The sequence below is a fragment of the Nonomuraea sp. JJY05 genome (assembly GCF_043496855.1).
In the GTDB taxonomy this organism is placed as follows: domain Bacteria; phylum Actinomycetota; class Actinomycetes; order Streptosporangiales; family Streptosporangiaceae; genus Nonomuraea.
Genome location: NZ_JBIEIS010000003.1, coordinates 57,672 through 282,812, shown reverse-complemented (window position 1 = coordinate 282,812; position 225,141 = coordinate 57,672). Strand labels below are relative to the sequence as shown.

Below are 225,141 nucleotides of genomic sequence, written 5' to 3'. Positions count from 1 at the left end.
AACTGTCCCGTGAGGCTGATGGACTCGCGCACGTCCGCAGCCTGTGTGGCGACGTCGAAGCCGTTGACGCTCGCCGTGCCCGCGTCGGCCTTGAGCAGCGTGGACAGGATGCGCACGACCGTGGTCTTGCCCGCCCCGTTCGAGCCGAGCAGGGCGAAAATGCTGCCTCGGGCCACGGCGAAGTCCACGCCGCGCAGCACCTGCAGCTCGTTGTACGACTTCCGCAGGCCCTGCACGTGGATCACAGGCCCTCGAACTTCATTGGCTGTCATTCGGTTATCCGTTCTCTGGTCTTTTCATCGCCGTGGGACAGGTGGCGGGAAGACGCCGCGTGCGCGCCTTGTACGGCCTTCGCCGCGCATGACCTCTTCGGCCCGGACGGAGCCCGAGGCGGTCTTCGATGAGCGCGCCGTGCGCGTGGTCGACGACGATGTCGCGGCTGGCCGAGCTCACCCGCAGGTCGCCCGTGGCCTCGCCGATTCGGGGGGTATCCGCCGGAGTTCTTGACGACCCCGCAGGGGCCGATCGCGCGGACGCGGACCTCGCCGCTGCCGGTATGGAGGTCGAGCGGGCCGCACCGATGAGCGGCTAGACTTCAAATTGGCAGTTCAACCGTGCTCTGCTGTAGCGGGCGCGGCCTCGGCGGGGTGTTCCAGCACCCTCCCGAGGGCCCGTCCAACCGGACGGCGCCTACTCGCAGAAGACCCGCAAGTGGCCATCGGCCATCTCGAGCTCCACGATGGTCTCGTCGAGGTGCTCCACGAGCGCCTCGAGGTGCTCGGGCTTGAGCTGCTTCAGGTCGAACGGCACGCCCGACTTGCTCAGCTCGGCGTTGGCCCGATCCAGTGCCTGCGTCGGGACCAGGGCCGCCAGCTGTACGCCGGCCCGCAGCAGTTGCAGCGGCACCCGCACGTTGAGCCGCTCCGCCTCGCCCTCATTGACGAACTCCATCACCACCCGCAGGTACTTCGCCCTGCCTTTCGGCCGGGCCGGGGGACCGGCCGCCGTCGGCGGCTGGGCTTGTTCGAGCGCGACGATGAGCCGCTCCGCCTCCTCTACGGTGATCTTGCCCTCGGCCAGCATGGCGAGGATGTCCTTTCGATGTTCGCTCATCGCAACCTCTCCTATCGGATGGCTACGAGCACAGCCGTACGGCTGTACTCCACGTCGAACCAGGTGCCGGGCAACGCGGAGACGATGCGCCAGCCGGTGCCGAGTGCCCGTGCCACACTGAGGCGATAGACGAGGCAGGCCACGACGACCCCCAGTACGGCCAGGACCACGACCGGAGAGAGCACGAGCGCTGCGGGGATCACCGGGATCCAGACCCGGATGGGACGACGGTCCGGGCGTTTGACCCGTACGGTCAGCAACTGCGGTATCACGTGCGCCCCTCCAGTTCGGACAGTGCCTGCTGGGCGGTGATCTCGCCGCGGCGCAACCGATCGATGGTGTCGGCCGGCGGTGGCGCCGGATCGGTCTCGACGAAGTCGAGCATCTGCGTGATCCGGTTGAGTCGTGATTTGATCGTCGGGTAGCTCACCCCGAAGATCCGCTCCATCTGCTTGATGGAACCGTGGCACCGCACGAACGCCGTGACGAAGATCTGATCCTCGACGTTGAGCTGAGCCAGTTGCGGTAGCTCGAACTCGCCCTCGATCGCGATGCCGCTGCCTGCCAGGCGCACCCGCTCGACGAGGAACGGCTGGCCCCGAGTCAGGTTCGTGAGCTCCTGCCAGTCCATCGCCTGCTCTTCCATATTTAATTTATACGCGGGCGCCCTTGAACTTTCAAGATGTTGATCTTAATTTTCTTAAACCGGTGCCTCCTTCGGGCTCCTCCGCGGTCACCCGGCGGCGGGGCGCCCGCGCGTCCGCGCTGAGCGCGGTCCTGAGCCGCGCCGGTCAGGCTGTTTCCGCGCTGAGGGTCTGTGCCACGGGCCGTCGGGCCGCCAGGCGGGCCGGCAGGGCGGTGAGTGCCGCCGTCGCCAGGAGGGTCGCGAGTGCGGCGGCGAGCATCCAGGAGACGGGCGGTGTGATCGTCCTCCCGAGAGAGAACATCGAGTACAGGCCGATGCCCAAGGGGACGCCGGCGAGGGCGCCGAGCAGGGCGGGCAGGAGCTGGGCGGCGGACAGGCCCGCGGAGATCTGTCCGGGGGTGGCGCCGAGGGTGCGCGCGATGGCCATGTTCGCCCGGGCCTCGATGGCGGCGGTCCAGGTGAAGGTGATGGTGTTCACGATGGCGAGCGCGATCAGCAGAATGGTGACGGCGAGCATCAGCCGGCGGTCGTGCTCGACCCGAAGGTTGGGCAGCGCGGAGGAGCCGTTCAGGCCGTAGCCTCGCTCCGGCTGGACGTGGAGGGCCAGCAGGGCGATGATCGTGATCACTGTGGTGGCGGTGGAGCACCCCTGCAGCACGGCGCGGCCCGGCCGGCGGGCGGCCAGGCGCAGCCCGAGCAGCAGCGGGGCGGGCAGCAGCGCGGACAGCGCGGTCAGCCAGGGGCGGTGACGGGGCTGGTGCGCGGTAGCGGACAAGGCCGTGACGGTCGCGGTGCGCAGGGCCCGCAGTGTGGGGCGCAGCGTGGACAGCACCGCCACCGCCACGGCGAGGACGGTCGTCGCGGCGATGGTGGCGCCGGTCGGTCCGCCGATGTCGCCGATCCGGCTGGCGGTGGGGCTGGCGATGGCGGGCACGCTCAGGCGGGCGAGCGCCAGCCCCAGCGCGTCACCGGCCAGCGCCAGCGCCAGGTACTCGGTGAGCAGGACGGTGGCGATCAGGCCGGGGGTGGCGCCCACGGCCTTGAGCAGCCCGGCCCGGCGCGTCTGCTCGGTCGCGCGTCCCGCGGCCAGCGCGGCCACGCCGGTGACGGCCAGGAAGCTGAGCAGCCAGCTGCCGACGACCAGGATCGGCTGGCTGTTCCTGAGGATGACCAGGTCCTGTTGGGCTTCGAACTGCCAGGAGTGGAAGGTGATGCTGATGGAGGGGTCGCTGCTGGCGTCGATGAAGGCCTCGGTCGCGCCGCCGTCGCGCAGCTTGAGATCCGTGGCCAGGGCCACCGGCAGATCGTGGGAGGAGGCCAGCGTGCGGGCGTCCGATCGGGTCATCCAGGCCAGGCCGCTGTAGTCGCTGGGGCCGCCGCCCGGGCCGATCTGCGCCGCCCACGGGTAGATGGAGGTGGCCGCGGTGACGGCGATCCCGACGACGGGGTAGGAGCGGCCGGCGATGGTGACGTGGTCGCCGACCCGCACACCGAGCGCGGTGGCGAAGCCCCGTTCGAGGACCGTGCCGCCGGAACGCACCCAGTGGCCCGAGGTCACCAGAGGCCGGTTGATCGCGCCGGGCGTCTCGGCGAAGCCGTGCACCACCACGGGGGAGGTGGAATCGCGGGTGGCCAGATCGGCGTAGACGATGCGATAGGGGCCGTGGTGGGCGACCACGTCGGCCTCGTTCGCCAGCGTGGCCATGGCCGAGGTCACGGCGGGGCCCGTCTCGCCGGACAGGGCCACCACGTCCGGCCCGGCGGTGGCCGCCCGGGTCTGCTCATACAGCGCGTCGCTCACGCCGGGCAGGGACAGGCCCAGCGCCAGGGTGGCGGTCGAGGCGGTCACCGCGAGCAGCAGCATCGCGGCCTGGACCCGGTGGCGGCGCACGTCGGCCAGCACCAGGCGTACGACGAGCACGATATGTCCCACGCCGTTCAGCCCTCCAGCCCGATCAGGTCGCCGAGCCCGCGCGGGTGGGAGCCGGTCAGCCGGGTGTCGTCGACGAACATGCCGTCGCGCATCGAGACCAGCCGGTCCGCGGTGGCCGCGACCCGCTCGTCATGCGTGACGAGTACGAGGGTCTGGCCCGCCGAACGCAGGTCCTCGAAGATCCTCAGCACGTCGAGGGTCGCCGTGGTGTCGAGGTTGCCGGTCGGCTCGTCGGCCAGGACGACCAGCGGGTCGTTGACCAGCGCGCGGGCGACGGCGACCCGCTGGCGCTGCCCGCCGGACAGCTGCGCGGGCAGGTGCTGGGCGCGGTCGGCGAGGCCGACCCGCTCCAGCAGCAGGCCCGCGCGCCGCCTGGCCTCGCGGCGCGAGCGCCCGGCCAGCAGGACGGGCAGCTCCACGTTCTCGGCCGCCGACAGCTCCTCCACCAGATGGAAGGCCTGGAAGACGAACCCCACCGACCGGCGCCGCAGGCGCGCCAGAGCCCGCTCGCTCAAGGTGTCGATGCGCCGGCCGGCCAGCCACACCTCCCCGCCGGTGGGCCGCTCCAGGCCACCGAGCAGGTGCAGCAGGGTCGATTTCCCGCAGCCGCTGGGCCCCATCACCGCCAGCGTCTGCCCCTCGGGCACCTCCAGGTCGACCTCGTCGACCGCGCGGACCCGGCTCTGCCCCTGACCATGGTGCTTGACCAGGCCGCGGGTCTGGATCACGGCGTCCTTCACTTGTTCCCACCTTCGGACCAGGCCGCTTCACAGGCCGTCAGCCAGCGCAGGTCCGCCTGCAGCCGCAGCACGACCCCTTCCAGCAGCAGGCCGGCGCCCGAGCCCGCCGGCTCGGCCAGCAGCGCCTGCTGCGCCTCGCGCAAGCGGCGCAGCAACTCGCGCCGCTGCGCCGCCACCAGCTCGACCGGGTCGGCCAGCCGGGCGGCGGCGGCCGCGGCGAGCTTGAGATGAAACTCCGCCAGGTCCGGTTTCGGCCAGCCCACCTCGGCCAGCCAGGCGGCCACCCGCTGCTGACCGGCCGGCGTCAGCGCGTACACCTTGCGATCCGGCCGCTCGGCAAGGCCGTCGGCCCGCTCACAGACCACCAGGCCCGCTTTTTCCAGCCGGGCCAACGTCACATAGATCTGACCGCGGTTCATCGACTCGCCGAGCGGGCCGAGACTGCGCCGCAGCCGAGCGTGCAAGTCGTACCCGTGCGACGGCTCCTTGGCGAGCATCGCCAGCACTGCGTCCTGCATGTCACCCCCTAACGGTTGGCTAATAGATAGCGGTTACCCATAAGAGGTGTCAAAACGGGGCGCCTGGCGATCTCCTTTCGCGTCCGGCTTGCCGCGATCATCACATTCGCAGTGCCGCTGACGGTGAGCTCCGCGGTGGCGCATTCACCTGCGCGGTGCTCCTGTGGCGGGCCGAGCCGATCAGTTGAAGCAGTCCTGCTCCTTGAGGGCGATGCCGTAATCCGTGACCTTGCCGTGCTGGACGGTGAAGGAGTAGTAGGCCTTCTTGTTGCCCGGCACCGTGGTCACCCAGAAGCCGTGCGTGTCCTGCTTGATGCGCGGGTAGATCTTGTCCAGCTGCGACTTGGCCGTCCCGATCGCCACGCCTTCGGGGGTCTTGGCGGCCTTGGGCGCGAAGAAGGCGGCGACGCCCATCTTCGGTGAGATGTACAGGCCGACGCTGTTCTTACCGGTCGGATACTTCTTCAGGTCCCAGCCCGAGCAGCCGTCGGCGCCGCCGTCGATCTTCTTGGTGATTCTGCCGGTCGCCCTGGCCTGCTTGAGCGACATGCCGAGCTTCAGGCCGCCGAAGCCGTTCGGACCAAGGACCGGCTTGGTCTGGGCGAGGGCGGGGGTGGCGCCGAGCGTCAGGGTGGCGGCCACGGCGATCACGAGTTTCTTCATCATGGTGGGTATGACGAGCGCGAGGAGCCCCGGGTTCTGAGTAGACCCTACTCATGCGCGTCCCGCGAGATGACTTCATTCTGGCCGCATGCGCTTACTCACAGTGTTATGTCTGATCGCGCTCAGCCTGGTGGTGGTCAACACGCCCGCCGCTCAGGCCAGTACGGGCGTCACGCTCCGGCTCACGATCAACAAGATCCGCCAGATCGAGAGCCCCGACAACGGCACGGGCAACTACTTCCCCGAGATCCGCATCGGGAACGGCGACCTGCAGCGCAGGAGCGCGGTGGAGGACGACGAGTTCGACCCCAGCACGTTCGACCCTCCGTGGATCTTCACCCAGGACGTGCAGGTCCCGGACGACACCACCAAGGTGCCGATTCTCATCCGCCTCTGGGACGAGGACGGCGGCCTCAACGGCGGCGACGACAAGCTGGACATCAGCCCGCAGAACCAGGACGACGACCTTGAGCTCCAGTACGACATCGGCACCGACACCTGGACCGATCCCGGCGACCTGCTCACGCCGGGCCAGACCTACGTGGAGGGCGACGGCGACCCCAACTTCCCCAACGCGCACGACGGCAAGCGGGCGGGGATCGGCTTCAAGATCGAGCGGACCAGCGGCCCGCTGCCCGACATCGACGGCGACGGCATCCCCGACGTCATCGAGCGCTTCGGCATCCGCAACCCCGACGACTCGATGAAGTACGACCTGAAGCAGCTGGGCGCCAACCCCTGCCGCAAGACGGTCATCGTGTGGATCGACTGGATGACCGGCGACGCCCAGCACACCCACAGGCCCAAGGACGCCGCGCTCCAGGAGCTCAGGCGCGCCTTCGAGGACGGCCCGACCAAGGCCACCCAGCCCTGCCCCTACGGCGTCCCGCTGGACGACGGGGTGGACTTCATCCCCATGGTCGGCACGGGCATTCCGGAGCAGGCCGTGATGACGGAGAAGGACACCGCCTTCGCCAATGCCAGGACGGCCGACCTGCCCAGGGAGCTGGCGCCGTACGCGCACTACACGATCTTCGCCCACGACCTCACCGCCGGCAGCATGGTCTCCGGCCAGTGCTGCGACCCCAGCCGCGGCAACCGCGACTTCATCGTCACGCTCGGCGAGTGGCGTACGTGGTGCGTCGACGGCGGCCCGAACGGCAAGGTGGACTCCGCCGTGGTGGGAGACGACTTCCCCAAGGGCAACCTGATCGGCGTCGGCCCCGACCACGTCTGCAACAGCAAGATCAAGAAGGGTTCCGACGACATCCAGCTGATGAAGGTGGGCAGCGGCCCGGACGTCGTCTTCTCCGGTACGGCCCGCGACCAGGCCGGCACGCTGATGCACGAGCTGGGACACGCGCTCGGGCTCGCCCACGGCGGCGACACCCGGACCAACTACAAGCCCAACTACCTCAGCATCATGAACTACGCCTACGAGCCGGCCGGCATCCCGACGGGCCTGGACCCGGCGCCCCGCCGCCTGGACTACTCCAAGGGCACGATGCCCCGGCTCGACCGCGATCACCTCGATGAGAGCAAGGCCATCGGCCCCGGCGACGACTACGCCCGCTGGAAGATCCCCAGCAAGCCGGAGCAGTACGGCCCGGTCGACCCGATCGTCGACTGGCTGGACTGGAACGTGAACGGGACGGAGGATCCGCCCACGATCGCGGCCGACATCAACTCCGAGGACGACGTGTGCGTCCTGGCGGGCACCAACAACACGATCGACTCCACCAGGATGAACGACGACGTCCAGTTCAACGACGCGATCATCCAGGGGCCCGACAACAAGTGCCAGTCGACGCCGAAGCCGGGCAGCGACGACAAGGGCCGCGACCCGATCCTCACCGACTACGACGACTGGGGACACCTGAAGCTCGACGTCTCCAAGCCCGGCGCGGGCGTGGAGTCCGGCCGTGAGATCGACTTCGTGACCGCGGCCAAGATCGAGGCCGGTTTCCAGGACTTCTACACGCCCGACCTGGCCACCACCAAGACCGTCGACAAGGAGTCGGCCGAGCCCGGCGACACCCTCACCTACACGGTCAAGGTGGACAACGTCGGCAAGGGCGGGGCGGAGTCCGTCAAGCTCACCGACACGCTGCCCGACGGCGCCGCCGTCACCCGCGATCTGCCCGACCTGGCCGCCGGGGCGAGCCGCAGCGAGACCTTCACCTATGCGATCCCGTGCAAGACCGACGACGCCGCCACGGTCACCAACTCCGCCACCGTCGTGGGCAAGAACGTGGCGGGTGGCGCGGAGGAGGACACCTCCGACAACACCGGCAAGGCCTCGACCGCGGTCAAGGCGCCGAAGCTCACCCTGACGGCGAGCGCGACGCCCACCGCCGGCGCGGCGGAGGCGGTGACGACCACGCTGACGGTGAAGAACACCGGAGGCGCGAGCGCCACCGGGGCCAAGCTCACCTACAAGCTGCCGCCCGAGGTGTACTACAGCACGGCCCTCGACCAGGGCGCGGGCCCCAAGCCGGGCGCGGTCGACGGCGGCACGCTGACCTGGAACCTGGGCACGCTGGCGGCCGGTTCGACCACGACCGTTGCGTTCAGCAGCCGTTCCAGCCTGCTCGTGGTGGGCGGGACCGTCCTGACCGGGCAGTCCCAGGTCTCCTACGGCAACGCCAACGGCTGCTCCTACACCCCGGCCACGGCGACCTCCACCAGCACCGTGACCGAGGCCGCGCCGAGCAGGGACCCGCGCCCGCAGGGCATCTGGCTGGCTTTCCCCTCGATGCGGACCGCTGAGCTGCTGGCCAGGGTCCAGGCCACCGACACCCGCTTCGACGGGATCGACGGCTCGACACCCGACGGCCGGTTGTCCCAGCAGGAGGTGGGGGCCGCGTTCACGCTGCCGCTGCTGCCGCCGCGCAACCTCCGCGCCGAGCTGCTGACCACGTACTTCAACCTGGCCAGCAGGCGGATCAACGCGGCGACGGCCGTTCGCACGATCACGATCGAGCGGCTGCACCTGCACACGGTCGGCGAGGCCGCCAAGCACGCGCAGCAGACCCTCGCCGACCCCGGCCTCATCGGCCTCACGGACGCGATGGTGGCCCTCGTCGAGATCAACACAGGGGTCGCCGAGCGATACTGACCCTTATGGAGTTTCAAGAGGTGGTACGGCGGCGCCGCATGGTCCGGAACTACGACCCGGACCGTGCGGTGCCCGCCGCTGTGGTCGACCGGATCCTCGGCAACGCGCTGCACGCGCCCTCTGCCGGGTTCAGCCAGGGCTGGGCGTTCCTGGTGCTGGAGGATCCGGCCGACCGCGAGCGGTTCTGGGAGGCGTCCACCGACGACTCCGAGTGGGGGGCGGGGCTGCGGCGGGCGCCGCTGCTGATCGTCGCCCTGTCGCACAAGCAGGCCTACCTCGACCGGTACGCCGAGCGCGACAAGGGCTGGGAGGACAAGGACGAGGCCCGCTGGCCGGTGCCGTACTGGGACATCGACACCGGGTTCGCCTCGCTGCTGATGCTGCTGACCGCTGTCGACGAAGGGCTGGGCGCCTGCTTCTTCGGCATCCCGCCGGGCGGGCGGACGAAGGCGTTCAAGGAGGCCTTCGGGGTGCCCGAGGCGTACACGCCGATCGGGGTGATCAGCATGGGATACCGGGCGCAGGACAAGCGCTCGCCCTCGCTGAAGCGCGGCAGGAGGCCGCTGGAGGAGGTCGTGCACCGCGGCTCGTGGAGCGGCTGACACCGGCATCCGGAGATCGCAACCTTGGCCCCTGCCCGGGTCACGCCTGTCCCCGATCGGTGAAGCGGCCGGTCAGCTCCTCCGCCCTGCGGTGATCGTACGGTGCGCGGAGCCGTTCGGCCGCCCGCACGGCCTGTTCCGCCGCTCTCCTCGCGGCCTTCCGCCTCCCCCCGTGGGCCAGGACGAGGGCGCGGGCCCAGCCGATGCGGGCCGCGGCGCCGGGTTGGCGGGACAGGAACCCGGCCAGGTGCCGGTCGAGCCGGCGCGCCGTGGCGGCGTCCGGGGGCAGGGACACGAGCAGTTCGGCCAGGCCGGACCAGCACTCCAGCAGGCCGCGCCGGCCCGCCGGCAGGCGGGCGGCCAGCTCCAGCGCCGTGGTCAGCGCCTGCCCCGGGCCGATCCGCCCGAGGCGGGCCGCGGCCGTGAGCAGGCGCATCTCCTGGATCAGCGGCATGACCGCGCCGTCACGCAGGCCGAGCCGCTGCTCGTGGGAGCGGCGGCGGTCGGTCGACGCGCGGGCCGCCGCCAGCACCTGCCCGATCCGCTCCGCGCTCGTCCCGTCGATCCGCAGCAGCGCCTCGGCCTGGCCGATCAGGCACCAGTGGCGGCCGATGTCGTCGCCGCCCACCCGCCTGGCCGCCTGCTCCGCCGTGTCGGCGAACAGCTCCGCCGCCTGCTCGAAGTCGCCGCGCCACAGGGCCGTCTCGGCGAGCATCCCCGCGCAGTTCTCCGCCACCCGGGGGTCGACCGTCCTGGCCCGGCACTCGGCGAACGAGGCGCGCGCCGCCTCGAAGTCCCCGGCCGCGAGCAGATCCAGGCCCCTGGCCAGGCGGGCGCGGCTCGCCGGCTCGGTCGGGTGGCCGATGTCGCTCAGCGACCGCTCGGCGAGGGCGCCGTAGCGGGTGGCCAGCCGATGTCGTCCGGCGAGGCGGGCGATGGTGGCGAAGTTCGCGTACGCCTCCGCGCGCAGGGCCGGGTCCGGCGTCCGGTCGGCGGCGTTGAGCTGGCGTAACGAGGCGGCCAGCATGGTGAGCAGGTCCTGCTGGTGGTAGGCCAGCCGCGCCAGGAACGTCAGCGCCTGCGCCGCCTCGGCCTGTGCCGAGGCGCCTGGGCGACGGATCGGCAGGGCGCGGTGGAGGAGCCGGCGGGCGGCGGCCGTCAGGACGGCGGCGGCGAGGCCGGGCCGGGACGTCGGGAGCGGCTCGCCTATCGTGTCGAGCGCCATCCTGGCCAGGCGGGTGGACTCGCGCTCCCTGGCCAGCTGGTGCTCGCTCACGCCCGCCATCCGCAACCACCGTGCCCGGAGGTACGGGGCCGCGCGCGTACGGGCGAGGTGCCGCAGGACGACGGCGCCGGACTCCTCGTACAGACGCAGGCGCAGGCACAGCACCCAGTAGCGGTCGAGGAATCCGGGCCGGCCGGACACCGCCCAGGCCAGCCGGATGTTGTCCATCTCCACCCCCAGCACGCGGGTGACCTCGTCGTCGGAGGCGTCCTGCAGGGCGGCGGCGTACCGGTCGAGCAGGCAGGCGAAGTGGGTGGCGTGCCGTTCACGCACCGCGCGGCGCTCCCGGGGGTTCAGGTGTCCGGCGGCGAACTGCCGGATGAGCGGGTGCAGGACATAGCGGCCGGACGGGGTGAGCTGGATCATGCTGTGATCCACCAGGTGGACCAGCACGCGCGGCGTGGTGCCGGCCACCTCCAGCGCGGCACGCAGCGTGCAGCCGCCGCTGAACACCGACAACGCCGCCAGCGCCGCTCGCCCGGCCGGGTCGAGCAGCCGCCAGGACGTCTCGAAGACCGTGCGCATGCAGGCGTGCCGCGGCCGGACGGCCGGCCCTTCGGCGGACAACAGGCCGTCGTCCACGCCGAGGCGCTGGGCCAGCTCCGCGAGCGGCACCGCGCGCAGCAGGCCGGCCGCCAGTTCGATGGCCAGGGGCAGGCCGCCGATGGCGGCGCAGATCGCGGCGACCGGTACGGCGTGCGGGCCGGGGTCGAACGCCGGTTGCGCCCCTACGGCCCTGGACGCGAACAACGCCTCGGCCTCCGGGCCCGGCAGGCCCGCCACCTCGAACGTCACCTGTCCGGGCACGTCCAGGCGGCGTCTGCTGGTCGCGAGGATCCGCACGCCCGGAGCGGTGCGCATGATCCGGGCGATGACCGGGTCGACGGCCGGCAGGTGTTCGAGGTTGTCCAGTACGAGGAGCTGCTCGCGGCCGGACAGGGCGGCCAGCAGCAGGTCAAGGGCAGGGCGCTGCGGGGAGAGGTCCACGCCGAGGCGCCGGGCGAGCGTCGTGACGGCCGCCTCCGGGTCCACCCCGGCGAAGGAGACGAACGCGCACGACGGCGTGGCGGCGGCGATGGCCAGGCGGGTCTTGCCGACGCCGCCGGGGCCGAGCAGGGTCACGAGGCGTTCGCGGGCCAGCAGCGCGCGCAGTTCGCGGATCTCCGTCTGCCGGCCGAACAGGTCGGTGCGGGGTACGGGCGGCGCGGCACGGAACTGCCGGCCGGCGGCCGCGGACTCCGGCGCTGGTACGGGGGTGACGAGCTGCCGGCGGACGGCCTCCGTCTCCGGCGCGGGCTCCACCCCCAGCTCGTCGGCCAGGCGCCGCCGCAGGTCGTCATAGCAGGCCAGCGCCGCGCCCCGGTTCCCGCCACGGGCCAGCGCCGTGATCAGCAGCCGGTGCGCCTCCTCGTCGTACGGATCCAGCCCGGCGACCAGCCGCGCCAGCCGTACGAACTGGTCGGGCGGCGCGGAGCCGGCCCGCAGCAGCAGTTCGCGCAGCAGCAGCCGGGTCCGCTCCCGCTCCGACTCCAGCCAGCCGCCGAACGCCGGCGCGTCGCAGAACCACACGCCGTCCATGAAGTCGCCGCGCCACAAGCGCAGCGCCTCGGCCACGGTCGGTGTCTGGGCCAGGCGCCCGTGATCCACGAAGCAGCCGTCGCCGGCGCGGAAGCGTACGTGCTCGCGGGTGATGTCCAGCCACCCGCCCACCTCCTTGCGCAGCTCCGACAGCGCCAGGCGCAGGCTGCCCCGGGCGTTGGCGTCGGGCCGCTCGCCCCACAACAGCGCGGCCAGCTCCGAGCGCGGCCGCGGCCCCGGTGTGGCGGCGAGGTAGCAGAACAGGGCGCGCGTCTTGGCGGCGCGGATGCCCACCGGCCGCCCGCCGACGGCCAGCTCCGGCGGGCCGAGCAGCAGCAGGGTCAGCGAATCTCCCATAGACGCAGCACAGTAGGCGCGCCCCGGCCGCGCGACTGTGCCAAAAAGCGCACATGGAACGTGCTCTGTGTCACTGACCTGGGCTCTCACGATGCGCTCACGCTGCCTGTCCCACTCTGATGCCGCGTTTCGCGACAGGAGCGGGGCGCACGTCACACCGTAGGAGAAACAGGATGCGCACTCAGAAACTGATCCCCGGGCTCGCCCTGGCGGCGGTCCTGGCCGTGCCGGTGGCGCTGGCCGCGGCCCCGCCCGCCGGCGCGACGGCCAGAGCCGCGACGTGCCGGGTGGAACTGGACTACATCGACTCGAACAACGTCGACGAGTCCGACGGCGTGGACGAGATCCGCGTCAACCTGGGCGGGATCATGTATCCCGCCGGCAACAACTGGGTCAACATGTGGGGCGGCGCCCGGGCCTACACGGCTTCCTTCGGCAGCCCGAGCGCCACGATCAGCTCCTCCGGGTCTGCGCTCTACAGCGTGCGCGAGGTCACCCCGCCGTGGGTCGCCGGCGGCACGACCCTCGGCACGATCACCGCGCAGGGCTCACTCTGCGCCACGCTCTCCACGGGGCAGACGGTCGGCCTGACGAAGACCATCACCGGCACGGACGACACCTTCTACTCCTACTTCATCAGGCTCGTGATGACCGGCCTGTAGCCTCCCACGCCGGTCCGAAGGCCCCGCTCTGGTCCCGAGCCGGGCCCGCACCCTCACCGGCACCGCGGGCGCCGATGCGGGTACCGTGCGGCGGTTCCGCGTCCGGATGCTAGGTCCCGGCCGGGATGACAGAGGTCGTCATCCCGTTCAGGGCGAGCTTCAGCGTCGGCGCGATGGTGCCGCCGAAGCCGGCCCGTGCCTGCGCGGCCCCCGCGGATCGCAGATCCAGGCCCGGGTGCGATCGGTAGTTGGCGAAGCTGACGACGTGGAGGTCCGGCAGCACCAGCCAGGCGTAGGCCTGGTCCGGTTCGGTGCGGGGGTTCTGGAGGACGAGCCCGGACCCGTTGAGCGGCTCGTACGGTCCCGTCAGGCTGGGGGCGGCGAAGCCGTAGAGCCCGGTCGGCGCGGAGTCGGCCGGGTGGAAGCTGTGGCGCTGGGTGGAGAAGAAGAGGTGGTACCGCGACTGGTGCACGATGATGTGCGGCCGTTCCAGCTCGTGGTTGACGCCCTCGGCCACGACCAGCGGCGGCAGCAGGGACCAGGCGCCGTCCCGCGTCCCGGCCAGGGCGATCGCGCCGCTGAAACGGTCGTCTTCCGCGACGGACGCGGCGATGAGCAGGTAGTCGCGCCCGTCGGCCGGATCGCGGAACCAGCCGGGATCGCGAAATGCCCTGATACGTCCCGGCATCCCGATGATCTCCTCGGCCGGCAGGTACATGCGGCCGTCCGAGCGGAGGATCTCACGGTGCTCGGCGCCGGGGTCCAGCAGGATCCGGCGGCCGTCGGCGACCAGAGCGGGGCGGGCCTCGACGACGCGCTGCCGGAACGTCGGAGGGGTTTCCCCACGCCGTCCGGCGGCCGTGTAGAACACCGACACGGTGTCGTCGGGGCGGCGGACCGCCGATCCCGACCATTCGCGGCTGCCCGGCGAGGCGCCGTCGGCGAACGCGTGACCCAGGTCCGTCCAGCTGCCGCCGTCCTTGGCGAGCAGCCGGATGCGGGCCTGGTCGTGGCGCTCCTCAGGGTGGCCGAGGACCGGCGCCGACAGCGCCATCCACAGCTCCTGGCCGCTGATCGCGCAGGTCGAGCCGTCTTCCTCCTGGACGGGCCACAGGTCCCACAGGTCATGGTCCGGCAGGATCCGGGGCATGGCCGCGGGGTCGATGACGGGTGCCGTGGTCGCGGCTGCGTCGACGAGCAGATCCAGGTGCCGCTGGGTCCAGCGCGCCGGCCGGCCGGCGCTCATGCGGCTCCCCGCCCGCGGCGGTGACCGCCGGGGCGTGTCCGCTGCGAGCCCTCGATCCCGCCGTACGGCGGTGGTGTCGCGTTCATCGCCGTCAGCCCTTCAGGGAGCCCTGGAGCAGGGCCTTGACGAAGTGCCGCTGGAAGATGAGGAAGATCACGAGCGTGGGGGTCAGGATCAGCAGCGACCCGGCGCACAGCAGCGGGATGTCGGTGCCCCACTGCCCCTGGAAGGCGCCCAGGGCCCCGGACATGGTGCGCTTGGCCGGGTCGTCGACCAGGACGATGGCCAGCAGGAACTGGTTCCAGGTCCACAGGAACAGCAGGATGCCCAGGGACGAGATCGCCGGCATGGCCAGGGGCACGTGGATGCGCCGGAACAGCTGCCAGACGTTGGCCCCGTCCATCCGCGCGCTCTCGGACAGCTCTCCGGGCATGTTGACGAAGTGCGCGCGCATCCAGAAGACGGAGAACGGCATGAACAGGCCGATGAGCGGCAGGATGATCGCCCAGCGCGTGTTGAGCAGTCCCATGTCGCGGATCTGGTAGTACAGCGGCGTGATGATGCCCTCGAAGGGGAGGGTCAGGCCGAGCACGAACAGCAGGAAGATCACGCGCCCGCCGATGACGCGCAGGTGACCGATGGCGAAGCCGGCCATCGTCGCCAGGACGATGGAGATCGGGACCACGCCCAGCACGATGAGGACGCTCGACTTCAGCAGCTCGCCCATCTTCGCGGCCTGGAAGGCGGCGAGGAAGTTGCCCCACTGCGGGTCGGACGGCCAGTCCAGCCCGGCCGGGTAGGTGCCCGAGGGGTGCAGGGCGGTGACGAACAGGCTGAGGAACGGCAAAATGGTGATCGCCATCATGGCGATGAGCAGCAGCCTGGCGGTCCAGGACTCCCGCCACGAGGTGATCATCGGTTGCCCTCCTTGGTGAACCACTGGATGGGAAGGGCGCAGGCGATCACGAGGACCATGAGCACCATGGCCAGGGCCGAGGCCATGCCGACCTCGCGTTCGGAGAAGGCCAGGTAGTAGATCTGCAGGCCGGGCACCATGGTCGTGTTGCCGGGACCGCCCTGGGTGGAGATGTAGATGATGTCGAAGCTGGCCAGGGCCGCGATCACGGTCACGGTGACGCAGACCGCGATCTCCTGCCGCAGGCTGGGGACGGTGATCGAGACGAATTCCCGCCAGGGTCCGGCGCCGTCCAGCCGGGCGGCCTCGTACAGCGCCGGGTCGATCTTGCTCATGCCGGCCAGGAGCAGCAGCGTGCACAGGCCGAGGAGCACCCATGCGCCGATCATCCCGACCGCCGGCAGGGCGGTGGAGAAGTCGCCGAGCCAGGCCCGGGTGATCCCGCCGAGGCCGACGAGCGAGAGCAGCTGGTTGATCACGCCCGTGGAGGCCAGCAGCCAGCTCCAGGCGATGCCGGCCGCCACCAGCGGGATGACCTGCGGCAGGAAGAGCACGGTCCGCGCCACGAGCGCGAGCCGGCTTTCGGCGATGCGCCGGATCGTGGCGGCGATCGCCAGGCCCAGCAGGACCGGGATCGCGCTGAAGAAGGCGATGAGCTTGACGGCGTTGATCAGCGAGTCGTACAGGTCGGGGTCGGTGAAGACCTTGCCGAAGTTGGCCGCCCCCACCCAGGTGGACGGGCCGATGCCGTCCCAGTCGTACAGCGAGTACTGGAACGTCAGGGCGATCGGGCGCAGGACGAAGACCGCGTAGAAGGCGAACGCCGGCGCGATGAACAGCCAGCCGACCAGGCCGCGCGCGTCGCGCAGCCTGGTCGCGGCCGGCCGCCGGTGCGCGGATCGCGCGCCGGGAGAGCGGGTCACCACCGGCTTCAGTTCCCTTCGAGCTGGCTGGTGTAGTCGGCCTGGACCGCCTTCAGCAGCTCCTGCGGCTTCTGCTGTCCGGCCACCAGCTTCTGCAGCTGGGGTGTCCAGCTCTTGGCGTAGATGGCGCCGGTGGCGTTGGCGATGAAGTCCATCGCGCCGTTGTCCTTGGAGATGTCCGCTCCGGCCGCCAGCGTGGCGGCGGTGACCTTGTCCGCGGCCACCTCGGGCATGTACGCGTCGGCGGGACCCATCGGACGCGATCCGCCGACCTCGACGCCGATCTCGCGGGCCCGCTTGTCGGTGGCCACCCAGTTGAGGAAGAAGGCGGCGCAGTCGGCGTTCTTGGCGTTCGCGGCGATCCCGAAGGTGAGGGGCGCCGACATGGCGGCCCGCTTGCCGCCCTGCTGCGCCGGCGGCATCAGGGAGAAGCCGGCGTTGCCCGGCATCTGCTTGTCGAGGTTGCCGGACTCCCAGTCGCCGTTGAACATGAACAGGCCCTGGCCGTCGATGAAGCGGCTCATCATCGTCGCGTAGTCGACCGCGTTGACGTCCTTCTGGAAGTATCCCGCCTTGATCCAGCGCTCCAGGTGCTGGGCGGCCTGCAGGTTCGACGGGGTGTCGATCGTGGCGCCGGGCTTCTGGAAGATCCAGTCGTTGATCGGGGCAGCCGGGCCGTAGGAGGCCATGAGGTTCTGCAGGGGGAACGCCAGGCCGCCGGTGGCGCCGCCGTTGAACTGCACGATGGGCGTGATGCCCGCGTTCTTGGCCTTGGCCAGCGCCGCGTCGAGCTCGGCCAGGGTGGCGGGCGGCGCGGACATCCCGATCTGCGCGGCGAGCTTCTTGTTGTAGAAGAGGCCGGTCATGCTGGAGTTGAGACCCATGGCGTACAGCGAGCCCTCGCCGCGCGGCCGCCCGCCCGGGCCGAGCCGTAGCTGCTCAAGCTGGGAAGCCGGCCACTTGTCCCAGCCGAACGCCTTCGCGTAGCCGTCGAGGTTCTTCAGCAGGTTGTCCTTGACCAGCTCGGAGACCTGGGGCAGGCGCATCAGGTCGGGCGGGTTGTCCGCCAGCACGCGGGGGGCGTTCTGCGTGATCACCGCGAACTGGTCCTCGCGGACGTTCCACGTGACGTTCGGGTGCTGCTTGGTGAACTCCGTGGTCAGCGCCTTGGGAAGCGGGAACCCGGTCTCGAAGTAGCCGTTCATCGTGATCGGCGCGGTGCCGCAGGTGGGCGCCGCGGACGGGGCCGACGCGCTGGTGGCCGCGGGCTGCGGGCTGTTGCTGCCGGGAGCCGCGCAGGCGGCGGCCAGCGTCCCCATGGCGATCACCAGCGCGGCCCCGGACCTGCCGGAGCGACCTCGACGAGCCATGTGCATCTCCTCTGTTGCCTGGGACAATCGGCACAGGCTGATGTCCCGACTCCGTTGCTAAATCGGGTTAGCGCCCGTTAGTCTCACGGTGCGTATCGCACGGTGTCAACCCCCCGTAACCCACTCTTGACGATCGGAGGTTCTGGGTGAGCCCACGACGGGTCACCTTGGCGGATGTGGCCAAGGCTGCCGGTGTCTCCCGCACGACCGCATCGCTTGTCCTGTCCGGGCGCGGCCGTGAGCTGCGCATCTCTCAGGACGTCGAGCAGCGGGTGCTGAAAGCGGCCGACGAGTTGCAGTACCGGCCCAACATCGTCTCCGTGGGCCTGCGCACGGGCACCACCCGGACGATCGGCTTCGTCTCCGACACCGTCGCCACCTCACGGCTGGCCGGTGACATGATCAAGGGAGCGCTCGAGGCCGCCCGTGACCGTGGCTTCATGCTGTTCATCGGTGAGACCGAAGGCGACGCCGAACTCGAGAGCCTCCTGCTGCAGGCCATGCACGACCGCCAGGTGGACGGGCTCATCCTGGCCTCGATGTTCACCAGGACCATCAAGGTGCCCAAGGCCATCACGGCCGCGCCCGCCGTGCTGCTCAACGCACTGGCCAAGCAGCCCACTCCCCTGCCCGCCGTCCTTCCCGACGAGGTCGAGGCCGGTCGCCACGCCGCCCGCATCCTGCTCGAGGCCGGCCACCGCGACGGCATCTACCTGATCGGCGCCGGTCCGGGCCTGCGCGACGTGCCCGCCGAGAGCGTCGCGGCGGTGGAACGGCTCGTCGGCATCCGCGAGGCGCTCGGTGAGAGGGGAGTCAAGGTGGCGGGCGCTCGTACCTGCCCCGACTGGCAGCCCGAATACGGCCTCGCCGCGACGCGCGACCTCCTGCGCACCGCCCAGCCACGCGCGCTGATCTGCTTCAACGACCGGATCGCCATGGGCGCCTACCAGGCACTCGACGATTTCGGGCTCAAGGTGCCCGCCGACGTCTCCGTCGTCTCCTTCGACGACCATCCCATCGCCTCATGGATGCGGCCCAAGCTGACCACCGTGGCACTGCCCCACTACGAGCTGGGGCGCAAGGCCGTCGACGTGCTTTTCGCCGAGATCGACCGTGACCGCACGGACAGCGACCGGGTGGGCGAGGTGCACCGGGTTCCGATGCCTGTCCGCAGCCGCGAGTCCGTCGCGCCGTCATCGCTCGGCTGAGGAACGGGCGCTTTTCAGGTCTGGCCGAGAACGATCGTGGTCAGGGCGCGCGGCGGGAGCGTGACCGCCCCGCCCTCCACGGGGAGGGACCCGAGTGACTCGTCCTCGTCGGTCAGGTAGGCCGAGACGTGGCCGTCCACCCCCTCCCAGGTGACGGGGGCCATGCCGGTGTTGAGGACCTCGACGACGCGGGAGCCGTCGGGGTTGCGGAACGCGGACACCTTCAGGGCCGGCTTCGCGACCGCCACGTCGAGCCTGACCGCGCCGGGCCTGACGAACCGGCTGTAGGCGGCCAGCGCCCACAGCCGCTTGGAGACCCGGTAGGTCTTGGCCTCCTCGTCGATCAGCAGTAACGCCCTCGTCTTCCCCGTGGAAGCACCCAGCCAGTACAGGTAGCCGGAGACGCCGCCGAGAGTGAGCGCGTCGTGCACGGCCAGGGCGATCGTGAAGCCGTCGGAGCCGCTGCCGTCGTACCAGTTCTCGTTCCAGCAGGTGCCGTTGGGATGCCACTCCGACATCCACGTCGGCCGTTCCGTCGGCAGCGGGGAGTCCACGGGGGTGGCGTAGCTGTGCCCGGTGTGGACCTTCACCCAGCGACGGGCCCCGGCGTCGGCCTCGATCGCGCTCGTGTACGCCCTGGCCTCCGTCCAGCCGACCGACTCGCAGCACACCAGCCGCACGCCCGAGGCGATGGGGCCGAGCACCTTGACGAACCGAGCGGCCTCCTCAGGGCTGAAGCGCATGGAGGCGTGCGGGGCCGTCCAGTCGGGTTCGTTCGCGAACCCCAGCTCGGTGATCTGGATGCCTTCCTGCGCGTAGAACCGCGTGTACTGCACCAGGTAGTCCGCATAGGCCTGCTGCCACTCCGGCTTCAGCCGACCGCCGTTCCTGTCCTCGCCAGTGTCCTTCATGTAGCCGGGCGCGCTCCAGGCGACGGCGAAGAAGCGCCGCACGCCGTACTCCTGCGCGGCCTTGGCCATCCACACCTGGCTGTTGTCGTCGCCGTCCCACACGTACGCGGGCGGGGCGTCCGGGCCGCCGGGGTCCTCCGGCTGGATCGACACCATCTCGTCGTACGGGCTGCCCAGCGGGGCCGAGCCGATGCCGAGACGCAGAATGCTCAGCCCGGCTCCCCGCTCGCGGCTGAACCACAGGTCGAGGACCTCTCGCCGCTTGTCCTCCGGGAGAGCCCTGATCAGTTCGTTTCGCCGGAACGCCGTGGAGACCCCGAACCCGTCGATGATCTGATGCAGGACTCGATCGTTGATCGTGATCGCCGGTGGATCGGCTGACCGGGGTTCGTTCATCACTGGAACTCCGAGCATGTGGCTGCGACAACCTGGTGGCAACCATCCTGCCCGAACCCTGGATCCGGCGCTGCACGCGTTGACCCGCGGGCCGCCACGGCCCGCCGGGACAACGGCGACGGCGCAGAAGCGCGCCGTCTCCGCGCCGGTGTGGGATCAGCGCGGAGACAGCGCCCTTCGCCGCAGGCGGTGGTGCGGGTGCCGGTTCACAGCTGCAGGAGGGTCTTGATGGCGCGGCGTTCGTCCATCGCCCTGTACCCCTCGGCCACCTGCTCCAGAGGCAGGGTGAGGTCGAAGACCTTGCCGGGGTTGATCTTCCGGTCCCAGATGAGGTCGATCAGCTCGGGCAGGTACTGCCGGACCGGGGCCGGGCCGCCGTGCAGGTGGACCTGGGAGAAGAACAGTTCGTCACCGGCAAGGGCGACGTCGTGGTTGACCCCGACGAAACCGACGTGACCGCCGGGCCGGGTGGAGCGGATGGCCTGGAGCATCGATTCCTGGGTGCCGACCGCCTCGACGACCGAGTGCGCGCCGAGGCCGCCGGTCAGCTCCTTGATCTTCTCGACGCCCTCGCCGCCGCGCTCGGTGACGATGTCGGTGGCGCCGAATTCCAGGGCGAGCTTCTGCCGCGCGTCGTGGCGGCTCATCGCGATGACCCGTTCGGCGCCGAGCTGCCTGGCTGCCAGGACGGCGAGCAGGCCGACCGCGCCGTCCCCGACGACCGCGACCGTCCTGCCGGGTCCGGCCTGGGCGGCCACCGCGCCGAACCAGCCGGTGCCGAGCACGTCGGAGGCGGCGAGGAGGTCGGGGATCAGGTCGGCGTCGGGCATGCCCGGGGTGGCAACGAGGGTGCCGTCGGCGTTCGGGATCAGGGCACGCTCGGCCTGCGTGCCGACCGCGTTCATGAACACCCGGTGAACGCAGGAGGACGGGTAACCGGAGCGGCAGATCTCGCAGGTGCCGTCGGAGGAGACGAACGAGCCGACGACGAACTGGCCGGGCTTGACGTTCTTCACCTCGCCGCCGACCTCCTCGACGACACCCACGTACTCATGGCCCATGGGGGTCGGGCTCTCGACCGGCTCGATGCCGCGGTAGGGCCACAGATCCGACCCGCAGACACAGGCCGCGGACAGCCGGATGATCGCGTCGGTCGGGGCCAGGATCTTGGGGTCCTCACGCTGCTCCACCCGGACGTCGCCGGGGGCGTGCATCACTACTCCACGCATATCGGGTACTCCTCTGGCTTGGTGTTCTCTCAGCGGCCTACCTGTACCTGCCGGTGATAGACCCGCTACTCATGGCGACCATTCGCCTTCCAAGGCTTCCGGCCTCCCAGGTCCCCCGGGCCGGGAAAAGTCGCGAATACCAGTAAAAGAGCTGGTCAGCCAGGGAGGAAGGCACTGGCGAAAGGTGTAATGCCAGGGCACCCCAGCGCTACGGAAGGCGGCCTAGCCTGGGGAGAGTGAACAACCGCGAGCAGATCCGCGAGTTCCTGACCTCCCGGCGGGCCAAGATCAGCCCGCAACAGGCCGGGCTGCCCTCCTACGGCACCCGCCGGGTCCCCGGACTGCGCCGCGCCGAGGTCGCCCAGCTGGCCGGAGTGAGCGTGGAGTACTACTCCCGCCTGGAACGCGGCGACCTGTCAGGGGTGTCCGACCACGTCCTGGACGCCCTGGCCCGCGCGCTGCGGCTGAACGACGCCGAACGGACCCACCTGGAGGATCTCGCGCGCGTCGCGGGCCCCGGCCCGCGACGGCGCCGCCGCCCTGCCCCCGACCAGGTACGGCCCGCGGTGCAGCGGCTCCTGGACGCCATGACCGGCGCCCCGGCCTTCGTCATGAACGGCCGCGGCGACGTCCTGGCCACCAACGCCCTCGGCCGCGCCCTGTACGCGCCCATGATCGACGCCGCCCGCGGCGCCACCCCCAACCACTCCCGGTTCATCTTCCTCGATCCCCGCTCCCACCAGTTCTGGGGCGACTGGAACCGCGCCGCCGACGACACCGTCGCCCTCCTGCACGCCCAAGCCGGCCGGGACCCCTACGACAAGGACCTCACCGACCTCATCGGCGAGCTTTCCACCCGCAGCGAGGACTTCCGTACCCGCTGGGCCCGGCACGACGTCCGCCAGCACCATCAGGGCGCCAAACCCTTCCACCACCCCGTCGTCGGAGACCTCCACCTCACCTACGAATCCCTGGACCTGACCGCTGACGGCCTCACCCTGGTCGCCTACGGCACCGAACCGGGCAGCGACTCCGAGGACAAACTCCGTCTCCTCGCCAGCTGGGCCACCACATCCGACCGCGACACCGCTCCCCACACGCCACCCGTGCCGTAAGAGATCACAGCATGTGATCGGTAACGCATGGGGCTGTCCAGCGCTCCTTATTCGCGGACTTGGTGGTGCGTCCGGGGATGCGGCCGTGATGGCCCCCGACCAGCCACTGAAACTTTCAGTGATCCTTGACATGCGGCAGGCGCACCCTTACACCGTGATGTGTTATCGATAACGCATCTCCAGGCCTACCCCTCCCCATCGACTACCCCTCGACGAACGCCGGCCTCGGATCGGCAGAGAGAGTGGCACGATGTCAAGACGTAGACCCTTGGTGACCGCCTTAGCGGTCGTGGCGCTCGCTGTCCTGGTGGCCACAGGCGGCCCGGCGCTGAGCGCCAGTCTCGGCACGACCCCGGCCAGCCCCCTGGCGGCCTCCGCGGGATGTGGCAAGGCGCCAGGGCTGGCGAGCGGTACGCGTTCGATCCAGACCAGCGGCAAGAATCGCAGCTACATTCTGAAAGTCCCCGACAACTACGACATGAACCACCAATACCGGCTGGTCTTCGGGTTCCACTGGCTGGGCGGCACCGCCACCGACGTCGCCACGGGTCAGACCGTGCAACGCGACGTCTGGGCCTACTACGGGCTCCTGCGCCTGGCGAACAACAGCACGATCTTCGTCGCCCCCCAGGGCTTCAACAACGGCTGGGGCAATTCCAACGGTGAGGACCTGACCTTCGTCGACGACATGGTCAGGCAGATCGAGGGGGCGCTCTGCGTCGACACCACGCAGCTGTTCGCCACGGGTTTCAGCTACGGCGGCGCCATGTCGTACGCGATCGCGTGCGCCCGGGCGAACGTCTTCCGGGCGGTCGCGGTCCAGTCCGGCGGGCAGCTCAGCGGATGTAGCGGCGGCAGCCAGCCCATCGCCTACATGGGGATCCACGGCATCAGGGACAACGTGCTCAACATCTCCGGCGGACGGTCCCTTCGTGACCGGTTCGTCAGGAACAACGGCTGCACCGCACAGAGCCCGCCCGAGCCGGCGCAGGGCAGCCTGACGCACCGGGTCACCACCTACTCCGGCTGCTCGGCCGGGCATCCGGTCGTCTGGGCCGCGTTCGACGAAGGCCACATCGCCGCACCACAGGACGGCGCCGGCGGCGACAGCGGCTCCCGTACCTGGGTCCCGGCAGAGGTGTGGAAGTTCTTCACCCAGTTCCAGAGCGACCCGACACCCACGCCGACCCCGACTCCGACTCCCACGCCGACCCCGGTCCCGGGGGCGTGTTCGGCCACGATCGAGACGGTCAACAGCTGGGAGGGCGGCTTCCAGTCGACGGTGACGGTCCGGGCCGGCAGCGCGCCGGTCGACGGCTGGAGCGTGAAGTGGACCTGGCCCGGCGGGCAGAGCATCAGCAGCCTGTGGAACGGCACGCAGAGCGTCTCCGGCTCCGCCGTGACGGTCCGCAACGCCCCCTACAACGGCTCCCTCGCCGCGGGCGCCTCCACCACCTTCGGCTTCACCGCCAACGGCACCGCTGCCACGCCCACCGCCACCTGCACCAGCCCCTGACTCTTGGTTCATCCGGGGCAAGCCGCTCATCTTCAGGAGGGTCCTTGCGCAAAGTGGGAATTCTTCTCGCCGCCGGCATTCTCGTAGGCGGTCTGATCGCCTTGGAGGACCAGGCCGGCGCCCTGGACAACGGGGTGGCCCGCACGCCCCCCATGGGGTGGAACAGCTGGAACACCTTCGGCTGCAACATCAACGAGACGCTGATCAAGCAGATGGCCGACGCCATCGTCAGCTCCGGCCTGCGCGACCTCGGCTACAAGTACGTCGTGGTCGACGACTGCTGGTTCAACCCCACCCGCGACTCCGCGGGGAACCTGCAGGGCAATCCGTCGCGCTTCCCCAGCGGGATGAAGGCCCTCGGCGACTACCTGCACGCCAAGGGACTGAAGTTCGGCATCTACCAGGTGCCGGTGGACAAGACCTGCGCCCAGTACTTCGGCAGTTACCCGGGCGCGACCGGAAGCCAGGGGCACGAGGCCCAGGACGCCAGGCAGTTCGCCGCGTGGGGCGTGGACTACCTGAAGTACGACTGGTGCTCACCCAACGGCACCATCGACGACCAGGTCCGTACATTCGCGAAAATGCGTGACGCGCTGGCGGCCACCGGGCGGCCGATCGTCTACAGCATCAACCCGAACAGCATCCACGCCAAAACCGGGCCCCAGCGCAACTGGGGCGACGTCGCCAACCTGTGGCGGACGACCGAGGACATCACCAACAAGTGGAACACCGGTCAGACCAACGGATACCCGATGGGCATCCAGAACATCGTCGACGTCACCGTCCCCCTCGCGTCCTACGCCAGGCCGGGCGCGTTCAACGACCCCGACATGATGGAGATCGGCCGGGGCGGCATGACCGACACCGAGATGCGCAGCCACTTCGCGCTCTGGGCGATCATGGCCTCACCTCTGATCGCCGGGAACGACCTGCGCACCATGGACTCGGCGACGACGACCATCCTGAAGAACCAGAACCTGATCGCCATCAACCAGGATCCGCTCGGCCTGCAGGCACGTGAGGTCAGCAACGACGGAACCCGGCGCGTGCTGGCCAAGAAGCTCGGCAACGGCGACGTCGCGGTCGCCCTGTTCAACCAGGGCGGCACTACGACCACGATCAGCACCACCGCGTCCGCGATCGGCTTGACGGGCGCTTCGTTCACCCTGCGCGACGCGTGGACGAACACCGTCAGCGCCGGCACCGGCACCATCTCGGCCAGCGTGCCGTCGCACGGGACCGTCGTGTACCGGGTCAGCGGCGGCACCTCCTCGTCGCCGACGCCGACGCCGACGCCCACGCCCACGCCCACGCCGAGCGGCCAACCGGACGGTTGCGCGGCGACGTACCGGCTGGTCAACGACTGGGGCACCGGCTTCCAGGGCGAGGTGACGGTCACCAACAACGGGCCGTCCGCGCTCAACGGGTGGACCGTGCAGATGACGCTGGCCGGTGGGCAGACCATCGCCAGCCTGTGGAACGGCGTGAACACCGGCACCAGCGGCACGGTCACCGTCAGGAACGCCCCCTACAACGGCACCATCGCCGCCAACGGGACGACCACGTTCGGCTTCACCGCGAACGGCAACGGCTCCACCGCGCCCACCGCCGTCACCTGCACGACCCCGTAGCGGAACGTCACGTCCCAAGAAGGCAGGCACCCATGCGAAAGGTGAGCTCTTTACGCCGACGGGTGGCACTCCCGGCTGCCTTCGTCGTCGCGCTGTCGACAGCCGGTGCCGGCATGGCCGCGGCGCACGTAGCGTCAGCGGCCGGCACCTTCTACGAGGGCGTGATGACCTCCGGCTATCCGTCGGACGCCACCGAGAACGCGGTCCAGGCCAACATCGTCGCCGCCGGCTACCGATGAATCGTCCTCGCCGGCCCTTGCTTTGCGGCGGTGGCGAGCGGCGTCCAGGCTGAAACTCGAAACCGGCGGAGCAGTGAGCGACTGCGGGTGAGGCGAGCGTCCCACCGCGCGGCCGGAGCGTCGTGTTCCGGCCGCGCGGATCGACTTGGGCACAAGGTCGAGTTCATAACCGAGTACGCCCTGGCGAACGGGCCGGAGGTTGCAAGATCAGCGCCAGCATCGCCACGTCGTCATGAGCGGTGTCGATCTGCATCGCTGTCACCAGGTTCTCGCAGAGCGCCTCAGGGGCGTGCTGGACGGCCATACTTCGGCACAGCCGGGTCAGGCGGTCGTCCAGGAGGTCGGCGGGCGTTTCCACCAGGCCGTCGGTGTAGAGCAGGAGTGTGGAGCCGGCGGCGAGTGTGAAGGTCTCGGTGGTGTAGCGGAAGTCCGGGTCCACCCCGAGGGCCAGGCCATGGTGCACGGGCAGCAGCTCCGCCACGCCGTCGCCGCCGGCCAGCAGGGGCGGCAGGTGGCCGGCGTTGGCAAGCTCCAGCTTGCCGCCCGCAGGGTCGTAGAGCGCGTGGCACATGGTGGTGAGGCCGTGCTGGCCGCCTGCGGTGAGGAAGAGGCTGAGTCCTTCCAGCAGCGCGGCGGGAGGCATGCCGTCCAGAGAATAGGCGCGGGCGGCGCTGCGCAGCTGGCCCATCAGCGCCGCGGCCTCCACGCCCTTCCCCATGACGTCGCCGATGGTGAGGCTGATCCGGCCGTCCGGCAGCTCCACGGCGTCATACCAGTCGCCGCCCACCTGATGGCCCGCGGCGCCGGGAAGGTACAGGCTCACCAGCCTGCCGTAGTCCAGTACGGGCAAGGACGGCGGCAGCAAAGAGCGCTGCAGGCGGACGGCGATGCGGCGCTGGCGTGCGTAGCGTGCCGCGTTGTCCAGTGCCTGGGCGGCGCGGTCGAGCAGTTCGGCCAGATAGGGCCGTTCGCGAGCATCGTGTCCCGCTCGGGTCAGGCCGTCCAGGCGCACGACGCCGATGTGCCTGTCACGGTGCGTCAAGTGCGTCACCCGCCGGTCCTGCTCCTCAACGGCGGCGACAGCGAACCGGGGTGGTTCGCCGCCGTCCTCGGCGCCGTCCTCGGTGCCGATGGTGTGGGCCAGATACAGCGCTCTGCGATCCGGCTCCTCCGGATCGGGCTGCAGCCAGATGGCGCAGCCGCCGGCATAGGCGGGCACGAGCTGCTCTGCCAGGATGCGGCTGATGCGGTGGGGATCGAGGCTGGCGTTCAGCTGCTGGGTGATGTCGGCCAGCTTCTGGATGCGGTCGGCCGCGTCCAGGCGCTGGCGCGCGGTCTCCAGATGGGTGCGGACCCGGGCGACCAGTTCGGCCGTGGTGAAGGGCTTGATGAGGTAGTCGTCGGCGCCGGCGTCCAGGCCTTCGATGGCGGACTCCTGGCCCGCACGCGCCGAGATCATGATCACCGGGATGTGCCGGGTGCCCTCATCCGCGCGCAACGCCTTCAGCAGTCCGAACCCGTCCAGGTACGGCATCATCACGTCGGTGAGCACCAGGTCGGGCACGGCGTGGCCGACCGCCTCCAGGGCCTGGCGTCCGTCGGCGACGCCGCGCACGCGCCAGTGTGGCGACAACACGCGGGTCAGGTAGGCACGCATGTCGGCGTTGTCGTCCACGAGCAGCACCTCCGGACCCGCGGCCGGCCCGGCCGCGTCCTGCGGTGTCCAGCTCAGCGCCTCCTGCAGGTAGGCGCGAGCCGCCTGCTGCCCGTCGGCCCCGGCCGCCTGCGGCTCGTCGAGCTTGGCTGCCGCCGGCTCGCCGGTCCGGGCGGGGCCGGCCGACGCCGTCGAGGGCTGGTCGGCCCCGTACGGCAGCAGCACGGTGAAGGCGGAGCCGGCTCCCAGGGTGCTGTCGGCCTCGATCGTGCCGCCGTGCAACTGCACGAGCTCACGGACCAGGGACAGGCCGATGCCGCTGCCCTCCCCGCTTCGGGCCGCGGTTCCCGAGACGCGATGGAACCGGTCGAACAGGCGGGGCAGATCGTTCGCGGGGATGCCGACTCCCGTATCGGCCACGACCAGACGTACGTGATCGCCGGCCGCGCGCAGGCTCACCGTGATCTCGCCGTCGAGAGTGAATTTGAAGGCGTTGGACAGCAGATTGAGAGTAATTTTCTCCCACATATCCGGATCGACGAGGACCGGCAGCGGCAGCGGCGGGCAATCGATGATCAGCCGCAGCCCGCCTCGCTCGACCGGCACCTGGAACAGGCTGGACAGCTCGGAGGTGAGCGCCGCCAGGTCGACCGGCTCCAGGCGAGGACGCATCTGCCCGGCTTCGGCGCGGGAGAAGTCCAGCAGCGTATTGACCAGTTTGAGCAGCCGCACGGCGCCGCGGTGAATCAGCTGGAGGCGTTCGCGGTCGTCCTGGTCCCAGCCATCCCCCTTCTCCAGCAGATCCTCCACGGGTCCCAGCAGCAGCGTCAGCGGGGTGCGGAACTCGTGGCTGATGTTGGAGAAGAACATCGTCTTGGCCCTGTCCAGCGCCGCCAGCTGTTCGGCACGGTGCCGCTCGGCCTCGAACGCGGTCGCGTTCGCGATGGCCGCGGACACGTGATCGGTCATCAGAACGGCGAAGTTGCGGCAGGACTCGTCCAGCGGCCGGCCACTGTTGACCCCGGCCACCAGCAGCCCGGCCGGCTCCTCGGCGCCCGGCCGCGCGATCGGCAGCACCAGCGCCCGTACGGGCGCGTCGAAGCCGGCGCGGCTCAGCGCCGTCAGCTGCGGCGCGCCAGGGTAGGCCACCTCGACGATCCCGGTACGGGCCGCCGCCAGCGACCACGGAACGTCCTGTCCCCCCAGGTCCACCCGAGCCGGGCTCAGCTCGCCGCCGGGCGTCAGCCCGACCGCGCCGGCGAGCTCGGCCTGCTCGCCCTCCAGCAGGTAGAGCAGGGCGAAGGGCACGTCGGCGGGGTTGTGCGACAACGCCCGGGCGGCTTGCTCGCACACCTGCGCCGCCGACGGGCTCGCCGTGATGGATCGCTCCCCCAGCTCCCGCACCGTTGCCAGCCGCCGCTCGGCCACCACGCTCTGGGTCGTCTCGGTGACCGCGCAGAACACCCCGCCCACGCCGCCGGACTCGTCCCGGATCGGACTGTAGGAGAAGCGGAAATACCCCTCCTCCCGGAACCCCGACCGCTCCAGGACCAGCAGCAGATCATGCGCGTACGTGGCCTTGCCCTCGTACAGCACCTGCCCCAGCATCGGCCCGATGGTCGGCCAGATCTCCCGCCAGCACTCCTCCGCAGGCTGCCCCAGCGACCGGGGATGCTTGGTGCCCAGCACCGACAGATAGGCGTCGTTGTACACCAGCGCCAGTTGCGGCCCCCAGAAGATGACCATCGGGAATGCCGAGGTCAGGCAGATGCTCAACGAACTACGCAGGCTCTGCGGCCAGCCGTCCATCTCACCGAAAGGAGTGGCGGCCCAGTCGTGCCCGCGCATCATCGCTCCCACCGAGCCACCCGCCGCCAGCAACGCCTCCATCCCCGAGTCCGGCACCGCGCCGCCTTCACGTAGGTCCATGTGGTACCGCCCTCGGGAATAGGTCGCGCTGGAAAAGACCAGCGTGCCCACTGCGCCGCGGGACTCGGCCGGCAGCCGGAGCCCTGGCCGTCACCGCCGGCACGCTAAACAGATCGTACGGTCCCGGACAGGATGATCGAGAAGACAGGACGAACGCTGCCCTCCTCGAACAGCACCTTCGAGTCCGGCGAGCGCTCATGAGCGACGAGCCTTCCGGCGTGTACGTAACCAGGGCCTGGGCAGGGGTTTCGGGCGCCATATCGGGCGCATCGCTTGAGTGGAGGCGAACCCCCTGATGCGAAGTGCGATCGTCCGCTGGTCCGTTCTGCCGGTGTCACTCGCCCTGACACTGACCGGGTGTGCCAGGGGCACCGGGGGCGCCGCGGGCGCGTCTCCCTCGGCCGGCCGGTTCGACGCCGGCGCCACGTACGGCGGCACCGTCACGGTCATGGGCTTCGGCGGCGAGGACGAGATCGGCTCCACCCGGGTCGAGCCGGCCGAGAAGTCGCTGGGCGGGGCGCAGGTCGAGCTCATCAAGGGCGACCTGGACCTCCAGCAGTTCCTGTCGGCCGTGGCCGCCGGCGACCCGCCCGACCTGATCTACGCCAACCGCGACCAGATCGGCACGTTCGCCTCCCGGGGCGCGATCGTCCCGCTGACGTCGTGCGTCAAGGGCGAGGGGATCGACGTCTCGATGTACGACAAGAGCGCTCTCGCGCAGGTCACGTTCGGCGACGAGGTCTGGGCCGTCCCCGAGTTCAACATGGTCCAGATCACGATGGCCAACGCCGAGCTGCTCAGGGAGGCGGGGCTGACCGTCGACGACGTCAACGGCTCCAACTGGGACCGGATCACCACCGCCGCACAGAAGCTTCACAAAGCGCCCGGGGGCAAATTGCAGGTGGTCGGCTTCGACAGCAAACTCCCGGAGTTCCTGCCCCTGTGGGCCAAGGCCGACGGCGCCGACCTGCTCTCCCCCGACGGCAGGACCGCCCGCCTCAACAGCCCCCAGGTGGTCCGGGCGCTGGAGTTCGCCGTCGGCATCTATGCCGCGCAGGGCGGCTTCGCCAAGGTCAAGGCGCTGCGTGACGCGGCGGACTTCTTCGGCAAGGGCAACCAGTTCGCCCGCAACGAGCTCGGCGCCATGCCGATGGAGCAGTGGTACGTCAACGTGCTCAACGACGTCTCACCCAAGGCGCCGCTGGTGTTCGACACGTTCCGCACTCCGCAGGGGCAGCCGCTGGCCTACTCCTCCGGCTCGGCGTGGGCCATCCCCCGGGGCGTGAAGAACCCCGGAGCCGCCTGCCGCTTCGCCAAGACCATGACGCTCGTCGAGTCGTGGAAGGCCGCCGCGCAAGCCCGTCTCGACAAACGCAAGGCCGCGGGCAAGCCGTTCACCGGCGTCCTCACCGGCAACGTCAGGGCCGACGCGGAGATCGAGAAGATGGTCACCTCGGGCGGCGAGCCGTGGGACTCGGGCGTCAAGGCGTTCTACGAGGCCGGCAAGCACACCTTCAGCCTTCCCGCCAACCCGGCGGACGCCGAGTTCAAGACCGCTTGGCAGGACGCGGTGAACCGGGTGCTCAACGGCCAGGAGGAGCCGAAGGCGGCGCTCGACAGGGCTCAGCGCGACGCCCAGACGGCCCTGGACAGGGCGTGGGCCGGCTGGACGAAGCGTACGAACTAGATGTCCGCCTCGAGTGCCCGAGCGCACCGGCCGCGGTCCCTGCGGTGGATCGAGACCCGGGCGGCGCTGCTGTTCATCAGCCCCTGGATCATCGGCTTCCTGATCTTCACCGCGTGGCCGGTCGTCAACAGCGCCTATCTGTCGCTGACCGACTACGACGTCATCAACGACCCGTCGTTCGTCGGCCTGGACAACTACGTCGCCCTCTTCGAGGACCCGAAGGTGGGGCTGGCACTGCGCAACACGTTCGTCTACACGGTGATGTCGGTGCCCGCCCAGCTGGTCGTCTCGTTGGGGCTGGCGCTGCTGCTCAACGCCGCCACCCGGGCCACCGGCTTCTTCCGTACGGCGTTCTTCCTGCCCAAGATGACCCCGCCGGTCGCGATCGGCATCCTGCTGCTGATGCTGTTCAACGGCCAGAGCGGCCTGGTCAACGGCTTTCTCGGGATCTTCGGCATCGACGGGCCCGCCTGGACGACCGACCCCGGCTGGGTCAAGCCGGGCCTGGTGCTGATGAGCCTGTGGACCGTCGGCGCGTCGGTGGTCATCATCCTGGCCGCCCTGCGCGGCGTTCCCCAGGACCTGTACGACGCCGCCCTCGTGGACGGCGCCGGATGGTGGCGGCGCACCCTGCGCATCACCGTGCCGATGATCAGCCCGACGCTGTTCTTCCTGTTCATCGTGGACAGCATCAACGCCCTGCAGTCGTTCACCGAGGCATACACCGCGTTCTTCGGAGCGGGCAACACCACCTACAGCAACGAGGCCGCCCTGTTCTACGTGATCTACCTGTTCCAGCAGGCGTTCGAGTTCCTGCACATGGGCTACGCCTCGGCACTGGCGTGGGTGCTGTTCCTGGTGATCATGGCGGTCACCGCCGTACAGATCCTGATCACCAGGAGGTTCGTGCACTACGAAGGGGGAAACCCGTGAGGCGGCTCAGGAGGATCCTGATCCGGGCGGCGCTCAGCGCGTTCGCCGTCGCGTTCATCTACCCCTTCGTCTGGCTGGTGAGCGCCTCCTTCAAGCCGCGCAGGGAGGTGTTCGACCACCGGATCCTGCCGGAGACGTTCACGTTCGACAACTACCTCCAGATCTGGCAGGAGGCGCCGCTGGCGCTGTGGATGGTCAACACGCTGCTGGTGACCGTGCTGGCCGCCACGACGGTGACGATCAGCAGCGCCATGGTGGCGTGGGGCTTCGCCTACTTCCGCTTCCCCGGCAGGAGGCTGCTGTTCGGGGTCGTGCTGGCCACCATGATGCTGCCGGGGGCGGTCACCATGATCCCCGTGTTCCTCATCTGGAACTCGCTCGGCATGGTCGGCACGCTCACGCCGCTGTGGGCGCAGAACCTGTTCGGCAGCGCGTTCTACATCTTCCTGCTGCGGCAGTTCTTCCTCGGGCTGCCGCGAGAGCCGTTCGAAGCGGCCAGGGTCGACGGAGCCGGCAACTGGACGATCTTCACCAGGATCGCGCTGCCGCTGTGCCGGCCCGCGGTCGTGGTCACGTTGCTGTTCGAGTTCCAGGCGGCCTGGACCGACCTCATGCGGCCGCTCATCTACCTGCGCGACGCGACGACCTTCACGGTGCCCCGCGGGCTGAAGGCGCTGCTCGACCAGTTCGGTTTCGGCGGCGAATGGCACTGGGAGGTCCTCATGACGGCCAGCGTGATCACCACGATCCCGATGATCGTTCTTTTCTTCCTCGGTCAGAGGCACTTCCTGCGGGGCATCGCGACGACGGGCGGCAGGTGACCTGCTCGCCTGCCGTCCAGGGCGGACGACGATGAGTTCCCGACGCTGCAAAGGTCTGTACCGGCGACACATCGACCGCACAGGGATGACGACATGACACTGGATCTGTTCGCCGGCATACCCGTCACCGACTATGCCGCGGCGGTGCCGTGGTACGAGCAGTTCTTCGGCGGGCCGCCGTCGTTCCTGCCGAACGACATCGAAGCGGTGTGGGAGGTGGCCGAGCACCGCTACGTCTACATCGTGCAGGATCCGCAACGGGCGGGGAACGCGCTGGTGCTGTCGTTCGTCGACGATCTCGACGAGCGGGTCGCCGAGATCGCGCGGCGGGGCATCGAGCCCACCAGGCGCGAGAGGTACGGCGGTGGCGCGACCAAGGTGACCTACCGGGACACGGACGGCAACGAGATCAGCTTCGGCGGCGGCCCGGGCTGAGGTCGAGCGGTCCCACGACGACGAACGGCGGCAGCATCCCCGTGATGCGGGGCGCGGAGCGCGCCGTATCCTCCTTCACACGTTCTCGGCTTTCCGCTCAGCCCGCAGGAGACCCTGATGCCGGCGCTCTCCCGTACCCGTCGCGCCGCCGCTGCCGGGGCCGCGGTGTGGCTGTGGCCGGGTCGCGCCCTGTACGCCGGGCCGTCCCTGCGGCTGGGACCGCACTCCGGCGCGGTCGCGTGCCTGGCCGTGGGCGTGGACGCGCCCTTCACCGTTCGCCCGCCGGCCGGTGGCGAACTGCGGGCGCGCACCGCGCTCGTCGCCCCTCGGGTACGCCACCAGCTCACGGCGTCCGGCGACCGCATGGTGTTCGACGCCGGCCAGCAACGCGCCTGCGGCGGCGGCCTCCACCCAGAAGTAGCACCAGACGGGATAGAACGCCGCCGGCCGCTCGACCGCCCGCCCCACGACGATCACCACAGCCTGCACGACAACCCCCGGATCCGACGACGGCGAACGAGGCAGCCCAGCATGCCTTCGACACCCCGCGCGCCGCTTCCACGAACCTGCCGCGACGGTCGTCCGGCCCTCGCGCCGGGCATGATCTACGCGATCGTCGCCGTGTCCGGAACCGGCCTGCCTGCGGCGGCGCGACCGTCATTTCGGTCCGTGCCTCTTTTCCTTGACCTTCTTCGTCTTGACCTTCTTCGCCGGTTCCTGCGGGATGCCGGCTACGGAGGTGGAGAGGGGCGGTTGCGTACGAGCGTGCTCCGGTTCGCTCCCGGCCACCCGGCTCCGGGCCGAGACGAGGTGGGCCGGCGGCACGGTGTCCGGCTCGACCGTGGTGAGCGGCACGGTGGGCGCTGGAGTGGCCTGCGTCCCGGGTGGCGAATGGTGCGTGCCCGGCTCGACGTGCCACCACGAAGTGGTCGCCATCACGCTGACGATCAGGGCCGCGATGACGGCCGCCTGCCGCCAGTGCTCGACGGCCCACTGCCGGTACGGCGCCCGTTCCCTGAGCGGACGGCCGACGGGCGAGCCGCTGATCCGCCCGCTGTCACCGTCAACGGTCGGAGGGTCCGTAGAGATCGGAACGACCGGTTGCTCACACAGGGTCGACAGTTGCTCGTGAAGGCGAGCCGCGTCCGTACGGCGGTCCGGATCCTTGTCCAGCAGCCCGGCGATGACCGAGGCGAGCGGCCCCGCGTGCTCGAGCGGCACGGGGTCCGAGGCCATCACCGCGGACAGGGTGGCCAGCTCACTGCTGAACGCGAACGGGGCACGGCCCTCGACGGCCGCGTACAAGGTGGCGCCCAGCGACCACAGATCGGCCTGCGGCGTGGCGGGGCCACCGCGGGCGCGTTCGGGGGCGATGTAGGCGGGTGTGCCGACGACAACGCTCTCCCGGGTGCGGCGCGCCTGGTCAGCCAGGGTGCTGGCGAGCCCGAAGTCGGTGAGGATGGCGTGCCCGTCGTCGGTGATGAGGATGTTGGCGGGCTTGATGTCGCGGTGCACGATGCCGCCGGCGTGGGCGGCGCGCAGGGCGTCCAGCACTTCGAGCCCGATTCGAGCGACCGCGGACGAGGGCAGCGCTCCCCGTTCCGTGATCACCTGGGCGAGGCTGGGGGCGGGGACGAGCTGCAGGACGATCCACGGCCGTTCGTCGGCGACCACGACGTCGTAGACGGCCGCGATGCGCGGGTGGCTCAACCGCGCGGTCAGGCGGGCCTCGCGCAGGGTCCGCCTGAGCAGCGCCTCGCGCTCAGGCCCCGGCCGGTGCGGGATGCGAATCTCCTTGACCGCCACCTGCCGATCCAGCAGCTCGTCATGAGCGCGCCAGACCCTGCCCATGGCCCCCCGGCCCAGCTCGGCCAGCAACCTGTACCGAGCCCCCAATAACCATCCTTCATAGCCTGCAACGGGCATGACGACATGCGTACCCGATCATCGTCCGTACATGCAAAGCCACGAGCACATCGCCACACCCATCCATGGCGTTTGCGTGCCCGTGGACGATCACCGGTGTCGCGGGCGGTCGCGAGGCTCGGTCCGCGGCGGAGGGGTCAGGCGTCCTGGGGGGACGGTGCCGTCGATGGGAGTGGCCGCCCGGCCGCCGGCGGCGTGCCGGGTGCGGGCGATCCCCCAGCCGACGAGGGCCGCCGCGACGGTGGTGAGGGTGAGGCCCGCAATGGTGACGGCCTGGTGGAACTCGCCGGTCTGCCGCGCGCTCCAGTGGGAGGTGGCGATGTCGCCGGTGAACACGGTGGCCAGGATGGTGCCGGTGATGGCGATGCCGGTGCCGGAGGTGACCTCGCTGGCGGTGTCGACGAGCGCGGTTCCGATGGTGGTCCGGTTCTCGGGCAGGCCGCGGACCACATTGAGCCCGGCGACGACGCCGACCACGCGCATCCCGGCCGCCACGAGGACGAGCGCGATCGCGACCCACAGGTAGCCGAACCGGCCGAGCAGGCCGTAGACGGCGAGGCCGGCCACGACCGCCGCGGTGCTGGTCCAGGCGGCCCGGTCCAGGCCGACGCGCCGCACGAACGGGTTGACGAACGCGCTGCCCGCGATGAGGACGACGACCTGCGGCAGCATCCCGATGGCGGCCAGCGCGGGCGGCCAGCCCCAGTCGAGCTGCAGCTGCAGCGTCACCAGGTAACCGAGTCCGGCGGTCGCCAGCCCGGCGGCGGCCTTGTAGGCCAGGCCGCTGGAAACCAGGGGAAGGGCGAGGAGCTTCAGGTCGAGCAGCGGATGGCGGGCCAGGCGCTCGCGCAGGACGAAGCAGCTCGCCGTGGCGGCGGTCGCGGCGGTGGCCGTCCAGGGCGCCCAGGAGCCGGCGCCCTCGTCCACGAACAGCGTCGGCGCGAGGAGCGCGAGCACGATCGTCGCCGTGCCCAGCAGCATCCCGGGGACGTCGAGGGGGTCGCGGTGGAGGCCGGCCGGGTCGTCGGCGGCGACGCCGGAGCGCACGCCGAGGAACGCGAGCACGGCGACCGGCACGTTCACCAGCAGCAGGACCTGCCAGGGCACGATCGCCAGCGCCAGGCCGCCCGCCGTCGGGCCGATCGCCAGCCCGACCAGGCCGACGGTCGAGATGAGGGTCAGCGCGCGCACGCGCAGGCCGTCCTCGTCGAACAGCCGGAACGCCAGCGCCATCGATCCCGGGGTCGTCATCGCCGCGGCGACCCCCATCGCCGCCCGGACGGCGATCAGCTGCTCGGCGGTGGTGACCACGGCGGTCGCCAGGCTCGCCACGCCGAGCAGGACCAGCCCGATCAGCATGATCCGCCGCCGGCCGAACCGATCGGCGATCGCGCCGAACGCCAGCATCATCCCGCCGAACACGACCGCATAGGCGCCCGTCACCCACTGCAACGCGGTCGTCGAGGCGTGCAGCTCGCGTCCGATCACGGGCAGCGCGACGTTCAGGATCGAGTTGTCCAGCATCTCGAAGAGGAACACCGCCGACAGCCCCGCCAACGCGACCCACGCCTCCCGCAGCGACCCGGACGTACGCCCAGGCCGGCCCGCAGCCGTCTCATTCATGGAGGACACCCTTCACGTCGCGACCCCGGCGGGGACCCTGATCGGCCCGGGCGCAGGCGCGGCCGGGCACGGGGCGATCCGGCCGCTCGCGTGGGCCGATCACCTCCGCCCCCGCACGGAACGCGGTCGCGGAGGCGCGCGGCCCGCTGGGGCCCGCTCCGGCGACAATGACAGTGGTCTGTTCGAAGGACATGCCACTAGATTATGCGACTAAGTTAAGTGACACAATGAAGTGGGGTCGGAATGCCCAGGACCGGAGCGCGGGGCGGCCCGCAGACGCGCGCGAAGATCTCGGAGGTCGCCACCCGGCTGTTCCTGGACCGCGGATTCGACACGGTCACGGTCACCGAGGTCGCGCGGGAGGCCGGGGTCTCGGCCGTGACGGTCTTCAAGCACTTCCCGCGCAAGGAGGACCTCCTGCTGGACCGCGAGGTCGACGCCGTCGAGCTCCTGCGCTCAGCCGTACGCGACCGCGCCCCGGGCGCCGGAGTGCTCCAGTCCCTGCGCGCTACGGCGTTCGGCCTCCTTGAGCAGCGGCACGCCCTGTCCGGCCTCAAGGAGGGGTCCGTCCCCTTCTTCCGGACCGTCGCGGACTCACCCGCGCTGATCGCGCGCGCCAGGGAGATCGCCTCCGACCTCCAACGGACCCTCGCCGGCGAGCTCGAACACGACCCGGCCTTCGACGGCGACGCCCCGCTGCTCGCCGCCTTCTTCGTCGCCGGCTACACCACAGTGCTGGTGGAGACCGCCCGGCGCCTGATCGCCGGAGAACCGGCCGACATCGTCGCAGACGACCACCGCGCCCGCCTGGAGCGCCTGTTCGACGCCCTCAGCAGCGGAGTCGTGCCCCGGCCGTGAGGATCACCGACGGTCTCGCCCGCGCCCTGCGAACCCCGGAGGCGTTCGACGCCGTGCTGAAGCAGGCGGAAGCCGCAGGCAGCCAGTACGCTGACCGCGACGCCGCCGCGGGAGCCGCCAAACCGCGATCGGTGCTGCTGGAACAATGGCGCGCCGGTCGGACCGAGGTGGCGGCGGAGCTACGCGACGTTCCATGGACCACGGGTTTCCGTGGTACGGCTCGCAGTTGACCGCAGCGCTCATGGTGCCACTTCGACTGATGGAAACGTGGGCTCACGGGCAGGACGTCTTCGATGCGCTGGGCGTCTCACGCCGTCCGACGGGCCGGCTCCGGCATGTGGCCTTGTTGGGAGTGATCGGGCGAGAGCTGTCGTTCCATGCCGCCCAACTGCCCCCTCCGGCGGAGCCGTTCCGGGTGGAGCTGACCGGTCCCGACGGTCAAACGTGGGCATGGGGTCCGGAAGATGCCGTGCAACGGGTTCAGGGCAGTGCCGTCGACTTCTGCCTTCGAGTCACCCACCGCAGGTCCCGAGCCCAGACCGACCTCACGGCCGTCGGCGAGGAGGCGCAGAAGTGGCTTGACCTCGCTCGCGTTTTCCTCTGAAGAGACAAGCAGGCCGGACCAGCTCAGCAGCGGCCCGCCGACGTCCGGCGTCAGGTCATGCCGCGGACCGCGGCATGGGATCGATCACGTCGGCGGCCAGCAGCGCCTGATCGAGCACGGGATAGGTGTGCAGCAACTGATCGACGCCCGTGAGCTGCAGGATGCGCCTGACCCGTTCGTGCGGGGCGGCCAGGTACAGGCCGGCGCCACGCTCATCCAGACGGTGGAACTGCTGGACGAGCACGTGCAGGCCGGAGCTGTCCATGAAGCTCACCCCGGACAGATCCAGCACCAGCGGCAGACCGGCGTCCGGATGGTCACGCTCGATGCAGGCGGTCAGCTGGTCGGCGGTGGCGGCATCCACCTCGCCCACCACCTCGATGAGAGTGCCGCCGATCAAGGCTCGGCTGGTCAGGCGCAGCGGGGTCACGTCGGTCATCCACGCGGCCAGGTCTTCGGCATGGCGGCCGTCCGCCTGTTCAGACATCGCGTATCCGCCTCCTCGATCGGTACGGGACTTGGTGGCTCTCTCGACCGTAAACCCTGAAGGGGGTTACATGAAAGGGCTTTCACTATAATCTTGGAAGATAGTCACTAGCCCGACACCACCCGTCACCATGGACTGAAAGTGTGAGCGCCATGCAGCCCGGTCACGAGACCCCGGCCTGGACCTTCCTGACTCACCACGCCCGCGTGCTGCTCGAGATCGCCCGCAACCCCGAGGTACGGCTGCGCGAGATCGCCTCCTGGATCGGCATCACCGAACGCACCGTGCAGAGCATCGTCAACGACCTGCACGACGCCGGATATCTCACCCGCGAACGGGTCGGCCGCCACAACCGCTACACCCTCAACGCCGACCTGGACTTCCGCTACCCCACCGAGGCCGGCATGCCGGTGCGCCGCCTGATCTCCATGTTCACCGACCGCGACCTGCCCGACGGCCCGCCGCCGCAGTAGCCCTGACGCCCGCCGGCCGCCCTGGGCAGCGCCTCCACTGGCGCACCCTGACGGTTGCGTTGCCGGAACGGCAACAAGGCTTGGGTATGTCTCCCTTGATCCTTGAGGATGGCGCGAGCACAGCTCGAGGAGGTTGACGGTGAAGGCCGAGCACCGGATGGTGACGACAGAGGCCGGGCGGGTCCATGTGGTGGAGCAGGGCAGCGGGCCGCTGGTCCTGCTCGTGCACGGGTTCCCCGAGTCGTGGTACTCCTGGCGGCGCCAGTTGCCGGCGCTCGCGGAGGCGGGCTACCGGGCGGCCGCGCTGGATGTGCGGGGGTACGGGCGTTCGTCCAAGCCCCAGGACCCCGCCGCCTACCGGATGCTCGACCTGGTCGCCGACAACGTCGCGGTGGTCCGCGAGCTGGGCGAGGACTCGGCGGTCATCGTGGGCCACGACTGGGGAGCGACGATCGCGGCGCAGTCCGCGCTGGTCGCGCCCGAGGTGTTCCGGGCCGTCGCCCTGCTGAGCGTCCCCTACACCCCGCCGGGCGGCCCACGGCCGAGCGAGGTGTTCGCAGGCATGGGCGGCGACCAGGAGTTCTACGTCTCCTACTTCCAGGAGCCCGGACGGGCCGAGGCCGAGATCGAGCCCGACGTCCGCGGCTGGCTCGCCGGCCTCTACCGCGCCCTGTCGGGCGACACGATGCCCGGCCCCGACGAGCCCGATCCCCACTTCGTCGCCAAGGACGGCGGCACGCTGCGCGAACGGTTTCCCACTGGCCCGCTGCCGTCCTGGCTGTCGCAGGAGGACCTCGACTTCTACGCCGCCGAGTTCGAACGGACCGGGCTGACCGGCGGCCTCAACCGCTACCGGAACATGGATCGCGACTGGGAAGACCTCTCCTCCTACGCCGGAGCGCCGATCGTTCAGCCGTCTCTGTTCCTGGGCGGCGCCCGCGACGCCTCCACGACGTGGCTGGCCGACGCCATCGAGGCATACCCGCGGACCCTCCCCGGCCTCACCGCAAGCCACCTGCTGGACGGCTGCGGCCACTGGATTCAGCAAGAACGCCCCGACGAGGTCAACCGGCTGCTGACCGGGTTCCTCCACACGCTGTGAGCTCTTCTTCCTCCGGATCGTCGCGGGGCTGCCAGGTGCGGCCGGGTTCTCCCACGCGTGAGGAACAAGCTCAGGCGGGCGTCTGATCCCGGGCCGCATCGACGAGACGGGTGCCGAGCGCGCGGATGTGCTGGATGAGTTCCGGCGGTTCGTGCACCTCGAACGGGACGCCGAGCTGCGCCGTCCACATGGCCAGTTCGTCGAGGGAGTGCGATCCGGCGCTGAGGATGCAGGTGCCGTCGTCGGCCGGTTCGACCACCGCCATCGTCGGCGGCATCCGGGCGGCGACGACGTCGGCCGGGGCGTGCACCGTGAACCGGCCGCGGTAGCGGTAGGGGTCGACGGAGATCCGCTCGGAGACGTAGCGGACGAGATCGGCACTGGGCGGCTCGCGGGGTGTGAAGCGGGGCCCGTTGGGGGTGTGCAGGCGCAGGCGGTCGACGCGGAAGGTGCGCCAGTCGTCCCGGCCGGTGTCCCACGCCACCAGGTACCAGCGGCGTCCCGAGTTCACCAGCCGGTACGGCTCGGCGGTGCGGCGGTCCTCGGTGCCGTCGTGGGAGCGGTAGTCGAAACGCAGGCTCTCCCGGTGGCGGACGGCCGCGGCGATCCCCGTGAGCACGGCGGGGTCCACGGCCGTGGCCGGGCCCGCCAGCGGGACCGTGACCGACCGCAGGTCGCCGACGCGGTGCCGGAGCCGGGGCGGGAGAACCTGCTCGAGCTTGGCGAGAGCGCGGACCGAGGTCTCCTGGATGCCCGCCACGCCGGAGACGGCGGCGGTGCCGAGCCCGATGGCGACCGCGACCGCCTCGTCGTCTTCGAGCAGCAGCGGCGGAAGTCCGGCGCCGGCGCCAAGCCGGTAGCCGGGTGTGCCCGCGGTGGCATGCACGACGTATCCGAGTTCGCGTAGCCGGTCGACGTCGCGGCGGATCGTGCGGGACGTGACGCCGAGCCGTTCGGCCAGCTCCGTGCCGGACCAGTCCTTGGGGGTCTGCAGCAGCGACAGCAGCCGCAGCAGCCGCGCCGATGTCTCCAACATGACGACCATCCTAGGACCGCATCTGTCCTAACCGGCATCTACCGTTACAGACATGAACGACGACCCGCGTATTACCCCGTTCCGAATCGACATCCCGCAGGCGCAGCTGGACGACCTGCGCGGCCGGCTGGCGGCGACCCGCTGGCCGGACGAGCTGCCCGGTGTGGGCTGGTCCTACGGGGTCCCTGTCGGCTACGCGAAGAAACTGGCCGAGTACTGGCGCACCGGGTTCGACTGGCGTGCCGCCGAGGCGCGGCTGAACGCCTTCCCGCAGTTCACGACCCGGATCGACGGGCAGAACCTGCACTTCCTGCACGTCCGCTCCCCCGAACCCGACGCGCTGCCGCTGATCATCACGCACGGCTGGCCGGGTTCGGTCGCCGAGTTCATGAAGGTCATCGGCCCGCTCACCGATCCGGCTTCGCATGGCGGCGACCGGTCCGACGCGTTCCACGTCGTCGCCCCGTCGATCCCCGGGTTCGGCTTCTCCGGTCCGACCACCGAGACCGGCTGGGACCTGCAGCGGGTCGCGCGGGCGTGGGCGGAGCTGATGGACCGGCTGGGCTACCAGCGCTACGGCGCGCAGGGCGGCGACAGCGGCTCGGTGATCTCACCGATGCTCGGCCGCGCCGCGCCGCAGAACGTCGCCGGGGTGCACGTCAACGGCGCGCTCGGGTTCCCGACCGGTGACCCGGCCGAGTTCGAGGGGCTCACCCATGCGGAGCTCGCCCGCCTGGGCCAGTACCAGGACCAGGACCGGGCCGGTTATGCGATCATCCAGGCGACCCGGCCGCAGACCCTCGCGTTCGGGCTGCACGACTCGCCCGCGGGGCAGCTGGCGTGGATCGTGGAGAAGTTCAAGGAGTGGACCGACCCGGACCGCGAACTGCCCGAGGACGCGGTGGACCGCGACCAGATGCTCACCGACGTGAGCATCTACTGGTTCACCCAGACCGCCGCCTCGGCCGCCCGCCTCTACAAGGAAGGGCAGAAGGGCTGGGGGGCGGTGGCCGAGTACTCGGCGCTGCCGCACGGCGTCGCCGTCTTCCCCGGCGATCCCGGGGTCCGGCGGATCGCCGAGCGCGAGCACAACGTCGTGCACTGGTCGGAGTTCGACCGCGGCGGCCACTTCGCCGCGATGGAGGCGCCCGACCTGCTCGTCGAGGACGTCAGAGCCTTCTTCCGCCCCCTCCGGTGAACTCCTGACCCGGCCGCCACCGCCTGTGGGCAGATCCCGGCGGGCCGGAGGGCCGGGGCACGGCGCGGTCAGCGGGAGTCCGGTCTGGGGATATGGACGCCGGCGGAGCGGAGCTTGGTCTCCACGAGCGCGACTCCCCGGGCCGCGGCCGATCCCTGCTCTTCGCCGTGCAGGGCGATCAGCTTGTACCGGGTCGCGGCGTCGGTGCGGGCTTGCAGACCGGTCACGATCTTCAGGTGTGCGGGGTTGGCGAGGAAGTGGTCGGCGATGGCGTCGGCGAGCTCGGCGATGCGCGGGTCGTCCGGTTCCCAGGCCGCGGCTTCGGCGCCGCGCTTGATCAAGGCGACGAACCGGGTGTCCTCGAGGGCGTACTCCACATGGGTGAGGTAGTCGTCGAAGCCCTCCGGGACCAGGGCCCTGGCCAGCACCCAGCCCTCCCTGGTGGCCGCCACCTCGTCCGCGGGGAAGCCGAGGCCGGTCAGCCGCTCCAGCAGCGCCACGGCGCGGTCGGGCAGCAGGGCCCGGTCGCCGTCAGCGAGCCGGTGCAGCGTGTCGCGCCGCGCGATCAACTCCTCTATGTGGTCGGTGAGCTGCCGCTCGATGTCGGCGAGCGCGGCGGCGAACAGCGCGGCGTCGGCGTCGAGCAGGGGGCCGATCTCGGCCAGCGGCACCCCGGCGGCGGCCAGCGTCCGGACCTGCACCAGCCGCAACAACTCGGCCGATCCGTACCGCCGGTAACCGGAGCTGTCGCGTTCCGGCTCCTCGACGAGGCGGAGCTTGTGGTAGTGCCGCACCGTCTTCACCGTGACACCGACGAATGCCGCCGCCTGCCCGATCGTGACTCCGTTCATCATCTGCTCAGCCTGCCTCATCCCTGATGTACGACCGGAAGGGACCGGGTCACAGGCGTTCAGTCCGTCGGGGCCTGCCCGCCGCAGAACACCTCGTTGACGAGCCTTCGCTGGGCGTTCCGGAACGCTGTCGCTATGGACAGGTCGGCGTCGTCCACGCAGTTCAGTGCGGCGATCAGGGTCTTGCCGCCGTCGGGCGTGCTGTACATCAGCGTCGCGTAGCCGGCCATGCCGCCGTTGTGGGTGATGACGGTGCCGCCGCAATCCGTTTTCTGTACGAACACCCCCAGGCCATAGCCGGCCTTGGGCTCCGGCGCGCACATCTCGGCCAGCAGCTCGGCCGGCAGCAGCCTGCCGCCCACCAGCGCGGAGATGAACGTGTGCAGGTCGCCGGTGGTCGAGATCATGTCGCCGCCGGTGGAGATCCAGGAGGGGTCGTGGCGGGTGATGTCGATCGTCTGCTGCCGGCCGGCGTCCTCGTACCGGTAGTAGGCGTGGGCGTGCGGCTCGGGGATCTCCGGCGAGGCGTCCGGCACCACGGTGCCCGACAGCCCGAGCGGCCCCAGGATCCGTTGCCGCATCTCCGCGGCCAGGGAGCGGCCGGTGACCTTCTCGATCAGCAGCCTGGCCAGCACGTAGTTGGTGTTGGAGTAGCTCCAGTCCGTCCCCGGCTCGAACCGCGCCGGCTTGGACAGCGCCCGCCGTACCAGCTCCTCCGGCCGGTAGCTCTTGAACCGGTTGTCCACCCACTCCCTGCCCGCGGTGCCGTAGGGGATGGGGATCCCCGGCACGACCGTCCCGTCGTCGTGGACCTCGCCGCTGAAGTTGAACACCCCGCTGGTGTGCTGCAGCAGCATCCGCACCGTGATCCGCCGGTCCAGCCCGAACTCGGGCAGGTGGTCCGCCGCCGGGATGTCCAGCCCGACCTTGCCCTCGGCCACCAGTTGCAGCACCAGGGTCGCGATGAAGGTCTTGGTGTTGCTGCCGATCCGGACGTGCCCGTCGATCGGCGGCTCGGCGGTCCCGCCCAGCTCGGCCACCCCGGCGCTGCCGGCCCACTCGCCGCGCTCATCGTGCACGCGCAGCGACAGCCCGACGAAACCGGACTCGACGATCTCTTCCATCGCCTGCTGCAGCTCCGGGCGATCCTGCCCGGCGGCCATCGGCGGCACGACGCCGTACGCGGCAGTCCGCAGGGTGCTCTGGTCCTGGCCGGAAAGGGCGTTCGTCATGGTGGTTTGCTCCCTTGAATCAGTTATGTCCGGGTCGGCGTCGTGCCGCTGCGCCGAGCTTCCACCCTGACCCAAGGTCAACCTCAACCGTGATCCAGCTCACAGCCGCGTCGAGGTACGAGACGGCTCCGGGAGCAGGACGCCGTCCCGCCCGGGGCGGCGATGAACGGGAAACGCCCTGCCCGCGCATATCGCGGCCAGCAGGAGGACGCAGGCCCACGCGAACCAGTCGCCGAACCTGGTGTACGGAGTCGACACCGCACGGTCGGGCAGGTCCGCGGTCACCGACACGAAGGAGAGGCCAGCGGTGCGGGCCTCGGCCAGGAGGCGGCCGTTGGGGTCGCTCACCGTCAGGGCGCCCTGCCGGGACGCCCGCGTCACCGTCAGGCCGTTCTCGATCCCGCGCGTGATCGCCATCCGGCTGTGCAGCCACGCGTCGTCACCGAAATCCCAGGCGGGGACGAACAGCGCGGTCGCCCCGTCGCGCCGATAGTCGCGGACCAGGTCGGGGAAGTCGAGATCGAAGCAGATGGCGATCGCCCACCGCCCGCCGGACCCGGGCACGAACGCCTGCGCCGTTCCTGCCTGGAACTCGCTCTCCAGGCCTGGGACGAGGTGGCGCTTGACGTACTCGACGGGCCGGCCGCCATCGGAGGGGAAGTCGATGGCCGCGTTGTACTCGCGCCCGTCCCTGGTGAGGATCAGCCCGACGATGATGTCGAGGCGGTGGCCAGCGGCGAGCCGGGACAGCGGTCCGGCGAGCAACGGCAGGTCCGCCTCATCCGCCCGGAACGCCTTCTCGGGAAGAACGACGACGTCGGCGCCACGCTCGGCCAGGGCCGGGATGCGGCTCATGTAGCCGGCCAGCAGGGTTCGCCCTTCGGGATCGGTCACCGCCACCGGGTCGATCGACCGGTCGGTGGCCAGCAGCGCCACCTTGCCCGCCGTCCCCGCTTCCACCGGTCGTAGCTGCCAGAACACGTATCCCGCCGCCACGGCCGCGACCACCACGGCGGCCACTGCCACCCGCACCCGGCCGGCCGCACCATGCGTCAGCAGGGCCGCGGTCGCGGCCGGAGCTCCCATCAGCAGGAACGTCACCCCCCATGACCCGGTGGCCGAGGCGAGCTGGATGACGGGGAGGACGTCGGCCTGGGTATAGGCCAGGCTCCACCAGGCACCGTTCGGCGTGATCAGCGAGAGCACGTACTCGATGACGACCCACGCCGCCGGGACGACGCCGACGGCCATCAGCGGGTGTCCGCGCACCGTCAGGCCCCGGTAGGCGATCACCACCAGACCGAACAGCAGCGCCGAGCCGACGAGCAGGAGGACGACCATCACCGGCGGTATCTGCACCGTGTTCAGGAAATATCCCCACATGGGGGTCTGGCCTGCGAGCCAGACGACGGACGCGGTGGCCAGCACCGCACGCGCCGAGCAGCGCGGCGCCAGGACGAGGATCGGGATCGGCGCGATCCACGTACACCACGGCACCGGCCGCAAGCCGGTACCGAACCAGAACAGCGTGGCCGACACCACTGCCGCGGCGATCAGCCACCATCGTGATCTCATCGAGCAGACTCCTCCGCCAGGGAACTGCCTCGATGCTCGGTGCCGGAGCCCTGCCGCCACATCGGCGGGCAGAGTGATCTCCGCACTCCCTCTCACGGACCGCTCAGGCGCCGCCGGCGACGACGAGTCCCGACTCGTAGGCGAACACGACCGCCTGTACCCGATCGCGCAGTCCAAGCTTCGTCAGGATTCGGCTGACATGGCTCTTGACCGTGTACTCGCTGACGACCATTTCACCGGCGATCTCCGCGTTGGAGAGCCCTCGGGCCACCAACCGCAGCGTCTCGGCCTCACGGCTGGTCAGCTCGGTGAGGCGGGCGGCCAGCCGGGGCGCCACCCCATGGTTCGGCCGCAGAACCAGATCCTCGATGAGACGTCTGGTCACCGTGGGCGCCAGCAGCGACTCTCCCGCCGCCACCACACGCACCGCCGCGGCCAGTTCGTCGCGACGGATGTCCTTCAGCAGAAACCCGCTGGCCCCCGCGCGCAGCGCCTCGTACACGTACTCGTCCAGATCGAACATGGTCAACACCAGCACTTTGGCGGACGTCGCCGCACAGATCAGCTCGGTCGCCTCGATCCCGCCCATGCCGGGCATCCGGATGTCCATCAACACGACGTCCGGGCACAGCTCGGTGGCGGCCTGAACGGCCTCGGCGCCGTCGGCCGCCTCGCCGACGACGGTGATGTCGGCCTGAGCGTTCAGGATCATGGCGAAGCCGCCCCGGAACAGATCCTGATCGTCGGCTACGAGCACGCGGAGCATGGGCCTATCCAACCGGAAGCGTCGCCACCACGACGAAGCCCTTGTCTCCCGGACCGGCGTGCAGCGTCCCGCCGCACGCGGAGGCCCGTTCGCGCATCCCGATCAGGCCGTGCCCGCCGGCGGCGGCGGCCGCGCCCGTGCCGTCGTCGGCCACCTCGACCCGCAGCGCGCCCGGCGTCCAGAACAGCCGTACCCGCGCGGTGCGCGCGTGCGCGTGGCGCAGCACGTTCGTCAGCGCCTCCTGCACGATCCGGTACGCCGCCACGTCGACCTCGGCAGGGATCGACCGCGGCCGGCCGTCACTGGTCAAGGTCACCCGCAGCCCGGTACGGCCGGTCCGCTCGACCAGGTCAGGCAGTGCCGCGAGCCCGGGTTGTGGCTCACCGTGACCGTCCCGGTCCGAGCGCATCCCGCTGAGCAGCGTCCGCAGTTGGGCGATCGCGCCCCGGCCGGTGTCGGCGATCGCGTCGAAGGCGGCCTCCGCACGCTCGGGATCGGCCCGGAGCATCAGCGGTCCGGCTTCAGCCTGGACGACGATGAGGCCGACCGAGTGGGTGAGGATGTCGTGCATGTCCCGGGCGATGCGAGCCCGCTCGTGAGCTGCGGCGATGGCTCGCTCCCGCTCCAGCCGCAGGGCACGTTCGGCCAGCTCGGCTCCTCGGGCGCGGCGGGCGCGGGTGCTGGTGCCCAGCGCGTACGCCGCGACGAACGCCGTACCGACCACCCGATAGGAGTCCAGGCCTTCCTGCGGCAGGGCGAGCGAGACGTACACTCCGGCGCCGATGACCGGGATGGCCACCAGCCGCAGCAGCGGCGGGCTCAGCGCGGCGATGGTGTAGGTGCCCACCAGCGGCCCGTACGGCAGCATCGGCTTCTCCCACATCACCAGCGCCGTCATCGCCAGCCCGACCACACCGGTCACCACGAGTGGGGCCGTCCGCCGCCACAGCACCGGCACCGAAGTAAGCACGGCCAGCGCGACCACCCACCACGGCTGCCGGAAGGGGACCAGCGCGGGACCGACGGTGGCCGCCGACACGACGACGGTGATCGCAACGTCGACCACGCGTGGGGGTACGTGAGGAAACCTGGTACGCAGCCGCTCAGTGAGTCCGGGCATCTCGCCCAGTATCGGGATTCATGCCGCCCGGCGCATCCCTCTCAGGACGGACGACGCCCTTCACTCTCAGGAGTGAACGGACCTGGTAGCGCCGCCGCGTTTTCATGGTTGCAGTGAGGCCCTTGACCAACGATCCCTTCCGATTCATAGTGAGCCCGTCAACCCACGAAGTCGCACACTGTCGGCACATAAAATGTTAGCGCTAACATTGCGTAATCCTTGATCAATACCTCGCCCCCGGAAATTCCAGCATTCGCGTTGCCCCCGAGAAAAGCAGAGGTCCATCATGATCGTCGGGTCCGGATTACGGCACGTGAAAAAGACGATGCTGTCCGCGGGAGCAGCCGTCGCGCTCGCCGCCGGCCTGCTGGCCGGCATCCCCGCCACCTCGCAGGCCGCCGCGGCCCAGTCGTGCGACATCTACGCCGCCGGCGGCACGCCGTGCGTGGCGGCGCACAGCACGACCCGCGCCCTGTACGCCGCCTACAACGGCTCGCTCTACCAGGTACGGCGCTCCTCGGACAACGCCACCCAGAACATCGGCCCGCTCAGCGCGGGCGGGTACGCCAACGCCGCGGCGCAGGATTCCTTCTGCGCCCGGACGACGTGCGTGATCACCGTCATCTACGACCAGTCGGGACGCGGCAACAATCTGACCCAGGCGCCTCCCGGCGGCTTCTCCGGCCCGGCCCCGGGCGGCTACGACAATCTCGCCGTGGCGACGGCGGCGCCCACCATGGTCGGCGGGCACAAGGCGTACGGCGTGTTCGTGGCCCCCGGCACCGGCTACCGCAACAACAACACCAACGGCGTCGCCAGGGGTGACCAGCCGGAGGGCATGTACGCCGTCTTCGACGGCACCCACTACAACGCAGGCTGCTGCTTCGACTACGGCAACGCCGAGACCAACAGCCGCGACAACGGCAACGGCACCATGGAGGCCATCTACTTCGGCAACATCAAGGTCTGGGGCTACGGCACCGGCAACGGCCCCTGGATCATGGCCGACCTCGAGAACGGCCTGTTCTCCGGGGTGAACCCGGGCTACAACGCCAACGACCCCACCGTGAACCACCGCTACCTGACCGCCATCGTCAAGGGGGAGCCCAACCACTGGGCCATCCGGGCCGGCAACGCCCAGTCGGGCAGCCTGTCCACCTACTACAACGGGGCACGCCCCAACGTCGCCGGCTACAACCCGATGAAGAAGGAAGGCGCCATCATCCTCGGCATCGGCGGCGACAACAGCAACAGCTCCGCCGGCACCTTCTACGAGGGCGTGATGACCTCCGGCTATCCGACGGACGCCACCGAGAACGCGGTCCAGGCCAACATCGTCGCCGCCGGCTACACGACGGCCGCCCGGCCCGGCGGGACGCCCGCCGCCGGCACGTCGATCTCGCTGCGCGCGACGACGGCCTGCTGCACCGGCCGCTACCTCCGCCACCAGAACGACCAGGCCGTCACGTCCGTGATCACCTCCGGCAGCTCGTCCCTGGACAAGAACGACGCCACGTGGATCGTGCGCAACGGCCTGGCCTACAGCGCCTGCGTGTCGTTCGAGTCGAAGAACTACCCCGGCAGCTACCTGCGGCACAGCAACTACCAGCTCTACCGCAACGCCAACGACGGCAGCGCCCTGTTCGCCGACGACGCCACCTTCTGCCCGCAGCCCGGCATGAACGGCCAGGGCCTTTCGTGGGCCTCCTTCAACTTCCCGCACCGCTTCCTGCGTCACTACAACAACATCGTCTACATCGGCAGCCAGGGCGGATCGAACACCTTCGACAGCGCAACGTCATGGCCCGACGACGTTAGCTGGGTCGTCGCCTCGTCCTGGGCGTAGGCACCCGGCGGAGCCGTCCCGATACTGGGGCCCGGGAACGGCTCCGCCCGCCGCAGCACCAGCGCGCCGGGACAAACCGGGTCAGGGCTCGCGCGAGGCCACCCAGGGGCATGCCGCACCCTGGGGATAGCAGTACCAGTAGTACCAGTACGGGGTGTTGCTGTACCAGCAGCCTCCGGTGGGAGGATCCGTCTGATAGCCCGCCGCGCGTTTGGCCCCCAGAGCCACACCGCAGAGGAAGTTGCTGCTGTAAGTTTCGTAGCGCCACTCGGACGCGGCGGTCGGCTGCGCTGCCTGAGCGGTTCCAGGAGCGAGGGCGACGGCGGTTCCTAAGGCGGCGGCGAGGACGCCGGCCTGGATGAGCTTGCGCATGGACATCCCTTCGAGAACCCTGGAATCAGGGTGAAACGTTGATGCCGCGCCCCGGCCGGAGGCTGAACACTTCACGCGTCACGCTACTCAAGGGATCTCGCGTCGTTCTGTCTCCGCCCTGTCATCCCGTCGTACAGGTCCTCGAACGCCTCCTCGATGTCCTCATCCACCACTCGGCCCAGGGCGTGGCGGCCTACTTCGCGGCGTTCGTGAGGAGCTTGTCGAACTCGCGGTCCGGCAGCGTCCTGTTGAGCTCCAGGAGCTTGTCGGCCATGTAGCCGACCGTGTAGCGCGTCTCGGGCCTGCCGGCTTCGACGGCCTGCCGGATGATGGTGGCGACGAGAGCGGGGTCGCTGGCCGGGGTGTTCTCGCCGAGCTGCGTCTCGGCGCGCCTGGCCATGGCTTCGGCCATGTCCCGGTACGCGGTCGTGCCGGAGATCTCGCGGAGGTCTTGTGCCGTGCTGTCTTCGAACCCGGTCTTGATGATGCCGGGCTGGATGATCACGACGTCGATGCCGAACGGCTCCACCTCCATGCGCAGGCTGTCGGAGTAGGCCTCCAGCGCGTGCTTGGTCGCGTAGTACCAGCAGCCGAGCGGCAGCGCGATCTCGCCGCCGATGGAGGAGACGTTGACGATCGTGCCGGACCCCTGCTCGCGCATGTACGGCAGGGCGAGCTGGATCAGCCGGGCCGGTGCGAAGACGTTGACCTCGAACTGGTCGCGCGCCAGGTCGATGGGGATGTCCTCGGCCGCGCCGTGCAGGACGGTGCCGGCATTGTTGATCAGGACGTCGATGCGGCCCTGTTCGGCGACGACGGCGCCGATGACGCGTTCCAGGTCCTCCGGCCGGCGGGCGTCCAGCGCCAGGACGTGTCCGCCGGCGTCGCGGAGGTCGTCCATCTTGGGTACGCGCCGCGCGGCGCCGTAGACGATGTGGCCGGCACGGATGAGTTCGAACGCGGTGGCCTTGCCGATGCCGGCGGAGGCACCGGTGACGAGAACGACCTTTTCCATGGTGGAACCTCCTCTTCGGTCTGGGCAAACGCTATGGTCGTGTTCTGGGTTGCGACAACTCGCAGAACTCATATGCGCAGGTCAGAGGCCGCATATTGGTGCAATGAGCTTGTAGCTGAGTGCAACTGTCTTCCAGCACCGCACTCGCCATGGCGGGCGAGGGCTCGACCGGGGAGGATGACATGCCAGGAGGCCGGCTGACCGCCGAGGATCGTCGCCGCATCGCCGAAGGCCTGGCGGCCGGCTTGACCTACGCGGAGATCGCCCGCCGGCTGGGACGGTCCAGGTCCACCGTCACCCGCGAGATCGCCAGGAACGGTGGCGCGCACGGCTACCGGGCGGCGCGCGCCCAGCATGCGACGAACTGGCGCGCCCGCCGCCGCAAGCGCGCTCCCCACGCCGGCGTTCCGCACACCAGCGACAACCGTGACGTCCGCACAGCCCGGGAGTTCGAAGAACAGTTCGTCGCCATGATGGTCGAGGGCGGGATGGGGCCCATGACGGCCAGGGTGTTCGCCGCGCTGTTCCTCAGCGAGGGCGGCAGCCTGACCGCCACGGAACTCGCCCGGCAACTCCAGGTCAGTCCGGCGACGATCTCCAATGCCGTCAAGTGGCTTGAGCAGAGACAGATGGTCGCCCGGGAGCGCGAGGCGCGCCGGGTGCGGTACTTGGTCGACGTGGACGTCTGGTACCACACGTGGGCGGCCAGTGCCAGGTCGATAGCGATCTGGGCCGACACCACGCGACACGGCGCCGGGATCTTCGGCCCCGACACACCCACCGGCGACCGGCTCCGCACCACCAGCCAGTTCTTCGAACTCCTCGGCCACGACATGGGCCAGGCGGCCGAGCACTGGCGGCAGGCCCTCTCCATGCGACGCCAGCGGTGAACGTCCGGCGGCTCACGCCCTCAGCGTAAATGGCTCAACGAGGTAGGTGCCCGAATCTGTCCCACTATCGTCGTACTGGATCAACGACAACAGTGCCAACGATCCGACCGTGAGGATGACCGATGGGCCGCACAGGCAAGGAAACCGTATGACCAGCACCGCACTCATCGTCGGCGACCTGCAGGCGGGCATCGTGGACAATTACCCCTTCGCCGCCGGCGTGCTCCCCGTCGTGGAAAGGGTTCTGCCCGCGGCCAGAGCCGCCGGGATCCCGGTGATCTTCATCCGTTTCGGGCTCCGGGCCTCAGGCCTTGACGTGGCAGCGGGAAACCAGCTGATCGCCGGCCTGCACGGGGCGGGGACGCGGTTTCACGAGGAATCTCCCGAGACGCTCGTGCACCCGCGCATCGCGCCGTTGCCGGGCGAGGCTGTCGTCCTCAAGCGCCGCGCCAGCGCGTTCGCGGCGACCGACCTCGATCGGCTCCTGCGCGCCCAGCACGTCGACTCGATCGTGTTGACCGGGGTCGCGACCGGGGCGATGATCGCCGCCACCCTCTACGACGCCTCCGACCGCGATTACCACGTGACCGTGCTCAGCGACGCCTGCGCCGACGGCGAACCGGACGTGCACGACTTCCTGATCAACCGTGTCTTCCCGGCCAGGGGTGCCGACGTCCTCACGGGCGACGCGTGGACCGCCCGCCTGTGACCAGCCGTCAGCATTGAAGATCTGAGCCATGAGTACGGGACCTGGCCGAGCGGGGCCGGCGAGCCCTCGCCGAACTGATCAATCAGTTCGCGCATAAGGAAACCGGCCCCGAAGGGCATCCAGCGGCCTGGGAAACGCCCGAAACCCGCCGGCTGGCAGCACCGATTCGGTGGACAGTTGCGGTCCGGCGCGCTCCCCACGCCCGCCGATCACATGCCGGTGTCGGACGAGGCGCCGCCGGTCTTCGTGACCTTCTGTTCAATCCAGGGCCGCTTCTCCGAGATGCAGCGCTCGCCGGTGCCGGGGACGACGAGGCAGAACTTGCTCTGACGCCAAGCCGTGTACGAAGACTTCCCGGCCCCGCCGGAGGTTTCCGTCGACTGGACACCCTTGTAGTTCCACCCGCTGGCGAGGCTGTCCGCCCACGCCTTCGACGACGCGGACGTGATCTTCTTGCCGTTGAAGCACCAGGTCACCTTCTGGTGGAACTTGAACATCGTCGACCCGAACTTGTTCTTCGCGGTTTTGGTGGTCTGGTACGTCTTGCACTTGATCGCCGGAACGCCCGTGCCCTTCGTATCCGGCGTGGTCGTTTCCTTGGAGGAGATGACGTCCACTTCCGAGCTGGCGACGGCCGCGTCCTCGGGGACGTCATCAGCGGCAGCCGCGGGTCCCCCCAGCAGAGCGCCGGCGCTGATCGTGACGGCGGCGGCGAAAATGCCGAACTGTTTTGCTCCGCGCATGGATGGGCCCCTATCTAGTGTGGTTTCTGAGACGCGAAATACCTAGGGATGCGCGGTATGGCGGAAGTATGTCACCACTATGGGCGTAGCCAAGAAATGCGCTTTCAGCTCGCCCACCCGGCGCCACCCCAGGTATCGGCCTCTTCTCCGGGCCGCTTCTGCCTTCGGAGCGATCCGGCGGTGGACCGCGGGTCAGAAGTAGGGCGCCCAGCCGGGGCCGATGGCGGTGGCGGGACCGAACTTGTTGCCGCCTTCGCCGTTCCAGACATAGAGAGTGCCGTCGGTCATGGCGGCGATGTCGTCGTGGCCGTCCCGATTCACATCACCGAGGGAGGTGAGGGTGCCGTCATACGGCGCCCAGCCACCACCGATCTCAACAGCGGGGCCGAATTCGTTGTCGCCCTTGCCGTTCCAGATGTTCAGGGTGCCGGTGGTTTCGGAGAAGATGTCACCGATACCGTCAGCGTTGAAATCCGCACCGAACATGTCGCCGCAGCCGTTCCGGCTCTCGACATTGCGCCACTCACCACCGGGGGCGGGCCCGTACGCCTTGCCGTCGAACCTGGCCGTGACGCGCTCAGCGCCCTCGAATCCCCAGGAGACGCTCCCGTCGCCGTCGGCGTCATAGCCCTGCTCGTAGTGCAGGTGCGGGGTTCCGTTCGAGGTGGGGCCGGTGTGCCCGACCCGTCCGACGCTCTGTCCCCGCGTGACTCTGCCGCCCACGCTCACGGCGCGCGACTGCGCGGCGTCTACAGCGCCATGAACAGCCGCTCGCCTCCCGGCGCGAGGCCGTGGCCATTTTCGAGGAGCCGCACGATCCCAGGGCGGAGGAAGTACGCGCTCGTCTGGGGGACGACGGCTCGGTGTGATCGCCGAGACCCCGACGAACGGGGACGGGAGGGTGAAGCCAGGCGGTGATGAGGCCTGCCGATCCATCCGCGCCGGTTCACCCCACCTGGTCCCACGGGATCGCGTCGATGCGCTGGATGTGCTCCTCGCCCCACTCCCCGAGCGGTGCCATCGCGGTGTTGAGTGAATGACCGAACTCGGTGAGCGAGTACTCCACCTTCGGCGGGACCTGGTGATAGACCTCACGATGCAGCAGCCCGGTGGTCTCCATCTCCCGCAACTGAAGGATCAGCACCCGCTCGCTGATGCCGGGCACCGCGCGCCTCAACTCCCCGAAGCGCAGGGGACCGTCCTGGAGCGCGAAAAGGATCAGCCCCTTCCACTTGCCTCCCATGACGGCGATGGCAGCGTCGAGACCGCAGGTGAACGTCCGCTTCTTCGTCTCCTTCACCAGCCCATACTTACATTTATGTCAGTACCCGGCAAAAATGTAGGTACTTGAGAGAATGCACGTGCTCCAGCCAGCATGAATCGGGCCGAACCAAGACCTCTCTGCGCCTGGAGTATGCATATGTCTGCGAAGAACGTGACACCCGTGACCGTCATCGGGCTGGGCTCGATGGGCAGGGCACTGGCCGAGGCCTTCGTCAAGGCCGGACACCCGACCACTGTCTGGAACAGGACCGCCGCCAAAGCCGCGCCCCTCATCGCCATGGGAGCCAGGCACACGGAGGCCATCGAGGACGCGGTGACGGCAAGTCCCCTGGTCATCACCTGCCTGACCACCTTCGAGGACACCCGGCTGGCACTGCGGCCGGCCGGCGCGTCGCTGCGTGGACGGGCCCTGGTCACTCTCAACAGCGGCTCCCCGGCCGGCGCCCGCGAGACGGCCGCCTGGGCCATCGATCACGGCGCCCGGTTCCTGGCCGGCGCGGTCAAGAACGTGCCCTCGGCCGTGGGCGCGCCGGACACCCTGCTGTACTACAGCGGCGACAAGGCGATCTTCGAGGAGTTCGGGACGGCCCTGAACGTGCTGGGCGGCGACACCGTCCACCTCGGCGACGAAAGTGACCTCGCCGCCCTGTACGAGATGGCGGTGGGCGCCATGCTGCTGCCGGCACTCGCCGGCTTCTTCCAGGGCGCCGCCGCCGTCCAGGCACGCGGACTGGAGGTGAACACGATGGTGCGCTTCGCCGGCAAGTGGCTCGACATGATCAAGTCCTTGCTGCCGACCTACGCCGAGGAGATCGACAGCGGCGACTACACCGACGCCGCTTCCTCCGTGAGCCTCTTCCTCGCGGGAGCAGCCCACGACGAGGACCTGGCCAAGGAAACGAACGTCGACACGGCCTGGCTTACCCCGCTCCATGACCTGGTGAGGCGGGCGGTTGAGGCAGGCTACGGCGATCAGAGCATCTCGGCGCTCACGGAGGTGCTCAGAAAGCCGGAGCGGCTGAGCCCGTAGCGGATCAGCGTGCGCCAGTTCTCGTAGGCAGGTCGAGCAGCATCACGTCATGGAGCTCCGCGCCCGTCCCCCATGGCCGCGCCTCGCCGATCTTGCGGTATCCCCACGCCCGGTAGGCAGCCGGCGCCGCCTTGCTGCCCGGGTGGACGTTCAGCAACACCCGCTCGGCCCCAATGCCGCCGAGCAGCGTCTCATGCAGACGCCGCGCGATGCCCTGCCCGCGCCACGGTCCGCGCACGGCAAGCTCCATCAGCCCGAAGGTGCGGCGTCCGTCCTCCCGCCGCATGTCGTCGGGCACTGGCTCGGTCAGTTCGTCCCACCAGCCCGTGTCGGCGTCGAGCGGGAAGCCGTACGCCATCCCGACCGGCTCGCCGTCCTCGGTACGGGCCAGGGCAGCGCGGAAGCTGTGCTTGCGGGCCTGGGAGGGGAAGCGGCGGAAGGCGGCGGCGACGTCGTCCTCGGTCTCGTTGTAGGGAGGCTCGGCGAACGCTTCGGCATAGATCAGCCTGCACGCGTCCTCGGCCTGCGCTGCGGCTGATCCGTCCTTGACGTGCCGGATCCATCATGCCATCCGGGACATAACACCATAGCAATATTCATCTTAGACAAGATAACTCCAGAGCCATAGCGTCGGAGGTGTGAGAAGCCAAGATTCCACCGCAACGGGAAAGGCCGGGGTTGCGATGCCCACGCAACGCGAGGTAGATGAAGCCGAGATCCGCCAGCTGGTCGGCAAGATCATCGAAGGGCTCCAAGGCAAGGATCTCGAGGGTCTGAAGCGGCTTTACGCGACGGACATCGTGTCCTTCGACATCGAGCCGCCGCTCCAGCACGTGGGGATCGAGGCGAAGCTCAAGAACTGGGCGCCCGTGTTCACGTCCTTCGAGCGGGTGACTTATGAGGTTCGCGACCTGACGCTCACCGTGGGCGATGATGTGGCGTTCGGGCACGCCTTCGCCCGCCTCAGCGGCACGCTGAAGAACGGGACGGCGACGAGCGGTATGTGGGTCAGGGTCACGTACTGCCTCCAGAAGATCGACGGCACGTGGTTGATCGTGCACGACCAGGTCTCGGTGCCGCTCGACATCTCCAGCGGCAAAGGCGTTGTCGACCTCGCGCCCTGATCCCGCCACCCCGTTCCCGCCCGCGCCGCGCCGCCGCGGCACCGCATCCATGGAGGAAGCCATGACCCCCGTCCTTGCGACCGCCGAGATCCCGGGCTATCTGGCCGGCACCTGGAAAGCCGACCCGGTGCACTCCGAGGTCACCTTCACCGTCCGTCATCTCATGATCAGCAAGACGCGTGGCCGGTTCACCACCTACGACGTCACGCTCGTCACGAGCGAGGACCTGCTGAGCTCGTCGGTGAACGCGACGATCGACCTCGCGTCCATCGACACCGGCAGCGAAATACGTGACAACCACCTTCGCACCGCCGACTACCTCGAGGTCGAGAAGTACCCGACGATGAGCTACCGCTCGACCGGCATCCGCCGGGCCAGCGACGGTTGGGTCATCGACGGTGAGCTCACGTTGCACGGCGTCACGCGACAGGTGCCGCTGGCCGTCGAGGTGAACGGGTTCGGCTCGGACCAGTGGGGCGCGCAGCGGGCCGGCTTCTCCGCCACCGCGGAGATCAACCGGCGCGACTTCGGCATTGACATCAGTACCCCGATGGAGGCCGGTGGCGTCGTGGTCGGCGACAAGGTGTCGATCAGCCTCGAGATCCAGGCCGTTCTCCAGAAGTGACCCGGCTTGGACGGGCAGCCGCAAGGCCCTATCCACGATCGCGTGGTGTCCCGGTTCCGCGGTTCGACCGAGCGGGATCGGGACACCACCACTCCGGTCCAGCTCAGGAGGATTGCCATGAGCGCCGATCCCGGCATCGTCATCATCGGAGCGAGCCTGGCCGGCGCGAAGGCCGCCCAGGCCCTGCGACTCGACCATTGCTACGACGGGCCGATCACCCTCGTCGGCGACGAACCCCACCTGCCGTACCAGCGCCCCGCCCTGTCCAAGGGCTACCTCCTGGACACCACCGGGCCCGGCGACCTCGACGTCCTGAAGCCGCGGTTCTACGTCGACCAGGACGTCACCCTGGCGCTCGGCGTCCCCGCCGCCGCCCTCGACCTGGACGCCCGGCGGGCACGCCTGGCCGACGGCACCGAGTTACCGTTCGCCCGGGTGCTGATCGCCACCGGCGCCCGCCCGCGCCGCCTCCAGGTGCCGGGCGCCGATCTCGACGGCGTCCGCTACCTGCGCAACCGCGACGACAGCGAACACCTGGCCGCGGCCCTGCGCGCGGCCGGTGATGTCGTCGTCATCGGCGCCGGCTGGCTCGGCTGCGAACTCGCGGCCGCCAGTCGTACTTTCGGCAACCACACCACCGTCATCGACCCCCTGCCCACACCGCTCTACCCCGTGCTCGGCGACCAGGTCGGCGGCCTCATCGCCCGCCGCCACCACGACCACGGCGTCAACCTGCTCCTCGGCGACGGCGTCGAGGCCATCCTCGGCACGCGCTCGGTCGAAGCCGTCCAGACCATCACCGGACGGACGATCCCCGCCGACCTCGTCATCGTCGGCGTCGGCGCCACCCCCAACACCGAACTCGCCCAGGCAGCGGGACTGAACGTCGACGGCGGCATCCTCACCGACGGGCACCTGCGCACCTCGCACCCGGCCGCCGTGGCCGCCGGCGACGTCGCCCGCCACCAGCACCCGCGCTATCTGAACCCCGTACGGATCGAGCACTGGGACAACGCCGCGATCCACGGCACCGCCGCCGCGGCCACCATGGTCGGCAAGCCTCCGGCCATCGACCACGTCCCCTACTTCTTCTCCACCCAGTACGGCTCCACCCTCGAATACCTCGGGCTCCCCACGACCTGGGACCGCATCATCACCCGCGGCGAGCACACCGCTCACGGGTTCACCGTCTTCTGGCTCGACCGCAGCATCCCCGTGGCCGCCCTGACCATCGACAACCCGGGTGCCGCCGATCACCTGCGCACCCTCATCTCCACCGCGTACCCCGCCGACCCGCGCCGACTCGCCGACCCCGGCACACCCTTGCCGGACCTCCTGCCGAAGGCGCCGAGCCGTACCTCGTGAGACCCTTTCGTACGGCAGGTCAGGAGAGCCGCTTGAGGCGGGACACGGCAGGGGTGTCGATCATGCGGACGCCCCCGTGAGCGGCTGCCGACGGCGGCGGACCGGACGTCACCGCGCACCGCCCCATCGAAGCGGCGAGCGGATCATGCCCGGCAACGTGACGATCCTCAGCGCTTCTCCTGGGGTTCGCCGGTGATCCAGTTCCAGTTGGCGATCGTGGTGCGCATCAGGCGGGCGGCGGTGGACAGGTGACTGCCGGCGCCCCAGTACAGGGTGACCGCGCGTCGGCAGTCAGGGTTGTCGACGGGGACCCAGGCGGCGGGGACCCGCGTGGGGCTGCTCCGGGCGAAGGCGGGGACGAGACCGATGCCGAGCCCCGCGCTGATCAGGGCCGCGATGGCGCTGGGCTCGTCGACCTCGCAGACGATCTTCGGGGTTTGGTCTCGAGCGGTGAAGAGCCGGTCCAGGAGGCGGCGCTGCCAGTGCCCCTTGCGGGCGCTGACGAAGGGCTGGCCGGTGAGCTCGTCGATGCTCACCGACGTACGGCTTGCCAGCGGATGGTCGAGCGGCGTAGCCAGACCGACCGCCTCATCGAGCAGTTGGACCGCTTCCAGGCCCTCAGCGGGGATCGGCTGGGAGGCGACGCACAGGTCGACGTCCTGGGCCCGCAGGTGACGGCCCATCTCGTCGGCCGCCATCCAGCGGAGCTCGACCTCGATGGTCGGGTGAGCTCGTTTGAAGGCCGCCAGCGGCCCGGTGAGCGTGAGGAAGGTCTCCGACGCGAGCCGAACGGTGCCCACACCCTCGCTGACGGCCTCGGCGACGGCTCGCCGTCCCGCATCCAGCTCGCCCAGGGCGCGTTCGACGTAATCGCGGAAGAGCTTGCCCGCGTCATTCAGCCGCAGCCGGCCACTCCGGTCGAACAGCGGTGTGCGCAGCTCGCTCTCCAGCCGGGCGATGGTACGGCTCAGCGACGGCTGGGCGACGCGAAGCTCCTCGGCCGCGCCGCTGAGGTGTTCGAGCCGCGCCACCACCAGGAACTGCCTGAGCGAGTTCAGCTCCATCACGCCCCCAGATACATAGCACTACAGCGATATTAATCTTAGACAAGATAACCGGTGGGCCATAGTCGGGTGCCAAGAATGCAGCCGCTGCCCTCCACGTTCTCCTGCGGCTTTCGCGCCGGCACATCCCTCCTTTGAGGGGTGGGCGGGGCGGAGCACCCCCCAAGCGCAGGATGGGCCCCCCTCCTGCACCCTTGATCGGAACGACAACCGATCAAAAGGGACGATTACGGTGCCGAACTTTTCCTCCCACGAGCTGGCGTATCTGGTCCGGCGTCTCGACGGCGCACTGATCCCGGCCGACGATCCGGGCTGGGACGCCAGGCGCTCTGCCCGGCAGCTGGCCGTGGATCAGCGCCCGGCCGCGGTGGTGCCGGCCCGATCCGCCGCCGGCGTGGCCGCGACGCTGAACACGGCCGGGCCATCCGCGGCGGTGGCGGCAGCTTCGGGGTGATCACCCACCTCGCTCGGCCGGCTGCTGCGCTTCCCGCCGCTGGACGACATCCCGCGGCCGTTCCGCGGCCGTTCCCTGGTCGCGGTGGAAGCGGTCGCGCAGCTCGACCCGCCCGGTCCCACCCCGGCGACCGGGGACGGGTTCCAGGTGACCGGGCTGTCCGATGAGGCCCTGGCCACGCTGCTGGCGGTGGCCGGCCCTGGCCGCGACGTGCCGCTGCCGACCATCGAGGCGCGGCGCCTCGGCGGCGCCCTCGCCCCGGGCGCGAGCGAGGCGGCGCGGTGTCCTCACTGAGCCAGCCGCCAGGCGGCGCGCCCACGCCAGTGCCGTCCCTTTCGGGCATCGACATGGCCGGCCCCACCGCCGTTATGGGGGGCGTGACATCAGATATCACATCTATTGACTTACGCCTCAAACATCCATGATCGTTCTCTCATGAATCCCCCTCGAGAAGGGGCGTCTCGAATGAGTCGGACGTCCCCGAATTTTCGTGCTCTCCGGCGCCGCGGCCTGATCTTCGTCGCACCTGCTGCCCTGATAGGGGGATTGCTGGTCGCTGCTCCCGCGGCAGCGCAGCCCCAGTCCGAGTCCGAGGTGATCGTCCTCACCGCCGATCAGCAGGCGCAGGTCGCGCGTCCCACACTGGACGCGATCAAGGCCGACGCAACGCACCGCGGTGTGCCCCTGGAGGCCGCGTTAGACGAATATCTCTCTGGGGCCCGCATGAGCCTCGCCGGCGAACTCGAGCCCGACGGGCCCGCGGATACGCCGGAGGTGAATGTCGACGACTTGACGGCGGGTGAGCTGGAAGATTTGCTGCTCATCGCCGCGCAGGACGGGATCAGCTTCGAGGAGGCCGTCGCGGCACACGGCTGGCAGGGCGCGTTCAACGACGTCGCGGACGAGATCGAGGCGAGCTACGGGAGCGAGTTCTCTGGTGCGGCCCGCAGCCAGGATGGCAGGAGCGCATGGTTCGCGTTCAAAGGCGAAGTCCCCGAGGGGGCCGTCGCGCTGGCCAGAAAACTGCCGGTGGAAGTGAAGCTGCAGGGCGGACGCGGATTCACGGAGGCCGACCTGGAACAGGCGAGCCTGACCGCGCGCGATCAGGTGGCGGCCAAGCCCGAGGTTGCCGGCGTGGCCACCTGGTACGACATCGAAACCGCGACCATCGGCGTCGGGGTGAAGTTGCAGCCATCGATCGCGAGAGACGCTTCCGCCATCGAGCAGATCACGCCTCCGCAGCCGCAGATCCCGGGTGTCGGCCTGGCGGTGTCGCTCATGGATGACGTGGCCGCCCCTGAGGACAAATACATTCGCGGTGGCGGGTTGTATTCGGGGTGCACCGCCGGTTTCAACCTGAAGTACAAATCCAGCAACACCAAGCGCCAGGGCACCGCCGGCCACTGCGCACGCGGGAGTGCCGGTGCGAGCCAGACGTACAGCAATCACAGCCAAGCAGGCGGCAGCACCACCATCAAACGAGTATGGAAACACGAGGGCCGATACGGAGACCTGGCGTACTACACGACCGGTGGCAAGACCCCGACCCGCACCTTCTACCACAACTGGAACAAGACCCGGTATGCGACCGAACGGGGTGGCCGCCCGCGACGGGGCACCCGAATCTGCCACTTCGGACAGACGACCGGCGGGAGCTGCGCCAGCGTCGCCAACAGCGTCGTCAACGTCGGCGACATAGAGGGAATGGTGCAGATGGACCGGAACGTCAGCGAGCCAGGCGACTCCGGAGGCCCGTGGTTCTATGGCGGCACTGCCTACGGCGTGCACTACGGCAAGGTCGGCGGCAAGTCGACGTTCACTCCGACGCTGCGCTTCGACGCGGCTCGCGACTACCAGGTATGGATCAAATAACCGATCCTCCGCCTCCTGCGCATCTCGCTGCTTGCCGGGTTCCGACTTCTTCTTGAGCACGAGAAACCGGCCCTTCGGCAGGTGCATCGATTCGTTTCCCGCTTCTGAGTGAGGGTGAACTATTCCGGTGGCGCGCGGCGCCTGAAGCGCGCCACCACCTTGGCCACGGGTTCGTCACCCGGAGTGTGGTCCTTGACGACGCCGTGGATCGTCTCGGATTTCCGCGCGATCGCTGCTGGTCCGGCACGCTTGGCAGCGTCGTAGGCGATGCATAGACCGTCGCACGTGATCGTCTTCCCAGCGCCGGCGTTGACGGTCATCTTCCAGGGCCTCGGCCCAGACCGCACCGACTTCCAGGTGCTTGGACTTCCCCCGCCACTTTGCTTCGCTCAGGTAGCCCGCAGCGGTGCGCGCACCCGTTGCTGTCTCCTGCCTGCCATCGATGCCGGGTGGCAACCGACGCCTTGCCGTCCTGCGAATCGTCGAGGTGCCGCAATTGCTGCGGCACCCCGAAGCGGGCTCTGTGCGGGCACCGATCGGGCGAAGCCGGGAAAGACTCCGCTCGCATGTCGAATCCCTGTGACCTGCGAATTCGATTGTCCTAATAGCTCTGGACAATGTTTGGACGATGGGACGGGGCAGATCGCTTGCCGTTGCCGGGCATGGGCGGTCAAAGTGGTGCCGTTCCCGGCGCCGGCGTTCGGTATCGACGCCATTGGCAGGCGTTCGGATATTCCGCTGAATCGCTGTGCGCGGTTATCGGGGACTCCCGAGTCGGAAAGTACAGAGGATTTCTTTGAAAGGAGATCCGATGATCGGACGAAAAGGGATTACCGGAGCGGCTCTCGTCATCGGGTTGACGGCCGGACTTATGGCGGGGTCGTCCGCGTCGGCGCAGGCGGGGCTGGGCGTCACCGCCGTCTCGGACAGCTCGGCCGTCCTGGCGCCGGGCTGGTCGGCGAAGTCCTACCTGGGGATCGGCTACCACGACCGCTGCAAGGGCTGGCAGCGGATAAAGACCCCGTACCGGACCGGCGCCTACATCACGACCAGCAGGCAGGTCCACTGCGAGAAGGGCGAGTGGGGCCGCCGGGCCGTGGTCAAGACGAGCCTCCAGCAGTATCGCGGGCTCGGTTTCTGGCGGACGAAGGCCACCTCGACGGTCAAGAAGGGAAGGGCGGCGTTCACCGTGACGACGACCCCTTCGTGGAGGTGCTCCGGTGGTAGCCAGCTCTACCGCAACCAGACGAAGGTGCATCTCTACTCTGTCCTGCGTGGCAGCGAAGTGGCCACCCTGTACAAGCGGTCGCAGGAGCGCCGGATCCGGTGTTGATCCCGGGCTGGGACGGGGGCGTAGCTCGGCTGGACTTCGGCCCTTGGCGCTCTCGCGAGCGCCAAGGGCGTTCTCTTCCGAAGGAGTGAGCGGCGGATGAGATCGCGTGAGAGAAGGCATGTCCCGGCGTGGCGCCTGATCGTCGGCGGGGTCGTGCCGGCCCTGGCTCTGGTGCTGTGGGCAACGGTCTCGGTGGCGGAGGAGGAATCGTACGAGGACGTCAAAAGGCAGTACATCGCCGCCGTGGACGCGGTGTGCGAGGAAGCGTCCCGACAGTCGGATCTCCGCGAGGAGCCACCCGCGAACCTGCGCGAGGAGGTGGACGAGCTGCGCCGCGCGTCGGAGTCGATGACCGGCACCATCGCCGCGATAGAAGCGATCGCGCCGCCGGACGGTGACGTCCCACAGGTGCGGAACAGGTTCTTCGCGCCCGCCAGGGCGCTGGCCGCGAGCCTGCGCGAACTCAGCGGACGCGCGGAGGCGGCGATGCGCGCGGGCAGGGAGGACGAGGCGAAGAAGGCGGTGGAACAGTCCTTGGAACCGGACGAGAACGAGAAGGCATTGCGATCCTTCGCGATGGAGTACGGTTTCCGGGCCTGCGCGGGTGAATGACCACGGCGTCCAGGTAACCCGCAGAATTCCGGACTTATTCGGACAATTCAGGTAATCTCATTTGCTCTCAGGTGGCACAGGCCATGCCGGGGTCGTCGGCACGGCCGGATGACGGTGCCGGACAGGGCAGGTGAAGATGCCGGAATTACCGGGGACGTCAGGCTCGCAGGGAGACGAGCCTGACCCGCAGTGGACGGGCAGGGCAGCGCGGCCCGGGCGAAAGCCGGTCCGGCCGGAACCGGCCGCGGGCCCGGTGGCGGCCCTCGCGTACCGCCTGTGGGAGCTCAAGGCGGAGGCGGGCGACCCGTCCTTCGCGGAGATGTCGACGCGCATGGGCGCGGCGGCCTCCAAGTCCTCGCTGGCGGCCGCCGCCCGGGGGCAGGTGCTGCCGACCTGGGAGACGACGTGGGAGTTCGTCCGGGTCCTGGCCGTCGACCGGCTGGGGCGGGACGCCGAGGAGGCCAGGCGCGAGTGGCGAGCCCACTGGGAGCGGGCCGCGAGCGCCGCCGCACGTAGCGAGACCACCGAGGCCCGTACAGGTCACGACGAGACCCGAGCCGGACCCGCCGAGGCCCGTGCCGGGCACATCGAGACAGAGGTCCGTATGGCGGAGCACCCCGAACGCCGAACCCGGCCTCCCCTTGCCAGGAGGCCGGCCATGATCGCGGCGGTCGCGACCGCCGCCGGTGCCGCCCTCTTCACGTGGCTCGCCCCACTCTCCGGAAAGGACGAGCCCACCGCGCCGGACACCCCGGTGCGGGCCGCGTCCCCCTACGACGATTCCGCCTTCGAGCAGGACGTCACCCATCCGGACGGCACGATGGTGAAAACGGGGACGGAGTTCACGAAGATCTGGCGGATCAGGAACACCGGCACCATCCCGTGGCAGGGACGCTATCTCACCCGGCTGAACGACACCCTCTGCCGCGCGCCCAAACGGGTCGAGATACGCCCGGTCCAGCCGGGCGAGCCCGTCGACATCGCGGTACGCGTCCGCGCATCGGACTCCCCCGGCAGATGCAAGATCTACTGGAAGATGACCGACGAGACCGGGACCCAGTTGCTGTCCGCCAAGAAGCCGATCTTCCTGGACGTGGTCGTCGGCTGATCAGCCCTCGAAGCTTGGCCAGGGCTGAAGGACCGGCCTGCCCCATCCACCTCGACCCGCCGGTACGCCTGCTCGGCCCACGTGGGGGTGCCCGCGGTCGGCTGTAGCCAAGCCCCGGTAGGCGGCATCGCAGCCCAGCACGTCGAAGCACTCATCGACGACGGCGCGGCCGGCCCTGTGCCGTCGGAGCCCGCGAAAGGCCCGGTCACAACGGGTACGGGCATGGCGCCTCGCGACTGTCGCGGAGCCACTCGACACACCTGAGTCCCGGCGTCCTGATGGGGACCACCTGTTCGCGGATTTAGGTAGATCTTTCAGCATATTTCGCCATAAGGGGACACATCCGACACTGCCTTCTACCTGGGACTTTACCTTCGCCAGAACCTTTGAACCCTCCTTGAGGTGCGCTTGACCTGCGGAAACATCAAGCTACCCTCGCCCTATCACAGGCTTCCGGTCTATTCACATTGGTCACATGATTACCAATTTTGTCAGGATCAATGTGCATATATCCGGCCTCGTTCGGGAGGTTCCCTCACTTCCATGACGCCAGAGACGCAGAGGTTCATCGAACTGCTCCAGCGCCAGCTCGGCTATGCCGACAAGGGCTCGAGCACCAAGTTCGGCGAATGGTACGGCAGCAACATCGAGTTCGATGCCGACTACAGTTCGGCCCCGTGGTGCGACATGTACATCTCGTGGGCGGCGCACAAGCTCGGCTACCAGGCATGGATCGGCCAGTTCGCGTGGACGGTGGCACACGCGAAGTGGTTCAAGGAACAGCACGCGTGGGGGAAGGTTCCGACGCCCGGCGCGTTGGCCTTCTTCGACTGGAGCGGCTCCGGCAAGATCGACGACATCGACCACGTCGGCGTCGTGACGAAGGTGCAAGGCGACACGATCTTCACGATCGAGGGCAACACCGACGGCGGCGTCGTGGAGCGCAAAGAGCGCAACACGAGCAGTGTCGTCGGGTACGGCTATCCGGAACAGGTCAAGGCCCACCTGGACGCGACCGGGTCGGAAACCCAGCTGGTTCAGGCGCGGCCTACACCCGAGGCTCCGCAGGAGGGGGCCGACGGCTGGTCCGCCGAGGCACAACCCGGGTCCCAGACGCGGCAAGATCAATACGCCGACCAGACGTCTGAGGCATCACGCGACACCCACGAGGCCCAGGAACAACCCGGCCACCGGCCCACTGACTCGCGACCCGACGCGGACACGACCACCGACCGACCCTCCGACCGGGCACCCCACCAGCCCTCCGGCGATACCACGGGACAAGAGCAGCCGTCCGGCGACAAGACAGTCCAGGGCCCCCACGGCCAGAACCCCCAGGCCACCGACGACCACGCGCCCTCGGCAAGCGGCCGACCCACCGACGACCACGCGCCCTCGGCAGGCGGCCGGCCCGGGGTTGACGACCCGGGCCGGAACACTGCGGACGGACCGGGCACGGGTGCTACGGACGGCGCGCATGCCCCGGCCCCGAGTTCCTCCGCCAACCTGAGTTCCAGTCCCACATCCGACACACCCTCCCCCACCCCTACCTCGACCTCCGACACCCCGACCGCCACCGCAACCCCCACCTCCGACGCCCCGAAGGCCACCGCAACCCCCACCGGCGCCCCGACCTCCGACACGCCGAGCGCCACCGCAAGCCCCACCAGCGCCCCGACCTCCGACACGCCCTCGGCCACCGCCACGCCCTCGGCCACGGCCACCCCAACGCCAACCGTCTCCGAGACACCCCCCACAGCCAGCGCAACTCCAACCTCCGGCACGCCCTCGACGACGACCCCGGCCACGTCCACACCCGGCGCATCGGTTCCGCAGACGGCTCCGGAAACCACTCCTTCGCCGACCGCCACCACCGCCGCCGAGCCGACCGAGCCCGCCGCTTCTCCCGAACCCGAGCCGACCGCTTCCCCGACGGAGGCGGCGGCCATGTCCCAGTCCGAGCCGGCCACCACCCCCACCCCGACCACCGCCCCCTTCTCGGCCGAGCCGCTCGCGCCCTCCGCGGCCGAGCCGGTTCCCGAGGAGAGCACCCCTGCCGCGCCGAAAGCGGCTGACACCCCGGTCACGACGGCGTTCCCCACGCACCTCCAGGCCTCGGTCAGCGGCCCACTGCCGAGTCTGTCCACTCCGGCGTTGGTCACCTCGGCCGTGGTCACCGTCGTGGCTCTTTTCGCGGTGTTCGTGGTGCTCAAGACCCGCGCCGGCGCCCGCTCGGCCGCCACCGCCGCCGGGTACGCTCCCCCGAGCCCGCCCGTGCCGGTCGTCCCGCGACACGGCGTCGCCGAGCCGGATGAGGGCACGGCGTGGAGATGGGAGCTCCTGGAAGCCATCGAGACTGCCGTAGCCCTCGACACCACCCCACCCGCCCAGCAGGACGCCGCCCCACCCGCCCAGGAGAACCGGCTCCCCGACCCCGCTCTCGGCCCTGAGGAGGACGACGCCTTGACCGAGCCGCTGGCGTCGATCGTCGACACCGCGCCGCTGGAGCCGACCGTCGACACCGCGCCGCTGGAGCCGACCGTCGGCACCGGGCCCATCGAGCGCATCGTCATTCCCGCGGCGACGAGCCCGTTCAACGCCTTCACCCCGGCCGGTTCCACGGACGAGAACGTCCCCGACCAGGCCCGCAACGGGCGCAGCGGGCACGGCGACCAGCACACCGGCGATGGGGATGCCACCACCGGGAGCACGCCTCCGCCCCCGGCCCCCGACGCGCTCTAGCAGTCCCTGCCAGGGGTCCTCGGGAGCCAGGCCGTCCTGGGCAGCGGCTGCGACGCGTTCCATCGAGTCGACGCACGAACGTGGACTGATGCAGAAGCGGAACGAAAGCGCCGCTGTGGTCTCGTGGCCGTGTTGGAGCCGAGCGACATCCGTCCCCGGACCGCGAGACCGAGCACGCGGTCCGGCCGGTGCGCCATCGCGTCATGTGGAGGTCGTGCCGGTCTCGCCTCCCTGGTCAAGCAGGGCGTTGATCATCTCCTGGAGCTGGGCACGTCCCACGGTGCCGAGCGCGCCGGTCAGGGCTTGGGCGAGCTTGTCGAACGGGTCGTCCATCGGCAACTCCTTCACCTTCTCGGCCAGTTCCTCCACGCTCCACAGCCCGTCTTTGTGGATGTGGCCGCCGAGGGACCAGCCGCGATTGACCGCGACCGTCCCGCCCCGCACCGACAGCACCTGGCCGGTGAGCGGGCAGGCTGAACTGGCCAGGTAGGCGGCAACAGGCGCGGCGGCAGCGGGGTGCAGGGGGTCGAACCGGCCCGCCGCCGGTTCCTGACTCATGCCGGGAACAGCGAGGGTGAGCCTGGTGCGGGCCATCGAGGGCGAGATGCAGTTGACCCGCACGCCGTACCGGCCGAGTTCGAGGGCGGCGACGGTGGTCAGCGCCGCGACTCCGGCGTTGCCCGCCGCGTAGGAGACCTGCGCGGGCAGCGGGTTGAGCAGTCCGGAGCCGGAGGAGGTGTTGACGACGGCACGATCGGCGTGGACTCCTGCGTGGAACTGGTCGCGCCAGTGGCGGGCCGCCCAGTGTGTCACCGCGAAGGTGCCCTTGAGCTTGACGGTCACGACGTCGTCGAAGTCCTCCTCCGACAGGTCGGCCAGGCCCATGTTCCGTTCGATGGTCGCGTTGTTGACCACTACGTGCAGGTCGCCGAAGGACTGCAGTGCCGTCTCCACCATCCGGCGGGCGCCGTTCCAGTCGGCGACGCTGTCGGTGTTGGGCACGGCCTGCCCGCCGCGGGCAGTGATCTCCTCGACGACCTTCGTTGCCACGCCGGCATCGCCGCCTGTGCCGTCGATGGCAACGCCGGGGTCGTTGACGACGACCTTGGCGCCTTCGGCGGCGAAGAACAACGCCTCCTCTCGCCCGATGCCGCGCCCTGCTCCGGTGATGAGGACGACGCGTCCGTCCAGACTTCCCATGATCGACCTTCCTTCAATTACTGCAGTCCATGTAGTGATTCATAGTATGCATTAATTCGAAAGATGCAATAAACTGCTCCGCATGGTGGAGAAACTCGGACTGCGGGAGCGCAAGAAGCAGCGCACCCGGCAGGCACTGATCGAGGCGGCGGTTCGCCTGTTCGAGGACAAGGGCTACGACCACGTGACCGTGGCTGAGATCGCAGACACCGCGGAGGTGTCCCCCCGCACCTTCTTCCTTCACTTTCAGGCCAAGGAGGACGTCCTCCTGGCCAATGCCGACCTGCGCGTCGACCTGGCGCTGCAGACGATCGCCGAGCGCCGCGCCGAGGAACGGCTGCCCGAGCTGCTGGTACGGGCAATGGACCAGATGATCGCCAACGCCTGGGACAGCGACCTCTCCAGCGGGCTGGCGGCGCTTCGGACACGGCTGGCGGCCTCGGTGCCGGCACTGCAGGCCCGGCTGCTGCAGCGTTACCTCACCGCGCAGGCCGAACTCGCCCAGGCGCTGCAGCGGGCATTCCCCGACAGACTCGACGCGATCACAGCCTCCGCCCTGGTCGGCGCGATGGTGGGCGCGGTCAGTGCCTCCGCCTTGACAGCGCTGCAGCGCGGCGACGGACCCGCCGAGGTACGGAACGCCATGCGGGAGGCCATGGCCCTGGTGGCGCGATCCGTCACCTGATCACCCTGGACCCCGCCCGCCCAGGGACTACCTCGGCCAGGCTCCGGCCAAGCTCCACCGGCGTCCACGGCTTCGAATACGGAACTGCTGACGTTTGAGCAGTTCCTCTCGCACGCCCCCTGGTCAGTGCGGCCGCGGCGCCTCGCGCAGGAGCCACGATCGCGGCGCGAGACGCAACGACGAGGCGCTCGGCGACCAGAGCAGCTCAGGCGTGTGCGAGGGCGGGCGGTCGCCATTGAGGAGGAAGCCCTCCCAGGCCGTGGCGGTGTCCGGAAGGCGGCTGTCCACGACCAGCCCCAGGGAGGCCGGGCCGGTCACCGCCAGCCAGGCGATCGCGGCCACCGCCCGGTGCGCCTCGTTCGTGGTCAGGCCGTCCAGGTCGAACTCGGCCAGGGCCGCGTCACCCCGGGGCGAGATCGAGGTCAGGACGTCGGTGTCCGCGTCCACCCACAGTCGCAGGGTGAACGTCCGCAGGTGCGGGAAGTCGTCGAGGCCGGCGAACCCACAGCGCTTCTCCGAATCCCACGTCCTCAGCCTATCGAGTGAAGGCGCGCCGGGCAGGCAAGCCGCCTGGACGCCTGTGGGGTGCCGAGGCCGGCAGGGCGGGCGGTGCTCGTGAAAATGCGCCTCATATACGGCCAGCGCCGACCGCACGCTCGAGCACCAAACCGCAGGTCAACACCGCCGGCCACGCACACGTCCTGACGTACATGCGTTGCGTCGGCACAGCCGGAATCGAGGACGGGCTGGCTACACGGGTGCTGGGCGTGATGGTGAAGGCCTGCGCCAGTCCGGTGACGCCCAGGATGCGGCACAGCAGGCCGTGAACGTGGGTCAGTTCCATCGCACCGCCGGCGGCGGTGAGTTTCCGTTCGGCTTGGAGCAGTGTCCGGAGCCCTTGAGAGTCGCAGAAGGTCAGGTCGGCGGCGTCCACCGTGAGGCGTTGCCGACCGGTGTCGATCACTGTATCGACGGCAGGCGTGATCAGATCCGAGGAGGAGGTGTCAAGTTCGCCGTGCAGGATCAGCACGCTGTGGTTGAGGTGATGGACCAGGTTTACCGTCAGGACGGTCATACCGGGTGTCCGATCCGCAGAGCGAGACAAATCGTCATGGGCGCGTAAGTCACGCGCTGGACGAGTCACCGCTGGATCTCCACTGTACGCGGCGTCCGTTGATCGGTCAGCACAATGTCCGGCACCTCGCATCTGGCCTTGAGCGGTGCCGCCAGGACGACTAGCCTGATCGCCGTGCTGCCGGAAGGCGGCGTCGAGGCGATCGCGTCACAGGGAAGAGCTCGACCACGCCGCCATGGAGTTGAGGACTGAACTGACGATGAGCGCGGAAGAGGATTTCCAGCAGGTCGGCGCCGAACTGGCCGACCTGGGTGTACGGATCTCCAGGATGATGGGGAGTCCCGCGCTCAAGGATCAGGCGGGGAAGGTGTTCGCGAGCCTGCAGCGCGACGGCGCGATGGTGTTCCGGCTGGTCAGAGACACCCCCGAACACACAGCCGCGCTCCAGCTGGCCGGGGCGTCCCTGTTCGACCCCTCGGGGCAGGGCAGGGCGATCAAGGACTGGGTGGTCGTGCCCCACTCCTCGGTCGAGAAATGGACGGATCTGGCCGAGGCCGCCCTCAGCCGCCCGCGCTGATCAGCAGGCCACGTCAACGGCGTGGTGATGGGTGCCCGAGTCGGGCAAGACCGGGCACAGGTGACGTTCGACGTAGATCAGCATCCGGTCGGTGCACTCAGGTCCGTACTTTAGGACGCGACGGGCCAGTCCCAGTCGGCCTCCCGGCTGGCCGTCTACGCCAACTCGGTGCATCCCCTCGCACCCGTCGACGACGTGATCACCGTCGTGGACGGCGGCGTGCAGATCCGCACCGACCTGACCACCAGGGTCTTCAAGACGGCCAGCGAGTACGACGTGCTCGCCAGCCAGGCCGCCCGCCGCCAGCCCGACACCGACCGCTACGCCTACTGGGAGATCGCCGGCGCCTCCCGTTCCGACCGGCACGCCTACCTCGTCAACAATCCGATCCGCCTGCGCGACGCCGGGGTGTCGGGCCTGCTCGCCGGGCCCACCGCGCCATGCGTGGCGCCGGCACGGAGTAACGTCCCCTATGAGTACGTGCTGAACGCGATGTTCGACCACGCCGTACGCTGGGCGCGGGAGAACCGGCGGCCACCCTCCGCCCCCAAGTTGGAGATCGCCGTACCGCCACCAGCCCCGCCACGCTGACCAGGGACGCCAACCAGATCGCCCGCGGCGGCATCCGGCTCGCGGCGGTGGACGCCCCGACGGAGCGCAACACCGGCTGGAACATCGGCCTGACCGACGCCACCAGCAGCGCCTGCCGTCAGGGCGGCACCTGGATCCCCTTCGACGAAACCACCGTGAACGTGCTGTATCCCAGCCACCGCGACTACGTCACCAAGGTGCGCCAGGCCACCGAACGGAACCTGCGAGACGGCTTCATCACCCGGCGGGACGCCGACAGAACCGTCCGCGACGCCGAACGCTCTGGCGTGGGCAGGTAAGAGGCGGCTTGGAGCGATGCCTGCCGGTATGGATGAACCCCAGCGCCACGATCGGGCCGGAGATCCCCGACAGCAGTGAGCGCGTCGCCTCGACGGCGACGTGCCGGGGATCTCGCGCCTGCCGAAGATGCCATCCGCGCAGTTCATCCTGCTTGCACGGATGGCACCAGCGACACGTCAGGCCCACCTGCCGATCGGAGGCGCGTGGCGCGACCGTCAAGGTGCGGGTCCAGAGAAGGGCCCCGTCCCAGGCGATCATCAGGGGCAGAGCGCCCGATCAAACCCTCCTGCGGGCTGCGACCATCCAGGACGCCAGCCCGCAAATTGAAGGCAAAAGAGAAGCGGTCGAGGGGACACCACCTGCCCCCGGTTGGATGCTCGCCGGCGTTCTTCAGGTCTTTTGCTCAAGCTTCCCGGGACGGATCGCCACGTCATCGATCTGGAACGCGGGTCCGGCGGTGCTCGCGTTCCAGACAAAGGTCCAGTCGACGCGGGTCGTGCCCGCGGGCGCGGTGAACGTGCCGGCCGCTTCGGTCCAGGCGGTCTTCTGGGCCAGGGAGATGGCGTCGGTACGCAGCACCGTGCCGGACTCGTCGCGCCACCGCACATTCCACGTGACGGCAGGCATGGTCGCCACGGCCTCCCGGTACCACAGCGACACCTGGTAGCTCGTACCGGCGACCACACCGCTATATCCGGGGAAGTTGTCAAGCGCGACCGCGCTGCCGGACGCCTGGGCGCTGGTCATCTGCAGCGAGCCCGTGCCACCATGCGCGCCGCCGGTCTGGTGCGCCAGACTGGCCCCGTACCACGGGGTGTAGGGCGAGGTCGTCGAGCCGGACTCGAAGTCCTGCTCGGCGATCGCCGGCGGGGCGGGCGTGCCGCCGTCGAACGTGCTGCCGGCGTCCTGGCCGTACTGGGGGCCGACCCACTGCCCGGGCGCGATGCGACTGCCCATGTCGGTGACCCTGAACTGCCACGGCCCTGTGTAGGTGTTGTCGTGCCAGGAGTTGTTCGACCCGTGGACGATCGACTGCTGGATCACAGCGCCCTTGTACGGGGACCAGTCCGGGTACGTACCCCAGTTGGACAGCAGGGCCATGTGCCCGCAGTACTGCGTCGGGCAGCCGCCGTTGACGGCACTGGGGTCGAAGGCGAACGTGTTGTGGTGGATGTCGACGTTCTTCGTCCACCACCGGCAGTTGGTGTAGAGCGGCTCGCCGGCGATGGCGGGAGCCGAGCACTGTGAGGTGTTGGTCGGCCCGACGATCAGCGTGCAGTCGCCGGTCGTCGAGGCTGGGCTGTTGCAGAACCGGTCGGCGTTCGCCCACGCGGTGATCCCGCCCCAGTTGTTCTCGAGCAGGTTGCCGGTGATCTCGATCTTGCTGGTCCGCGCGGCCAAGCGGGGCTCACCATCCGCCTCGGACAGGTAGATCGCCGCTTCGGGGAACGGGTCGCCCTTCGCCGCCCGCTCGGCACCGGAGGCCCAGGCGTTGCCGCGGATGGTGTTGTTCCGGATCACGACGTTGTAGCTGATCTCGTAGAAGATCCCGAGCGACTCGTTGTCCTCGATGAGGTTGCCCTCGATGAGGAAGTCGTTGTTGTTGGTGTCCGCCCAGACCCCCGGCCCGTGGTTGCCGTGGACCCAGTTGCCGGTCACGTCGGCGCCGTTCACCGCCCAGAACTTCATGCCACCGGTACATCCGCATCCAGGTTCCTGGTGCTCCCAGTCCTCGGTGTTGTTGCCGGTGAACTCGTTGTCCGCCACGACCAGGCCGGTGATGGTGTTGCCTGCCTTGTACGCGTTCAGGCCGTACTGCCCGTTGTCCTTGAAGCAGTTGCCACGGATCGTGTTCGTGGCCCCGGCCATCAGCCCCGCGCCGGAGTTGTCGCGGATCGTGTTGTGCTCCACGACCCAGCCGTCGCCGGAGTCGTGGTTGACCACACCCTGATCGCGCGGCGCGACGAACCCGGTGATGGTCAGGTACCGGATCGTGACGCCGGTCGCCTGCTGAGTGAACGCGTACCGGTTCAGCCGCCGCCCGTCCAGTACCGCGCCGGGCGCGCCAATGAACGTCGCGCCGTTGCCGGGCATGATCTGGGCGTACTGGTCGGTGCCCAGCGTGTGCGTGCCGGTCTCGAAGTAGTACGTGGTGTTCGCCTTGCGTAAGTCCACGCCGCTGTTGTCGCCCGCAGGGACCACGACCGCGCCGGGGGGCGGTGTGGCCGGGCCGTTCAGCGACGAGCTGCCGCAGACCGCCGCCTTTGCCGTCGTCGAACCGGTTGCCTGATCGACCGCGTCGCCACTCGCCGGCGTCGCGCCGCCCATGACAACCGTGGCGAGGGCCACCAGCGCCACCGGCCAGGTTCTTCGCATTCCTGTTCTCCTCCAGGTTTGGCCAGCCTTGGCGCACTCGACCGGCGGCCGTCGCCGCTGCAGCCGGAGCTCGCGCCTACCCTCAAGATCAAACGCTGAGAGAGTACTGCAGGGCCGATGCCGGCGTCCTGCTGATCAGAGACCGGGATAGACATCACTGTCCTGAGATGTCCCGCGTCTGATCCGAAAATCGGAGAGTAAGGAGGAACGCGGCAGCCAACCCCGGCGCCTCTCGGTGCGACGGGGTTTGTGATCAGGTCAGCCGGTCAGGCGGCGGGTTCCAAGATGACTCGGTAGCCCAGGGCTTCGGGCTGGCGGACGTGATTGCGTTTCTTGCGTTCGGGGCCGATGCGGGTGTGGTGGAAGCCGGCGCCCAGGTCGACGAAGTGAGCGTTGGGGTCGGACAGCAGGTGCCAGCGGATGGTGAGGATGGAGCGGCCGACGGCGACCCGGCCGATTCCTTCATCGTGGGGGCGAAGCGGGCCCAGGAGGCCAGATGGCCGGCGGTCGGGAAGCGGGTCATGTCCAGACCGATTTCCGAGAGGATGACAGAGGCGGCGGTGCGTCCGATGCCGGGGATGTCATCCAGTCGCTCCACCGCCCCCGCAAAAGGGCGACCAGTTCCTCGATCTTGGCGTCAATCTCGGCGATGTCGGCGTTGATCTGGTCCACCCGGACCAGCATCTTGCGCAGTAGGAACGCCTGGTGGTCGGTGAAGCGGTCGGTGAAGGCCTCCTCTAACGCGCTGATCTTGGCGCGCATGCTGGCGCGGGCCATTTGCGCGAGCAGGGCCGGGGTTGCGCTCCCCGGCGATCAGCGCGGCCATCATGGCGCGGCCGGACACGCCGAAGATGTCGCAGGCCACCACCGGCAACTTGATCTGGGCGTCCTCGAGCAGCTTCGCTGCCCGGTTCTTCTCCGCCGTGCGCACCGCCACCAGGTCACAGCGGTGGCGAACGCCAGTAGACCGTCAACCAGACCGGATCCAACGCTGGCGGGAGCTGCCTCGGGTGCGGCGCGAATGCAGAGGATGACCGCGGGTGCCAGCGGTCATCAGGCCGTGGCCGGCCCCTGTTTTGCCGCCGCCGGACCTCTTTCGGCAGTGGCGCTGAACGGGCCTTCGAGAGCTGCCCACTGCAGGAGCATGATGGTCTTGGCATCGGCGATCTCGCCGCTGCGGATCATCGCCAGCGCCTTGCGGAAGGGCAGTTCGATGGTGGTGATGTCCTCGCCTTCGGCGGCGATGCCCCCCGGCGCTGAGGTGGCGGTGTGCCGACCGTAGGGGGCGGCGAAGAAGTGCAGGCGCTCGGTTACCGACCCCGGGCTCATGTAGACGTCGAAGATGTGCTGGGCGGTACCGATGGTGTGTCCGGTCTCCTCCGCAGCCTCTCGGCGGATCGCCTCGTCAGGGTCGTCTCCGTCCAGCAGTCCGGCCGCTGTCTCCAGCAGCATGCCGTCGGGATGTGCGTTGACGTAGGCGGGGAGGCGGAACTGGCGGGTCAGCAGCACGGTCTGCCGGTCGGTGTTGTAGAGCAGGATGGTGGCGCCGTTGCCGCGGTCGTAGGTCTCGCGCTGCTGGCGGCTCCAGAGGCCGTCGCTGCGCTGGTAGTCGAAGGTGATCTTACGCAGGACGTACCAGTCGCAGGAGAGCACTTCGACCTCGCGGATCCACACGCGGGTGTTGCCCGTCAGGTCGAGGCCGTGCCGGTGCAGGCCTGTGCGCCCGCGGCGGTCCGGTGTGTCGATGCCCGCGGTCATCGGGCGGGCGGGATGTCGTCGAGGCTGGTGTAGACGGCCTTACCGTAAGCGCGGGCCTGGGCGACCATCCGGTCCGCGCCTTCGGATCGTCCCCCGATGCGCAGAACCCCGTCACATCGGATCAGCAGCTGTTCGGCGATGGGGTGGAAGATCTCGTCATGAATCGAGTCGCCGGGGCCGGTGCTGCCGGCTGCTTCCACCAACGGCAGGGCCAGGGCCTCGCCGGTGACCCCCAGATGGCCGGCGCGGAAGAGGTGCAGGGCGACGTCGGTCATCGCTTTGACGTTTGCCTCGAGCTTGCGGGGATCGTCGCCCGTGCCCGACCGGTACGGTCCGGCCACGAGGATCATCAGCGAGCGTGGGGCAGATTGCACAACGGTACTCCTCAAAGTGATGGCGGCGCGGGCGTCAGACCAGGAGGGTCGCGACGCCCGCCTCCCGTAGCGCCTGATGGCCTGCGGCCGCTGGGGTGGTCTGGCGGCACTCCATTTCTATCACCATGACGTGCGAATGAACACACTTGTCGTTCATTCGCACGTCACTATGTGAGAACTGGCTTGCATGCCCGCAGGACGGCAGTTAGCCTCCCAGAGCATGACCTGGCTTCCTGCCGACTTCGTCCACCCCGTCCGCGTGCCGCTCTCCGGGGGCCACCACCTGCGTCCCATTTCCGCTTCCGACACAGAACTCGACTACCCGGCCGTCATGGGCTCGCGTGAGCGGTTGTGGTCCATCTACGGTGAGGCGTGGGGCTGGCCTCCCGCCACCATGACGTACGACCAGGACCGCGAGGACCTGGCGCACCATGAGCGGGAGATCGCCGAGCACAAGTCCTTCAACTACGCGCTGTTTGACGACGCTGGTACAGCTCTGCTCGGCTGCGTGTACATCGACCCGCCACGGAAGGCCGGTGCCGACGCTGAGATCTCCTGGTGGGTAGTGGACGCCGAGGTCGGCACCGACCTCGAACGCGAGCTGGACGCGCTGGTCCCGCGATGGATCGCCGACGCCTGGCCCTTCCGCCGGCCTCGCTACATCGGCCGCGACCTCACCTGGAAAGATTGGCTCGCCCTCCCGGACACCACCTGAACACACGGCCGGGCGCTGGACGTGCACGATACGGGTTGCGCCCTGCCTGTAGGGCGTCACGCGTCATGATCTGACCTTGGGTGGCGGAGATGGTCGGACTCTGCCGCACTGATCTCCTTCATCGCCTGGCCCGGATGGTGCTCGAGCCCTGACGCCTGCGAAGGACGTATACAAGATCGCGGAGGACAGGAGCCGACCAGGTCTTCCGTTTCCATACGGGCGTATGAGCGCCGGTGCGCGGCCGCGACATCGGCCGTACTTCGACATCACGGCCACTATGCGGGACGAGGGCTACCCGGCGTTCCGGTCCCGGGCCTGCGCCGGTCCACTGCCGCCGCCTGAGCATCCGGTGCTGGGCTCCGAAAATGATGGTGGCAAGGGCGTCAGACCAAGATTGTCTCGACACCCGCCTCCCGCAGCGCGTGAAGTGTCTGCGGGCCGTTGGGGTGGGTGGCCGCATCCTCGGCAGCCGCGTCGGTGACGAACCTGTCCACGACGCCGAGGGGGGCCACCTGGCTGAAGGCACGGACGCCGAGCTTGGTCGCGTCCGCGACCGCGATCGTGCGGCCAGCCTGGGCGAGGCCCGCCTGTTTGACGGCCGCGTCCTCCAGCGAGAACTCCGACCAGCCGTGATCGGCGTGGACGCCGCCGATGGACATCACGAAGCAGTCGAAGGCCAGCGACTCGATGGTGCGCAGGGCCAGGGGTCCCACCAGCGATCGCTCGCCGGGCCGCGAGCGACCCCCGACGACGAGGAGCTCGATTCCGGGCCGGTCTGCCAGCTGGGCCGCCGCCTGCAGGCTGAGCACCGCGACCGACAGCGGACCACGTGCCGCCAGATGCTCGGCCACGTGGACGGTGGTGGTTCCCGCGTCCAGCAGCACATGCCAGCCGGGTGCCACGAGCGCGGCCACGGCCTCGCCCAGCCGGTCCTTTGTCACGGCCTGCCACGGCTCCCGGGCCGAGAAGCCTCCGCCCTCTTCTCGCGGGCTGACGGCGACAGCACCGCCATGTACGCGGCGTACCAGACCCTGCCGCTCCAGTGCATCAAGGTCCCGGCGCACGGTCATCTCGGAGACGCCTAGACGATGCGACAGCTCCGCCACGGAAACCCGGTCTGAGCCCTGGACCAGTCGCAGGGTCACGTCCAGACGGTTGGCGACACCCATGCCAGCTTTTCTAGCATGTCCTTGTTAGAATGAACATCCTCTTGTGAAAGAGGCTCTGCGGCGCTCGCTTGATCAACGGTATGACCCCAAAGCTCGCCTGGGCCGGGCAAGCAGCAGCGGGTAGCACAGTTGTAGTGGAATCACGGCGCAACCACGGGCCTGCTCGAAGACTATGCCAAGGAGACCGAGGGCCTGGAATATGCCGGTGGACAGGTGGCGGTGGAGCGAGGTCTTGGGGATGCCGGTCTTGGCGGCGATCCGGCCGGCGAATCGCCCCGCTCCTGGAGCAGCCGCGCGTAATCGATCTTCTCGGCGGGGTGAGCCAGGGTCGGCCGACGCGTCGTCCCTTGGTCTTGGCCACGCTGCGGGCGTGCGCGGCGCTGCAGGCGCACAGTCCGGGCTACTGCCAGGACACCACCCGGGCCCTGGTCGAGGTGGTGAGCGGCCGTTCTGAGACCGACATGGACGAGGTGCGCCTCCGCCTGACGACGGAGGTCGAGCGGCTGCGCCCCAAGCCACCTGGTATCGCAAAAGCCGTCAAAAGCCCGGCTCCGGTCCGCCCGGCTCGAGTGCGCAAGCCGCACCCGGCCGCGCTGTCACAGGCCGAACGCGAGCGCGTCCCGCCGTGCTGAATGAGCGGTTCGCCGACGCCGCCCCGGCCACGGCATACTTCACTCTGCTGGATGAGGGCACCTACCTGGCGTCGGTCTCCACGGTGTGCCGGATCCTGCGCGAGCCTGGCGAGGTCGGCGCCAATCGGCGCCGGCAGGCCACCCACCCGCCCCGGACGGTGCCCGAGTTGGTCGCCGACGTCCCGAACCGCGTCTGGGCCTGGGACACAAGACGCTGAAGTACTGCCCTGCCTTCCCGGCCGTCTTCGGCTCCATCGAGGACGCCCGTGTCGTCTGCCAGGGCTTTTACGCCTGGTACAACCACGAGCACTACCACTCGGGATCGGCTGCCATCATCCGGTGGACGCGCACTACGGCCGCGCCACCGCCATCCGCGATCGGCGGGCCGCCGTCCTTGCCGCCGCTCAGAGCACTCATCCCGAGCGGTTCGCCAGCGGCGGCACTCCCACCCCGCCTGACCTGCCCGGTCCGGCATGGATCAACAAGCCCAAGAACGCCGTCGTCCAGACCCTGACAGGGTCTGGGCGTGTTGCAAGTGCTGTGACCCGCAAACGATCGCCGGGTTGACCGAACCCGGGACGATTCAGCCCCGCATGTGTCGTTCCACCCCGGCGCCGCCCTCTCTGACAGGGAGGGCGGCGCCTGACATTCAGTGTGCTCGGAACGAGCCAGGCCAGGTCCCCCACTGCGAGCCTTCATCCCGTCACGACGAGGCCGGTCGCGCCGATCGCGCAGATGGTCGGCTTCGGCCTGGGCGGCGGCTTCCCACTCGGCCAGGCGCTCGAGCTACCGGACAGGATCAGCGCCCGGTGTCGCTCCTGAAGAACGTCGTGACGACGAAGGGCAGCAGGATCGTGCGGTGACTCGGTGCGTCGGCCGCATCGCGCAGCCACGTCGCGCGCTCCCGCCGCTGAGCGGGCCCCAGCTGCGGCACCGCCGTCGTTCAGTGTCCGGCCTGCTCTCTGTGCACCTTCTTGGCCAGGTCGACGTCCGCGATGGAGCGTTCGATGAGCGCTCGCATCGCGGTCTCGGCCGCCTTCGGCCGCTGCTTGCGCACGGCGAGCAGCACCTCGGCGTGCTTGTCGGTGGATTCGCTGGTGAGCGTCGTGTGCACGAACTGGTCGCGCAACCGCAGCCCCGCCTCGATCGCGGTGGCCATCTGCGCCATCAGTTCGTTGTGCGCGGCACGCAGCAGGGCGTGGTGAAAGGCCAGGTCGGCCTCTACGTGATCGACGGCAGGTCTGCCCACCGCCGTCCGCATGGCGGCCAGGGCGTCTTCCAGGTCGGCCAGGTCGCGATCGGTGCGGCGCAGCGCCGCCATGCGCGCCACAGCCGGCTCGACGGTCAGCCGTACCTCGCCCAGCTCGTCCAGGAAGGTCTCGTCCATTCGGTCGGCGAAGCGCCAGCGCAGCACGTCGGCGTCCAGGAGCGCCCAGTGCTCACGCGGCGCCACGAAGGTGCCTCGCCTTGGCCGGGCTCCCACCAGGCCCTTGGCGGCCAGCACGCGCAGCGCCTCGCGCACGGCGGTCCTGCTCACAGAGAAACGCTCCTGCAGCGCCACCACGTCGAGGTCATCGTCCGGCGCGATGTCGCCGTTGACGATGGCCGTGCCCAGACTGCTGACCACCCGGTCGTGCGCACCTGCTCTCCCGCTCTCTGTCATGGCGGAATCATGCCACGCCCGCACTCTCGGCCGCCCTCATAGATCGCATACATCACCTCTAAAGCATACTAGTGTAAAAAGTAATCGTATTTATTGTTGACTTTGGCGTGGGGGGCGGCATCCTGCTCGTCAAGTCCCGTATCCGGGCACAGCAAACCCCCAACGAAGGGGTCGACGATGAGCGACGTGACGCGGCGGACCTTCCTGCGTCGAACCGGTCTGATCGGCGGTGGCCTGCTCGCCGCACCGGTGCTCGGTGCCTGCGGCGGCGGGACCGGCGGCAGCCCGGCGGTCACGTCGGGCGCCGTGACGATCGACTTCTGGACGCACGACCCGGGCTACGTGAAGACCTTCACGGAGTCGGCCAAGCGGCTCAGTGATGCGCCGGACGGCGCCTTCGACTACACCCTGAAAACCACCAAGGCCGACAGCGAGGCCCTGGTCACCAAGATGGTCTCCCAGGGCGCGGCCGGTACCGGGACCCCCGACATGATCGGGATCGTGATCAGTGTCTTCCCGCGGGTCATGACCGGCGGGATCGGCAAGCAGCTCCTGCTCGGCCTGGACAGCGTCGTCGCCCCGGTCAAGGACGACCTGCTGCGCACCTCCCCGTACAGCATCGACGGCAAGCTGTACGCGCTGGAGTCCGACACCTGTCTCAGCGTCATGTACTACCGCGAGGACGAGTTCAAGAAGAACGACATCCCGGAAGACGTCGGCACCTGGAAGGAGCTGGCGGAGATCGGCGCCCGCCGTGATGCCGAACTGGTACAACGTCTACGGCCTGCAGACGAACGTGCCCGAGCAGACCGGCCGCGTGCACAGCTTCTTCAACGTCACCCTCCCCATGCTCAAGCCCGTCACCGCGTTCGTCGCCGTCACCGTCATGGTCGGCACCGCGCAGATCCTGAAGGAGCCCATGCTGCTGACCAAGGGCGGCCCAGGCGAGGCGACACTGTCGGTGGCGATGTTCATCTATCGGGAGGCCTTCACCCGCCAGCAGCTCGGCTACGGGGCCGCGGCCGGGGTCGTGATGTTCGTCCTCGTCTTCGTCATCGGGCGCGCCGCCAACGGGGTTTTCGGGGTGGGGAGGGAGAAATGAGCGCCTCGCACGCCAGGCGCGTCCCGGCAGGACCGGCCGCCCGTCGGCCCCGGCTGGTGTACGTCCTGCTGATCGCTCTCGTGGTGATGTTCGTGCTGCCGCTGCTGTGGGCGCTCAGCTCGTCGTTCAAACATCGCGGCGACATCTTCACCTACCCGCCACTGCCGCTGCCGTCGCCGTTCACGCTGGAGAACTACACCCGCCTGCTGGAGACGCAGCCGTTCTGGGGCTGGTTCGCGACCAGCACCATCGTGGCCGTGGTGTCCACCGCGGTGTCGGTGTTCGTGTGCGCGCCGGCCGGGTTCGCCTTCGCCAAATACCGCTTCCGCGGCAAGCGGCTGCTGTTCGACGTGATGTTCAGCTCCATGGCCGTGCCGTTCGCGGTGATCGTCGTGCCGCTGTTCATCATGCTCGTCAAGGCCGGCGTCACCAACGTCTACTTCAGCCTGATCGTGCCGTGGGTGGCTCCCGCGTTCGGGATCTTCATGATGCGCCAGTACGCCGAGCAGGCCGTGCCCGACTCGGTGCTGGAGGCCGCCCGCATCGACGGCGCCTCGGAGTTCGGACTGTTCACCCGCGTGGTGCTGCCACTGCTGCGTCCCGCACTGGGCGCGCTGGCCGTGTGGAGCGTCCTCAACAGCTACAACAGCTTCTTCTGGCCGCTCATCGTGGTCTCCGACCCCGCCCAGTACACGCTGCCGCTGGGCATCCAGTCGCTGTACGCCGCCGAGGCCCGCCAGGTAGACCTGGTGCTGGCCGGCAGCGTGCTCGCCGCCATCCCCAGCCTGATCATGTTCATCCTCCTGCGCGAGCAACTGCTCGACGGCCTGACCGCGGGCGCCGTCAAATCCTGAGGGAGCCGACCTCTTGTCCACGTTGACCATCACGCTCTGGGACTTCACCTGGTACACCAGGACCGGCCCCGCAGAGCCGTTCGAGGACCTGGACCGTGCCTTCGCCGAGGCGGTGGCGCGCGGGTACAACACCGTGCGGATCTGCGCGATGCCGTACCTGCTGTTCGGGTCCGGGCTGGACACCTCCGCGCTGACCTTCGCCCCCTTCGGTCGCGGTTACGGCCTGGGCACGCGCTGGTACGACGTCCGCGAGAGCGCCACGCTGGACGGCCGCGCGCACCTGCTGGCGCTGTTCCAGGCCGCCCGGCGGCACGGCTGCCAGGTGATCGTCTCCTCCTGGGAGTACCAGCAGAGCTCCAGCTTCCTGGCCGACCCCGCCTGGTACGAGGCGCTGCGCGCGGTGCCGGCCGAGCGGCGCGCGAACGCGCTGGCCGAGGCGCTCGCCGACCTGGTGGACTTCGTGGCCGGGCACGGTCTGGCCGAGCAGATCGCGTTCGTCGAGCTGCACAACGAGATCCAGTCCACCTGGCTCACCGAAGCGCTCGCGCCCGGCGAGCCGAAGGTGCTCGGCCTGCGGCCGTACCTGGAGAAGGCTGTCGACGCGTTCAAGGCCCGCCACCCTGACACGCCCGTGACGGTGAACTACGCCCGGGTGCCGCACGCCGAGATGCGCGGCATCCCGGCCAACATCGACGTCGCCGTCTTCCACCCCTACGTCTACGGGGTCCTGGACGAGCTCATCGACACCTTCGCGCTGCGCGACACCACGGTGCCGTTCCCGCAGGAGCGCGCCCGGCGCGAGCTGCTGCGCCCGGACGCCCCCGAGCTGCGGGACTGGCATCCGGAGCAGGAGTGGCGCAGCGCGGCCACGGTGCTGCCGGCCCGCGAGGTGTACCTCCACGACTGGTGCGACCCGGCCCGGTTCGACCGCTGGCTGTACGACCGGCACGCCGGGTACCGCCACGGCATGGCCGAGAGACTGCGCATCTGGATCGAGGTGGCCGCCGACTGGGCCGCCGCCCGCGATCTGCCCCTGGTGTTCGGCGAGGGCTGGGTCGGCTACACCCCGCTGCACGGCACCTTCGAGGAAGGGCCGGTAGGAGCCGGAATCTGCCTGGACGCCGTCCAGCATGCCCGGCGGGCCGGCGCATGGGGCACCGTCGTCTGCTCGAACGCGGCCCCGCACCATCCGATGTGGGCCGACGTCGACCTGCAGGTCACCGCCAACGCGCTGTTCGCGGGACAGCGATGAACGGCCGGTTCGCGGGCAGGACGGCTCTGGTGACCGGCGCCGCCTCGGGCATCGGCGCGGCCACCGCCCGCCGCCTGGCCTCGGAGGGGGCGCGGGTGCTGCTGGCCGACATCGCCGACGAGCAGGGCCGTGACGTGGCCACCGCGATCGGCGACGGGGCCGCCTTCGTCCACCTGGACGTCTCCTCCACCCGCGACTGGGCCACCGTCCTGGAGGAGGTGCGTGACCGGTTCGGCCGCCTGGACGTGCTGCACGCCAACGGGCCGGGCCGGGTCGTGCCCGCCCGGCCGGTGCACGAGATGCCGGAGGCGGACTGGGACCTGCAGATCGACGTCTCGCTCAAGGCCGCCTACCTGGCGGCGCGCACGTTCTGCCCGCTGCTGGCCGAGACCTCCGGCGCCCTGGTCATCACCTCCTCGGTGCACGCGCAGACCGGCATCCCCGGCTGCGCGCCGTACGCCGCCGCCAAAGGCGGCCTGCAGTCGCTGACCCGGCAGCTCGCCGTCGAATACGCGCCTCAGGTGCGCGTCAACGCGATCGTCCCCGGCCCGATCATGAGCCCCGCCTGGGACGGCATCGACGAGCACGGCCGGGCCGCCACCATCGCCGAAACCCCGGCAGGCCGCTTCGGCACCCCCGACGAGGTGGCCGCGGCCGTCGCCTTCCTCGCCGCGCCCGAGGCCGCCTTCATCACCGGCGCCTGCCTCAACGTCGACGGCGGCTGGAGCATCTCCACCACCTCCTCCTAGAACGGACCCCCCCATGAAGATCGTCTCCATGGACACCTTCCTCGTCCCGCCCCGCTGGCTGTTCCTGCGCATCCGCACCGACGAGGGCGTCACCGGCTGGGGCGAGCCGGTCGTCGAAGGCCGGGCCGAGACCGTCCGCGCCGCCGTCGCCGAGTTGAGCGACTACCTGATCGGCGAGGACCCGCTGCGCATCGAGGACCACTGGCAGGTCCTCACCAAGGGCGGCTTCTACCGGGGCGGCCCGGTGCTGTCCAGCGCGGTCGCCGGCATCGACCAGGCGCTGTGGGACATCGCCGGCAAAGCCGCCGGCCTGCCCGTGCACCAGCTGCTCGGCGGTCCGGTGCGGGAGAAGGTCCGCATGTACGCGTGGATCGGCGGCGACCGGCCCGCCGAGGTGGCCGAGCTGGCGGCGGCCCAGATCGAGGCCGGGTTCACCGCCGTCAAGATGAACGGCTCCGCCGAGCTGACCGCCATCGACACCCCGGCCCGCACCATGGAGGTCGTCCGGCGCGTCGCCGCCGTGCGCGAGGCCATCGGCGAGCATCACGACCTGGTGGTGGACCTGCACGGCCGCGCCTCCACCGCGATGGCCCGGCGGCTGCTGCCGCTGCTGGAGCCGTACCTGCCGCTGTTCGTGGAGGAGGCGGTGCTGCCCGAGCACTCGCGTAACCTGGCCGCGCTCGCCGCGAGCACCTCGATCCCGCTCGCGACCGGTGAGCGCCTGTTCTCGCGGTGGGACTTTCGCGATGTCATCGGGCACGGCATCGCGGTGGCCCAGCCGGATGTGAGCCACGCCGGCGGAATTTCGGAGGTCCGCCGGATCGCCGCGATGGCCGAGACCTACGACGTCACCATGGCCCCGCACTGCCCGCTCGGCCCCATCTCGCTGGCCGCCAGCCTGCAATTGGCCTTCGCCATCCCCAACTTCCTCATCCAGGAACAGAGCGTCGGCATCCACTACAACGAGGGCAACGACGTTCTGGACCATCTCGTCGATCCGGCCCCGCTGACCTTCCCCGGCGGGTACGCCACCCGCGCCACCCGCCCCGGGCTCGGCATCGAGATCAACGAGGCCGAGGTGGAGCGGATGGCGCGGCAGGGGCACCGCTGGCGCAGCCCGCTGTGGCGGCACACCGACGGCTCCTTCGCCGAGTGGTGACCTGTCATCTGTTCCCTCCGCCTCCGCCACCGCCTCGCCCCCTGGACAGGCCCGCGACCTGGCCAATCCCGGCTTCGAGAACCCCCGGCTCGACAGGTGGAAGGTGACCGGGCACTCGGCCCGCGTCTCCGCCCCCGGACGTACCGGGAACCAGTCCCTCACGGTCACCGGCACCGCTACCGTGGAGCAGACGATCAGGGTGCCCGACGGCACCTACACCGTCTCGGCCTGGGCCCAGAGCTCCGGCGGCCAGAAGTCGGCCTACCTTGCCCGGGCTCCAGGCCTACGCCGACAACTGATCGCCGGCTCGCCGGCGGAGCGATCACTGTGCGTTCCCGGTTCCCGGCGCCCCTCAGCGGACGACACGAACTCCTGGCTGCGTGCGCTCGGGGGGAGTCGAACCCCCACGCTCCTTGCGGAGCACTGGATCCTGGGTCCAGCGCGTCTACCGAAATTTCGCCACAAGCGCCTTGACCGGACTACGACGGCCGTTCTTCTTCCCCCGCGTCTCCGTTCAGCATGCGGCAGTCAGCGCACAGGATCCGCAGGTTCTCCAGCTCGTTGTTCATCGCCCCCCAGGTTGGGCCCCGGGCTTGGCTGGCGTGGGCCGGCCCGGGGCGGGGGCCGGGTCCGGCCGGGGGGCGCCAATCCCGCCGGTCAGGCCGTGGCCCGCGACCCTCTTCTTTCAGGGCCGCTGTCCGAGTGGCAGGATTCGAACCTGCGGTGCTCCTGCTCCCAAGGCAGGCGGGCTGACCAAACTGCCCCACACTCGGTCGTCAACAAATAAGCCGCCCCGGTGTACTCCGAGACGGCTTTCCGATAATCGGCTGGTTATCCGGAAAGCCCTGGCCACAGTCGGGGGTAGCTCACTTCGCTGCCTTTCTTTCGTGCGGCTGGACAATGTCCACGGTAAAGGAGTGATCGACGACCGTGCCACATATTTATTTCTGCGCGCGCGATTCCGGGGTCTCCACGCGGAAGTGGGGCAGGGACTCGGGGTAGTTGTCGCGGACGTAGTTGACCAGGAACTCGCGTACGTCGCACTTGAGGTCCCACGAGGACGGCGAGTCCGCAGCGCTCATCAGGGCGCGCAGTTCCACCAGCCCGTTCGGCAGCACGTCGGTGACCTGGAGCGTCCAGTCCTTCTGGTCCCACAGCGGGTTGCCCTGCAGGAACTCGTACAGCGCCTCCCGAAGTTTGGGCACCGGCACCGACCAGTCCACGCGCAGGAACACGACGGCGAGGACGCGGCTGCCGTGCCGGGTCCAGTTCTCGAACGGGTTCTGGGTGAAGTACGAGACCGGCAGGACCAGGCGGCGCTCGTCCCACAGGCGCAGGACGACGTACGTGAGCGTCAGCTCCTCGATCCTGCCCCATTCCTTCTCCACGACGACCACGTCGTCGAGCCGGAGCGCGTCGCTGAAGGCCAGCTGCAGGCCGGCGAGGGTGTTGCCGATGGTGGGCTGGGCGGCGATGCCGACGATGGCGCCGGCGATGCCCGCCGAGGCCAGGATGCCCGCGCCGAGCGCGCGGACCTGTGGGAACGAGAAGAGCATCGCGCCGATCGCGATCACGATGATGACCGCGGCGGCGATGCGGCGGACCAGCCCGATCTGCGTCATGAGCCGCCGCGCCCGGCGGTTGCGCTCCCCTTCGACCCGCACCAGCCGCTCGAGCACCACGTCCGTCAGCGCGTACGTGGCCTGCACGATCAGCCAGGTGACGGCGCCGATGGTGACGAGGCCGAGCACCCGGTTCACGGTCGCCGCGACGGCCGTCGCGTCCGCGCTCGAGCCGAACATGCCCGGCGTGAACACCAGGTTGAAGGCCACCACGGCCGCGACCGTGAACGCGGCCCACGTGCAGTGCTCCACCAGGTGCCGGGCGAGCGACCATTTGCGTCCGACCCTGTTCAGCACCCTCCGTACCACCTCAACCAGGAGGATCGAGCCGATCACCGAGATCACGAGAATCGGCCAGCCTGCTGGAGACTGCACGCCTATGCCCCCAATGTCTAGAAAGTCTCGTCAAAGGTCACATTGCCCTCAACCGCCACTTGATACGCAGAAACCCGCCGTTCGAAGAAATTGGCCAGCTCCTGCACGTCCTGCAACTCCATGAACGCGAAGGGGTTCGCCGAGCCGTACCTCGTGGGCAGGCCCAGCCTGGCCAGCCGCTGGTCGGCGACGTATTCCAGGTATTGGCGCATCTGTGCGACCCCCATGCCGGGCATGCCGTCCCCGCAGAGGTCGTCGGCGAAGGCCAGCTCGGCGGCCACGGCCTCCTCCACCATGAGGGTAACCTGTTTGCCCAGCTCCTCGTCGAAAAGGTCGGGCTCCTCGGCCCGCACGGTGTCCACCACGCTGAAGGCGAACTCCATGTGCATGGACTCGTCGCGGAAGACCCAGTTCGTCCCGGTGGCCAGGCCGCCGAGCAGGCCCCGGGAGCGGAACCAGTAGACGTACGCGAAGGCCCCGTAGAAGAACAGGCCCTCGATGCAGGCGGCGAAGCAGATGAGGTTGAGCAGGAAGCTCCGCCGGTCGTCCCGCGTCTCCAGGCGCTGCAGCGCGTTGATCGAGTCGATCCACTTGAAGCAGAATTCCGCCTTGTCGCGGATCGAGGGAATGTGGTCGACCGCGGCGAAGGCCTTCACCCTTTCGGCGGGGTCCGGCAGGTACGTGTCCAGCAGCGTCAGATAGAACTGGACGTGCACGGCCTCCTCGAACAGCTGCCTGCTGAGATAAAGGCGCGCCTCGGGGGCGTTGACGTGCTGGTAGAGGTTGAGCACGAGGTTGTTGGCCACGATGGAGTCGCCGGTGGCGAAGAACGCGACCAGCCGGTTGATCAGGTGCCGCTCCTGCGGCGTCATCTTGGCCAGATCGGCGAGGTCGGAGTGGAGGTCCACCTCCTCGACGGTCCACGTGTTGCGGATGGCCGCGCGGTAGCGTTCGTAGAAGTCGGGGTAGCGCATGGGCCGCAGGGTGAGGTCCATGCCGGGGTCGAGCAGCACAACAGTCTCCTTACTGGCAGGCTTCGCAGGTCTCGGGGTTCTCCAGGGAGCAGGCGATCGCCTCGGCGGCCGCCTCCGTGGGGGCCGCCTGGACGGTGGTCTGGGCGATGCGGGTGGCGGGCCGGGAGCGCAGGTAGTACGTGGTCTTCAGGCCCCGCTTCCAGGCGTAGGCGTACATCGACGAGAGCTTGCCGATGGTCGGGCTGGCCATGAAGAGGTTCAGGGACTGGGACTGGTCGATGTACGGCTGGCGCGCGGCGGCCAGGTCGATCAGCGCCTTCTGCGGCAGCTCCCAGGCCGTGCGGTAGAGCACCTTGAGGTCGTCGGGGATGCCGGGGACCGTCTGGACCGAGCCGTCGGCCCGCTTGATGTCGTCGCGCAGCTGCTGCGTCCACAGCCCGCGCGCCTGCAGGTCGGCCACCAGATACCGGTTGACCTGCAGGAACTCGCCCGAGAGCGTCTCGCGCTTGAAGACGTTAGACACCTGCGGCTCGATGCACTCGTAGCAGCCGGCGATGGAGGCGATCGTGGCGGTGGGCGCGATGGCGATCATGAGCGAGTTGCGCAGGCCGGTGCGGGCGACCTTGTCCCGCACGGCGTCCCAGCGATCCGTGCTCGTGACGTAGTGGTCCGGGTGCAGCACTCCCCCGGCCGCCCGCGTCTCGGCGTACGACGGGTGCCGGCCGCGCTCGGCCGCCAGGTCGGCCGAGGTGTCGTACGCGGCCAGCGCGATCTCCTCGGCGATCCGGGTGGACAGCTCCAGCGCCTCCGGCGAGTCGAACGGCAGCCGCAGCGTGAAGAACACGTCGGCCAGGCCCATGACGCCGAGCCCGATGGGCCGCCAGCGCTTGTTGGCCGCCGCGGCCTCGGGAGTCGGGTAGAAGCCCAGGTCGATGGTCCGGTCCAGGAAGCGCACGGCCGTGCGCACGGTGGCGCGCAGCCGGTCCCAGTCCACGCCGCCGTCGGCAAGGCAGGCGGCCAGGTTGACCGAGCCGAGGTTGCAGACCGCGGTCTCGGCGTCGCTGGTGACCTCGAGGATCTCGGTGCACAGGTTCGACAGGTGGATGACGTTCCCGGGGCGGCCGGTCTGGTTGGAGGTGCGGTTGGCGGCGTCCTTGAACGTCATCCAGCCGTTCCCGGTCTGGGCGAGCGTGCGCATCATCCGGCCGTACAGGGTCCTGGCCGGGATCTGCCGGACATGTCGCCCGGCGGCCTCGTACGCGCGGTACGCCTGCGTGAACGCGTCACCGTACAGGTCGGTGAGGTCGGGCACCTCCTTCGGGTCGAACAGCGACCAGACCTCGTCCGCCTCCACCCGGCGCATGAACTCGTCGGGCACCCAGTTCGCCAGGTTCAGGTTGTGGGTGCGGCGGGCGTCCTCGCCGGTGTTGTCGCGCAGCTCCAGGAACTCCTCGATGTCGGCGTGCCAGGTCTCCAGGTAGACGCAGGCCGCGCCCTTGCGCCGCCCGCCCTGGTTGACCGCCGCGACGGACGAGTCGAGCGTGCGCAGCCACGGGACGATGCCGTTGGAGTGGCCGTTCGTGCCCCGGATCAGGGAGCCACGCGAGCGCACCCGGGTCCAGGAGATGCCGATGCCTCCGGCGTACTTCGACAGCCGCGCCACCTGCCCGTACCGGTCGTAGATCGCCTCCAGCTCGTCGCGCGGCGAGTCGAGCAGGAAGCACGACGACAGCTGCGGGCGGCGCGCGCCCGAGTTGAACAGCGTGGGCGAGCTGGGCAGGTACGACAGCGTGGACATGAGCGCGTAGAGCTCGGCGGCCTCCGCCACCGACTCCGACAGCCCGCAGGCCACGCGCAGGAAGAAGTGCTGCGGGCGCTCCAGCACCGCCCGCGTCTCGGGGTGGCGCAGCAGGTAGCGGTCGTAGACGGTGCGCAACCCGAAATACTCGAACCGATCGTCCGCCTCCGCGGAGACCAGCGCGTCCAGCTCGGCGGCGTGCGCGGCGACGAACTCCACCAGCCCGTCCTGGATCAGCCCGGCCGCGTGGGTGGCGGCGATGGACTCGGAGAACGTCCGCACCCCGTGCGCGGCGGCCTCGTCGGCGATCTCCTCGGCCAGGAGGCGGGCGGCGACCCGGGAGTTGGCCGGGTCGGCGATGACCCGGGCGGCGGCCTCCTCGATGGCCAGACGGCGGTCGACCTCGATGATCTGCGTCACGTGCTCTCTCCTCGCGAGCTCGTCCCCCGTGAGGGCGCGCGAGAGCACGGCGGCACGGATCATCCCCCGGCCGTTTCGCTCCCCGGCCCTCCCGCGAGGCCATGGTCACTTCGTGCCGGGCGGGCGGCCCGGGCACACCGCTGGCAGGTCTTCGGGCTCGCGGGCGCACGCAGATCGCTCCTACTGGCCGTCGCTTCCCAGATCACTCCAGTGCACCTGACGGCGGTCGTTCCCGCTCACCGCTGCGGGGCAGCCCCGGAATCACACCGGGTTCCCTTTTGCTCCGCCTCCGGAGAGGCGAACCAGCGACGAGCAGGATCCTACATCTAGTGGCCGTTCCCGCAACTACCCCAGCATGTTGTGGCCTTGGTGGTGTCGAGCAGACCGAGATCCCGCAGGACGGCGCGGGTGCGCTCGACCTCGGAGCCCAGCCACTGCTCGAAGTCGGCGCCGCTGAGCGGGATCGAGATCCAGCCGGCGGACCGGCAGGCCTCCTCCCAGCCGGCCGAGCCGGTCACGTCCTCGCACATGCGGATGGCCGATTCGCGGCTCTCGTCCGGCATGTGTTCGGGTCCGAAGGCCGCCGCCCAGTCCGCGAAGTCGACCCGTACGCCGGACTCCAGCAGCGTCGGCACGTCGAGGCCGGGCACCCGCCTGGCCGAGGACACCGCGAGCGCCTTGGCCCGGCCGGCCTTGATGCTCGCGCGCCAGTCGGCCAGCGGGCCCGTGGCCGCCGCGGCCTTGCCCGACAGCAGCGCGGTGACCGCCTCCTGGCTGCTCGGGTAGTCGGTGTAGTCGAGCTGGCGGGTGTCGGCCCCGAGCCCTCTGGCGATCAGGCCGAACAGCAGGTGGTCGGGCTCGCCCTGGGGTCCGCCCGCCAGCTGCGTCTGGCCGGGACGGGCGAGCAGGTGCGCGCCGAAACCCTCGAAGTCCCGGAACGGTGACCGGGCGGGCACGACCACGACCTCGACCTCGCCGCTGAGCCTGGACAGGGGGGTCGCGGTGTCGAGGAGGGTCTGGCCGTTGTTGAGCTCGGCGGCCGCCAGCGCCGGCAGGCCGGTCACCATGATCCTGGTGCCCCCGGTGGTCTCGTATCCGGCCGCCCGGGCCGCGCCGGTGAGCGCCTGCCCGACGCGCGCCCAGCGACGCCCCTGCGGGTTGATCGAGAACCGGGTGCGCAGGCCCGCCGCGCTCCCGGCGAAGCGCTCCGTCCCGCAGCCGGCCGCGCACGCGGCCAGGCCCAGCCCCCATGCGAAGAACCGCCGACGGCGCATGTGCCTCTCCCCCGAGCTTAGCGAGCCACCGCTTACTCTAGGTTATCGACACAATGCGCAGAGATACACATACTTCTCATAATGGCTTCTTGCCGACCCCCGCCATCAGGGACGACGGCAGCGACCAGTCCCCCACCAGCTTGGGCCGATCGGGACGCCAGTCGACGGCCTGCACCAGCCCCGGCGGCTCCAGCGGGAAGTCGCCGAAGAAGGCGCGGATCTCGGCGGGCGTGCGGTCGGTGCCGCCGCCCGGCTCGTCCGAGGAGGCGCCCCGGTAGCGCCGCCCGCCCTCCAGGCGGCCCATCGAGGTGGCGTGGGTGATCACCAGGTAGCTGCCCGGCGCCAGCCGCTCGCGCAGGGCGGCCACGGCCTGCTGCGGGCGCGCCGAATCCGGCAGGAAGTGCAGGATCGACACGAGCAGCACGCCGACCGGCCGGCGCAGGTCCAGGAAGCCGCCCGCCCGCGCCAGCACCGTGTCGGGGTCCAGGAGGTCCGCCTCGACGAGGGCGGCCCTGCCCGGACGTCCGGGCCCTGAATGACTGAGCAGGGCCGTGGAGTGTGCGGCGACGACCGGATCGTGGTCGACGTAGACGACCCGGGCCTCGGGCGCGACCTCGTGGGCGCTGCCCTGGGTCGGCAGCCCGCTGCCCAGGTCGAGGAACTGCCGCACCCCGGCGGCGGCCACGTAGCGTACGGCACGCTGCAGGAAGGCCCGGTTTGCGCGGGCCAGCGGGACCGCCTCCGGGATCAGCTCGGCGAGCTGCTCGATGGCCTGGCGGTCGACCGCGAAGTTGTCCTTCCCGCCGAGCATGTAATCGTACATGCGTGCGAGATTGGGCCTCTCAGCGTCGAACTGCCGCACGTATCGAATTTATGTCGTCCGCAGCAAGATAACGAGGTTTGAGGCCAAATTAGCCTGTTTATTCAACCGTGACGCTCTTGGCGAGATTGCGCGGCTTGTCCACATCCCTGCCAAGGGCCACCGCGGCGTAGTACGCGAGCAGCTGCAGCGGGATCGTGAGCAGGATCGGGTCCAGCTCGATCTCGTTCCTGGGGATCACGATCACGTCGTCGGCCAGCTTGGCGTCGGGCTCGCGGTGGCCGACCATGAGCACCTGCCCGCCGCGGGCGCGGATCTCGCCCAGCGTGGTGAGGTTCTTGTCGAGCAGCTCGTCATCGGGGACGATGGCGACCGTGGGCATGTCGGGGCCGATCAGCGCGAGCGGCCCGTGCTTCAGCTCGCTGGCCGGGTACGCCTCGGCGTGCACGTACGAGATCTCCTTGAGCTTCTGCGCGCCCTCCCTGGCCACCGGGTAGCCGCGCACGCGCCCCACGAACATCATGCTCGGGTGCTTGGCGTACTTCTGCGCCAGCTCGGCGATCTTGTCGCTCTGGGTGAGGATCTCCTCGATCTGTCCCGGCAGTCTGCGCAGGCCCTCCACGATGCGCCGCCCGTCGGCGGGCGACAGGTCGCGCACCCGGCCCAGGTGCAGCGCGAGCAGCGCGAACGCCAGCGACGTCGAGGTGAACGCCTTGGTCGAGGCCACCGAGACCTCAGGACCGGCGTGCAGGTAGATGCCGCCGTCCACCTCGCGGGCGATGGCGCTGCCGACCGCGTTGACGATGCCGATGACGCGGCCGCCCTTGCGCTTGAGCTCCTGCACGGCGGCGAGCGTGTCGTACGTCTCGCCCGACTGGCTGATGGCGACGTAGAGCGTGTCGGGGTCGACGACCGGGTTGCGGTAGCGGAACTCGCTGGCGGGCTCGGCGTCGGACGGGATGCGGGCCAGCTCCTCGATGAGCTGCGCCCCGATCTGCCCCGAGTAGTACGCGGAGCCGCAGCCGATGATCTTCACCCGGCGGAAGCCGCGCGTCTCGCGGGCGTCCATGTTGAGTCCGCCCAGGTGGGCCACGTGGAAGCGCTCGTCGAGCCGGCCGCTCATCGTACGGGTGATCGTCTCGGGCTGCTCGGAGATCTCCTTGAGCAGGTAGTGCTCGTAGCCGCCGGTGTCGTAGTGACCGGCGTCCCAGTCGACGGTCAGCGGCTCCTTGGCGGTCTCGCGGGCGTCGCTGGCGAAGGTGTGGAAGCCGTCGGCCTTGAGCACAGCCAGTTCGCCGTCCTCCAGGTGCACGACCTGGCGCGTGTAGCGGACGAGCGCGGCCACGTCCGACGCGGCGAACATCTCCTTCTCGCCGATGCCCAGCACGATCGGGCTGCCGTTGCGCGCCACGACCACCTCGCCGGGCCGCTCGCGGTCGATGACCGCGATGCCGTACGTGCCGACGATGCTCTTGAGCGTCTTCCTGACCGCCTCCTCCAGGGACTCGTTCTCGTCGGCGGCGCGGGCGATCATATGCGCGAGCACCTCGGTGTCCGTCTCGGAGGCGAACACCACCCCGTCGGCCTCCAGCTTCGCGCGCAGCTCGCCGGCGTTCTCGATGATGCCGTTGTGCACGACCGCGATGCGCTCGTCGGCGGACAGGTGGGGATGCGCGTTTTCGTCACTCGGCACGCCGTGCGTGGCCCAGCGGGTGTGCCCGATGCCCAGGGTGCCCTTGAACCTGGCCGGCACCACCTTGGCCAGGTCCGCGACGCGGCCCTTGACCTTGCGTAGCTTGAGCCCCCGGTTGGACACCACGACCCCGGCCGAGTCGTACCCCCGGTACTCCAAACGCTGCAGGCCCTCCAGCAGGATGGGCGCCGCGTCCCGTGGGCCGACATAGGCCACGATTCCGCACATCGAGGTCTCCTCTTCATCCGTAGACGATCCTGCGCAGCTGCCGCAGGGACAGCTCCGGTGCCGCGACCCGCCGACCGCGTAATTCGGCGGCGATCCTGGGGAAGATCTCGTCGTTGGTGTGGCCGACCGTTTTCAGCTCGGCGTGCCGGCGGCGGACGTACTCCTCGACGGACTCGGAGAAGTACGACAGCACGTCGGCGATCACCTTCGCCGCCTCACCGGGGCCCAGCGGGCTCGTCTCGGTGAGGTGGACGATGAGGTCTTCGTAGGGATGTCGTGCCGGGGACACAGACGAGGACACTACGCATCTGGAACGAGACACTTCAACATTCTGCCCGAAATCGGGCAGGAATTAACTCGAACGCCTGTCTATAGCAGGCTGCCGCGGCCCCAGCCCTTGCCGAAGCGCCACCAGGCGAAGGCTCCGGCAGCCAGACCGAGCCTGGCGACGACGGCCGCCGGGCGGGTCGTGCCCGCGACGTCACCCCTGACGGCGGCCTGGAGCATGGTGGTCGCCCAGTAGCCGGGCGAGATCGGCGCGATCGCCTGCGCCCGGGGGTGGCTGGCCGAGCATCTGACGCCCGATGACTGGGATGCCGACTTCGCTGCCGATCTGGCGGATCTCATGCGTATCATCCGACCCGTCTGACCCATCCCTTTCTGGGAATGGTTACGGTGAGTAGTCGTATCGTGACCTTCCTGGGGGAGATGTCATGCGCCTCTGGCTCGCCGCCGCCCTGACCGCCGGCACGTTCACCGCGCCCGCGGACATGCCCGCATCCGGCCCTGCCCCAGGACACCCGCCCGGCCTCTCCCCTGCGCGCCCTTCCGGGCGGCAGGGCGAGTTCGCCGCGGCCGCCCGGGAGTTCGGGGTGCCGGAGAGCGTGCTGCTCGGCGTCTCGTACCTGGAGTCCCGCTGGGACGCGAACGGGGGGTCGCCGAGCACGGCGGGCGGCTACGGGCCGATGCACCTGGTGGACGCGTTCCCCACCGATGCGCTCAGCCCTTTGGCCGGCACCGCCTCATCAGCCGCCGCCACCCAGGACACGCATGCCTCCACGACCGGCGCCACCCAGGACACGCATGCCATCTCGACCGCCGCCACCCAGGGCGCGCGTGCCATCTCGGCCGGTGGCGGGCACGCGTGGCCGATCGGCGATGCCCTGGGGGACGCCCGGGGTGACGAGGCCCGCCCGATGCCCCGTACGTTCGCCGAAGCCCCTCCCGCATCGGCGCTGCGCACCCCGGCGCCGCCCGCCACGCTGCCCGAGGCCGGGCGCCTCATCGGCGCGGACCCCGCCCTGCTGCGCACCGACCCGGCCGCCAACATCAGGGGCGGCGCCGCCCTCCTCGCCTCGTACCAGGACCGCCCGAGCGGCAACCCGGCCGACTGGTACGCGGCCGTCGCCCGCTACTCGGGCGCGGAGGACGCGGCCGCGGCCCGCGACTTCGCCGACGAGGTGTTCTCGGTGATGCGGGAGGGCGCGCGGCGGCGCACCGACGACGGCCACCTGGTACGCCTCGAACCCGTGCCCAACCTCCCCCACCCCGTCACCGCCAAGGACGCCGCCACAGGGCCCGCCGCCTCCACGGACGCCGCCGCCGTCACGGGCCCCGTCACCGCCAAGGACGCCGCCACCGTCACGGGGGCTACCGGCGTCACCGGCGAGCAGGCGGAGATCCACGCGCAGAGGGACCCCGCCGCGCCGCCCGTCGTCAACGAGCAGGCCGACAACGACCCGCCGCCTCCGTACAACGAGCAGTTCGACACCGACCCGCTGTCCTTCTCCGGAGACGAGAGCGGGACGGACGATCAGACCGACTCAGACGGAAACTGGGCGGAGACCGGAAATGTGGAGAAGACCGGAAACGGCGGGCAGGTGGAGTGCCCGAGCTCACTCGCCTGCGAATGGATACCCGCCGCCTACGAGCGTTTCGGCAGGAAGAAGAACCGGGACTACGGCAACCACGACCGCCTGAGCCGGTCCCGTTCCGTCGACTACATCGTCATTCACGACACCGAGGGCACCTACCAGGGCGTCCCGTCCTTGATCCGCAACCCGAGGTACGTGAGCTGGCACTACACGATCCGCTCCCGGGACGGACATGTCGCCCAGCACGTGGCGACCAACGACATCGCCTGGCACGCGGGCAACTGGGACGTCAACACCCGTTCGATAGGGATCGAGCACGAGGGCTACCTGGCCAAGGGCACCTGGTACACGGAGGCGATGTACCGCTCGTCGGCCAAACTGGTCAGGTACCTGGCCGGCAAGTACCGCATCCCGCTCAACCGGGCACACATCCTCGGCCACGACAACGTCCCAGGCACCACCCCGAAGATGGTCGCGGGCATGCACGAGGACCCTGGACCGTACTGGGACTGGTCCCACTACTTCGACCTGCTGGGCAGGCCGCTCAACGGGGTCCAGAGCGGTAACTCCATCATGATCCGCCCCTCGTACGCCACCCACCGGCCCCGCTTCACCGGCTGCGTCGCCGTCAAGCCGGACAAGGCGTGCCCGCCGCACGGCGCCTCCACGGTCTGGCTGCACCAGGAGCCGCGCGAGTCGTCCCGCCTGGTCAACGACCCGGGCAAGCATCCGGGCAAGCCCAGCACGTACAGCGTGTACGACCACAGCGCCCGCGCCTCCACCGGCCAGCGCTACGCGGTGGCGGACCGGCAGGGCGACTGGACGGCCATCTGGTACCTCGGTCAGAAGGCCTGGTTCCACAACCCGCCCTCCAACCCCACCGCCGTCCCCGCCAGGGGCCCGCTGGTGACTCCCCTCAGGCCGGGGACCAGGGTGTACGGCCGCGCGTATCCGGAGCAGGCCGCCTACAAGCTGGCGTCGTACCAGCCGCTGGCCCCGCTCCAGTACAAGATCGGCCCGAGCCAGACGTACACGGTGGGCGACACGATCACCGGCTCCTACTACTCCGCCGGCGCCTTCAGCGCGGCCAAACACGTCACCACAACAGGACAAACCCGCTACTACCAGATCCAACTCGGTCACCGAGTGATGTTCGTCATGGCCAAGGACGTGCGCCTGGTCCGCTGAATTTCGCCCCGCGGCCCTCTCAGTGCGCACGGGCACTCCGGGAAGACGATATGGTTTTCCCGTAGCCCGGCGCACGTCGGCCGGGGTTCACGCGGAAGTGGCTCAGTGGTAGAGCATCACCTTGCCAAGGTGAGGGTCGCGGGTTCGAATCCCGTCTTCCGCTCGGAGCAAGACTCCAGGGTGGAGTGGCCGAGAGGCGAGGCAGCGGCCTGCAAAGCCGTCTACACGGGTTCAAATCCCGTCTCCACCTCGGCTGAACGGCGGACCCTCGGGATCCGCTAAAGTAAAGGCAGCACCACGCGGAAGTGGCTCAGTGGTAGAGCATCACCTTGCCAAGGTGAGGGTCGCGGGTTCGAATCCCGTCTTCCGCTCTGAGTTCTAACTCAATATGGACGATTAGCTCAGCGGGAGAGCGCTTCCCTGACACGGAAGAGGTCACTGGTTCAATCCCAGTATCGTCCACCAGATCCCCATGGAGGCTCCAGCTCACGGCAGATGCCGGGAGCCTGGGGCTTCCTGCCGTCCCGGGTTGATCATGGCTGGTGTCAGCACACCTTGCCCTCGAAGTCGGCATGGACCCGACTCCCCCGGCGCCTGCTGCCGGACCTGGCCTGACTTCCAGGATCCTCGAAATAAGCCATCCACGTGCGCCGGGTCGGATATCTCTGAAACGGAACGGAATCAGCCGAGCAATCGATGGGGGATCGAATGTCCGTAATCAAGCGCAGCCTCGGCGCACTGACCGTCGCGGCCGCGCTGTCGGCCGCCACGGGGGTGCTGGCGGCCACGCCGGCGAATGCCGCACCGGCCCAGGCGCAGGCGTGGACCTACGTCAAAAGCTATTTCCCGGCCAACGACGCGACCTGGCAGCAGTGCAATGCCGACGGCCAGTACTACGCGGACGGTTCCACCGGTTACGAATGCAAGTATTTCCCCAGCAGCTGGAAGACGCACACGCCGCACTACGAATTGTATGTGGGGCCGTAACCACCCGCCCGCCAGAATGACGGCCCGCACCGGTAACCGGTGCGGGCCGTTCCGCTCGAAGCCGTCATCGCGGCGCTGGGCTGTGCCTGCTCGGCCAGCGCTCGAAGGCCCCGCATGCCTTCATCCTGCTTGCCGTCCAGCAGCAGGAGTTGGTTGCGCAGGACGTCCAGGCGGATCTGTTCCTGGCAGGCCAGGTGGTCGTGCGCGCCGGCGAGCTGGTCGAGCAGGGCGCGGGCTTCGTCGGTGTGCCCGCTGTGGAAGGCCAGGCGTGCGCGTAGCGCGAGCAGTTCGTCGGCGTGCCGCTGGGCCTCGGCCATCCGGCCCGCCTCGGCCGGCGAGGCTCTCCGAGGCGCTCCTGGAACGGCCGGGCCGGCGTTTCAGGCGTGGGCGGGTTCGGTGGCGCCGAACCACCGCTGCAAGGCTGCCCGGAGTTCCTCCATTTCCGTGGGATCTGGGTGGGGTGATGCGGACGCCCAGGCCACACGGCAGTCCGGCCGAAGGAGCAGGGCGGTGAGCGCTGAGGTCTGGGAGCGCGCGGTGACGATATCGACTTGGTCGTGCCGCAGGGCAGGCGTCTTCGCCAGCGACGCTTCTTCGGTCAGGTCGATCAGCAGGGGGCGGGCGGTTCTGGTCAGCTCGGCCAGCCGGACCGGCCCGGCCGGAGTGTGCAGCTCCATGTCCGGGGCGAACCGGCCGATCAGCGGGTGCGCCGCAGCTTCGCCCATGTCGTAGCGGACGTCGGCGCCCGCGACGAGTTCGGCGAGGCGCTGCACGGTGCTCCGGTCGCGGAGCAGTTCGGTGAACAGTTCGCGCAGTGCGGTGACGTCGCCACCGGGGGCTATCAGAGCCGACTGTGCCTGCGCGTTCAGGATCATGCGGCGGGCGGCCGGCCACCGCTCCGTCTCGTAGCTGTTCAGCAGTGCGGGCGGAGCGCTACCGCGGATCACGGCGGCAAGTTTCCAGCCGAGGTTGACCGCGTCCTGCAGGCCGAGGTTGAGCCCGGGCCCTCCCCCCGTGGCGGCGTACACGTGGGCGGCGTCACCGATCAGGAACACCCGTCCGTCGGAGAACCGTTCGGCGACCCGGGTGTTACCGCCGGTCAGCCGGCGCAGCACGTGCGGCCCTTCGCCGTCGGGCGGGCCGAGTGGCACGTCGACGCCGAGCACGCGGCGGATGCTCGCCCGCAACTCGTCGAGGCTCATCGGGGTGTCGGTCTTGGGCTGGTCCCACTCTGTAGTGCTGACCAGCGGCGGGTGGCCGGGCATCGGCGCGTAGGAGAACCCGCCGTACTCGGTGCGGTGAGGCAGGAACGGCAGCACAGCGCCATAGCCGGGCACGTTCAGCGCACCGGTCGCGGGATCGACCCGGTCCGCCGGGACCGTCGCGTGCGCCGAGCGGACAGTCATCCGGTCGTAGGTGATGCCGGGGAATTCGATGCGGGACAGCTTGCGGGTGGTGCTGTGTGCTCCGTCCGCGCCGATGAGGTACCGGGCCCGCAACTGGTATGTCCCGCTCGGACTCGTGACGTCGATGGCGATCGCGCCGTCGTCCTGCGACAGGCCGACGACCTCGTGTGACCACCGGATTTCCACGCCCAACTCGACGGCGCGCTCCTGCAGGACCCGCGCTATGCGATGCTGCGGCACCGGCAGGGCATGGATGGGGCTGTCCTCCAGCAGGCTCAGGTCCAGGCCCATCGCGCCGAACATGAAGTACGCGGAGTTCGGCTGCGGTGGTTCCGGGCTACCGCTAAGACGTTCGTACAGCCCCCGGTGGTCGAGCATTTTCACGACCTGGCCGAGCAGTCCGTTCGCTTTCGGTTCCTTGCTTGCCTCCGGGAGCCGCTCCAGCACGACCGGCCGGACCCCTGCCAGGCTCAGTTCGCAGGCCAGCATCAGCCCGTTCGGACCGCCGCCGGCGATGACGACATCTGTGATCACGTGTTCTCCTTTGTTCGCGCGGAAAGGGCAGGACGGATGGAGCGCTGGGTCGATGGGCGGTTGGTGCGGTCTTCGTGACGTGGTCAGCCGCGGTAGTACTCGGCGACGGTGGCGAAGGCGGCCTTGGGTTCCCAGGGGAGGTCGGGGTAGGTGGTCCCGAGGCGGTCCTCGTAGACCTTGACGATGCCGTAACTGGCCAGGTCCAGGTCCTCGTGAGGGGCGCCGTCGGGGCGGTGTACGTGGTCGTACAGCGCGAAGGTGAACACGAACGCGCTGTCGATGCCGCCGTCTTCGAACGTCTCCAGCAGCTCACGCACATACGCGGCCTGCCCGGCCTCGTCCCGGGCGTACTCACCGTTCAACCGGACGGGGCCGCCTTCGTCGTACTCGACGATCTCCAGACCGAGAGCGCCCCTCTCGCCGGCGCCCTGGTAGCCGGCCGCGCCGAACTCCGTGATCGCGACCGGCTTTCCCTGCGCGACCAGGCCACGGACGCCTTCGGCGAATCGGTCGGCCACCTCGGCCGACCGATAGAGATCCATGGACATGATGTCGAAGAGCGCCCAGTCGACGCGCTCAAGCGGTACGGAGGCGTAGGTCACCTTGCCGCCGAAGCGCTCACGGACGAGTGCCACGGCCTGGCCGAGGAATTCGTTGACCCGTGCGCTGACCTCGCCGATCCGCTCCCGCACGCGATGTGGCCGGCCCAGGAACGCGACCCGCTCGTCGGTGCTGTCGCCGGGCAGGAACCCAGGATTCATCAGGCTCAGCTCGGCACCTGCCACGAACACCACCTCGGCGCCCCGCCGCCTCAGCCGCTCCGCGCGTTCGGCGCAGTCCGCGAACAGCGACAGCATCTCCTCGCCGCCCAGTTCGAGCGGGTAGGGGGAGAACCAGACCTCCAGGCCCAGGTCGGCGGCGTACGTCGCCGCCAGGTCGATCCGTTCCGGATCGCCGCCCATGATGCGGACCGCGTTGCAGTGCAGGTCATCGCGGATGATCCGCAGCTCGCGCTCGACCATCTTCGGGTCGAAGTGCTTACGGGAGATCGCTCCGTCTTTGACGAAGCCGGTGTCGTAGCTGATGCCTTTGGCGCGCACGTGCTTCCCCTTCGGATGTTTACGGTACTGACCGTACCCTAGTTGCCCTCATTCAGCACCGACAACCAGAATGGGAAGGTACGATCCGTACCGTCCTTGGAAGGGGCCATGGAGGAGAAACCGACGCGGCGGCCGGCTGCCGGACAGACGCGGCGGCGCGGAGCGGCCCTGGAGGAAGCGATTCTGCAGGCTGCGGTGGACGAGCTCAGCGAGTCCGGATATGCCGGGTTGACCATGGACAAGGTCGCCGCTCGCGCCGCCACCAACAAGAACGCCATCTACCGCCGCTGGCCGAACCGTCTGGCGCTCGGCATCGCCGCCTATCGGCAACTGACCACGACGGTCCCGCTCCCGGACACCGGCAGCCTGCGCGGCGACGTCCTTGAGCTGCTGCGCCAGGCCAACCGTCTCTGGAGTTCCCCGATCGGCGCCATCCTGCGCGAGCTGTTCGCCGCGGCCGGCGGCACGTCAGAACTCGTGGCGCAGTTGCAGGACCAGTCCGGCGACGCCGCGGCCGCCCCCTGGTTGACCATCCTGGGGCGCGCGGTCGCACGAGGTGAGGCAGATCCCGAGACGCTCCACCCTCGGGTCGCCACCGTGGCCATCGTCCTGTTGCGCAACGAATTCGTCGTGCGTGGCGTCCCTACCGCACCCGACGACGTCCTCGTCGAGATCGTCGACGAGGTGTACCTGCCTCTGGTGCGGCGACGAGGTCCGACCCCCCGCTGATCTTCCGCCGGCGCCGAGTGTGCGCGTGCGTCGCTCACAGACGCGCCGTCGCGAGCTTCGAAGCCGGCGGTGACGGTGACGGGAGCGGTGGCGTACAACGACGGCGGACCTTCCGGTGGGTGGCGGGGCTGGGACGACCACCGTTGCCACCGGAAGGTCCGCTCCGGGCTGCAGAGGTTAGCTCTACGTCACGCCGTCAGCGCTGCAGTGTCAGCAGACCCGGCCGGTAGGGCAGGAGACCGTAGTCGCCGCCGGAGCTGGGGGAACGTCCCTGGTAGAGCAGCTGCAGGTTGCAGGGATCAACGGTCATCGTCTGATCGGGGTTGCTGCGGACCAGATCGCCGTGGCTGATGTCGTTGGTCCAGGTGGCGCCGCTGTTGGCCTTGCCGGCGAAGGGATTGCTCTCGGTCGCCGCCTGCGGGGTCCACGAACCGTTCAGACTCGTGGCCGTGAACGAGCGGAAGTAGCGGCCCTGCGCGCCGATCGCCTCGACGAGCATGAGGTATCGGTTCTGGCCCTGGAGCTTGTAGACCTGAACGGCTTCGAACAGGTTGTTCCTGGTGTCGCTCATGACCACGGTCGAGGTGCTGCCGAAGCTGCCCGGGAAGTTCCCGATGGGCATGCTGGCCCGGTAGATCTTGCCGTTGTCCCCGGCGAAGAACAGGTACATGTTCGTGCTGTCACCGATGAGCGTCTGGTCGATGGGTCCTGTTCCGGAGTCCGAGATGCTTCCGGAGAAGAGTGCCTGCTGCGACGACCAGCCGTTCGGATTGGTGGGGTCGCTGGAGGTCCTGTAGGAGAAAGCGGTCGGGCCCCACTGGTAGGCGAGCACCCAGATGTTCTTGGGGGCGAAGTAGAAGAGCGTGGGTGCGACGGTGGCGGAGGACATCGTGTTCTGGCTGGCCGAGGCCATGTCGGACCAGTTGGTGAAGAGGCCGAAGTTCATCGAGCCCCACCTGGTCCCCGTGTCGTGCGTCGTCCCGTAGACGAGATGCCTGCCGTTGTAGGGGGCGACGGTGAAGTCCTTGAGCGAGACCCACCCTGACTTCGGGGTCGCCAGCGCACCCGTCGAGGTCCAGCGGTACGTCGACGGAAGATCGCACATGCCGGTCGGGGTCGGCGTCGGTGTGGGAGTGGGGGTGGGGGTCGGCGTGGGGTCGGGCGTGGGAGTGCCGGGGTTGCCGCAGGTGACGCCGTTCAGGGCGAACGACGTGGGCACCGGGTTGCTGCCGCTCCACGAGCCGTTGAACCCGAAGTTGGTGCTGCCGCCGGAGGGGATGGCGGCGTTGTAGGAGACGTTGGTGGCGGTCACCGACGAGCCGGACTGGGTCTGGGTGGCGTTCCAGATCTGGGTGATCTGCTGGCCGGCGCCGAAGGACCAGGTCAGCCGCCAGCCGTTGACCGCGTCACCGAGGTTGTTGATGGTGACGCCGGCGTTGAAGCCACCCTGCCAGCTCGAACTGATGGTGTAGTCGACCCGGCAGGCGACGGCGGCCTGGGCGGGCTGAATGGTCAGCAGGCCGGCTCCGGCCAGCAGGACCGCGATGGCGCCGATCACGAGGCCGCGGCGCCGCCCCGGCGCCGCGGGCGTGCCGGCGGAGGGGCGCGGTGACCGCGCTCGCCAGGGCAGACGCATCTGTATTCTCCTCATCATCATGTCCTGCCGCCGTCAGGGGCTGGTGCAGGTAGCGGTCGGGGTGGCCGCGGTGCCGTTCGCGGTGAACCCGAAGGTCGTGGAGCCACCGGCGGCGATGGAGCCGTTGTAGGCGGCGTTGCGTACGGTGACGCTGGAGCCGGACACGCTCTGCTGGCCGTTCCACAGGCTGCTGATGCTCTGCCCGCCGGGCCAGGTCCACCGCACGGTCCAGCCGCTGATCGCCGCGTTGCCCGCCTGGACGGTCACCGTCGACTGGAAGCCACCCGGCCAGCTGTTGGTCGTCGCGATCGTGGCCGCGCACCCGTCCGGGACCGGGGTCGGAGTCGGGGTGGGCGTCGGGGTGGGCGTCGGGGTCGGAGTGGGCGTCGGCGTGGGGGTGGGGCTCGGTGTTGCGGCGTTCAGGGCGTTGAGGACCGCGTCGTAGGCGGGCTTCTTGTTGGCGCCGCTGAACAGCAGCGGGGTGTCGCCCGAGCGCCAGGAGTCCTGGTCGCGCACCCCCCACACGGTGATGCCCGCGCAACGGGCCACGGCCAGGCAGTCGTTGGTCACGGCGGCGTAGGTCTGCGCGGAGGCGCCCTGGATGTCCAGCTCGGTGATCTGCACGTCGACGCCGAGGGCGGCGAAGCTGGAGATGGTGGTGCGGTAGTTGCTGTTGTACGGGCTGCCGCTGTTGAAGTGCGACTGCAGGCCGACGCAGTCGATCGGCACGCCGCGCTGCTTGAAGTCGCGGACCATGTTGTAGACGCCCTGGGTCTTGGCCCAGGTCCAGTTGTCGATGTTGTAGTCGTTGTAGCAGAGCTTGGCGGCCGGGTCGGCGGCGCGCGCGGTGCGGAAGGCGACCTCGATCCAGTCGTTGCCGGTGCGCTGCAGGTTGGAGTCGCGCCGGCCGCCGGAGTTGCCGTCGGCGAAGGCCTCGTTGACCACGTCCCAGGCGTAGATCTTGCCCTTGTAGTGGGCCATGACGCCGTTGATGTGATCGATCATCGCCTGGCGCAGGGTGCTGCCCGACAGGGACTGCATCCAGCCGGGCTGCTGGGAGTGCCAGGCCAGGGTGTGGCCGCGCACCCGCTTGCCGTTCTGCACGGCCCAGTTGTAGATGCGGTCACCGCTGGTGAAGTTGAACTGGCCCCGGTTCGGCTCGGTGGCGTCGATCTTCATCTCGTTCTCGGCCGTCACCATGTTGAACTCGCGGTTGGCGATCGTGGTGTACTGCGAGTCGCCGAGCCTGCCCGCGCTGATGGCGGCGCCGAAGTAGCGCCCGCTCTGCGCGGCGGCCGCGCCGAGCGTGCTCGCCGCCGCACCGGCCGGCGTGGTCGGTACCGTCACCGCGGTGACCACGCCGAGTACGCCGACGGCGGCGGCGATCAGCAACCGCGAGCGCCTGAGAGGTCGCGCCGGAAGTATGGCTGTGTTGCCCATAACTGAGTGCTCCAGACTGAATCACGGAAAAGCGGACACGCGGGGTCACCCCACGCGATCGACGCCGCGTCCCGTGATCAGGGAACGCACACCACCAGGGCATCGTGAACGGCGGTCCTCACCGCGCACCACCACATGGCAGGAGGAAGCCGCCTCGGTGGACACAGTCTGGAAACCGCGCCGAAAGTTGTCAAGTTCTAGCGAAAGTTTCAGAGCGACGCCCGCGCCGTCACGGCCGGCCACCGCTGAAACGCCTGGTGAGCCGCACGCCCGCCTGCCGCCCCTCCGTGGGCGCGAGGCGCCGTCCTTGACGCCGCCTCTTCGTCTCGTATTGGCTCGACCTGCCACCACAGCCATCTGACGGAGAAAGAGACATGTGAGCGCTAACAGCCGACCGGGGCCACCCCGGCGGCCGTGGTGCGGGGTGATCCGGCGGACAGACACCACGTCCCCGGAGCCACCCTCTCGGAGAGTCATTGATGAGGAGGTTCACGGCGGCAAAGACAACGGTCCCGGACGGTCGCCTCCGTCGTGTCGTGTCATCACCGGCGTAGCCGCGGGCCGTCCCGTGTCCGCGCGCGGCTGCCCCGGACTCATGCCGGGGGCGTACGTGTCGCGGGGCGCGCGGGCTGTGCGGTGCTCAAGTGCCAGGACGAGGACGCGGTCACCATCGACGTCACGAGTGCGAGTGGGGGCATGCCGTCTGCGGGCCCGATGCCTCATCGCTGGGATGGGCTGGCGATGTCGTCGCGGTATGGCCGTGCTCCCCTCGTCCCCGGCGCTGCGGGGCCCGGCCCTTGACCCGAATTCCCATCGGGCGATCAAAGGGGCGAAAGCGTTCTGGAGGGCGTCCGAGAGGAGCGAGGACGAACAGGGGGCGGGCTTCAGTCCGCCTGGAAGAGCGCGCGAGCGAAGTTCGGGGCGGGCGTCAGTCGCGTCGCCCCCCAGAGGGGCAAAGGGTGGGTGAGTATGCCCCACCTACTCGGGGGTTACGACGATGGTTTCGACGCCCTTGGTGGTGAAGGGTTTGAGGGAGTCGGGGGTGGCGGAGGAGTCGGTGACGAGGGTCCAGGTGTCGGGCATGCGGGCCCAGGCGTGGAAGGGGCGGCGGCCGAGTTTGGCGGCGTGGACCAGGAGGTAGACGTGGCGGGAGCGGGCGATCATGAGCTCCTTGAGGCGGGTCTGCTGCAGGCTGGCCTCGCAGATGCCGTCCTCCGCCGTCACCCCGTCGGCGCCCAGGAAGACCCGGTCGAAGGTCATCCGGCTCAGGGCCGCCTCCGCCAGGGGGCCGATGAAGCCCTGGCTCACGTGGCGGAGGGTGCCGCCCAGGCATTCGACGTGGACGCCCGTCGCGCCCGCGAGCTCCTGGAGGGCGTTCAGGCCCGTGGTGGCGACGGTCAGGTCCACGGCGGTACGCAGCTCGTGGGCCAGGGCGCCCGTGGTCGAGCCGGCGTCCAGGAGGACGGTTTCGCCCGGGCGGATCTGGGACGCCGCCCAGGCGGCGATCGCCCGTTTCGCCTCGAAGGCCTCGCCGATGCGTTGCCTGAGTGAGGCCTCGGGATGGGTGACCACGGCCATGGCGCCGCCGTACGTGCGGGCCAGCAGGCCCGCGGCCTTGAGGTGGGCCAGGTCGCGGCGGATGGTGGAGGCCGTCACGCCCAGCTGGGCCGACAGCTCCTCGACGCTGGTCAGGCCGGTGGTGGTGGCCAGCCGGACGATCTCGTCGCGGCGAACCTGTGCTGCGCGGCCCATGGACGGTCCCTTCCCCTCACACGCCCTGCGCGGACGACAGCTCGGCCGCCTGGCGGAGGGCTTCGATCATGCTACCGGCGTCCGCCACGCCCTTCCCGGCGATGTCGAAAGCCGTGCCGTGGTCCACCGACGTACGGATGACCGGCAGGCCCACCGTGATGTTGACGCCCGCCTCCAGGCCCAGGATCTTCACCGGGCCGTGGCCCTGGTCGTGATACATGGCGACGATCAGGTCGTAGTCGCCGCGGCCGGCCAGGAAGAACGCCGTGTCGGCCGGGAGCGGGCCGTGCACGTCCATGCCCCCGGCCTGGAGGCGCTCCAGCGCCGGGACGATCTTCTCCTCCTCCTCGCCGTACCCGAACAGGCCGTTCTCCCCCGCGTGCGGGTTGATGCCGCAAACGCCGATCTTGGGGCGTTCGAGGCCGGAGCCGCGCATGGCCGCCTCCCCGCGCCGGACGGTCCGCTCCACCAGGCCGGGCTCGATGCGGGCGACCGCGTCTATCAGGCCGACGTGGGTGGTGACGTGGATGACCTTGACCTTGGGGGTGGACAGCATCATCGACACCTCCTCGGTCCCCGTGAGGTGGGCGAGGAGTTCGGTGTGGCCGGGGAAGACGTGCCCGGCCGCGTGCAGGGCCTCCTTGTTCAGGGGCGCCGTGCAGATCGCCTGTACGTCCCCGGCCATCGCCAGCTCGCTGGCCAGCCGTACGTACTCGTAGGCCGCGTGGCCCGCGACCGGCGACACCTCGCCCCACGGCAGGTCCTCGGGGAGGATGCCGGGGTCGATGACGTTGATCCGCCCCGCCTCGAACGCCGCTCCGGCGATGCCGTCCACCGTGACCACTTCCGGCCGGACGCCGAGGAAGGTCGCGGCGAGACGCAGGCGGGCGGCGTCGCCGATGACCACCGGGCGGCAGAACGCGGCGGTCTCGGGGGCGAGGAGCGCGCCGACGATCACCTCCGGCCCCACGCCGGCGCCGTCTCCCATGGTGAGGGCGATGAGAGGAGTACTGCTCATGTCAGCCTTTCGAGTGAGAGTCACAGGTCAGGGTTGAGGTGGGTGGCGATGCGGAGGAGGCTGTCGGTGTCGCCGAAGCTGCCCGGTCGGGTGACCACCGAGTGGCCCTGAGGGGTGCGGCTGTGCACGGCGCCGTGGTGGACCTGGTCCAAGGGGATCAGCTCGCGTACGCCCAGCGCGTCCAGGACCCGCCTGGCGGTCTCGCCTCCGGTGAGGACCAGGTCGGCGAGGGTTTCCCCGAGAGCCTCGCGCACCACATCAGCGAGGGCGCGGGTGAGGAGCGGGCCCGCGGCGCGCGTCGGGGACACCTCACCGCCCACGGTCAGCACGACGGGGCCCGAGGCCAGCGCGTCCCGTACTCGTTCCGGGGTGGCGCGGTCGGCCGCCGGCGCTGTCACGTGCGCGGCACCGCCCCCCGTGACCCCGAGGTCCGCCGCCGACAGCGTCACGTGTGCGAACCCGTGTTCAACGAGCAGTCTGACCTGCTCGGCCGCCACCGGCTCGGCCGTCCCGACCACGACCAGCAGCCGGCCGTTCCCTGGTGACGCCGCGCCGCCGCCACGAGCGGTAGCGGTCGGGTCCGGGCGAAAGCCGGCGGTGGTCATGTCCGGGCGGGAGCCGGCGGTGGCCGTGTCCGGGCGGGAGCCCCTCGCGCAGGTGCCGGTGCCGCCGCCCAGGGCACGGCCGAGGGCGGTGGCCAGGCCGCCCGACCCGATCAGGCGGGCGGAGCCCCCGAGCGTGGCGGCCACGATGGCGTCGAGGTCGGCGTCCGTCTCGGCGTCGCAGACGGCCACCCGCCCGGCCGCGAGGGCCTCGGACAGGTCGGCGCCCACGGGCACGTGAACCCATGGGACGTCCCCCAGCGCCTCGGCCACGGTGGCGGGAGCGGGACGGGGTTCTGCGCGCCATGCGCGCGTTTCGCGCAGCGGCACACCCTGGACGTACGGCACCCCGCCCACGACAGTACGGCCGGCGGACGGCAGCGCCGGGGCGAAGACGACCGGGGCGTCGAGGCAGGCGGCGACCGTGGCGGCCACGTTGCCGCGCAGCAGCGAGTCGACCTTGACGAAGACCCGCCGGTCGCCCGCCTGAGCGAGCGCCTCCCGTACCAGGTCGAAGGCCCGGGGGTGGTGCCGGCTGTCCAGGTCCGCCACCACCACCGGAGCGGCCGCGACGGGGACGGCCAACGCGATCCGCGCGGGACGGGCGGCGGACATGAGCGCCGCCGCCGTCTCCGCCGCCCCCGTGAGGTCGTCCGCTAGGACGAACATGCGCTCCCACCTCGACTTGCGTAAATCACGCGGTGAGTATTGCACGAAACGCGCAAGCTATGCCACAGTTGCCGGAAAGTAACGCGGAGGTTTCCCGCACTCACTCTTCAGAACGCCCGAGCAAGCAGAACGACATCCCCGTTCGATGGAGGGCTGAATGACTCAGTCCACACCCCCCGAGATCTCACGCCGCACCTTCCTCTGGACGGGCGCGGCGATGGGTATGGGCCTCGCCGCAGGCTGCGCGGGCCCGACCGGGAGCCCGGCGCCAGGATCGATGGTCCTGGCGCTCAACCGCTCCCTGGTCTCCCTGGACAACAAGCTCAACCAGTTCGAGGCGGCCGTCACCGTGCAGCGCGGCGTGCGCCAGGCGCTGACCAGGATCGGCCCCAAGCTGACCCCCGAGCCGGTGCTCGCCGAGAGCTTCCGGCTCACCGCCCCCACCGAGTGGACCGTGCGGCTGCGGGCGGGCGCCCGCTACTCCGACGGCTCCCCCGTCACCCCCAAGGACGTGGCGACGGCGCTGGAGATGTACCAGAAGGTGAACGGCTCGTTCATCGCCTCCTTCTTCCCCGAGTGGCCACGGGTGGAGCAGGACGACGAGCGCACGTTCAGGCTGCGCAGCGACAAGCCGCTGCCGGTGCTCGACTACCTGATGGCCAACATCCTCATCACCCCCTCGTCGGCCAACCAGCCGGCCGAGCTGCAGAGCGGGCTCGGCAGCGGGCCGTACACGGTGGTGCAGTCAGACCGCGGCGCCGGCGTCTACACCCTGCGCGCGAACCCGGCCTACTGGGGGCCGAAGCCGCGGCTGAGCACCGTGCACGTACGGTTCATCCAGGAGGAGTCCAGCCGCGTCGTGGCCCTGCGCAGCGGCGAGATCGACGTGATCGACACGATCTCCCCCGACTCGGCGGAGCAGCTGCGCAACCTGCCGGACGTCGAGCTGACCTCGGCCGTCGGCACCCGCATCAACCAGCTGTTCTTCAACTTCCGCAAACCGCCCGGCCACCCGCTGGCCGACGCGCGGGTGCGCCGGGCGCTGACGTTCGCCGTGGACGGCAAGCGGCTGGCCGAGGACGTGCTCCAGGGCACCGCGATCCCGGCCGACGGCGTGGTCAGCGGCATCCTGGCCGGCGCGGTCAAGACCGGCCAGTACGTCCACGACCCCGCCATGGCCACCCGGCTCCTGGCCGAGGCCGGGGTCAGGCCGGCCGACCTGAACCTCAAGATCATCTGGGAGACCGGCGAGTTCCCCAGCGACAGCCTCCTCATGGAGGGCGTGCAGCAGATGCTCGAACAGATCGGCGTGCGCTGCTCGTTGCAGCAGTTCGAGCCGGGCGGCGACATCTCCAAGTGGCGGCAGGGCCGCGCCGGCGACTGGGACATCCTGGGCAACGGCTTCTCGGTCCCGACCGGGCTGGCGTACTCGGCGCTGCAGGGCATGTTCGGCGGCACGCCCGAGAAGGAGAAGACCCGCGACACCTACCAGGGCTACGTCCAGCCCCAGGTCGTCGAGCTGCTCGCACGCGCCGCGGAGGAGGTGGACGCGCAGGCCAGGGCGGCCGTGGTGGCCAGGGCCCAGCAGGCGGTGTGGGACAGCTGGCCGTGCCTGTGGGCGTTCGTCCCGCGCACGATGCTGGCGCACCGCAGGCGGGTGCGCGGCCTGGCGCTGGAGCCGACCAATTCCTACGACCTCGCCGCGCTGCGGCTGGACGGGTGAGCCATGATCGGTTACGCCGTGCGGCGGCTCGGGCAGAGCGTCCTGACCGTCTTCCTCACCGTGTCCACCGTCTTCGTGCTGATCCGGCTCGCGCCCGGCGACCCGGCCACGTCCTTCGCGGGGCCGCTGGCCACCACGGAGGACCTGGCGAAGGTGCGGGCCATGTTCGGGCTGGACCAGCCCCTGCTCACGCAGTACGGGCTGTTCCTGAAGAACCTGCTGACCGGGGACTTCGGCACCTCCTACTCCTTCCAGGCCCCGGCGCTGGACGTCGTGCTCGGCCGGCTCCCGTACACGATCACCCTGGCCACCTCGGCGATCCTCGTGACGGCGCTGGTCGCCATCCCCCTCGGCGTGTGGATGGCGCGGCGCGCCGACACCCGCAGGGAGCTGGCCGCGAACGTGCTGACGATCGCCGGCCAGTCCATGCCGGAGTTCTGGACCGGCGTCATGCTGCTGACGATGTTCGCGATCGTGGTGCCGGTGCTGCCCGCGTCCGGGTTCGCCACGTGGGGCGGGCTGGTGCTGCCCACGCTGACGGTCGCGATCCTGCAGATCGCGCTGATCTCGCGGCTGGTCAGGCGGGAGATGTGCGCGAACCTCGTCGCCCCCTACCTCACCGTCGCCCGCTCGCGCGGCGTGTCCGCCTTCGGCCTGACCTGGCGGTACGCGATGGCGAACTCGGCGATCCCGGTGCTGACGGCGCTGGGCACGAGGTTCGCCGCCATGGTGAACGGCGTGGTCGTGGTCGAGGTGGTCTTCGCCTGGCCCGGCGTCGGCTCGCTGGTGGTGCGCGCGCTGGAGACCAGGGACTACCCGCTGATCCAGGCCACGGTGCTGGTCACGGCCGCCGCGGCGGTGCTGGTGCAGTTCCTGGTGGACCTGGCCTACTCCGTACTCGATCCCCGCATTCGCCTGGGAAAGGCGGTCAGCCGATGATCACAGCCGTCACGCCCGCGCGGCTCAAGCGGGCCGCCGCCACCAGGCGGCGCCGGAGCCGGCGGCTCAAGCTGGCGGCCGGCACGGTCTGCACGGCCGTGGTCGTGCTGCCGGTGGCGCTGGCGAACCTGCTGCCCCTTCCCGGCCCCAACCTGCAGGACCTCGGCCAGCGGCGGCTGCCGCCGCTGACCGGCGGCCACCTGTTCGGCACCGACCAGCTCGGCAGGGACCTGCTGGCCAGGGTGCTGCACGGCGGGCAGGTGTCGCTGCTGATCGGCGTGCTCGCCGTGCTGGTCTCCGGCGTCGTCGGCATCCTCGCCGGCTCGGCGGCCGGGTATTTCGGCGGCTGGGTGGACGCGGTCGTCTCCCGCCTGCTGGAGGCGCAGCTGTCGCTGCCGCTGCTGATGATGCTGCTGCTCGTGGTCGCCCTGTTCGGCGCCTCGGTGCCGGTGATCACGGTGGTCATCGCGCTCGCGCAGTGGCCGGAGGTGGCCCGCATCTCCAGATCGCTGGTGCTGGTCGAACGCGAGAAACCGTACGTGGACGCCGCCCGCATGCTCGGCCTGCGCCGGGCCGGCGTGCTGGCCGTGCACGTCATCCCGAACATCATCCGGCGCGCCGGGCTCGTCGTCCTCCTGCTGCTGGCCCAGGCCGTGCTGCTGGAGAGCGCGCTCAGCTACCTCGGCGCGGGCCCGCAGCGGCCGTTCGCGACCTGGGGGCGGATCATCTCCGACGGCCAGGACTACATCACCACCTCCTGGTGGCTAGTGACGCTGCCGGGACTGGTGATCGTGCTGCTGGTGGTCGGCGTCAACCTCGTCGGCGACGCCCTGTACGAGCGGAGGTGACGGCGAGATGAGCATGCTCGACGTCGAGGACCTGCGAATCGAGTTGATGACCGATCGCGGCGTGGTGCGGGCCGTGGACGGGGTCTCCTTCTCCATGGACCCCGGCGAGACCGTGACCATCATCGGCGAGTCCGGCTCCGGCAAGTCGACCACCGCGATGGGGGTGCTCCGGCTCCTGCCGGACGACGAGGCGGTCGTGTCGGGACGGGTGGAGATCGACGGCCACGACGTGGTCGGCGACGCCCGCGCCGCGGCCCGGCTGCGCGCCGAGACCGTCGCGCTGATCCCGCAGGACCCGATGACCGCGCTCAGCCCGGTGCACACCATCGGCGGCCAGCTGCGCGAGGCCGTGCGGCTGCGCGACCCGGGCCTGTCCAGGAAGGCGGCGGCGGAGCGGGCCGCCGATCTGCTGGCCCAGGTCGGCATCCCCGAGCCGGGCAAGCAGCTCGGCCGCCACCCCCACCAGTTCTCCGGCGGCATGCTGCAGCGGGTGCTCATCGCCATCGCGCTGGCCGGGCGGCTCAAGCTGCTGGTCGCCGACGAGCCCACCAGCGCGCTCGACGTCACCGTGCAGGCGGGCATCCTCGACCTGCTGCTGAGGCTCCAGGAGGACACCGGCATGGGAATCCTGATGATCACGCACGACCTCGGGGTGGCGCGGCTGGTGTCCGACCGCGTCCACGTGATGAAGGACGGGAGATTCGTGGAGAGCGGCGAGGTGGAGCAGATCGTGGACGCGCCGGGCGAGGAGTACACCCGCTCGCTGCTCGGCGCCGTGCCCCGGCTGGGTGAGTTCCGGTGAGCGGGCCGCTGCTGGAGGTGCGCGACCTCGTCGTCGAGTACGCCACCGCGAACGGCAAGGTCCGGGCCGTGGACGGCGTCGGCTTCTCCGTGGACAAGGGCGGCTGCCTGGCCGTGGTCGGCGAGTCCGGCTGCGGCAAGTCCACGATCGCCAGGGCGCTCGTGCGGCTGCTCACCCCGACCTCGGGCGAGGTGCTGCTGGACGGCCAGGACCTGGCCCGGATGAACGAGCGGCGGCTGCGCCCGATCCGGTCGCGGATCCAGATGGTCTTCCAGGACCCGTACGGCTCCCTGGACCCGCGCATGACGGCCGCCGACATCGTCGCGGAGCCGCTCAAACTGCGCGGTGTGCGCGCGAAGGCGGACCGGGAGCGCGCGGCGGCCGAGCTGCTCGACCGGGTGGGGCTGCCGTCGAGCGCGCTCCAGCGGCGGCCCGCGGAGTTCTCCGGCGGGCAGCGGCAGCGCATCGGCATCGCCAGGGCGCTGGCCAGCCGGCCGGAGGTGCTGGTCTGCGACGAGGCCACCAGCGCGCTCGACGTGTCCGTGCAGGCCCAGGTCCTGGCGCTGCTCAACGAGCTGCGCCGGGAGAGCGGCCTGACGTATGTGTTCATCTCGCACAACCTGGGCGTGGTGCGCGAGGTCAGCGACGAGGTGCTGGTGATGCGGGCGGGCCGGGTGATCGAGCAGGGGCCGACGGAGACGGTGCTCGCCTCGCCCCGCGAGCCGTACACGCGGGCGCTGCGCGCGGCGGCGCTCGATCCGACGACGATGCGGGGGCGCAAGCCGCGCGGCGTCCTCGTGACGGCGAAAGGAGCCCCCTGATGAGGCCCGAACCGGTCCTCGGGACCATGACGTTCGGTGACACCGTGGACGCCGGGACGGCCGGGCGGATGCTCGACCACGCGCTCGACGCCGGGGTCACCGGCGTCGACACGGCCAACGGCTACGCGGGCGGGGCCGCGGAGGAGATCCTCGGCGAGCTGCTGCGCGGCCGCCGCGACCGGGTCGTGCTGGCGACCAAGGCGGGCATCCCCCACCCGGACGCCGGCGGGCACGCGCCCCTCTCCCCCGCCGGCCTGCGGGCCGCCCTGGAGGGCAGCCTGCGGCGGCTCGGGACGGACCACGTGGACCTGTTCTACCTGCATCAGCCCGACCGGGCGACCCCGCTGGAGGACACGCTGGCCACGGTCGCCGAGCTGAAGGAGGAAGGCAAGATCGGCAGCCTGGGCGTGTCGAACTACGCCGCCTGGCAGATCGCCGGGATCGACCCGCCTCCCGTGGTCGCCCAGCAGCTGTACAACCTGCTGGCCAGGCGGATCGAGGACGAGTACGCCGAGTTCGCCCTGACCGGCGGGCTGCGGACGATGGTCTACAACCCGCTGGGCGGCGGGCTGCTGACCGGGCGGCACCGCTTCGACCGGGCGCCGGACGGCGGGCGGTTCGGTGACTCGCGGCTGGCCGAGATGTACCGCGAGCGGTACTGGGACGCCAACCTGTTCAAGGCCGTCGAGGCGCTCCACGCGATCGCCCTGGAGGCGGGGCTGCCGCTGGCCGAGGTGTCGCTGCGCTGGCTGGCCGGCAAGCCGGTGGTGAACGCGGTGCTGCTCGGCGCGTCGAGCCTCGACCACCTGCGCGCCAACCTCGCGGCGCTGGCCGCCGGGCCGCTGCCCGCCGACGTGGCCGCCGCCTGCGACGCCGTGGGTGACGCGCTGCGCGGCCCGATGCCCGCCTACAACCGATAGGGAGCCCATGAATCTGCTACCCGCCCCCACTGTCCAGGCGCACGCGGCCAATCTCATGCCGCTGCCGGGCGGCGACCTGGCCTGCGTCTGGTTCGGCGGTACCCAGGAGGGCATGCCCGACATCTCCATCTGGTTCTCCCGGCTCCGCGACGGCGCCTGGTCGCCGCCCGCCCGGCTCTCCGACGACGGCACCCGTTCCGAGCAGAATCCCGTCCTGTTCCCCACCCCGGACGGCGAGCTGTGGCTGCTCTACACCGCCCAGCACGCGGGCGACCAGGACACCGCCGAGGTCCGGCTGCGGGTCTCCGCCGACGGCGGCGACTCCTGGGGGCCGGCGCGCACGCTGATCCCGGCCGACCCCGACGGCGGCGTCTTCATCCGCCAGCCGATCGTGGTGCTCCAGGACCGATGGCTGCTGCCGGCCTTCCGCTGCAAGCGCCCGGCCACCGGCAGGTGGGCGGGCGACGACGACACCAGCGCCCTGTACGTCTCGGAGGACCGCGGCCGGACCTGGCGCGCCCAGGAGATCCCGGACAGCACGGGCTGCGTGCACATGAACGTGCTCCCCCTGCCGGACGGCACCCTGCTGGCCCTGTTCCGCAGCCGCTGGGCGGACCACATCCACGAGTCCAGGTCGAACGACGGGGGCCGGACGTGGAGCACGCCCGTGCCCACCGCGCTGCCCAACAACAACTCCTCCATCCAGGCCACCCCGCTCGCCGACGGCCGCCTGGCCCTGGTGTTCAACAACAGCAGCAGGCAGGACGCGACCGAGCGCCGCGCCTCCCTCTACGACGAGATCGAGGGCCACGGCCAGTCCACGGGCAAGGCGTTCTGGGGCGCGCCGCGGGCCCCGCTGACGCTCGGCCTGTCGTCCGACGGCGGCCGCACCTGGCCCGACCTGCGCGACCTCGAAACGGGCGACGGCTACTGCATGACCAACAACTCCCGCGAGGGGCTCAACCGCGAGCTGTCGTACCCGTCGATCGCGCAGACCCCCGACGGCGGCCTGCACGTCGCCTACACCTACCACCGCAAAGTCATCAAGCACGTCCACATCCCGGCAGAGGAGATCGATCGCGTATGACCGCAGCCGAGTTCGCCCGAAGGATCCGCGAGCGCGAACGGTGCGTCGGCTACTGGGTGGTGCTGGACGCCCCCGTCGCCACCGAGCGCCTGGCCAGGCTGGGGTACGACTACGTCGCGCTGGACGCCCAGCACGGCCTGATCGGGAACGCGGGGCTGCTGTCCAACCTCATGGCCATCGACGCGGGCGGCCGCTCGGTCGGGCTGGTGCGCGTCGAGTCCGGCGAGGCGGCGGCCATCGGCAGGGCGCTCGACTTCGGCGCCGGCGGCGTGATCGTGCCGCTGGTCGACACCGCCGAGGACGCGGCCCGCGCCGTGTCCGCCGCCCGCTACCCGGCCAAGGGCCGCCGCTCGTACGGGCCCATGCGCTCCATGCTCAGGATCGGCCCCACCCCGGCGGAGGCCGACGAGAGCGTGCTGGTGCTGGCCATGATCGAGACGCCGGACGGGCTGGCCAACATCGAGGAGATCTGCGCCACGCCCGGCCTGGACGGCGTGTACGTGGGCCCGTCCGACCTGTGCCTGGCCGTGGGCGGCAGGTTCCCGAACGATCCCGAGGTCGCCGACGTGTTCGAGGCCGCGCTGGTGAAGGTCAGCGCGGCGGCCAGGGCGGCCGGGATCGCGGCCGGGATCCACAACCCCTCCGGCGAGCTGGCCGCGCGCCGCCTGGCCGAGGGCTTCACGTTCGCCACGGTCGCCTCCGACCTCGTCCACCTGGAGCAGGCGGCCGCCGCGCAGCTGAAGGCCGCGAAGGGCGGATGAGGGTTGGGACGCCCGTTCTGACCCGAGGTCAGGGCCAGGTCCGCGCCTCCGCCTCGAACCGGTCGCTCTCCGCGGGCAGCACGCAGAGCATGTCCCAGCTTAAGCACCCATGCCCAAAATGTCGCCTTATGCGAAGTTTCGACTGCTCTGTGTGCATACACGGTGTTTGTGCGGGTAGCGCCGTTGCAGTGGCTCCTCGGAGGAGGAAACCGTGGACATCAACATAGGCCAGGGCATCACAGATGCCTGGCGAGTGATAGCGACGTTCGTTCCGAAACTTGTCGCGTTCCTGGTCATCCTCATCATCGGATGGATCGTGGCCAAGGCGCTGCAGAAGATCGTCGACAAGGTGCTCGAGCGCGTCGGCTTCGACCGGGCGGTGGAGCGCAGCGGCGTGCGGCGTTGGCTGGAACAGAGCAAGTACACCGCCCGGAGCCTGCTCGCCAAGATCGTCTACTATGCGATCCTGCTGATCACCCTCCAGATCGCCTTCAGCGTGTTCGGGCCCAACCCGATCTCGTCGCTGCTGAACAGCGTGGTGGGCTGGCTGCCCGCGGCCCTGGTCGCCATCGTGATCATCGTGGTGGCGGGCGCGATCGCCATGGGAGTCAGGGACATCATCGCCGGCGCGCTCGGCGGGCTCACCTACGGTCGCTGGGTGGCGACGGCCGCGGCCGTCTTCATCTGGGCGCTCGGCATCATCGCCGCGCTCAACCAGATCGGGGTGGCCACGACGGTCACGACTCCGGTGCTGATCACGGTCCTCGCCACCATCGGCGCGATCGCGGCGATCGGCATCGGCGGCGGGCTCGTCCGCCCGATGCAGCAGCGCTGGGAGCGCTGGCTGGGCCGCATCGAGACGGAGGCCCCGCAGGCCAGGGCGCACGCGGAGGCGTACCAGCGGGGTCGTGAGGACGCCCGCGCGATGGCGGGTGAGCCGGTACGCACCACCCCGGGCGCCCCTCCGACGACCCCGGGCACCCCGGGCACGCCGGGCACCCCGCCGCGCTCCGAGATGCCTCCGGGCTGAACCGTCCGCCCGCCTGGCCCCGGGAGGTCAGGCGGGCAGGCCGTCTTCCAGGAAGCCTTGCTCGCGGGCCAGCCAGCAGACCGCCGTCAGCCGGAGCGCCGCCGCGTCCGGCTCGCCGGTGAAGACCCAGGCGCGCTCCCGCAGTTCGTCGAGGAAGCCCAGCAGGTAGTCGCCCAGGGTCTCCCGGTCCAGCGGGATCGCGTCGCGCAGCACCGCCGCGTGCTGGTCGACCGCGGCGACCAGGCCGGGGTCGGCGCCCATCCGGGCGAGCTGGGCGTCGCCCAGCGTGTTCATCAGCCAGCGCAGGGGCGAAACCGCCCATCCCTCCTCAAAGACCACCAAACAACCTTAAAGCATCCCCCAAGGTCAGCGACCCTCCGCGTCGATGTCGGCGAGCGTGCGGCGGGCCACCGCGAAGGCGGCGTTGGCGGCCGGAACCCCGCAGTAGACGGCCGTCTGGAGCAGCACCTCCTTGATCTCCTCGCGCGTGAGCCCGTTCCGTAAAGCCGCGCGGACGTGCATGGCGAGCTCCTCCATCTGCCCCCTGGCCACGAGCGCGGTGAGCGTGACGCAGCTGCGGGTGCGCCGGTCCAGGCCGGGCCGGTTCCAGATCTCGTCCCAGGCGTAGCGGGTGATGAGCTCCTGGAAGTCGCGGGTGAAGTCGGTGGTGGCGGCGACCGCCCGATCGACGTGCGCGTCCCCGAGCACCTCCCGCCTGGTGCGCATGCCGGCCGCCAAGGCGTTTTCGGCGGGCTCGCCGGCCCGCAGGTGGCCCAGGACGGCGGCGGTCACCGCGTCGGGGCGCTCCACGTTGGCCAGGTGCGAGGCCCGCGGCACCACCGTCAGGGACGCGCCCGGAATGGTGCCGGCCAGCGTGAGCGCGTGGTCGAGCGGCGTGGCCGGGTCCTCGGAGCCGGCGATCACCAGCGTGGGCGCGGCGATCTCCCCCAGGCGGCGGGTCAGGTCGAAGGCGGCGAGGGCCTCGCAGCAGGCCGCGTACGACTTGGCGTCCACCTCCACGAACCGGTCGAACACCCACTGGCCGTCGAAGCCGGGGGTGAACCAGCGGGTCTTCAGCGTCGGCACCAGCGCCGCCATGCCCTTGCCACGCACCAGCGCCGCCCGGCCCAGCCACGGCCCCGGCTCGCCGAACCTGGCCGACGTGCAGCACAGCACCAGCTTCCGCACCCGGTGGCCTGCTTCGACGGCGATCGTGCTCGCGATCGCGCCGCCGAGCGAGACGCCGCCGACCGCGAACCGCTCGTCCTCGACGAGCTCGAGCACGGCCCGAGCCAGGTCGTCGACGGTGAACCCGGCCGCGGCGGGTGCCGAACCGCCGTGACCGGGCAGGTCGTACCGGAGGACCCGCCAGGACTCGGTGAGCGCGGGGAGCTGGGGCTGCCAGATCTCCATCGTGGTGCCGAGCGAGGGCCCGAGCACCAGCAGCGGCGCGTCGGCCGGGCCGTCGATGCGGTGGTGGAGTTTCACGATTGCTCCCGGTAGGTGGCGAGGATGCGATCAACGAGCTCGGGGGCCGCCCCCAGATAAGCCGCCGGATCGAGCAGTCCGGCGTGGCCCTCCAGCGGTCCTTCCGCGGCCAGGGCCTCCTCGAGCGCCTTGCGGTCGAGGTGGGCGGCCAGGCGCTCGGCGAGCAGCCGGCCGCCGGTCAGCTCGGCGTTGGCCCGCATCCGTTCGGGGAACACCTGCAGCCCGGCCACCAGCTCGGCGGCGGTCTCGGCCGCGCCGCCCGTCAGGCGCAGCGCCTCGCGCAGGGGCAGCCACTCCGCCTGCCAGGCTCCCGCGGCCCGCTCGTGCTCGCCGACCTGCCCGAGGGCCTGCGCGTACGCGGGCACCTGGAACGCCGCCGACCTGACCAGGACGGACAGGGCGGGATTGCGTTTCTGCGGCATGGCCGACGAGGAGCCGGCCGACGACTCGGCCACCTCCCCCACCTCGGTCTGGGCCATGAGGACGATGTCGGTGGCCGGTTTGCCGAGCGCGCGGGCCGTGGCGGTGAGCGCCGCGCCGAGCTCGGTGACGGGAGAGCGCTCCGCGTGCCACGGCATCGGGGGCGCCGCCAGCCCGATCTCCTCGGCGAACACCTCGGCCAGCAGCAGCGCGGCGCCCTGGTCGGCGCCCCGCGAGTCCGCCTGCTCGGCGAACGCGGCCAGGGTGCCGGCCGCGCCGCCCAGCTGGGCCGGCAGGCGCAGCTCGCGGAGCCCGGCGCGGGCGCGCATGAGACCGGCCAGCCACCCCGCCGCCTTCAGCCCGAACGTGGTCGGCACCGCCTGCTGCCCCAGCGTCCGCGCGGCCATCACGGTGTCCCGGTGCCGCCCGGCCAGCTCGCTGAGATCCCGCATGATCGCGCTCAGATCGCCCACGATGGCACGGATCGCCCGCGTGGCCACGAGCATGGCGGCACTGTCCAGGATGTCCTGGCTGGTCGCCCCCCGGTGCACGGACGACGCCGCGCCCGGCACGGCCCGCCGCAGGTCGGCCACCAGGGGCACGACCGGGTTGGCCGACTGGCGGGCCCTCCTGGCCAGGTCGGCCGGGTCGAGCACCAGCGTGGCGGCCGTCCTGTCGATGGCCGCGGCCGCCTCGGACGGGATGAGCTCCAGCCGCGCCTGGGCGCGGGCCAGCGCCGCCTCGGCCTCCATCATGGCCCGCAGCCAGGCCGCGTCCGAGGTGATCGCCTCCGCCCGCGTCCCCGCCCAGACCGGGGCGAGCAAGCCGCCGTCAGAACCCAACGCGGTCCACCTCCTCAGTCAGGCCATCATTCACGGCAGGCCCACGTAGTTCTCGGCCAGGGTCGTCGCCGCCGCCTCCGACGAGGTCACGTAGTCCAGGTACGACAGCTGCAGCCGCCGCGCGTACGGGTCCTCGTCCTCGAACGTGTGCAGCAGCGTCGTCATCCACCACGAGAAGTGCTGCGCCCGCCACACCCGCTTCAGGCACGCGTCGGAGTAGCCGTCGAGCAGCCCGGTCGAGCCGTCGGCGAAGTACGCGGCCAGCGCCTCGGTCAGCACGCGGACGTCGGCCACGGCAAGGTTGAGCCCCTTGGCGCCGGTCGGCGGCACGATGTGGGCGGCGTCGCCGGCGAGGTAGAGCCGCCCGTACTGCATGGGCTCGGCCACGAACGCCCGCATCGGCGTGACGCCCTTCTCCATGATCTCGCCGGTCGTCAGCGTGAAGTCGGGCACGCTCTCCAGCCGGGCCCTCAGCTCGGCCCAGATCCGCTCGTCCGGCCAGTACTCGACGCACGTATCCGCCGGGACCTGCAGGTAGAAGCGGCTGACGGTGGGCGAGCGCATGCTGTGCAGGGCGAAGCCGCGCTCGGTCCTGGTGTAGATCAGCTCTTCCGACGAGGGCGCCACCCTGGCCAGGATGCCCAGCCAGGCGAAGGGATAGTCCCGCTCGTACACGCTCAGAACGCCCTCGGGGATGGCCGGCCTCGACACGCCGTGGAAGCCGTCGCACCCGGCGATCACGTCGCAGTCGAGCCGCTCGCCGCCGAAGGTCACGTACGGATCGGAGTCGAGCGAGTGCAGCGCCACGTCCTCGACCTCGAACCTGATGTCGCCGCCCGCCGACAGCCTGGCCGCGATCAGGTCCTTGACCACCTCCTGCTGCCCGTACACGGTGATGGACCTGCCCGGGACGAGCTTCTCGAACGCGATGCGGTGGCCCGCGCCCCCGTACCTGAGCTCGATGCCGTGGTGCGGCAGCCCCTCGCGCAGCAGGCGCTCGCCGACGCCCGCCTCGACCAGCGTGTCCACCGTGCCCTGCTCCAGCACCCCGGCCCGCACCCGCCGCTCGACGTAGTCGCGGCTGCGCTTCTCCAGCACCACGGAGGAGATGCCGCGCAGGTGGAGCAAGTGGGAAAGGAGCAGCCCGGCGGGGCCTGCCCCGATGATCCCGACCTGAGTTCGCATGAGGGAAGCATGCTGCCTCGACCGGGATTGGCCGAGATCCTGCTTCCACTCAGTGGAAGAATGGCTCCATGGCAGGCGGAGCCCGGGAGGTCGGGCGCTCGGTGACGTCCAAGGTGCTGGCCATCCTGGGCGCGTTCGACTCCGCGCATCCGCAGCTCACGCTGACCGACGTGGCCCGCCGCAGCGGGCTGCCGCTGAGCACGGCGCACCGGCTGGTCGCCGAGCTCGAGGAGTGGCAGGCGCTGAGCCGCGCGCCCGACGGGCGACTGCGGGTCGGGCTGCGGCTGTGGGAGCTGGGCCAGCTCGCGCCCGGCCGGCTCCACGACCTGGCCCACCCGTGGCTGCAGGAGCTGTTCGCGACCACGCGCGAGAACGTGCACCTGGCCGTGCGCGACGGGCTCGAGGTGCTGTACGTGGACAAGGTGTACGGCCGGCGGGCGGTGCCGATCGTGTCGCGGACGGGCGGCCGGCTGCCGATGCACCCGACGGGCGTGGGCAAGGCGCTGCTGGCGTACGAGCCGGACTGGTTCGTGAAGTCCTACCTCGCGCGCAAGCTCGAGCGGCCCACCCCGCACACGATCACCGAGCCGGGCCGGCTGGCCAGGGAGCTGGCCGTCGTGCGGGCCCAGGGGTACGCGCTGACGTACGAGGAGATGACCCTGGGCACCTGCTCGGCGGCGGCGCCGATCCTGGTGGACGGGCGGCCCGTGGCGGCCCTGGGCATCGTGCTGTCCTCGCGGCGCGCCCGCGAGCTGCCCCAGCTGATCGACCCCCTGCTGAGCACCGCGGCGGCGATCGCGAGGGCTATTCCCCCAGCCGCTGGATCCGGTCCTTGAACAGGGTCGTGGCGATGGCCGCCTTGTGCGGCTGCCCCTTGAGGAACGCCTGCGCGAAGTTCTTGGCCTGCTCGTAGGAGACCTTGGCCGGCATGGGCGGCTCGTTCGGGTTGACGTCCACGTCCACCAGCGCCGGGCCGTCGTGCGCGAGCGCCTGCCCGATCGCCATGGCGACGTCCTCCGACTTGGTGACCTTGGCCCCGAACCCGCCGCACGACCTCGCCCAGGCCGAAAAGTCGGCCTCCGGCTGGGGGTAGCGCACCCCGTGCTCCGGATAGCCGAGCACCATCTGCTCCCACAGGATCTGCCCGAGCGAGTTGTTGTTGTTGATGATCACCTTGACCGGCAGCCGCTGCTGGACCGCCGTCAGGAACTCGCCCATCAGCATCGTGAACCCGCCGTCGCCGACGTACGCGATGACCTGCCGGCCCGGGTAGGCGTGCTGCATGGCCAGGGCGTACGGCAGCCCCGGCGCCATCGTCGCCAGCGTCCCGGACAGGTAGAACTCGCGCTCGCCGCGGATCGTCCAGTGCCGGGCGGCCCAGGTGGCGATGGTGCCGCTGTCGCAGGTCAGGATGGCGTCGTCGGTGGCGAGCTCGTCCACGATGGACACGACGTACTGGGGCGCGATGGGATCCCGGTCCGGGTTCTCCAGAGCGTCCATGTCGGCCCGCCACTTGGCCATCTTTTCCTGATATTTCTGTAGATGGGCGGTGCGGTCCCGGGCGGTGAGCAGCGGCAGCAGCGCCCGCAGCCCCTCCTTCGCGTCGCACACCACGGGCACGTCGGTCACGATCCGCGCCCCCGCCCTGGTCGGCTCCGCCTCGAACTGCACCACCCGCGCCTGCTCCGGCAGGAACTTGGAGTAGGGGAAGTTCGTGCCGACCATGAAGAGCACGTCGGCCTCGTCCATCAGCTCCTCGCTCGGCCGGGTGCCGAGCAGCCCGATCCCGCCGGTCGTGTACGGCGAGTCGTCCGGGATGACCGCCTTGCCGGGCAGCGTCTTGGCCACGGGCGCGCCGAGCGCCTCGGCCACGGCCAGCACCTCCCGCCGGGCGTGCAGCGCCCCCTGCCCGACGAGCATGGCGGGGCGCCGGGCGTTGTTGAGCACCTCGGCCGCCCATTCGACGTCCTCCTGGCACGGCAGGCCGGACGGCCGCAGGTAGACGGGCGCCGTCTCCGGCAGCCGTGCCGGGGCCACAGTCGGGTACGGGGCCAACCCCTCCTCGGCCACCTGCAGGTCGTTGGGCAGCGTGAGATGGGCGACCCCGCGCCGCGCGTAGGCCGTCCTGATCGCCAGGTCCACCAGCGAGGGCAGCTGCACCGGGTTGGTGATCATCATGTTGTACTCGGCCACGTCCTCGTACAGCCGGTCGAGGTGCACCTCCTGCTGGTAACCGGTACCCAGCACGGACGTCTCCTGCATGCCCGTGATCGCCAGCACGGGCACGTGGTCCAGCTTGGCGTCGTAGAGGCCGTTGAGCAGGTGGATGCCGCCGGGCCCCGAGGTGGCCAGGCACACGCCGATGCGGCCGGTGGCCTTGGCGTAGCCGGTGGCCATGAAGGCGGCCGCCTCCTCGTGGTGAACCAGGACGAAACGCACTCGGTCCCGGTGGCGCCGCAGCCCCTCCATGATGCCGTTGATGCCGTCGCCCGGCATGCCGAAGACGGTGTCGACACCCCACTCGGCGAGCCGTTCTACCAGCGATTCCGCTGCGATTCGAGCCATGGCTGCCGCCCTACCCCGCTCCGCAGGTCGCAGACGCTTTTACCAGATTCCTTGTCATTTCTGGGCATTCGCGGGTAGTGGGGCTTCATGCGCATTCTGGTCACGGGAGCCACGGGCACGCTGGGCGGCGCCCTGCTGCCCGCGTTGCTCAGGTCGGGCCACCGGGTGCGGGCGCTGAGCCGCACCAAGCGCGAGAGCCGCGGGAACGTCGAGTGGATGTGGGGCGACCTCGTCTCCGGCAACGGCCTCGAGGAGGCCGTGCGCGACGTGGACGTCATCGCCCACCTTGCCACCGGCGGCCGCAAGGGGCGCGGCGCCGTGGACGTGGCCGGCACGCGCAAGCTGGTCGCCGCCGCCCGCCAGGCGGGCTACCCGCACCTGCTGTACACCTCGTGCGTCGGGGCCGACAGCGTGGCCAGCGGCCACCTCCGGCACAAGCTGGAGGCCGAACGGCTGATCGCGGAGAGCGAGCTGGGCTGGACGATCCTCCGCGCCACCCACTTCCACCAGGCGCTCGACCGGCGGCTGAGCGACTTCGAGTCGCTGCCGGTGCTCGCGGTGGACCGCTCGGTGCCCTGGCAGCCGATCCACACGGGCGAGGTGGCGGCCCGCCTCAACGAGCTGATCGCCGAGGGCCCCGCCATGGACGAGATCGAGTACGGCGGCCCCCAGGTGCTCACCACGGAGGAGCTGCTCAGGACCTGGCTGGAGGCCAAGGGCCTGCACCGCCCCTGCCTGCCCGTCCGCTTCCCCGGCAGCCTGTACGCGGCCCAGCGCGCCGGCGAGCTGCTGACCGACGCCGAGCCCAAGGGCCGGATCACCTGGCGCGACCACCTCTTCCCGCCGCCGGTCGAGCTTTCCGACGACTTCGCCTCCGAGCACACCGCCTCGCCCACCAGCCCCGCCAACCAGCCGGAACAGGACCCCGACCTGCACGTCTACGGGGGCGACGAGGGCTACGAGCGCCCCACCCGCGGCTGAGCCTCCTTTACGCACTCGTTACTCGCCTTTTGCTTGATGGTGTCCCCATGCCTCTGTACGGTGCTTCAGTGCCACTTAACAACCTGTTCAGTAGCGCCAATCGAGAGGTTCGGTAACCGGATCCCCCGTGCAAGGACGTGGGCTTTCAGCCCAGCTGGTTGAGGGCCCATGTGTTACCAGCACCAGCCGGCACCAAGTTGGACGCGAGTGCCACCACCGTCACATCCGCCTTCTGCAACGGGCGGACGGATACGCCTATCAGGAGGAATCATGCAGACCGCACGCCAGTTCCCCCCTCGTCTGAAGGCGGGCGTCTCCATGGGAACGATGTGATGACGGAGCCGGAGAACGCCCGCTTGGGCGCGCGAATCCGGGCCTACCGCAACATGCGCCACATGACCGTGCGCGCTCTCGCGATCCAGGCCAAGGCGAGCGCGAGCTTCATCAGCCAATTAGAGCGCGGGCAGACCAGCTCGAGCATCGGTATGCTCCGGCGCATCGCCTCGGCGCTTGGGCTCACGGTCGCGGATCTCTTTAACGAGGCGGACGAGATCGGCCACCGCGTGGTGCGCCGAGAAGCACGTCCGGAGCTGCACACCGCTCCCGGCACCCGCAAGTTTCTGATCTCCCAGCGTCCGCTCCAGAACGTGGAAATCTACGCTGCGGAGTTCGATCCGGGCTCGTCCACCGGGGATGAACCGTACACCCACGGCGACTCCCAGGAGATCCTCCTGATGCTCCGCGGGCAGGTCACGCTCTGGCTCGGTCCCAACGGCTCCACCACCGCACACGTGCTGAAGCCTGGGGACAGCGTGGAGTACCGCACATCGGTCCCCCACCGGGTTCTCAACGAGTGTGACGAAACCGCCGAGATCCTCTGGGTTGTCTCCCCGCCCACCACTTCCGCCTGAAAAGGCTTGCATATCCCCTCAAGGAAGTTCGATGAGAGATATTCCGCTGACCAAGGACTTCGCCAACGGCGGTGTCTCGTTCTGGTACCGCCAGATAGGCCTGCCGGACCGGCGTCCCCCGCTGCCGGGGCCGCGCTCGTACGACGTGGCCATCGTCGGCGGCGGCTACACCGGCCTGTGGACCGCGTACTACCTGAAGAAGGCCGAACCGGGGCTGCGGATCGCGATCCTGGAGAAGGAGTTCGCCGGGTTCGGGGCGTCGGGGCGCAACGGCGGGTGGCTGTCGGCGGAGTTCGCCGGGTCGCGCAAGCGGCACGCCAAGGCGCGCGGCCGGCAGGCGATGATCGATCTGCAGCACGCGATGTTCCACGCCGTGGACGAGGTCATCGAGGTGACCCGCGAGGAGGCCATCGACGCCGACATCCACAAGGGCGGCCTCGTCCACGTCGCGACGAACCCGGCCCAGCGGCGCCGGCTGCGCGAGGAGCTCGCGGACCTGCGCACCTGGGGCTACGGCGAGGACGACCTGCGGCTGATGGACCGCGACGAGCAGCGCGAACGCGTGCAGGTGGCGGGCACGCTGGAGGCCACCTACTCGCCGCACTGCGCCCGCATCCAGCCCGCCAAGCTGGCCGTCGGCCTGGCCGAGGCGGTCACCCGGCTGGGGGTGGACATCTTCGAGGACACCACGGTCACGAAGATCATCCCGCGGCGGGACGGCAGCCAGGCGGCGGCGGTCACCACGCGCGGGGCGGTCACGGCCGACTACGTCATCCGCGCCACCGAGGGCTTCACCGCCTCGCTGTCCGGGCAGCACCGGCAGTGGCTGCCGATGAACAGCTCCATGATCGTCACCGAGCCGCTGCCGCCCGAGGTGTGGAAGCACATCGGCTGGCAGGGCAACGAGCTGCTCGGGGACGAGGCGCACGCCTACATCTACGCGCAGCGCACCGCCGACGATCGCATCGCGATCGGCGGGCGGGGCGTGCCCTACCGGTACGGCTCGCGTACCGACGTGCGGGGCGCCACGCAGCCGCAGACGGTCGCGCTGCTGTGGCGGATGCTGGTCAAGCTCTTCCCCGCGGCGGCGGACGCGCGGATCCAGCACTCCTGGTGCGGCGTGCTGGGCGTGCCGCGCGACTGGTGCTCGACGGTGCACCTGGACCACGCGACCGGCCTCGGCTGGGCGGGCGGCTATGTGGGCAGCGGCGTCACGACCACGAACCTGGCCGGCCGCACCCTGCGCGACCTGGTGCTGCGCCAGGACACCGAGCTGACGGCCCTGCCCTGGGTGGGCCGCCAGGTGCGCCAGTGGGAGCCCGAGCCGCTGCGGTGGACGGGCGTGCAGCTCATCTACGCGCTCTTCCGCGCCGCCGACCGGCAGGAGAACGACCACGGCACCACCACGTCACCGTTCGCGCGGCTGGCGAACCTGATCTCCGGCCGCTGACGCCTCTCCCCGGAGCATGCTCAGCACTCCGGGGACCCGGCGCGTGCTCAGCGCTCCGGGGTCGGCGCGTGCTCAGCGCTCCGGGGGGCCTGCGCCGCGCCAGGGGTCGTAGTCGACCTCCAGCGGCTCCTGCGCCGGCCGCTCCGCCTCCGGCACGTGCTGGAGGTTGACCCGGATGCGATACCACACGCTGCTGCGCCCCCGCATGCCGTCGACCAGCACGTCGGCGGGCTCCAGCCGGGCGGCGACCGCCGGGTGGCGGGCCTTCCACTGCTCGAACCCGGCCAGCGCCTCCTCCTTGTGCTCCGCCCGCGCGATCTCGATGACGGGCATCGTCTGCTGCCTGCGCCCGCTGCCCTTGGGCGGCTTTGGCGCCGGGCCGAGCTCCTCGGCCAGCTCCAGCAGCGAGTCGAGCGAGCCCGGGTGCAGGTCCATGTCCTCCCACGGGTCGCCGGCCTCGGCCAGCCGCTTGGCCACGGTGTCGATCGTGAACGTCTCGGGGCGGCAGCCGGGCACCTCGTCCCAGGTGAGCGGCGTCGAGACCCGGGCGTCGGGCACGGCCCGCACGGAGTAGGCGGAGGCCACGGTGCGGTCGTAGGCGTTCTGGTTGAAGTCGACGAACACCCCGTGCCGCTCCTCCTTCCACCACCGGCTGGTGGCCAGCTCGGGCGCGCGCCGCTCGACCTCGCGGGCCACCGTCTCGGCCGCCTTGCGGACCTTGGCGAACGGCCAGCGCCGCTCGATGCGGGCATAGACATGGAATCCCCGCGACCCGGACGTCTTGGGCCAGGCGACCAGGCCGTGGTCGGCCAGCACCTCGCGGGCCACCTGCGCGGTGGCCAGCACGTCGGCCCACTCGACGCCCGGCACCGGGTCGAGGTCGATGCGCAGCTCGTCGGGCCTGGACAGGTCGTCGGCGCGCACCGGATGGGGGTTGAGGTCGACGCACCCGAGGTTGACCACCCACAGCAGCTGGGCCAGGTCGGTGCAGACGACCTCCTCCGCGCTCAGCCCCGAGCGGTATTTCAGCTCGGCCACCTCGATCCAGTCGGGCCGCTTGGCCGGGGCGCGCTTCTGGAAGAACGCCTCCTGCTCGATGCCGTGCACGAACCGCTTGAGCACCATCGGCCGCCCGTGGACGCCCCGCAGCGCCGCCTCGCCCACGGCCTGGTAGAAGCGGATCAGGTCGAGCTTGGTGTGGCCGGACTGCGGGAAGACCACCTTGTCGGGGCTGGTGATGCGGACCTCGTGACCCGCGACCTCGATGTCAGGCATACGGGTCACGATACGCGGGGCCACCGACAGCGCTCAGACGACGGGGCCCAGGCGACAGGGCCCGGACCACAGGGCTCAGGGCGCCAGCTCGGCGCGGCGGGCACGGCTGCGTGACTCCAGGTAGGCCAGGCCGAGCCGCCGATGCCTGGCGATGGCCGCCTGGTTGTGCTCCAGCGCCTGCTCGGTGCGCCCGAGCCGGAGCGCCAGCTCCGCCAGCACGTCCTGCACGCAGCCCAGGGCCGCGCTGCCCGTGCCCAGGACGATGGGCTGATCGGCGATCGGCAGCAGCCGCTCGTACATCTCCCCGGGGTCGGGGGTGCCGAGCTGGGCCGCCACGAGACCCCAGACCGGGAAGAAGAAGTCGGCCGACCAGTCCTCCCGCAGGTCCACGCCCCACCGCCCGAGGAGCTGCCGCGCCTGTTCGGCGCGGCCCATGTCCAGGGAGGCCAGAATGGCGAGCGGGCGCACCAGGCTCATGAGCGGGCGGTCGCCTGCGGCCACCAGCTCGTCCAGCAGCTCCGCCACCCGGCCCTGGCCGCGCCGGCAGGTGTAGAGGACGCCGAGGCGGCGGGCCTCCTGGCCCCACAGGCTCGCCCCGAAGGAGATCTTGGGGAAGTGCTCGGCCAGCGCCTCGGCCTCCGCCCACCGGCCGTGCAGGGCGTGGTCGGCGGTCTGCGCCACGCGGACCATGGCCTCCAGCTCGGGCCGGGCGACCTCGTGCAGCAGCTGCTCGCAGCGGGCCAGGTCCCTGCTCCACTCGGCCAGCTCGCCCGCGCGCAGCAGGCACGACATGCGCAGCACCCGCGCCACCAGCCTGGCCTCCCTGGGCAGGCCGGGGACGGCCAGCATCTCCTCGGCCGCCGCCAGCCGCTCGGGATTGCGGCCGGGTACGAAGCTCGCGATCAGGTAGTTGTTGAGCGCCCTGGCCAGCAGCATGGGGTCGCCGGAGCGGCGCGCCAGGCCGACGGCGTCGAGCGCCAGCCGCTCGCCCTCGGCGCGCCGGGGGCCGTAGTGCAGCTCGATGCCGAGCGTCCCCAGGAGCGCGGCCCTGGACCGGTCGTCGAGGTCGCCCGCCAGGAGGTCCTCCAGGATCGCGACCATGTCCTCGTCCACGACGCCGTACGGGCGCCAGTTCCACACCGACAGGCCGCCGAAGACGGAGACCGCCGCCACGAGCGCGTCCCGGTCACCGAGCCGCTGGGCCTGGGCGACGGCCTCGGTCAGGTCGCGGTAGGCGCCGTCGGCGTCGCCCGTGGTGCGGCGGGCCTGGCCCAGCTCGGTGAGCACGCGGCAGCGCTCGGGCGAGTCGCCGGGCGGCAGGTGGTCGAGCGCCAGCTGCCACAGCTGCACGGCCTCCTGGTAGCCGTGGCGCTCCGCGGCCTGTCCGGCGGCCCGGGCGGCGTAGGTGACGGCCTTGGGCGCGCCGCCCAGCCGGGCCGCGGCGGCGAAGTGGCCGGCCAGGATCGCCGGGTCGGCGCCGGGCAGGGTCTCCAGGTGCCCGGCGGCCCGCAGGTGCAGGCGGGCGCGGTCCAGGCGGGTCAGGCCCTGGTCGAGCGCCTGCCGTACGAGGGCGTGGGAGAAGCGGTAGTCGGCGGCCCCGGCCGGCAGCTGGGCCAGCAGCCCGGCGGCCAGCGCGGGCTCCAGCTGCGACATGACCTCCTCGACGGGGCGGTCCACGAGGGCGGTCAGCAGGTCCAGCTCCACCTCCCGGCCCGCGACCGCGGCGGCTCCGAGCAGGTCGCGGGTGGGCTCGGGGAGGCGGGCCAGGCGGCGTTCGATGACGTCGCGGGCGCCGGGCGGGACGAGGTGGCGCTCGGGTTCGGGCAGGCGGAGCAGCTCGGTCAGGTAGAACGGGTTGCCGCCCGAGCGGTCGAGCAGCTCCTGCGGGTCGGCCGCCACGTCGCGCAGGCGCAGGTAGTCGCGCACGCCCGAGGCGTCGAACGGGGCCAGCGGCAGCCTGCGGCCCTCCCTGGCCAGCGTGCCCAGGGTCTCGCGCAGTTGCTCGGGGTGGTCGCCGGGCTCGGGCCTGAGCGTGGCCACGACGAGCGCGGAGGTCCTGGCCAGCTCGCCGGCGACGTGGCCGAGCAGCTTCAGCGAGGAGGCGTCGGCCCAGTGCAGGTCCTCCAGCACCACGAGCAGGGGGCCGGTCCGCAGCTCCGCCAGCACGGCGTCGTACAGGTCGAACAGCTCGGCCTGCGGGGACGGCGGGATCAGGCCCGCGCGGGTCCACGGCCAGAACGCGGGGGCCGTGCCGCCGTCGAGGCAGCGGCCCCACTCCACCCGGAAGCCTCTGGCGGTGGCCAGGTCGGCGACGGCCCTGGCCAGGCTCGTCTTCCCGATGCCCGCCTCGCCGGTGACCAGCGCCAGCCCGCCCCTGCCGTGCCTGGCCCGCGACAGCAGCTCCTCCAGGACTCGCAGCTCGCTCTCCCTGGCCACGAGCCTGTCGGACGCCGGACCCGCGGGGACGGGTGCGGGAGCGGGGTCGGGGGCGGGGGTGCTGCCCGGGTCGAGCTCGGGCGCCTGCTCGAACACCGCCTGCTCCAGCCGCCTCAGCTCGGGCCCCGGCTCGATGCCCAGCTCGTCGGCGAGCAGGGCGCGTACCTTGCGCAGCGCCGCGAGCGCGTCGGCCTGGCGGCCCGCGCGGTACAGCCCGAGCACGAGCAGCCCCCACGCCCGCTCCCGGTACGGGTGCGCCTCCGTCAGCGCCTCCAGGTCGGGCAGGCTGGCCTCGCCGAGCGCCAGCCGGGCCTCCAGCCGGTCCTCCTCGGCCGCGAGCCGCAGCTCGTCCAGCCGCGCGGACGCCGCCGGCGCCAGATCGGGGAACTCGGCCAGCGGCTCCCCCCGCCACAGCGCGAGCGCCCGGTCGAGCACCCGCGCGCCCTCCGCGTGCCGCCCCTGCCGGACGAGGCGCGCCCCGTCGGCGGTCCACGCGGCGAAGCGGCCCACGTCCGTCTGGCCGGGCGTCACGTCCAGCACGTAGCCGGGCTCGCGGGTGAGCAGCACCCGGGGCGGCGTGCGCGGCTTGCGGTCCGGCTCCAGCACCCGCCGCAGATGCGAGACGTACGCCTGCAGCGTCGCCGTGGCCTTGGCCGGCGCCTCCCCCGACCACAGCTCCTCGATCAGCCGGTCGAGCGGCACGACGCGGCCGGGTTCGAGGGCCAGCCGGGCCAGGACCGCCCGCTGCTTGCGGGTGCCGAGGTCGAGCCGGTTGCCGTCGCCGTCGTCCACCTCAAGCGGACCGAACAGTCTGAACTCCACGAACCCCAAGTCAACCTCAAATCCTTCTCAAGTGCCGAAACGCATGCTTGATCCATGAACGAGCTGAAGAACTTGACGACCGGCCGCGTGCTCCTCCCCGGTGACGAGGGTTTCGACGAGGCGCGCAGGCCCTGGAACCTGGCCGTCGACCAGCAGGTGCGCGCGGTCGTCGAAGCGGCCGACGCCGACGACGTGGCGGCCACGGTCGGCTACGCCCGCCTGCACGGGCTGTCGGTGACCGCGCAGCCGAGCGGCCACGGCGCCTCCGGCGACACCGAGGGCACGATCCTGCTGCGGACCGGCGGCCTGGGCGGAGTGGAGATCGACAACGGGGTGGCGCGCGTCGGCGCGGGTGTGAAGTGGGGCGAGGTGCTTGCGGCGGCGAGCCCGCTCGGGCTGACCGGCCTCGCGGGCAGCTCCCCCGTGGTCAGCGTGACCGGGTACACGCTGGGCGGCGGGCTGAGCTGGTTCAGCAGGAAGTACGGCTTCGCCGCCGACAGCGTGCGGGCCTTCGACGCGGTGGACGCCGAGGGCCGGCGGATCCGGGTGACGGCCGAGCGGGACCCCGAGCTGTTCTGGGCGCTGCGGGGCGGCGGCGGTGACTTCGCGGTCGTGACGGCGATGGAGTTCGAGCTGCGGCCCGCCCCCTCCCTGTACGGCGGGCGCATCATGTGGCCGATCGAGCGGGCGCCCGAGGTGCTGGCCGCCTACCGCGAGGTCACCGCGAGCGCGCCGGACGAGCTGACGGTCTGGTTCGACCTGCTGCAGATCCCCGGCGGCCCGGGGTTCGTCATGATCGACAGCACGTACCTGGGCCGGGACCCGGGCGCGCTGCTGCGGCCCTTCGAGCTGATCGGCGGCGCGCTCAGCGACAACCGGCGGCTGCTGCCGGTGGCCGAGCTGGGATCCATCTGCGACGAGCCCACCGATCCCCAGCCCGGCGCCAGCCGGTGCGAGCTGCTGACCGGGCTCGACGACCAGGTGGCCGGCGTGCTGCTGGGCGAGCCGATCGACCCGCTGATCAGCGTGCAGATCCGGCACCTGGGCGGCGCGCTGTCCAGGCCCGCCGACGGTGGCGGCGCCGCGGGGCACCTGGACGAGCCGTACCTGATCTACGCGATCGGCCAGCCCACCGAGGCGACGGCCGAGCGCCTGGAACGGCTGGGAAAGGCGCTGGTGCCGTTCAGCAGCGGGCGCAAGCCGTACACGATGCTGCACGGCGGCGAGCAGGCCGCGGCGGCGTTCCCGCGCGAGTCGCTGGCCAGGCTCCGCGACCTCAAGCGCTCCCGCGACCCGCACGGCGTGATCCGGGCCAACTTCCCCGTGCTGGGGTAGAGCCGGGTTCCGGCGTGCGGGTCGCGGGAGTCCCTCCCGCGGCGCCGCTCAGGGCCGGATCTGGAGCGTGATGGACGGGTCGGTGATCGCGGTGTCTGCGGCCAGGAGGAACGCCTTCGACAGGACGATCGACAACATGCCGCCGTCCTCCTCGAAGGGCAGGAAGACCGGGTCGCCGGAACCGCGGCGGGGGACGATGCACAGGTAGGCGTCGTTGGGTTCCATGAGGATGTTGCCCGAGCCGAGGTGGATCTTGTAGGTGCGCAGGTCACCGCGGACGCGCAGAAACCGGTCGGCGATGGCGCAGCGGTCGGCGATGGCCAGGCGCGGCAGCAACCGGGCCAGCGCGTCACGGCGGATGCGGGCGGTCTCGGTCAGGTCGCCGAAGCCGTAGGACTGCCAGTACTCGCCGTCCCCCTCGGGGTCCAGTCCGGTGGAGGTGACGCCGACGGCCAGGTCGGCGTCACGCAGCGCCTCCGACAACGTCAACGGGGCCACCTCGGTCAGCGGGACCCGGCGCCCGCTGCCGTCGGTGAAGTGGAGATCGCCGCTGACGCAGATGGACACCGTGCCGAGGTCGTCTCGCTCGAACGAGCCCTCGTCCAGGTGAAAGCCCCAGTGGGCGACCAGGCCGCCGGGGAGCTCCTTGGTGGCTTCGGCCTGGTCGGAGCCGTACTCCCAGCCCCAGTGGCCCAGCGTCATCCCGGTCCAGCCGCGTCCGGTCAGCAACGCCTTCGCCTGGCCGTAGCGCAGCAGATGACCGGTGAAGCGGCGCGAGTGGTCGAGGGTCTCCTCCTCGGCGGGGGTGAGCAGGTAGACCTCGCGGAAGGCCTGCTTGAACGGCTGGCGCAGGCCGTACTCCATGAGGTGGTCGCGCCAGGCGCGCACTTCTTCCATGCTGTGGGAGAGGGGGTGCCAGAGGAGTACGGGGGTGTCGGGGTCGGGCTGGATGCGGCGCCCTGCCGGGTCGGTCAGCTCCCAGGTGCCGTCCACGAGCACCGGGCGCCCGGCCGGCCCCTGGCGGATCTCCCAGATCAGGGCTCTGCCCAAGGAGCCGGTGACCGGGTGGTCGAGGTAGTACTCGCACACCTCTCTCCAGCGCCAGACGCGTTCGGCGGCCAGTGCGCGCTCGATCCGGAAGCGCTCGGCCGGCAGGACCTTCTTGATCTCCTTGGCGGTGGCCTTGAGCTCGGCCAGCAGGTCCTTGTGCTCCTCGCGGACGGCCTTGGGGATCGTCTTGCGGATCTTGCCGGAGGGGTCGACGAAGCCCACGACGCCATCGAGGGTCAGCCGCAGGCCGTGTTCGGCGCGAGTGCCGTCGGGACCCAGCCCGAAGGTCGGAACCGTGCGCTCCAGCAGTTGCTCGGGCGACAACCCGCTCTGCGCGGCGACCGCGTCCAGGGTCCTGGTCACGCCCGCCAGGATGGTCTTCTTGCGCACCTTGGCCTGCACCCGGGCCAGCTGGGCGACCACCTCCAGGCCGCCGCGCCGGGCCAGCACCCCGATCGCGGCGTTGGCGAGCATCTCGCTGCGCGCGTTGGCGCCGGAGCCGCCGATCCCGGTGCCGGTCGCCACAGCGACGTCGCCCAGCAGCGCCGTCACCCACGGCTTGTCGATCAGCTCGCAGGTCCACACCATGCCGCGCAGCGGTACGGCGGTGCGCTCGCGCAGGAAGACGGTCTCGCTCCATTCGCCGTCGCGGGTGGGGTGCCGGAGTGTGACCTCGCGGTGGGCGACGACCTGGCCGAGGATGTCTTCGATCAGGTCGGCGGCCTGCGGGGTCAGCGACTCGCCGGCCCGCCCGATCCACCTGGCGCTGGGTTTGGAGGCGGTGGCGGTGTTCCAGTGCCGCAGCAACGGCAGGACCTCGGGAGCGGTGAGGCGGGTGGCGTGATCGGCGATCATCCGGGTGGCGAACGCGTCGTCCTCCCACATGATGTTGCGGACCATGGCGCCGGGATCGTCGGTCTCCGGTTCGGTGAGCAGCGCCTCCATCGGCTCGCGGAGGACCTGCCAGGCGGGCTTCCAGTACTGGGCGAACCACCTGGGCAGGGAGTTCAGCACGACGCGCCGCTCGTGGTAGGGAAGCCGGGCGGTGGCGGCCAGCGGCAGCCGGTACAGCTCCGCGTAGTTGGTGTGCCGCCAGGTCATCAGGCCGTTGGCCGCGCTCCACAGCTGGGTGACCACCGCCTTGGAAACCTCCGGCAGGTGGGCGATCGCCTCGCGGATGGCGTCGAGCCGGCGTTCGTCGTGGTCGTGGCCGCCGTCCCAGCCGAGGCTGAGCCGCATCTGCGCCCACACGGCGAAGAGGCATAACTCGCTCTCGTCGTACTCCTCCACTTGGAAGGCCTGATGAGCGGCGAAGGCGGAGTCGAACCGCTCGAACACCTCTTTGTGGTCGTTGGCCAGATAGACGATGTCGTAGTGGTTGTTGAGCGGAGAGTCGCGAAGAATGTCGTAGTTCACGTCAGCCCCCGACCAGGGGGACGAGCTTGACGAAGGACACCACCGGATCGACGGTCAGGTCGATCTCGATGTCCAGGTCCTCGATCTGCCGGTCGCCCACCAGCAGCAGGAATCCGTTGCGGGCGAACGCGGCCTCGGCGGCGTCGGCCTGCTTCGCCCAGTCCAGCCTGCGAGCGGTGCGCATCCGGTAGCCGTTCAGCTCGACCTCGGCGTCGCTCGGCTTGACCAGGCCGCGGAAATGATGCGCCGGGGCGGCGTTGTGGCGGGCCACCTCCTCGCGCACGCGCAGCCGTACCAGCTCCCGGGCCGAGATCCGCTCGGGGAGGCCGGGCAGGGAGAACGCCTCCAGCTCCCGGCCCGTCGCAGTCTCATCGCGAAACGTCACTGATGCCATCGAACGCCCTGTTTCTAGAGGTGTCAGTTGATGGCGCCATCTATAGCAACGCGGGGCGACAAAACTTCGGTGACGGCGACCCCGGCTACGTCAGAGATCGCCGAAGTCTCCGTGGCGGCCCGCGCCCGCCGCGAAGCGGGCAGCGCCGCCCACGGCGTCGGGCAGCGAGACGAGCCCGTGCCGGAGCTCGTTGCGCATCGCCTCCTCCTCGCTCAGCCCCTCCTGCTCCAGCGCCGACAGCCGGTCGCCGCGCAGGCAGGTCTGCGGGAAGCGGGCGATCTCGCGGGCCAGCTCCTCGGCACGCCGCCGGGCGGTGCCGGTGGGCACGAGCCGGTTGGCCAGCCCCCACTCGTACGCCTCCCGCCCCTCGACGGGCCGGCCGGTGAGGATCATGTCCATCGCCCGCGAGGCGCCGACGAGCCGGGGCAGCCGTACGGTGCCGCCGTCGATGAGCGGCACCCCCCACCTGCGGCAGAACACCCCGAAGACCGCCCCCTCCTCGGCCACCCGCAGGTCGCACCAGAGGGCCAGCTCCAGCCCGCCCGCGACGGCGTGCCCGGACACGGCGGCGATGACCGGCTTGGACAGCCGCATCCTGGTCGGGCCCATCGGCCCGTCGCCGTCCTCGCCGACGTGGTTGTCGAGCGCCTTGAGGTCGGCGCCCGCGCAGAACGTGCCGCCCTCGCCCCACAACACCGCCACGGCGGCGTCGGAGCCCTCGAAGTCACGGAACGCGCTCGTCAGCGCGTCGGCCGTCTTGCGATCGACCGCGTTACGCGCCTCCGGCCTGCTGATCACCACGGTGGTGACCGGTCCCTCGCGCTCCACGCGTACGGTCATGCGGCCCTCCTCGGGGAAGTCCTCGGGGAACGGGCCGAGCGTACGTCCAAGCCGGGGCTCCCGGCCAGCAACGCACCGTCTGCGATTCCCGGGATACCGCCGCACTCTCGCCACTTAGAGTGATCACACGGCTATCAGAAGCGGCTGATGCAGCGGGAGGCGATGGAGCTGAAGGTCTGGCGGGCGGGCGGCGACGACCCGTTGCCCGACGGTCTCGCGCAGCTCGACCGCTATCTGGACCGGCTCAGCCTCGACACCGGCGTGCTGGTGGTCTTCGACCGGCGCCCGGAGGCCCCGCCCTGGAAGGAGCGCGGCGGTTTCGGGCAGGCGACCACGCCGTCCGGCCGTGAGGTCACCGTCCTGCGGGTGTGACGGGTTGCCTGCTCGAACGCAGGCGCGACAGCGCCGGGAAAGGGATACGACAGCCGTCCTTGGTTGACTCGATGCGTCGCGTCGTTCCCCGCCCAAAAGGCGGGTTCGCGCGGCGTCGGTTCCGCGATCCGCAAGAGGAAGGACGGAAATCGTATGCTTACCCGGATTCGCCGTCGAGGGCTGGTCCTCGCGCTCGCCACGGGCCTGATCACGGCTCAGGTCGTCGTCGCCGGGGCGTCCCCTGCCGCCGCGTCGCCGCAGGAGTGTGAGCGGGGCGCCAACGGCTTCGTCGACATTCCCGACACCCTGCGGGGCACGCCGGCGCCAGTGGCCCCGGTGGGCATCTTCGGACGGACCGCCACCCTCTACTACGGCCGGATCGGTGGCGTCACCCGCGGTTGGGCTCACCTGGGTGGGGACACTCAGTGGCTTGACACTGTGTGGATGGACTGGACCCGGGACGGCGGCAGGACCTGGCTCCAGTGCGGCCCGTTCGAGGTGAGCTCCAGCGGACAGACCAAGACCAGCGCCGCCCAGCGCACCAGCTCCGACGCCAACTGGAAATTCCGGGCGTGCTTGAGGTGGGGCAACCACCAGCCGCCCGCCATTCGCTGCACCGATTGGTGGTGATCATCCCAGCGGTCGTCAGAGCGTGACAGCCCCCGAAAGGAGGTCGTCGAACAGCTCCGAGCCCTCCGCCGGGCGGTCGATCCCGCGCAGCGGGCCGTGGTCCACGAGGTGGGCCTCGGCATACAGCCGGGCCACCAGCGCCTTGCGGCCGCCGTCGAGCCCCCACGTCGCCTGGTCCTCCAGCAGGGCGGCGGCGTACACGTCGGCCATGAACTGCGCCAGCGGATACAGCCGCTCCTCCGCCACCGAGGGCTCCAGCGCGGCCCACGCCGAGACGGCCTTGGCGAGGTCGTCGATGCGGGCGTGCACCAGGTCGGAGGTGGCCAGGTCGCGCAGGCGGTTGAGGAAGGGCAGGTGGGCCTGCTCCTTCACCATGGCCCGCCGCACGTCGAGGCAGAGAATGTTGTCGCCGCCCTCCCAGATCGGGTTGACCTGGGCGTCGCGCAGGAGGCGGGCCACCGGCCACTGCTCGATGTAGCCGTTGCCGCCGTGCACCTCGATCGCGTCGCTGGCGGTCGTCACGCCGAGGCGGGCGGCGCGCAGCTTGATCAGGGCGGGGGCGATGCGCAGGTGGGGGCCGGCGAGGCCGTCGAAGACGAGCGCCTGGGCGGCCTCGACCTCGACGATCAGCTCGCTCAGCTTGCGGCGCATGAGCGGCTGGTCGATGAGCGGCCGTCCGAACGCCTCGCGGGCTCCGGCGTAGCAGATCGACTCCACGAGCGCGCGCCTGGCCACGCCGACGCCCATCATGGCCACGCCGAGCCTGGAGGCGTTGGTGAGCTTCATCATGGTCCCGAGCCCGGAGCCGGAGCCCTCTCCCGAGAGGGAGCCAAAGAGTGGGAAGGCCTCCGCGTCGCTGAACTCGACCTCCGCCGACGCGACCGAACGGGTGCCGAGCTTGTCCTTGAGCCGCCTGATCCGCACGCCGTTGCGGCTTCCGTCCCGCCGGTCCCACAGCACGAGGAACGGCGACACGTTCCCGTCAGGACGCCTGGCCAGCACCACGAAAGCGGACCCGTTCGCGTTGGAGGCGAACCACTTGAAGCCCGTCAGGAGCCACGCGTCACCGGCGGGCGCCGCCGTGGCCTCCAGCGCGGCCAGGTCCGAGCCGCCCGTCCGCTCGGTGAACATCTGAGCGGCCTCGCCGGAGTAGTAGCCGTTGGCGAAGATCTCCCGCACCCGATCGCGTACGTCCTCGGGCGCGTGCTTCTCAGCGAGGGAGACAACCATGTCCCCTCCGGTGCCGAGCGCGCAGCCCATCCCGATGTCGGCCTGATCGAGCAGGTACGTCCAGGCGGCGGCGAGCGCGGCCGGATTCGCCCCGTGCGCCCGGGCCTCGGCGGCGAAGGACGGCGAGGTGAAGTTGTCCTCCATGAGCGCCCGCCGGGCCGCGTGGAACGACGGCGGCATGACGACCTCGCTGACGTCCCTGCCCCACTTGTCGTACTTCTCCAGCCGCGGCGGGTTGCGGTCGGTCTCCTCGGCGCACTCGGCCACGAGCCCGCCCGTCAGCGCGCCCAGCCGGTCCAGGCGCGGCTCCGCCCAGGCGAAGCCCTCGCCCAGGTGGCGCCGCATGAGCAGGCGCAGCGTGGGATCGCAGGTCCACCAGTTGCGCCCGGCGGCGCCCTGGTAGCGCTCGGTGGCGTAGCGGTCGCTGCGGTCGAAAGGTTCGATGAGATAGCGCCCCATACTCGCGAGTGTTACATATACTCGACACGCGATGGAAGAGCGTAACACCCTGAGCGCCAGATCGGCCGTGCTGAGCGCGCTGCTGGGCAGCCACCCTCCGCGGCTGCCGGCCCGGCAGCTGGTGCGCATCGGCGCGCTGTTCGGCATCGCCGAGGGCACCGTACGGGTGGCGCTGTCGCGCATGGTCGCGGCCGGCGACCTCCTGCAGGACGGCCGCTCCTACACGCTGTCGGAGCGGCTCGTCGAGCGCCAGGCCAGGCAGGACGAGAGCCGCGACCCGCACACCAGGCCATGGGACGGCACGTGGGAGGTCGCCGTGGTCACGGCGGAGCGGCGCGCGCCCGCCGACCGGGCCGCGTTCCGGGGCACGATGACCGCGCTGCGCCTGGCCGAGCTGCGCGAGGGCACCTGGATGCGGCCCGCCAACCTGGTGCGCGAGTGGCCGGAGGCCGTCACGGCGCAGTGCACGCTGATCGACGGCCGCCCGCACGACGACCCCACTCCCCTGCTGTGGGACCTGGACGGCTGGGCGGCCGAGGCCCACCGGCTGGAGCGGGCCCTCGACCGCGCCTTTGACTGGGCCGGCGGGCTGGCCGAGGGCTTCCTGGTCTCGGCCGCCGTGCTGCGCCACCTCCTGGCCGACCCGCTGCTCCCGCAGGAGCTGCTGCCGGCCGGCTGGCCGGGCGCGGAGCTGCGCGCCCGCTACGACGACTTCGACCGCCACTACCGCGAGGTGCTGTACGAACACCTCAAGGACTGAAAGCCGGCTACAGGGGCACGCCGAAGATGATCCGGCGGTTCCGGAACTCGGTGACGCTCCACAGCTTGCCGCCCTGCACCGTCAGGTCCTCCGGCCCGACGGGGAACCCCCGCGTCTCCAGCTTGCCGTCGGTGTGGACGAGCAGCCTGCCGTTGGCGTTCGCGCCGGCCGCCTGGCTCAGGTACCACTTGCCGCCCCACGAGATGGCCCCCTGGATCTTGGGCTGTCCCATGATGAAGGCGTCCTCGGGCTCGCCGCCGGACAGGCCCAGGGGCCAGCGGCCCACCCAGCCGCCCGGGTCGTTCTCGCGGTACTCGCCGGTGACCAGCCGCGGCGTGCCGCCGCTGCGGTCGATCGAGACGAACGAGAAGAGCGGCCCCGGCTTCGCGACCTTCCAGAAGTCGGTCTGCGGCATCACGTACCGGTAGCCGAAGGCGTGGAGCTTGCCGCCGTGCCGCCCGACCCGCGTGGGGTCGCCCAGGTCTTTCTGGGCGGCGCGCAGGTCGAGCACGTGCTTCAGGTCGAAGACGCGCAACCCCCTCTTGGTGTCGGCGACGTAGACCAGGTCGCCGTCGCACGCGATGCCGCCCGCGTGGATGTTGATCGGCCCGTACGAACCATCAGGCTTCGCCTCGACCAGCAACGCATGCTGATATTTCAGGGTTTTGGGGCTGAGGAACGACACCCTGATGCCCCGCTCGCCCGCCTCCGGCTTGAAGTACCAGGACGCGAGGAACGCCGGCACTCCGATGGAGCCCGACTCGTCCGAGCAGGTCAGCCCCTGCGGGTACCAGTCGACCGTGTCCTGGTCCTTGCCGTCGAAGGCGTACCACTCGGCCGGTTTCGGACTCATCGCCCCCAGCGCGCCCGATGCCCCCTTGCGGGTCGCCACCCGGTTGGCCTGCGCCAGCACCGCCTCGACACTGGCGCTGTCGATCTCCCCCGCCAGCTTTGCCGCCCCTTCGGCCAGGTCGCCCGTTTCCCGGCGCAAGGCGAAGGGTGCCTTGTTCGTGGGTACCATCCCCGTTGCCGCCATAACTTCCTCGCTTTGCCGTCCCTTGACCTAGTTTGACGGACGGAGTGCGAGAGAAGTTGGCGATCAGGGCCACAAATGCACCGGAAGCCCCGACAGTGACAACTCGCGATAACGCCGTACGAGTCGTTCCCTGTCGCCCTCAAAGCGCTCCAGAGCCTCCCGCTGCCAGGCCGCGCCCGTGCGGCGCAGCCGGGTGCGCTGCGCGATCACGCCCAGCGCGCGGTCGGCGTCCGACGGCGTGACCCCCGCCGCGAGCAGCCCTTCCCGCGCCTCGGGCAGCAGGCGGAGCACCAGGTCGGCGGCCTCGAAGTCGGCGTCGGAGCCGGGCCAGGAGAGCTTGGCGTCCAGCCCGTGCATGGCGGCGCGGTAGAAGTTCTGGTACGCCTCCGCGAACCGGTAGCCCGTCAGGTCCCGCTCCGCCTGCGACAACGTGAGCCCGAGCAGGAACGCGGTGTTGGCCGCCATGTCCGCGCACGTGGGCCCCGCCGGCAGCGCCCGCATCTCGATCCGCAGGTGGCCGCCGTCGGCCGGGTCGTAGACGGGCCGGTTCCACTGCCAGATCGTGCCCTGGTGCAGCCGCAGCTCCGGCACCTCGTGCGGCCGCGCGCCCTCCGTCAGATCGGGCACCACGGGGTCGTAGTCCCGCACGTACCGCTCGAACAGCTCGTACGCCCCCTCGCGCACCCAGTCGGAGCCGAACGTGACCCGCCCGTCCCTGCGCTCGCGCCGCTGCACGTCCCGGTCGTCGGCGGCCTCCTCCATCAGCGCGATGCGCGTCTCCTCCCACAGCCGCCTGCCGAGGAAGAACGGCGAGTTCCCGCAGGCGGCCAGCACCGGCCCGATCGCGAGCTGAGCGGCGTTGAACAGTCGGGCGAAGCGCTCGGGCGGCGTGCGGATGTGCACCTGCCAGGAGGTGTTGGCGCTCTCGAGGATCACGTCCTCCACCGACAGCTCCAGATCGTCGATCTTGACCAGGAACGGCTCCAGCCGCAGCCGCCTGATGCCCCTGCTCATGGCCCGGTAGCGGTTCTGGTCGCTCATCGCGCCGACCGTGAAGTCCTCGGCGTCGAGCGTGGGCAGGATGCCGATGGGCAGCGCGCCCCCGTCCTCCACCGCCCCGTCCACCTTGACGATCGTCTCCTGGACCTCCCCGCTCAGCCGCTCGAAGGGCTCGCCGGCCAGCGGCGTGGGGGTCAGGTTCACCTCGAGGTTGTAGCGGCCCAGCTCCAGCACCACGCGGGGGTCACCGAGGGCTTCGAGCACCTGGCTGTTGCGGGGCAGCGGCCGGCCCCGCTCGTCGATCAGGAACAGCTCCAACTCGGCCCCGATCGTGACCGGGCCCTGGCCGAAGCCGGGGGTGGCGAGCAGCTCGCGCAGCACGCCGAGCTGCTCCCGGATCCGCTCCCCGAAGGCGGCGTACTCCGCCTCCGTGAACCGCTCCTTCTCTAGATCTCGTCCCATCACCCCCTTCTGTCCTATTCACCAGGCTTGACACCTCACCAATGGATAGATCCCCCGTCCTCCAGGTACGCCCCGGTGGGGCCGTCGGCGTCGAGGGTCGCGAGCCGCACGGCGATGGCCGCGCCCTGCTCGGCGGTGCGGAACCCGCTGTGCCCGTTGAGGTCGGTGGCGCAGTAGCCGGGGTTGGCCGCGTTCACCTTGATCGCAGTGTCCATCAGCTCCTTGGCGTAGCAGACGGTCACCATGTTGAGCGCGGTCTTGGAGGAGTTGTAGGCCATGATGTTGACCTCCCAGAAGGGACTCTCCCGGTCCATCGCCATGGTCAGCGAGCCCAGCTCGCTCGTCACGTTCACGATCCGGCCGGCCTCCGACTCCCGCAGCAGCGGCAGCATCGCGTTGGTGACCGTCACCACGCCGAACACGTTCGTCTCGTAGACCTCCCTCAGCACCCCGGCGGGGGTGGCGCTGGGGCGCGGGTCCATGAAGGAGCCGGTGATCCCGGCGTTGTTGACCAGGATGTCCAGCCGGCCGTACTCCTGCTCCACCCACTTCGCCGCGGCGGCCGCGCTCGCCTCGTCGGTCACGTCGAGCCGCACGTACGGCTGCCCCAGCCGCTGCGCGGCGGCCCGCCCGCGCTCCTCGTCGCGCGCCCCCACGATCGTGGTGACACCCTGCTCGGCCAGCAGCCGCGAGATCTCGTAGCCGATTCCCTTGTTGGCGCCCGTGATGAGGGCAATCTTCGTCATGCCGTCCACGTTCGCGCAGGTCACAGCCGTTCCGGGAGAGGTCTGGAGAGGCTGGTATCAGCGATACCACCCACGCACGACCGGACATCACTAAGGATGGAGGCATGAACCGCGACGAACTCGCCGATTTCCTGCGCATCAGGCGCTCCCGTGTCACCCCCGCCGAGGTCGGGCTGCCGGGCGGCGAGCGGCGCCGCACGCCAGGCCTGCGCAGGCAGGAGGTCGCGCAGCTCGCCGGCATGTCGATCGACTACTACATCCGGCTGGAGCAGGGCCGGGGCCCGCACCCGTCCAGGCAGGTGCTCAACGCGCTGGCCAGGGCGCTCATGCTGGGCCGCGACGAGCGCGCTCACCTGCTCCACCTGGCGGGACACGCGGTGGAGACGCCCCGGATCAGGGAGGACGTGCCCGAGAGCCTGCTGCACCTGATCACGTTCATGGAGGAGGTCCCCGCGTACGTGCTGGACGCCAGGTACGACATCCGCGCCTGGAACCCCCTGGCCAACGTGCTCATGGGCGGCCTCGACACCGTCCCCTCGGACGACCGCAACGTCATCCGCTGGGTCTTCATGTCCCCCGACATCGCCGAGTACCTCAGCGACGAGGAGAAGGGCCGCTTCGCCCGCGCCTCCGTCGCCGACCTGCGCGCCGCCGCGGGCCGCTACCCCGACGACCGTAAGATCCAGGCGCTGGTCGCCGAGATGCTCGCGCTCAGCCCGCACTTCGCCGAGCTGTGGGCCAGGTACGAGGTCGAGATCCGCAGGGAGCAGCGCAAACAGGTCACGCATCCGCTGGTCGGCACCATCGACGCGATCTGCCAGGTCATGCCCGTGCCCGACCGCGACGACCTCCGCCTCGTCCTCTACACCACCGAACCGGGTTCTCCCTCCCACCAGGCCTTGCGCGACCTGCGGCAACTGACCCTAAGCTCATGAAATGCGAGCGGTTGCGTTTGACATCTTCGGCGGGGAGCTCGACGTGCGCGAGCTGCCCGACCCGTCCCCTGCCCCGCACGGAGCGGTGATCAGGGTCGAGGCGACGGGGCTGTGCCGGTCCGACTGGCACGGCTGGCAGGGGCACGACCCCGACATCAAGGTCCTGCCCCACGTTCCGGGCCACGAGCTGGCGGGCGTCGTCGAGGCGGTCGGCTCCGACGTGCGCGGCTGGCTGCCGGGGGCGCGCGTGACGGTTCCGTTCATCTGCGCCTGCGGCTCGTGCCCGTCCTGCGCCACCGGCGACCAGCAGGTGTGCGAGCGGCAGACGCAGCCGGGCTTCACCCACTGGGGCTCGTTCGCCGAGTACGTGGCCATCGACCACGCGGACGTCAACCTGATCGCGATCCCCGAGGACATGGCCTACGTCACGGCGGCCGGGCTCGGCTGCCGCTTCGCCACCGCCTTCCGCGCCGTGGCGCAGGTCGGCGAGGTACGGCCGGGCGAGTGGGTGGCGGTGCACGGGTGCGGCGGCGTGGGCCTGTCGGCCGTGATGATCGCGACGGCGGCCGGAGCCCGCGTGGTGGCCGTGGACATCAGCACCGACGCCCTGCACCTGGCCGAGCGCGCGGGCGCCACGCACTTCGTCAACGGTTCGGCCGGTGACGCGGCGGCCCAGGTCAGGGAGCTGACCAGGGGCGGCGCCCACGTGTCGATCGACGCCCTGGGCAGCCCGCAGACCTGCGCCGCCTCCATCGAGAGCCTGCGCCGAAAGGGCCGCCACGTGCAGGTGGGGCTGCTGCCGGGCGGGCCGACGCCGGTGCCGATGGCCCGCGTGATCGGTCACGAGCTGCGGCTGCTGGGCAGCCATGGCATGGCCGCCCACGCCTACCCGCCGATGCTGGAGATGATCAGGGCCGGGATCCTCCATCCCGATCAGCTCGTCACCCGCACGATCGGGCTGGCCGACACCGGCAAGGCGCTGGCCTCGATCGGCTCGGTGCCGGGCGTCACGATGATCACTCCTCGAGTTCCACTCTGAGCGTCCTGAGCACGAGCGCCAGCATCGTGTAGTGGGCCACGAGCACGACCAGCTCGATCCTGGCCGGCTCGTCGTAGCGGTCGCAGAGCGCCGACCAGGTGGCGTCGGTCAGGTCGCCGGCGTAGTGGAGGTCGTCGGCGACCTGTAGCACGAGCTGGTCCTCCACCGGCCAGAGGGCGTCCGGGTGGCTCACCGACGCGATCTCCTGGTCCGTGAGCCCGGCCTCGCTGCCCAGGCGCGCGTGGTGGGCCCACTCGTAGGCGCTGCCGGTGTGGTAGGCGGTGCGCAGGATGGCCAGCTCCCGGTCGCGGGCGGGCAGCGTGCCGTCGAGCAGCGCGCCGCCGAAACCCAGCCACTTCTTGTAGAGCGCGGGGTGGCGGGCCAGCGTGGTGAACACGTTCTGCGGGTTGGCCTTCGTGAAATCGTCCCATTCTTCGGGCGGGAGGGGGCGAACGCGTGGTTCCATGTCGGTGTCCATTCCCCAAAAGCGCATGTTTGGTCTGACGGTTATTTGGCAGGACTTTTCACGCTCGGGTCAATAAGTCAGGATTAGGGCACCCCCAGACGTTGCAAGCCGGCCGACCGCAAGGACGCATGGTGATTCGAACGTTGCTCGCTGAGGACATGAACCTGGTACGCGGGGCGCTCGTGGCGCTGCTGGCTTATGAGGAGGACATCGAGGTCGTGGCCGAGGTCTCCAGGGGAGATCGCATCCTGGCCGCGGCCAGGGCCTGCCGCCCGGACGTCGCCGTGCTCGACATCGCGTTACCCGGCAAGGACGGGCTCACCGCCGCCGGCGAGCTGCACGCGAAGCTGCCCGAGTGCGGGGTGCTCATCCTGACCGGCGTGGGCACGCCGGGCCTGCTCAAGCGGGCGCTCGACGTGCACGTACGGGGCTTCATGGCCAAGGACGCCCCGCCGGACCGGCTGGCGGACGGGATCCGCCGGGTGGCCGAGGGAGAGCGGGTCATCGACTCGGAACTGGCCATCGCGGCCATGCGGCCGACCGAGGCGCCGCTGACGCCGCGCGAGCTGGACGTCATCGGGGCCGCGGCGGACGGGGCGTCGGTCGGGGAGATCGCAGCGTCGCTGTACCTGTCCGAGGGCACGGTGCGCAACTACCTGTCCAAGACGACGGCCAAGCTGGGCGCCCGCGGCAGGATCGACGCCATCCGCATCGCCAGGGAGTCAGGCTGGATCTAGGCCCGTGTGGGCGGCCAGGAAGGCGAGGGCGTCCGCCGCCAGCGCGACCGACCTGCTGGCCGCCCGCGCGCCGTGGCCGACGTCCGGCTCGTGCCGGAGCAGGATCGGCCGGTCCCCGCCCGCGGCCCACTGCAGGGCCGCGCACATCTTGCGCGCGTGCATGGGATCGACCCGCGTGTCGCCCGCCGAGACCGTGAACAGCGTCGCCGGGTAGTCCGTCCCCTTCCTGACGTGGTGGTAGGGCGAGTAGGCGAGCAGCCAGCGGAGGTGTTCGGGGTCGTCGGGATCGCCGTACTCGCCGAGCCAGGAGGGGCCGAGGCCGCCGAGGTGGTAGCGGGCCATGTCGAGCAGGCCCGCCGAGCAGACCGCCGCCGCGAACAGGCCGGGCCGCTGGGTGAGGGCCGCCCCGACGAGGAGGCCGCCGTTCGACTCGCCCCAGATGCCGAGCTGCTCCGGTGTCGTCCAGCCGTCGGCGATGAGCTTGCCGGCGGCGGCCGTGAAGTCGTCGAAGACGTTCTGCTTGCGCTCCCGCATGCCGTCCCGGTGCCACTCCTCGCCCTCCTCGCCGCCGCCTCTGAGGTTGGCGACGGCCAGCACGCCGCCCGCCTCGACCCAGGCCAGGGAGTCGGCGGCGTAGCCGGGCCGCAGGGGGATGCCGAAGCCACCGTAGCCGGTGAGGATCGTGGGACGGGGGCCGCCCGCCGACGGGCCCGCCACCACGACCATGCGGACGCGGGTGCCGTCGGCGGAGGCGTACTCGATGTGGTGGCTGCGCACGGCGGGCCGGCTGACGCGGCCGGGCGCGGCCGACCAGAGGGTGGTCTCGCCGGTGCGGACGTCGTGGCGCCAGACCTCGGGGGGCGTGACGGCGTCGGTGTAGGCGAACCACGCCTCGGGGCCGCCGCCGGGGCGTGAGGTCAGCGAGGCGATGGTGCCGCTGCCGGGCAGCGGCACGGAGCCCAGCCGCTCCCCCGTGCGGGCGTGGTGGACGGCGATCTCCCCCACGGCGTGACGGGTCCGGGCGACCAGCAGCCGATCGCCGTCGAGCACGGTGAACGCGCCCAGCACCGCCTCCGGGTCCTCGGGGATCAGCTCCCGCCACGCGCTGGGCTCGGCCGGATCGGCCACGCAGAGCCTGCGCCGCGGCGCGTCCCGGTCGGTGACCAGGTAGAGGCGGCCGTCGCAGGCCACCGCTGCCGCCAGGGCGTCCGGTACGGGGCGGGGCTCGCCCTCGCCGCCCGGCTCGGCGAGCCAGAGCGAGCCGCCCGCCGAGATCGTCAGCCAGCGGCCGTCGGCGCTGATCTGCACGCCGTATCGGACCGGCCCCCGGGTGAAGACGGGGACGTCCGCCGCGTCGCCGATCCTGTGCAGGTAGACGCCCTCGTGGAAGCGCACGTAGTAGAAGGCCGCGCCGCCCGGCAGCCAGGCGACCGCCGAGTAGCGGCAGCCGCCGATGGGCCCGTCCACGACGGCCCCGGTGTCGACGTCCCCGACGTACAGGTCCGCCTTCTCGTCGCCCCTGCGCGAGATCTGGTACGCCAGGAGGCGCCCTTCCAGGTCGGGCTGCCAGTCGTCGAGCGTCGTGAGTCCCGTGGGGTCGAGGTCCATGGGGTCGAGGACGACGCGGTCGCCGCAGTGCAGGACCGGGTGCTCCTGGGAGGGGCTCTGGCGCAGGTGGAAGCTCCGCTCGCCGCGCCAGACCGGCGGGGTGACCAGGCCCGTCTCCCTGAGCTCGGTGAGCCGGGCCAGGAACCGCTCGCGCTGGGGCAGCCGGGCGGCGCTGTCGCGCCAGAGCCGGTCCTGCTCGGCCAGCCAGGTCTTGGTGGCGGGGTCGCCGGGATCCTCGAGCCTGCGGTACGGGTCGTCGATCTCGCTCGGGCTGCCCGGGAGGCGCTCGGCGTACGGATACTTGTCCAGAAATTTCATGACACGCGCTCCGGGTGCCAGTGGCCGGCCAGATCGGCGTAGAGCGGAGAGGTCCTGATCAGTTCGTCGTGGGTGCCGATGGTCACCCGGGCTCCGTCCATGAGGAGGATGCGGCGGGCGCGCAGCGCGGAGGTGAGGCGGTGGGCGACGACGACGAGCGTGCCGCCGCGCCGCGCGAACGCGGTCTCCGCACGGGCCTCGGCGGCGGGGTCGAGGTGGCAGGTGGCCTCGTCGAGGATGACCAGCGGGGCGGGGGTGAGGTAGGCGCGGGCGAGCGCGATGAGCTGGCGCTGCCCGGCCGACAGCGCCGGCGGGTCGAGCCGGGCGCCGTAACCACCCAGCTCGTCCACCAGCTCCCGGGCGCCGACGGCCGCGACGGCCTCGTCCAGCCTCCCGGCGAGGTCGGGGCACGTCCCCTGGGCGCCCGCCGCACCCAGGGGCGTGCCGTCCTGTGTGCCGAGGGCGGTGAGGTTCTCCATGAGGGTGCCGCGGAAGACGTACGCCTCCTGGGGGATCAGCACGCGGGCGGCGGGGTCGAGTTGGTCGGCGGGGACGCCGCCGACCAGCGCCTCGCCCGTGCCGGGCCGGAGCATGCCGCTGACCAGGGCCGCGAGCGTGGACTTGCCGGCGCCGCTGGGTCCCACGACCGCGAGGTGGTCGCCCTCGGGGATGGTCAGGTCCAGGCGGTCGACGACGAGGGCCGAGTGCGGGCCGTACGCGAAGGTGACGGCGCAGAGCCGCACGTCGCAGCCGCTGGGCCGGACCCTGGGCGGGGCACTGGGCAGGGGCGGCGCGGCGGGTGGCGCGGAGGCGGCGATGCGGCCGAGCGTGGCGGCCAGCCGGATGCCGCTGACGCCGAGGCCCTGCACGAGGCCGCCGAGCGCGGGGGCCAGGGACTGCGTGACGTACGCGAGCGCGCCGGCGATCACGCCGGGGCCGAGGCCGCCGTCCAGCAGCCGTGGCGTGCCGGCCAGCACGAGGACGACCGGCAGCCAGCCGCCCACGGCCAGGGCCGCGGTGCGGGCGGTGGTCACCCCGGCGAGCGCGCGGGCGGCGGCGGCCTGCGCGCCGACCTGGCGGCCCAGCCGCTCGGCCACGGGTTCGCGCAGGCCGCACGCCTCGATGTCGCGCAGCGCGCCCGCGGTGGCCGTCATCTCGTCGGCCAGCCGTTCGTCGGCCAGCAGGAACGCCCGCTGCCTGCGTGCGAGGGCAGGCAACGAGGCCAGGAAGAGCCCGAGCCCGGCGGCGAACGGCGGCAGCACGAGGGCGAGCGCCTGCGGGGCCAGCGTCGCCAGGCCCAGCACCACGCCGGCCACCGTGAACACGAACCCCCTGACGCTGGTGACGACGGCCGCGAAGGCGTCCCTGGCCAGCTCGACCTGGAGCGTCGCCCTGGCCACGGCCGCGCTGTCGCGGCTCGTGGCGCGGTTCAGGGTCCCCTCGACGACGCGCGTCAGGAGGTCGTCCCTGAACGGCTCCGCCACCCTCGCGACGCCCAGCACAACCTGCCGCGCGGCCACCGCCCCGACCAGCCACGCGACGCCGAGCGCGGCCAGCCACGCCAGCCCGGTCGCGGGCTCGGCCCTGGCGAACCCGTCCTCGATGGCCCGGGCGACGGCGTGCCCGATGAGGAACGCGGGAGCCGCCTCCAGCACGGACCAGAACCCGATCCAGGCCAGCCGCCGCGGCTGCCGCCCCAACGCCCGCCAGAACACGCCCCGCGCCGCCTGCCGCCGCCGTACGGGGGCCTTCATGGTGCCGCTCCCTGGAAGACGGCCCGGTAGTCCGGGTCCTGCCACAGCACGTCGTGCGGCCCCCGGGCGCGCATCCTCCCGCCGTCCAGCCAGACGACCTGGTCGGCGCGGGCGGCCGTGGCGAGCCGGTGGGCCGCGATCAGGCGGGTGCGGCCCCGCCGATCGGTGGTGAGCGCCCGGCCGACCTCGCGCTCCGTCACGGTGTCGAGGCTGGAGGTGGCGTCGTCGAGCACCAGCAGCCGCTCCCCCTGCGCGAACGCCCTGGCCAGGCCGATCCGCTGCCGTTCGCCGCCGGACATCGGGGCCTCGCGCAGGGGCGTGCCGTAGCCGAGCGGCAGCCGCCGGACGAACGCGTCCGCGCACGCCGCCTTCGCCGCCTCGACGGCAGGGGGCCCAGCGGCGGCCGTGATGGCCTCCGCCACGGTCTCGCCCACCAGGACCGGGCGTTCGAAGGCGTACCCGATGGCTTTGCGCAGTTCCTCGCGCGACAGCTCCCGCAGCGGGACCCCGTCGAGCAGGACAGCGCCGCGCTCGGGGTCGGTCAGGCGGCCCGCCAGCGCCGCCAGCAGGGACTTGCCCGCGCCGGACCGTCCGACCACGGCGGTCACCGAGCCCCCGGGCAGCGTGAGGTCGCCGACGGTCAGGCCGTCCACCGCCACGTCGCGGAACTCGACCGTGCCCGGCCCGGGCGGGAGCGTCCGCGTGCCGTGCGTGACGGTGGCGAGGTCGAGGACCTCGGCCACCCGTCCGGCGGCCGCCCGTGCCCGGGCCAGCCCGCCGACGTAGCCCAGGGCGGTGCTCAGGGACGCCCCGAGCACGGCGTAGCGGGCGGCGGCGTACAGCTCCCCGACCGTGAGCCGGCCGGAGGCGAGCATGAACCCCCCGGCGATCAGCACCGCGACCTCCAGCAGCGGCACCACGAGCCCCGACTGGACCGCGGCCCCGGCGTTGGCCCGCCACAGCGACATGCCGTGGGCCCGCAGCCGGGGCAGCGGCTCCAGCACGCGCCGCGCTTCCTGGGCGGCGGTCCCCGCCGCGGCGATCGTGCGCGCCCCCTCCATGGCGTCCACGAGCCGGGCGGCGATCTCCCCCTGCACCTCCTGGTATCCGCCCGAGATCACCGTCGTCGCGCGGAGGAAGGCACGCAGCACGAGCAGGATGACGACGATGCCCGCCCCGAGCGTCAGCGTCAGGACGGGCGCGATGAGCGTGAGCGCGACGAGCGCGCCTGCCGTGGGCACGAGCAGCGCGAAAGCTCCGGTCAGCGTCTCCGGGGCCCGGCCCGCCTCTTCGGCGTTCAGCCCGGCGCGGGTGACCAGCTCGCCTTCCGGGAAACGCCGGGTGGCCGCCGGCCCGGCGCCGAGCACGTGGCGCAGGACCCCCAGCCGCAGCCTGGCAGCGGCGAACGCGCCACAGGCGCCGCGGGCCCAGACGCCGAGGCTCTCGCAGAGCACCACGGCGGCGACGGCGCAGGCGGACAGCGCCAGCCAGGAGGTGCCGTCCGGCCGGCGCAGGACGAAGGCGTCCACGGTGCGCCCGACGAGGTACGGGACCGCCAGCTCACCGGCCGCGCCCACGAGCGCCGTGACGGCCAGGACGGCGGGCCAGGGGCCGCTGCGCCGTACCGTGCCGATCACCAGCCGGTCTCCCGCTAGCACCGATCCCTCCCTTGATGTCGGCCCTTGATGTCAGCCCTTGGTGTCGGCGATCCCCGCGCCGTACGGGGCGGCGCGGGGATCGATATCGCGGATCAGTGGCACAGAGCGACACTGAGGTTGCTGGGCTTGCCTGAGTGACACGAGAGAACCGTCAGCGTGCTGCCGCCGCTGGCGACGTCGCTGGCCGCGGGAGCCTCGAGACCCTGCAGGTCGAGAAGTACCATTCGTTACACCTCCTTCCGGAGCTCGTCGGGGGCGAGCCGCTCGGGAGCGGCCGCCAGGAACGGCAGGTGGCCAGGCTGGTCGCCCAGAGCCGTGCCGAGGGCGAAGAGCACGCCCGCCGTCCCGGTCGCGAAATCCATGGAGAGGCGCAGCAGCTGGTCGCCGGGGAAGGCCAGTCCCCCGCCGTACGGCAGCGCGTGCCATCTCAAGCCCTTGACGTGCTCGCGCGAGTCGCCCGCGCGGGCCGCGAGCATGCCCGCGCGGCCGGTGAACAGCCCCGACTGGACGAAGAATCCGGCGTGCCCGGCCAGCCGCAGCTCGGCCAGCGCCGTCGCGAGCTCCTCGTCGTGGTGGTGCGCGAGGTAGCGCTCCAGCACGAGGGCGATGCCGGCCGACCCCTCGTCCAGGTACGGCAGCAGCCGCCAGCCCTGGTTCACCTGGAGCGAGCCGTCCACGGAGTGCCGGCAGCGCCGCAGGTCCTGCCGGAGCGCGGTCGCCGCCAGGTCGAGCAGGGCCCGGTCGCCGGTGTGCTCGTACGCGTGCAGGAACAGCAGCGCGGGCCCCGAGGAGCCGTACATGAGCCCGGCCCTCGGGTGGGGGCCGCCGCTGAGCTCGGGGACGGGTTCGGCGAGCCGCTCGGCGCAGATGTCCACGGCGCGCAGGGCGAGGTCGGCGCGGCCGAAGTGGAGGAGGTTGAGCCCGATGCCGGACAGGCCGGAGAACAGCGCCGACTCCATCCGCTCCCATCTCTCGCGCAGGCAGGCGTCGACCAGCTCGTGCGCGGGCTCGTGGTGTCCGAGGAGGTCGAGGACGTACGCGATGCCGTGCAGCCCGTCGTACAGGCCGAGCCCGGAGCCCTGGACGGGGCGCAGCGCCCGGTCGCGTAACCAGCGCTCGTACTCGGGGAACGGCCCGAGTCCCGCGCGGTGGAGCGCGAAGAGCACGCCGGCCGCGCCGTAGGCCAGGTTGAGCCCGCCGCCCGGCTGGAACTGGGCCACGTCGCCGGGGAAGAGCCGGTCGTCGCGCGCGGGCGTGGCGGCGGCCACGATGGCCCGGCACATAGCGTCCCGTAACTCGGGCCAGGTCTCCGGCATGGTCACGGGGTCGCCGTCCCCGCCGATGGCCGCGACGGCGGTGTCCACCGCCGCCGGCGGCACCGGGAACGTCTCCTTGACGATCTCCCCCAGCTGGGCCGCCTTCGCCCGGTGCAGCGGCAGCATGATCGTGCACTGCGGCGCGAACAGGCCGAGCCGCAGGCAGGCCAGCGCGTAGCGGTCCACGTCCACGCCCTGGCGGTCGGGGGGCGCGATGAAGGCGGGGTGGGCCAGCGCGGCGCGGCCCCCGTCCTCGACGAGGGTGGCGACCTCGTAGTCGATCAGCGCCACGCGGCCCTCGGCGGTCAGCAGGATGTTGTCCGGATGCAGGTCGCCGAAGACGACCCCGCGCTCGTGCAGCGACTCGACGGCCCGCTCCACGTTCTCCAGCGTCTCGACCGCCCATGCCGTGTAGTCGGCCAGGTCCGGCTCGGTGCGGTCGGCCCGGGTCAGCGGGTAGCGCTGCACGAGCCGCCTCTGCAGCGGCGTCCCGTCCACGAACTCCTGCACGAGGAATTCGTGCTCGCCCAGCGCGAAGTAGTCGCGCAGCGCGGGCGCGGCGGGCAGGCCGGAAAGGCGCCGGAGGATGTCGCGTTCGTGGCGGAGCCGGGTGACGGCGTCGCGTCCGGCCGCGTCGAGCCCGGCGTGCGGCCTGGCCTCCTTGAGCACGACCCGCTCCTCCGTACGCGTGTCCCGCGCGAGGTAGACGCCGCCGCCGTTGGAGAAGTGCAGCACGCTCTCGACCCGGTACGGCAGCCCGGTCGTCGTCACGGCGTTGCGCGCGGCCAGATGCGGCTCCAGGAACCCGGGCAGCGTCGTCCACGGCGGCACCGAGAACGTCGCGCCGCGCACGTCGGGCACCAGCCGCCCGTCGCCGTCCTCGACGGCCAGCACGCGCTCGCCGGAGCCGGACAGGCAGTGCCGCTCGGCGAACCCGCCGTACCTGACGAACAGCGGGCCGGCGCCGTAGCGCAGGTCACTGAGGATGTACGGGCCTTCGACGTCGCGCAGCAGCTCGTCGAGCTCCTTCAGGACGAGCTCCAGCTGGTCCTCGTCCCTCGGGTAGACGGTGATCAGCTTGCCGCTGGACGCCCGGGAGGCGGCCTTGGAGTTGACCATGACGAGCACGGGGGTGCCGCGCAGGAACTTGAAGGCGATCCGGCGCTGGACGCAGTAGTCCCACACGGCGGCGATGGCCTGTTCGGCGTCCTCCACGCGGGCGGACACGTGGATTTTCCAGCCTTGGGCGGGCAGGGGCGGCTCGTTGTCGGGGGCGTAATAGCACCACGTGTCGGTCAGGGCGGTCGACCAACCGTCGGGCAGGGGTTCACGCAGAATGGGAAAGTCGGCGTCTTCGGCCGTGCCGTGTTCGAGTGAGTCGTAGAAACGCGGATCCACCAGGCAGTACAGCTCGTACTTGTCCATCTGGCGCCGACCTCCAAGGCGATGTCCTTTAGAGATTGCCGCCGGCGACCCGTTACGGTCTAGTTACACATAACAACACCCAAATATGGTTATTGAAAGTGCATTTGTGAGTTTTTCACAATAGGTTATTTTTTTCGTGGGACGTACGCGCTGAAGGTGAACTGCCCGGTCCGGGAGGACGTGGCCTCGAGCCAGCCGCCCAGGCCGGAGACGCGTTCGGCCAGGTTCAGCAGGCCCTGTCCCGTGTCGGACGGGCGGCGTGGCGGGCGCACCCCGTCGTTCCTGATCGTCAGGCGGACGAGCTTGTCGCGTTCGAGGAGCTGAATCGAGCACTGGCGGGCCTCGGCGTGCCTGAGGACGTTCGTCACGCCTTCGCGCAGGGCGTGCGTGAGCGCCTCCTCCACATCGCCCGGAAGGTCATGGCAGGACATCTTGATCTGGCAGCGGACCCGTACCGACTCCAGGAGGGAGCGCGCCGAGCCCAGCTCCGCCGCCAGGGAGGAGCTGCGCAGGCCGTGGGCGACGGCCCGGACGTCGGTGGACAGGCTGCGCAGCAGCTCCACCGTCTCGGACGCCTCGTCCTGCGCCCGCTTGTCGCCCTCGGCCATGAGCCGCTCCAGGAGCTGCGCCTTGAGCACCAGGACGGTGAGCCGGTGGCCGACCAGGTCGTGCAGGTCCCGGGTGAAGCGGCGGCGCTCCAGGGCGACGGCCTCGCGCATGACGTCGGTACGCGCCTTCGTCAGCCCCGTGACCCGCTTGCCCAGCCTCACCAGCGTGTACTCGACGACGCCCAGCAGCGGGGCGGCGAGCGCCCAGGCGGGCTCGATCATCGCCTGCTCCGGCGCGGCCAGCATCACCGGTCCGCAGGCCAGCGCCAGCGCCACCAGCACGATCGAGCGGATCCGGCCCGCCGTCTCCAGCAGCGCACCCGACAGCAGGGCGCACACCGGGGTCCACGCCGCGCCGAACACCGTCAGCGGCAGGTACGTCAGCCATGCCTGCACGGCCACGATCCACCACGCGCCCGCCCGCCGTACCGGGGTCTCCATGATGAACTTGACGTGCAGCGTCAGCAGGACGAACAGCGTCACCCCGCCCGCGATCCCCATCCCCGACCGCACCAGCCCGATCTGGACCGGCACCGTCACGCCGACCATCCCCGCCGCCAGCCCGAGGCCGCCCAGCCAGCCGGGGTTGTTCAGTTTGGAACGTGCCCACAACAGGAGTGCACGGTGTGTGCCTTCCACCTCACCCCCGGTATGCGGTTGGAGCGCCGGATCCGGCCGTGTCGCGAGAGCCCGCCCGCCGTTGTCTCGCTCCCCCCTAATCGACCCGATCAGGCTCGCCCCTGTAAAGGTCGTTGCCGCTTTTGGACACCCGTGACTTCCCGTCGGACCGCCGGTTAACCAGACCAATGCGTTCCCTCCCGCAGGTGCGGCGAACCACTGCAAAGCCGACTCTATGGTGGGCATATGGAATACACCCGACTTGGCAACACCGGTTTGAAGGTCTCGAAGATCTGCCTGGGCATGATGAGCTACGGCGACCCGGCCAGGCAGGAGTGGGCTCTGGCGCGCGAGGAGGCCGAGCCGATCATCCGCAGGGCCGCCGACGCGGGCGTGACCTTCTTCGACACGGCGGATGTCTACAGCCAGGGCGCGAGCGAGACCGTGACGGGCGAGGCCCTGCGCGCGATCTTCCGCCGTCGCGAGGACTACGTGCTGGCCACCAAGGTCTATTTCCCCATGGGCAGGGGCGTCAACGACCAGGGCCTGTCGCGCAAGCACATCCACGCGGCCGTCGACGCCTCGCTCCAGCGGCTCGGCACCGACTACGTGGACCTGTACCAGATCCACCGGTGGGACGACGAGACGCCCATCGAGGAGACCATGGAGGCGCTGAACGACGTGGTCAGAGCGGGCAAGGCCCGCTACATCGGCGCGTCGAGCATGTGGGCCTGGCAGTTCTCCAAGGCCCAGCACGTGGCCGAGAAGAACGGCTGGGCGAAGTTCGTCTCGATGCAGAACCACTACAACCTCCTCTACCGGGAGGAGGAGCGGGAGATGCTGCCGCTCTGCGCCGACCAGGGCGTGGGCGTGATCCCGTGGAGCCCGCTGGCGCGCGGCGTGCTGGCCAGGGCCGGCTCCGCCACGACGACCGCGCGGACCGGGTCGGACGAGCGCATCGACTTCCTGTACGACCCGGAGAACGACAAGGCGATCCTCGACCGGGTGGCGCGCGTGGCGGCGGAGCGCGACCTGCCGGCCGCCCAGGTGGCGCTGGCCTGGCTGCTCCACCAGCCGGCCGTGACCGCGCCGATCGTGGGGGCCACGAAGGACCGGCACGTGGACGACGCGGTGGCGGCCGTGTCGGTGTCGCTCTCGGAGTCGGAGCTGGCCTTCCTGGGCGAGCCGTACCGGCCCCGTGAGGTGCGCTTCTGACGGTCCCGGATTGTCGGGGCCGACCTTTAGGGTTGTGCCATGCGGGCAAATGAGGAGGCGGCGTCGGCGCTGCAGGAGTACGCGGAGCTGTTCGCGCTCTGCGGCGGCGACGCCTTCCGGGTGCGGAGCTACCAGAAGGCGGCCAAGGCCATCGCGGGGTTCCCCGAGGACATCTCGGTGGTCGACGTGCGCGGCGTCCCCGGGGTCGGCGAGGCGATCGCCAAGAAGATGGAGGAGTTCCTGCAGCGCGGGAGCTTCCGGCAGCTCGACGACCTGCGCGGCCGGGTGCCCGACGGCGTGCGCGCGCTGACGCGGGTGCCGACGCTGGGGCCCAAGACGGCGATCATGCTGTTCGAGGACTACGGCATCGACTCCACGGTGGCCCTGCGCGAGGCGATCACCTCCGGCCGCCTCGACGGCGTCAAGGGCCTCGGCGCCAAGACGCTGGCAAACCTGCTCAAGGGCATCGAGCAGCTCGAGCAGTCGGGCCGCCGCGTCCACGTCGGGGTCGCCATGTCGCTGGCCGAGCAGGTGATGGCCTCGCTGGAGGCCGAGCGCATCGCGTACGCGGGCTCGCTGCGCCGGATGAAGGACACCATCGGCGACATCGACATCCTCGCGGTCGCCCCCGAGTCCATCATGACCGCCTTCCGCGCCCAGCCCTACGTCGCCGAGGTCATCGCGGCGGGCGACAAGAAGACCTCGATCCGCACGACGTCCGGCATCCAGGTCGACCTGCGGGTGGTGCCCGCCGAGTCGTGGGGTGCGGCGATGCAGTACTTCACGGGCTCCAAGGAGCACAACGTCGCCATCCGGGAGATGGCGGTGAAGAGGGGCTGGAAGCTGTCGGAGTACGGGCTGTTCGAGGGCGAGCGGGTGATCGCCGCCGCCTCGGAGGAGGACATCTACGCCGCGCTCGGCATGCAGTACGTGCCGCCGCCGATGCGCGAGGACGGCGGCGAGGTCAAGGCGGCCCTGCGGGGCGAGCTGCCGGAGCCGGTGGAGCTGCACGACCTCAAGGGCGACCTGCACACCCACACCGACCTGACGGACGGCATCGCCTCGCTGGAGGACATGGTGGCGGCGGGGCACGCCCGCGGCTACGCCTACTACGCGGTCACCGACCACGCCCCCGACCTGGCGATGCAGCGGATGACGCTGGACAAGGCGCTGGAGCAGCGGGAGCAGGTGGCCGAGCTCCAGCAGAAATATCCCGACATGCGGATCCTGCACGGCACGGAGCTCAACATCGCCCCCGACGGGTCGGTCGACTGGCCCGGGGAGGTGCTGGCCGCGTTCGACGTGTGCGTGGCCTCGGTGCACTCGCATTTCGGGATGTCGCGCGACGAGATGACCCGGCGCTTCATCGCCGCCTGCGAAAATCCGTACGTGGACATCATCGGGCACCCGACGACCCGCAAGATCGGCAAGCGTCCGCCCGTGGACGCCGACTGGGACGCGATCTTCCGGGTGGCCGCGCGCACCGGGACCGCCATGGAGATCGACTCCTTCCCCGACCGGTCCGATCTGCCGTCCGACCTGGTGCGGCTGGCCAAGCACCACGGGGTGAAGTTCTCGATCGACAGCGACTCGCACGCGATCCCGCACCTGGCCAACCAGCGGTTCGGGGTGGGGCTCGCCCAGCGGGCCTGGCTGACCACGGACGACGTCATCAACACCTGGCCCCTGGACCGGCTCCTGGCATTCCTCGGCCGCTGACACCCGGCCGGCCGGTCGGCGGGCCGGCTGGGCGCGGGCGGCTTTCCGGCCAGCCTGGCCTTCGACTCGCCTGGCCTTCGACTCGCCTGGCTCTCCAGCCGGCCTGGCCTTCCGGCCTGCCCGGCTTTCGGCGGGACTGGCTTTCGACTCGCCTGGCTCTCCGGCGGGCCTGGCTCTCCGAGCTGCCTGGCTTTCCGGTGCGAGTGGCGTCGAGGCGGGAGGGTGTTGGAGCCGGTGGGTCAGCCGGCGGATCAGCCGGGGCGTTCGCTCAGGCCGGTGAGCCGGACCAGTGCGGCGAGCCCGTCCGCGCTGCCCGGCCAGTGCCGCTCCACGGCCGCCATTCCGGCCCGGCGGACGACCGATCGCAGGACGGCGGCGACGATGATGGCGTCGTCGGCGTACCCCAGCACGGGGATGAAGTCAGGGATGAGGTCGAGGGGGAAGGCCAGATAGGCCAGCAGCAGGCCGAGCTGGATCCGTACGCCACGCGGCAGGGTCCGGTCGGCGGCCAGCCGCCGTACGAGCCGCAACATGTCCGGCAGGAGCCGCAGCGACTCGCGCAGCAGCCCGCCACGCGGGCGGATCACGGCCAGCGCGACGACCAGCGCCAGCCACGACACCGCCAGCGCGACCACCAGGCCGATCACCAGATCCCACCACCACGTACCGGTCACGACTTCTCACCCTCCTTCGCCGGAAACGGCCAGGAAACGCCCGCCGCCCTACAAAGGATCCCGCACCTCACGAAGGGATCATCATGAACCACGCCATTACGACACGCCTCGCCGGCCTGGCCTGCGCGATGCTGACGTTGGCCGCCGCCACGCCCGCGACCGCCGCGACCTCGGAGGTCGGTGACGTACAGCAGGCCCTGGACGTACTCGCCCGGACCAGCGGGGTGGTGGGGACGATCGGGGAGGTGTATGTGGACGGGAAGCGCGTCGGCCAGGGGTCGGCGGGTTCGCGGCTCCTCGCAGGCAAGGGCGGGCGCGTCCCCGCCGGCTCCCGCTACCGGATCGGTTCGCAGACCAAGCTGCTGACGGGGACGGTGGTGCTCCAGCTGGTCAAGGAGGGCAAGCTGGGGCTGGAGGACAAGCTGAGCGACCTCCTGCCGGAGGCGGCGAGCCAGGACATCGTGGAGCGAGCCGACGAGATCACGGTACGGCAGCTGATCCGGCACACGTCCGGCATCCCAAACTGGTTTACTCCCGATCTGGTCGACATATACGACTTCACCACCTATTACCCGCCGATCGACCTGGTGAAGAAGTCACGCAGCCAGCCGCGTACCGGGGAGCCGGGCGAGAAGTTCTCCTACTCCAACACCAACTACACGCTGCTCGGCATGATCATCGAGAAGGTGACCGGCCGCTCGCTGGCCTCCGAATTCGCCCGCCGGCTCTTCGTCCCGCTCGGGATGAGCCGTACGTACCAGGCGGTCAAGCCGCCGCAGGGCATCGAGGGCCCGCACGGGCACGGCTACAGCACCGACGCCGAAGGCAAGGTGCACGACATGGACCGGCTCAATGCCAGCTACGGGAACGGCGCCGGAGGCGTGATCTCCACCTCGCGTGACATCAGCGCGTTCTACCGCGCCTTCAACCAGGGCAAACTCCTCCCGACGGCCCTGCAGAAGCTGCTCACCGACCCGCCGGCGAACGTTCCTTCCCAGCCGCCCCTGTGCGGCGGCGACCCGCAACTGCGGGTGACCGCGGGCGGCACCGCCAGCTTCACCTCCGTCACCTTCAGCTCCACTGACGGCCGCATCCAGTTCGCGACGTCCACCACGACGAACACCGAGAACCCCGCCGCCATCAGCCGAGCCATCAACCATGCGGCGGAAGCCGTCCTCTGCCCCGGCAAGTAGAACCGACCGCCTGCCGCCCACGCGCCCCCGCGAAAGCCAAGGCCCGCCGCCACCGCCGACCGACCCAGGCAACACCGCACCCAATCCAGCCGACCCCAATCCCGCCGACGAGCAGGCGCGACTCGCCGACTGAAACGCACAGCCAGCTGCCACCCGCGCCACCCCCGCCGCCCTGCGTCTGCCGGGCACGGTGGGGCGTGGTGCAGTGGGGCGGGCACGGCGGAGCGGGCGCCGTGGGGCGGGGCGGGGGGCACGGCGCAGCGGGGCGGGAGACGGCCGACCCGCGCTTCTCGCATGCCGCCGCCTACGGTCCCAGCGAGCCGACCGGGCGCGGGACGGTTGGGTGCGGGGCAGCGGGTGTCGATGTCGGTGGAACTGGGCTGGCGGGGGTAAGGGGCGGGTGGAGGGATGGAACGTTCCCGTGCTGGTCGGACAGAATTCGGCAACGAGGGACGCCCAGGACAGCCTGAAGGGATTAAATGGTTTACAGGTAGGAAATAGCTCTTACGGAGGCGGTGTCCATGAAGCAAGCACTGGCGACGATCGTGAAGCCGCTGCCCGACCACCTGTTCCGGGTGCACGGCGCGAGCGCGGAGATGCGGTGGGAGGCTATGTCGGGCCAGGGATACCACACTCCGAACGACCGGTTCTTCGTGCGCAACCACACCGCCACGCCGATCATCGACGCCACCACCTGGCGGCTGCGGCTGCACGGGGCGGGCGTTCGATGTCCGCGCGAGTTCAGCTACGACGAACTGCTGGCCATGCCGTCCCGTACGTTCGACGTGGCGATCGAGTGCGCCGGGAACGGGCGGCGCTTCTACGGCACGCAGCAGCACGAGGCCGCACCCGGCACGCAGTGGGGGCTCGGGGCGATCGGCGTCGCGCGCTGGCGCGGGGTGCCGCTGAAGTACCTGCTCCAGCAGGCCGGCGTGCTTCCGGGCGCGGTGGACGTGCTGGCGACCGGGCTGGACGCGCCGTTCGAGGGCTACGGGCACGTACGCCGGCCGCTGCCGATCGACAAGGCCATGGACGACGTACTCGTCGCCTATGAAATGAACGGCGAGCAGCTGCCCCCCGACCACGGATTTCCGGTGCGACTGGTGGTGCCGGGATGGGTGGGAATAGCGTCGATCAAATGGCTGGGTGAAATAGAAGTTTCAACGAAAGAGCTCCGCACGCCGTGGAACACGGTCTTTTACCCGGACGTCACGACACAGCCGGTGAAGAGCGCGTTCGAACTCGCCTGGAATGCGCGCCTGCCCCGCTACGGTCCGCACATCGTGCGCGGACGGTCATGGTCGGGGCAGGGCAGGATCGTCCGGGTGGAGGTCAGCTTCGATGCCGGGCTGAGCTGGCGGACGGCCGAACACCACGGACAGCACCTGGTCAGCGCCTGGCTGCCCTGGCACATTTCATGGGCTCCCCGGCGCACGGGAGCGCACGCGCTCATGGCGCGGGCCACCGACGAGAACGGAGTCACCCAGCCCCTGGTCACGCCGCGTCATCCGTTCGGGTACCACTTCGACGCGGTCGTACGGCATCCCGTCGACGTCGTCAATGGATAGATAATTGTCACCGACCGAGACTGAGCTGGACATTCGCTAAATGCTGGTACGGCGCACCTGAATTCATCTGAAAGACTCTCGCGGAAACCTTCCAGAAATCCCGTCGTGCGATGCTGCACGGATCACGGGAAAAAGGAGAGCAGATGCGCCAGCTGACCGCACTCGACGCCCAGTTCCTCAATGTCGAGACCGCGACCACCGCCGCGCACGTCGCCGGTCTGGCGATACTCGACCCGGCCGACGGCGCGGTCAACAAGGCCGCGCTGGCAGAGCTTCTCCTCGAACGCCTGCACCTGTCGCCCGCGCTCAGCCTCCGGCTCGCCGAGGTGCCGCTCGGGCTGGACCATCCGTACTGGGCGGAGGACCTCGAGTTCGACCTCGGCAACCACCTGTTCGAGCTGACGCTGCCCGCTCCGGGGGACGACTGGCAGCTTGCGGACGCGGTGGCGGAGATCCACGCGCGGCGGCTGGACCGGGCGCACCCGCTCTGGGAGATGCACCTGATCAACGGGCTGACGGACGGACGGGTGGCCGTCTACACCAAGGTCCACCACGCCGCCATCGACGGCGTCTCGGGCGCGGAGACGCTCGCCACCCTGCTCGACCTCACCCCGGACGGCCACCTCAAGAGGCGCGACCTCCCGACCGCGAGCGCCGACCGCCTCCGCCGCCCCGGCCGACGGCCGGCGACCGCCCCCGTCCACGCCGCGAACGACACCCGCCCCACGACCACCCCCACCCACGCCGCAAACGACACCCGCGCCCTGGCGGACGTCCCCGGGCTGGCCGCGATGCTGGCCGGGGCGGCCATGCGCACGGCGACCCACCCGGTGCGGGCCGTCCAGTCGGTGGTCAGGGCGGCCGAGGACCTCGACGCCATCCCGCTGGCGGCAGGCATCCCGGGCGCGAAGCTGATCGCCAAGGCCGCCCGGCTGGTCGCCGGTGACCGGCACGACCGCCCCGAACTGCCCAGCCTCGCCGTCCCCCGCACCCCGTTCAACGGCCCGATCAGCGCCCGCCGGCACCTGTCGTTCGGCTCGCTGTCGCTCAAGGACGTCAAGAACGTCGCCAAGGCCCACGGCATGAGCGTCAACGACGTCGTCATGACCCTGTGTGCCTCGGCCCTGCGGTCGTGGCTGCGGGAGCGCGACGCGCTGCCGGAGACGCCGCTGATCGTCGCCGTCCCCGTGGCGATCCGTACGGCCGGCGCCAAGGACCTGGTCGGCAACCAGATCTCCGCCATGGTCGCCCCCATGCCCACCAACGTCCCCGACCCCAAGGAGCGCCTCCAGGCCGTCGGCTCCGTCATGGGCAGGGCCAAGCGGCGTTTCGCGCTGGCCCCGGCGACCTGGCTGAGCGAGCTGTGCTCGGTGCTGCCCGCCCCGCTCACCAGCCTGGCCACCCCGGCGATCTTCCGCCTTGCGGGCATGGCGTTCCCGCCCATCAACCTCATCATCAGCAACGTGCCCGGCCCGCAGTTCCCGCTGTATCTGTGCGGCGGGAGGGTGCTGTCGTACTACCCGCTGTCCGTGCTGACCGACGTGAGCGGCGGCCTCAACATCACCTGCTTCTCCTACGACGGCATGCTCGACTTCGGCATCGTGGCCTGCCCCGAGCGCATGGACGACGTGTGGGGCCTGCTCGGCCACCTGCGCACGGCGCTGGATGAGTTGTTAGACGAGCGAGTGGGCGATGAGTTCCGCGACGGCGTCGGGATCGATCTGGTGACCGGTTAGCTGGCAGAGATTTTCCTGGTAGAGCAGGATGGCGGCGAACGTGGCCGCCGCCACCTCCAGCCTGGCCGCGTCCCCGCGCGCCCCGGGCAGCGCCAGCTCCAGCGCGAACCTGGAGCGCCTGATCAGCTCGCCGTTCAGCCGCCCGAGCCGTTCCTTGACCGAGCCGTGCGTGTCGGCCTCCCTGAACAGGATGCGCCGCATCGCCGGCGAGGCCCGCAGCGGCAGGCCGCGGGCGAGCTTGGACAGCGTCCGCGCGGGATCGCCCGGCACGGCGTCGACCTCCCGCCCCTCCTCGACCAGCGTGCGCTCGTCGACCAGGGCCACCAGGACGTCGATCTTGCGCGGGAAGTAGTGGAAGATCAGCCCTTTGGGCACTTTCGCGAGCCGCGCGATGACCGCGGTCGGGGTGGCCTCGTAGCCGCCGCCCGCGAACAGCTCCTCGGCCGCGTCCAGGATGCGCGTGCGCGCGTCACCGATCACCACAGCTCGCACCATAGCGTCACCCGCGACCGCCCCGCCATCCCGCGGAAGCGAGACCCACGTGTCCACCCGCCGCCGATCGGGGGGTGCCATCGGGCCTGCTCAAGGGCGGTGCGGATAATGGCGGAATGAGATCGATAGGCACCACGGAGCTGTCCGTTTTCCCGATATCGCTCGGTACGAATGTCTTCGGCTGGACCGCCGACAAGGAGTCCTCCTTCGCCGTCCTGGACGCGTACGTCGAGGGTGGCGGCAACTTCATCGACACCGCCGACGTCTACCCGTACTGGGTGACCGGCGAGTCCACGTCCGAAATGATCATCGGCGAGTGGATGCACGTGCGCCGCAACCGCGACTCGCTCGTGCTCGCCACCAAGGTCGGCATGCTGGAGGGCCTGACCGGGCTGGCGCCGGCGACGATCCGGACGGCGGTTGAAGACTCGCTGCGCCGGCTGCGTACCGACTACATCGACCTCTACTGGGCACACGTGGACGACCACGACACGCCGCTGGTGGAGTCGCTGGCGACGTTCGACGCGCTGGTCCACGAGGGCAAGGTCAGGTACGTCGGCGCGTCCAACTACGGCGCGGACCGGCTGGCCGAGGCTCTCAAGATCTCCAGCGACGAGGGGCTGACCCGGTATGTGGCGCTGCAGCAGCAGTACAACCTGGTCGAACGCGGCTACGAGGGCGAGCTGCGGGACGTGGTGGCCCAGGAGGGGCTGTCCAGCACGCCATACTTCGGGCTGGCCCGCGGCTTCCTGACGGGCAAGTACGCGCCCGGCGTGACGATCGACAGCCCGCGGGCCGGGCTGGCGGCCGAATACCTGCAGAAGGAGCACGGGCGCCGGGCGCTGGAGGCGCTGCTCAAGGTGGCGGCCGAGCAGGAGGTGGCCCCGGCCACGGTGGCGCTGGCCTGGCTCGCGGCCCAGCCGACGATCACGGCTCCGATCGCCAGCGCCCGTGACGTGACGCAGCTCCAGCCGCTGCTGGCCGCCGCCGAGCTGACGCTGACGGAGGAGGAGCTCACCCTCCTGGACGAGGCCTCCCGCGCCTGACGAATCGGACGGGCCGTGCCCGCAGGCCGTCAGCGGGCGCGGTCCGACAGGGAGAGGCACAGGGCGCGCAGGTCGGCGGCGTCCGGCAGGTGCTCGTCCATGACCGCCACCGCCGCCGCCACGTACCGCTCCGCCTGGGCCTGCGCGGCGGCCCGGCCGCCGGCCTCCTCGACGAGGCGGGCGGCGTGGTGCACGGAGTCCTCGTCCGAGATTCCCTCCGAGAGCAGGTCGGAGAGCTCGCGGGCGGCGGGGTGGTCGGCGGCGAGGGCCGCGAGGACCGGAAACGTCTTCTTGTCGCGCCGCAGGTCGGAGTGGACGGGCTTGCCCGTGACGCGCGGCTCGCCCCAGATGCCCAGCATGTCGTCGACGATCTGGAACGCCACCCCGAGATCGCGCCCGGTCTTCCACATGAGGTCGCCGAGTTTCGGAGCGCCGCCCAGGACCACCCCCGCCGCCGCGGCGGCCCCCAGCAGGCCGCCCGTCTTGCCCGCGACCATCTCCGTGTATTCGGCGATCGTGACCGCCTTGGGCCCGCGCCACGGCCGGTTCTCGAAGGCCATGTCCGCGGTCTGCCCGTTGACGAGCTCGATCAGCGCCGCCGACAGGTAGGTCATCGCCTCGGGCCGTCCCGCGAGCTGGCTGACGGCCAGGGCCAGGAGGGCGTCGCCGGTCAGGAGCGCCGGCCCCACCCCGTACGCCTTCCAGAGCGCCTCCCGGTGCCGCCGCCGTTCGTCGTGGTCGATGATGTCGTCGTGCGCCAGCGAGAAGGCGTGCACCAGCTCCACCGCCACCGCCGCCGGGAGGGCCGACTCGGCGGTGCCGCCCACGGCCTCGGCGCTGAGTATCGCGATGGCGGGCCGCACCCCCTTGCCGCCGTCGCCCTGGTGCGGCCTCCCGTCAGCATCCGACCAGCCCAGCGCGAACGCGGCCATCCGGGCGCCCCACGGATGCAGGACCGAGACAGCCTCGCGCAGAGCCGGTTCGAGCAGACCCCGGCAGCGGGCCACAGCGCCGCCGCCCAAAGGATGGCTGAGATTCAAACGGTGCTCCTACCCCGGTACGATCTTGAATCTACATGCACAAGCATGTGATACTCCACCCATCAATTGACATTTGTCAGGAAATGTCCACGGCGCGAGACGGACACGGTACGCGATGGAGGAAGCACTCGTGGCGATGGATGCCACCCCCTTCGACACAGAAGGACCGCCGCTATCCCTCCCAAACTACGACAAAGCGGACAAAATCCTAGTAATTACGATAAATAGCCGTCTAGCTGGCTCTTAGTCGTCTCTCGCATGTGGATCGAGGATCGCCGCCATGTCGTACGCCACGGAAACCTCCGTGACCAGCCCTCAAGTCGTCCCCTTTCATCGAGCCATCCGCCGGCTGGTGAAAGACCCGGTCGCCGAACTGGCCAGGATGGGCACCGAGGCCGCGGGACAGGTCGTCCGGGTCGATCTCGGCCCCTTCCGTCCCTATCTGGTCTCGCATCCGGACCATGTCCAGCAGGTACTCACGGCACAGTGGAGCAATTTCACCCGCGACGGCATGTTCTGGCGGCCAGTACGGCGCGTGACCGGCCGGGGCATCCTGCGCGAGGGCGACGAGTGGGTGACCGCCAGGAAGATCCTCCAGCCGCTCTTCACCGCCAGGTACACGGCCAATCTGGCCGAGGACATGGCCGACGCCATCGCCGAGCGCGTCCACGGGCTCGAGATCCACGCGCGGACGGGCGAGCCGATCGACGCCGCCGACCAGATGACGGCGATCATCAACCAGGCCGTGGTCAAGGTCCTCTTCGGCGGCCGCATCTCGCGTGGCACCGCCGAGCGGCTGGCGCCCGAGTTCGCCACCTGTGCCACGTCGATCGCCTTCCGGCTGCTCTTCCCGTTCGTGCCGTACTCCATCAAGGTCCCCGGCGATCGCGCGTACCTGAGAGCCATGAACAACATCGACGAGATCGTCTACCCCCTCATCGAGCAGGCGCGCCGCGAGGGTGCGAGCGAGGGGAGGACCGACCTGATCTCGGTGCTGCTCGCGGCCAGGCTGGGGCCGGACGGCAAGGGCGATATGCGGCAGGTCCGCGACGACCTGGTGAGCATGTACGCCACGGCGACGGAGACCACGGCGACGTCGCTGACCTGGCTGTGGGCTGTACTGCACGAGCATCCCCACGTCAGCGCCCGGCTCCACGAGGAGATCGCCCGCGTGGTGGGGAGTGACCCGGCACGGCCGGAGCACGTGCCCCGGCTCGCCTATCTCAACATGGTTCTGCAGGAGCTGTTACGGCTGTATCCGGCGGGCTGGCTCATCCCCCGCCAGGCGGTGTCGGACGCGGAGATCGGCGGTGTCCGGATCAAGGCCGGATCGCAGGTTCTGATCAGCCCGTTCACCACCCACCGTCTCGCGGAGTTCTGGGACCGGCCTCTGGAGTTCGACCCCGGGCGCTGGGCCGGTGACGGCGCCACGCCCAGGCACCGCTACGCGTTCTTCCCCTTCGGCGCCGGACCCCACTCGTGCCTTGGCCAGAACCTGTTCCGCATCGAGGCCCCGCTGGTCATCGCCAACCTGCTGAGCAGGTACCGGTTGGCGGTGACCAATCCCCAGCCGCTCACCGCCCTGCCGGGAGCCTCGGCGCGGCCGAAAGAGCAGATCATGCTGCGGCTGGTGCCGATCGAGCGGAGCGCCCGGTCATGAGCAACGCAAGCGTGACCGCCGAAGCGACGACCGACGCCGCCGCTCTCGCCGCCGAACTGATCGACAGCCTGATGCTCAGGCCGTGGGGACAGGTCTCGCCGTCGGTCTACGAGACCGGCCGAGTGGTCGCGCTGGCCCCCTGGCTGACAGGTCACCAGGAGCGGATCGAGTACCTGACCGGCACCCAGCGCCAGGACGGGGCATGGGGCGCGCCCGACGGGTACGGTCTCGTGCCGACCCTGAGTGCCACCGAGGCGATCCTCACCGCGCTGGCGCGCCAGGACCCGGGCACGGACCCCGATCGCCTCACCCAGGCGGCGGAGCGGGGCCTGCGTCTGCTCTCCGCATGGCTGCGCGAGCCGATCGACCTGCCCGACATGCCGGCGATCGAGCACATCGTGCCCTCGCTGGTGGCCCTCATCAACCGGCACCTGCAGAACCTGCCGGGCCACGCGCCGCTGCCACTGCCCGGGGGAATGAGCTACGACGGCCTCCAACGGGTCGTGTCGTGGATCGGATCGGGGAACGAGATCCCGGAGAAGCTGCTCCACGCCCTGGAGGTCGCGGGCGAGCAGGCCGGCGGGGCGCCCAGCGTCCGTCCGGCGGCCATCGGGACCATCGGGGCGTCACCGGCGGCCACCGCGGCCTGGCTGGGCGGGCGGGCGTCGGACGGGCCGGCCCGCGATCACCTGGAGGCGGTCGTCCGGCGCCATGGCGGCCCCGTGCCCGTCGGGCTCCCCATCACCGTGTTCGAACGGAGCTGGGTGCTGAGCTGGCTCGTCCGCGCGGGCGTGCCCGTCGAGGTGCCGCCGGAGATGGTGGCGGACCTCAGGGCGGCGATCGGACCTGCCGGGACGCCCGCGGGGCCGGGGCTGCCCGCCGACGCCGACACGACCTCCGTGGCGCTGTACGCGCTGGCGCTGCTGGATGCGCCGTGCGAGCCGGAAAGCCTGTGGCGCTTCCGTTCCGGCGCCCACTTCTCCACCTGGCCGGCCGAGCAGGGCGTCTCCGTCAGCGTCAACGCGCACGTGCTGGACGCTTTCGGCCAGTACGTGGCCCGCAGGCCCGCAGCCGCACCGCTCTACGAGCAGACGATCCGCGAAGTGTCCGCCTGGGTCCGCGAGCAGCAGCGCGCGGACGGGAGCTGGATGGACAGATGGCATGCCTCGCCCTACTACGCCACTGCCAGCTGCGCCCTGGCACTCGACTCCTTCGGAGGGGACGCATCGGACGAGCCGGTGCGCGTCGCGGTCGAGTGGGTGCTGGGCACCCAGCGGCCGGACGGATCTTGGGGCCGCTGGGACGGCACCGCCGAGGAGACCGCGTACGCGATGCAGACTCTGCTGCTGACCGCAGGCCGGACGGATCCGCGGCGCCTGCGCGCCGCGGCGGCGGGTGAGGAGTACCTGATGCGCTCGACCGACAGGGAGCATCCTCCGCTCTGGCACGACAAGGATCTCTACGCGCCGCTCGCCATCACCCGCGCCGCGGTGATCGCCGCAGCGCACCTCAGCCGGCGAGCGCGAGGGCGTCCCTGGCCGTCGGACGGTGCGCCGTTCTAGTCCATGTACGCGTCCACGTCCCTGGCCAGCTCCTGAACGGTGTACGCATGCGTGTCCCTGGCCATGTACCAGCCGCCGTTGAACGCGACGTTCCTGCGCTGGCCCTCCGCGATGCCCGCCAGCGGTTCGGGCAGCGCCGCGAGGGCGGCCAGGAATGCCGCATGGAGCTCGGCGTAGTGTGCGAAGACCCGCTCGACGGCCGCCTCCGTGGGCAGGCCCGCACGCTCCAGGATGAGGACGGAGCTCGGCTTGCCCTCGCTCCTCTCCCGCTCGAATGTCCTGATGTCGTTGACGAGCCGCATGCATGCCGCGCCGAGGGAGGTCACCCGGGCGATCGAGTCCCAATGCCCGGCGTCGGCGGGAGCGGGGCCGCAGATCGCCAGGGCGGCGGCCCACCAGGTGGGGTAGAGGATCGTGAGACTGCCGTTGGACACGTACTCGTCGTACGTCGGCCAGGGCTCCTCTCCCGCCGCCCACCTGCGCTCACGCATCATGGCGGCGCCGGCCAGCTCGAGCTGTCCCCGCAGATTGGCCGCGTGCGCCGCGGCACCCGAGTGCCCGCGGAAACGAGTGCACCAGGCCTGCCAGACGCGCAGGCCCTGCCCGAGGGCGTCCTCCGCGCTCGGCCGGGCCGGTGCGCCGGAAACCATCGCGCGAAGCCGCTCGAAGAAAGCAGTGATGTCGTGATGAGACCACTGCCCCGCTATGTTGTCGGCGATGTCGTCGAAAGCGAACAAGATCGTGATCATCGTCCCGAGATCCGCGATCTGATCCGGGCGTGCCCGCGGGAAGGTAGCGGCCGCGGACAGACAACTGAAGGCCAGCCGACTGGCCGCACTGTCACTGTCGGCGAGCAGGTCCGGGTACGGGCGCACCAGCCCGGTGGCCTCCGGCACCGCGGCGAGCGCGGCCTGGAGCACGCCGCTCCGGTCCTCGTCGGGGACGCCGGCGAGCTGGTGTGCTCCGTGGAGCAGACGATCCACGAGTTCATTACTGATAGTGAAGTACGCAGGCGGGACTGGGTCGCTCACGATGGAAGGATATCTACTTTGCGTACATTTGACTAATGTTGTCAAAAACGGGATATTTGTTGGCAAAGTGAATGGTGTTGCTTGAGGGGCACCCTGAGCTGCGCTAAGGTTCCTTGATCGACGGCGCCCGGTATGCCACTGCATGTCCTGGTGGTAAGCACTCGAAATGACTTTCACAGGGTAGGTACAATGGGTTTCCGCAATACACGACTGCGGACCAAAGTCACGGCTCTGCTTGTCTCGCTCGCAGCGCTGTGGGCCTTCGCCGCCTGGGTCACCCTTCGCGAGGGCGTCAACCTGCTCTGGGTCTCCCAGCTCGACTCGAGCATCATCTCGCCCAGCGAGCCGCTTCTGGTCGAGCTCCAGAAAGAGCGCCGGATCTCGGTCGTCAAGCTGAGCAACACGGGCCTCCGGTCCCGCAAAGATCTGGAAAGCCAGCGCAAGCAGACCGACCGTCTGCTCGCCACCTTCAAGGAGTCGGCGGCCTCCGGCACGGTGGACCTCGCGCTGGACGACGAGGGAGCCAAGCGGCTCGCCGACGTGCTCCGGGAGCTCGCCACCCTGAAGCAGACCCGGCAGGCCATCGACTCGGGCCAGATGAACCGGATCCAGGCGACGGCCACCTACGGTGAGATCATCGACTCCGTCTACAGCCTTTACGGTTCGCTGGCGACTCTCGACGACAAGACCCTCGCCAAGGACATCCGTACGCTCCTCTCCCTGAGCCGGGCACGCGAGGTGATCACCAGGGAGGACGCGCTCGTCGCCGGCGCGCTCGCCGAAGGCCGGCTGACCGCCACGGAGCACGCGCAGTTCACGCAGACCGTGGGAGCCTGGCGCGTCCTCGCCGACCAGGCCGCGGCCGAGCTCCCCGCCACGGAGAAGGCCGCTTACGACAAGGTGGCGAACGGCCAGTCGTTCACCCGTCTCAGGAGCCTGGAAACCATGCTGTCCGAGCAGGACCCGAGCACCGGGACCCTGCCGTTCGGCGCCGACCAGTGGAAGGCAACCACCGACCGGGCCCTGGCCGACCTCAACAATCTGGTGCTCGGCGCGGGCGACCGCCTGGTCGAGCGGGCCACCCCCGTCGCCGTCAACGTGATCATCCGGCTGATCCTGGCCGGCGGTCTCGGGCTCATCGCGGTCATCGCCTCGATCATTCTGTCCATCACCACCGCCCGTGCCCTGTTCGCCCAGTTGCAGAAGCTGCGCGACGCGGCGCACGAGCTGTCCGACGACCGGCTGCCCGGCGTCGTCGAGCGCATCGGCCGCGGCGAGGACGTCGACCTGGCCAAGGAGGCGCCCGCGCTGGACTTCGGTGACGACGAGATCGGCCAGGTGGGCCAGGCGTTCAACACCGTGCAGCGCACCGCCATCAGCGTCGCCGCCGAGCAGGCCGAGCTGCGCCGCAGCATCCGCGACATCCTGCTGAGCCTGGCCCGCAGGACGCAGGGCCTGGTCCACCGGCAGCTGACCGTGCTCGACGTCATGGAGCGCCGCGAGACCGACCCCGAGGAGCTGAAGGAGCTCTTCCGGCTCGACCACCTCGCCATCCGCATGCGCCGCAACGCGGAGAACCTGATCGTCCTGTCCGGCTCGGCCCCCGCCCGTACGTGGCGCCGCTCGGTCCCCATGGTCGACGTCGTCCGCGGCGCGCTGGCCGAGGTCGAGGACTACACCCGCGTCACGCTCATGCCCATGGGCGACGTCGTGCTCGTCGGCCGCGCCGTCGGTGACGTCATCCACCTGCTCGCCGAGCTGATCGAGAACGCCGTGTCGTTCTCGCCCCCTTACACGAACGTGCAGGTCAGCGGCCAGCTCGTGGCCAACGGGTACGTGATCGAGATCGAGGACCGGGGCCTGGGCATGAAGCCCGAAGACCTCGACGCCGCCAACGAGCGCATCGCGGACCCGCCCGAGTTCCGCATCACCGGCACCGCCCGGCTGGGCCTGTACGTGGTCAGCCAGCTGGCCAAGCGCCACGAGATCCAGGTGGTGCTCAAGGCGTCGCCGTACGGCGGAACGACGGTCGTGGTGCTGCTGCCGCAGGAGCTCGTACAGCTCGACCCCACGCCCGAGCCGCAGGACGGCGGTCGCCGCGAGCGGCTGCCGCGCAGGACGACAGCGGTGGCCGCGGCGGCCACCGGGGCGGCCAACGGGATGGCAACCGGCGCGCGGCCGGTCAACGGGGAGAACGTGCGCACGCTCAAGCCCGCGCGCCCGACCCCGGTCCCCGCGCCGGCCCCGGCGCCGGTCCCCCAGCCTTCCCCCCCGATCACCGCTGTGGAGACACAACCCGAAACGCCAGCCGAACCGGAGCAGAAGCCTGTGACCGAGTTCACGTCGAACGGGCTGCCCCTCCGGGTGCCCCAGGCCAACCTGGCGCCAGCGCTGCGGGACGACACGCCCACGCAGCCCGACTTCGAGGAGGACGATGACGAGCGCTCGCCGGAGGAGATCCGCGCGATGATGGGATCTCTGCAGTCAGGCACCCGTCTTGGCCGCACCGAAGCCGCCAAGATGCTGGATGAGCAGTCTGGAGATGAGGCATGACCCCTACCTCCGGCACCGACCTGAACTGGCTGCTCGACGACCTCGTCGGCCGTGTCAAGGAGGTCGAGCACGCCATCGTGCTGTCGTCCGACGGCTTGCTGATGGCCTCCTCCGCCGCGTTGCAGCGGACCGACGGCGAGCACCTGTCCGCCGTCGCCTCCGGGCTGCAGAGCCTGGCGAAAGGCGTCTCGGACCACATTTCCGGCGGCTCCGTGCGGCAGACGGTCGTGGAGTGGAAGAACCAGTTCCTCATCGTGACCACGGCGGGCGAGCGCGCCTGCCTGGCCGTCCTGTGCGCGCAGAACGCCGACATCGGGCTGGTCGCGTACGAGATGGCGATGATGGTGGCCCGCGTCGGCCAGTACCTCACCTCGGGCGCCCGCAACGCCGAGGCCGTGGCCAGGAGCGACCGGTGAGAGGCGCGGACGAACCGACGGATGAACACTGGGTGGATCCGGAGATCATCCGGCCCTACGTGGTCACCCGCGGCCGCACGCAGCCCGTGCACGGCCGGTTCGACCTGATCTCCATGGCTCTGGCGGTGGGCCCGCCGCCGGGCCCCGACGCCGGGCTCGACCCGGAGCACCTGCGCATCCTCCAGCTCTGCCGCGAACCCAAGTCGGTCGCCGAGATCGCGGCATACCTCGACCTGCCGGCCGGCACGATCCGGGTGCTGCTCGGCGACCTGTTCGACCGCGAACTCGTCTCTGCCCAGGAACCACAATCCGAGGTGGACATGCACGACATGAAGATGTACAGGGCGGTGCTCGATGGTCTTCGCTCGCTCTGAGCGTCCGCGCCTGCCGACGGCGATCAAGATCCTGATCGCGGGCGGCTTCGGCGCGGGCAAGACGACGATGGTGGGCGCGGTCTCCGAGACCCGGCCGCTGCGCACCGAGGAGGTCCTGACCGATCGCGGGATAGGCGTCGACGACCTCACCTCGGTGGAGGCCAAGCGCACCACCACCGTGGCGATGGACTTCGGCCGGATCACGCTGGGCAACGACTACGTCCTGTACCTGTTCGGCACGCCCGGCCAGGAGCGGTTCTGGTTCGTGTGGGACGAGCTGGCGGAGGGGTCGCTGGGGGCCGTCATCCTGGCGGACACGCGGCGCCTGGCCGACTGCTTTCCGTCGGTCGACTATTTCGAGCGGCGCGGGACGCCGTTCGTGGTGGCCGTAAACTGCTTCGAGGGGTCACCCACGTTCGAGCTGGACGAGGTACGGCTGGCGCTCCAGCTCAGCCCCTCCGTCCCCATCATCCTGTGCGACGCCCGCAAGAAGGACTCGAGCCGCGAGGTCCTGATCGCCCTGGTCAAGCACTCGGCCCGGCTGCGCGCCGAGCCGGTCGGCAGCTAGCCCCCGGGAGGCGCCCGGTTCATCGGGCGCCTCCCGATGTTCTTCAGCGGAAGACCCGTCCCACGTCCCGCGTGATCCATTCGATCTCCTTGCGGCGGCCCGCCGTGGCCGACGACTGCCCTGTCGAGAGCAGCGTGGTGCCGGCCGACGCCGAGGGCCGGCTGGCCCTGTGCCCGATGGAGTCCGAGGAGTACCGGGCCGGGCTGGAGGACGGCGCCGTGACCGTCCTCAAGGCGCTGCGCTCGAGCCGCCGCTAATTGCCGTCAGCCGGGACGTAGGTCAGGTTGAGCACGCCGGTCTCGAACGTCTCCGACTTGACCAGCTTCAGGGCGTGCGTCGGGCCGTCCTCGAACAGCCGCTGTCCATGGCCGACGGCGATCGGGTGGACGAGCAGGTTGAGCTCGTCGAGCAGCCCGTTGGCCAGCAGCCACCGCACGGTCGTCGCGGAGCCGGACACCTGGATGTCGCCGTCGATCTGCTCCTTGAGCTCGCGCAGCTTGGCGGCGACGTCGCCGTTGACGACCGTGGTGTTCTCCCAGTCCGCCTTCTCCATGGTGCTCGACACGACGTACTTGCGAGCGGCGCCGAAGGTCGCGGCGATCTGCTTGTCGCTCTCGGCCGACGTCCAGTACGCGGACCACTCGTCGTACAGCTTGCGGCCCATCAGCATCGCCCCCGCGCTCCGCATGCCCGCCTCGACGACGGCGCCCATCTCGTCGTTCCAGTACGGGAAGTGCCACTGCTCGGGCGACTCGACCACGCCGTCGAGGGAGATGAAGAAGCTCGAAATGATCTTGGCCATGGTTCCGTTTCCTTGCGTCTTGGAGGAGTTCGCCCTTTCGGCGTGCTCAGAGCATAGGCAGGACGGAATCCGCAGATCTTGTACAGAAGCGACAGCGCCTGCGCCCGCATGCCGGTGGCACCCTGACTCCCGTGACCATTCGCATCCTCGACGTCGGCGGCGGCACGGGAGTGCACGCGCGATGGCCGGCCGTGGCCTGGCCCGCCCTGGACGCCGCCGGGGAAGGAGAGTTCGACCGGCCGTCGTACCGCCGCGTTAGCTCAAGGGGCTCTTGCGGGCCACCAGCACTTTCCCGCAGCACCGAGGCGGGCTATCTGACGATCTACGGCGATCATCCCCCTTTGCCCACATCGGCGTGATCGATGTGATACGTGTGGATCTCATGCGTGATCATCGCGAGGAGCCGGTGTGCAGCCCCTGACGACGTCCGATCCGCGCGAGGTCGGACGGTACCGCCTGATCGCCGAGCTGGGACGGGGCGGCATGGGCCGGGTGTTCCTGGGCAGCGGCCCGGACGGGCGGCTGGCCGCGATCAAGCGGGTGCGTGCGGAGTTCGCCGAGGACGACGAGTTCCGGGCGCGGTTCGGGCGCGAGGTGGAGGCCTCCCGCAAGGTGTCCGGGGCCTACACGGCGGCGGTGATCGATGCCGACGTCCACGCGCCCACTCCGTGGCTGGCCTCGGTGTTCGTGCCCGGTCCGTCCCTGCGCGAGGCGGTCGACGCCGTGGGGGCGCTGCCCGAGAGATCGGTGCCGCGGCTGGCCGCGGGGCTGGCCACGGCCCTGATGGCGATCCATCGCGAGAACCTCGTGCACCGGGACCTCAAGCCCTCCAACGTGCTGCTCGCCGACGACGGCCCCCGGGTGATCGACTTCGGGATCGCGCGGGCGGCCGACAATGACGGGCGCAGTCAGGTGACCAGCACCGGCTGGCTGATCGGCTCGCCCGGGTTCATGTCCCCGGAGCAGGCCGAGGGGCGGCCGGCGACGCCTGCCAGCGACGTGTTCTCCCTCGGGGCGGTGCTGGCCGTGGCGTGCACGGGCCAGGAGCCGTTCGCCGGGCCGGCGGCGCCGCAGATCCTGTACAACGTGGTGCACACGGAGCCCGATCTCAGCATGGTCCCGGAGGGGCTGCGCCGGATCGTCGAGGGGTGCCTGGCCAAGGATCCGGACCTCCGCCCCACCCCGGGCCAGTTGCTGGACTCCATCGGCCGGATCGCCCCTTCCGCGCAGCCGTGGCCCGCCGAGGTGCACGAGCTGATCGCGCGGCAGCGCACGGAGCTGGCCCGCTTCCTCGATCAGACCGCGCCGCTGAGCAGGCGCTTGAACGGCCATCACGTCCACCGGGAAACCCGCGAGTACACCGAAAAGGCTTTCGAGGTGTCGTGGACCGGCAAGGAGCCGATCACGGACTACGCGAAGCGGCATCGCCTGCACATGTGGTTCTACGGCACGCTCGCCCTGGTCATGTTCGTGCTGTCGATGCTGGCCGACGTTCCGGGTGATCCGATCATGACCGGATTGTTCGAGACCTCCAATGAGGTGCGCTGGGGCATGCTCGCCGTCAGCCCGTTCCTCTATCTCGCCGGGTCGGCGCAGGCCACGGCCGCGGCTCGCGGCGTCCAGCGCCGAATGGCGGCATGGTCGCTCCGCATCGGCCCGCAGGGCATCACGGCCGGCGGCGGACCGCCCGTCCCGTGGACGGCGATCGAGGCGGTCCGGCTGGGCCCGGTGAAGGCCAGCCCGCTGTACCAGGGAAGCGCGGCCTGGCCGTACGTGTTCGACGGGCTTCACGTGAAGCTCGGCACGACGTCAGCCACGCCCGATCCGCCGGCCGGATGGCCGTCGCCGGGAGGTGGGCCGAGCGATCGTTCCGACGGCTGGATCCCGATCTGCGTCCTCGGCCCGCTGACCGCGCAACAGCGGAGCGAGCTCGACGCGGCGCTCGCCCGGCACGTCAGCGCAGGGTAGCGGTGAAGGTGCGGCCGTGGGCGTGGCGGGTCGTCGCCTGGACGACGGTGCCGCCCGGCACGCGCCGTACCGTCACTCCCTCGTCGGCCGACTCGAGCCGGCGGGGCGCGCCGGGCAGGACGACACTGACGCTGTCGCGTTTCATCGTGGGGTCGGACAGGGCGACGACCGTACGCTCGCCGGACTTGACGATGACCGAGACGGGGCCGTCGACGATCAGCTGCCCGGCGTGGCGGGGGCCGTCGGAGAAGACGTTGGCGGCGACGATCCCGAGCGTCTTGTGCCTGACGGCCTGCACGTGCCGGTCGTTGGCCAGGACGGTCAGCGGGCCGTCCGCGTAGCGGCGCAGGCGGGCCTCGGTCGCGTTCGGGACCAGGGCGTAGGCGAGGGCGGGGACGTCGCCGCCGGCGGGGTGGGTGATCGAGGCGGTGAAGACGTTCTTGGTGACGCTGGTGTCGGGGTTGGACGTACGCACGACCCTGCGGCTGCGGGTCACCGTCTCCAGCCCGGCCACGACCGGCTGGCGGGTGAGGAAGGCGTACCCGATGGCGGTGGCGCGGGTGCCGTTGGCGTAGCGCAGCCAGCGCGGCGGCGTGGTGTCGCCCGGTTGCCAGGCCCGGCCGCCCCAGCTCTCGCCGGTGAGCGCGACCGCGTCGCCCGGGGCGGCGATGCGGCTGTCCACGGTGGTCACCGCGGCCCGGCCGCCCTGACCGGAGACGCCCGCGGCCAGCACCACGATCTCGTCGTCGAACATGAACCAGGACTTGGTCGCGCGGGCGTTGCGGTAGGCGACGAAGTCGTCGGGCAGGATGCCCGCCTGCTTGGCGGTGTAGGCGGCGTCGTCGGACTGGACCATGCCGGCCGCTCCGTACGCGCCGAGCGTCGCCCCGCCGGAGAAGGCGTTGCCGGCCTTGGGGAAGTACACGTAGGTGTTCTGGGACTCCGAGGAGGAGGTGAAGTTCAGCGGGTGGCCCGGGTTCTCGTACCAGAGCCGGCCGTACAGCTCGGGCACCGTCCGCCGCTCCTCCACCGGCGCGGTGACCCCGGCCAGCCGGTACGGCGAGACGGCCGTGTAGTAGTCGACGCCGAACACCGCGCGCTGATCCTCGCCCGCGAGGTAGAGGTAGTACGCGCCGTCGCCCTGGAACCAGGGCATGAGGTTCTCGCCGCTCATGTACTCGTATTTGCTGATCCGCTCAGAGCTGCGCGCCAGGGCGAAGGCGTAGCCGGGGCGGCGGTGGACGGTCCTGTCCATGGAGTTGAACGCCACGCAACGCGCGGACGGGTTGAGGTCGGCGGCCGGGATGGCGGAGTCGGCGCGGATGGCCGCGTACCGGGCGACGCTGACCGGGGAGACGAAGGCGGCCGTGTCGGCGGCCGGCAGGAACCTGACGTACTTCTTCAGCGCGAGAGCCTCGGCGCCCTCGACGTGGTCGGCAAGGTCGGCGACGGCCTCCACGACCACCCCGACGTCGGCGTAGCCGGTGGTCGTGCGGGAGGCCGCCCGCCCCTTGACGATCTCCATCATCCAGCCCTCGAAGATCAGCGGGGCGAAGCCGTCGGCGACCCAGCGGTACACCACCCCGGCCAGCTCGGCGGCTCCGCCGCTCGTCGCGCCCTCCAGCATCTTGAGGGTCTGGACGACGCGGGTCAGCAGGATGCGCCCGTAGGAGCCGGTGTAGGCGACCGAGTGGTGCTGGATGAAGGAGCCGTCGCGGTAGTAGCCGTCGGTGTTGCCGTGCTGGAGGTTGTAGGGGTCGATCGTGGCGAAGACGGTGGCCTGGTCGGTGATGGCCTTGCCGACGCGGGCGTCGTCGCCGGTGAGCGCGCCCTGCAGGATCCGGTTGGCGGTGATGTCGGCCAGGTTCGCCCCGGTGTGGAAGCGCGAGTCGAGGTCGACGTCGCCGTTCTTGCCGTTGCGCAGGTAGGCGTCCATCGAGGCGATGTACGTCGCCGTCAGGTCGGGCCGGTCCGCCCGCACGCGTTCGGCCAGCAGGGCCAGGGTCCTGCTCACGTGGGTGGGGATGCCGATCTCCCAGTTGTGCCAGTTGCCGTAGTAGCCCGCCGACTGGTCGCCGTAGTAGCGCTCGTGCAGCCACTGCAGGCCGTCGAGGACCCGCCGCTGGACGGCGGCGTCACCGTCGAGCCCGCCGCCCGGCGTGCGGGCCGCGAGCGCGATCTCGTACAGGTACTGGTACGCCAGCCGCAGGTTGACGTCGTCGGTGCCGAGCCTCAGCCCGGAGAACAGCTCCCCGGCGCCCGCCTGGTCCATGGCGGTCAGCCGCTGCCGGGCGGTCGCGGTGATCGACGCGAGCTTGGCGGCGACCTCGGGCCGGGCGTTGACCTCCGGAGTGCCCGCGAAGATCGCCACGGTGTTGGCGAGCAGCCGTGCGTGGTCGATCCCCGCGGCGGCGCGTGCAGGGGTGGCCGCGGCGAGCAGACCGGCGGCGGGGAGCAGGGAGAGAACCTGGCGGCGAGACATGTGCGGCACGGCGAGCTCCAGGCCGTTGGGGGGATATGCCGGGCTCACCATACATGATCCCTTTCGCCGGTCCGGGGGACGCGAAACCCGTGCTCCCAGTCCGGCGACCCGTCAGGGCTGGGCGACACCGAGGTTGACCGGCAGGGACAGCGGGCCGATCGTGAAGAACGACGGGGAGTACGGGATGTCGTCGGGGTCGATCGCTAGGCTGAGCTCCGGCAGCCGCCGGTACAGCGCGGCCAGCGCCAGCCGGCTCTCCAGCCGGGCCAGCGGCGCCCCGATGCAGTAGCGCGGGCCGTGGCCGAAGCCGAGGTTGCCGGGCTGCTCGCGGGTGATGTCGAACTCGTTCGCGCTCTCCCCGTACTCCGTCGGATCGACGCCGCTCGCCTGGTAGACCACACCCACGGCCTGGCCCTTGGGGATGTGCACCCCGGCGATGGTCACGTCCTGCGCCGTGAATCGGAAGCTGGTCATCATCACCGAGTGCCGGTAGCGCACGGTCTCCTCGACCACGTCGGCCCACCGGTCCTCCGCCTTGGCCAGCGCGAGCTGGTCGGGGTGCTGGGCCAGCACCACGATGGCGTACCCGAGCAGGTGGACGGTGGTCTCGTGGCCGGCCACGAGCATGATCCACAGTACGCCGACCAGTTCGTCGGTGGTGAGCTTGTCGCCCTCGTCGCGGGCCTGGACCAGGCCGGAGGTGAGGTCGTCGCCCGGCTCCCGCTGCTTGCGCTCCACCAGGTCGTGCAGGAAGGCCTGAAGGGCGTTCTGCGTCGCGAACGCCACCTCCGGCGGAGTGGTGTGGGCGAGCAGCGTGGAGGTCCAGTTCCGCAGGCGGAGCCGGTCCTCGGCGGGGATGCCGAACAGCTCGCAGATCACCCACATCGGCAGCGCCTCGGTGAAGGCCGGCACCAGGTCCACGCCGTCGCCGGCGGCCACCACCTCGTCGAGCAGCTCGTCGATGATCTGCTGGATCCGCGGCTCCATGGCCTGCACCCGCGACGGCGTGAACGCCCTGCTGATCAGACCACGCAGGCGCCTGTGGTCGTCACCGTCCATGGTGGACAGGTGACCGCCCTGGATGATGGCGCGCAGCGGCCAGTCCTCGGGGATCGATCCGTCGTGCAGGGCGGGCCAGTGCCGGGGATCCCTGAGGAAGGTCCTGTTGTCGCCGGCGAGGATCTCCCGTACGGCCTTGTGGGTCAGGGCCAGGTAGGCGGGCACGCCCCCTGGGAACTCCACCTCGACCACGGGAGCGATCTCCCGGAACCGGATGCAGGTGTCGAGCGGGTTCTCGTCCACGGCGGGGAACGAGGGGAGGTTTGTCGTCATTTGCCGCCCTTGGGGGAGAAAGTCGGGAAGTGACCAGCGATCACCATGAAATATCCGTTGCGATCAAGAAACAACAGGGATCAGTGATCAGTGACGTGATGGTTACCTTGCGTTCGCCCGCGCTGGTGGCGGGTTCAGGGCGATGCGCTCTCGGCCGACCAGTGGGCGAGAGCCGCGCGGGCGGCGCGGGTGAGGGGGTGGTCGGCGCCTGAGGCGCGCTCGCGGACCGGGAGCAGGTCGGCCAGGAGCCGGGCGGCTGCGGCCGGGTCGCCCACCCGGCCGGTGAAGTCGGCATGCAGTTCCCTGGCGAGCAGGGTCTCATTGGGGTGCTCCTGCCCCCAGGCGCGTTCGAAGAGCGGGATGAGCTCCGCGAGGCGATCGCGTGCCTGCCGCCCCTCCAGCAGGATCACGACGTGCGGCAGCAGGCGGGCGTAGGCGGGCCGTACGGCAGGGTCCGCGGGACGAGCGGGCAGGCAGCCCTCCAGCGCCGCCGCGGCCCGCGCCCGTAGCTCGGCCCGCCGCGGGTCGTCGAGTTGGTGCAGCGTGACCGCCTGTACGAGCCGGTGCACCGAGACGCCGTCATCGACGAGATCGACCATGCTGAACGAGGCCAGCACCCCCAGCGCTTCGGCCGTGTCCAGTTCGTCGGCGTCCACCGCGCGGACCAGCACGTCGCGCGGCAGGTCGTCAGGGGCGAAGCAGGCCAGCAGGTCGAGCAGGTCGATGGCCAGCGGGCCGATCTCCTCCATCCGGGCACGGGTGACCGCCCATGCCCTGGCCACGAGCCGTTCAGGATCGCCGCCGGCCGGGGCGGCGGCGTACATGCGCGTCGGCGAGGCCCGCAGCAGGTCGCGGTAGCGGCGTACGCCGATGCCGGGGGTGTGGGCGATGTAGGCGCCTGCCTGGGCCAAGGCCAGCGGCAGGTCCCCCAGTTCACCGGCCAGAGCGTCCAGCCCTTCCGAATCCGGGGAGCCCGTGAGCTCAGCCAGCAGGGAAACGGCCGCCTGCCGGGACAGGACGTTCAGGGTGATCGGGGTGCACAGGTCGTGCCAGCCGACGGTCCGCCGGGTGGTGACCAGGACGTGCCCGCCGTGCAGTCGCCCCAGATAGGGCCGCAGCGAGGCCGCCTCGACGATGTCGTCGAACACGAGCAGCCACCCAGGATGGGCCGCCAGCCAGGCCATGGCCCAGGTGACCGCCTCCTCGTTGGTGGCCCGGCTCGCGGCGGACGACGCGGTGCCGGACGCGATGCCGCGGGCCAGGTCGGCCACGCCGTTCTGCAGCGTCTCCGGGGTCGCGGCGTCGATCCACCAGATGAGGGAGTAGTGGCCGCGATTCCTGTCAGCGTACTGAAGTGCCAGCTGGCTCTTGCCGACCCCGCCGAGCCCGCACACGACCTGGACGGTCAGCCGTGCTGGGTCGTCGAACGCGCTCTGCAGCCCGGCCAGCTCCTGCTCGCGCCCGACGAACACGCGCGGCGCGGGGCGGGGCAGCGCCGCCAGCCCGGCCGGCACCCGTAACCGTGCGGCTTCCGGCAGGGGCTGCGGCGCCGCCGCTTCTCCGGGAACGGCAGGAGACGTCGAATCGAGGGACCGGCGAGCCAGGACGAGCCCGTACACCGAGCCCCCGAAACCGGCCACCCCGACGAACGCTCCGATCACGCTGGCCAGTTTGTCGGCGTTGTCCAGCCCCGTACGGAAGAACAGCACGCCCAACGCGAGGAACACCACGCCGGACGCGAGCGCGCCGGCCCAGGAGATGACGTGCCGCCTGTTCGCCATGCGCTCATCATCGCCGCCCCCGTCCTCCCGGCACCACGGCAATTCCTCCCCGGAGGCCGGTGGGGTCAGGCCGGTGGGGTCAGGCCGAGGGACGTGATCAGGGCGATCATCTCGTCGCGGTAGATCGCGGCCGGGTCGCTCATGAGCGTGCGCAGGTGGCCGTAGATCTCCAGGGCGACCAGGCCGTGCATGCGGCCCCACACCCGTAGCGTGAGCGCGACCGCGTCCGGCGGCAGGTCCGGGAACGTGGCCTGGATGTCCGCCGCCAGGCCGGGGTCGAAGTCGGACCAGGTGTAGGCGCCGGGGCCGGGGCCGGTCCAGGCCGCCGCGACCAGGCCCGTGAGCCCCCGGCACGCCCGATGTTCGGCCTCCTTCGCCGGGCCGTCCTCGGGGGGCTGGTAGCCGGGGACCGGGTCGCCGTAGATGAGGCGGAAGCCCTGCGGGTTGACCAGGGCCCACTCGCGTACGGTCTGCGCCCAGGCCAGGACGCGGCCGCCCGGGTCGGCGGCGGGAACGGCGTCGCGGGCGGCCTCCGCCCTGTCCACCAGGGCCGTGTAGAGGTCGCCGATGAGCGTGGTGACCAGGTCGTCGCGGGTGGCGAAGTAGCTGTAGATCGCGCCGGCCGTCATGCCCATGTCGCGGGCGATGGCACGCAGCGAGATGGCGTCGGGACCGCCGGCCGCCATGAGCTTGAGCGCGATCTCCTTGATCTCCGCCGTGGTCTCCGCGCGCAGCCGCTCGCGCCTGCTCATCGTCGTCTGATCACCCACGCTTGACAGTCTACAGCGTTTGGCTACTGTTCCCCGTGTGTAAATTGAACGGCGTGTAGAAAGTCTTCGCCGTGTAAGAAGAGGGGATTCCGGAGTGACGCTTGCCGCTTCTCGCGCGCCGACCGACGTGGGCCGTTCCGGGCCCAGGCTGGCGCTCTTGGCGTTCACCCAGCTCATCGTGGCTCTTGACTACAACATCGTTTACGTGGCGCTGCCCGACATCGGGGCGGCGCTGGGCTTCAGCGCGCGATCCGTGCAGTGGGTGGTGAGCGCTTACGCCATCGGGCTCGGCGGGCTGCTGCTGCTCGGCGGCCGGGCGGTGGACAAGCTCGGCGCCCGGCGCACGTTCATGCTCGGACTGGCGCTGTACGGCGTGGCCTCGCTGGCCGGCGGGCTGGCCCCCGGCTCCGGGGTGCTGATCGCCGCCCGCGCCGTCCAGGGCGTCGGCGGGGCGCTGCTCACCCCGGCCACGCTCGCCCTGATCTACCGGGGGTTCGAGGAGGGGCCCGCGCGCAACCGGGCGCTGGGCGCCTGGGGCATGGCCGGCAGCGCCGGGCTGGCCGCCGGGTCGCTGCTGGGCGGCGTGCTCACCAGCGCCCTGGGCTGGGAGTGGGTGTTCTTCGTGAACGTCCCGCTGGCCGTCGGCGCCGTCCTCGCCGCACCCCGGCTGCTCCCCTCCGACGGCCGTCCCGCGTCCGGGCTGCGCGGGTTCGACGTGCCGGGCGCGCTGCTGGCGACGGCGGGATCGACGCTGGTGGTGTTCGGCCTGGCGAGCGGGCCGGAGGCCGGATGGGGATCGGCACGCGGCGCCGGGTCGCTGGTCGCGGGCCTGGCGCTGCTGGGGCTGCTGGTCCTGGTCGAGGCGCGGGGCCGGGATCCGCTGATCCCGCTGCGGCTGGTCCGGCGGCGCGGCCCGGCCACCACGATGGTGGTGATCGCCGTGTTCCAGGGCACGCTGGGCGGCGCCTACTACGTGCTCACCACCTACCTGCAGCCGGTCCTCGGCTACAGCGCCCTGGAGGCGGGGCTGACTTTCCTGCCGCTCACCCTCGTCTGCATGGCCGCCGCGCTGAAGGCCGCCCCGGTGATGCTCGGCCGGTGGGGCGTCCGTACGACGCTCAGCGTCGGCATGCTCGGCGCCGGAGCAGGGATCGCCGTGCTGACCGCGGGCATGCCCGCGGGCGGCGGCTTCTGGACGCTGATGCCGGGCAGCCTCGTGTGGGGATTCTTCGGCGGCGTGGCCTTCGTCGCCCTGTTCGCGGCGGCCGGGGCCGGGGTCGCGCCGGAGGCGCAGGGCGTCGCGTCGGGCCTGGCCAGCACGGCCAAGGAGGTCGGCGGCGCGATGGGGCTGGCCGTCTTCGTCGCCGTCGCCACCGCCTCCTCCGACCTGTTGGGCGGTCTGCACGCGGCCGGCTGGGCCGCCGCGGCCGCCACCGGTCTGGGCGGCCTCGCCGCCCTGGCACTCGAACCGAACCGAACCACGGAAGGAATCACGTCATGATCGACGACCTCATCGGCAAGTACCTGGACGTCTGGAACGAGCGCGACGCCGCCGCCCGGGACCTCCTGATCAAGACCGTGCTCACCGACGACTCCGTCTACTCCGACCCCGACTACGCCGGGCTGCGCGGGCACGCCGAGCTCTCCGAGGCGATCGGCCGCGCCCAGGAGAACTTCGGCGACCTGGTGTTCACCCTGGGCACGCTGATCGGCGCCCATCACGACACGGCTCTGTTCACCTGGCGGCTCGGCGCGCCGGGCTCGGACACGCCGGTGGCCACCGGCTACGACGTCGTGGAGTTCGCGGGCGACCGCATCAGCCGCGTGGTCGGCTTCTTCGGATGAGCCTCCTTGTCAGGCTGGATTGACAGCCATGCGTTTGTCAGTCTAGCTTGACAAGCATGCGAACTCTCACACCTGCCGGCCCCGCCCCCATCGCGGGGCCCGGCGACCCGACGCCCAGGCGGCTGCTGCTGTGCGGGGTGGCCGCCGGGCCGCTGTTCGTCATCGCGTTCCTCGTCCAGGGCGCCCTCCGCCCGCACTACGACCCGCTGCGCCACCCGGTCAGCTCGCTCGCGCTCGGGCCGGGCGGCTGGGTGCAGGCGGTCAGCTTCGTGGTGGCCGGGCTCCTGACGCTCGCCTTCGCCGCCGGGCTGCGGCGGGCGCTGCGAAGGGTCTGGGGCCCGGTCCTGGTGGGGGTCTGGGGGGCCGGCCTGATCTGCGCCGGGGTGTTCACCGCCGATCCGGTCAGCGGCTATCCGCCGGGCACTCCCGATCTGCCGGCCGAGTACGGCAGCGCGCACGCGGCGTTGCACGACTACCTCTCGCTGGCGGGATTCGTGGCGCTGATCGCGGCCTGCGTGGCCTTCGGGGTCGGGTTCGCGCGGGACCGGGAACTCGGGTGGGCGGCGTACTCGGTCGCCAGCGGGGCCGGGTTCACGGTGGCGATGGCGCTGGCCACGGTCGCCTTCAGCCAGAACCCGGCGCTGGTCGCCCACGGCGGGCTCTTCCAGCGCGTGGCGGTGATCATCGGTTGGGCCTGGCTGACCCTGCTGGCGCTCCGGCTGCTCAGGCGGCGACCCGCCGGGCCACGAACACCGGTAGGACGACCGCGCCGACCGTCATGATCACGATCCCGGGACCCGAAGTCCCACGGGTTCGTGGCCGCCGGGTGGCCCTGGGCCAGGTGCGCGATCCCGGCCGCGAACATCAGCAGGATCGCCAGCCCGTACGCCAGGAAGATGACGTTCACCACGTTCTGCGTCAGCCGGAAGCGCAGGACCGCCAGCACGGCCGCGAGCAGCAGGATCAGCCCGCCCTGGGCCGGCACGGACAGCTCCCCGAGCGCGGGGAAAGGCGCAGGGTGTCCCGCCGGCGCTTGGCTGTAGTGCGGCTCGCCCCGCACGGGGAGCCACCTGCGGCCGTCACGCCGGAGGGAGCGCCCGGGTCGGGCCGCGGGTCCTCGTCGTCGGCCATGGCGGGCCGCGGCGTGGAGCCCGTCGGCCGAGCACGGGCCCAACTTCGCGAACTGGAGCTTCTTCGGCCTGGCCGTGCTGGCGCTGCTGGGCGTCGAGGTGCCGCTGAACATGAAGGTGGAGATCAGGCAGGAGCGGGCCGTGACCCGCTACCTGCTGTGGGGGTCGCTGGCCGTCATGGTCGCCTACCTGATCGCCACCTGGGCCGTGATGGTGTCGGTGCCCGCCGGGGAGGCGGCGAACATCACGGCCGTGGCCGAAGCCGTGGGGACAGGGCGGGGCGACTGGGCGGGCGGGCTGGTCGCGCTCGTGCTGTCGGCCATGTCCTTCATCATCACCGTCGTCTACGACTCCTTCGCCCGGCTGATCTTCGTGTCCGGACTGGACCGGCGGCTGCCGAAGGCGGTCAGCCACGTCAACGCGCAGAAGGTGCCGGACGTGGCGGTCTGGATCCAGACCGTGCTGGCCGGGGTCTTCACGGTGGCGGCGTTGGTGGTGGTGCCGTTCGCCTCGGCCACGCCCGCTGATGCGCAGACCGAGGTCTACAACGTCCTGCAGGCCGCGGTCACCGTGATCTGGTGCCTGTCGATCGTGGTGCTGTTCGTGGACGTGCTGATCATCCTGCCCCGTTACCGCGACCAGTTCGAGGCGCGGCGACTGGCCTCGCCCGCGGTGTTCTGGGCGGCCTCCGTCATGGGGGCGCTGGCGTCGCTCGTGGGCGTGGTGGGCACGCTCTCCGGGTCGTGGACGCCGCTGATCCACACTAGAAGAGCTTCTATGCTGCTACCAGCAAACCTTTCCGCTATCCGTGGTCGCGCCTCCGCCGTCCACCGAATGGTGGAAGTCAAGGGCGGCGAGTGTCGAATAATCGCGGTTCTCGGCGCTCGCTGGTGCGGCGGTGAGCGCGAGTCCAGCGCCGGTGAACGCTAATGCCGCGGCTAGAGCGAGAACGATCTTCCGCACTTTACCTCCTGCTGCTTGTGTCTCTCGGTCTCCTGTTATGGACCATACGGAGAGCTGGAATGCCGGACTATCCGGTAAGTGAGCGGCCTTCTGCGCGATCCGGATACCGAACCCCCGATCCCTACTGCGACGTGCTGCGCAAGCTCGCCGAGGGCACCCGGCGGGACGGTCACGGCTGGCAAGGCTGGCATATCCCGGACAAGGCAGCCATCTCGCGTGCTCGTCACCGCCTGAGCAGCGAGGTGATGCGGGAGCTGTTCCTGCAGGGCGCGGGCTGGCCCGCCATGGAGGTGACCTGCTCTGGCGCGTCAGCCGACGCGGGCAAGGTCACGCTGTTCGGCGCCGAGATCGCGTACGGGATGTGGTTCTGGCTGGTCGGCGGGATCGCGCTCGCGTCGCTGCTGGTGGGCGCCCTGCTGTAGCTGGTCGGGCGCCGGGCGCCCGCCTGAGGGCAGGCGGCACGGCGAAGGGCCCGGCCTCGCGGGAGACCGGGCCCTCGGGTGCAGGCGCCTTCGGGGGCAGGGGGAGGCGCCTTCAGGGGGGAACGTCAGTGCTGGGTGGCCTTCTCCGCGCCGACGCCGGTGAGGGAGCGGACCTCCATCTCGGCGTACTTCGCCGCGTTGTACTCCTTGCTGAGGATCGTGCCGAGCCACCCGCACAGGAAGCCGATCGGGATCGACAGGATGCCGGGGTTGCTCAGCGGGAACCAGTGGAAGTCCACGCCGACGATCAGCGCGCTCGGCTTGACGCCGGCCGGGGGCGGCGGCGCCGAGACCACCGGCGAGAAGATGACCAGGACCAGGGCCGAGATCAGGCCGCCGTAGATGGCCGAGACCGCGCCCGTCGTGTTGAACCGCTTCCAGAACAGGCTGTAGAGGATCGCGGGCAGGTTGGCCGAGGCCGCGACGGCGAAGGCCAGGGCGACCAGGAAGGCCACGTTCTGGCCCTGGGCCAGGATGCCCAGGCCGATCGCGATGGCGCCGATGACCAGGGCGGAGACGCGCGCCACCACGACCTCCTGGCGCTCGCTGGCCTGGCCGCGCTTGAAGACGTGCGCGTACAGGTCGTGCGAGAAGCTGGAGGAGGAGGCCAGCGTGAGGCCCGCCACGACGGCGAGGATCGTGGCGAAGGCGACGGCTCCGATGAGCGCCAGCAGGATCGTGCCGCCGACCGAGCCGAAGATCTCCTGGCCGATGCGTTCGGCCAGCATCGGCGCGGCCGTGTTGCCCGCCGCGTCACCGGCGACGATCGCGGTCTTGCCGACCAGGGCCGCGGCGCCGAAGCCGAGGACGAGGGTCAGCAGGTAGAACACGCCGATGATGCCGATGCCCCACAGGACCGACTTGCGGGCGTCCTTGGCGGTGGGGACGGTGTAGAAGCGGATGAGGATGTGCGGCAGGCCCGCGGTGCCGAGCACCAGCGCCAGACCCAGGCTGATGAGGTCGATCTTGCCGGCCAGCCCCTGGGCCTCCGTGCCGTACTTCAGCCCGGGGATCAGGAAGTTGCCCGGGTTCGCCTTGGGGCCGCTGGTGGTGGCGGCCTGGCCGAGCAGGGCCGACAGGTTGAAGCCGTACTTGCCCAGCACCAGCAGCGTCACCAGCGCGGCGCCGCCCATCAGCAGCACGGCCTTGACGATCTGCACCCAGGTGGTGCCCTTCATGCCGCCGAAGACCACGTAGACGATCATCAGCGCACCCACGCCGACGATGGTCCACGCCTTGCCCGCCGGGGAGGTGATGCCGAGCAGCAGGCCGACCAGCGCGCCCGCGCCGACCATCTGGGCCAGCAGGTAGAAGATGCTGACCACGATGGTGGACACGCCCGCCGCCGTGCGCACGGGACGCGGGCTCATCCGGAAGGCCAGCACGTCGGCCATGGTGAACTTGCCCGAGTTCCGCATCAGCTCGGCGACCAGCAGCAGCGCGACCAGCCATGCCACCAGGAACCCGATCGAGTACAGGAACCCGTCGTAGCCGGACAGCGCGATGATGCCGGCGATGCCGAGGAAGGAGGCCGCCGACATGTAGTCGCCGCCGATGGCCAGCCCGTTCTGCACGCCGGTGAACGAGCGCCCGCCGGCGTAGTAGTCGGCGGCCGTCTTGGTCTGCCGGCTCGCCCAGAACGTGATCCCCAGCGTGGCGGCGACGAAGGTGAGGAAGAGGATCATCCCCAGGGTGTGGGAGCTCACTTGGTCTTCTCCTCAACCTCGTGGCGGAGCTTGTCGGCGATCGGGTCGAGCTTCTTCTCGGCATGCCTGGCGTACGCCCACGCGATGAGGAACGTGGAGACGAACTGCAGCAAACCGAAGACGAGGCCGACGTTGATCTCGCCGAGCAGCTTGATCCCCATGAAGCCGCGCGCCCATCCGGACAGCACCACGTAGAGCAGGTACCACGCGAGGAACGCCACGGTCATCGGGAACGTCCAGGCGCGGAATCGCCGTTTCAGATCCTGGAACTCACTGCTCTCCTGAACTTCCTCATAGACCGATGCGTCATGTTCTTTAGTAGTCACGAGACCTCCACTGTGATGCGGATCACGCCCAACGTAAGAGCGCAACCTACCCGTCGTGGAGGCCCCTGGTGACGTTGTTCGGCGAGTCGCTGGGGTCCGGCGATTAGTTGGGGATGGGTTGCGGTGAAAGGTCTGTTGCGTGCGACGAGCGGTTGATCGCCCCTTTCATCGGGGTTCTTCGAGGGAGAGCGCGAACAGGTGGAGCTGGGGCCGGGTGAGCGCGGGCAGGGTGAGCGAGCGCAGCTCCCTGGCCGGGTCGAGCGCCGCCTGCGCCTCGAACAGCCCGACCCGCAGCGAGTTGACGCCCGTGCGGCCGTGGCGGTGGGTGCAGCGGAGCACCTCCGTGGACCCCGCCCCGGGCCGGCCGCCCCAGTCGGGCAGGACGAACGGCACCTGCGCGGTGGTCCCGTCGGCGTACGCGGCGGTCAGCGTCGAGGTGACGGCCCCGGAGCCGGCCGCGCCCAGCAGCCGGACCTTGGCGTACTTCCCGGACGGCACGGCGATCGTCTGCCCCTGGCCGACGACGTTGTCGGCGGCGCCGTCCCCGTACGCGGGGAAGACGAAACTCAGGCCCTCGTGGACGAGCGGCCCGGCGGGCGGCAGCTCCTCGGCAGGATAGGTGTAGCCGGACCCGTCGAAGTCGCCGTCCGTCATCGCCTCGTGCGTGGAGACGCCGTCGTTGCCGAAGTACGCCGACAGGTCCACCGGCGTGGTGCGCCCGGGAGGCGGGACCGGCGGCAGCCCCCAGGCGTTCCCGGGCTTGCTCACCGGCACAGGTCCGATGACCGGGTCGGGCCGCGCGCCCGTGTGGACGAGCACCTCGCTCCCCCTGCCCAGGGCGATCTCCACGACGCCCTCGCCCAGGTCCTTGACCGGAGCGGGACGGCCGTCGGACAGCACGGCCGTGACCGGCCCGTCGAGCCCGTGCTTGAGCCTGAGCGGCGCCCCGGCCAGGCTCCTGACCCGGACGAACGAGGTGCGACCGCCCTTGCGCACGGCCGAGACCAGGAACGCGCCCTGGGTCCGGAAGTCGTGGATCGCGACGTCCGCCCACGAGGCGGGCACGGCCGGGAAGACGCGGACGATCCCGCCCCAGCTCTGGCAGAGCATGTCGTGCAGGGACTGGGCGGCCGACAGCGGCGTCTCGATGACCGGCCCGGCCTCGGCGTAGTGGGTGTTGGCCGTGCACGGGTAGCGGCCGGCCGGGTCGAAGAACCGGTCCAGGTAGGACAGCGCGGTGTCGCCCCGGCCCATCATGGCGTAGAGCGAGGCCGCGCCGGTGTAGCTGTAGCCGCGGTGCGCGCTCGTCAGCGACTGCCAGTGGGCGACCGACTTCTCGATCAGCTCGCGCTGCTCCGGCTGGTCCCAGTTGACCAGATAGAGGGGGTAGATCATGAGGAGGTGGGAGTAGTGGCGGTGCGACTGCGCGTACGGCGTGTTCGCGCCGATCATGAAGCCGTTGGCGTCGGCCGGATAGTCCACGAGCGTGGCCAGCACCTCCCGCCACCTCGCCTTGAGCGGGTCGTCGATCCCGAGCCGCTCGGCCGACTCGATCAGCGTCCGGCAGCCCCACCGGATCAGCGCCAGGTCGTAGTTGGTGTCCTGGGGCGGAGTGACGGGGTATTCGGGTGAGAGCGTGCTGGGCAGGTGCAGCCTGCCGTCCGCGCCCGCGGTCAGGAAGTGCAGGTAGTAGTTGATCGCCCGCCGCAGCAGCGGGAAGACCGTGTCGCGCAGCAGCCTGTCGTCCATGGTGTGCCGGTAGGTCAGCCACACGTTGTGCAGCGCCCACGTGAGGTCGCCCACCTCGGCGCCCGAGCCGGGCGTGCCGACGCTCCGGTTGGCGAACATGTCGGAGCTGCGCCCCACCCCGGCCGAGTCGGCGCGGTAGGCGGCGGGCACGTTGGCGACGAGCTGGTCGCGGTTGCGGTCGAGCGTGCTGGTGAGCGAGTCGAGCTCCAGGTGGTTGGAGCCGTGGATGAGCCAGTACTCGAGCTGCACGTTGAGGTTCCACCACACCGCCGGCCACGGGGTGGACTCCAGCCAGGGGCCGGTGGTGGCCATGACAGGCCCGCCCGTCCGGCCGGCGGCGGCGACCTTGTAGAGCTGGATCCAGTAGAAGCTCTGCAGCCGCTGGTCGGGCAGGGAGACGAAGCTCTTGCCGTAGAAGTCGTGCCACCAGTCGCGGTGCCGCTTCTTCATGATCCCGTACGGCGGCGCGTTCCGGATCCTGGCGAGCGAGCTCTCCTGGGCCTCGGTCGCGGACGGGAAGCTGTGGCCCACGGTGACCAGGAGCGTCCCGTCCTTGACGCGGTAGGCGGTGGCGGTCTGCCCGCCGCCGGTGAGCGGCTGGAGCACCTGCTCGACGTCGCCCGCGGTCGCGGTGGTCCACGGCGGGTTGGGCGTGTAGCCGCTGGGCGGGGCCTCGGAGACGGATCGGGGGCTGACGGCCTCCTCGGGATGGAACGTCCAGCGGACCTGCTCCTCGCCGTCGACCTCCGCCTTGGCGACGAGGAGCTCGTCGTGGATGAACGCGGAGAAGGACAGCGTGCCCTTGTCCGTGGTGACGGTGCCGGTGACCTCGGCGTCCCACAGGCTGAGCCGCCAGTCGACGGCCGTGATCGTGCCGACCGGGTCGAGGGTGACGTGGCCGACGGGCAGGCGGCAGGTGCCCCAGCCGCTGCCGAACTGGGGCCGGTGATCCTGGACGCGGCCGTGCTGGACGGTGAAGCGGATCTTGTTCTGGCCGGGCTCCTGGTAGACCATGCTGCCCAGCAGGCCGTCGCCCAGGAACGGGCCCTCGTGCCAGGACCTGGGCAGCTTGCCCCAGAGCAGGTCCTGGCCCTTCATGAACTCGGCCCAGCGCACGCGCTGCCGTAGTTGCCAGCCCGGGGCCGGTCCGGCGTGCCCGCTTTCCGCGAGCGCCGGGGCGGCGGGGACGAGGGCGAGACCTAAGCCGCCGAGCACGGCACGGCGGGTCGGATCGTGAGAGGGGGGTGTCATGCGGGACCTCACAGACGAGACATCGGGTCTTTCGCCTGTATGACACGCAAGATGACCTTAGTCAAGGGCGGTCAGCCGAAATTCATCCGATGCATCACCCCTTAACGGCGCCCGCGGTGAGCCCTTCGACGATGTAACGGCGGATGGCGGCGAACAGGACGAGGGTCGGCAGCACCGAGATCACGGTGGCCGCGGCCATGGAGCCCCAGTCGATGTCGTACTGGGTGATGAAGGAGTTCATGGCGACCGGGATGGTCTTGGCGTCCTCGCTGTCGATGAACGTGATCGCCAGGAACAGCTCGTTCCAGCACTGCACGAACGCGAAGATGAACGTGGCCGCGATGCCCGGCAGCATGACCGGGATGACCACCCGGACCATGGCCACCAGCCGCGAGGCGCCGTCCACCTGGGCGGCCTCCTCCAGCGCGACCGGCACCCGCTCGTAGAAGCCGCGCATGATGATCGTGGAGAACGGCACGAGCATGGCCACGTACACCAGCATCAGCCCGGCCAGCCGGTTGAGCAGGTCGAGGTCGGACATCAGCAGGTAGAGCGGGCCGAGCGCGATGAACAGCGGGATCATCTGCGTGACCAGGAACGCCAGCATCAGCGCGCCCCGGCCGGGGAAGGCGAAGCGGGCGAGGGTGTAGCCGCCCAGCACGCCGATCGCGGTCACCACACCGGCCGCGACGAGGGAGACGAGCAGGCTGTTCAGCAGGTACGCGCCGAAGTCGGCGAACGAGAACAGGTCCGCGTAGTGCTCGAACGTCACGTTGCCCGGCCAGTACCTGAGCGGCATCGAGAAGATCTCGGGCTTGGGCTTGAGCGAGGTGACGACGATCCAGTAGAGGGGGAAGAGGGTGATCAGCAGCCAGGCGCCCAGCACGACGACCTTGGCAGCGGTCGCGACACGTCTCATCGGGATTTCTCGAATCTCGTCGCGTTCAGGTAGAAGACGCTGAAGGACAGCAGCAGGCCCAGGATGAGCAGGCCCACCGCGCCCGCCCGGCCGTAGTCGCCGCCGATGACCTGCTGGATGAGGAAGGTCGTGATGATGTCGGTGCCGCCGGCCGGGCCGCCGCCGGTCATCGAGTAGATGAGGTCGGGGAAGTTGAGGATCCAGATGATCCGCAGCAGCACGATGAGGGCGAGCGTGGGCCGGATGTGCGGCAGCGTCACGTGCCAGAACTGCCGCAGCCGCGACGCCCCGTCCACGTCCGCGGCCTCGTACAGCTCCTTCGGCACCGACTGCAGCGCCGCCATGATCATGATGGCGAAGAACGTGACGCCGTACCAGATGTTGGCCACGATCACCGACGTCATCGCCCACCCGGGGGTGGCCAGGAAGCCGATGCGCTGGTCGATGAGGCCGGTCTTGAGCAGCAGGTCGTTGATCACGCCGAACTGCCCGTTGAACATCCACCGCCACAGCAGCCCGATCAGGAACCCCGACATGGCCCAGGGGAAGAACACCCACGCCTGGTAGAGGCCCCGGCCGCGGAAGTGCCGGCGCAGCAGCAGCGCCAGCCCGAAGCCAAGGAAGAACTGGAAGAAGAGCGAGACCACCACCCACGTGCCGGTGTTCCGCAGCGCCGTCCAGAACCGCTCCTCCGACAGGACGGCCCGGAAGTTCTCCAGGCCGACGAAGGGCGTAGAGGTGATGTCGAACAGGTTGTAGCGCTGGAAGGCGATGACCGTGCCGCGGATCATCGGGTAGTACGTGAACAGGGCCACGAAGACCACGCCGGGCAGCAGGCACAGGGCGATGAACCTGGCCCGGCGGGCGGTGAAGAGCCTCATGAGACCTTCTTGGCCTGGTCCGTCCAGAAGGCGTCCCACGACTTGAGCACCTCGGCCGTGGTCTTCTTGCCGGTGATCAGGGCCTGGACGTCACGGTCGGAGTCCACGAGGAACTGGCTCCAGCCCGGGTAGTCGACGGGCCTGATCGTGATCACCTGCTTGGGGTCCTGCTGGGCCTGCAGGTACGCCTTCCACGCGCCCTGCGAGAACTGCGGGTCGCTCTGGGCCTGCTTGGAGATCGGGATGAGCGAGTTGCCCTTGGCGAAGGCGATGCTCTGCTTGGCCTCCGACAGGAACTGGACCAGCTTGACCGCCTCCTTCGGGTGCGTGGTGAACGAGGTGGCGCCCCAGCCGGCGTAGCCGACGGGCTGGAAGGCGTATCCCGACGGGCCCTTGGGGATCGGGGCCGTCGACCAGGCCGTCATGCCGCTGTCCTGGACCGTCTTGATCACTTCGGGGTCCTGGATGAGCATGCCGGTGACTCCCGAGGTGAAGCCCTGGACCATCTCGGGGTAGCCCCAGGAGACGGAGTCGGGCGGCGACGCCTCCTTGAAGATCTTCACGTAGAGGTCCATGGCCTGGGCGGCCTCGGGCGTGGAGAAGATCGTCCGCTTGTCCTTGAGATAGAACGATTTTTCGGGATTCAGGGCTTCGCCGTTGTACGCGCTGATCATCATGACCGCGTAGTCGGCCCCGCCCTTGCCGCCCCGGAACGAGTAGCCGAACCGGTCGCCCGAGGTCATCTTCTTGCCGGCCTCGTAGAGCTCCTGCCAGGTGGCCGGCGGCTGCGTCATGCCCCAGTCCGTACGGAAGAAGATCGTGCGCTCGTAGAAGCCGTACGGGATCAGGTATGCCTTGCCGCCGACCTCGACGGCCTTCTTCTGGGCCAGCTCGGTCAGGTCCGACCAGCCGGGCCACTCCGTGGTGGGCAGCTCGGCCAGCCAGCCGTTGTTGGAGAAGGACTTGGCCGTGTGGTCACGTACTTCCAGCACGTCCAGGTCCTTCTTGGTCTGCAGGATCTGGGTGATCTTCTGGTCGGCGCTGTCGAGTGGCGGCGAGATCAGCTCCACCTTGATGCCCGGGTTGGCCTTCTCGAAGTCCTTCAGCAGCGTTTTGATGAGCTTGGTGCGTTCGGGACTGGTCAGGCTCTCGATCATGCGGAGCCGTACCTCTACCGGGGACGACGAGCCGGAGCCGCAGCCCGCGAGCAAGAGCGTGGCGGCGGCCGCGGCCGCCAGGAGGGGGGTTCTCATGCTGAGCCTCCAGCTTCAGACAGCGCTGTCAGTCACGCTAGGCGACCGACCCCCTCCAGCGCTAGACCGAGATCCTTGATCAACGTGTCCGCGGGCTCCAGGCCGACCGAGAGCCGCACGAGGCCCACCGGGATGCCCATGGTGGCCCGCACGCTTTCCTCGGTGGACAGGGCAGGCGCGTTCACCAAGCTCTCGAAACCACCCCAAGAAACCCCAATCCTGAAATGTCGCAACTTATCGAGGAAAAGGCTGACCTCCTGGCGCGACTCCGTGTCCAGCACGAGGCTGAACAGGCTGGAGAACCCCGACATCTGCCGCTTCGCGAGGTCGTGCCCCGGATGGGACGGCAGCCCGGGGTGGTTCACCGCCCGCACGGCCGGATGTCCGGTCAGGAACTCGGCCACGGCCAGCCCCCGCTCCTGGTGCGCGGCCATCCGCACGGGCAGCGTGCGCAGCCCCTTGATCACCTTGGCCGCGTCGTGCGGCGACATGGCGGCCCCGTAGAGCTGGTACTCGGTCAGCGCCAGCGGCCTGATCAGCCGGGAGGGGCCCACCACGACGCCGCCCACGAGGTCGCTGTGCCCGCCGATGTACTTCGACAGCGAGTGCACGACGAGATCCACGCCCATGGTCAGCGGCTTCTGGAAGATCGGCGTGGACCAGGTGTTGTCCATCACGCTCACCAGCCCGCGCTCCCGCGCCCACGCCGTGACTTCGGTGATGTCCACCACGGCGTAGGCCATGTAGGAGGGGGACTCGAAGTAGAGTAGACGGGTGCTCGCCCTGATAGCGCTGTCACACTCCGCGAGGTCGTTCACGTGCGTATGCGTGACCCCGAACTTCTCCAGGTAACGCAGGAACTGGGTGGTGGGCCCGTACACTGCGCCCAGCACCAGCACGTGATCCCCGGCCTTGACGAGCGAGGAGATGGTCGCCGAGATGGCCCCCATTCCCGACCCGAAACACTTGGCACGCTCTCCCCGCTCGAGCGCGGCGAGCTTACGCTGAGCGAGATCGACCGTCGGGTTGGTCCCCCGCCAGTAGACGTACCTCTCGTCCTCGTTCCTGATCGCCTCGCCCAGCTCCTGCGCGGTCCTGAACGTGAACAGCGAGTTCTCGAACACCGGCGGGTTGACCGCGCCCAACGCCCAGGGCTCGTCCTCGCCCAACCGGCCACAGATCCATTCGTCATCCATGGGGGCAGACTATGACAGCCAGGGATCTGGGTGACCGGACGGCCTCGCGGGGCGAGACCCCGGGCGCCCGCAAGCCCACCATGGCCGACGTAGCCAGGCACGCGGGGGTGAGCCTCAAGACCGTCTCCCGCGTGGTCAACCAGGAGCCGCACGTCAGGGCCTCGCTGCAGGAGCGCGTGCAGGCGGCCATCAGCGCGCTCGGCTACCGCCGCAACGAGGCCGCCGCCCGGCTGGCCAGGGGCGCGACCATGCTGACGCTCGGGCTGGTGATGGAGAACATCTCCAACGAGTTCTACTCCCGCCTGGCCGCCGCCGTGGAGTCCGCCGCGGCCCGGCACGAGGCGCTGGTGGTGTTCGGCTCGTACGAGGAGAGCGCCGACAAGGAGCGCATGCTCATCGAGTCCATGTACGCGCGGGGCGTGGACTCCCTGATCGTCGTCCCCTCGGCGGCCGACCACTCGTGGCTGGCCGAGCACGCCTCGCTCACCACGGTGTTCGTGGACCGCGTGCCCCCGGGCCTGGAGTCGGCGGACGTGGTGCTGCTGGACGACGTGCGGGGCGGCCGGGCCGCGACCGAGCACCTGCTGGCCCGCGGCCACCGCCGGATCGCGCTGGTCTCGGACGACGAGGGCATCAGCTCGGTGCACGACCGCGCCACCGGCTACCGCGCGGCCCTGCGCGCGGCCGGGCTGACGGCCGACGACGCGCTGGCGGTCCGCGGGCTCTTCGACCCGTGGCGGGTCTCCCACGAGGTGAACCGGCTCCTGGACCTCCCCGACCCGCCGACGGCCTTCTTCGCCACCAACAACCGCGCCGCGATCGGCATCCTGCAGGCGCTGCGGGAACGTGCGGAGCGGCCCGCGTACGTGGGCTTCGACGACTTCGCCCTGGCCGACGTGTTCAACCCGGGGGTGACGGTGGTCCGCTACGACACGGCCCGCCTGGCCCGCAGCGCGGTGGACCTCCTGCTGAACCCGTCGCCGTCGCCCCGCCGCGTCAAGGTCCCGGTCGAGCTGGTGGCCAGAGGCTCGGGCGAGCTGCCGCCGTTCTGAACACCATGCGTGAGCGGTGTTCGTCTCGCTAGGGTCGAGTTGTGCCTCTTCCCGCCGCCGACCTGGCCCGCCTCCTTCGCAACCGGCCGGAGCTGGCCGCCGTCCCCTCCGCCGAGGCGCTCGAACGCCTGCTCGCGGCGCCGGAGCTGGCCGTGCCCGCCCTGCTGGCGCTCGACGCCGACTGCCACCTCGTCAGCCAGGCGCTGCAGATCCTGGGCGGCGAGGCGAGCCGCGCGGCGCTGGCCGAGCTGCTCCACGACCCCGGCGACCGGCTCGGCGAGACGATCGAGACCCTGGCCGCGTGGGGGCTCGTGACGCTGAACGGGAGCACCGTGACCTCGCCGCACCGGCAGGGCCTGTGGGCGAATCCGTTCGGGCTGGGCCGGCCGTTGCGCGAGCTGACCGCCGAGGATCTGAAGTCCGTGGTCAAGGGCTTGGGCGGCAGGCCCAAGGGCCGCAAGTCGGAGCTGCTCGCCCAGGCGGGCGAAATCGTGCGCGACGGCGAGGCCGTCCGCGCCCGCGCCGCCGCGTTGCCGCGCGAGGCGGCGGCGCTGCTGGAGTCGATGGCGGACGGGCAGCCGGTCTTCCAGCACGCCGTCTGGTACGGCTCCGGCGATGCCGGCCATCCGATCACGCGCCTGGCCGAGGCCGGGTTCGTGGTGCGGGACGGCTGGGAGTACGAGATGCCCATGGAGGTCGCGCTCGCGCTGCGCGGCGAGGGCTGGAAGCCGGAGCTCACGGGCCAGCCGGACGTGCCGTCCGTGGAGGTCACCGGGCACCCGGACGGGCTCGCCTCCGCGTTGGCCGCCGTCGACCAGGTGGAGGCGCTGATCGAGCTGACGGGGACGCAGCCCATCGCCGAGCTGAAGGCGGGCGGGGTGGGGGCGCGGGAGCTGAAGCGCCTGGCCAAGGCGCTCGACGTTCCCGAGAAGGCAGTCGTGCTCTGGCTCGACCTCGCCTTCGGCACCGACCTGATCGCCTCCGAGGCGGGCGAGAGGCTGGCGGGCACCACGCTGGCCGATGAGTGGCTGGGCCTGGACCCGGCCTCGCGATGGCAGGCGCTGGTGGAGTCCTGGCTGGCGATGCCGCAGGCGGCCACGTTCCGGGTGACGGGCTGCTGCGAGGAGCACATGACGCCGCAGGCGCCGCCGTACCAGTTCGAGTGCGGGGCCGGCGAGATCCGGCGGGCCGCGCTGCGCGTCCTGCAGACGCTGCCTCCCGGGCGGGGATCGAGCCCTGAGGGGTTGCTCCCGGCGGTGGACTGGCGGACGCGGGCGGTCAAGGAGTTCGCGCCGGCCGCCACCGCGTTCGTGGCCGCCGCCCTGCGCGAGGGCGAGCTGCTCGGGATGGTCCATGAGGGAGCGCTGACCGAGCTGGGCCGCGCCCACCTCGACGGCGCCGGCGTGGCCGGCCGCTTCCCCACGCCCACCCACACCGTGACCCTGCAGAACGACCTGACCGCGATCGTGTCGGGGGTGCCCGCGCCGCAGCTGACCGCGTTCCTGAACGGCTGCGCCGACCTGGAGTCACGCGACCGGGCCAGCGTGTGGCGCTTCTCGAACAAGAGCGTGCGCCGGGCGCTGGACGCGGGGACGACGGCCGACGGCCTGCTGGAGGAGCTGGCCCGCGTCGCCGCCAAGGCCGTCCCCCAGCCGCTGCGTTACCTCGTCACCGACGTCGCCCGCAGGCACGGCGCCGTCCGCGTCACCTCCGCCGCCGCCGTGGTGACCGCGGAGGACCCGGCGCTCATCACCGAGCTGTGCGGGACCAGGGCCCTGCGCAAGCTGGCGCTGCGCGCCATCGCCCCCACGGTGGCCCTCAGCGCCCTGCCTCCCGACGAGACCCTTCAGCTGCTGCGGCAGGGCGGCCACGCCCCGGTCGCCGTGGCCCCGGACGGCACCATCAAGGCGGAGCCGCCCCAGCGCCACCGCCTGCCCGTGGAGCCCGACCCGGCATGGGACGCCACCGCGATCCTCCAGGGCGGCGAGCCCGGCACGCCCGCCGAGGCCCTTTCCGTGGCCTCCGTCACCGGCGAGCCGATCGTCATCGTCTGGCAGCGGCGTGAGCATTACATGGAGGACATCGAGCTCACCCGCGGCACGGTGTCCGGCTACTGCCACGACTGCGGCACCGAACACACCTTCCAGCGAGGCCGGATCAAGGAGGCGCACCTGCCCTGATCGTCGGCGGATCACGACGAGCGGGGGCGCCAGTCGCCGCGGTCGAGGTCGAGGTCCTCCGGGGTGTGCAGCCTGACCATGGTCCTGGCGACCCCGGGCGGCACCCGGTGCGGGGTCAGGAAGGACACCGACACCATCACCGCGAACGCGATCGGCACCGTCCACGCCGCCGGCTGGCCCAGTAGAGCCCCGGCGGGCCCGTCGTACGGACCGGCGACGATCGTGACGAGCACGGCCGCGCAGGCCAGCCCGCCGCCCACGAACAAGCCGGCCAGCGCCCCCACGGTCGACAGGCGGCGCCACCAGATGCCCAGCACGAGCAGCGGGCAGAACGACGAGGCCGCCACCGCGAACGCCAGCCCCACCACGTCCGCCACGGGCAGCGCCCGCGCCCACAGCGCCAGGGCCAGCGGCACCGCGACCGCCATCAGCGTGGCGATCCTGAACGAGCGCACGCTGCCCTTGAGCAGGTCCTGCGCGATCACCCCCGCCACGGACACGGTCAGCCCCGACGAGGTGGACAGGAACGCGGCGAACGCCCCCGCCGTCACCAGCGCCGTCAGCAGGTCGCCCACCGTGCCGCCGACCATCCGCCCGGGCAGCGTCAGCACGACCGTGTCCGTGCGGACCAGGTCGGGCGCGTACAGGCGGCCGAGCCAGCCGTACACGGCGGGCATCAGGTAGAAGGCCCCGAGCAGCGACAGCACCACCAGCGTCGTGCGGCGCGCGGCCCGGCCGTCCGGGTTGGTGTAGAAGCGCACCAGCACGTGCGGCAGCCCCATGGTGCCGAGGAAGGTGGCCAGGATCAGCGAGTACGTCGAGTACAGCCCGTACTCCTTGCCCCCGGCCAGCGGCACCTGCCAGGTGGCCGCGTCCTGCGGGCTGACCGAGGGCGCGCCGTCGGCCTTCCACGCCATCAGCAGGATCACCAGCGGCAGGGCCAGCGCCGTCAGCTTGAGCCAGTACTGGAACGCCTGCACGAACGTGATCGACCGCATGCCGCCGGACAGCACGTTCACCGCCACGACGACCGCGACCAGCAGGCCGCCCACCCACACGGGCGTGCCGGTGATCTCGCGCAGCACCAGGCCCGCGCTCTGGAACTGCGGCATCAGGTAGAGCCAGCCGATCAGCACCACGAGCACGCTCGCGGTGCGGCGCACGGCCATCGACTCCAGTCGGGCCTCGGCGAAGTCCGGCAGCGTGTACGCGCCCGAGCGCCGCAGCGGCGCCGACACCAGCACGAGCAGCACCAGGTAGCCGCCGGTCCAGCCGACGGGCAGCCAGAGCATGTCCACGCCGAACGACAGGATGAGCCCGGCGATGCCCAGGAACGAGGCCGCCGACAGGTACTCGCCGCCGATGGCCGAGGCGTTCCAGAGCGGGCTGACCGTGCGGGAGGCGACGTAGAAGTCGGAGGTGGTGCGGGAGACCCTGATCCCGAACGCCCCGATCAGCACGGCCGCCACCACCACGATCAGCACCGCTGTAAGGCTCATCGGCGTTCGACCAGTTCGGCGAAGTGGCGCTCGTTGCGCTCGGCCTGGCGCACGTACAGCCAGGCGCCGATGACGAAGGCGGGGTAGATGAGCCCGGCGAGCACCGCCCACGGGAGCGGGATCCCGAGCAGGTGCACCGAGCGCAGCTCGGGGATGAGCAGGAACAGCAGCGGCAGCCCGCCGACCACGCACCCCAGCACCGTGCAGACGAACAGCGCCAGCCGGAACTGGGTGCGCAGGAACGAGCGCATGTAGACCTCGCCGAGCCGGGTCTGCTCGTCGATCTCCCGGGTCGCCGGGTAACGGGGGCGGCGGGCGGCGGCCGTACGCGGGCTCATCACGGCCACCCGGCGCGCGGGACGTGGTTCGGGGCTCATCTCGGCGCCGCCTTCCCGGCCGGGCCTCCCAGGATCGCGCTCATCACGACCTCGCCTTCCTGGCTCTGCGCACCAGCAGGTCGCGCAGCTCGCGCGTGTGGCGGCGGCTGACCGGCAGCTCGGTGTCCCCGACCCGCACCGTGCACTTGCCCGAGTCGATGTGCAGCTCCTCGATGTGCTTGACCGCCACCAGATGGCTCCGGTGCACGCGGACGAACCCGGCCGAGGCCCACCGCTCCTCCAGGGTGGCCAGCGGGATGCGCACCAGATGGCTGCCCGTCGCCGTGTGCAGCCGCGCGTAGTCCCCGTGCGCCTCGACGTAGATCACGTCGGCGCTGGACACGAACCGCGTCACCCCGCCCAGTTCGACCGGGATCGTGTCGGTCTCCCCCGACTCCACGGGCACGTCGGCCGAGACCGCCACCCGCCGGATCGCCTCCGCCAGCCGCTCCGGGCGTACCGGCTTGAGCAGGTAGTCCTCGGCCTTGATCTCGAACGCGTCCACGGCGTGCTCCTCGTACGCCGTCACGAACACCACCCGGGGCGGGTTCGCGAACTGCGACAGCAGCCGCCCGAGCACCACCCCGTCGAGCCCGCGCATCCGGATGTCGAGGAACACCGCGTCGATCGGCCGGCCGTCGGCGATGGCCCGGTCGAGCAGCCGCAGCGCCGCCGCGCCGTCCCTGGCCGTGGCCACCTCGCCGATGCGGGGGTCGGCACGCAGCAGGTACGACAGGTCTTCGAGGGCAGGCAGCTCGTCGTCGACCGCGAGCACCCGTAGTTGCGCCATAGACAGTGATAAAACCGACAAGAAAGATCGAGGTCAACGGGTAGAGACGCCTGGGTGATATTTCGGCAACCTGACGTTGACCTTGGTGCCCGCTCCCTGGGCGGTCTCGACCACGAGACCGTACTCGTCGCCGTAGACCTGGCGCAGCCGCTCGTCCACGTTCGCCAGCCCGACGCCGCCCGAGGCGGGGATGTCACCTGCGAGGATGCGGCGCAGCCGGTCGGGGTCCATGCCGAGCCCGTCGTCCTCGACGCTGATGCGGCACTCCGCCCCGGCGTCCTCGGCGATGATCGTGATGCGGCCGACGCCGTTGCGGCTCTCCAGGCCGTGCCTGACGGCGTTCTCGACGAGCGGCTGCAGGCACAGGAACGGCACCGCGACCGGCAGCACCTCGGGCGCGATCCGGAGCGTCACCTGGAGCTGGTCGCCGAACCTGGCCCGCTCCAGGATCAGGTAGCGGTCGATCGAGCGCAGCTCCTCGGCGAGCGTGGTGAACTCGCCGTGCCGGCGGAAGGAGTAGCGGGTGAAGTCGGCGAACTCCAGCAGCAGCTCCCTGGCCCGCTCCGGGTCGGTGCGGACGAAGGAGGCGATCGTGGTGAGCGAGTTGTAGATGAAGTGCGGGGAGATCTGCGCCCGCAGCGCGCGTACCTCGGCCTCCATGAGCAGCGTGCGCGAGCGGTCCAGCTCGGCCAGCTCGAGTTGCGAGTCCACCCACCCGGCCACCTCCTGCGCGGCCCTGACCAGGCCGGCGGAGGCGTCCTGCCCGTAGGCGGCCAGGGCGCCCACGACGCGGTCGTCGGTGGTGAGCGGCACGACCACGGCCTGGCGGATCGGGCATTCGAGCAGCTCGCAGTCGATGGTCAGCACCTGGGTGCGGCCGTCCTTCAGGGTGGCCGCCGCGTGCTCGAACGCCTGGTCGGCGTGGTGCTCGCCAGCGCCGTCGTACACGAGCAGCCGCTCGCCGTCGGTGATGGCCAGCGCGGCCGAGCCGAGCAGCGCGCGCAGGTGCCGCGAGGCCCGCTCGGCACCGTCGGCGGTCAGCCCGGCCCGCAGCGGCGGCCCGGCCAGCGAGGCGGTGTGCAGGGTCTCGAACGTGGCTCGCTCCGCCGGGCTGGTGCCGAGCTCGCGGCGGCCGCGCATGACCCGCCAGAGCACGATCGCGGGCACGCTGACGAGCACCGCGACCACGGCGACGCCCACCACGTACTCCACGCCGCCAGAGCCTAGCTCAGGGCTTTGCCGATCAGCTCCGCGTACGACTCGGCCTCCTCGGTGGAGTCGTACTTGGTGCGCGGCCAGAAGAAGCCGCGCAGCCCGTCTTTCTTGTTGCGCGGCACGATGTGCACGTGCAGGTGGGGCACGCTCTGGCTGACGCGGTTGTTCATGGCCACGAACGTGCCGGCGACCTGCAGCCCCTCCTCCACCGCCCGGGCCATGGCCCGCACCCGCTCGAAGAACGGCCCCACGTCGGTCAGGTCGGCGAGCGTCTCCACGTGGACCCTCGGCACCACCAGCACGTGCCCCTTGAAGACCGGCCGGACGTCCAGGAACGAGACCGCGACCTCGTCGGAGTGGACCATGGTCGCCGGTCGCTCACCCGCGATGATCTCGCAGAACAGGTCGGTGCTCACCGCCCGACCTTATCCGCCTTGCCCGCCGAGCTGTCGTGCCCGCTCGGCGAAGGCCGTCCAGCTCGTCACGTTGGGCGCCGACCACTCGGCGGGGGCGTGCAGGAAGTGCTCGCCCACCCGCTCGCGCAGCCGCTGCGGCACTTCGGCCACCTTGGCGCCCCTGCAGTGGTAGACCAGCCCGCCCGCGCGCTGCCCCATCGCCATCCACGGCAGCCACGGCGAGACCCGGCACCACGAGAACACGCACGGCACGTCCGGCACGCCGGAGTCCAGGTCCTTGGCCGAGGCGAAGAACTGGAACAGCTCCAGCGCCCGGTAGGTGTCGTTCGCCGAGTTGTCGGGGTAGTCGGCGACCTTCAGGGGCGAGGGGTAGGCCAGGCGGATGTCGATGTTGTAGACCACCTGGTCGCCCAGGCGAGTCGTCGGCACGGGGTAGGCGCCGAGCCGCTGGTTGACCGGGTCGTTGAAGACGTGCTGCACCTCGACCGCCCGCTCCGTGAACGGGTTGTCCCAGGTGTCGAGCACCTCCCTCGTCCTCGGGTCGAGGTAGAGGGCGGCCTCCCTGGTCAGCAGCTGCCAGCCGCCGTCGGCCTCGACCGCCCTGGCCACGTTGAGCCCCTCGAACCCGAACAGGTGGTGCGGCCCGCCGTCGTCCTGCCAGCCGTACACGTCGCCGGTCCAATAGGAGATGGTCTCCGCGCCGTCGGAGGAGGCGCGCACCCGGAGGAAGTCCATGATCCCCACAGTAACCGGGGCGCGCTCTATTTGACCGTCACGGTGAAGACGGCCTCGCCCGACTGCTGCCTGCTCTGCTCGTCCGGTGGCGTCGTGGACTGGCCGCACCGCCAGCAGTCGTACAGTTTGATCTCCGTCGTGCCCGGGCGCTTGCTGTTGAACACGAAGTAGGTCGTGCCCCCGGCCCCGACCCCGCCGCTGCCCTTGGTCTTGTGCTCCTCGCTGATGAACGAGGCGACCTTGGGGTCCGGCACGGCGACCAGCCTCCACTCGTCGCCCACCGACGGGTTGTCGGCGACGGCCAGCGAGAACCGCTGGCCGGAGCGCAGCTCGACGGGCACTGCCGTGCCTTTGGCGCCCTTGATCACCGTACCGAAGTCGCTCACCGCTGAGCCCCCGCCGCACCCGGCCGCCAGCAGGGTGAGCATGGCGGCGGCGATCGTTCGACGAATCACCACGGCAGGGTATCGGCCCCTGCGGGCGCCGGCCGTACCCGTCCCCTTCTACCGGTGGGGGCGGCGGTGCCGCCGCAGCATCATGCGGCGGACGACGAAGGCGGTCACGGCGCCGGCCACGGCGACGAGCAGCACGGGCCGCTTCCGCGCCCGCCCTGCGGCGTCCTTGACCTGGTGGGGCGTGCCCTCGCGAACCTTGTCCGCCACCTCCGACGCCTTGTCCATGACGGATCCGGCCATGTCCGCGGCCCTGTCCTTGGCGGTCTCGGCCACGTGGGCGGCCCTTGCCTTGACGTCGGCCTTGGCCGCCAGCGCCCCGACGGTCTCGCCCAGTTCCCTGCGGGTTTCCTCGATTTCCTTGCGCACGTCGCCTCCTTCTTCGTGGTGTACTCCCTGACCCGTCCCGGACGAGTGGCGCGTCTCGGCCGAGTGGTGGGAGCTGCTGTGGTGGTCACTCTGGTGGTGGTCGCTGTGGTGGTGGTCGCTGTCGTGGACCTTGTGGTGCGGCGATTCCGACTCGGCCCACTCACGCTCCACGGCCGCGATGTGGTCGTCGGGGACCGGGGGCTCGGGGAGAAATATCTCGTGTTCCGTACGTTTCTCCTCCGCCCGCCGGGCGTTCTCGGCCGCGCCCGGCCTGGTCGGAGGCACGTTGATGGACTCGCGTTCGGTCGGCGTGCCCACGGTCGCCCTGCGGGCGCCGACGTTTCCGGCGTGTTGCTCGCTGTATCCAGGGTCTGTCTCGCTCATCGCCGTGCCCTCTCCTTGACCATGTCGATGTCGGCCCTGACGCTCGCGAGGGTCTCCGACGGGACCGGCGACCCGGCGCGTCGCACCTGGCCCTTACCGATCAGGGCGAGCAGCGCGGCGATGACGAAGAGCACGCCCGCCACGATGGCGGCGGCGGCCCACGCGGGCAGGACCAGGGCCAGAAGCAGGATGGCTGTGGTCACGACTGCGGCGCCGCCGAAGAACGCGGCCATTCCCGCCGCGCCGAACAGCCCCGCGCCGAAGCCCGCGCGCTTGCCTTTTTCCGCCAGCTCTATCCTCGCCAGGCGGAATTCGTCCCTCACGAGCCTGGAGAATTGCTCGGAGAGGTCGTTGACCAGCTTGTGGGTGTCGTTCACAACGCTCGCCTCCTCCGCTGAGGAAGGCGACTACCCAAACAAGCGGCCTTCTATCACGCTGCTTTACCGCTTGACGACCTTGAGCAGGAATCCGAGGGCCGAAAGCACCGGGTCTTTCTGCACTTCGCACCAGTTGTCCGGCTGCTTGGGCCTGCTCCACGGAGACGGGAGCTCACAAGAGGGAGCCTGCGGCTTGGGCCGCTCACACCACGATCCGGGAGGGTTCATACCGAACATTCTACAACTTCAGGTATGGCTTATATAAGTCTTTCCTCACCCATTGCGCAGATGAGGTGGATCAGCGCGGCCACCCTCCGGTAGGGGTCGGTCCGGCCCGCGCGCTCCTCCGCCGCCAGGAGTTCGTCGATGTCCTCGGGGACGGGCGCGCCGTCGGGCGCGGCGTCGCAGAACACCCGCACGCCGTACCACTGCCGCACCTGCAGCCCCTGTACGGCCAGCCGCCGCGTGAGCTCGTCGAGCCGGTCGGCCCTGGCGGGGACGCCGAGCCGGTTGACGTAGCCGGTGGCCCCGAACGCCTCCAGCGCCCCGGCCCAGTCGCCCATGAGCCCGTTGCGCATGGCGAGGGCGTCGCCGTTGCGCACGAGCAGCGAGAGCCGGCCGCCGGGCGCGAGGAGGCGGGCGAGATCGGCGAGCAGCGGGTCGGGATCGTCGAAGTACATCAGCACGCCGTGGCACAGGACGATGTCGAAGCTCCCCGGCTCGAACAGCTCCCGCAGCCGCCCGGCCTCGGCCTGGACCGTCCGGATGCTCATGCCCGGCTGGATCCCGGCCTCCAGGAGGTGAAGGAGCTCGCGGGAGGCGTCCAGGGCGGTGACGTGGTGGCCCCTGGCGGCCATCCTGAGCGCCTGCGTGCCCTGGCCGGAGCCCACGTCGAGGACGCGGCACGGGGTCTTGGGGAGGTGCTCGGCGAGCTGGCGGGTGACGAGGTCCTGCCGGACGACGTCACGCAGCGCCCCCAACCGGGCCGCCCATCTGCCCTCTGCTCCTGAGAACCTCATGTGCAGGATTCTAAGCGGGCCCGATCTTCCCCTCCTCGCGGACCCCGGTCGGGGGACGGCGCGCCCGAGGGGACGCGGTAGCCTGCCGGAGTGCTGGTACACGGGGTCTGGGCGGCCGGCGGGCTCGCCTTCTGGGCGGAGATCGCCGAGGCCGGCGACCCGTCCCCCGGGGCCGCACCGCGCCGGCAGCCGGGGACCCTGTCCCACCCGCCCGCACTCCACCCGTTCGCCTCCCCCGCGTCCGGCGTCGCCGCCGCGCTCGGCCTCGACGACCCGCCGTCGCGGACGCTGGAGCTGCTCCTGCCGGGCTCGGCCAAGGAGCCGCTGCCCTCGCCGGAGACCGGCCGGCTCCCGGGGACGACCCGGCCGCGGCTGCGCCTGTGGCAGGTCCCCGCCGTGGTGCCGCCCGCCGCGGAGGCCCTGCACGTGCTGGACGGGCACCCCGGCACCGCGACCATGCGCCACTGGGCCGCCGTGGCGGCCTTCGCCCGCGACCTCGTACGCCGGGGCCGCGTCATCCCGCAGCTCGTCCACTCGCCCGCGAGCCGCGACCGCGGGCCCGAGGACTCCATGGCCATGTGGGCCGTGCCGGAGGCCGACGCGCGGGCCGTGTGGCGGCCGGTGGTGACCGGGGCCGACGCCGCATACTTCCGGGAGCTGGCGCTGGCCATGCCGCCCGCGTGCCGTACCTCCCGCGTCGAGCGGCCGTCCGACGGTGTCCTCCTCGACGCCCTTGAGACGTTCATCGACGCCCTCGTCCGCCAGACCCTCACCGAGCCCCTGGTCGCCCGGCCGAGGACCCTTCACGAACGCTGGCTGGCCGCCCTGACCGGCCCCGCGCCGCAGTGCCCCGATGTGCCCGGGCTGCGCGAGGAGCTGGAGCGGTGGCGCGAGAGCGTCGCGGCGGCCGAGGGCGCGACCCGGGTGTGCTTCCGGCTGCTGGAGCCCGCCGACACCGAGGACTGGCGGGTCGAGCTGGCGCTGCAGGCCGCCGACGACCCCAGCCTGTACGTCCCCGCGGCCCACGTCTGGAGCGGCGAGACGGTGACGGGGCTGCCCGGCAGGCCCGAACGCGAGCTGCTGGCCGGGCTGGGACGGGCCGTCCGGCTCTATCCCGAGCTCGACCGCGCCCTGCGCGGGCCCGCGCCGAGCGAGCTGGCGCTGGACACGGCCGGCGCGTTCGGGTTCCTGCGGCAGGCGGCGCCCCTGCTGCAGGCGGCCGGGTTCGGGGTGCAGCTGCCCCGCTGGGCCGGACGCACGAGGCTGGGGCTGAAGCTGACCACCAGGGCCAAGGCGCAGACGGCCGCGACCGGCCAGGGGTTCGGCATGCGGGAGCTGGTCGACTTCCGCATCGACCTGGCGGTGGGCGACGAGACGATCAGCGAGGCGGAGCTGGCCGAGCTGGCCCGGCTGAAGGTGCCGCTGGTCCGGGTGCGCGGCCAGTGGGTGGAGCTGGACGACCGGCAGCTCAAGGCCGCGCTCAGGGCCGTGGAGGGCGCCCGTGCGGGTGAGGCGAGCGCCGCCGACCTCCTGCGTCACGTGGTGCAGGAGGACGACGCCGAGCTGCCGCTGCTGGAGATCGACGCCGACGGCGTGCTCGGCGACCTGCTGTCCGGACAGGCCGAGCGGCGGCTGACGCCCATCGCGACCCCCGCGGGGCTGGACGCGACCCTCAGGCCCTACCAGGAGCGCGGCCTGGCGTGGCTCAGCTTCCTGTCGGAGCTGGGCCTGGGCGGGGTCCTGGCCGACGACATGGGGCTGGGCAAGACGATCACCACGCTGGCCCTGCTCGTCCACGAGCGGGCCGCCGCGCCCACGCTGCTCGTCTGCCCGATGTCCCTGGTCGGCAACTGGCAGCGGGAGGCCGCCAGGTTCGCGCCCGGCCTGCGCGTCTACGTGCACCACGGCAGCGCGCGCGACGCGGCGCTGATCCCCGGCGCCGATCTGGTGATCACCACGTACGGCACCGCCCAGCGCGACCTCGAGACGCTCAGGCGGCACGAGTGGCGCAGGGTCGTCTGCGACGAGGCCCAGGCGATCAAGAACAGCGGCACGCTCCAGGCCCAGGCCGTGCGCTCGATCCCCGCGGGCGGCCGCCTCGCCCTCACGGGCACCCCGGTCGAGAACCACCTGGCGGAGCTCTGGTCGATCATGGAGTTCGCCAACCCGGGGCTGCTGGGGCCGCGCTCGCGGTTCAGGACCCGCTTCCAGGAGCCCATCGAGGCCCGCCAGGACGAGCAGGCCGCGCGGGCGCTGAAGCGGGCGACGGGCCCGTTCATCCTGCGCCGCCTCAAGACCGACAAGTCGATCATCTCGGACCTTCCGGAGAAGCTGGAGGTCAAGGAGTGGTGCCCGCTCACCACGGAGCAGGCCACGCTCTACCAGGCGGTCGTGGACGACATGCTGGCCAGGATCGACGACAGCGAGGGCATCGAGCGGCGTGGCCTGGTGCTGGCCGCCATGGCCAAGCTGAAGCAGGTCTGCAACCACCCGGCCCACCTGCTCAAGGACGGCTCCCGCCTGGCGGACCGGTCCGGCAAGCTCACCCGGCTGGAGCAGCTGTCCGAAGAGATCCTGGCCGAAGGCGAAAAGGCCCTGCTTTTCACGCAATATGCCGAGTTCGGCACCATGCTGCAGCCGTACCTCGCCCAGCGGCTCGACACCACGGTCCTGTGGCTGCACGGCGGCCTGCCGAAGAAGACCCGCGACCGCCTGGTCGACCGGTTCCAGAACGACGAGGAGCCGATGCTGTTCGTGCTGTCGCTCAAGGCGGCCGGGGTCGGGCTCAACCTGACCGCCGCCAACCACGTCGTGCATGTGGACCGCTGGTGGAACCCGGCCGTCGAGGACCAGGCCACCGACCGGGCGTTCCGCATCGGGCAGCGCAAGAACGTGCAGGTGCGCAAGCTCATCTGCGCGGGCACCCTCGAGGAGCGCGTCGACCAGATGATCGAGCGCAAGAAGGCCCTGGCCGAGCGGGTGGTGGGCACCGGGGAGGACTGGCTGACCGACCTGTCGACCGAGGAGCTGCGCGAGGTGTTCAGGCTCACGGCGGAGGGGGTGGGCTGAGCATGCCGGACTGGTTCCAGGCCACCAGGCCCATCAAGGTCGAGGGCGGCCTCCGGGCCCGCACCCAGCGCGGCTCCATCGGCTCCACGTGGTGGTCCAGGCGCTTCATCGACATCCTGGAGCGCGTGTGCGACAAGGGCCGGCTCTCGCGGGGCCGCGCCTACGCCCGCCAGGGGCAGGTCCTGTCGATCGACCTGTCCCCCGGCGAGGTCAGGGCCGCCGTCCAGGGCTCGCGGCGCGAGCCGTACGCGATCGTGATCAGGATCGAGGCGTACGACGAGCGGCGCTGGGCCGTCATCGAGGAGTCGATCGCCGAGCAGGCCGTCCACCGGGCCAAGCTGCTGGCGGGAGAGATGCCGGCGGAGATCGAGGAGCTGTTCGCGGCGCTCGGGATCGATCTGTTCCCGCGCGATCTCGACATGGACTGCTCGTGCCCCGACTGGGGGTTCCCGTGCAAGCACCTGTCGGCGGTGCTCTACCTGCTGGCCGAGTCGTTCGACGACGACCCGTTCCTGGTGCTGGCCTGGCGCGGCCGGACCCGGGAGCAACTGCTCGGCTCGCTGGCGGAGGACGTGCCGGGGCTGGAGGTGCGGGACGTGCCGTTCGCCGACCGGCTGGCCGACTTCTACGCGCCCGGCGCCACGGCGCACCGGCCGGAGCGCCGCCCCGCGGCCGCCGCGCCCGACCTGCTCCTGCGCGTCTTCCCGCCGCCCGCCGACCTGGCCCGCACGCTCACCCCGGCCTACCAGCGCCTCGCCGGCTCCTGACGCCCCCGCCGATCGCGCGTGGTCAGCGGTCCTCGAAGGTGGAGGGCACCATGACGCGCACGCCGTTGGGGACCACGCGCAGGCGGATCGGGGTGCGCAGCCGTACCTCGCCGTCGACGTCGGCCGCCATCGGCGGGTCGGTCTCCAGCAGCATCTCCCGCCCCACCACGAACGGCCCGCCGGCCAGGCTGCGCCAGCGGCCGGTGGTCGCCCTGATCAGGGTCTCGCCGAGCAGGCGCAGCTTCTTGCCCGAGCCGAGCTGGTAGGCCACCAGCATGCCGTTGTCGATGCTGATGTCCTTGGCCACCTGCCAGCCGCCGTGGAAGCGGCCGTTGGCGATGTTGAGCTGGTGGGTGAGCAGCTCGTGGCGCTGCCCCTCGACCGTGATGTACGCGCGGAACGGCGTGTGCCCCGGCAGGATCGTCAGAGCGGTCAGCGGGTAGGCCGGGCGCCCCACGATGCGCTTGAGCCACGGCTTGACCTTGCCCGCCACCTCGACGGACACCCCGAAGCTGGCCAGGTTGGCGAACGGCCGGTCGTCGGCCATGCCCAGGTCGATGTCGGCCACCTTGCCCTCGGCGAACACCCTGATCGCCCCGGCCAGGTCGAGCGGCAGGCCGAGGCTGCGGGCGAAGTTGTTGGTGGTGCCGAGCGGGAGCACCCCGAGCGCCACGTCGCGGTGGGCCACATGGCGCACGGCCGAGGAGAGAGTGCCGTCGCCGCCGCCCACGACGAGCAGGTCGGGCTTGGTGGCCAGGGCCGAGTCGAGCAGCTCGCGCAGTCGCTTGGGGTTGTAGACCGATAGCTCCACCAGCGGCTCGAAGCCGAGGTTGTGGATCTGCTCGATCACCTCGAAGTAGTGGCGGCGGCCGCGGCGCGAGCGAGTGTTCACCACCACTGCCACCTTGCGATCTCTCCGGATCGCCTCGGTGTGCTCGTCTTTGGTGCGCAATTCGCTCATGGTCACCAATGGTAGGCGCAGACCGCGCCACCTATGGCCGGACGCGGAAGGGCCGCCGGGACGCCCCGGCGGCCCTCCTGATCGTTACTTCTTCGGCGGGACGACCTGGACGATGGCGCCCAGGTTGCCCGGCAGCGGGCTCACCAGCTTGAACTGCACGCCCAGCGCCTTGCCCTCGTCACCGGGGTTGCCGGTGCCGAGCACCGAGCCGGCGGCCACCTGGCCGTACAGCTCCGTGGCGGGGGTGCCGTCCTGGTGCACCACGCGGCTGCTGTACGTCTGGTCGCCCTTCGACGGCACGACCGCCGAGGCGTCGAAGTCACGGTAGTAGAGAGAGCTGCCGATCACTTCGAGGCCCGGGTACCAGGTCTTCGCGTCGGTGAAGGCCGGGACGCCCTTCAGCGCGGGCAGGTCCGTGCAGTACTCGCTGAACGGCTCGTCCGCCGCCTCCAGGCACTCCTTGAACGGGTACGTCTTGCCGAACCCGAACGCGGCGTTGGACGACTGGACGCGCCCCTGGAGGTTCTTCTGCAGCGTCGGGTCCTTCTCGGCCGCGGTCCCGGTGCGGCGCAGCGGGTCGAAGTGCGAGTCCACGACCAGCAGGCTGCCCTTGGGACCGAGGCTCGGCGGGAGCCGCAGGGTGTTGCCGATGTTGTTGTTGATGAAGGTCGAGTCGCGGTACCACACCAGCAGGCCCGGCGCGTTGTACTTCAGCTTCTGCACCTTCCACGCCCCGTCGCGGGAGTAGTCGGTGTCGTAGGCGTACTGCAGGCCCTTGTCGAAGCCGTCGAAGTTGCGCCACTCGGCCAGGTAGAACCGGGAGATCTCGCGCTCGCCGTTGTTGCGGGTCCAGCCCTGGCCGCTGGTGTTGGTGAACGTGCCGCCGACGGCCTTCCACCCGTTGTCGCCGTTCTCTACGTCGTCGCTCCACACGGCCGTGCCGCCGTTGGTGAGCTGGAAGTCGTCGGCGTGCCAGCCGCGCTCCTGGAAGGCGGCGTCGGTGTTGTACGTCAGCCGCAGCTTGATCGTCTTCCCGGCGAACGGCGTCAGGTTGACGTAGTCGTGCCGCCAGCCGCCGCTGTCACCGGTGAGGCCGTACTTCTTCTCACCGAAGGCGTGCAGGTTCTTGTTCGGGTCCGGGTAGTCGTCGGGCGTGCTGATCTCGGCGCCGGCCTCGTCGAAGACCTTCTGCTGGGCCCAGGTCTGGCCGCCGTCGGTCGAGACCTCGACGAAGCCGAAGTCCCAGTCCTGCTCGATCACATAGTTGTTCCACATCCAGAACTTGAGATCGGTCCCGGCGGGGACGGGCAGGTCACGGGTCACCGTGAGGTTGGCCCAGTCCTGGTCGAGGCCGCTCCACCAGGCGTTCGAGCCGCTGTGGACGTCGATCATCTTGAGCGGCGTGGAGGCCAGGTTGACCCGGACGCCGTCCTCGGTGAACTTGGGCGTGCGCGAGGACTGCCCGACCGTGACGATCTTGGAGGCGTCGCCCGGGTTGAACGTCTTCGGGTTCGCCCAGCCGAGCACCCACTTGTCCCACAGGCCCATGTGGGACGGCATCGACTGGAAGATCGGGCCGGAGTGGGAGCCGCTGGACATCAGGTCCCAGAAGTCCACTGCCGAGCTGGCCTGGCCCGAGGTGTCGTACAGGTCGGGCAGGCCCAGGTCGTGGCCGTACTCGTGGGCGAAGACGCCGACACCGGAGTCCTCGGGCTGCACGATGTAGTTGGAGATCCTCTTGTCGGTGCCGGGGATCTTGTAGCCGCCGGCGACCGCGCTGGAGTGGGCCCAGATCGCGTACGTGCCCTCGGCGCCGCCGTCGGACGACTTGTCCTTGCCCGCGTGGACCAGGACCAGGTGGTCGATCACGCCGTCGGGCTCGTTGAAGTTGCCGTCACCGTCGGTGTCGGCGACGTCCTCGACGTCGTAGTCGGCCCACGGGAAGGCCGGCTGGGCCTTGACCAGGCTCTCCACCACGTCGATGGGCAGCTGCTGGGCGCCGCGCGGGTTGTCGGGGTGGCCGGACATGTCCTGGGGAGGACCGCCGCAGGCCGCGGCGCCGTACCAGGCCTCGGAGTGCGGGACCTTGATCCAGCCGACCGCCGAGCCGGTGACGGAGTAGGCGCCCTTGGACATCTCCTCGTACATCTTCTTCATCGTGTAGCCGGAGATGTCGATGCCGGGCTTGCCGTCGCGCGGGTCCTTCAGGTCGGGGCGGACGCGCTCGGTGATGCCCTTGTCCGTGTAGAGCATCTTGTTGAAGTGCTCGGGGCTGAAGTCCTTGACCCAGAAGGAGTTGTTGTCCTTGTGCGGCAGCGTGGCCGGGTTGGGGATCTTGTTGTGGAGGGGCCCGTTCTTGAGCGTGCCGGCCGGCTCCACCACACAGTCGTTGGACTCGCTGTTGACCGTGCGCAGCCGGTTGAAGCCCGAGAAGTCGTCGTTGGCCTGCTCGTTGAACTCGACGAGGATCGTCAGGAGCTTGGCCGTGCGCGTCTGCTTGGAGTTCTTGAAAATCCATTCAGCGGGATTGCGGCCGGTTCTGATGGCCTCGTTCTCGCGCGCGGCGAGAATGCGGCCGGCGGCCGGATTTCCGCTGGTGAACTTACGGTCGAACTTCTGTGCCGGACTGAGCGAGCGCTGGTTCTTGTCGTTGACCGACGGCTCCTGCGGGTCTTTCTCCACCGCCGGAGGAGCGTAGTTGATGTAGTAGTCCGCGGCCGTGGGCTCGTAGTTCGCTACGGACGCCGCCTGAGCCGTGGGCGCGGACAGGGCGGCGCCGAGAAGGGCGACCGCCGGCAATGCTGCTAATAAGCGCTTCGTGCTGGGCACCAGGAACCCTCTCTGCCCGGGGTCGCCGGGCGCATGGCCATAGGGGTGTGCAATGCCGGACGCTAGAGGGTGTTTCAACGAATCGTAAAGTACGTTGTTGAAATGTGATCAAAGGGGGACATTTAGCGCAGCGTTGGCGTAAGGAATCAGAACAGAACGAGCCCGGCCACGACCCCGCCCGCGACCGCGCCCCCGTAGCAGATCACCGCGATGACCAGGTCGAACCTGGCGATGCCGAGCAGCTCCTCGCTGGTGAACCTGATCCGGTGCGCGGCGTGGAAGAGACACAGCACGGCGAGCCCGAGCAGCGCGAGCCGTACCGGCAGGGGGTCGAGCAGCGCGCTCAGCTGCTCAGGAGAGGGCCAGTCGACCACGCCGAGCGGCATGAGCACCCCGAAGAGCAGCACGAGCACCGGCAGCACCAGCGCCGCCGCCACTCCCCCGCCGCTGAAGAGCAGCCACAGGTACGGCTCCAGAGTGCGTCTCATGGCGACCTCAGGATGAAGTAGGCGATCAGGAGGGAGATCGCCACCCACGCCGAGTGGTTGCCGCCCTGGATCATCCAGGCGGGCACCCGCCAACCGTCCAGGCGGACGACCATGGCCTTGGGAGCGAGGTTGAGGAACGTGATCGTGTGGAAGACGGTCGCGACCAGGGCGAGCACGTTGATCACGATCATCCACGGCCGGGCGGCCAAAGCGGCGAACTCCGGGAGGCTGCCGCCGCGCACCGCGTCGGCGAACATCAGCGCGAAGACGATCGACCAGGCCACGAAGACGCTGGTCAGCTCGCGCAGCACGAACAGCGTGTACCGGCGGGTGCGGACGAACCAGAGGCTGTCGCGCGGCGGGCGGTAGGTGGTCGTCATCGCCGGCTCCACGGCAGGATCGAGCGCAGGGCGGCGGTCAGCTTGTAGCGCTGGATGGCCTCGGCCGGGTCCACGTGCTTGGGACAGACCCGCGTGCACTCGCCGACGAACGTGCACCCCCAGACGGCGTCCTCCTGGTTCAGCACGTCGAACCGGTCACCCATGTCGCGCGAGTCCAGGTTGTAGCGCTGGGCGAGCGCGATGGCGGCCGGGCCGAGGAAGTCGGGGTCGAGCACGTAGACGGGGCAGGCCGAGTAGCAGAGCAGGCAGTTGATGCACATGCTGTACTGCTTGTACGCCTCCAGCTGCTCGGGCGTCTGGGCGTACTCGGCGCTCAGCGGCAGCTCCTCGCCCTCCCTGATCAGCCAGGGCCGCACGGACGACAGCTTGGCCAGGAACCCCTCGATGTCCACCACCAGGTCCCTGATGACCGGGAAGCCCTTCAGCGGCTCGATCCTGATCGGTCCCTCGCCGAACTCGGTGAGGAAGGCGCCGCAGGTCAGCCTGGGCTCGCCGTTGACGGTCATGCCGCACGAGCCGCACACGCCCATCCGGCACGACCAGCGGTACGACAGGCTGCCGTCGAGCTGGTCCTTGATGTAGTTGAGGCCGTCGAGGACCGCCCAGTCGGCCATGAGCGGCACGTCGTACCCCTGGAACACCGGCTCCTCGTCCTCGCCGGGCCGGTACCGGGCCACTTCGACCCTGATCGTCTGCGTCCCGTCAGTCACGTCCGTACACCCTTTCTCCCGGAGGCCAGCGGGTGATCGTCACGGGGAGCAGCCCGACGGACGGGGTGCCGTCGGGTGCGCGGTGCACCAGCGAGTGCGCGAGGTAGGCGGCGTCGTCCCTGGCGGGGAAGTCGGTGCGCTGGTGCGCGCCGCGCGACTCCTGCCGGTTCAGCGCGCAGGCGACGATGGTCTGCGCGACCTCCAGCATGGTGTGCAGCTCCTGCAAATTGAGCAACTCGGTGTTGAACGTGGTGCTCGTGTCGTCGATGCGGACCTCCTCGGCTCGCTCGCGCAGCTCCGCGAGCGTGTCGACGGCCTTGGTGAGCACGTCGCCCGTGCGGTAGATGCCGGCGGCCCCTTCGAGCGTGTGCTGCATCTCCTCGCGCAGGTCGGCGATCCGCTCACCGGTGCTGCTGCCCTCCCGGACGCGTTCCAACCGACGCCGCTCGTCGGCCCCCTGGCTCCGCACGGCGGGCGGCTCGCCGTCCCGGTGCGACCTGGCGAACTCGGCGGCGGCGATCCCGGCCCGGCGGCCGAAGACCAGGCACTCCGGCAGGGAGTTGGAGCCGAGCCGGTTGGCGCCGTTGATGCTCACGCAGGCGGTCTCCCCGGCCGCGAACAGCCCCGCGACCGGGGTGGCGCCGTCGATGTCGGTGTGGACGCCGCCCATCATGTAGTGCACGACCGGGCGTACCGGGATGAGGTCGGTGGCCGGGTCGAGGTTCTGGTAGCTGCGGCACAGCTCGCGCACGAACGGGATGCGGGCGTCGATCTTGCCCTCGCCCAGGTGCCGCAGGTCCAGGTAGACGACCGGGCCGTACGGGGTGTCCACCGTGCGGCCCTTCTGCTGCTCGTGCACGAACGCCTGGGAGAGGCGGTCGCGCGGGCCCAGCTCCATGCTGCGCAGCTTCGGGGTGGGCGTGGGCTTGCCGAGATCGTAGTCCTGCAGGTAGCGGTAGCCGTCCTTGTTGATCAGCCAGCCACCCTCGGCCCTGGCCGCCTCGGTGATGAGGATGCCGGTGAACGGCAGGCCCGTGGGGTGGTACTGGACGAACTCCATGTCCTTCAGCGGTGCTCCCGCCCGGTAGGCCAGGGCCATGCCGTCGCCGGTCTTGATCGCGGCGTTCGTGGTGAAGGGGAAGACGCGGCCGCAGCCGCCGGTGGCCAGGATGACGGTCCTGGCGGCGATGGTCTCGATGCGGCCGGTCCTGATCTCGACGGCCACGACGCCGTGGACGCGGCCGTCGTCGACGACGAGCTTGGTGACGTACCACTCGTCGTACCGCAACACGTCCTGATATTTCAGGGTTGTTTGGAACAAGGTGTGCAAGAGGTGGAAGCCTGTCTTGTCGGCCGCGTACCACGTACGCATCTTCTTCATGCCGCCGAACGGGCGGACCGCCACGCGCCCGTCGCTCTCCCGGCTCCAGGGGCAGCCCCAGTGCTCGAGCTGGATCAGCTCCTGGGGCGCCTCCGCCACGAACGCCTCGACGGCGTCCTGGTCGCACAGCCAGTCACCGCCGGAGATCGTGTCGTAGCAGTGCTCGTCGAGCGTGTCGCCGAGGCCGATCACCGCGGCGGCGCCGCCCTCGGCGGAGACGGTGTGGCTGCGCATCGGATAGACCTTCGAGACGACCGCCACCTTCAGGGACGGGTCACTCTCGGCGACCGCGACGGCCGCCCGCAGGCCCGCTCCGCCTCCTCCGACGATGAGCACGTCGATCATTACGTCACTTCCCGTGGTCGGGTTGTATCGGGTCCTTCACCCGTTTGCCGTCGTGCCGGATGGCGGACAGGTGGATGCTGCCGTCGTGGTACTCGTGCCGGATCCGGCGGCAGCCGCAGTCGAAGAACTGGTCACGGATCACCAGGCCGTAGCCGTCGTCGTCGACGAGGCGCTCACCGCCGGACCGCTTCCCGCAGGGGGCCGTCTCGGGGGTGAAGGGGATTCGCGTGCCTGACATCGCCGATCTCCCTAGATAGGCGAAATTTCATGATCAGTCGGGATTTTCCGGGCGAGGTTCGGTCCCGGAGGGTTCGTCGCGATCGGCCTCGTGCTCGACCGCTGAGGGGATCTCCGCCTGCTCGCGGGGGTAGTGCAGGTCGAAGGCGGGCCGTTCGGAGCGGATCGGGGGCATGCTGACGAAGTTGTGACGCGGCGGCGGGCAGCTGGTGGCCCATTCGAGGGAGCCGCAGTAGCCCCACGGGTCGTCGAGCGTGACCTTGGGCGCGTGCCTGGCCGTCTTCCAGACGTTGTAGAGGAACGGCAGCGTCGAGGCCCCGAGCAGGAACGCCCCGACGGAGGAGATCTCGTTGAGCGCGGTGAAGCCGTCACCCGGGCTGTAGTCGGCGTAGCGGCGGGGCATGCCGAGCTGGCCGAGCCAGTGCTGCACCAGGAACGTGGTGTGGAAGCCGAGGAACAGCGTCCAGAAGTGCACCTTGCCGAGGCGGTCGTCGAGCATCCGGCCGGTCATCTTCGGCCACCAGAAGTAGAAGCCGGAGAACATGGCGAACACGACCGTGCCGAAGACGACGTAATGGAAGTGCGCGACCACGAAGTACGTGTCGCTGATGTGGAAGTCGAGCGGCGGCGAGGCCAGGATGACCCCGGTGAGCCCGCCGAGCAGGAACGTCACCAGGAACCCGACGGCGAACAGCATCGGCGTCTCGAAGCTCAGATGGCCCCGCCACATGGTGCCGATCCAGTTGAAGAACTTCACCCCGGTCGGCACCGCGATGAGGAAGGTCATGAACGAGAAGAACGGCAGCAGCACCTGGCCGGTCGCGAACATGTGGTGGGCCCACACGGTCATCGACAGCCCGGCGATGGTGATGGTCGCGCCGACGAGCCCCAGGTAGCCGAACAGCGGCTTGCGGCTGAAGACCGGGATCACCTCGGAGATGATCCCGAAGAACGGCAGCGCGATGATGTAGACCTCGGGGTGGCCGAAGAACCAGAACAGGTGCTGCCACAGCAGCGGACCGCCGTTCTCGCTGTGGAAGACCTGCGTGCCCAGCTTGCGGTCCGACTCCAGCACGAGCAGCGCCGCGGCCAGCACGGGGAAAGCCATCAGCACGAGCATGCTGGTCAGCAGCACGTTCCAGGTGAACAGCGGCATCCTGAACATCGTCATGCCGGGCGCCCGCATGCCGATGATCGTGGTGATGAAGTTGACCGAGCCGAGGATCGTACCGAGCCCGGACAGCGCCAGGCCCATGATCCACAGATCGCCGCCGATCTGCGGCGAGTACATCGCCGTCGACAGCGGCGTGTAGGCGAACCAGCCGAAGTCGGCCGCCCCGCCCGGGGTGAAGAACCCGGCCACCACCATCAGCCCGCCGAACAGGAACAGCCAGTACGCCACCGCGTTCAGCCGGGGGAAGGCCACGTCGGGCGCGCCGATCTGCAGCGGCATGACCACGTTCGCGAACCCGGCGAACAGCGGGGTGGCGAACAGCAGCAGCATCACCGTGCCGTGGATGGTGAAGAGCTGGTTGTACTGCTGCTGGGTGACCAGCTGCATGCCGGGGGCGGCGAGCTCGGCCCTGATGACCATGGCCATGATGCCGGCCACGAGGAAGAACCCGAACGAGGTGATCAGGTAGAGATACCCGATGACCTTGTGGTCGGTCGTCGACATCCAGGAGGCGATGACGGTCCCGGTACGGCGGCGCCTGACCTGCTCGATCGAGGTCTCGCGAACAGTCGTCACGGCTGCTCCCTCCAGTGCGGAGTGCTACCTGCGACGGACCGCTGGACGCCGCCCGCCTCAGGCGCGATTCGGCTACCTGCGGCGGACCGCCGGATACGGCCCACCATGGCCAGCCCCGATCTACCCATTCCACGCCAACCAGCGCCGCTCGGGAAGGTCTTCTTTAACATTCGGCACGGAAGGTTTGACATGCGGGCGAGGCATGCGACCCATGCGTGATCGTCGCTGGTGGATCGCATGAATCCGGCCTAGCGTTTCCAGGCGTGCCCATGACGCTCGGTTTTCACATGCCCAACGGCTACGCCGGCGCCGGCCGCCGCGGTGCCGTCAGGATCGCCGCGCTGGCGGAGGAGCTGGGCTACGACTCGCTGTGGACGGCCGACCACGTCGTCCTGCCCAGCCCGCAGGTCGAGCCCTCGCCGCTCGAACCGGGCGCGCCGCTGCTGGACGCCGTGGTCTCGCTGGCGTTCCTGGCCGCGCACACCGAGCGGATCCTGCTGGCCACCGGCTGCGTGGTGCTGCCCCAGCGCGACCCGCTGGTGCTGGCCAAGCAGCTGGCGAGCGTGGACGTGCTCAGCGGCGGACGGCTGGTGTTCGGGGCCGTGGCCGGTTACCTGGAGCCGGAGCTGCGCGCGCTCGGCGTGCCCCTGGAGGGCCGCGGGGAGCGCACGGCCGAGTACCTGCGGGCGATGCGCGCGCTGTGGGAGCAGGACGAGCCCGCCTTCCACGGCCGGTACGTGTCGTTCGAGGGCGTCGACGCCCACCCGCGCCCGCTCGGACGCGTGCCGGTCGTCCTGGGCGGACACACGCGCGCCGCGCACCGGCGGGCCGCCGAGCTGGCCGACGGCTGGTACGGCTGGATGCTGGGCCTGCGGGCGGCGGCGGCCCAGGTGGAGTCCGTACGCGCCGAGGCCGCGGCGGCGGGCACGACCCTGCACGTCTCGGTCACCCCGGCCCGCCCCCTCGACCCCGGGACCGTGCGCTCCTACGCGGACGCGGGAGTGGACCGTCTCATCCTGGCCCAGCGCCCCGGACTGTCCCTGGCGGAGGTGGAGGACTTCCTGCGCCGCAACGCCCCCGGCCGCCTGCTCGCCTGACTCGCCACATGTCCCACATTGCGGATATCCGCAGGCTCATGAGGTGAGGTCTTCTATCCTTCGTAGCCGGACCCGATTACGGAGGAGAAGATCCCGTGACTGCTCAGGCTGACTACGCCGCCCTCGTCCAGCGAGGGCTCTCGCTCGACCTCACCAGGGGCAAGCCGTCGCCGCGCCAGCTCGATCTCTCCAACGACCTGCTCAGGCTGCCGACGTCCTACCGGGCCGCCGACGGCACCGACGGCCGCAACTACGGCG

General features: G+C 70.6%; 208 protein-coding genes, 6 tRNA genes, 3 pseudogenes and 1 riboswitch (2 of these 218 running past the window's edge). Of the genes and pseudogenes, 99 read left to right on the top strand and 118 right to left on the bottom strand.

The annotated features are described in order from the left end of the window. From ACFKCF_RS05465 to ACFKCF_RS05430, 8 genes are all read right to left on the bottom strand, one after another. Nucleotides 1-245 carry the beginning of an ABC transporter ATP-binding protein gene (locus ACFKCF_RS05465; RefSeq protein WP_394491235.1) on the bottom strand. The gene continues 514 nt to the left of window position 1, outside the view, so the window shows 245 of its 759 coding nt (coding positions 1-245); the start codon lies at nt 243-245; its stop codon lies off the left edge, out of view. Nucleotides 246-690: 445 nt separating this feature from the next. Further along, nucleotides 691-1,113, bottom strand: coding sequence for a hypothetical protein (locus ACFKCF_RS05460; RefSeq protein ID WP_394491233.1), 423 nt, complete (start codon nt 1,111-1,113; stop codon nt 691-693). Nucleotides 1,114-1,124: 11 nt separating this feature from the next. Beyond that, nucleotides 1,125-1,385 carry a hypothetical protein gene (locus ACFKCF_RS05455; RefSeq protein ID WP_394491231.1) on the bottom strand — a complete coding sequence of 87 codons (261 nt, stop codon included), beginning with the start codon at nt 1,383-1,385 and terminating at the stop codon, nt 1,125-1,127. Continuing rightward, entirely contained in the window at nt 1,382-1,759 is a 378-nt protein-coding gene (locus ACFKCF_RS05450) for a DUF2089 domain-containing protein (protein ID WP_394491229.1), read from the bottom strand. Before ACFKCF_RS05450 ends, ACFKCF_RS05455 begins: the two co-directional genes overlap by 4 nt. 145 nt (nt 1,760-1,904) lie before the next feature. Continuing rightward, nucleotides 1,905-3,692: an FtsX-like permease family protein gene (locus ACFKCF_RS05445; protein WP_394491227.1), complete on the bottom strand. Its 1,788-nt coding sequence runs from the start codon at nt 3,690-3,692 to the stop codon at nt 1,905-1,907. 5 nt (nt 3,693-3,697) lie between these two features. Further along, entirely contained in the window at nt 3,698-4,432 is a 735-nt protein-coding gene (locus ACFKCF_RS05440; protein WP_394491225.1) for an ABC transporter ATP-binding protein, read from the bottom strand. Further along, entirely contained in the window at nt 4,429-4,950 is a 522-nt protein-coding gene (locus tag ACFKCF_RS05435; protein WP_394491223.1) for a PadR family transcriptional regulator, read from the bottom strand. The genes ACFKCF_RS05440 and ACFKCF_RS05435 overlap by 4 nt, the downstream gene beginning before the upstream one ends. A gap of 180 nt (nt 4,951-5,130) precedes the next feature. Next, the gene (locus ACFKCF_RS05430) at nt 5,131-5,616 is read right to left on the bottom strand and encodes a hypothetical protein (RefSeq protein ID WP_394491221.1); all 486 of its coding nucleotides are present in this window, start codon (nt 5,614-5,616) and stop codon (nt 5,131-5,133) included. An 85-nt stretch (nt 5,617-5,701) separates the two neighbouring features. Between ACFKCF_RS05430 and ACFKCF_RS05425 the strand changes: the two genes are divergently transcribed. Together ACFKCF_RS05425 and ACFKCF_RS05420 are read left to right on the top strand one after the other, a co-directional pair. Beyond that, nucleotides 5,702-8,731 (top strand): CARDB domain-containing protein, encoded by a 3,030-nt coding sequence (locus tag ACFKCF_RS05425; RefSeq protein ID WP_394491219.1) that lies wholly within the window; start codon nt 5,702-5,704, stop codon nt 8,729-8,731. Nucleotides 8,732-8,736: 5 nt separating this feature from the next. Further along, on the top strand, nt 8,737-9,333 hold the full coding sequence (locus ACFKCF_RS05420; RefSeq protein ID WP_394491217.1) for a nitroreductase family protein: 597 nt from the start codon (nt 8,737-8,739) through the stop codon (nt 9,331-9,333). Nucleotides 9,334-9,373: 40 nt separating this feature from the next. Here ACFKCF_RS05420 and ACFKCF_RS05415 read toward each other — a convergent pair whose 3' ends face one another. After that, nucleotides 9,374-12,553 carry an ATP-binding protein gene (locus tag ACFKCF_RS05415; protein WP_394491215.1) on the bottom strand — a complete coding sequence of 1,060 codons (3,180 nt, stop codon included), beginning with the start codon at nt 12,551-12,553 and terminating at the stop codon, nt 9,374-9,376. 173 nt (nt 12,554-12,726) lie between these two features. Between ACFKCF_RS05415 and ACFKCF_RS05410 the strand changes: the two genes are divergently transcribed. Next, a complete protein-coding gene (locus ACFKCF_RS05410) occupies nt 12,727-13,215 on the top strand; it encodes a hypothetical protein (RefSeq protein ID WP_394491213.1) in 489 nt (162 codons plus the stop codon). A 109-nt stretch (nt 13,216-13,324) separates the two neighbouring features. Here ACFKCF_RS05410 and ACFKCF_RS05405 read toward each other — a convergent pair whose 3' ends face one another. The 4 genes from ACFKCF_RS05405 to ACFKCF_RS05390 all read right to left on the bottom strand — a co-directional run bounded on the left by ACFKCF_RS05405 (nt 13,325) and on the right by ACFKCF_RS05390 (nt 17,670). Further along, nucleotides 13,325-14,461 carry a glycoside hydrolase family 68 protein gene (locus ACFKCF_RS05405; RefSeq protein WP_394491211.1) on the bottom strand — a complete coding sequence of 379 codons (1,137 nt, stop codon included), beginning with the start codon at nt 14,459-14,461 and terminating at the stop codon, nt 13,325-13,327. A gap of 91 nt (nt 14,462-14,552) precedes the next feature. Then, nucleotides 14,553-15,377, bottom strand: a complete 825-nt coding sequence (locus ACFKCF_RS05400; protein ID WP_394491209.1) for a carbohydrate ABC transporter permease — start codon at nt 15,375-15,377, stop codon at nt 14,553-14,555. Beyond that, the gene (locus ACFKCF_RS05395) at nt 15,374-16,300 is read right to left on the bottom strand and encodes a carbohydrate ABC transporter permease (RefSeq protein ID WP_394491207.1); all 927 of its coding nucleotides are present in this window, start codon (nt 16,298-16,300) and stop codon (nt 15,374-15,376) included. The genes ACFKCF_RS05400 and ACFKCF_RS05395 overlap by 4 nt, the downstream gene beginning before the upstream one ends. Nucleotides 16,301-16,308: 8 nt before the next feature. Further along, nucleotides 16,309-17,670, bottom strand: a complete 1,362-nt coding sequence (locus ACFKCF_RS05390; RefSeq protein WP_394491205.1) for an ABC transporter substrate-binding protein — start codon at nt 17,668-17,670, stop codon at nt 16,309-16,311. A 176-nt stretch (nt 17,671-17,846) separates the two neighbouring features. Between ACFKCF_RS05390 and ACFKCF_RS05385 the strand changes: the two genes are divergently transcribed. Continuing rightward, nucleotides 17,847-18,878, top strand: coding sequence for a LacI family DNA-binding transcriptional regulator (locus ACFKCF_RS05385; RefSeq protein WP_394491203.1), 1,032 nt, complete (start codon nt 17,847-17,849; stop codon nt 18,876-18,878). 14 nt (nt 18,879-18,892) lie between these two features. Here the strand turns inward: ACFKCF_RS05385 and ACFKCF_RS05380 are convergent, their stop codons facing one another. Together ACFKCF_RS05380 and ACFKCF_RS05375 are read right to left on the bottom strand one after the other, a co-directional pair. Then, nucleotides 18,893-20,185, bottom strand: coding sequence for a glycoside hydrolase (locus ACFKCF_RS05380; RefSeq protein ID WP_394491201.1), 1,293 nt, complete (start codon nt 20,183-20,185; stop codon nt 18,893-18,895). Between the two features lie 206 nt (nt 20,186-20,391). Beyond that, on the bottom strand, nt 20,392-21,414 hold the full coding sequence (locus ACFKCF_RS05375; protein WP_394491199.1) for a zinc-dependent alcohol dehydrogenase family protein: 1,023 nt from the start codon (nt 21,412-21,414) through the stop codon (nt 20,392-20,394). Nucleotides 21,415-21,650: 236 nt separating this feature from the next. On the opposite strand from ACFKCF_RS05375, the gene ACFKCF_RS05370 reads away from it, so the two are divergent. The 4 genes from ACFKCF_RS05370 to ACFKCF_RS05355 all read left to right on the top strand — a co-directional run bounded on the left by ACFKCF_RS05370 (nt 21,651) and on the right by ACFKCF_RS05355 (nt 25,915). Beyond that, nucleotides 21,651-22,529, top strand: coding sequence for a helix-turn-helix transcriptional regulator (locus ACFKCF_RS05370; protein ID WP_394491197.1), 879 nt, complete (start codon nt 21,651-21,653; stop codon nt 22,527-22,529). A gap of 250 nt (nt 22,530-22,779) precedes the next feature. Next, the gene (locus ACFKCF_RS05365; protein WP_394491195.1) at nt 22,780-24,045 is read left to right on the top strand and encodes a cellulose binding domain-containing protein; all 1,266 of its coding nucleotides are present in this window, start codon (nt 22,780-22,782) and stop codon (nt 24,043-24,045) included. Nucleotides 24,046-24,098: 53 nt separating this feature from the next. After that, nucleotides 24,099-25,676 carry a cellulose binding domain-containing protein gene (locus tag ACFKCF_RS05360; RefSeq protein WP_394491193.1) on the top strand — a complete coding sequence of 526 codons (1,578 nt, stop codon included), beginning with the start codon at nt 24,099-24,101 and terminating at the stop codon, nt 25,674-25,676. A gap of 62 nt (nt 25,677-25,738) precedes the next feature. Continuing rightward, nucleotides 25,739-25,915: an arabinofuranosidase catalytic domain-containing protein gene (locus ACFKCF_RS05355; RefSeq protein WP_394491191.1), complete on the top strand. Its 177-nt coding sequence runs from the start codon at nt 25,739-25,741 to the stop codon at nt 25,913-25,915. Nucleotides 25,916-26,078: 163 nt separating this feature from the next. Here ACFKCF_RS05355 and ACFKCF_RS05350 read toward each other — a convergent pair whose 3' ends face one another. Then, nucleotides 26,079-29,498, bottom strand: coding sequence for a SpoIIE family protein phosphatase (locus ACFKCF_RS05350; protein ID WP_394491189.1), 3,420 nt, complete (start codon nt 29,496-29,498; stop codon nt 26,079-26,081). A gap of 295 nt (nt 29,499-29,793) precedes the next feature. On the opposite strand from ACFKCF_RS05350, the gene ACFKCF_RS05345 reads away from it, so the two are divergent. The 4 genes from ACFKCF_RS05345 (at nt 29,794) to ACFKCF_RS05330 (ending at nt 33,374) form a co-directional block, all read left to right on the top strand. Then, complete coding sequence (locus ACFKCF_RS05345; RefSeq protein ID WP_394491187.1) at nt 29,794-31,185, top strand: extracellular solute-binding protein; 1,392 nt, start codon at nt 29,794-29,796, stop codon at nt 31,183-31,185. Further along, nucleotides 31,186-32,118, top strand: coding sequence for a carbohydrate ABC transporter permease (locus ACFKCF_RS05340; protein WP_394491185.1), 933 nt, complete (start codon nt 31,186-31,188; stop codon nt 32,116-32,118). It begins immediately after the preceding gene. Beyond that, nucleotides 32,115-32,939 carry a carbohydrate ABC transporter permease gene (locus ACFKCF_RS05335; RefSeq protein ID WP_394491183.1) on the top strand — a complete coding sequence of 275 codons (825 nt, stop codon included), beginning with the start codon at nt 32,115-32,117 and terminating at the stop codon, nt 32,937-32,939. The genes ACFKCF_RS05340 and ACFKCF_RS05335 overlap by 4 nt, the downstream gene beginning before the upstream one ends. Nucleotides 32,940-33,032: 93 nt before the next feature. Next, nucleotides 33,033-33,374 (top strand): VOC family protein, encoded by a 342-nt coding sequence (locus ACFKCF_RS05330; RefSeq protein ID WP_394491181.1) that lies wholly within the window; start codon nt 33,033-33,035, stop codon nt 33,372-33,374. A gap of 75 nt (nt 33,375-33,449) precedes the next feature. On the opposite strand, the gene ACFKCF_RS05325 is transcribed toward ACFKCF_RS05330, so the two are convergent. From ACFKCF_RS05325 to ACFKCF_RS05315, 3 genes are all read right to left on the bottom strand, one after another. Beyond that, nucleotides 33,450-33,854, bottom strand: a complete 405-nt coding sequence (locus ACFKCF_RS05325; protein WP_394491179.1) for a hypothetical protein — start codon at nt 33,852-33,854, stop codon at nt 33,450-33,452. A gap of 177 nt (nt 33,855-34,031) precedes the next feature. Next, nucleotides 34,032-35,270, bottom strand: a complete 1,239-nt coding sequence (locus ACFKCF_RS05320; protein WP_394491177.1) for a serine/threonine-protein kinase — start codon at nt 35,268-35,270, stop codon at nt 34,032-34,034. 120 nt (nt 35,271-35,390) lie between these two features. Beyond that, on the bottom strand, nt 35,391-36,923 hold the full coding sequence (locus ACFKCF_RS05315) for an MFS transporter (protein ID WP_394491175.1): 1,533 nt from the start codon (nt 36,921-36,923) through the stop codon (nt 35,391-35,393). A 243-nt stretch (nt 36,924-37,166) separates the two neighbouring features. Here ACFKCF_RS05315 and ACFKCF_RS05310 point away from each other — a divergent pair, with 243 nt between their 5' ends. The 3 genes from ACFKCF_RS05310 to ACFKCF_RS05300 are packed head-to-tail and all read left to right on the top strand — an operon-like array spanning nt 37,167 to nt 38,385. Then, nucleotides 37,167-37,781 carry a TetR/AcrR family transcriptional regulator gene (locus ACFKCF_RS05310; protein ID WP_394491173.1) on the top strand — a complete coding sequence of 205 codons (615 nt, stop codon included), beginning with the start codon at nt 37,167-37,169 and terminating at the stop codon, nt 37,779-37,781. Next, on the top strand, nt 37,778-38,011 hold the full coding sequence (locus ACFKCF_RS05305; protein ID WP_394491171.1) for a maleylpyruvate isomerase N-terminal domain-containing protein: 234 nt from the start codon (nt 37,778-37,780) through the stop codon (nt 38,009-38,011). Before ACFKCF_RS05310 ends, ACFKCF_RS05305 begins: the two co-directional genes overlap by 4 nt. Next, complete coding sequence (locus tag ACFKCF_RS05300) at nt 37,927-38,385, top strand: maleylpyruvate isomerase family mycothiol-dependent enzyme (RefSeq protein ID WP_394491169.1); 459 nt, start codon at nt 37,927-37,929, stop codon at nt 38,383-38,385. The genes ACFKCF_RS05305 and ACFKCF_RS05300 overlap by 85 nt, the downstream gene beginning before the upstream one ends. A gap of 55 nt (nt 38,386-38,440) precedes the next feature. On the opposite strand, the gene ACFKCF_RS05295 is transcribed toward ACFKCF_RS05300, so the two are convergent. Next, complete coding sequence (locus ACFKCF_RS05295; RefSeq protein WP_394491167.1) at nt 38,441-38,872, bottom strand: STAS domain-containing protein; 432 nt, start codon at nt 38,870-38,872, stop codon at nt 38,441-38,443. A 152-nt stretch (nt 38,873-39,024) separates the two neighbouring features. Between ACFKCF_RS05295 and ACFKCF_RS05290 the strand changes: the two genes are divergently transcribed. Beyond that, nucleotides 39,025-39,345 (top strand): helix-turn-helix transcriptional regulator, encoded by a 321-nt coding sequence (locus ACFKCF_RS05290; RefSeq protein ID WP_394491477.1) that lies wholly within the window; start codon nt 39,025-39,027, stop codon nt 39,343-39,345. 139 nt (nt 39,346-39,484) lie between these two features. Continuing rightward, complete coding sequence (locus ACFKCF_RS05285) at nt 39,485-40,447, top strand: alpha/beta fold hydrolase (protein ID WP_394491165.1); 963 nt, start codon at nt 39,485-39,487, stop codon at nt 40,445-40,447. 70 nt (nt 40,448-40,517) lie between these two features. Here ACFKCF_RS05285 and ACFKCF_RS05280 read toward each other — a convergent pair whose 3' ends face one another. Beyond that, nucleotides 40,518-41,483: a helix-turn-helix transcriptional regulator gene (locus ACFKCF_RS05280; protein WP_394491163.1), complete on the bottom strand. Its 966-nt coding sequence runs from the start codon at nt 41,481-41,483 to the stop codon at nt 40,518-40,520. Between the two features lie 52 nt (nt 41,484-41,535). Between ACFKCF_RS05280 and ACFKCF_RS05275 the strand changes: the two genes are divergently transcribed. Further along, on the top strand, nt 41,536-42,681 hold the full coding sequence (locus ACFKCF_RS05275) for an epoxide hydrolase family protein (RefSeq protein ID WP_394491161.1): 1,146 nt from the start codon (nt 41,536-41,538) through the stop codon (nt 42,679-42,681). A gap of 68 nt (nt 42,682-42,749) precedes the next feature. Here ACFKCF_RS05275 and ACFKCF_RS05270 read toward each other — a convergent pair whose 3' ends face one another. The 5 genes from ACFKCF_RS05270 to ACFKCF_RS05250 form a co-directional block, all read right to left on the bottom strand. Further along, entirely contained in the window at nt 42,750-43,535 is a 786-nt protein-coding gene (locus tag ACFKCF_RS05270; RefSeq protein WP_394491159.1) for a MerR family transcriptional regulator, read from the bottom strand. Nucleotides 43,536-43,591: 56 nt separating this feature from the next. Further along, nucleotides 43,592-44,764, bottom strand: coding sequence for a serine hydrolase domain-containing protein (locus ACFKCF_RS05265; RefSeq protein ID WP_394491157.1), 1,173 nt, complete (start codon nt 44,762-44,764; stop codon nt 43,592-43,594). A 99-nt stretch (nt 44,765-44,863) separates the two neighbouring features. Then, nucleotides 44,864-46,339, bottom strand: a complete 1,476-nt coding sequence (locus ACFKCF_RS05260; protein WP_394491155.1) for a nitrilase-related carbon-nitrogen hydrolase — start codon at nt 46,337-46,339, stop codon at nt 44,864-44,866. A 103-nt stretch (nt 46,340-46,442) separates the two neighbouring features. Then, nucleotides 46,443-47,105, bottom strand: coding sequence for a response regulator (locus ACFKCF_RS05255; protein WP_394491153.1), 663 nt, complete (start codon nt 47,103-47,105; stop codon nt 46,443-46,445). Nucleotides 47,106-47,109: 4 nt separating this feature from the next. Next, nucleotides 47,110-48,225, bottom strand: a complete 1,116-nt coding sequence (locus ACFKCF_RS05250; protein ID WP_394491151.1) for a histidine kinase — start codon at nt 48,223-48,225, stop codon at nt 47,110-47,112. A 313-nt stretch (nt 48,226-48,538) separates the two neighbouring features. Here ACFKCF_RS05250 and ACFKCF_RS05245 point away from each other — a divergent pair, with 313 nt between their 5' ends. Continuing rightward, nucleotides 48,539-50,071 (top strand): alpha-L-arabinofuranosidase B, encoded by a 1,533-nt coding sequence (locus ACFKCF_RS05245; protein WP_394491149.1) that lies wholly within the window; start codon nt 48,539-48,541, stop codon nt 50,069-50,071. Nucleotides 50,072-50,152: 81 nt separating this feature from the next. Here the strand turns inward: ACFKCF_RS05245 and ACFKCF_RS05240 are convergent, their stop codons facing one another. Together ACFKCF_RS05240 and ACFKCF_RS05235 are read right to left on the bottom strand one after the other, a co-directional pair. Next, nucleotides 50,153-50,443 carry a hypothetical protein gene (locus tag ACFKCF_RS05240; RefSeq protein ID WP_394491147.1) on the bottom strand — a complete coding sequence of 97 codons (291 nt, stop codon included), beginning with the start codon at nt 50,441-50,443 and terminating at the stop codon, nt 50,153-50,155. Between the two features lie 193 nt (nt 50,444-50,636). After that, a complete protein-coding gene (locus tag ACFKCF_RS05235) occupies nt 50,637-51,458 on the bottom strand; it encodes an oxidoreductase (RefSeq protein WP_394491145.1) in 822 nt (273 codons plus the stop codon). Between the two features lie 119 nt (nt 51,459-51,577). Here ACFKCF_RS05235 and ACFKCF_RS05230 point away from each other — a divergent pair, with 119 nt between their 5' ends. Beyond that, nucleotides 51,578-52,348, top strand: coding sequence for a helix-turn-helix domain-containing protein (locus tag ACFKCF_RS05230; protein WP_394491143.1), 771 nt, complete (start codon nt 51,578-51,580; stop codon nt 52,346-52,348). Nucleotides 52,349-52,496: 148 nt separating this feature from the next. Further along, complete coding sequence (locus tag ACFKCF_RS05225; protein ID WP_394491141.1) at nt 52,497-53,057, top strand: cysteine hydrolase; 561 nt, start codon at nt 52,497-52,499, stop codon at nt 53,055-53,057. A gap of 209 nt (nt 53,058-53,266) precedes the next feature. Here ACFKCF_RS05225 and ACFKCF_RS05220 read toward each other — a convergent pair whose 3' ends face one another. The 3 genes from ACFKCF_RS05220 to ACFKCF_RS05210 all read right to left on the bottom strand — a co-directional run bounded on the left by ACFKCF_RS05220 (nt 53,267) and on the right by ACFKCF_RS05210 (nt 55,100). After that, nucleotides 53,267-53,800 carry a hypothetical protein gene (locus ACFKCF_RS05220; protein ID WP_394491139.1) on the bottom strand — a complete coding sequence of 178 codons (534 nt, stop codon included), beginning with the start codon at nt 53,798-53,800 and terminating at the stop codon, nt 53,267-53,269. A gap of 192 nt (nt 53,801-53,992) precedes the next feature. After that, the gene (locus ACFKCF_RS05215) at nt 53,993-54,529 is read right to left on the bottom strand and encodes an FG-GAP-like repeat-containing protein (protein ID WP_394491137.1); all 537 of its coding nucleotides are present in this window, start codon (nt 54,527-54,529) and stop codon (nt 53,993-53,995) included. A 217-nt stretch (nt 54,530-54,746) separates the two neighbouring features. Then, nucleotides 54,747-55,100, bottom strand: a complete 354-nt coding sequence (locus ACFKCF_RS05210; RefSeq protein ID WP_394491135.1) for a winged helix-turn-helix transcriptional regulator — start codon at nt 55,098-55,100, stop codon at nt 54,747-54,749. Between the two features lie 120 nt (nt 55,101-55,220). Between ACFKCF_RS05210 and ACFKCF_RS05205 the strand changes: the two genes are divergently transcribed. Continuing rightward, a complete protein-coding gene (locus tag ACFKCF_RS05205; RefSeq protein ID WP_394491133.1) occupies nt 55,221-56,114 on the top strand; it encodes an NAD(P)-dependent oxidoreductase in 894 nt (297 codons plus the stop codon). 4 nt (nt 56,115-56,118) lie between these two features. Here ACFKCF_RS05205 and ACFKCF_RS05200 read toward each other — a convergent pair whose 3' ends face one another. Next, entirely contained in the window at nt 56,119-56,616 is a 498-nt protein-coding gene (locus ACFKCF_RS05200) for a GNAT family N-acetyltransferase (RefSeq protein WP_394491475.1), read from the bottom strand. A gap of 181 nt (nt 56,617-56,797) precedes the next feature. Between ACFKCF_RS05200 and ACFKCF_RS05195 the strand changes: the two genes are divergently transcribed. The 3 genes from ACFKCF_RS05195 (at nt 56,798) to ACFKCF_RS05185 (ending at nt 59,228) form a co-directional block, all read left to right on the top strand. Then, nucleotides 56,798-57,238, top strand: coding sequence for a YybH family protein (locus ACFKCF_RS05195; RefSeq protein WP_394491131.1), 441 nt, complete (start codon nt 56,798-56,800; stop codon nt 57,236-57,238). Between the two features lie 61 nt (nt 57,239-57,299). Next, a complete protein-coding gene (locus tag ACFKCF_RS05190) occupies nt 57,300-57,863 on the top strand; it encodes a YceI family protein (RefSeq protein WP_394491129.1) in 564 nt (187 codons plus the stop codon). A 117-nt stretch (nt 57,864-57,980) separates the two neighbouring features. Then, nucleotides 57,981-59,228 carry an NAD(P)/FAD-dependent oxidoreductase gene (locus ACFKCF_RS05185; RefSeq protein WP_394491127.1) on the top strand — a complete coding sequence of 416 codons (1,248 nt, stop codon included), beginning with the start codon at nt 57,981-57,983 and terminating at the stop codon, nt 59,226-59,228. Between the two features lie 167 nt (nt 59,229-59,395). On the opposite strand, the gene ACFKCF_RS05180 is transcribed toward ACFKCF_RS05185, so the two are convergent. After that, nucleotides 59,396-60,292 (bottom strand): LysR family transcriptional regulator, encoded by an 897-nt coding sequence (locus ACFKCF_RS05180; protein ID WP_394491125.1) that lies wholly within the window; start codon nt 60,290-60,292, stop codon nt 59,396-59,398. A 232-nt stretch (nt 60,293-60,524) separates the two neighbouring features. Here ACFKCF_RS05180 and ACFKCF_RS05175 point away from each other — a divergent pair, with 232 nt between their 5' ends. The 3 genes from ACFKCF_RS05175 to ACFKCF_RS05165 all read left to right on the top strand — a co-directional run bounded on the left by ACFKCF_RS05175 (nt 60,525) and on the right by ACFKCF_RS05165 (nt 62,618). Further along, nucleotides 60,525-60,746, top strand: a complete 222-nt coding sequence (locus tag ACFKCF_RS05175) for a hypothetical protein (protein ID WP_394491123.1) — start codon at nt 60,525-60,527, stop codon at nt 60,744-60,746. Between the two features lie 84 nt (nt 60,747-60,830). Then, on the top strand, nt 60,831-61,040 hold the full coding sequence (locus tag ACFKCF_RS05170; protein ID WP_394491121.1) for a hypothetical protein: 210 nt from the start codon (nt 60,831-60,833) through the stop codon (nt 61,038-61,040). A gap of 171 nt (nt 61,041-61,211) precedes the next feature. After that, a complete protein-coding gene (locus ACFKCF_RS05165) occupies nt 61,212-62,618 on the top strand; it encodes a hypothetical protein (RefSeq protein ID WP_394491119.1) in 1,407 nt (468 codons plus the stop codon). Between the two features lie 119 nt (nt 62,619-62,737). Here the strand turns inward: ACFKCF_RS05165 and ACFKCF_RS05160 are convergent, their stop codons facing one another. Beyond that, nucleotides 62,738-62,938, bottom strand: a complete 201-nt coding sequence (locus ACFKCF_RS05160; RefSeq protein WP_394491117.1) for a hypothetical protein — start codon at nt 62,936-62,938, stop codon at nt 62,738-62,740. A 491-nt stretch (nt 62,939-63,429) separates the two neighbouring features. On the opposite strand from ACFKCF_RS05160, the gene ACFKCF_RS05155 reads away from it, so the two are divergent. From ACFKCF_RS05155 to ACFKCF_RS05140, 4 genes are all read left to right on the top strand, one after another. Further along, nucleotides 63,430-63,951 carry a hypothetical protein gene (locus tag ACFKCF_RS05155; RefSeq protein WP_394491115.1) on the top strand — a complete coding sequence of 174 codons (522 nt, stop codon included), beginning with the start codon at nt 63,430-63,432 and terminating at the stop codon, nt 63,949-63,951. A gap of 96 nt (nt 63,952-64,047) precedes the next feature. Continuing rightward, on the top strand, nt 64,048-64,563 hold the full coding sequence (locus tag ACFKCF_RS05150) for a hypothetical protein (RefSeq protein ID WP_394491113.1): 516 nt from the start codon (nt 64,048-64,050) through the stop codon (nt 64,561-64,563). 136 nt (nt 64,564-64,699) lie between these two features. After that, entirely contained in the window at nt 64,700-65,671 is a 972-nt protein-coding gene (locus ACFKCF_RS05145) for an NBR1-Ig-like domain-containing protein (protein ID WP_394491111.1), read from the top strand. A 543-nt stretch (nt 65,672-66,214) separates the two neighbouring features. Beyond that, nucleotides 66,215-68,413 (top strand): CHAP domain-containing protein, encoded by a 2,199-nt coding sequence (locus ACFKCF_RS05140; protein ID WP_394491109.1) that lies wholly within the window; start codon nt 66,215-66,217, stop codon nt 68,411-68,413. A 201-nt stretch (nt 68,414-68,614) separates the two neighbouring features. Here ACFKCF_RS05140 and ACFKCF_RS05135 read toward each other — a convergent pair whose 3' ends face one another. Then, nucleotides 68,615-69,613, bottom strand: a complete 999-nt coding sequence (locus tag ACFKCF_RS05135) for an SDR family NAD(P)-dependent oxidoreductase (protein ID WP_394491107.1) — start codon at nt 69,611-69,613, stop codon at nt 68,615-68,617. 82 nt (nt 69,614-69,695) lie between these two features. Here ACFKCF_RS05135 and ACFKCF_RS05130 point away from each other — a divergent pair, with 82 nt between their 5' ends. Next, nucleotides 69,696-70,298 carry a TetR/AcrR family transcriptional regulator gene (locus ACFKCF_RS05130; RefSeq protein ID WP_394491105.1) on the top strand — a complete coding sequence of 201 codons (603 nt, stop codon included), beginning with the start codon at nt 69,696-69,698 and terminating at the stop codon, nt 70,296-70,298. A gap of 123 nt (nt 70,299-70,421) precedes the next feature. Here ACFKCF_RS05130 and ACFKCF_RS05125 read toward each other — a convergent pair whose 3' ends face one another. Together ACFKCF_RS05125 and ACFKCF_RS05120 are read right to left on the bottom strand one after the other, a co-directional pair. After that, nucleotides 70,422-70,745 carry a hypothetical protein gene (locus ACFKCF_RS05125; protein WP_394491103.1) on the bottom strand — a complete coding sequence of 108 codons (324 nt, stop codon included), beginning with the start codon at nt 70,743-70,745 and terminating at the stop codon, nt 70,422-70,424. 181 nt (nt 70,746-70,926) lie between these two features. Then, nucleotides 70,927-71,373, bottom strand: coding sequence for an STAS domain-containing protein (locus ACFKCF_RS05120; RefSeq protein WP_394491101.1), 447 nt, complete (start codon nt 71,371-71,373; stop codon nt 70,927-70,929). A gap of 259 nt (nt 71,374-71,632) precedes the next feature. Here ACFKCF_RS05120 and ACFKCF_RS05115 point away from each other — a divergent pair, with 259 nt between their 5' ends. The 3 genes and pseudogenes from ACFKCF_RS05115 (at nt 71,633) to ACFKCF_RS05105 (ending at nt 72,840) form a co-directional block, all read left to right on the top strand. Next, entirely contained in the window at nt 71,633-71,950 is a 318-nt protein-coding gene (locus tag ACFKCF_RS05115; RefSeq protein ID WP_394491099.1) for a hypothetical protein, read from the top strand. Nucleotides 71,951-72,079: 129 nt separating this feature from the next. Then, nucleotides 72,080-72,541, top strand: a pseudogene (locus tag ACFKCF_RS05110) (alpha/beta hydrolase domain-containing protein); the annotation flags it as partial. After that, nucleotides 72,463-72,840: an alpha/beta hydrolase domain-containing protein gene (locus ACFKCF_RS05105; protein ID WP_394491473.1), complete on the top strand. Its 378-nt coding sequence runs from the start codon at nt 72,463-72,465 to the stop codon at nt 72,838-72,840. The pseudogene ACFKCF_RS05110 and the gene ACFKCF_RS05105, both read left to right, overlap by 79 nt. Nucleotides 72,841-73,231: 391 nt before the next feature. On the opposite strand, the gene ACFKCF_RS05100 is transcribed toward ACFKCF_RS05105, so the two are convergent. The 5 genes from ACFKCF_RS05100 to ACFKCF_RS05080 all read right to left on the bottom strand — a co-directional run bounded on the left by ACFKCF_RS05100 (nt 73,232) and on the right by ACFKCF_RS05080 (nt 77,325). Further along, a complete protein-coding gene (locus ACFKCF_RS05100; protein ID WP_394491097.1) occupies nt 73,232-75,217 on the bottom strand; it encodes a right-handed parallel beta-helix repeat-containing protein in 1,986 nt (661 codons plus the stop codon). Nucleotides 75,218-75,470: 253 nt separating this feature from the next. After that, nucleotides 75,471-75,815 carry a transposase gene (locus tag ACFKCF_RS05095; RefSeq protein ID WP_394491095.1) on the bottom strand — a complete coding sequence of 115 codons (345 nt, stop codon included), beginning with the start codon at nt 75,813-75,815 and terminating at the stop codon, nt 75,471-75,473. Continuing rightward, complete coding sequence (locus tag ACFKCF_RS05090; RefSeq protein WP_394491093.1) at nt 75,737-75,994, bottom strand: hypothetical protein; 258 nt, start codon at nt 75,992-75,994, stop codon at nt 75,737-75,739. The genes ACFKCF_RS05095 and ACFKCF_RS05090 overlap by 79 nt, the downstream gene beginning before the upstream one ends. Nucleotides 75,995-76,270: 276 nt before the next feature. Beyond that, complete coding sequence (locus ACFKCF_RS05085; RefSeq protein WP_394491091.1) at nt 76,271-76,975, bottom strand: NUDIX domain-containing protein; 705 nt, start codon at nt 76,973-76,975, stop codon at nt 76,271-76,273. Beyond that, nucleotides 76,972-77,325 (bottom strand): hypothetical protein, encoded by a 354-nt coding sequence (locus tag ACFKCF_RS05080; protein ID WP_394491089.1) that lies wholly within the window; start codon nt 77,323-77,325, stop codon nt 76,972-76,974. Before ACFKCF_RS05080 ends, ACFKCF_RS05085 begins: the two co-directional genes overlap by 4 nt. A 244-nt stretch (nt 77,326-77,569) precedes the next feature. Here ACFKCF_RS05080 and ACFKCF_RS05075 point away from each other — a divergent pair, with 244 nt between their 5' ends. Next, complete coding sequence (locus tag ACFKCF_RS05075) at nt 77,570-78,064, top strand: GNAT family N-acetyltransferase (protein WP_394491087.1); 495 nt, start codon at nt 77,570-77,572, stop codon at nt 78,062-78,064. A 383-nt stretch (nt 78,065-78,447) separates the two neighbouring features. On the opposite strand, the gene ACFKCF_RS05070 is transcribed toward ACFKCF_RS05075, so the two are convergent. Then, nucleotides 78,448-79,233, bottom strand: coding sequence for a DeoR/GlpR family DNA-binding transcription regulator (locus ACFKCF_RS05070; RefSeq protein ID WP_394491086.1), 786 nt, complete (start codon nt 79,231-79,233; stop codon nt 78,448-78,450). A 347-nt stretch (nt 79,234-79,580) separates the two neighbouring features. On the opposite strand from ACFKCF_RS05070, the gene ACFKCF_RS05065 reads away from it, so the two are divergent. Both ACFKCF_RS05065 and ACFKCF_RS05060 read left to right on the top strand, forming a co-directional pair. Further along, nucleotides 79,581-79,865, top strand: coding sequence for a hypothetical protein (locus tag ACFKCF_RS05065; protein WP_394491085.1), 285 nt, complete (start codon nt 79,581-79,583; stop codon nt 79,863-79,865). Next, nucleotides 79,859-80,083 (top strand): hypothetical protein, encoded by a 225-nt coding sequence (locus ACFKCF_RS05060; protein ID WP_394491083.1) that lies wholly within the window; start codon nt 79,859-79,861, stop codon nt 80,081-80,083. Before ACFKCF_RS05065 ends, ACFKCF_RS05060 begins: the two co-directional genes overlap by 7 nt. A 581-nt stretch (nt 80,084-80,664) precedes the next feature. Here the strand turns inward: ACFKCF_RS05060 and ACFKCF_RS05055 are convergent. Both ACFKCF_RS05055 and ACFKCF_RS05050 read right to left on the bottom strand, forming a co-directional pair. Beyond that, complete coding sequence (locus ACFKCF_RS05055; protein WP_394491081.1) at nt 80,665-80,799, bottom strand: hypothetical protein; 135 nt, start codon at nt 80,797-80,799, stop codon at nt 80,665-80,667. 9 nt (nt 80,800-80,808) lie between these two features. Further along, a complete protein-coding gene (locus tag ACFKCF_RS05050) occupies nt 80,809-81,528 on the bottom strand; it encodes a FadR/GntR family transcriptional regulator (protein ID WP_394491079.1) in 720 nt (239 codons plus the stop codon). Nucleotides 81,529-81,705: 177 nt separating this feature from the next. Between ACFKCF_RS05050 and ACFKCF_RS05045 the strand changes: the two are divergent. The 7 genes and pseudogenes from ACFKCF_RS05045 to ACFKCF_RS05015 all read left to right on the top strand — a co-directional run. Continuing rightward, nucleotides 81,706-82,212, top strand: a pseudogene (locus ACFKCF_RS05045) (hypothetical protein); the annotation flags it as partial. Between the two features lie 70 nt (nt 82,213-82,282). Further along, complete coding sequence (locus ACFKCF_RS05040; RefSeq protein ID WP_394491484.1) at nt 82,283-82,630, top strand: carbohydrate ABC transporter permease; 348 nt, start codon at nt 82,283-82,285, stop codon at nt 82,628-82,630. Beyond that, nucleotides 82,627-83,484: a carbohydrate ABC transporter permease gene (locus ACFKCF_RS05035; RefSeq protein WP_394491471.1), complete on the top strand. Its 858-nt coding sequence runs from the start codon at nt 82,627-82,629 to the stop codon at nt 83,482-83,484. The genes ACFKCF_RS05040 and ACFKCF_RS05035 overlap by 4 nt, the downstream gene beginning before the upstream one ends. A 13-nt stretch (nt 83,485-83,497) precedes the next feature. Beyond that, nucleotides 83,498-84,736, top strand: coding sequence for a cellulase-like family protein (locus ACFKCF_RS05030; protein WP_394491077.1), 1,239 nt, complete (start codon nt 83,498-83,500; stop codon nt 84,734-84,736). Then, on the top strand, nt 84,733-85,485 hold the full coding sequence (locus ACFKCF_RS05025; protein ID WP_394491075.1) for an SDR family NAD(P)-dependent oxidoreductase: 753 nt from the start codon (nt 84,733-84,735) through the stop codon (nt 85,483-85,485). Before ACFKCF_RS05030 ends, ACFKCF_RS05025 begins: the two co-directional genes overlap by 4 nt. Before the next feature lie 13 nt (nt 85,486-85,498). Further along, nucleotides 85,499-86,644, top strand: coding sequence for a galactonate dehydratase (gene dgoD, locus ACFKCF_RS05020; protein ID WP_394491073.1), 1,146 nt, complete (start codon nt 85,499-85,501; stop codon nt 86,642-86,644). Nucleotide 86,645: 1 nt separating this feature from the next. Next, nucleotides 86,646-86,885, top strand: a pseudogene (locus ACFKCF_RS05015) (carbohydrate binding domain-containing protein); the annotation flags it as partial. Nucleotides 86,886-87,025: 140 nt separating this feature from the next. On the opposite strand, the gene ACFKCF_RS05010 reads toward ACFKCF_RS05015, so the two are convergent. The 10 genes from ACFKCF_RS05010 to ACFKCF_RS04965 form a co-directional block, all read right to left on the bottom strand. Further along, nucleotides 87,026-87,113: transfer RNA gene (locus ACFKCF_RS05010), tRNA-Leu, on the bottom strand. Between the two features lie 228 nt (nt 87,114-87,341). Beyond that, nucleotides 87,342-87,417, bottom strand: a tRNA-Pro gene (locus ACFKCF_RS05005). A 168-nt stretch (nt 87,418-87,585) separates the two neighbouring features. Further along, nucleotides 87,586-88,641: a mechanosensitive ion channel family protein gene (locus ACFKCF_RS05000; RefSeq protein WP_394491071.1), complete on the bottom strand. Its 1,056-nt coding sequence runs from the start codon at nt 88,639-88,641 to the stop codon at nt 87,586-87,588. Between the two features lie 17 nt (nt 88,642-88,658). Next, entirely contained in the window at nt 88,659-89,654 is a 996-nt protein-coding gene (locus tag ACFKCF_RS04995) for a ribonucleotide-diphosphate reductase subunit beta (RefSeq protein WP_394491069.1), read from the bottom strand. A 10-nt stretch (nt 89,655-89,664) separates the two neighbouring features. Continuing rightward, nucleotides 89,665-91,833, bottom strand: coding sequence for a ribonucleoside-diphosphate reductase subunit alpha (locus tag ACFKCF_RS04990; RefSeq protein ID WP_394491067.1), 2,169 nt, complete (start codon nt 91,831-91,833; stop codon nt 89,665-89,667). 124 nt (nt 91,834-91,957) lie between these two features. Further along, nucleotides 91,958-92,155: riboswitch (cobalamin riboswitch) on the bottom strand. Nucleotides 92,156-92,159: 4 nt separating this feature from the next. After that, nucleotides 92,160-93,107 carry a Bug family tripartite tricarboxylate transporter substrate binding protein gene (locus ACFKCF_RS04985; protein ID WP_394491065.1) on the bottom strand — a complete coding sequence of 316 codons (948 nt, stop codon included), beginning with the start codon at nt 93,105-93,107 and terminating at the stop codon, nt 92,160-92,162. A gap of 76 nt (nt 93,108-93,183) precedes the next feature. Further along, nucleotides 93,184-93,969, bottom strand: coding sequence for an SAM-dependent methyltransferase (locus ACFKCF_RS04980; protein WP_394491063.1), 786 nt, complete (start codon nt 93,967-93,969; stop codon nt 93,184-93,186). A gap of 58 nt (nt 93,970-94,027) precedes the next feature. Beyond that, nucleotides 94,028-95,848 (bottom strand): glutamine--fructose-6-phosphate transaminase (isomerizing), encoded by a 1,821-nt coding sequence (glmS, locus tag ACFKCF_RS04975; RefSeq protein ID WP_394491061.1) that lies wholly within the window; start codon nt 95,846-95,848, stop codon nt 94,028-94,030. Between the two features lie 13 nt (nt 95,849-95,861). Continuing rightward, nucleotides 95,862-96,137: a hypothetical protein gene (locus tag ACFKCF_RS04970; protein WP_394491059.1), complete on the bottom strand. Its 276-nt coding sequence runs from the start codon at nt 96,135-96,137 to the stop codon at nt 95,862-95,864. An 80-nt stretch (nt 96,138-96,217) separates the two neighbouring features. Beyond that, entirely contained in the window at nt 96,218-96,475 is a 258-nt protein-coding gene (locus ACFKCF_RS04965) for a hypothetical protein (RefSeq protein WP_394491057.1), read from the bottom strand. An 86-nt stretch (nt 96,476-96,561) separates the two neighbouring features. Here ACFKCF_RS04965 and ACFKCF_RS04960 point away from each other — a divergent pair, with 86 nt between their 5' ends. From ACFKCF_RS04960 to ACFKCF_RS04935, 6 genes are all read left to right on the top strand, one after another. Next, complete coding sequence (locus ACFKCF_RS04960; protein ID WP_394491055.1) at nt 96,562-98,910, top strand: N-acetylmuramoyl-L-alanine amidase; 2,349 nt, start codon at nt 96,562-96,564, stop codon at nt 98,908-98,910. A gap of 91 nt (nt 98,911-99,001) precedes the next feature. Beyond that, nucleotides 99,002-99,073 (top strand) — tRNA-Gly (locus tag ACFKCF_RS04955). A 16-nt stretch (nt 99,074-99,089) separates the two neighbouring features. Beyond that, nucleotides 99,090-99,160: transfer RNA gene (locus ACFKCF_RS04950), tRNA-Cys, on the top strand. A gap of 49 nt (nt 99,161-99,209) precedes the next feature. Then, nucleotides 99,210-99,281 (top strand) — tRNA-Gly (locus tag ACFKCF_RS04945). Nucleotides 99,282-99,300: 19 nt separating this feature from the next. Beyond that, nucleotides 99,301-99,375: transfer RNA gene (locus tag ACFKCF_RS04940), tRNA-Val, on the top strand. Between the two features lie 243 nt (nt 99,376-99,618). After that, nucleotides 99,619-99,897: a hypothetical protein gene (locus ACFKCF_RS04935; RefSeq protein ID WP_394491053.1), complete on the top strand. Its 279-nt coding sequence runs from the start codon at nt 99,619-99,621 to the stop codon at nt 99,895-99,897. Here ACFKCF_RS04935 and ACFKCF_RS04930 read toward each other — a convergent pair. The 3 genes from ACFKCF_RS04930 to ACFKCF_RS04920 form a co-directional block, all read right to left on the bottom strand. Then, nucleotides 99,873-100,214, bottom strand: coding sequence for a hypothetical protein (locus ACFKCF_RS04930; protein ID WP_394491051.1), 342 nt, complete (start codon nt 100,212-100,214; stop codon nt 99,873-99,875). The two genes, ACFKCF_RS04935 and ACFKCF_RS04930, sit on opposite strands and share 25 nt — an antisense overlap. Nucleotides 100,215-100,274: 60 nt before the next feature. Beyond that, a complete protein-coding gene (locus ACFKCF_RS04925; RefSeq protein ID WP_394491049.1) occupies nt 100,275-101,837 on the bottom strand; it encodes an FAD-dependent oxidoreductase in 1,563 nt (520 codons plus the stop codon). Between the two features lie 83 nt (nt 101,838-101,920). Further along, the gene (locus tag ACFKCF_RS04920; RefSeq protein WP_394491047.1) at nt 101,921-102,937 is read right to left on the bottom strand and encodes a hypothetical protein; all 1,017 of its coding nucleotides are present in this window, start codon (nt 102,935-102,937) and stop codon (nt 101,921-101,923) included. Nucleotides 102,938-103,045: 108 nt separating this feature from the next. Between ACFKCF_RS04920 and ACFKCF_RS04915 the strand changes: the two genes are divergently transcribed. Beyond that, nucleotides 103,046-103,666 (top strand): TetR/AcrR family transcriptional regulator, encoded by a 621-nt coding sequence (locus tag ACFKCF_RS04915; protein ID WP_394491045.1) that lies wholly within the window; start codon nt 103,046-103,048, stop codon nt 103,664-103,666. 196 nt (nt 103,667-103,862) lie between these two features. Here ACFKCF_RS04915 and ACFKCF_RS04910 read toward each other — a convergent pair whose 3' ends face one another. From ACFKCF_RS04910 to ACFKCF_RS04890, 5 genes are all read right to left on the bottom strand, one after another. After that, on the bottom strand, nt 103,863-105,302 hold the full coding sequence (locus ACFKCF_RS04910; protein WP_394491043.1) for a non-reducing end alpha-L-arabinofuranosidase family hydrolase: 1,440 nt from the start codon (nt 105,300-105,302) through the stop codon (nt 103,863-103,865). 33 nt (nt 105,303-105,335) lie between these two features. Continuing rightward, a complete protein-coding gene (locus ACFKCF_RS04905; protein ID WP_394491041.1) occupies nt 105,336-106,694 on the bottom strand; it encodes an endo-1,4-beta-xylanase in 1,359 nt (452 codons plus the stop codon). 1,026 nt (nt 106,695-107,720) lie between these two features. Continuing rightward, entirely contained in the window at nt 107,721-108,494 is a 774-nt protein-coding gene (locus ACFKCF_RS04900; RefSeq protein ID WP_394491039.1) for a DeoR/GlpR family DNA-binding transcription regulator, read from the bottom strand. Nucleotides 108,495-108,510: 16 nt separating this feature from the next. After that, complete coding sequence (gene pdxA, locus ACFKCF_RS04895) at nt 108,511-109,512, bottom strand: 4-hydroxythreonine-4-phosphate dehydrogenase PdxA (RefSeq protein ID WP_394491037.1); 1,002 nt, start codon at nt 109,510-109,512, stop codon at nt 108,511-108,513. Nucleotides 109,513-109,532: 20 nt separating this feature from the next. Further along, the gene (locus ACFKCF_RS04890) at nt 109,533-110,783 is read right to left on the bottom strand and encodes a four-carbon acid sugar kinase family protein (RefSeq protein ID WP_394491035.1); all 1,251 of its coding nucleotides are present in this window, start codon (nt 110,781-110,783) and stop codon (nt 109,533-109,535) included. A 157-nt stretch (nt 110,784-110,940) separates the two neighbouring features. Here ACFKCF_RS04890 and ACFKCF_RS04885 point away from each other — a divergent pair, with 157 nt between their 5' ends. The 9 genes from ACFKCF_RS04885 to ACFKCF_RS04845 all read left to right on the top strand — a co-directional run bounded on the left by ACFKCF_RS04885 (nt 110,941) and on the right by ACFKCF_RS04845 (nt 119,714). After that, nucleotides 110,941-112,506, top strand: a complete 1,566-nt coding sequence (locus ACFKCF_RS04885; RefSeq protein WP_394491033.1) for an ABC transporter substrate-binding protein — start codon at nt 110,941-110,943, stop codon at nt 112,504-112,506. Nucleotides 112,507-112,509: 3 nt separating this feature from the next. Next, entirely contained in the window at nt 112,510-113,445 is a 936-nt protein-coding gene (locus tag ACFKCF_RS04880) for an ABC transporter permease (RefSeq protein WP_394491031.1), read from the top strand. Beyond that, entirely contained in the window at nt 113,442-114,293 is an 852-nt protein-coding gene (locus ACFKCF_RS04875) for an ABC transporter permease (RefSeq protein WP_394491029.1), read from the top strand. The genes ACFKCF_RS04880 and ACFKCF_RS04875 overlap by 4 nt, the downstream gene beginning before the upstream one ends. A 7-nt stretch (nt 114,294-114,300) precedes the next feature. Next, entirely contained in the window at nt 114,301-115,095 is a 795-nt protein-coding gene (locus ACFKCF_RS04870; protein WP_394491027.1) for an ABC transporter ATP-binding protein, read from the top strand. Then, nucleotides 115,092-115,916, top strand: a complete 825-nt coding sequence (locus ACFKCF_RS04865; RefSeq protein WP_394491025.1) for an ATP-binding cassette domain-containing protein — start codon at nt 115,092-115,094, stop codon at nt 115,914-115,916. Before ACFKCF_RS04870 ends, ACFKCF_RS04865 begins: the two co-directional genes overlap by 4 nt. Beyond that, the gene (locus ACFKCF_RS04860) at nt 115,916-116,836 is read left to right on the top strand and encodes an aldo/keto reductase (protein ID WP_394491023.1); all 921 of its coding nucleotides are present in this window, start codon (nt 115,916-115,918) and stop codon (nt 116,834-116,836) included. The genes ACFKCF_RS04865 and ACFKCF_RS04860 overlap by 1 nt, the downstream gene beginning before the upstream one ends. Nucleotides 116,837-116,843: 7 nt before the next feature. Continuing rightward, on the top strand, nt 116,844-117,923 hold the full coding sequence (locus ACFKCF_RS04855; RefSeq protein ID WP_394491021.1) for an exo-alpha-sialidase: 1,080 nt from the start codon (nt 116,844-116,846) through the stop codon (nt 117,921-117,923). After that, nucleotides 117,920-118,684, top strand: coding sequence for an HpcH/HpaI aldolase/citrate lyase family protein (locus ACFKCF_RS04850; RefSeq protein WP_394491019.1), 765 nt, complete (start codon nt 117,920-117,922; stop codon nt 118,682-118,684). The genes ACFKCF_RS04855 and ACFKCF_RS04850 overlap by 4 nt, the downstream gene beginning before the upstream one ends. A gap of 217 nt (nt 118,685-118,901) precedes the next feature. Next, nucleotides 118,902-119,714: a hypothetical protein gene (locus tag ACFKCF_RS04845; protein ID WP_394491469.1), complete on the top strand. Its 813-nt coding sequence runs from the start codon at nt 118,902-118,904 to the stop codon at nt 119,712-119,714. A 27-nt stretch (nt 119,715-119,741) separates the two neighbouring features. Here ACFKCF_RS04845 and ACFKCF_RS04840 read toward each other — a convergent pair whose 3' ends face one another. The 4 genes from ACFKCF_RS04840 to ACFKCF_RS04825 are packed head-to-tail and all read right to left on the bottom strand — an operon-like array spanning nt 119,742 to nt 123,649. Then, entirely contained in the window at nt 119,742-120,053 is a 312-nt protein-coding gene (locus ACFKCF_RS04840) for a DUF6401 family natural product biosynthesis protein (RefSeq protein ID WP_394491017.1), read from the bottom strand. Nucleotides 120,054-120,080: 27 nt separating this feature from the next. Further along, entirely contained in the window at nt 120,081-121,202 is a 1,122-nt protein-coding gene (gene pcaC, locus ACFKCF_RS04835) for a 4-carboxymuconolactone decarboxylase (protein WP_394491015.1), read from the bottom strand. Continuing rightward, nucleotides 121,199-122,464 (bottom strand): lyase family protein, encoded by a 1,266-nt coding sequence (locus tag ACFKCF_RS04830; protein WP_394491013.1) that lies wholly within the window; start codon nt 122,462-122,464, stop codon nt 121,199-121,201. Before ACFKCF_RS04830 ends, pcaC begins: the two co-directional genes overlap by 4 nt. Nucleotides 122,465-122,494: 30 nt before the next feature. Continuing rightward, nucleotides 122,495-123,649, bottom strand: a complete 1,155-nt coding sequence (locus tag ACFKCF_RS04825; protein WP_394491011.1) for a 4-hydroxybenzoate 3-monooxygenase — start codon at nt 123,647-123,649, stop codon at nt 122,495-122,497. Nucleotides 123,650-123,717: 68 nt separating this feature from the next. On the opposite strand from ACFKCF_RS04825, the gene ACFKCF_RS04820 reads away from it, so the two are divergent. Next, nucleotides 123,718-124,485 (top strand): IclR family transcriptional regulator, encoded by a 768-nt coding sequence (locus tag ACFKCF_RS04820; protein WP_394491009.1) that lies wholly within the window; start codon nt 123,718-123,720, stop codon nt 124,483-124,485. On the opposite strand, the gene ACFKCF_RS04815 is transcribed toward ACFKCF_RS04820, so the two are convergent. Further along, nucleotides 124,454-126,214, bottom strand: a complete 1,761-nt coding sequence (locus tag ACFKCF_RS04815; protein WP_394491007.1) for a thiamine pyrophosphate-dependent enzyme — start codon at nt 126,212-126,214, stop codon at nt 124,454-124,456. The two genes, ACFKCF_RS04820 and ACFKCF_RS04815, sit on opposite strands and share 32 nt — an antisense overlap. An 87-nt stretch (nt 126,215-126,301) precedes the next feature. Between ACFKCF_RS04815 and ACFKCF_RS04810 the strand changes: the two genes are divergently transcribed. The 3 genes from ACFKCF_RS04810 (at nt 126,302) to ACFKCF_RS04800 (ending at nt 129,556) form a co-directional block, all read left to right on the top strand. After that, complete coding sequence (locus tag ACFKCF_RS04810) at nt 126,302-127,195, top strand: SDR family oxidoreductase (protein WP_394491005.1); 894 nt, start codon at nt 126,302-126,304, stop codon at nt 127,193-127,195. A gap of 332 nt (nt 127,196-127,527) precedes the next feature. Then, a complete protein-coding gene (locus ACFKCF_RS04805; protein ID WP_394491003.1) occupies nt 127,528-128,106 on the top strand; it encodes a helix-turn-helix domain-containing protein in 579 nt (192 codons plus the stop codon). A gap of 31 nt (nt 128,107-128,137) precedes the next feature. Continuing rightward, complete coding sequence (locus ACFKCF_RS04800; RefSeq protein ID WP_394491001.1) at nt 128,138-129,556, top strand: NAD(P)/FAD-dependent oxidoreductase; 1,419 nt, start codon at nt 128,138-128,140, stop codon at nt 129,554-129,556. 72 nt (nt 129,557-129,628) lie between these two features. On the opposite strand, the gene ligD is transcribed toward ACFKCF_RS04800, so the two are convergent. Then, complete coding sequence (gene ligD, locus ACFKCF_RS04795) at nt 129,629-130,831, bottom strand: non-homologous end-joining DNA ligase (protein ID WP_394490999.1); 1,203 nt, start codon at nt 130,829-130,831, stop codon at nt 129,629-129,631. A gap of 75 nt (nt 130,832-130,906) precedes the next feature. After that, the gene (locus ACFKCF_RS04790; protein WP_394490997.1) at nt 130,907-134,089 is read right to left on the bottom strand and encodes a BTAD domain-containing putative transcriptional regulator; all 3,183 of its coding nucleotides are present in this window, start codon (nt 134,087-134,089) and stop codon (nt 130,907-130,909) included. Between the two features lie 54 nt (nt 134,090-134,143). Between ACFKCF_RS04790 and ACFKCF_RS04785 the strand changes: the two genes are divergently transcribed. Beyond that, nucleotides 134,144-135,424 carry an FAD-binding oxidoreductase gene (locus ACFKCF_RS04785; protein WP_394490995.1) on the top strand — a complete coding sequence of 427 codons (1,281 nt, stop codon included), beginning with the start codon at nt 134,144-134,146 and terminating at the stop codon, nt 135,422-135,424. 48 nt (nt 135,425-135,472) lie between these two features. Here ACFKCF_RS04785 and ACFKCF_RS04780 read toward each other — a convergent pair whose 3' ends face one another. From ACFKCF_RS04780 to ACFKCF_RS04770, 3 genes are all read right to left on the bottom strand, one after another. Further along, nucleotides 135,473-137,890 (bottom strand): DUF4132 domain-containing protein, encoded by a 2,418-nt coding sequence (locus ACFKCF_RS04780; protein ID WP_394490993.1) that lies wholly within the window; start codon nt 137,888-137,890, stop codon nt 135,473-135,475. A 1-nt stretch (nt 137,891) separates the two neighbouring features. Then, a complete protein-coding gene (locus ACFKCF_RS04775; protein WP_394490991.1) occupies nt 137,892-138,284 on the bottom strand; it encodes a hypothetical protein in 393 nt (130 codons plus the stop codon). 90 nt (nt 138,285-138,374) lie between these two features. After that, a complete protein-coding gene (locus ACFKCF_RS04770; protein WP_394490989.1) occupies nt 138,375-139,124 on the bottom strand; it encodes a crotonase/enoyl-CoA hydratase family protein in 750 nt (249 codons plus the stop codon). A 147-nt stretch (nt 139,125-139,271) separates the two neighbouring features. On the opposite strand from ACFKCF_RS04770, the gene ACFKCF_RS04765 reads away from it, so the two are divergent. Both ACFKCF_RS04765 and ACFKCF_RS04760 read left to right on the top strand, forming a co-directional pair. Beyond that, nucleotides 139,272-139,496 (top strand): hypothetical protein, encoded by a 225-nt coding sequence (locus ACFKCF_RS04765; RefSeq protein WP_394490987.1) that lies wholly within the window; start codon nt 139,272-139,274, stop codon nt 139,494-139,496. Between the two features lie 153 nt (nt 139,497-139,649). Beyond that, a complete protein-coding gene (locus ACFKCF_RS04760; protein ID WP_394490985.1) occupies nt 139,650-140,126 on the top strand; it encodes a hypothetical protein in 477 nt (158 codons plus the stop codon). A gap of 15 nt (nt 140,127-140,141) precedes the next feature. Here the strand turns inward: ACFKCF_RS04760 and ACFKCF_RS04755 are convergent, their stop codons facing one another. After that, nucleotides 140,142-141,815: an acyl-CoA dehydrogenase family protein gene (locus tag ACFKCF_RS04755; protein WP_394490983.1), complete on the bottom strand. Its 1,674-nt coding sequence runs from the start codon at nt 141,813-141,815 to the stop codon at nt 140,142-140,144. 31 nt (nt 141,816-141,846) lie between these two features. Here ACFKCF_RS04755 and ACFKCF_RS04750 point away from each other — a divergent pair, with 31 nt between their 5' ends. Beyond that, on the top strand, nt 141,847-142,575 hold the full coding sequence (locus tag ACFKCF_RS04750) for a PaaX family transcriptional regulator C-terminal domain-containing protein (protein WP_394490981.1): 729 nt from the start codon (nt 141,847-141,849) through the stop codon (nt 142,573-142,575). A 7-nt stretch (nt 142,576-142,582) separates the two neighbouring features. On the opposite strand, the gene ACFKCF_RS04745 is transcribed toward ACFKCF_RS04750, so the two are convergent. From ACFKCF_RS04745 to ACFKCF_RS04735, 3 genes are all read right to left on the bottom strand, one after another. Beyond that, a complete protein-coding gene (locus ACFKCF_RS04745) occupies nt 142,583-143,566 on the bottom strand; it encodes a hypothetical protein (RefSeq protein ID WP_394490979.1) in 984 nt (327 codons plus the stop codon). A 108-nt stretch (nt 143,567-143,674) separates the two neighbouring features. Further along, nucleotides 143,675-145,072, bottom strand: a complete 1,398-nt coding sequence (locus ACFKCF_RS04740) for a glutamate--cysteine ligase (RefSeq protein WP_394490977.1) — start codon at nt 145,070-145,072, stop codon at nt 143,675-143,677. A 35-nt stretch (nt 145,073-145,107) separates the two neighbouring features. Further along, complete coding sequence (locus tag ACFKCF_RS04735) at nt 145,108-145,818, bottom strand: SDR family oxidoreductase (RefSeq protein ID WP_394490975.1); 711 nt, start codon at nt 145,816-145,818, stop codon at nt 145,108-145,110. Nucleotides 145,819-145,922: 104 nt separating this feature from the next. Between ACFKCF_RS04735 and ACFKCF_RS04730 the strand changes: the two genes are divergently transcribed. After that, complete coding sequence (locus tag ACFKCF_RS04730; RefSeq protein WP_394490973.1) at nt 145,923-146,753, top strand: helix-turn-helix transcriptional regulator; 831 nt, start codon at nt 145,923-145,925, stop codon at nt 146,751-146,753. Nucleotide 146,754: 1 nt separating this feature from the next. After that, nucleotides 146,755-147,792, top strand: a complete 1,038-nt coding sequence (locus ACFKCF_RS04725; RefSeq protein WP_394490971.1) for a zinc-dependent alcohol dehydrogenase family protein — start codon at nt 146,755-146,757, stop codon at nt 147,790-147,792. Here the strand turns inward: ACFKCF_RS04725 and ACFKCF_RS04720 are convergent. Next, on the bottom strand, nt 147,770-148,258 hold the full coding sequence (locus tag ACFKCF_RS04720; protein ID WP_394490969.1) for a carboxymuconolactone decarboxylase family protein: 489 nt from the start codon (nt 148,256-148,258) through the stop codon (nt 147,770-147,772). The two genes, ACFKCF_RS04725 and ACFKCF_RS04720, sit on opposite strands and share 23 nt — an antisense overlap. 128 nt (nt 148,259-148,386) lie before the next feature. On the opposite strand from ACFKCF_RS04720, the gene ACFKCF_RS04715 reads away from it, so the two are divergent. Continuing rightward, nucleotides 148,387-148,995 (top strand): DNA-binding response regulator, encoded by a 609-nt coding sequence (locus tag ACFKCF_RS04715; protein WP_394490967.1) that lies wholly within the window; start codon nt 148,387-148,389, stop codon nt 148,993-148,995. Here ACFKCF_RS04715 and ACFKCF_RS04710 read toward each other — a convergent pair. The 6 genes from ACFKCF_RS04710 to ACFKCF_RS04685 all read right to left on the bottom strand — a co-directional run bounded on the left by ACFKCF_RS04710 (nt 148,981) and on the right by ACFKCF_RS04685 (nt 158,294). Further along, on the bottom strand, nt 148,981-150,921 hold the full coding sequence (locus ACFKCF_RS04710) for a prolyl oligopeptidase family protein (protein WP_394490965.1): 1,941 nt from the start codon (nt 150,919-150,921) through the stop codon (nt 148,981-148,983). The two genes, ACFKCF_RS04715 and ACFKCF_RS04710, sit on opposite strands and share 15 nt — an antisense overlap. Further along, entirely contained in the window at nt 150,918-152,675 is a 1,758-nt protein-coding gene (locus tag ACFKCF_RS04705) for an ATP-binding cassette domain-containing protein (RefSeq protein WP_394490963.1), read from the bottom strand. The genes ACFKCF_RS04710 and ACFKCF_RS04705 overlap by 4 nt, the downstream gene beginning before the upstream one ends. Then, nucleotides 152,672-154,333, bottom strand: coding sequence for an ABC transporter ATP-binding protein (locus tag ACFKCF_RS04700; protein ID WP_394490961.1), 1,662 nt, complete (start codon nt 154,331-154,333; stop codon nt 152,672-152,674). Before ACFKCF_RS04700 ends, ACFKCF_RS04705 begins: the two co-directional genes overlap by 4 nt. A 92-nt stretch (nt 154,334-154,425) precedes the next feature. Beyond that, complete coding sequence (locus ACFKCF_RS04695) at nt 154,426-154,557, bottom strand: SapB/AmfS family lanthipeptide (protein WP_103955008.1); 132 nt, start codon at nt 154,555-154,557, stop codon at nt 154,426-154,428. A 3-nt stretch (nt 154,558-154,560) separates the two neighbouring features. Then, on the bottom strand, nt 154,561-157,074 hold the full coding sequence (gene lanKC, locus ACFKCF_RS04690; RefSeq protein ID WP_394490959.1) for a class III lanthionine synthetase LanKC: 2,514 nt from the start codon (nt 157,072-157,074) through the stop codon (nt 154,561-154,563). Between the two features lie 125 nt (nt 157,075-157,199). Next, a complete protein-coding gene (locus ACFKCF_RS04685; RefSeq protein ID WP_394490957.1) occupies nt 157,200-158,294 on the bottom strand; it encodes a sensor histidine kinase in 1,095 nt (364 codons plus the stop codon). A gap of 252 nt (nt 158,295-158,546) precedes the next feature. Between ACFKCF_RS04685 and ACFKCF_RS04680 the strand changes: the two genes are divergently transcribed. Together ACFKCF_RS04680 and polX are read left to right on the top strand one after the other, a co-directional pair. Next, on the top strand, nt 158,547-159,515 hold the full coding sequence (locus ACFKCF_RS04680) for an aldo/keto reductase (RefSeq protein WP_394490955.1): 969 nt from the start codon (nt 158,547-158,549) through the stop codon (nt 159,513-159,515). Between the two features lie 39 nt (nt 159,516-159,554). After that, nucleotides 159,555-161,234, top strand: coding sequence for a DNA polymerase/3'-5' exonuclease PolX (polX, locus tag ACFKCF_RS04675; RefSeq protein WP_394490953.1), 1,680 nt, complete (start codon nt 159,555-159,557; stop codon nt 161,232-161,234). 251 nt (nt 161,235-161,485) lie between these two features. On the opposite strand, the gene ACFKCF_RS04670 is transcribed toward polX, so the two are convergent. Then, entirely contained in the window at nt 161,486-161,908 is a 423-nt protein-coding gene (locus ACFKCF_RS04670) for a YkvA family protein (protein WP_394490951.1), read from the bottom strand. Between the two features lie 83 nt (nt 161,909-161,991). Here ACFKCF_RS04670 and ACFKCF_RS04665 point away from each other — a divergent pair, with 83 nt between their 5' ends. The 3 genes from ACFKCF_RS04665 to ACFKCF_RS04655 all read left to right on the top strand — a co-directional run bounded on the left by ACFKCF_RS04665 (nt 161,992) and on the right by ACFKCF_RS04655 (nt 166,405). Beyond that, nucleotides 161,992-163,101 carry a serine hydrolase domain-containing protein gene (locus ACFKCF_RS04665; RefSeq protein WP_394490949.1) on the top strand — a complete coding sequence of 370 codons (1,110 nt, stop codon included), beginning with the start codon at nt 161,992-161,994 and terminating at the stop codon, nt 163,099-163,101. A gap of 521 nt (nt 163,102-163,622) precedes the next feature. Continuing rightward, a complete protein-coding gene (locus ACFKCF_RS04660) occupies nt 163,623-164,669 on the top strand; it encodes a sulfite oxidase (protein ID WP_394490947.1) in 1,047 nt (348 codons plus the stop codon). A 143-nt stretch (nt 164,670-164,812) separates the two neighbouring features. After that, nucleotides 164,813-166,405: a wax ester/triacylglycerol synthase family O-acyltransferase gene (locus tag ACFKCF_RS04655; protein ID WP_394490945.1), complete on the top strand. Its 1,593-nt coding sequence runs from the start codon at nt 164,813-164,815 to the stop codon at nt 166,403-166,405. Here ACFKCF_RS04655 and ACFKCF_RS04650 read toward each other — a convergent pair. Next, nucleotides 166,343-166,888: a TetR/AcrR family transcriptional regulator gene (locus ACFKCF_RS04650; RefSeq protein WP_394490943.1), complete on the bottom strand. Its 546-nt coding sequence runs from the start codon at nt 166,886-166,888 to the stop codon at nt 166,343-166,345. The two genes, ACFKCF_RS04655 and ACFKCF_RS04650, sit on opposite strands and share 63 nt — an antisense overlap. 125 nt (nt 166,889-167,013) lie before the next feature. On the opposite strand from ACFKCF_RS04650, the gene ACFKCF_RS04645 reads away from it, so the two are divergent. Next, nucleotides 167,014-167,943: an aldo/keto reductase gene (locus ACFKCF_RS04645; protein WP_394490941.1), complete on the top strand. Its 930-nt coding sequence runs from the start codon at nt 167,014-167,016 to the stop codon at nt 167,941-167,943. A gap of 29 nt (nt 167,944-167,972) precedes the next feature. Here ACFKCF_RS04645 and ACFKCF_RS04640 read toward each other — a convergent pair whose 3' ends face one another. Continuing rightward, the gene (locus tag ACFKCF_RS04640; protein WP_394490939.1) at nt 167,973-168,983 is read right to left on the bottom strand and encodes a polyprenyl synthetase family protein; all 1,011 of its coding nucleotides are present in this window, start codon (nt 168,981-168,983) and stop codon (nt 167,973-167,975) included. 280 nt (nt 168,984-169,263) lie between these two features. Here ACFKCF_RS04640 and ACFKCF_RS04635 point away from each other — a divergent pair, with 280 nt between their 5' ends. Beyond that, the gene (locus tag ACFKCF_RS04635; protein WP_394490937.1) at nt 169,264-170,643 is read left to right on the top strand and encodes a cytochrome P450; all 1,380 of its coding nucleotides are present in this window, start codon (nt 169,264-169,266) and stop codon (nt 170,641-170,643) included. After that, a complete protein-coding gene (locus ACFKCF_RS04630) occupies nt 170,640-172,205 on the top strand; it encodes a prenyltransferase/squalene oxidase repeat-containing protein (RefSeq protein WP_394490935.1) in 1,566 nt (521 codons plus the stop codon). The genes ACFKCF_RS04635 and ACFKCF_RS04630 overlap by 4 nt, the downstream gene beginning before the upstream one ends. Here the strand turns inward: ACFKCF_RS04630 and ACFKCF_RS04625 are convergent. Beyond that, nucleotides 172,202-173,188 (bottom strand): terpene synthase family protein, encoded by a 987-nt coding sequence (locus tag ACFKCF_RS04625; protein ID WP_394490933.1) that lies wholly within the window; start codon nt 173,186-173,188, stop codon nt 172,202-172,204. The two genes, ACFKCF_RS04630 and ACFKCF_RS04625, sit on opposite strands and share 4 nt — an antisense overlap. A gap of 237 nt (nt 173,189-173,425) precedes the next feature. On the opposite strand from ACFKCF_RS04625, the gene ACFKCF_RS04620 reads away from it, so the two are divergent. The 5 genes from ACFKCF_RS04620 to ACFKCF_RS04600 all read left to right on the top strand — a co-directional run bounded on the left by ACFKCF_RS04620 (nt 173,426) and on the right by ACFKCF_RS04600 (nt 177,404). Beyond that, nucleotides 173,426-175,789 (top strand): nitrate- and nitrite sensing domain-containing protein, encoded by a 2,364-nt coding sequence (locus tag ACFKCF_RS04620; RefSeq protein ID WP_394490931.1) that lies wholly within the window; start codon nt 173,426-173,428, stop codon nt 175,787-175,789. After that, a complete protein-coding gene (locus tag ACFKCF_RS04615) occupies nt 175,786-176,205 on the top strand; it encodes a roadblock/LC7 domain-containing protein (protein WP_185077532.1) in 420 nt (139 codons plus the stop codon). The genes ACFKCF_RS04620 and ACFKCF_RS04615 overlap by 4 nt, the downstream gene beginning before the upstream one ends. Further along, nucleotides 176,202-176,579: a DUF742 domain-containing protein gene (locus tag ACFKCF_RS04610; RefSeq protein WP_192786240.1), complete on the top strand. Its 378-nt coding sequence runs from the start codon at nt 176,202-176,204 to the stop codon at nt 176,577-176,579. Before ACFKCF_RS04615 ends, ACFKCF_RS04610 begins: the two co-directional genes overlap by 4 nt. Then, nucleotides 176,560-177,147: an ATP/GTP-binding protein gene (locus ACFKCF_RS04605; RefSeq protein WP_394490929.1), complete on the top strand. Its 588-nt coding sequence runs from the start codon at nt 176,560-176,562 to the stop codon at nt 177,145-177,147. Before ACFKCF_RS04610 ends, ACFKCF_RS04605 begins: the two co-directional genes overlap by 20 nt. Before the next feature lie 71 nt (nt 177,148-177,218). Then, nucleotides 177,219-177,404 (top strand): hypothetical protein, encoded by a 186-nt coding sequence (locus ACFKCF_RS04600; RefSeq protein ID WP_394490927.1) that lies wholly within the window; start codon nt 177,219-177,221, stop codon nt 177,402-177,404. Here ACFKCF_RS04600 and ACFKCF_RS04595 read toward each other — a convergent pair. Beyond that, complete coding sequence (locus ACFKCF_RS04595) at nt 177,401-177,949, bottom strand: dihydrofolate reductase family protein (RefSeq protein ID WP_394490925.1); 549 nt, start codon at nt 177,947-177,949, stop codon at nt 177,401-177,403. The two genes, ACFKCF_RS04600 and ACFKCF_RS04595, sit on opposite strands and share 4 nt — an antisense overlap. Before the next feature lie 131 nt (nt 177,950-178,080). On the opposite strand from ACFKCF_RS04595, the gene ACFKCF_RS04590 reads away from it, so the two are divergent. Continuing rightward, nucleotides 178,081-178,308, top strand: coding sequence for a hypothetical protein (locus ACFKCF_RS04590; RefSeq protein ID WP_394490923.1), 228 nt, complete (start codon nt 178,081-178,083; stop codon nt 178,306-178,308). A gap of 49 nt (nt 178,309-178,357) precedes the next feature. Then, nucleotides 178,358-179,917 (top strand): serine/threonine-protein kinase, encoded by a 1,560-nt coding sequence (locus tag ACFKCF_RS04585; RefSeq protein WP_394490921.1) that lies wholly within the window; start codon nt 178,358-178,360, stop codon nt 179,915-179,917. On the opposite strand, the gene ACFKCF_RS04580 is transcribed toward ACFKCF_RS04585, so the two are convergent. From ACFKCF_RS04580 to ACFKCF_RS04565, 4 genes are all read right to left on the bottom strand, one after another. After that, nucleotides 179,904-182,450, bottom strand: coding sequence for a polysaccharide lyase family 8 super-sandwich domain-containing protein (locus ACFKCF_RS04580; RefSeq protein WP_394490919.1), 2,547 nt, complete (start codon nt 182,448-182,450; stop codon nt 179,904-179,906). The two genes, ACFKCF_RS04585 and ACFKCF_RS04580, sit on opposite strands and share 14 nt — an antisense overlap. A gap of 60 nt (nt 182,451-182,510) precedes the next feature. Next, a complete protein-coding gene (locus ACFKCF_RS04575; RefSeq protein ID WP_394490917.1) occupies nt 182,511-183,731 on the bottom strand; it encodes a cytochrome P450 in 1,221 nt (406 codons plus the stop codon). Between the two features lie 134 nt (nt 183,732-183,865). Then, a complete protein-coding gene (locus ACFKCF_RS04570; protein WP_394490915.1) occupies nt 183,866-185,512 on the bottom strand; it encodes an NB-ARC domain-containing protein in 1,647 nt (548 codons plus the stop codon). A gap of 65 nt (nt 185,513-185,577) precedes the next feature. Beyond that, the gene (locus ACFKCF_RS04565) at nt 185,578-186,282 is read right to left on the bottom strand and encodes a TetR/AcrR family transcriptional regulator (protein WP_394490913.1); all 705 of its coding nucleotides are present in this window, start codon (nt 186,280-186,282) and stop codon (nt 185,578-185,580) included. Nucleotides 186,283-186,439: 157 nt separating this feature from the next. Here ACFKCF_RS04565 and ACFKCF_RS04560 point away from each other — a divergent pair, with 157 nt between their 5' ends. The 5 genes from ACFKCF_RS04560 to ACFKCF_RS04540 all read left to right on the top strand — a co-directional run bounded on the left by ACFKCF_RS04560 (nt 186,440) and on the right by ACFKCF_RS04540 (nt 190,642). Further along, complete coding sequence (locus ACFKCF_RS04560; RefSeq protein ID WP_394490911.1) at nt 186,440-187,783, top strand: MFS transporter; 1,344 nt, start codon at nt 186,440-186,442, stop codon at nt 187,781-187,783. Further along, nucleotides 187,780-188,127: a nuclear transport factor 2 family protein gene (locus ACFKCF_RS04555; protein ID WP_394490909.1), complete on the top strand. Its 348-nt coding sequence runs from the start codon at nt 187,780-187,782 to the stop codon at nt 188,125-188,127. The genes ACFKCF_RS04560 and ACFKCF_RS04555 overlap by 4 nt, the downstream gene beginning before the upstream one ends. Before the next feature lie 56 nt (nt 188,128-188,183). Further along, entirely contained in the window at nt 188,184-188,909 is a 726-nt protein-coding gene (locus ACFKCF_RS04550) for a DUF998 domain-containing protein (RefSeq protein WP_394490907.1), read from the top strand. Between the two features lie 423 nt (nt 188,910-189,332). Beyond that, a complete protein-coding gene (locus ACFKCF_RS04545) occupies nt 189,333-190,187 on the top strand; it encodes a hypothetical protein (protein WP_394490905.1) in 855 nt (284 codons plus the stop codon). 92 nt (nt 190,188-190,279) lie between these two features. Next, nucleotides 190,280-190,642 (top strand): transposase domain-containing protein, encoded by a 363-nt coding sequence (locus ACFKCF_RS04540; protein ID WP_394490903.1) that lies wholly within the window; start codon nt 190,280-190,282, stop codon nt 190,640-190,642. Nucleotides 190,643-190,767: 125 nt separating this feature from the next. Here ACFKCF_RS04540 and ACFKCF_RS04535 read toward each other — a convergent pair whose 3' ends face one another. The 7 genes from ACFKCF_RS04535 to ACFKCF_RS04505 form a co-directional block, all read right to left on the bottom strand. Beyond that, nucleotides 190,768-192,387, bottom strand: coding sequence for a cation acetate symporter (locus tag ACFKCF_RS04535; protein ID WP_394491468.1), 1,620 nt, complete (start codon nt 192,385-192,387; stop codon nt 190,768-190,770). Nucleotides 192,388-192,404: 17 nt separating this feature from the next. Next, nucleotides 192,405-192,734 carry a DUF485 domain-containing protein gene (locus ACFKCF_RS04530; protein WP_350722185.1) on the bottom strand — a complete coding sequence of 110 codons (330 nt, stop codon included), beginning with the start codon at nt 192,732-192,734 and terminating at the stop codon, nt 192,405-192,407. Between the two features lie 165 nt (nt 192,735-192,899). Then, on the bottom strand, nt 192,900-195,734 hold the full coding sequence (locus tag ACFKCF_RS04525; RefSeq protein WP_394490901.1) for a glycosyl hydrolase family 95 catalytic domain-containing protein: 2,835 nt from the start codon (nt 195,732-195,734) through the stop codon (nt 192,900-192,902). A 94-nt stretch (nt 195,735-195,828) separates the two neighbouring features. Further along, nucleotides 195,829-196,653: a carbohydrate ABC transporter permease gene (locus ACFKCF_RS04520; protein ID WP_394490899.1), complete on the bottom strand. Its 825-nt coding sequence runs from the start codon at nt 196,651-196,653 to the stop codon at nt 195,829-195,831. Further along, nucleotides 196,650-197,534, bottom strand: coding sequence for a carbohydrate ABC transporter permease (locus ACFKCF_RS04515; RefSeq protein ID WP_394490897.1), 885 nt, complete (start codon nt 197,532-197,534; stop codon nt 196,650-196,652). The genes ACFKCF_RS04520 and ACFKCF_RS04515 overlap by 4 nt, the downstream gene beginning before the upstream one ends. Beyond that, on the bottom strand, nt 197,531-198,787 hold the full coding sequence (locus ACFKCF_RS04510; RefSeq protein WP_394490895.1) for an ABC transporter substrate-binding protein: 1,257 nt from the start codon (nt 198,785-198,787) through the stop codon (nt 197,531-197,533). Before ACFKCF_RS04510 ends, ACFKCF_RS04515 begins: the two co-directional genes overlap by 4 nt. A gap of 32 nt (nt 198,788-198,819) precedes the next feature. Next, nucleotides 198,820-199,983 (bottom strand): trans-sulfuration enzyme family protein, encoded by a 1,164-nt coding sequence (locus ACFKCF_RS04505; protein WP_394490893.1) that lies wholly within the window; start codon nt 199,981-199,983, stop codon nt 198,820-198,822. A gap of 11 nt (nt 199,984-199,994) precedes the next feature. On the opposite strand from ACFKCF_RS04505, the gene ACFKCF_RS04500 reads away from it, so the two are divergent. Both ACFKCF_RS04500 and ACFKCF_RS04495 read left to right on the top strand, forming a co-directional pair. Beyond that, nucleotides 199,995-201,035, top strand: coding sequence for a LacI family DNA-binding transcriptional regulator (locus ACFKCF_RS04500; RefSeq protein ID WP_394490891.1), 1,041 nt, complete (start codon nt 199,995-199,997; stop codon nt 201,033-201,035). A gap of 41 nt (nt 201,036-201,076) precedes the next feature. After that, complete coding sequence (locus ACFKCF_RS04495) at nt 201,077-203,215, top strand: helicase-associated domain-containing protein (RefSeq protein ID WP_394490889.1); 2,139 nt, start codon at nt 201,077-201,079, stop codon at nt 203,213-203,215. An 11-nt stretch (nt 203,216-203,226) separates the two neighbouring features. Here the strand turns inward: ACFKCF_RS04495 and ACFKCF_RS04490 are convergent, their stop codons facing one another. The 10 genes from ACFKCF_RS04490 to ACFKCF_RS04445 form a co-directional block, all read right to left on the bottom strand. Next, entirely contained in the window at nt 203,227-204,714 is a 1,488-nt protein-coding gene (locus tag ACFKCF_RS04490; protein ID WP_394490887.1) for a cation acetate symporter, read from the bottom strand. After that, a complete protein-coding gene (locus ACFKCF_RS04485) occupies nt 204,711-205,091 on the bottom strand; it encodes a hypothetical protein (RefSeq protein ID WP_394490885.1) in 381 nt (126 codons plus the stop codon). Before ACFKCF_RS04485 ends, ACFKCF_RS04490 begins: the two co-directional genes overlap by 4 nt. 43 nt (nt 205,092-205,134) lie before the next feature. Continuing rightward, complete coding sequence (locus ACFKCF_RS04480; protein WP_394490883.1) at nt 205,135-205,881, bottom strand: LytR/AlgR family response regulator transcription factor; 747 nt, start codon at nt 205,879-205,881, stop codon at nt 205,135-205,137. Between the two features lie 33 nt (nt 205,882-205,914). After that, nucleotides 205,915-207,093: a histidine kinase gene (locus ACFKCF_RS04475; protein WP_394490881.1), complete on the bottom strand. Its 1,179-nt coding sequence runs from the start codon at nt 207,091-207,093 to the stop codon at nt 205,915-205,917. 11 nt (nt 207,094-207,104) lie between these two features. After that, nucleotides 207,105-207,512 (bottom strand): HIT family protein, encoded by a 408-nt coding sequence (locus ACFKCF_RS04470; RefSeq protein WP_394490879.1) that lies wholly within the window; start codon nt 207,510-207,512, stop codon nt 207,105-207,107. 9 nt (nt 207,513-207,521) lie between these two features. Then, nucleotides 207,522-208,247: a DUF1838 family protein gene (locus ACFKCF_RS04465; RefSeq protein ID WP_394490877.1), complete on the bottom strand. Its 726-nt coding sequence runs from the start codon at nt 208,245-208,247 to the stop codon at nt 207,522-207,524. Between the two features lie 26 nt (nt 208,248-208,273). After that, nucleotides 208,274-208,702, bottom strand: coding sequence for a protease inhibitor I42 family protein (locus ACFKCF_RS04460; RefSeq protein ID WP_394490875.1), 429 nt, complete (start codon nt 208,700-208,702; stop codon nt 208,274-208,276). A gap of 48 nt (nt 208,703-208,750) precedes the next feature. Beyond that, nucleotides 208,751-209,452: a DUF3618 domain-containing protein gene (locus ACFKCF_RS04455; RefSeq protein ID WP_394490874.1), complete on the bottom strand. Its 702-nt coding sequence runs from the start codon at nt 209,450-209,452 to the stop codon at nt 208,751-208,753. Further along, nucleotides 209,449-209,829, bottom strand: coding sequence for a phage holin family protein (locus tag ACFKCF_RS04450; protein ID WP_394490872.1), 381 nt, complete (start codon nt 209,827-209,829; stop codon nt 209,449-209,451). Before ACFKCF_RS04450 ends, ACFKCF_RS04455 begins: the two co-directional genes overlap by 4 nt. 257 nt (nt 209,830-210,086) lie before the next feature. Further along, the gene (locus ACFKCF_RS04445) at nt 210,087-210,848 is read right to left on the bottom strand and encodes a methyltransferase domain-containing protein (RefSeq protein WP_394490870.1); all 762 of its coding nucleotides are present in this window, start codon (nt 210,846-210,848) and stop codon (nt 210,087-210,089) included. 90 nt (nt 210,849-210,938) lie between these two features. Here ACFKCF_RS04445 and ACFKCF_RS04440 point away from each other — a divergent pair, with 90 nt between their 5' ends. Beyond that, nucleotides 210,939-213,917 carry a DEAD/DEAH box helicase gene (locus tag ACFKCF_RS04440; protein WP_394490868.1) on the top strand — a complete coding sequence of 993 codons (2,979 nt, stop codon included), beginning with the start codon at nt 210,939-210,941 and terminating at the stop codon, nt 213,915-213,917. Between the two features lie 2 nt (nt 213,918-213,919). Continuing rightward, nucleotides 213,920-214,684 carry an SWIM zinc finger family protein gene (locus ACFKCF_RS04435; protein WP_394490866.1) on the top strand — a complete coding sequence of 255 codons (765 nt, stop codon included), beginning with the start codon at nt 213,920-213,922 and terminating at the stop codon, nt 214,682-214,684. 22 nt (nt 214,685-214,706) lie between these two features. Here ACFKCF_RS04435 and ACFKCF_RS04430 read toward each other — a convergent pair whose 3' ends face one another. From ACFKCF_RS04430 to ctaD, 8 genes are all read right to left on the bottom strand, one after another. Continuing rightward, nucleotides 214,707-215,645 (bottom strand): diacylglycerol/lipid kinase family protein, encoded by a 939-nt coding sequence (locus tag ACFKCF_RS04430; protein WP_394490864.1) that lies wholly within the window; start codon nt 215,643-215,645, stop codon nt 214,707-214,709. 84 nt (nt 215,646-215,729) lie between these two features. After that, nucleotides 215,730-218,474 carry an immune inhibitor A domain-containing protein gene (locus tag ACFKCF_RS04425; RefSeq protein WP_394490862.1) on the bottom strand — a complete coding sequence of 915 codons (2,745 nt, stop codon included), beginning with the start codon at nt 218,472-218,474 and terminating at the stop codon, nt 215,730-215,732. Between the two features lie 146 nt (nt 218,475-218,620). Continuing rightward, the gene (frdD, locus tag ACFKCF_RS04420; protein WP_394490860.1) at nt 218,621-218,962 is read right to left on the bottom strand and encodes a fumarate reductase subunit FrdD; all 342 of its coding nucleotides are present in this window, start codon (nt 218,960-218,962) and stop codon (nt 218,621-218,623) included. Beyond that, complete coding sequence (locus tag ACFKCF_RS04415; protein WP_394490858.1) at nt 218,959-219,342, bottom strand: hypothetical protein; 384 nt, start codon at nt 219,340-219,342, stop codon at nt 218,959-218,961. The genes frdD and ACFKCF_RS04415 overlap by 4 nt, the downstream gene beginning before the upstream one ends. Next, entirely contained in the window at nt 219,339-220,073 is a 735-nt protein-coding gene (sdhB, locus tag ACFKCF_RS04410; protein ID WP_394490856.1) for a succinate dehydrogenase iron-sulfur subunit, read from the bottom strand. The genes ACFKCF_RS04415 and sdhB overlap by 4 nt, the downstream gene beginning before the upstream one ends. Further along, nucleotides 220,066-221,799 (bottom strand): fumarate reductase (quinol) flavoprotein subunit, encoded by a 1,734-nt coding sequence (gene frdA / locus ACFKCF_RS04405; protein ID WP_394490854.1) that lies wholly within the window; start codon nt 221,797-221,799, stop codon nt 220,066-220,068. Before frdA ends, sdhB begins: the two co-directional genes overlap by 8 nt. Nucleotides 221,800-221,803: 4 nt before the next feature. After that, nucleotides 221,804-222,037 (bottom strand): hypothetical protein, encoded by a 234-nt coding sequence (locus ACFKCF_RS04400; RefSeq protein ID WP_394490852.1) that lies wholly within the window; start codon nt 222,035-222,037, stop codon nt 221,804-221,806. Between the two features lie 33 nt (nt 222,038-222,070). Continuing rightward, nucleotides 222,071-223,714: a cytochrome c oxidase subunit I gene (gene ctaD / locus ACFKCF_RS04395; protein ID WP_394491466.1), complete on the bottom strand. Its 1,644-nt coding sequence runs from the start codon at nt 223,712-223,714 to the stop codon at nt 222,071-222,073. Between the two features lie 341 nt (nt 223,715-224,055). Here ctaD and ACFKCF_RS04390 point away from each other — a divergent pair, with 341 nt between their 5' ends. Beyond that, nucleotides 224,056-224,883, top strand: a complete 828-nt coding sequence (locus ACFKCF_RS04390; RefSeq protein WP_394491464.1) for a TIGR03619 family F420-dependent LLM class oxidoreductase — start codon at nt 224,056-224,058, stop codon at nt 224,881-224,883. A 95-nt stretch (nt 224,884-224,978) separates the two neighbouring features. Next, nucleotides 224,979-225,141: the 5' portion of an aminotransferase class I/II-fold pyridoxal phosphate-dependent enzyme gene (locus tag ACFKCF_RS04385; protein ID WP_394490850.1), read on the top strand. It continues 1,043 nt past the right edge of the window; 163 of the gene's 1,206 nt are visible here — the first part of the coding sequence; the start codon lies at nt 224,979-224,981; the stop codon falls past the right edge of the window.

Excerpts from the sequence above, each read along its gene's own strand:
- ACFKCF_RS05460 (WP_394491233.1), bottom strand. The coding sequence starts at position 1,113 with ATGAGCGAACATCGAAAGGACATCCTCGCCATGCTGGCCGAGGGCAAG.
- ACFKCF_RS05450 (WP_394491229.1), bottom strand. The coding sequence starts at position 1,759 with ATGGAAGAGCAGGCGATGGACTGGCAGGAGCTCACGAACCTGACTCGG.
- ACFKCF_RS05435 (WP_394491223.1), bottom strand. The coding sequence starts at position 4,950 with ATGCAGGACGCAGTGCTGGCGATGCTCGCCAAGGAGCCGTCGCACGGG.
- ACFKCF_RS05430 (WP_394491221.1), bottom strand. The coding sequence starts at position 5,616 with ATGATGAAGAAACTCGTGATCGCCGTGGCCGCCACCCTGACGCTCGGC.
- ACFKCF_RS05425 (WP_394491219.1), top strand. The coding sequence starts at position 5,702 with ATGCGCTTACTCACAGTGTTATGTCTGATCGCGCTCAGCCTGGTGGTG.
- ACFKCF_RS05420 (WP_394491217.1), top strand. The coding sequence starts at position 8,737 with ATGGAGTTTCAAGAGGTGGTACGGCGGCGCCGCATGGTCCGGAACTAC.
- ACFKCF_RS05415 (WP_394491215.1), bottom strand. The coding sequence starts at position 12,553 with ATGGGAGATTCGCTGACCCTGCTGCTGCTCGGCCCGCCGGAGCTGGCC.
- ACFKCF_RS05410 (WP_394491213.1), top strand. The coding sequence starts at position 12,727 with ATGCGCACTCAGAAACTGATCCCCGGGCTCGCCCTGGCGGCGGTCCTG.
- ACFKCF_RS05405 (WP_394491211.1), bottom strand. The coding sequence starts at position 14,461 with ATGAGCGCCGGCCGGCCGGCGCGCTGGACCCAGCGGCACCTGGATCTG.
- ACFKCF_RS05400 (WP_394491209.1), bottom strand. The coding sequence starts at position 15,377 with ATGATCACCTCGTGGCGGGAGTCCTGGACCGCCAGGCTGCTGCTCATC.
- ACFKCF_RS05390 (WP_394491205.1), bottom strand. The coding sequence starts at position 17,670 with ATGGCTCGTCGAGGTCGCTCCGGCAGGTCCGGGGCCGCGCTGGTGATC.
- ACFKCF_RS05380 (WP_394491201.1), bottom strand. The coding sequence starts at position 20,185 with ATGAACGAACCCCGGTCAGCCGATCCACCGGCGATCACGATCAACGAT.
- ACFKCF_RS05375 (WP_394491199.1), bottom strand. The coding sequence starts at position 21,414 with ATGCGTGGAGTAGTGATGCACGCCCCCGGCGACGTCCGGGTGGAGCAG.
- ACFKCF_RS05365 (WP_394491195.1), top strand. The coding sequence starts at position 22,780 with ATGTCAAGACGTAGACCCTTGGTGACCGCCTTAGCGGTCGTGGCGCTC.
- ACFKCF_RS05350 (WP_394491189.1), bottom strand. The coding sequence starts at position 29,498 with ATGGACCTACGTGAAGGCGGCGCGGTGCCGGACTCGGGGATGGAGGCG.
- ACFKCF_RS05345 (WP_394491187.1), top strand. The coding sequence starts at position 29,794 with ATGCGAAGTGCGATCGTCCGCTGGTCCGTTCTGCCGGTGTCACTCGCC.
- ACFKCF_RS05340 (WP_394491185.1), top strand. The coding sequence starts at position 31,186 with ATGTCCGCCTCGAGTGCCCGAGCGCACCGGCCGCGGTCCCTGCGGTGG.
- ACFKCF_RS05330 (WP_394491181.1), top strand. The coding sequence starts at position 33,033 with ATGACACTGGATCTGTTCGCCGGCATACCCGTCACCGACTATGCCGCG.
- ACFKCF_RS05315 (WP_394491175.1), bottom strand. The coding sequence starts at position 36,923 with ATGAATGAGACGGCTGCGGGCCGGCCTGGGCGTACGTCCGGGTCGCTG.
- ACFKCF_RS05310 (WP_394491173.1), top strand. The coding sequence starts at position 37,167 with ATGCCCAGGACCGGAGCGCGGGGCGGCCCGCAGACGCGCGCGAAGATC.
- ACFKCF_RS05300 (WP_394491169.1), top strand. The coding sequence starts at position 37,927 with ATGGCGCGCCGGTCGGACCGAGGTGGCGGCGGAGCTACGCGACGTTCC.
- ACFKCF_RS05295 (WP_394491167.1), bottom strand. The coding sequence starts at position 38,872 with ATGTCTGAACAGGCGGACGGCCGCCATGCCGAAGACCTGGCCGCGTGG.
- ACFKCF_RS05290 (WP_394491477.1), top strand. The coding sequence starts at position 39,025 with ATGCAGCCCGGTCACGAGACCCCGGCCTGGACCTTCCTGACTCACCAC.
- ACFKCF_RS05280 (WP_394491163.1), bottom strand. The coding sequence starts at position 41,483 with ATGTTGGAGACATCGGCGCGGCTGCTGCGGCTGCTGTCGCTGCTGCAG.
- ACFKCF_RS05275 (WP_394491161.1), top strand. The coding sequence starts at position 41,536 with ATGAACGACGACCCGCGTATTACCCCGTTCCGAATCGACATCCCGCAG.
- ACFKCF_RS05270 (WP_394491159.1), bottom strand. The coding sequence starts at position 43,535 with ATGATGAACGGAGTCACGATCGGGCAGGCGGCGGCATTCGTCGGTGTC.
- ACFKCF_RS05265 (WP_394491157.1), bottom strand. The coding sequence starts at position 44,764 with ATGACGAACGCCCTTTCCGGCCAGGACCAGAGCACCCTGCGGACTGCC.
- ACFKCF_RS05260 (WP_394491155.1), bottom strand. The coding sequence starts at position 46,339 with ATGAGATCACGATGGTGGCTGATCGCCGCGGCAGTGGTGTCGGCCACG.
- ACFKCF_RS05255 (WP_394491153.1), bottom strand. The coding sequence starts at position 47,105 with ATGCTCCGCGTGCTCGTAGCCGACGATCAGGATCTGTTCCGGGGCGGC.
- ACFKCF_RS05250 (WP_394491151.1), bottom strand. The coding sequence starts at position 48,225 with ATGCCCGGACTCACTGAGCGGCTGCGTACCAGGTTTCCTCACGTACCC.
- ACFKCF_RS05240 (WP_394491147.1), bottom strand. The coding sequence starts at position 50,443 with ATGCGCAAGCTCATCCAGGCCGGCGTCCTCGCCGCCGCCTTAGGAACC.
- ACFKCF_RS05235 (WP_394491145.1), bottom strand. The coding sequence starts at position 51,458 with ATGGAAAAGGTCGTTCTCGTCACCGGTGCCTCCGCCGGCATCGGCAAG.
- ACFKCF_RS05225 (WP_394491141.1), top strand. The coding sequence starts at position 52,497 with ATGACCAGCACCGCACTCATCGTCGGCGACCTGCAGGCGGGCATCGTG.
- ACFKCF_RS05220 (WP_394491139.1), bottom strand. The coding sequence starts at position 53,800 with ATGCGCGGAGCAAAACAGTTCGGCATTTTCGCCGCCGCCGTCACGATC.
- ACFKCF_RS05205 (WP_394491133.1), top strand. The coding sequence starts at position 55,221 with ATGTCTGCGAAGAACGTGACACCCGTGACCGTCATCGGGCTGGGCTCG.
- ACFKCF_RS05195 (WP_394491131.1), top strand. The coding sequence starts at position 56,798 with ATGCCCACGCAACGCGAGGTAGATGAAGCCGAGATCCGCCAGCTGGTC.
- ACFKCF_RS05190 (WP_394491129.1), top strand. The coding sequence starts at position 57,300 with ATGACCCCCGTCCTTGCGACCGCCGAGATCCCGGGCTATCTGGCCGGC.
- ACFKCF_RS05185 (WP_394491127.1), top strand. The coding sequence starts at position 57,981 with ATGAGCGCCGATCCCGGCATCGTCATCATCGGAGCGAGCCTGGCCGGC.
- ACFKCF_RS05180 (WP_394491125.1), bottom strand. The coding sequence starts at position 60,292 with ATGGAGCTGAACTCGCTCAGGCAGTTCCTGGTGGTGGCGCGGCTCGAA.
- ACFKCF_RS05165 (WP_394491119.1), top strand. The coding sequence starts at position 61,212 with ATGAGTCGGACGTCCCCGAATTTTCGTGCTCTCCGGCGCCGCGGCCTG.
- ACFKCF_RS05160 (WP_394491117.1), bottom strand. The coding sequence starts at position 62,938 with ATGACCGTCAACGCCGGCGCTGGGAAGACGATCACGTGCGACGGTCTA.
- ACFKCF_RS05155 (WP_394491115.1), top strand. The coding sequence starts at position 63,430 with ATGATCGGACGAAAAGGGATTACCGGAGCGGCTCTCGTCATCGGGTTG.
- ACFKCF_RS05150 (WP_394491113.1), top strand. The coding sequence starts at position 64,048 with ATGAGATCGCGTGAGAGAAGGCATGTCCCGGCGTGGCGCCTGATCGTC.
- ACFKCF_RS05145 (WP_394491111.1), top strand. The coding sequence starts at position 64,700 with ATGCCGGAATTACCGGGGACGTCAGGCTCGCAGGGAGACGAGCCTGAC.
- ACFKCF_RS05140 (WP_394491109.1), top strand. The coding sequence starts at position 66,215 with ATGACGCCAGAGACGCAGAGGTTCATCGAACTGCTCCAGCGCCAGCTC.
- ACFKCF_RS05135 (WP_394491107.1), bottom strand. The coding sequence starts at position 69,613 with ATGGGAAGTCTGGACGGACGCGTCGTCCTCATCACCGGAGCAGGGCGC.
- ACFKCF_RS05130 (WP_394491105.1), top strand. The coding sequence starts at position 69,696 with ATGGTGGAGAAACTCGGACTGCGGGAGCGCAAGAAGCAGCGCACCCGG.
- ACFKCF_RS05120 (WP_394491101.1), bottom strand. The coding sequence starts at position 71,373 with ATGACCGTCCTGACGGTAAACCTGGTCCATCACCTCAACCACAGCGTG.
- ACFKCF_RS05115 (WP_394491099.1), top strand. The coding sequence starts at position 71,633 with ATGAGCGCGGAAGAGGATTTCCAGCAGGTCGGCGCCGAACTGGCCGAC.
- ACFKCF_RS05100 (WP_394491097.1), bottom strand. The coding sequence starts at position 75,217 with ATGCGAAGAACCTGGCCGGTGGCGCTGGTGGCCCTCGCCACGGTTGTC.
- ACFKCF_RS05090 (WP_394491093.1), bottom strand. The coding sequence starts at position 75,994 with ATGGCCCGCGCCAGCATGCGCGCCAAGATCAGCGCGTTAGAGGAGGCC.
- ACFKCF_RS05085 (WP_394491091.1), bottom strand. The coding sequence starts at position 76,975 with ATGACCGCGGGCATCGACACACCGGACCGCCGCGGGCGCACAGGCCTG.
- ACFKCF_RS05080 (WP_394491089.1), bottom strand. The coding sequence starts at position 77,325 with ATGATCCTCGTGGCCGGACCGTACCGGTCGGGCACGGGCGACGATCCC.
- ACFKCF_RS05075 (WP_394491087.1), top strand. The coding sequence starts at position 77,570 with ATGACCTGGCTTCCTGCCGACTTCGTCCACCCCGTCCGCGTGCCGCTC.
- ACFKCF_RS05070 (WP_394491086.1), bottom strand. The coding sequence starts at position 79,233 with ATGGGTGTCGCCAACCGTCTGGACGTGACCCTGCGACTGGTCCAGGGC.
- ACFKCF_RS05050 (WP_394491079.1), bottom strand. The coding sequence starts at position 81,528 with ATGACAGAGAGCGGGAGAGCAGGTGCGCACGACCGGGTGGTCAGCAGT.
- ACFKCF_RS05035 (WP_394491471.1), top strand. The coding sequence starts at position 82,627 with ATGAGCGCCTCGCACGCCAGGCGCGTCCCGGCAGGACCGGCCGCCCGT.
- ACFKCF_RS05025 (WP_394491075.1), top strand. The coding sequence starts at position 84,733 with ATGAACGGCCGGTTCGCGGGCAGGACGGCTCTGGTGACCGGCGCCGCC.
- dgoD (WP_394491073.1), top strand. The coding sequence starts at position 85,499 with ATGAAGATCGTCTCCATGGACACCTTCCTCGTCCCGCCCCGCTGGCTG.
- ACFKCF_RS04985 (WP_394491065.1), bottom strand. The coding sequence starts at position 93,107 with ATGCGCCGTCGGCGGTTCTTCGCATGGGGGCTGGGCCTGGCCGCGTGC.
- glmS (WP_394491061.1), bottom strand. The coding sequence starts at position 95,848 with ATGTGCGGAATCGTGGCCTATGTCGGCCCACGGGACGCGGCGCCCATC.
- ACFKCF_RS04965 (WP_394491057.1), bottom strand. The coding sequence starts at position 96,475 with ATGAGATCCGCCAGATCGGCAGCGAAGTCGGCATCCCAGTCATCGGGC.
- ACFKCF_RS04960 (WP_394491055.1), top strand. The coding sequence starts at position 96,562 with ATGCGCCTCTGGCTCGCCGCCGCCCTGACCGCCGGCACGTTCACCGCG.
- ACFKCF_RS04935 (WP_394491053.1), top strand. The coding sequence starts at position 99,619 with ATGTCCGTAATCAAGCGCAGCCTCGGCGCACTGACCGTCGCGGCCGCG.
- ACFKCF_RS04930 (WP_394491051.1), bottom strand. The coding sequence starts at position 100,214 with ATGGCCGAGGCCCAGCGGCACGCCGACGAACTGCTCGCGCTACGCGCA.
- ACFKCF_RS04915 (WP_394491045.1), top strand. The coding sequence starts at position 103,046 with ATGGAGGAGAAACCGACGCGGCGGCCGGCTGCCGGACAGACGCGGCGG.
- ACFKCF_RS04910 (WP_394491043.1), bottom strand. The coding sequence starts at position 105,302 with ATGCGTCTGCCCTGGCGAGCGCGGTCACCGCGCCCCTCCGCCGGCACG.
- ACFKCF_RS04900 (WP_394491039.1), bottom strand. The coding sequence starts at position 108,494 with ATGGGCCGCGCAGCACAGGTTCGCCGCGACGAGATCGTCCGGCTGGCC.
- pdxA (WP_394491037.1), bottom strand. The coding sequence starts at position 109,512 with ATGAGCAGTACTCCTCTCATCGCCCTCACCATGGGAGACGGCGCCGGC.
- ACFKCF_RS04890 (WP_394491035.1), bottom strand. The coding sequence starts at position 110,783 with ATGTTCGTCCTAGCGGACGACCTCACGGGGGCGGCGGAGACGGCGGCG.
- ACFKCF_RS04885 (WP_394491033.1), top strand. The coding sequence starts at position 110,941 with ATGACTCAGTCCACACCCCCCGAGATCTCACGCCGCACCTTCCTCTGG.
- ACFKCF_RS04880 (WP_394491031.1), top strand. The coding sequence starts at position 112,510 with ATGATCGGTTACGCCGTGCGGCGGCTCGGGCAGAGCGTCCTGACCGTC.
- ACFKCF_RS04875 (WP_394491029.1), top strand. The coding sequence starts at position 113,442 with ATGATCACAGCCGTCACGCCCGCGCGGCTCAAGCGGGCCGCCGCCACC.
- ACFKCF_RS04870 (WP_394491027.1), top strand. The coding sequence starts at position 114,301 with ATGAGCATGCTCGACGTCGAGGACCTGCGAATCGAGTTGATGACCGAT.
- ACFKCF_RS04860 (WP_394491023.1), top strand. The coding sequence starts at position 115,916 with ATGAGGCCCGAACCGGTCCTCGGGACCATGACGTTCGGTGACACCGTG.
- ACFKCF_RS04855 (WP_394491021.1), top strand. The coding sequence starts at position 116,844 with ATGAATCTGCTACCCGCCCCCACTGTCCAGGCGCACGCGGCCAATCTC.
- ACFKCF_RS04850 (WP_394491019.1), top strand. The coding sequence starts at position 117,920 with ATGACCGCAGCCGAGTTCGCCCGAAGGATCCGCGAGCGCGAACGGTGC.
- ACFKCF_RS04825 (WP_394491011.1), bottom strand. The coding sequence starts at position 123,649 with ATGCGAACTCAGGTCGGGATCATCGGGGCAGGCCCCGCCGGGCTGCTC.
- ACFKCF_RS04820 (WP_394491009.1), top strand. The coding sequence starts at position 123,718 with ATGGCAGGCGGAGCCCGGGAGGTCGGGCGCTCGGTGACGTCCAAGGTG.
- ACFKCF_RS04815 (WP_394491007.1), bottom strand. The coding sequence starts at position 126,214 with ATGGCTCGAATCGCAGCGGAATCGCTGGTAGAACGGCTCGCCGAGTGG.
- ACFKCF_RS04810 (WP_394491005.1), top strand. The coding sequence starts at position 126,302 with ATGCGCATTCTGGTCACGGGAGCCACGGGCACGCTGGGCGGCGCCCTG.
- ACFKCF_RS04805 (WP_394491003.1), top strand. The coding sequence starts at position 127,528 with ATGACGGAGCCGGAGAACGCCCGCTTGGGCGCGCGAATCCGGGCCTAC.
- ACFKCF_RS04800 (WP_394491001.1), top strand. The coding sequence starts at position 128,138 with ATGAGAGATATTCCGCTGACCAAGGACTTCGCCAACGGCGGTGTCTCG.
- ligD (WP_394490999.1), bottom strand. The coding sequence starts at position 130,831 with ATGCCTGACATCGAGGTCGCGGGTCACGAGGTCCGCATCACCAGCCCC.
- ACFKCF_RS04785 (WP_394490995.1), top strand. The coding sequence starts at position 134,144 with ATGAACGAGCTGAAGAACTTGACGACCGGCCGCGTGCTCCTCCCCGGT.
- ACFKCF_RS04775 (WP_394490991.1), bottom strand. The coding sequence starts at position 138,284 with ATGGCATCAGTGACGTTTCGCGATGAGACTGCGACGGGCCGGGAGCTG.
- ACFKCF_RS04770 (WP_394490989.1), bottom strand. The coding sequence starts at position 139,124 with ATGACCGTACGCGTGGAGCGCGAGGGACCGGTCACCACCGTGGTGATC.
- ACFKCF_RS04765 (WP_394490987.1), top strand. The coding sequence starts at position 139,272 with ATGCAGCGGGAGGCGATGGAGCTGAAGGTCTGGCGGGCGGGCGGCGAC.
- ACFKCF_RS04760 (WP_394490985.1), top strand. The coding sequence starts at position 139,650 with ATGCTTACCCGGATTCGCCGTCGAGGGCTGGTCCTCGCGCTCGCCACG.
- ACFKCF_RS04755 (WP_394490983.1), bottom strand. The coding sequence starts at position 141,815 with ATGGGGCGCTATCTCATCGAACCTTTCGACCGCAGCGACCGCTACGCC.
- ACFKCF_RS04750 (WP_394490981.1), top strand. The coding sequence starts at position 141,847 with ATGGAAGAGCGTAACACCCTGAGCGCCAGATCGGCCGTGCTGAGCGCG.
- ACFKCF_RS04740 (WP_394490977.1), bottom strand. The coding sequence starts at position 145,072 with ATGGGACGAGATCTAGAGAAGGAGCGGTTCACGGAGGCGGAGTACGCC.
- ACFKCF_RS04735 (WP_394490975.1), bottom strand. The coding sequence starts at position 145,818 with ATGACGAAGATTGCCCTCATCACGGGCGCCAACAAGGGAATCGGCTAC.
- ACFKCF_RS04730 (WP_394490973.1), top strand. The coding sequence starts at position 145,923 with ATGAACCGCGACGAACTCGCCGATTTCCTGCGCATCAGGCGCTCCCGT.
- ACFKCF_RS04725 (WP_394490971.1), top strand. The coding sequence starts at position 146,755 with ATGCGAGCGGTTGCGTTTGACATCTTCGGCGGGGAGCTCGACGTGCGC.
- ACFKCF_RS04720 (WP_394490969.1), bottom strand. The coding sequence starts at position 148,258 with ATGGAACCACGCGTTCGCCCCCTCCCGCCCGAAGAATGGGACGATTTC.
- ACFKCF_RS04715 (WP_394490967.1), top strand. The coding sequence starts at position 148,387 with ATGGTGATTCGAACGTTGCTCGCTGAGGACATGAACCTGGTACGCGGG.
- ACFKCF_RS04710 (WP_394490965.1), bottom strand. The coding sequence starts at position 150,921 with ATGAAATTTCTGGACAAGTATCCGTACGCCGAGCGCCTCCCGGGCAGC.
- ACFKCF_RS04705 (WP_394490963.1), bottom strand. The coding sequence starts at position 152,675 with ATGAAGGCCCCCGTACGGCGGCGGCAGGCGGCGCGGGGCGTGTTCTGG.
- ACFKCF_RS04695 (WP_103955008.1), bottom strand. The coding sequence starts at position 154,557 with ATGGTACTTCTCGACCTGCAGGGTCTCGAGGCTCCCGCGGCCAGCGAC.
- lanKC (WP_394490959.1), bottom strand. The coding sequence starts at position 157,074 with ATGGACAAGTACGAGCTGTACTGCCTGGTGGATCCGCGTTTCTACGAC.
- ACFKCF_RS04680 (WP_394490955.1), top strand. The coding sequence starts at position 158,547 with ATGGAATACACCCGACTTGGCAACACCGGTTTGAAGGTCTCGAAGATC.
- polX (WP_394490953.1), top strand. The coding sequence starts at position 159,555 with ATGCGGGCAAATGAGGAGGCGGCGTCGGCGCTGCAGGAGTACGCGGAG.
- ACFKCF_RS04665 (WP_394490949.1), top strand. The coding sequence starts at position 161,992 with ATGAACCACGCCATTACGACACGCCTCGCCGGCCTGGCCTGCGCGATG.
- ACFKCF_RS04660 (WP_394490947.1), top strand. The coding sequence starts at position 163,623 with ATGAAGCAAGCACTGGCGACGATCGTGAAGCCGCTGCCCGACCACCTG.
- ACFKCF_RS04655 (WP_394490945.1), top strand. The coding sequence starts at position 164,813 with ATGCGCCAGCTGACCGCACTCGACGCCCAGTTCCTCAATGTCGAGACC.
- ACFKCF_RS04645 (WP_394490941.1), top strand. The coding sequence starts at position 167,014 with ATGAGATCGATAGGCACCACGGAGCTGTCCGTTTTCCCGATATCGCTC.
- ACFKCF_RS04635 (WP_394490937.1), top strand. The coding sequence starts at position 169,264 with ATGTCGTACGCCACGGAAACCTCCGTGACCAGCCCTCAAGTCGTCCCC.
- ACFKCF_RS04630 (WP_394490935.1), top strand. The coding sequence starts at position 170,640 with ATGAGCAACGCAAGCGTGACCGCCGAAGCGACGACCGACGCCGCCGCT.
- ACFKCF_RS04620 (WP_394490931.1), top strand. The coding sequence starts at position 173,426 with ATGGGTTTCCGCAATACACGACTGCGGACCAAAGTCACGGCTCTGCTT.
- ACFKCF_RS04615 (WP_185077532.1), top strand. The coding sequence starts at position 175,786 with ATGACCCCTACCTCCGGCACCGACCTGAACTGGCTGCTCGACGACCTC.
- ACFKCF_RS04605 (WP_394490929.1), top strand. The coding sequence starts at position 176,560 with ATGGTCTTCGCTCGCTCTGAGCGTCCGCGCCTGCCGACGGCGATCAAG.
- ACFKCF_RS04595 (WP_394490925.1), bottom strand. The coding sequence starts at position 177,949 with ATGGCCAAGATCATTTCGAGCTTCTTCATCTCCCTCGACGGCGTGGTC.
- ACFKCF_RS04580 (WP_394490919.1), bottom strand. The coding sequence starts at position 182,450 with ATGGTGAGCCCGGCATATCCCCCCAACGGCCTGGAGCTCGCCGTGCCG.
- ACFKCF_RS04575 (WP_394490917.1), bottom strand. The coding sequence starts at position 183,731 with ATGACGACAAACCTCCCCTCGTTCCCCGCCGTGGACGAGAACCCGCTC.
- ACFKCF_RS04570 (WP_394490915.1), bottom strand. The coding sequence starts at position 185,512 with ATGGCGAACAGGCGGCACGTCATCTCCTGGGCCGGCGCGCTCGCGTCC.
- ACFKCF_RS04555 (WP_394490909.1), top strand. The coding sequence starts at position 187,780 with ATGATCGACGACCTCATCGGCAAGTACCTGGACGTCTGGAACGAGCGC.
- ACFKCF_RS04550 (WP_394490907.1), top strand. The coding sequence starts at position 188,184 with ATGCGAACTCTCACACCTGCCGGCCCCGCCCCCATCGCGGGGCCCGGC.
- ACFKCF_RS04540 (WP_394490903.1), top strand. The coding sequence starts at position 190,280 with ATGCCGGACTATCCGGTAAGTGAGCGGCCTTCTGCGCGATCCGGATAC.
- ACFKCF_RS04535 (WP_394491468.1), bottom strand. The coding sequence starts at position 192,387 with ATGATCCTCTTCCTCACCTTCGTCGCCGCCACGCTGGGGATCACGTTC.
- ACFKCF_RS04525 (WP_394490901.1), bottom strand. The coding sequence starts at position 195,734 with ATGACACCCCCCTCTCACGATCCGACCCGCCGTGCCGTGCTCGGCGGC.
- ACFKCF_RS04520 (WP_394490899.1), bottom strand. The coding sequence starts at position 196,653 with ATGAGACGTGTCGCGACCGCTGCCAAGGTCGTCGTGCTGGGCGCCTGG.
- ACFKCF_RS04515 (WP_394490897.1), bottom strand. The coding sequence starts at position 197,534 with ATGAGGCTCTTCACCGCCCGCCGGGCCAGGTTCATCGCCCTGTGCCTG.
- ACFKCF_RS04510 (WP_394490895.1), bottom strand. The coding sequence starts at position 198,787 with ATGAGAACCCCCCTCCTGGCGGCCGCGGCCGCCGCCACGCTCTTGCTC.
- ACFKCF_RS04505 (WP_394490893.1), bottom strand. The coding sequence starts at position 199,983 with ATGGATGACGAATGGATCTGTGGCCGGTTGGGCGAGGACGAGCCCTGG.
- ACFKCF_RS04500 (WP_394490891.1), top strand. The coding sequence starts at position 199,995 with ATGACAGCCAGGGATCTGGGTGACCGGACGGCCTCGCGGGGCGAGACC.
- ACFKCF_RS04490 (WP_394490887.1), bottom strand. The coding sequence starts at position 204,714 with ATGAGCCTTACAGCGGTGCTGATCGTGGTGGTGGCGGCCGTGCTGATC.
- ACFKCF_RS04485 (WP_394490885.1), bottom strand. The coding sequence starts at position 205,091 with ATGAGCCCCGAACCACGTCCCGCGCGCCGGGTGGCCGTGATGAGCCCG.
- ACFKCF_RS04480 (WP_394490883.1), bottom strand. The coding sequence starts at position 205,881 with ATGGCGCAACTACGGGTGCTCGCGGTCGACGACGAGCTGCCTGCCCTC.
- ACFKCF_RS04465 (WP_394490877.1), bottom strand. The coding sequence starts at position 208,247 with ATGGACTTCCTCCGGGTGCGCGCCTCCTCCGACGGCGCGGAGACCATC.
- ACFKCF_RS04455 (WP_394490874.1), bottom strand. The coding sequence starts at position 209,452 with ATGAGCGAGACAGACCCTGGATACAGCGAGCAACACGCCGGAAACGTC.
- ACFKCF_RS04445 (WP_394490870.1), bottom strand. The coding sequence starts at position 210,848 with ATGAGGTTCTCAGGAGCAGAGGGCAGATGGGCGGCCCGGTTGGGGGCG.
- ACFKCF_RS04435 (WP_394490866.1), top strand. The coding sequence starts at position 213,920 with ATGCCGGACTGGTTCCAGGCCACCAGGCCCATCAAGGTCGAGGGCGGC.
- ACFKCF_RS04430 (WP_394490864.1), bottom strand. The coding sequence starts at position 215,645 with ATGAGCGAATTGCGCACCAAAGACGAGCACACCGAGGCGATCCGGAGA.
- frdD (WP_394490860.1), bottom strand. The coding sequence starts at position 218,962 with ATGAGACGCACTCTGGAGCCGTACCTGTGGCTGCTCTTCAGCGGCGGG.
- ACFKCF_RS04415 (WP_394490858.1), bottom strand. The coding sequence starts at position 219,342 with ATGACGACCACCTACCGCCCGCCGCGCGACAGCCTCTGGTTCGTCCGC.
- frdA (WP_394490854.1), bottom strand. The coding sequence starts at position 221,799 with ATGATCGACGTGCTCATCGTCGGAGGAGGCGGAGCGGGCCTGCGGGCG.
- ACFKCF_RS04400 (WP_394490852.1), bottom strand. The coding sequence starts at position 222,037 with ATGTCAGGCACGCGAATCCCCTTCACCCCCGAGACGGCCCCCTGCGGG.
- ctaD (WP_394491466.1), bottom strand. The coding sequence starts at position 223,714 with ATGTCGACGACCGACCACAAGGTCATCGGGTATCTCTACCTGATCACC.
- ACFKCF_RS04390 (WP_394491464.1), top strand. The coding sequence starts at position 224,056 with ATGACGCTCGGTTTTCACATGCCCAACGGCTACGCCGGCGCCGGCCGC.